The sequence below is a fragment of the Xylanibacter rarus genome (assembly GCF_001275135.1).
GTDB lineage: Bacteria > Bacteroidota > Bacteroidia > Bacteroidales > Bacteroidaceae > Prevotella > Prevotella rara.
The window spans coordinates 1-230,686 of the sequence record NZ_LFQU01000001.1 but is presented as its reverse complement, the minus strand read 5'-3'; the positions used below and the strand labels follow the sequence as shown (position 1 = coordinate 230,686).

Annotated in this window: 192 protein-coding genes, 3 tRNA genes and 7 pseudogenes; 96 read left to right on the top strand and 106 right to left on the bottom strand. The window is 48.0% G+C overall.

Translation table 11 applies throughout. The annotated features are described in order from the left end of the window. Positions 1-129 precede the first annotated feature (129 nt). The 4 genes from ACU52_RS01015 to ACU52_RS01000 all read left to right on the top strand — a co-directional run bounded on the left by ACU52_RS01015 (position 130) and on the right by ACU52_RS01000 (position 7,117). Positions 130-1,536, top strand: a complete 1,407-nt coding sequence (locus tag ACU52_RS01015; protein ID WP_239684846.1) for an MATE family efflux transporter — start codon at positions 130-132, stop codon at positions 1,534-1,536. A 186-nt stretch (positions 1,537-1,722) separates the two neighbouring features. Next, positions 1,723-3,699: an alpha-L-arabinofuranosidase C-terminal domain-containing protein gene (locus tag ACU52_RS01010; protein WP_053397405.1), complete on the top strand. Its 1,977-nt coding sequence runs from the start codon at positions 1,723-1,725 to the stop codon at positions 3,697-3,699. A gap of 338 nt (positions 3,700-4,037) precedes the next feature. Beyond that, on the top strand, positions 4,038-4,235 hold the full coding sequence (locus ACU52_RS01005; protein WP_021855081.1) for a hypothetical protein: 198 nt from the start codon (positions 4,038-4,040) through the stop codon (positions 4,233-4,235). A gap of 356 nt (positions 4,236-4,591) precedes the next feature. After that, entirely contained in the window at positions 4,592-7,117 is a 2,526-nt protein-coding gene (locus ACU52_RS01000; RefSeq protein ID WP_053397404.1) for an outer membrane beta-barrel family protein, read from the top strand. 356 nt (positions 7,118-7,473) lie between these two features. Here ACU52_RS01000 and ACU52_RS00995 read toward each other — a convergent pair whose 3' ends face one another. The 4 genes from ACU52_RS00995 to typA all read right to left on the bottom strand — a co-directional run bounded on the left by ACU52_RS00995 (position 7,474) and on the right by typA (position 13,166). Continuing rightward, entirely contained in the window at positions 7,474-8,802 is a 1,329-nt protein-coding gene (locus tag ACU52_RS00995; RefSeq protein WP_053397403.1) for a hypothetical protein, read from the bottom strand. A 1-nt stretch (position 8,803) separates the two neighbouring features. Next, on the bottom strand, positions 8,804-9,283 hold the full coding sequence (locus tag ACU52_RS00990) for a T9SS type A sorting domain-containing protein (protein ID WP_053397402.1): 480 nt from the start codon (positions 9,281-9,283) through the stop codon (positions 8,804-8,806). Between the two features lie 905 nt (positions 9,284-10,188). After that, on the bottom strand, positions 10,189-11,247 hold the full coding sequence (locus tag ACU52_RS00980; RefSeq protein WP_147630726.1) for a hypothetical protein: 1,059 nt from the start codon (positions 11,245-11,247) through the stop codon (positions 10,189-10,191). Positions 11,248-11,363: 116 nt separating this feature from the next. After that, positions 11,364-13,166, bottom strand: a complete 1,803-nt coding sequence (gene typA / locus ACU52_RS00975) for a translational GTPase TypA (protein WP_021855086.1) — start codon at positions 13,164-13,166, stop codon at positions 11,364-11,366. A gap of 272 nt (positions 13,167-13,438) precedes the next feature. Here typA and rpsO point away from each other — a divergent pair, with 272 nt between their 5' ends. Then, on the top strand, positions 13,439-13,708 hold the full coding sequence (rpsO, locus tag ACU52_RS00970; RefSeq protein WP_021855088.1) for a 30S ribosomal protein S15: 270 nt from the start codon (positions 13,439-13,441) through the stop codon (positions 13,706-13,708). 284 nt (positions 13,709-13,992) lie between these two features. On the opposite strand, the gene folK is transcribed toward rpsO, so the two are convergent. The 6 genes from folK to ACU52_RS00940 all read right to left on the bottom strand — a co-directional run bounded on the left by folK (position 13,993) and on the right by ACU52_RS00940 (position 18,451). Then, on the bottom strand, positions 13,993-14,400 hold the full coding sequence (gene folK / locus ACU52_RS00965; protein WP_053397399.1) for a 2-amino-4-hydroxy-6-hydroxymethyldihydropteridine diphosphokinase: 408 nt from the start codon (positions 14,398-14,400) through the stop codon (positions 13,993-13,995). Between the two features lie 123 nt (positions 14,401-14,523). Next, positions 14,524-15,642 carry a tRNA preQ1(34) S-adenosylmethionine ribosyltransferase-isomerase QueA gene (gene queA, locus ACU52_RS00960; RefSeq protein WP_021855090.1) on the bottom strand — a complete coding sequence of 373 codons (1,119 nt, stop codon included), beginning with the start codon at positions 15,640-15,642 and terminating at the stop codon, positions 14,524-14,526. A 3-nt stretch (positions 15,643-15,645) separates the two neighbouring features. Further along, positions 15,646-16,365 carry a tRNA pseudouridine(55) synthase TruB gene (truB, locus tag ACU52_RS00955; RefSeq protein ID WP_053397398.1) on the bottom strand — a complete coding sequence of 240 codons (720 nt, stop codon included), beginning with the start codon at positions 16,363-16,365 and terminating at the stop codon, positions 15,646-15,648. A 7-nt stretch (positions 16,366-16,372) separates the two neighbouring features. Beyond that, positions 16,373-17,212: an undecaprenyl-diphosphate phosphatase gene (locus tag ACU52_RS00950; protein ID WP_021855092.1), complete on the bottom strand. Its 840-nt coding sequence runs from the start codon at positions 17,210-17,212 to the stop codon at positions 16,373-16,375. 3 nt (positions 17,213-17,215) lie between these two features. Then, on the bottom strand, positions 17,216-17,488 hold the full coding sequence (locus ACU52_RS00945; RefSeq protein ID WP_021855093.1) for a DUF3098 domain-containing protein: 273 nt from the start codon (positions 17,486-17,488) through the stop codon (positions 17,216-17,218). 84 nt (positions 17,489-17,572) lie between these two features. Next, positions 17,573-18,451: a cell division protein FtsX gene (locus ACU52_RS00940; RefSeq protein WP_021855094.1), complete on the bottom strand. Its 879-nt coding sequence runs from the start codon at positions 18,449-18,451 to the stop codon at positions 17,573-17,575. Between the two features lie 833 nt (positions 18,452-19,284). Here ACU52_RS00940 and ACU52_RS00935 point away from each other — a divergent pair. The 4 genes from ACU52_RS00935 (at position 19,285) to ACU52_RS00920 (ending at position 22,323) form a co-directional block, all read left to right on the top strand. Next, positions 19,285-20,064, top strand: coding sequence for a radical SAM protein (locus ACU52_RS00935; protein ID WP_053397510.1), 780 nt, complete (start codon positions 19,285-19,287; stop codon positions 20,062-20,064). 148 nt (positions 20,065-20,212) lie between these two features. Further along, on the top strand, positions 20,213-20,464 hold the full coding sequence (locus ACU52_RS00930) for a DUF4160 domain-containing protein (RefSeq protein ID WP_053397397.1): 252 nt from the start codon (positions 20,213-20,215) through the stop codon (positions 20,462-20,464). Continuing rightward, positions 20,406-20,690 (top strand): DUF2442 domain-containing protein, encoded by a 285-nt coding sequence (locus ACU52_RS00925; protein WP_021855098.1) that lies wholly within the window; start codon positions 20,406-20,408, stop codon positions 20,688-20,690. Before ACU52_RS00930 ends, ACU52_RS00925 begins: the two co-directional genes overlap by 59 nt. A gap of 283 nt (positions 20,691-20,973) precedes the next feature. Continuing rightward, positions 20,974-22,323, top strand: a complete 1,350-nt coding sequence (locus tag ACU52_RS00920) for an MATE family efflux transporter (protein ID WP_053397395.1) — start codon at positions 20,974-20,976, stop codon at positions 22,321-22,323. Between the two features lie 216 nt (positions 22,324-22,539). On the opposite strand, the gene ftsZ is transcribed toward ACU52_RS00920, so the two are convergent. Next, complete coding sequence (ftsZ, locus tag ACU52_RS00915; protein ID WP_053397394.1) at positions 22,540-23,991, bottom strand: cell division protein FtsZ; 1,452 nt, start codon at positions 23,989-23,991, stop codon at positions 22,540-22,542. A 138-nt stretch (positions 23,992-24,129) separates the two neighbouring features. Here ftsZ and ACU52_RS00910 point away from each other — a divergent pair, with 138 nt between their 5' ends. Next, complete coding sequence (locus ACU52_RS00910; RefSeq protein WP_021855101.1) at positions 24,130-24,717, top strand: hypothetical protein; 588 nt, start codon at positions 24,130-24,132, stop codon at positions 24,715-24,717. A gap of 246 nt (positions 24,718-24,963) precedes the next feature. Further along, positions 24,964-26,088, top strand: a complete 1,125-nt coding sequence (locus tag ACU52_RS00905; RefSeq protein WP_021855102.1) for a S1 family peptidase — start codon at positions 24,964-24,966, stop codon at positions 26,086-26,088. 931 nt (positions 26,089-27,019) lie between these two features. Here ACU52_RS00905 and lpxA read toward each other — a convergent pair. The 5 genes and pseudogenes from lpxA to ACU52_RS00880 all read right to left on the bottom strand — a co-directional run bounded on the left by lpxA (position 27,020) and on the right by ACU52_RS00880 (position 36,078). After that, positions 27,020-27,801, bottom strand: a pseudogene (gene lpxA, locus ACU52_RS00900) (acyl-ACP--UDP-N-acetylglucosamine O-acyltransferase). Between the two features lie 87 nt (positions 27,802-27,888). Beyond that, complete coding sequence (locus tag ACU52_RS00895; RefSeq protein WP_021855104.1) at positions 27,889-29,274, bottom strand: efflux transporter outer membrane subunit; 1,386 nt, start codon at positions 29,272-29,274, stop codon at positions 27,889-27,891. Next, a complete protein-coding gene (locus ACU52_RS00890; protein ID WP_053397393.1) occupies positions 29,261-32,503 on the bottom strand; it encodes an efflux RND transporter permease subunit in 3,243 nt (1,080 codons plus the stop codon). Before ACU52_RS00890 ends, ACU52_RS00895 begins: the two co-directional genes overlap by 14 nt. Before the next feature lie 107 nt (positions 32,504-32,610). Continuing rightward, positions 32,611-33,807 carry an efflux RND transporter periplasmic adaptor subunit gene (locus ACU52_RS00885; RefSeq protein ID WP_021855106.1) on the bottom strand — a complete coding sequence of 399 codons (1,197 nt, stop codon included), beginning with the start codon at positions 33,805-33,807 and terminating at the stop codon, positions 32,611-32,613. 834 nt (positions 33,808-34,641) lie between these two features. Then, positions 34,642-36,078 (bottom strand): CCA tRNA nucleotidyltransferase, encoded by a 1,437-nt coding sequence (locus ACU52_RS00880; protein WP_053397392.1) that lies wholly within the window; start codon positions 36,076-36,078, stop codon positions 34,642-34,644. A 1,289-nt stretch (positions 36,079-37,367) separates the two neighbouring features. Between ACU52_RS00880 and ACU52_RS00875 the strand changes: the two genes are divergently transcribed. From ACU52_RS00875 to ACU52_RS00840, 7 genes and pseudogenes are all read left to right on the top strand, one after another. Further along, positions 37,368-37,835 (top strand): hypothetical protein, encoded by a 468-nt coding sequence (locus tag ACU52_RS00875; RefSeq protein ID WP_021855109.1) that lies wholly within the window; start codon positions 37,368-37,370, stop codon positions 37,833-37,835. A 92-nt stretch (positions 37,836-37,927) separates the two neighbouring features. Continuing rightward, positions 37,928-38,473, top strand: a complete 546-nt coding sequence (locus tag ACU52_RS00870; RefSeq protein WP_053397391.1) for a DUF1599 domain-containing protein — start codon at positions 37,928-37,930, stop codon at positions 38,471-38,473. A 9-nt stretch (positions 38,474-38,482) separates the two neighbouring features. Continuing rightward, positions 38,483-40,559 (top strand): annotated as a pseudogene (locus ACU52_RS15515) (BT_3928 family protein). A gap of 105 nt (positions 40,560-40,664) precedes the next feature. Beyond that, positions 40,665-41,297 (top strand): SPOR domain-containing protein, encoded by a 633-nt coding sequence (locus ACU52_RS00855; protein ID WP_021855113.1) that lies wholly within the window; start codon positions 40,665-40,667, stop codon positions 41,295-41,297. A gap of 116 nt (positions 41,298-41,413) precedes the next feature. After that, on the top strand, positions 41,414-42,007 hold the full coding sequence (gene folE / locus ACU52_RS00850; protein ID WP_021855114.1) for a GTP cyclohydrolase I FolE: 594 nt from the start codon (positions 41,414-41,416) through the stop codon (positions 42,005-42,007). Between the two features lie 127 nt (positions 42,008-42,134). Further along, a complete protein-coding gene (locus tag ACU52_RS00845; protein ID WP_021855115.1) occupies positions 42,135-42,806 on the top strand; it encodes a DUF4840 domain-containing protein in 672 nt (223 codons plus the stop codon). Between the two features lie 245 nt (positions 42,807-43,051). Beyond that, complete coding sequence (locus ACU52_RS00840) at positions 43,052-44,419, top strand: alpha/beta hydrolase family protein (RefSeq protein ID WP_239684845.1); 1,368 nt, start codon at positions 43,052-43,054, stop codon at positions 44,417-44,419. Positions 44,420-44,600: 181 nt separating this feature from the next. Here ACU52_RS00840 and ACU52_RS00835 read toward each other — a convergent pair. After that, positions 44,601-44,674, bottom strand: a tRNA-Pro gene (locus ACU52_RS00835). 233 nt (positions 44,675-44,907) lie between these two features. Continuing rightward, positions 44,908-45,159 (bottom strand): hypothetical protein, encoded by a 252-nt coding sequence (locus tag ACU52_RS14925; protein WP_147630725.1) that lies wholly within the window; start codon positions 45,157-45,159, stop codon positions 44,908-44,910. A gap of 441 nt (positions 45,160-45,600) precedes the next feature. Between ACU52_RS14925 and ACU52_RS00830 the strand changes: the two genes are divergently transcribed. From ACU52_RS00830 to tsaE, 5 genes are all read left to right on the top strand, one after another. Further along, entirely contained in the window at positions 45,601-46,860 is a 1,260-nt protein-coding gene (locus ACU52_RS00830; protein ID WP_053397389.1) for a 3-phosphoshikimate 1-carboxyvinyltransferase, read from the top strand. Between the two features lies 1 nt (position 46,861). Continuing rightward, positions 46,862-47,254, top strand: a complete 393-nt coding sequence (locus ACU52_RS00825; protein ID WP_053397388.1) for a hypothetical protein — start codon at positions 46,862-46,864, stop codon at positions 47,252-47,254. 78 nt (positions 47,255-47,332) lie between these two features. Further along, the gene (porW, locus tag ACU52_RS00820) at positions 47,333-50,851 is read left to right on the top strand and encodes a type IX secretion system periplasmic lipoprotein PorW/SprE (protein ID WP_053397387.1); all 3,519 of its coding nucleotides are present in this window, start codon (positions 47,333-47,335) and stop codon (positions 50,849-50,851) included. 103 nt (positions 50,852-50,954) lie between these two features. Next, positions 50,955-52,589, top strand: a complete 1,635-nt coding sequence (gene porX / locus ACU52_RS00815) for a T9SS response regulator signal transducer PorX (RefSeq protein ID WP_053397386.1) — start codon at positions 50,955-50,957, stop codon at positions 52,587-52,589. A 78-nt stretch (positions 52,590-52,667) separates the two neighbouring features. Beyond that, on the top strand, positions 52,668-53,081 hold the full coding sequence (gene tsaE / locus ACU52_RS00810; RefSeq protein ID WP_021855123.1) for a tRNA (adenosine(37)-N6)-threonylcarbamoyltransferase complex ATPase subunit type 1 TsaE: 414 nt from the start codon (positions 52,668-52,670) through the stop codon (positions 53,079-53,081). A gap of 112 nt (positions 53,082-53,193) precedes the next feature. Here tsaE and ACU52_RS00805 read toward each other — a convergent pair whose 3' ends face one another. Both ACU52_RS00805 and ACU52_RS00800 read right to left on the bottom strand, forming a co-directional pair. Further along, positions 53,194-53,787 (bottom strand): hypothetical protein, encoded by a 594-nt coding sequence (locus ACU52_RS00805; RefSeq protein ID WP_053397385.1) that lies wholly within the window; start codon positions 53,785-53,787, stop codon positions 53,194-53,196. A 15-nt stretch (positions 53,788-53,802) separates the two neighbouring features. Next, positions 53,803-54,282: an RNA polymerase sigma factor gene (locus ACU52_RS00800; RefSeq protein WP_021855125.1), complete on the bottom strand. Its 480-nt coding sequence runs from the start codon at positions 54,280-54,282 to the stop codon at positions 53,803-53,805. Positions 54,283-54,560: 278 nt separating this feature from the next. Here ACU52_RS00800 and ACU52_RS00795 point away from each other — a divergent pair, with 278 nt between their 5' ends. From ACU52_RS00795 to ACU52_RS00780, 4 genes are all read left to right on the top strand, one after another. After that, complete coding sequence (locus ACU52_RS00795; protein ID WP_147630724.1) at positions 54,561-55,193, top strand: hypothetical protein; 633 nt, start codon at positions 54,561-54,563, stop codon at positions 55,191-55,193. Positions 55,194-55,195: 2 nt separating this feature from the next. Next, positions 55,196-56,251, top strand: coding sequence for a helix-turn-helix domain-containing protein (locus ACU52_RS00790; protein ID WP_053397383.1), 1,056 nt, complete (start codon positions 55,196-55,198; stop codon positions 56,249-56,251). 157 nt (positions 56,252-56,408) lie between these two features. Then, a complete protein-coding gene (locus ACU52_RS00785) occupies positions 56,409-58,793 on the top strand; it encodes an Ig-like domain-containing protein (RefSeq protein WP_147630723.1) in 2,385 nt (794 codons plus the stop codon). A 458-nt stretch (positions 58,794-59,251) separates the two neighbouring features. Next, complete coding sequence (locus ACU52_RS00780) at positions 59,252-59,809, top strand: DUF4251 domain-containing protein (protein ID WP_053397381.1); 558 nt, start codon at positions 59,252-59,254, stop codon at positions 59,807-59,809. Positions 59,810-59,835: 26 nt separating this feature from the next. Here the strand turns inward: ACU52_RS00780 and ACU52_RS00775 are convergent, their stop codons facing one another. The 4 genes from ACU52_RS00775 to dnaE form a co-directional block, all read right to left on the bottom strand. Next, a complete protein-coding gene (locus ACU52_RS00775) occupies positions 59,836-60,612 on the bottom strand; it encodes a class I SAM-dependent methyltransferase (protein ID WP_053397380.1) in 777 nt (258 codons plus the stop codon). Positions 60,613-61,587: 975 nt separating this feature from the next. Next, positions 61,588-63,252 carry a sigma-70 family RNA polymerase sigma factor gene (locus ACU52_RS00765; protein WP_053397378.1) on the bottom strand — a complete coding sequence of 555 codons (1,665 nt, stop codon included), beginning with the start codon at positions 63,250-63,252 and terminating at the stop codon, positions 61,588-61,590. 220 nt (positions 63,253-63,472) lie between these two features. Beyond that, positions 63,473-63,784: a thioredoxin gene (gene trxA / locus ACU52_RS00760; RefSeq protein ID WP_021855129.1), complete on the bottom strand. Its 312-nt coding sequence runs from the start codon at positions 63,782-63,784 to the stop codon at positions 63,473-63,475. 134 nt (positions 63,785-63,918) lie between these two features. Next, positions 63,919-67,626: a DNA polymerase III subunit alpha gene (dnaE, locus tag ACU52_RS00755; protein WP_021855130.1), complete on the bottom strand. Its 3,708-nt coding sequence runs from the start codon at positions 67,624-67,626 to the stop codon at positions 63,919-63,921. Between the two features lie 96 nt (positions 67,627-67,722). Here dnaE and ACU52_RS14920 point away from each other — a divergent pair, with 96 nt between their 5' ends. The 5 genes from ACU52_RS14920 (at position 67,723) to ACU52_RS00735 (ending at position 71,910) form a co-directional block, all read left to right on the top strand. After that, complete coding sequence (locus ACU52_RS14920; RefSeq protein WP_156316876.1) at positions 67,723-67,890, top strand: hypothetical protein; 168 nt, start codon at positions 67,723-67,725, stop codon at positions 67,888-67,890. Between the two features lie 641 nt (positions 67,891-68,531). Beyond that, positions 68,532-69,221 (top strand): phosphatidylserine decarboxylase family protein, encoded by a 690-nt coding sequence (locus tag ACU52_RS00750; RefSeq protein ID WP_053397377.1) that lies wholly within the window; start codon positions 68,532-68,534, stop codon positions 69,219-69,221. 57 nt (positions 69,222-69,278) lie between these two features. Then, positions 69,279-69,989 carry a CDP-diacylglycerol--serine O-phosphatidyltransferase gene (pssA, locus tag ACU52_RS00745; protein ID WP_021855134.1) on the top strand — a complete coding sequence of 237 codons (711 nt, stop codon included), beginning with the start codon at positions 69,279-69,281 and terminating at the stop codon, positions 69,987-69,989. Further along, positions 69,989-70,270, top strand: coding sequence for a DUF4834 family protein (locus ACU52_RS00740; protein WP_053397376.1), 282 nt, complete (start codon positions 69,989-69,991; stop codon positions 70,268-70,270). Before pssA ends, ACU52_RS00740 begins: the two co-directional genes overlap by 1 nt. Before the next feature lie 65 nt (positions 70,271-70,335). Next, positions 70,336-71,910: a glycoside hydrolase family 28 protein gene (locus tag ACU52_RS00735; protein ID WP_053397375.1), complete on the top strand. Its 1,575-nt coding sequence runs from the start codon at positions 70,336-70,338 to the stop codon at positions 71,908-71,910. A gap of 209 nt (positions 71,911-72,119) precedes the next feature. Here ACU52_RS00735 and pyrH read toward each other — a convergent pair whose 3' ends face one another. The 3 genes from pyrH to ACU52_RS00720 all read right to left on the bottom strand — a co-directional run bounded on the left by pyrH (position 72,120) and on the right by ACU52_RS00720 (position 74,177). Further along, positions 72,120-72,830: a UMP kinase gene (gene pyrH / locus ACU52_RS00730; protein ID WP_021855137.1), complete on the bottom strand. Its 711-nt coding sequence runs from the start codon at positions 72,828-72,830 to the stop codon at positions 72,120-72,122. 240 nt (positions 72,831-73,070) lie between these two features. Further along, positions 73,071-73,805 (bottom strand): biotin--[acetyl-CoA-carboxylase] ligase, encoded by a 735-nt coding sequence (locus tag ACU52_RS00725; protein WP_053397374.1) that lies wholly within the window; start codon positions 73,803-73,805, stop codon positions 73,071-73,073. A gap of 3 nt (positions 73,806-73,808) precedes the next feature. Next, positions 73,809-74,177 carry a YraN family protein gene (locus ACU52_RS00720; RefSeq protein ID WP_053397507.1) on the bottom strand — a complete coding sequence of 123 codons (369 nt, stop codon included), beginning with the start codon at positions 74,175-74,177 and terminating at the stop codon, positions 73,809-73,811. A gap of 153 nt (positions 74,178-74,330) precedes the next feature. Here ACU52_RS00720 and ACU52_RS00715 point away from each other — a divergent pair, with 153 nt between their 5' ends. Beyond that, on the top strand, positions 74,331-74,816 hold the full coding sequence (locus ACU52_RS00715) for a nucleoside deaminase (protein ID WP_053397373.1): 486 nt from the start codon (positions 74,331-74,333) through the stop codon (positions 74,814-74,816). Between the two features lie 861 nt (positions 74,817-75,677). On the opposite strand, the gene ACU52_RS00710 is transcribed toward ACU52_RS00715, so the two are convergent. Continuing rightward, positions 75,678-76,526, bottom strand: a complete 849-nt coding sequence (locus ACU52_RS00710; protein ID WP_021855143.1) for a Cbp1 family collagen-binding glycoprotein adhesin — start codon at positions 76,524-76,526, stop codon at positions 75,678-75,680. Positions 76,527-76,533: 7 nt separating this feature from the next. Further along, positions 76,534-77,229, bottom strand: coding sequence for a 16S rRNA (cytidine(1402)-2'-O)-methyltransferase (gene rsmI / locus ACU52_RS00705; protein WP_053397372.1), 696 nt, complete (start codon positions 77,227-77,229; stop codon positions 76,534-76,536). Positions 77,230-77,324: 95 nt separating this feature from the next. Here rsmI and ACU52_RS00700 point away from each other — a divergent pair, with 95 nt between their 5' ends. The 3 genes from ACU52_RS00700 to ACU52_RS00690 all read left to right on the top strand — a co-directional run bounded on the left by ACU52_RS00700 (position 77,325) and on the right by ACU52_RS00690 (position 79,182). Continuing rightward, positions 77,325-77,924 carry a thymidine kinase gene (locus ACU52_RS00700; protein ID WP_021855145.1) on the top strand — a complete coding sequence of 200 codons (600 nt, stop codon included), beginning with the start codon at positions 77,325-77,327 and terminating at the stop codon, positions 77,922-77,924. 11 nt (positions 77,925-77,935) lie between these two features. Further along, positions 77,936-79,060 (top strand): AI-2E family transporter, encoded by a 1,125-nt coding sequence (locus ACU52_RS00695; RefSeq protein WP_053397371.1) that lies wholly within the window; start codon positions 77,936-77,938, stop codon positions 79,058-79,060. Between the two features lie 49 nt (positions 79,061-79,109). Then, positions 79,110-79,182, top strand: a tRNA-Lys gene (locus ACU52_RS00690). A 776-nt stretch (positions 79,183-79,958) separates the two neighbouring features. On the opposite strand, the gene ACU52_RS00680 is transcribed toward ACU52_RS00690, so the two are convergent. The 19 genes from ACU52_RS00680 to ACU52_RS00590 all read right to left on the bottom strand — a co-directional run bounded on the left by ACU52_RS00680 (position 79,959) and on the right by ACU52_RS00590 (position 102,906). Continuing rightward, on the bottom strand, positions 79,959-81,164 hold the full coding sequence (locus ACU52_RS00680) for an OmpA family protein (RefSeq protein ID WP_053397369.1): 1,206 nt from the start codon (positions 81,162-81,164) through the stop codon (positions 79,959-79,961). 31 nt (positions 81,165-81,195) lie between these two features. Then, on the bottom strand, positions 81,196-83,754 hold the full coding sequence (locus ACU52_RS00675) for a CotH kinase family protein (RefSeq protein WP_082335095.1): 2,559 nt from the start codon (positions 83,752-83,754) through the stop codon (positions 81,196-81,198). A 76-nt stretch (positions 83,755-83,830) separates the two neighbouring features. Further along, positions 83,831-86,074, bottom strand: coding sequence for a hypothetical protein (locus ACU52_RS00670; RefSeq protein WP_147630722.1), 2,244 nt, complete (start codon positions 86,072-86,074; stop codon positions 83,831-83,833). 15 nt (positions 86,075-86,089) lie between these two features. Beyond that, the gene (locus ACU52_RS00665; protein ID WP_053397366.1) at positions 86,090-86,305 is read right to left on the bottom strand and encodes a hypothetical protein; all 216 of its coding nucleotides are present in this window, start codon (positions 86,303-86,305) and stop codon (positions 86,090-86,092) included. 41 nt (positions 86,306-86,346) lie between these two features. After that, positions 86,347-88,689 (bottom strand): GumC family protein, encoded by a 2,343-nt coding sequence (locus ACU52_RS00660; RefSeq protein WP_053397365.1) that lies wholly within the window; start codon positions 88,687-88,689, stop codon positions 86,347-86,349. Between the two features lie 23 nt (positions 88,690-88,712). Then, positions 88,713-89,504: a polysaccharide biosynthesis/export family protein gene (locus tag ACU52_RS00655; protein WP_021855293.1), complete on the bottom strand. Its 792-nt coding sequence runs from the start codon at positions 89,502-89,504 to the stop codon at positions 88,713-88,715. Positions 89,505-89,527: 23 nt separating this feature from the next. Continuing rightward, a complete protein-coding gene (locus tag ACU52_RS00650; protein WP_053397364.1) occupies positions 89,528-90,412 on the bottom strand; it encodes a hypothetical protein in 885 nt (294 codons plus the stop codon). Next, the gene (locus tag ACU52_RS00645) at positions 90,409-91,521 is read right to left on the bottom strand and encodes a nucleotidyltransferase domain-containing protein (RefSeq protein ID WP_053397363.1); all 1,113 of its coding nucleotides are present in this window, start codon (positions 91,519-91,521) and stop codon (positions 90,409-90,411) included. Before ACU52_RS00645 ends, ACU52_RS00650 begins: the two co-directional genes overlap by 4 nt. 13 nt (positions 91,522-91,534) lie before the next feature. Continuing rightward, positions 91,535-91,816 carry a PqqD family protein gene (locus ACU52_RS00640; RefSeq protein ID WP_021855290.1) on the bottom strand — a complete coding sequence of 94 codons (282 nt, stop codon included), beginning with the start codon at positions 91,814-91,816 and terminating at the stop codon, positions 91,535-91,537. A 13-nt stretch (positions 91,817-91,829) separates the two neighbouring features. Continuing rightward, a complete protein-coding gene (locus tag ACU52_RS00635; RefSeq protein ID WP_125105579.1) occupies positions 91,830-92,423 on the bottom strand; it encodes a sugar transferase in 594 nt (197 codons plus the stop codon). Positions 92,424-92,473: 50 nt separating this feature from the next. Next, positions 92,474-93,613 (bottom strand): glycosyltransferase, encoded by a 1,140-nt coding sequence (locus ACU52_RS00630; protein ID WP_053397362.1) that lies wholly within the window; start codon positions 93,611-93,613, stop codon positions 92,474-92,476. Between the two features lie 88 nt (positions 93,614-93,701). After that, a complete protein-coding gene (locus ACU52_RS00625; RefSeq protein WP_239684844.1) occupies positions 93,702-94,994 on the bottom strand; it encodes a glutamine synthetase in 1,293 nt (430 codons plus the stop codon). 199 nt (positions 94,995-95,193) lie between these two features. Beyond that, positions 95,194-96,426: a glycosyltransferase gene (locus ACU52_RS00620; protein WP_053397361.1), complete on the bottom strand. Its 1,233-nt coding sequence runs from the start codon at positions 96,424-96,426 to the stop codon at positions 95,194-95,196. Then, positions 96,423-97,562 (bottom strand): glycosyltransferase family 4 protein, encoded by a 1,140-nt coding sequence (locus ACU52_RS00615; RefSeq protein WP_053397360.1) that lies wholly within the window; start codon positions 97,560-97,562, stop codon positions 96,423-96,425. The genes ACU52_RS00620 and ACU52_RS00615 overlap by 4 nt, the downstream gene beginning before the upstream one ends. Then, positions 97,559-98,848 carry a hypothetical protein gene (locus tag ACU52_RS00610; RefSeq protein ID WP_053397359.1) on the bottom strand — a complete coding sequence of 430 codons (1,290 nt, stop codon included), beginning with the start codon at positions 98,846-98,848 and terminating at the stop codon, positions 97,559-97,561. Before ACU52_RS00610 ends, ACU52_RS00615 begins: the two co-directional genes overlap by 4 nt. Positions 98,849-98,947: 99 nt before the next feature. Further along, positions 98,948-99,931, bottom strand: a complete 984-nt coding sequence (locus ACU52_RS00605) for a glycosyltransferase family 2 protein (RefSeq protein WP_053397358.1) — start codon at positions 99,929-99,931, stop codon at positions 98,948-98,950. Positions 99,932-99,943: 12 nt separating this feature from the next. Further along, complete coding sequence (locus ACU52_RS00600; protein ID WP_053397357.1) at positions 99,944-100,816, bottom strand: alpha-1,2-fucosyltransferase; 873 nt, start codon at positions 100,814-100,816, stop codon at positions 99,944-99,946. A 5-nt stretch (positions 100,817-100,821) separates the two neighbouring features. Next, on the bottom strand, positions 100,822-101,856 hold the full coding sequence (locus ACU52_RS00595) for an acyltransferase family protein (protein ID WP_082335094.1): 1,035 nt from the start codon (positions 101,854-101,856) through the stop codon (positions 100,822-100,824). A 333-nt stretch (positions 101,857-102,189) separates the two neighbouring features. Beyond that, positions 102,190-102,906: a hypothetical protein gene (locus ACU52_RS00590; RefSeq protein WP_147630721.1), complete on the bottom strand. Its 717-nt coding sequence runs from the start codon at positions 102,904-102,906 to the stop codon at positions 102,190-102,192. Positions 102,907-103,301: 395 nt separating this feature from the next. Between ACU52_RS00590 and ACU52_RS00585 the strand changes: the two genes are divergently transcribed. Further along, complete coding sequence (locus tag ACU52_RS00585) at positions 103,302-104,537, top strand: site-specific integrase (protein ID WP_004308432.1); 1,236 nt, start codon at positions 103,302-103,304, stop codon at positions 104,535-104,537. 12 nt (positions 104,538-104,549) lie between these two features. Next, entirely contained in the window at positions 104,550-104,912 is a 363-nt protein-coding gene (locus ACU52_RS00580) for a virulence RhuM family protein (RefSeq protein WP_004308431.1), read from the top strand. 78 nt (positions 104,913-104,990) lie between these two features. On the opposite strand, the gene ACU52_RS00575 is transcribed toward ACU52_RS00580, so the two are convergent. After that, positions 104,991-105,296 (bottom strand): helix-turn-helix domain-containing protein, encoded by a 306-nt coding sequence (locus ACU52_RS00575; protein ID WP_032567530.1) that lies wholly within the window; start codon positions 105,294-105,296, stop codon positions 104,991-104,993. Between the two features lie 32 nt (positions 105,297-105,328). Then, positions 105,329-105,622 (bottom strand): helix-turn-helix domain-containing protein, encoded by a 294-nt coding sequence (locus ACU52_RS00570; protein WP_008645702.1) that lies wholly within the window; start codon positions 105,620-105,622, stop codon positions 105,329-105,331. Positions 105,623-105,832: 210 nt separating this feature from the next. Here ACU52_RS00570 and ACU52_RS00565 point away from each other — a divergent pair, with 210 nt between their 5' ends. From ACU52_RS00565 to ACU52_RS00465, 22 genes and pseudogenes are all read left to right on the top strand, one after another. Continuing rightward, positions 105,833-106,192, top strand: a complete 360-nt coding sequence (locus ACU52_RS00565) for a helix-turn-helix domain-containing protein (RefSeq protein WP_005830221.1) — start codon at positions 105,833-105,835, stop codon at positions 106,190-106,192. Between the two features lie 3 nt (positions 106,193-106,195). Next, positions 106,196-106,546, top strand: coding sequence for a helix-turn-helix domain-containing protein (locus tag ACU52_RS00560; protein ID WP_004308425.1), 351 nt, complete (start codon positions 106,196-106,198; stop codon positions 106,544-106,546). 20 nt (positions 106,547-106,566) lie between these two features. After that, entirely contained in the window at positions 106,567-108,159 is a 1,593-nt protein-coding gene (locus ACU52_RS00555; RefSeq protein WP_053397354.1) for a DUF3945 domain-containing protein, read from the top strand. Positions 108,160-108,213: 54 nt separating this feature from the next. Beyond that, positions 108,214-110,325 (top strand): type IA DNA topoisomerase, encoded by a 2,112-nt coding sequence (locus ACU52_RS00550; protein WP_053397353.1) that lies wholly within the window; start codon positions 108,214-108,216, stop codon positions 110,323-110,325. Positions 110,326-110,493: 168 nt separating this feature from the next. Next, the gene (locus ACU52_RS00545; protein WP_034527511.1) at positions 110,494-110,946 is read left to right on the top strand and encodes a DUF1896 domain-containing protein; all 453 of its coding nucleotides are present in this window, start codon (positions 110,494-110,496) and stop codon (positions 110,944-110,946) included. Next, positions 110,936-112,600 (top strand): annotated as a pseudogene (locus ACU52_RS15960) (N-6 DNA methylase); the annotation flags it as partial. The gene ACU52_RS00545 and the pseudogene ACU52_RS15960, both read left to right, overlap by 11 nt. 116 nt (positions 112,601-112,716) lie before the next feature. After that, positions 112,717-116,715, top strand: a pseudogene (locus ACU52_RS00540) (helicase-related protein); the annotation flags it as partial. Positions 116,716-116,938: 223 nt separating this feature from the next. Further along, complete coding sequence (locus ACU52_RS00535) at positions 116,939-118,021, top strand: helix-turn-helix domain-containing protein (RefSeq protein ID WP_053397352.1); 1,083 nt, start codon at positions 116,939-116,941, stop codon at positions 118,019-118,021. 236 nt (positions 118,022-118,257) lie between these two features. Beyond that, complete coding sequence (locus ACU52_RS00530) at positions 118,258-119,358, top strand: DUF3575 domain-containing protein (RefSeq protein WP_008645876.1); 1,101 nt, start codon at positions 118,258-118,260, stop codon at positions 119,356-119,358. Between the two features lie 16 nt (positions 119,359-119,374). Then, positions 119,375-120,262 (top strand): FimB/Mfa2 family fimbrial subunit, encoded by an 888-nt coding sequence (locus ACU52_RS00525; protein WP_004310046.1) that lies wholly within the window; start codon positions 119,375-119,377, stop codon positions 120,260-120,262. A gap of 98 nt (positions 120,263-120,360) precedes the next feature. Next, positions 120,361-121,248 carry a fimbrillin family protein gene (locus ACU52_RS00520; protein ID WP_053397505.1) on the top strand — a complete coding sequence of 296 codons (888 nt, stop codon included), beginning with the start codon at positions 120,361-120,363 and terminating at the stop codon, positions 121,246-121,248. Positions 121,249-121,282: 34 nt separating this feature from the next. Beyond that, positions 121,283-123,085, top strand: a complete 1,803-nt coding sequence (locus ACU52_RS00515; protein ID WP_053397351.1) for a fimbrillin family protein — start codon at positions 121,283-121,285, stop codon at positions 123,083-123,085. A 62-nt stretch (positions 123,086-123,147) separates the two neighbouring features. Further along, positions 123,148-124,849 (top strand): annotated as a pseudogene (locus ACU52_RS00510) (fimbrillin family protein). A gap of 229 nt (positions 124,850-125,078) precedes the next feature. Further along, positions 125,079-125,576: a DUF2589 domain-containing protein gene (locus ACU52_RS00505; protein ID WP_005680436.1), complete on the top strand. Its 498-nt coding sequence runs from the start codon at positions 125,079-125,081 to the stop codon at positions 125,574-125,576. Positions 125,577-125,597: 21 nt separating this feature from the next. Beyond that, the gene (locus ACU52_RS00500) at positions 125,598-126,302 is read left to right on the top strand and encodes a DUF2589 domain-containing protein (protein WP_007749099.1); all 705 of its coding nucleotides are present in this window, start codon (positions 125,598-125,600) and stop codon (positions 126,300-126,302) included. Positions 126,303-126,306: 4 nt separating this feature from the next. Further along, positions 126,307-126,900, top strand: coding sequence for a hypothetical protein (locus ACU52_RS00495; RefSeq protein ID WP_053397350.1), 594 nt, complete (start codon positions 126,307-126,309; stop codon positions 126,898-126,900). Between the two features lie 179 nt (positions 126,901-127,079). Beyond that, positions 127,080-129,425: a hybrid sensor histidine kinase/response regulator gene (locus ACU52_RS00490; RefSeq protein ID WP_053397349.1), complete on the top strand. Its 2,346-nt coding sequence runs from the start codon at positions 127,080-127,082 to the stop codon at positions 129,423-129,425. Then, positions 129,406-130,713: a sigma-54-dependent transcriptional regulator gene (locus ACU52_RS00485; protein WP_008019868.1), complete on the top strand. Its 1,308-nt coding sequence runs from the start codon at positions 129,406-129,408 to the stop codon at positions 130,711-130,713. Before ACU52_RS00490 ends, ACU52_RS00485 begins: the two co-directional genes overlap by 20 nt. A gap of 292 nt (positions 130,714-131,005) precedes the next feature. Then, a complete protein-coding gene (locus tag ACU52_RS00480; protein ID WP_004315319.1) occupies positions 131,006-131,419 on the top strand; it encodes a dihydrofolate reductase family protein in 414 nt (137 codons plus the stop codon). A 246-nt stretch (positions 131,420-131,665) separates the two neighbouring features. Then, positions 131,666-132,277, top strand: a complete 612-nt coding sequence (locus tag ACU52_RS00475) for an RteC domain-containing protein (protein ID WP_053397348.1) — start codon at positions 131,666-131,668, stop codon at positions 132,275-132,277. 128 nt (positions 132,278-132,405) lie between these two features. Beyond that, positions 132,406-133,860 (top strand): ATP-binding protein, encoded by a 1,455-nt coding sequence (locus ACU52_RS00470; RefSeq protein WP_053397347.1) that lies wholly within the window; start codon positions 132,406-132,408, stop codon positions 133,858-133,860. Between the two features lie 5 nt (positions 133,861-133,865). Continuing rightward, complete coding sequence (locus ACU52_RS00465) at positions 133,866-134,279, top strand: hypothetical protein (protein ID WP_048927473.1); 414 nt, start codon at positions 133,866-133,868, stop codon at positions 134,277-134,279. A 94-nt stretch (positions 134,280-134,373) separates the two neighbouring features. On the opposite strand, the gene mobC is transcribed toward ACU52_RS00465, so the two are convergent. The 4 genes from mobC to ACU52_RS15955 all read right to left on the bottom strand — a co-directional run bounded on the left by mobC (position 134,374) and on the right by ACU52_RS15955 (position 138,618). Further along, positions 134,374-136,383, bottom strand: a complete 2,010-nt coding sequence (mobC, locus tag ACU52_RS00460) for a conjugal transfer protein MobC (RefSeq protein WP_053397346.1) — start codon at positions 136,381-136,383, stop codon at positions 134,374-134,376. Between the two features lie 41 nt (positions 136,384-136,424). Beyond that, on the bottom strand, positions 136,425-137,675 hold the full coding sequence (gene mobB, locus ACU52_RS00455) for a conjugal transfer protein MobB (RefSeq protein ID WP_053397345.1): 1,251 nt from the start codon (positions 137,673-137,675) through the stop codon (positions 136,425-136,427). Beyond that, complete coding sequence (gene mobA, locus ACU52_RS00450; RefSeq protein ID WP_053397344.1) at positions 137,654-138,082, bottom strand: conjugal transfer protein MobA; 429 nt, start codon at positions 138,080-138,082, stop codon at positions 137,654-137,656. Before mobA ends, mobB begins: the two co-directional genes overlap by 22 nt. Before the next feature lie 314 nt (positions 138,083-138,396). After that, the gene (locus tag ACU52_RS15955; protein WP_049100626.1) at positions 138,397-138,618 is read right to left on the bottom strand and encodes a hypothetical protein; all 222 of its coding nucleotides are present in this window, start codon (positions 138,616-138,618) and stop codon (positions 138,397-138,399) included. Positions 138,619-138,764: 146 nt separating this feature from the next. On the opposite strand from ACU52_RS15955, the gene ACU52_RS00445 reads away from it, so the two are divergent. The 18 genes and pseudogenes from ACU52_RS00445 to ACU52_RS00360 all read left to right on the top strand — a co-directional run. Then, a complete protein-coding gene (locus tag ACU52_RS00445; protein WP_053397343.1) occupies positions 138,765-139,520 on the top strand; it encodes a ParA family protein in 756 nt (251 codons plus the stop codon). 5 nt (positions 139,521-139,525) lie between these two features. Continuing rightward, on the top strand, positions 139,526-139,975 hold the full coding sequence (locus ACU52_RS00440) for a DUF3408 domain-containing protein (RefSeq protein WP_004311202.1): 450 nt from the start codon (positions 139,526-139,528) through the stop codon (positions 139,973-139,975). After that, complete coding sequence (locus ACU52_RS00435) at positions 139,972-140,361, top strand: DUF3408 domain-containing protein (protein WP_287647342.1); 390 nt, start codon at positions 139,972-139,974, stop codon at positions 140,359-140,361. The genes ACU52_RS00440 and ACU52_RS00435 overlap by 4 nt, the downstream gene beginning before the upstream one ends. Continuing rightward, the gene (locus tag ACU52_RS00430; protein WP_005643920.1) at positions 140,358-141,098 is read left to right on the top strand and encodes a hypothetical protein; all 741 of its coding nucleotides are present in this window, start codon (positions 140,358-140,360) and stop codon (positions 141,096-141,098) included. The genes ACU52_RS00435 and ACU52_RS00430 overlap by 4 nt, the downstream gene beginning before the upstream one ends. A gap of 201 nt (positions 141,099-141,299) precedes the next feature. Continuing rightward, the gene (locus ACU52_RS00425) at positions 141,300-141,611 is read left to right on the top strand and encodes a DUF4134 domain-containing protein (protein ID WP_004311205.1); all 312 of its coding nucleotides are present in this window, start codon (positions 141,300-141,302) and stop codon (positions 141,609-141,611) included. A 10-nt stretch (positions 141,612-141,621) separates the two neighbouring features. Next, complete coding sequence (locus ACU52_RS14620; protein ID WP_004311206.1) at positions 141,622-141,954, top strand: DUF4133 domain-containing protein; 333 nt, start codon at positions 141,622-141,624, stop codon at positions 141,952-141,954. Continuing rightward, positions 141,951-144,455, top strand: coding sequence for a TraG family conjugative transposon ATPase (locus ACU52_RS00415; protein WP_005827325.1), 2,505 nt, complete (start codon positions 141,951-141,953; stop codon positions 144,453-144,455). The genes ACU52_RS14620 and ACU52_RS00415 overlap by 4 nt, the downstream gene beginning before the upstream one ends. Positions 144,456-144,492: 37 nt before the next feature. Beyond that, positions 144,493-144,876: a DUF3876 domain-containing protein gene (locus tag ACU52_RS00410; protein WP_004308928.1), complete on the top strand. Its 384-nt coding sequence runs from the start codon at positions 144,493-144,495 to the stop codon at positions 144,874-144,876. A gap of 30 nt (positions 144,877-144,906) precedes the next feature. After that, positions 144,907-145,536 (top strand): DUF4141 domain-containing protein, encoded by a 630-nt coding sequence (locus ACU52_RS00405; RefSeq protein ID WP_005643923.1) that lies wholly within the window; start codon positions 144,907-144,909, stop codon positions 145,534-145,536. 3 nt (positions 145,537-145,539) lie between these two features. Beyond that, on the top strand, positions 145,540-146,544 hold the full coding sequence (gene traJ / locus ACU52_RS00400) for a conjugative transposon protein TraJ (protein ID WP_025868175.1): 1,005 nt from the start codon (positions 145,540-145,542) through the stop codon (positions 146,542-146,544). 31 nt (positions 146,545-146,575) lie between these two features. Continuing rightward, a complete protein-coding gene (gene traK / locus ACU52_RS00395) occupies positions 146,576-147,199 on the top strand; it encodes a conjugative transposon protein TraK (RefSeq protein ID WP_004308925.1) in 624 nt (207 codons plus the stop codon). A 6-nt stretch (positions 147,200-147,205) separates the two neighbouring features. Beyond that, on the top strand, positions 147,206-147,514 hold the full coding sequence (locus tag ACU52_RS00390; RefSeq protein WP_004308924.1) for a TraL conjugative transposon family protein: 309 nt from the start codon (positions 147,206-147,208) through the stop codon (positions 147,512-147,514). Further along, entirely contained in the window at positions 147,495-148,850 is a 1,356-nt protein-coding gene (gene traM / locus ACU52_RS00385; protein WP_053397342.1) for a conjugative transposon protein TraM, read from the top strand. The genes ACU52_RS00390 and traM overlap by 20 nt, the downstream gene beginning before the upstream one ends. A 69-nt stretch (positions 148,851-148,919) precedes the next feature. Continuing rightward, positions 148,920-149,906 (top strand): conjugative transposon protein TraN, encoded by a 987-nt coding sequence (gene traN / locus ACU52_RS00380; RefSeq protein WP_005827318.1) that lies wholly within the window; start codon positions 148,920-148,922, stop codon positions 149,904-149,906. A 2-nt stretch (positions 149,907-149,908) separates the two neighbouring features. Then, positions 149,909-150,484 (top strand): conjugal transfer protein TraO, encoded by a 576-nt coding sequence (locus ACU52_RS00375; RefSeq protein WP_005827316.1) that lies wholly within the window; start codon positions 149,909-149,911, stop codon positions 150,482-150,484. Positions 150,485-150,492: 8 nt separating this feature from the next. Continuing rightward, positions 150,493-151,392, top strand: a complete 900-nt coding sequence (locus tag ACU52_RS00370) for a toprim domain-containing protein (protein WP_004310298.1) — start codon at positions 150,493-150,495, stop codon at positions 151,390-151,392. Beyond that, a complete protein-coding gene (locus tag ACU52_RS00365) occupies positions 151,392-151,898 on the top strand; it encodes a DUF3872 domain-containing protein (RefSeq protein WP_005827314.1) in 507 nt (168 codons plus the stop codon). Before ACU52_RS00370 ends, ACU52_RS00365 begins: the two co-directional genes overlap by 1 nt. Beyond that, positions 151,895-152,239, top strand: a pseudogene (locus tag ACU52_RS00360) (hypothetical protein); the annotation flags it as partial. The gene ACU52_RS00365 and the pseudogene ACU52_RS00360, both read left to right, overlap by 4 nt. Before the next feature lie 140 nt (positions 152,240-152,379). On the opposite strand, the gene ACU52_RS00355 reads toward ACU52_RS00360, so the two are convergent. From ACU52_RS00355 to ACU52_RS00345, 3 genes are read right to left on the bottom strand one after another with little or no spacing between them, the layout of a single operon-like run. Then, positions 152,380-153,420, bottom strand: a complete 1,041-nt coding sequence (locus tag ACU52_RS00355) for a tyrosine-type recombinase/integrase (protein ID WP_005642461.1) — start codon at positions 153,418-153,420, stop codon at positions 152,380-152,382. After that, positions 153,410-154,729, bottom strand: coding sequence for a tyrosine-type recombinase/integrase (locus ACU52_RS00350; RefSeq protein ID WP_005642462.1), 1,320 nt, complete (start codon positions 154,727-154,729; stop codon positions 153,410-153,412). Before ACU52_RS00350 ends, ACU52_RS00355 begins: the two co-directional genes overlap by 11 nt. Next, positions 154,726-155,940, bottom strand: coding sequence for a tyrosine-type recombinase/integrase (locus ACU52_RS00345; RefSeq protein ID WP_053397341.1), 1,215 nt, complete (start codon positions 155,938-155,940; stop codon positions 154,726-154,728). Before ACU52_RS00345 ends, ACU52_RS00350 begins: the two co-directional genes overlap by 4 nt. 130 nt (positions 155,941-156,070) lie before the next feature. Between ACU52_RS00345 and ACU52_RS14615 the strand changes: the two are divergent. Then, positions 156,071-156,280, top strand: a pseudogene (locus ACU52_RS14615) (glycoside hydrolase family protein); the annotation flags it as partial. A gap of 62 nt (positions 156,281-156,342) precedes the next feature. On the opposite strand, the gene ACU52_RS00335 reads toward ACU52_RS14615, so the two are convergent. The 31 genes from ACU52_RS00335 to ACU52_RS00185 form a co-directional block, all read right to left on the bottom strand. Next, a complete protein-coding gene (locus ACU52_RS00335; RefSeq protein ID WP_004310300.1) occupies positions 156,343-156,564 on the bottom strand; it encodes a DUF7688 family protein in 222 nt (73 codons plus the stop codon). A gap of 116 nt (positions 156,565-156,680) precedes the next feature. Further along, positions 156,681-156,989 carry a hypothetical protein gene (locus ACU52_RS00330; protein ID WP_004310301.1) on the bottom strand — a complete coding sequence of 103 codons (309 nt, stop codon included), beginning with the start codon at positions 156,987-156,989 and terminating at the stop codon, positions 156,681-156,683. Positions 156,990-157,042: 53 nt separating this feature from the next. After that, a complete protein-coding gene (locus ACU52_RS00325) occupies positions 157,043-157,348 on the bottom strand; it encodes a DUF6956 domain-containing protein (protein WP_004310302.1) in 306 nt (101 codons plus the stop codon). Next, entirely contained in the window at positions 157,288-157,506 is a 219-nt protein-coding gene (locus tag ACU52_RS14610) for a DUF3873 domain-containing protein (RefSeq protein ID WP_008770680.1), read from the bottom strand. The genes ACU52_RS00325 and ACU52_RS14610 overlap by 61 nt, the downstream gene beginning before the upstream one ends. A 31-nt stretch (positions 157,507-157,537) precedes the next feature. Continuing rightward, the gene (locus tag ACU52_RS00320; protein WP_005827305.1) at positions 157,538-157,795 is read right to left on the bottom strand and encodes a hypothetical protein; all 258 of its coding nucleotides are present in this window, start codon (positions 157,793-157,795) and stop codon (positions 157,538-157,540) included. A 24-nt stretch (positions 157,796-157,819) separates the two neighbouring features. Next, positions 157,820-159,085 carry a PcfJ domain-containing protein gene (locus ACU52_RS00315; protein ID WP_004310303.1) on the bottom strand — a complete coding sequence of 422 codons (1,266 nt, stop codon included), beginning with the start codon at positions 159,083-159,085 and terminating at the stop codon, positions 157,820-157,822. Next, a complete protein-coding gene (locus tag ACU52_RS00310; protein ID WP_004310304.1) occupies positions 159,082-159,501 on the bottom strand; it encodes a PcfK-like family protein in 420 nt (139 codons plus the stop codon). The genes ACU52_RS00315 and ACU52_RS00310 overlap by 4 nt, the downstream gene beginning before the upstream one ends. A gap of 23 nt (positions 159,502-159,524) precedes the next feature. After that, a complete protein-coding gene (locus ACU52_RS00305) occupies positions 159,525-159,746 on the bottom strand; it encodes a hypothetical protein (RefSeq protein WP_005643956.1) in 222 nt (73 codons plus the stop codon). Between the two features lie 11 nt (positions 159,747-159,757). Next, positions 159,758-159,973, bottom strand: a complete 216-nt coding sequence (locus tag ACU52_RS00300) for a hypothetical protein (RefSeq protein ID WP_005643957.1) — start codon at positions 159,971-159,973, stop codon at positions 159,758-159,760. Between the two features lie 7 nt (positions 159,974-159,980). After that, complete coding sequence (locus ACU52_RS00295) at positions 159,981-160,316, bottom strand: hypothetical protein (protein WP_004310306.1); 336 nt, start codon at positions 160,314-160,316, stop codon at positions 159,981-159,983. Between the two features lie 62 nt (positions 160,317-160,378). After that, entirely contained in the window at positions 160,379-160,789 is a 411-nt protein-coding gene (locus ACU52_RS15415) for a hypothetical protein (protein ID WP_005827299.1), read from the bottom strand. Positions 160,790-161,280: 491 nt separating this feature from the next. Next, positions 161,281-161,613 (bottom strand): hypothetical protein, encoded by a 333-nt coding sequence (locus ACU52_RS00285; RefSeq protein ID WP_053397340.1) that lies wholly within the window; start codon positions 161,611-161,613, stop codon positions 161,281-161,283. Positions 161,614-161,670: 57 nt separating this feature from the next. Next, positions 161,671-162,825, bottom strand: coding sequence for a polysaccharide pyruvyl transferase family protein (locus tag ACU52_RS00280; RefSeq protein ID WP_053397339.1), 1,155 nt, complete (start codon positions 162,823-162,825; stop codon positions 161,671-161,673). Continuing rightward, positions 162,822-164,027 (bottom strand): Coenzyme F420 hydrogenase/dehydrogenase, beta subunit C-terminal domain, encoded by a 1,206-nt coding sequence (locus ACU52_RS00275; RefSeq protein WP_053397338.1) that lies wholly within the window; start codon positions 164,025-164,027, stop codon positions 162,822-162,824. The genes ACU52_RS00280 and ACU52_RS00275 overlap by 4 nt, the downstream gene beginning before the upstream one ends. 140 nt (positions 164,028-164,167) lie before the next feature. Next, positions 164,168-165,316 carry a polysaccharide pyruvyl transferase family protein gene (locus tag ACU52_RS00270; RefSeq protein ID WP_053397337.1) on the bottom strand — a complete coding sequence of 383 codons (1,149 nt, stop codon included), beginning with the start codon at positions 165,314-165,316 and terminating at the stop codon, positions 164,168-164,170. Positions 165,317-165,550: 234 nt separating this feature from the next. After that, positions 165,551-166,534, bottom strand: coding sequence for a Coenzyme F420 hydrogenase/dehydrogenase, beta subunit C-terminal domain (locus ACU52_RS00265; protein ID WP_053397336.1), 984 nt, complete (start codon positions 166,532-166,534; stop codon positions 165,551-165,553). Positions 166,535-166,583: 49 nt separating this feature from the next. After that, the gene (locus ACU52_RS00260) at positions 166,584-168,122 is read right to left on the bottom strand and encodes an MATE family efflux transporter (RefSeq protein ID WP_053397335.1); all 1,539 of its coding nucleotides are present in this window, start codon (positions 168,120-168,122) and stop codon (positions 166,584-166,586) included. Between the two features lie 334 nt (positions 168,123-168,456). Further along, positions 168,457-169,020, bottom strand: coding sequence for a UpxY family transcription antiterminator (locus ACU52_RS00255; protein ID WP_021855273.1), 564 nt, complete (start codon positions 169,018-169,020; stop codon positions 168,457-168,459). Between the two features lie 632 nt (positions 169,021-169,652). Beyond that, positions 169,653-170,861 carry a tyrosine-type recombinase/integrase gene (locus ACU52_RS00245; protein WP_053397333.1) on the bottom strand — a complete coding sequence of 403 codons (1,209 nt, stop codon included), beginning with the start codon at positions 170,859-170,861 and terminating at the stop codon, positions 169,653-169,655. Between the two features lie 130 nt (positions 170,862-170,991). After that, entirely contained in the window at positions 170,992-172,050 is a 1,059-nt protein-coding gene (gene amrS / locus ACU52_RS00240; RefSeq protein WP_053397332.1) for an AmmeMemoRadiSam system radical SAM enzyme, read from the bottom strand. A gap of 11 nt (positions 172,051-172,061) precedes the next feature. Next, on the bottom strand, positions 172,062-173,543 hold the full coding sequence (gene amrB, locus ACU52_RS00235; RefSeq protein WP_082335091.1) for an AmmeMemoRadiSam system protein B: 1,482 nt from the start codon (positions 173,541-173,543) through the stop codon (positions 172,062-172,064). Positions 173,544-174,799: 1,256 nt separating this feature from the next. Next, complete coding sequence (locus tag ACU52_RS00230) at positions 174,800-177,229, bottom strand: TonB-dependent receptor (protein ID WP_053397330.1); 2,430 nt, start codon at positions 177,227-177,229, stop codon at positions 174,800-174,802. After that, on the bottom strand, positions 177,226-178,197 hold the full coding sequence (locus ACU52_RS00225) for a FecR family protein (RefSeq protein ID WP_053397329.1): 972 nt from the start codon (positions 178,195-178,197) through the stop codon (positions 177,226-177,228). The genes ACU52_RS00230 and ACU52_RS00225 overlap by 4 nt, the downstream gene beginning before the upstream one ends. A 2-nt stretch (positions 178,198-178,199) precedes the next feature. Continuing rightward, positions 178,200-178,766, bottom strand: coding sequence for an RNA polymerase sigma-70 factor (locus ACU52_RS00220; protein ID WP_239684843.1), 567 nt, complete (start codon positions 178,764-178,766; stop codon positions 178,200-178,202). A 25-nt stretch (positions 178,767-178,791) separates the two neighbouring features. After that, positions 178,792-179,394, bottom strand: coding sequence for a hypothetical protein (locus ACU52_RS00215; RefSeq protein WP_053397328.1), 603 nt, complete (start codon positions 179,392-179,394; stop codon positions 178,792-178,794). A 378-nt stretch (positions 179,395-179,772) separates the two neighbouring features. Then, positions 179,773-180,561 (bottom strand): UDP-2,3-diacylglucosamine diphosphatase, encoded by a 789-nt coding sequence (locus tag ACU52_RS00205; RefSeq protein ID WP_053397326.1) that lies wholly within the window; start codon positions 180,559-180,561, stop codon positions 179,773-179,775. A gap of 410 nt (positions 180,562-180,971) precedes the next feature. Continuing rightward, entirely contained in the window at positions 180,972-183,059 is a 2,088-nt protein-coding gene (locus ACU52_RS00200; protein ID WP_053397325.1) for an outer membrane beta-barrel protein, read from the bottom strand. Between the two features lie 183 nt (positions 183,060-183,242). Continuing rightward, the gene (locus tag ACU52_RS14595) at positions 183,243-183,410 is read right to left on the bottom strand and encodes a 4Fe-4S binding protein (protein WP_021855262.1); all 168 of its coding nucleotides are present in this window, start codon (positions 183,408-183,410) and stop codon (positions 183,243-183,245) included. 129 nt (positions 183,411-183,539) lie between these two features. Then, positions 183,540-184,283: a type IX secretion/gliding motility protein PorT/SprT gene (porT, locus tag ACU52_RS00195; RefSeq protein ID WP_021855261.1), complete on the bottom strand. Its 744-nt coding sequence runs from the start codon at positions 184,281-184,283 to the stop codon at positions 183,540-183,542. A 113-nt stretch (positions 184,284-184,396) separates the two neighbouring features. After that, positions 184,397-185,239 carry a bifunctional metallophosphatase/5'-nucleotidase gene (locus tag ACU52_RS00190; protein WP_053397324.1) on the bottom strand — a complete coding sequence of 281 codons (843 nt, stop codon included), beginning with the start codon at positions 185,237-185,239 and terminating at the stop codon, positions 184,397-184,399. Next, entirely contained in the window at positions 185,236-186,006 is a 771-nt protein-coding gene (locus ACU52_RS00185; RefSeq protein WP_053397323.1) for a 5'-nucleotidase C-terminal domain-containing protein, read from the bottom strand. The genes ACU52_RS00190 and ACU52_RS00185 overlap by 4 nt, the downstream gene beginning before the upstream one ends. A gap of 202 nt (positions 186,007-186,208) precedes the next feature. Here ACU52_RS00185 and rplS point away from each other — a divergent pair, with 202 nt between their 5' ends. Continuing rightward, entirely contained in the window at positions 186,209-186,574 is a 366-nt protein-coding gene (gene rplS / locus ACU52_RS00180; protein ID WP_021855258.1) for a 50S ribosomal protein L19, read from the top strand. 554 nt (positions 186,575-187,128) lie between these two features. On the opposite strand, the gene ACU52_RS00175 is transcribed toward rplS, so the two are convergent. Further along, a complete protein-coding gene (locus tag ACU52_RS00175) occupies positions 187,129-188,253 on the bottom strand; it encodes a CapA family protein (RefSeq protein WP_082335090.1) in 1,125 nt (374 codons plus the stop codon). A gap of 1 nt (position 188,254) precedes the next feature. Further along, positions 188,255-188,809 (bottom strand): C40 family peptidase, encoded by a 555-nt coding sequence (locus tag ACU52_RS00170; protein WP_021855256.1) that lies wholly within the window; start codon positions 188,807-188,809, stop codon positions 188,255-188,257. A gap of 505 nt (positions 188,810-189,314) precedes the next feature. Between ACU52_RS00170 and ACU52_RS00165 the strand changes: the two genes are divergently transcribed. From ACU52_RS00165 to ACU52_RS00150, 4 genes are all read left to right on the top strand, one after another. Beyond that, positions 189,315-190,496 (top strand): phosphoribosylaminoimidazolecarboxamide formyltransferase, encoded by a 1,182-nt coding sequence (locus tag ACU52_RS00165; protein ID WP_053397321.1) that lies wholly within the window; start codon positions 189,315-189,317, stop codon positions 190,494-190,496. 122 nt (positions 190,497-190,618) lie between these two features. Then, entirely contained in the window at positions 190,619-190,810 is a 192-nt protein-coding gene (locus ACU52_RS00160; protein WP_021855253.1) for a hypothetical protein, read from the top strand. A 386-nt stretch (positions 190,811-191,196) separates the two neighbouring features. Next, complete coding sequence (locus ACU52_RS00155; protein ID WP_021855252.1) at positions 191,197-192,534, top strand: MATE family efflux transporter; 1,338 nt, start codon at positions 191,197-191,199, stop codon at positions 192,532-192,534. A gap of 590 nt (positions 192,535-193,124) precedes the next feature. Beyond that, a complete protein-coding gene (locus ACU52_RS00150; protein ID WP_053397320.1) occupies positions 193,125-194,276 on the top strand; it encodes an AAA family ATPase in 1,152 nt (383 codons plus the stop codon). Positions 194,277-194,464: 188 nt separating this feature from the next. On the opposite strand, the gene xylE is transcribed toward ACU52_RS00150, so the two are convergent. Next, a complete protein-coding gene (xylE, locus tag ACU52_RS00145; RefSeq protein WP_021855251.1) occupies positions 194,465-195,940 on the bottom strand; it encodes a D-xylose transporter XylE in 1,476 nt (491 codons plus the stop codon). Positions 195,941-196,242: 302 nt separating this feature from the next. On the opposite strand from xylE, the gene ACU52_RS00140 reads away from it, so the two are divergent. From ACU52_RS00140 to ACU52_RS00130, 3 genes are read left to right on the top strand one after another with little or no spacing between them, the layout of a single operon-like run. Then, complete coding sequence (locus tag ACU52_RS00140) at positions 196,243-197,382, top strand: DNA polymerase III subunit (RefSeq protein ID WP_053397319.1); 1,140 nt, start codon at positions 196,243-196,245, stop codon at positions 197,380-197,382. 45 nt (positions 197,383-197,427) lie between these two features. Next, complete coding sequence (locus ACU52_RS00135; RefSeq protein WP_021855249.1) at positions 197,428-198,636, top strand: PSP1 domain-containing protein; 1,209 nt, start codon at positions 197,428-197,430, stop codon at positions 198,634-198,636. Next, a complete protein-coding gene (locus ACU52_RS00130; RefSeq protein ID WP_082335089.1) occupies positions 198,633-199,103 on the top strand; it encodes a gliding motility lipoprotein GldH in 471 nt (156 codons plus the stop codon). Before ACU52_RS00135 ends, ACU52_RS00130 begins: the two co-directional genes overlap by 4 nt. Positions 199,104-199,565: 462 nt before the next feature. On the opposite strand, the gene ACU52_RS00125 is transcribed toward ACU52_RS00130, so the two are convergent. The 10 genes from ACU52_RS00125 to ACU52_RS00080 all read right to left on the bottom strand — a co-directional run bounded on the left by ACU52_RS00125 (position 199,566) and on the right by ACU52_RS00080 (position 210,417). After that, positions 199,566-200,972 carry a tetratricopeptide repeat protein gene (locus tag ACU52_RS00125; RefSeq protein WP_021855247.1) on the bottom strand — a complete coding sequence of 469 codons (1,407 nt, stop codon included), beginning with the start codon at positions 200,970-200,972 and terminating at the stop codon, positions 199,566-199,568. Between the two features lie 104 nt (positions 200,973-201,076). Further along, on the bottom strand, positions 201,077-202,036 hold the full coding sequence (locus ACU52_RS00120) for a PstS family phosphate ABC transporter substrate-binding protein (RefSeq protein ID WP_021855246.1): 960 nt from the start codon (positions 202,034-202,036) through the stop codon (positions 201,077-201,079). Between the two features lie 9 nt (positions 202,037-202,045). Beyond that, positions 202,046-202,873 (bottom strand): energy transducer TonB, encoded by an 828-nt coding sequence (locus tag ACU52_RS00115; RefSeq protein WP_053397317.1) that lies wholly within the window; start codon positions 202,871-202,873, stop codon positions 202,046-202,048. Between the two features lie 30 nt (positions 202,874-202,903). Next, positions 202,904-203,551, bottom strand: a complete 648-nt coding sequence (locus ACU52_RS00110; protein WP_021855244.1) for an ExbD/TolR family protein — start codon at positions 203,549-203,551, stop codon at positions 202,904-202,906. Between the two features lie 3 nt (positions 203,552-203,554). After that, on the bottom strand, positions 203,555-204,166 hold the full coding sequence (locus ACU52_RS00105) for an ExbD/TolR family protein (RefSeq protein ID WP_021855243.1): 612 nt from the start codon (positions 204,164-204,166) through the stop codon (positions 203,555-203,557). 29 nt (positions 204,167-204,195) lie between these two features. Then, positions 204,196-205,029: a MotA/TolQ/ExbB proton channel family protein gene (locus tag ACU52_RS00100; protein WP_053397316.1), complete on the bottom strand. Its 834-nt coding sequence runs from the start codon at positions 205,027-205,029 to the stop codon at positions 204,196-204,198. A gap of 215 nt (positions 205,030-205,244) precedes the next feature. Then, positions 205,245-206,438 (bottom strand): pyridoxal phosphate-dependent aminotransferase, encoded by a 1,194-nt coding sequence (locus ACU52_RS00095; RefSeq protein ID WP_021855241.1) that lies wholly within the window; start codon positions 206,436-206,438, stop codon positions 205,245-205,247. Positions 206,439-206,560: 122 nt separating this feature from the next. Further along, on the bottom strand, positions 206,561-207,769 hold the full coding sequence (locus tag ACU52_RS00090; protein WP_053397315.1) for a bifunctional 3,4-dihydroxy-2-butanone-4-phosphate synthase/GTP cyclohydrolase II: 1,209 nt from the start codon (positions 207,767-207,769) through the stop codon (positions 206,561-206,563). Positions 207,770-207,795: 26 nt separating this feature from the next. Further along, positions 207,796-209,715: an LptF/LptG family permease gene (locus ACU52_RS00085; RefSeq protein WP_082335109.1), complete on the bottom strand. Its 1,920-nt coding sequence runs from the start codon at positions 209,713-209,715 to the stop codon at positions 207,796-207,798. A gap of 303 nt (positions 209,716-210,018) precedes the next feature. Continuing rightward, entirely contained in the window at positions 210,019-210,417 is a 399-nt protein-coding gene (locus ACU52_RS00080) for an START-like domain-containing protein (RefSeq protein ID WP_021855238.1), read from the bottom strand. Positions 210,418-210,547: 130 nt separating this feature from the next. Between ACU52_RS00080 and ACU52_RS00075 the strand changes: the two genes are divergently transcribed. From ACU52_RS00075 to rodA, 7 genes are all read left to right on the top strand, one after another. Then, a tRNA-Met gene (locus ACU52_RS00075) sits at positions 210,548-210,621 on the top strand. Positions 210,622-211,690: 1,069 nt separating this feature from the next. Further along, positions 211,691-212,284, top strand: a complete 594-nt coding sequence (locus tag ACU52_RS00070) for an IMP cyclohydrolase (protein WP_021855236.1) — start codon at positions 211,691-211,693, stop codon at positions 212,282-212,284. A gap of 110 nt (positions 212,285-212,394) precedes the next feature. Then, positions 212,395-213,417: a rod shape-determining protein gene (locus ACU52_RS00065; RefSeq protein WP_021855235.1), complete on the top strand. Its 1,023-nt coding sequence runs from the start codon at positions 212,395-212,397 to the stop codon at positions 213,415-213,417. A gap of 3 nt (positions 213,418-213,420) precedes the next feature. Next, on the top strand, positions 213,421-214,284 hold the full coding sequence (gene mreC, locus ACU52_RS00060; RefSeq protein WP_021855234.1) for a rod shape-determining protein MreC: 864 nt from the start codon (positions 213,421-213,423) through the stop codon (positions 214,282-214,284). Positions 214,285-214,300: 16 nt separating this feature from the next. Further along, on the top strand, positions 214,301-214,801 hold the full coding sequence (gene mreD, locus ACU52_RS00055; protein ID WP_021855233.1) for a rod shape-determining protein MreD: 501 nt from the start codon (positions 214,301-214,303) through the stop codon (positions 214,799-214,801). 27 nt (positions 214,802-214,828) lie between these two features. Next, positions 214,829-216,682 (top strand): penicillin-binding protein 2, encoded by a 1,854-nt coding sequence (gene mrdA, locus ACU52_RS00050; protein WP_053397314.1) that lies wholly within the window; start codon positions 214,829-214,831, stop codon positions 216,680-216,682. After that, the gene (gene rodA, locus ACU52_RS00045; RefSeq protein WP_053397313.1) at positions 216,663-218,132 is read left to right on the top strand and encodes a rod shape-determining protein RodA; all 1,470 of its coding nucleotides are present in this window, start codon (positions 216,663-216,665) and stop codon (positions 218,130-218,132) included. The genes mrdA and rodA overlap by 20 nt, the downstream gene beginning before the upstream one ends. Before the next feature lie 632 nt (positions 218,133-218,764). On the opposite strand, the gene ACU52_RS00040 is transcribed toward rodA, so the two are convergent. The 5 genes from ACU52_RS00040 to ACU52_RS00015 all read right to left on the bottom strand — a co-directional run bounded on the left by ACU52_RS00040 (position 218,765) and on the right by ACU52_RS00015 (position 227,474). Beyond that, the gene (locus ACU52_RS00040; RefSeq protein ID WP_021855229.1) at positions 218,765-219,775 is read right to left on the bottom strand and encodes a class II fructose-bisphosphate aldolase; all 1,011 of its coding nucleotides are present in this window, start codon (positions 219,773-219,775) and stop codon (positions 218,765-218,767) included. A gap of 582 nt (positions 219,776-220,357) precedes the next feature. Then, on the bottom strand, positions 220,358-222,187 hold the full coding sequence (locus ACU52_RS15950; RefSeq protein ID WP_053397311.1) for a MutS-related protein: 1,830 nt from the start codon (positions 222,185-222,187) through the stop codon (positions 220,358-220,360). An 865-nt stretch (positions 222,188-223,052) separates the two neighbouring features. Beyond that, a complete protein-coding gene (locus ACU52_RS00025; RefSeq protein WP_053397310.1) occupies positions 223,053-226,022 on the bottom strand; it encodes a PEP/pyruvate-binding domain-containing protein in 2,970 nt (989 codons plus the stop codon). A 9-nt stretch (positions 226,023-226,031) separates the two neighbouring features. Beyond that, positions 226,032-226,241, bottom strand: a complete 210-nt coding sequence (locus ACU52_RS00020) for a hypothetical protein (protein ID WP_021855226.1) — start codon at positions 226,239-226,241, stop codon at positions 226,032-226,034. A gap of 360 nt (positions 226,242-226,601) precedes the next feature. After that, positions 226,602-227,474, bottom strand: coding sequence for a PepSY-like domain-containing protein (locus ACU52_RS00015; RefSeq protein ID WP_082335088.1), 873 nt, complete (start codon positions 227,472-227,474; stop codon positions 226,602-226,604). 616 nt (positions 227,475-228,090) lie between these two features. On the opposite strand from ACU52_RS00015, the gene ACU52_RS00010 reads away from it, so the two are divergent. Then, complete coding sequence (locus ACU52_RS00010) at positions 228,091-229,377, top strand: O-acetylhomoserine aminocarboxypropyltransferase/cysteine synthase family protein (RefSeq protein ID WP_053397308.1); 1,287 nt, start codon at positions 228,091-228,093, stop codon at positions 229,375-229,377. A 230-nt stretch (positions 229,378-229,607) separates the two neighbouring features. Next, positions 229,608-230,686 (top strand): Glu/Leu/Phe/Val dehydrogenase dimerization domain-containing protein (locus tag ACU52_RS00005; protein WP_053397307.1); only part of this gene is annotated, 1,079 nt, incomplete at its 3' end.

Genomic DNA, 230,686 nt, shown 5'->3' with positions numbered 1-230,686 from the left:
ACACACCGGTTTTCTATTTCAGAAAAAACTTTTGTCCTGATATTTTACCATGTCTTTAAATGCCATGAAAATGCCATTTATTCTTTTATCCAATCATGTCATACTTTAAATTTTATTGATTACCTTTGTATGAATGTTTTAAATCAACAGCTGAAAATGAACAACGGCGAAGACCTTACACGGGGCAAAATAACACCTACTCTGCTGCGCTTCACACTGCCGATGATGGCAGGGGCGATGATGCAGCAGTGCTACAACATTGCCGATACGCTCATTGTGGGGCGCTTCATCGGTGCTGAGGCGCTGGCGGCCGTCGGCTCGGCCTACACGCTTATGGTGTTTATCACGTCCGTGATGCTCGGCCTGTCGATGGGCAGCGGCACGGTGTTCTCGCTAAAATTCGGCGAAGGCGACATGGCGGCACTTAGGCGGAGCGTGGCGGCGAGCCTGCTGCTTACGGGCGGAATAACCGTTGTGCTGAATGCCGCGGCATATATCTGGATCGACGGCACGCTGCGCCTGCTGAGCGTTCCGGCTGATGTTTATCCGCTGATGCGCAGCTACCTTATGATAATATACGCCGGCATAGCGCTGTCGTTCGTCTACAACTTCGGCGCATCGCTGCTGCGTTCTGTGGGAAACAGCCGCACTCCGCTGTGGGTGTTGGCAGCGTCGGTGGTGCTCAACGTTGTGCTCGACCTCGTTCTCGTGCTGCTTTTCGGGCTCGGCATTGAAGGCGCTGCGTGGGCAACGCTCATATCTCAGGCTGCGGCAGCAATAGGCATAACGGCATATATACTGAAGACGCGCCCAGAACTGATTCCGCGCCGCAAGGATATGGCTGTAAGCAGGGCAACGCTCGGCGAGATAGCCACATTCTCGTCGCTCACATGCGTACAGCAGTCGGTGATGAACTTCGGCATACTGATGGTGCAGGGCCTCGTAAACAGTTTCGGCATGGCCGTGATGGCGGCATTTGCGGCTGCCGTAAAGATAGACTCGTTTGCGTATATGCCTGTGCAGGAGCTGGGCAACGCTTTCTCGACCTTCGTGGCGCAGAACTTCGGTGCATCCAAACGGGGACGCATACGCCGCGGAGTGAAACAGGCTCTGCTGATGACGACAGTGTTCTCGCTGGTGGTGTCAGCGGCAGTCTTTGTGCTTGCCAAACCACTGATGATGATATTCGTGGACGGTTCGCAGCATGACATAATATCCATCGGCGTGAGATATCTGCGCATAGAGGGAGCCTTTTATGTAGGCATTGGCGTGCTGTTTCTGCTCTACGGCTACTATCGCGCCATTAGGATGCCGGGCATGTCTGTGGTGCTGACGGTGCTGTCGCTTGGTCTGCGCGTGGCGCTCGCCTATGCCCTGTCAGCCGTTCCGGGCATAGGAGTAGACGGCATATGGTGGTCGATACCTATAGGATGGGCTGTGGCAGATGCCGTAGGCATGCTCTACTACGGCAAGACGCTCAGGCGCATCTATGCCCGCAGGGGCAATGCCGCTCACGCCATGACTGTCAGGACTTAAAGCCTTCAGCCCTTAATGCCGGCCGAAACAGGGCTATGCCACTGCCGCAGACTACGCAAGAACAGAGGAACGGACAAGAAAAAGTGTAATTTATGCACTTTTTACTTTGTTTTTTGCTACATATAAATATTTTTGACTACATTTGCAGCACTTTAAACTTAAACAATATAACATTATCTTTACAACATGAACTTAAGACTGATTGCGGGTGCTGCGGCACTTGCTGCGGCGCTGACCTCATCGTTTGCCCAGCCGCGCGTGATGGACGTCGACACGGGCAAAAACGGCGCCCCCATACAGAAGACAATGTATGGCATTTTCTTTGAGGACATCAACTATGGTGCCGACGGCGGCCTTTACGGCGAAATGCTGGTAAACCGCTCGTTCGAGTTCAAACAGAGCCTGACAGGATGGACAACCTTTGGCAACGTCAACGTGAAAGACGACGGCCCCTTTGAGCGCTGCCCACACTACGTTGAGCTGGCATGGCCGGGACACGCAGACCGTCTGACCGGAATGCAGAACAGCGGTTACGGCGGAATAAGCCTAAAGCAGGGCGAAGACTACAGACTGACGCTGTGGGCAAAGGCAGCCGAGGGCGAAGGCGGCATAAAGGTGGAACTTATAGACCAGCTGACCGACAGCGAACCTCAGGCCTTCGTAACACAGGAACTGAAGATAACATCTGGAGAATGGAAAAAATATGAACTGATAATGAGGTCGCCCAAGAACGACACAGAAGCAAGCCTGCGCATCCTGCTCAACGGCAAGGCTCCGGTGTGTCTCGAGCACGTAAGCCTCTTCCCCGTAAAAACATTCAAAAACCGCAAGAACGGCATGAGGGCCGACCTGGCTCAGGCATTGGCCGACATGCACCCGGGCGTGTTCCGCTTTCCGGGCGGATGCATCGTTGAGGGCGCCGACCTGCAGACACGCTATCAGTGGAAGAACACGATAGGCCCCGTAGAGAACCGCCCCGTGAACGAAAACCGCTGGCAGTATGCCATGAAGAGCCGCATCAGTCCCGACTACTATCAGAGCTACGGACTGGGCTTCTTCGAATATTTCCAACTGTCTGAAGACATTGGTGCCGAGCCGCTGCCTGTGCTCAACGTGGGCATGGCATGCCAGTTTCAGAACAAGGACGACAGCGCCAACGTGCCTATGAGCGAGCTGCAGCCATACATACAGGACTGCCTCGACCTCATTGAGTTTGCCAACGGCGACACCACCACTACATGGGGACGCAAGCGCGCCGAGATGGGGCATCCCGCACCCTTCAACCTTAAATATATAGCCGTGGGCAACGAGCAGTGGGAAGAGCCTTACTTCAAGCGTCTGCCGCCGTTCGTCAAGGCTATACGCGAGAAATATCCCGACATAAAGATTATAGGTACATGCGGACCGGCGCCCGAGGGCGAGATGTTTGAACACGGATGGAAGGCCATGAGAGAAATTGGTGTCGACCTCGTAGACGAACACTACTACAAATCGGAAGAGTGGTTCCGCAACAGCAGCATGAGATACGACAGCTACAGCCGCAAAGGCCCGAAGGTGTTTGCCGGCGAGTATGCCTGCCACGGCGACGGAAAGAAATGGAACCATTATGAGACATCACTATATGAGGCAGCCTTCATGACAGGACTGGAGCGCAACGCCGACGTGGTGCTCATGGCCACCTACGCTCCGCTCTTTGCACGCGTTGACGCATGGCAGTGGCGCCCCGACCTGATATGGTTCGACAACGCACGCATGTTCAAGTCGGTAAGCTACTACGTACAGCAGATGTATGCCTGCAACAAAGGCACCAACGTGCTAAAGCTGACCATGAACGGTAAGCCTGTGGCAGGACAGCAGGGACAGGCCGGACTGTATGCCAGCGCAGCAGCAGACAACGGTGACGGTTCGGTAATTGTGAAAGTTGTGAACACAGGCAAGACCACACAGCCCGTGAGCGTCAACCTTAAAGGCATGAAGGGCGAAAGGACGGCACAGACAACCACACTGACCTGCACCGACATGGATGCCGAAAACACTTTAGAGGAGCCCGAAAAGATTGTACCAAAGACGGGCACGCTTACATGTAAGGCAGGCAAAAAATGCACAGTGATTGAGGACGAGATTGCCCCAATGACCTTCAGAGTATACAGGATAAAGAAATGACAGAAGCGACGCCCGGCTCAAGCTCATGGCTAACAAAGGCCGCAGCCGGGCGCATGACAAGAACATAAAGCAGCAGGCTACGCAGGCAGGACAATGCTCACAGCAACATTCTACCTGACATGCAGACTGCATAACGCCTGACTCCGGCAGACAACTGGCAGAGAGCAGCACATGGCTCTGCTCCGCCGCTGTCTGCCGGAGTTTTGTTTACATCCATAATGCCATAAAGTAATGGCTACATGACTACAAAGCACAAATATTTGACAGATTTCTGCCTCCGGCATTAAACCAACAGCCATGCTGCAACGTCTTATTATTAAGAAACAAAAACTTTTACCATGAGAAAGACAATAATAATCGCTACAATCGCACTGTTCATCGGCTTAGGCACGACATCGTGCGTAACGACACGCCCTCCGCACGGGCCGCATCCCAAGCACGTCAATCACAAGCCGCCGAAACCGCCAAAGAAGAAAAAGCATAAGCACCCGAAACCGCCTAAAAAGGACGAACCGCCACACGGATACTGGCACTGACAGCTGTCAAAGGCTCTACGGTCAGACCGTCGCTGCGCAGCAAGGCGCATTATGCAACAAAGCATATGGCAGCAAGCCACACCGCATACAACAAGCCCCTGACCTTGACATAGGCCGGGGGCTTGATGCATATAGCCAATCAGCGCCTTCCGCAAACCGATGCGGAGAGCGCGGATGCAAAGAAAAACACACATCAATAAAGGCATAAGGCACTAAACAACGATTTGCCGGCATTTAGCTGTCAAGACGAAAGATTTACGGCTTAAATACTCCATATTTGGTTTTATTAACACGTAGCGCTTGTGTGTAACTAAATTTATTAGTTTCTTTGCAGAAAGAAAAAATGGACACCTGTTATGAAAACACTTTTGCTCCTTTTATTATCTCTCGTCGCAGCCATGCCGGCAGCAATGGGACAAGTTGCAGACCAAAAGTTCACGGTCAGCGGAACGGTGGTTGACTCGATAAGCCGCGAGGGCGAACCATACGCCACGATAAGCATAGCCAGAAAAGAAAAGCCCGGCAAGGCCGTAAAGATGGCCGTAACCGACAAAGACGGCCGCTTCAGCGAGACGATGAGCGGCAAGGGCAGCTTCGTCATAACCATAAGCTCCATAGGGCGCAAAGCCATAACAAGAAACTTCAGCGTGACAGAAGGCAAAAAGGCTATAGACCTGGGCACACTCTACATCACTGACGCCAAGAACGAACTGGAGGGCGTTGAGATTGTGATGCAGAAGCCGCTTGTGAAGGCCGATATTGACAAAATTGAATACGACATAGAATCAGATCCCGACTCAAAGTCGAACTCGATAATAGAAATGCTGCGCAAGGTGCCGCTGGTGACAGTAGACGGCGAAGACAACATAACCGTAAACGGCAGCAGCTCGTTCAAGGTATATGTGAACGGACGGCCCAACAACATGATGACCAAGAACCCGAAAGAGGTGCTGAAGAGCATGCCGGCCAACAGCATAAAGAAGATAGAGGTGATAACCGACCCGGGACCTAAATATGACGCAGAAGGCGTGGGCGGCATACTAAACATCGTAACCATAGGCGGAGGCATAGAGGGATACACGCTCACCCTGAACGGCAACGTGAGCAACCGTGGAGCCGGCGGAGGCCTGTTCGGCACGATAAAGTCGGGCAAGCTGACAGTGAGCGCACGCTATAACTACAACTACGACGGCAACAGGACTGGCTACAGCGAAAGCTCGCGCACGGTTACAGAGGAGAACGTAAGCGCCGACGCGTCGAACATGGCATCGAGCTCGGAAAACAAGAGCCACGGCAACTTTCAGTCGGGAAGCATCGAGGCAAGCTACGAAATAGACTCGCTTAGGCTTGTCACCATGTCACTGGGCCTATGGGGCGGAGGAAGCAAGGGCAACAGTATGTCGGAAATGACTGGAACAAGTCCGCTGGACGGGCACCCTCTATACGGCTACTCATCCATGGGAAGGAGCAACTCTTCATGGAAATCAATAGACGGTGGCATCGACTATCAGAGGCTCTTCAAGGTGAAAGACCGCATGCTGACGCTGTCATACAAAATAAACACCAACCCTGATGCGAGCGACTACTATACTGACTACGACGAAATAAGTGCCGACAACGGATGGGAAGACTATATCAGCAGGCTCGAAAACCAATACAGCGACAACAGTGAGCGGTCGACCGAACACACGTTTCAGGTCGACTACACCACACCTATAGGCAAGATGCACACCGTGGAAGGCGGAATGAAATACATAATAAGAAACAACAGCTCGGAAAACGACCGCTACATAAAGCCTGCCGAAGACGGTGGCGAATATGTATACGACACGGAGCAAAGCTCTCACTATAAACATGAGAACGACATCATAGCGGCTTATCTGGGATACAAGATAAAGGTGAAGAAATGGTCGGGACGGCTCGGAGCAAGATATGAACACACCATACAGGACGTGAAATATCTGCTCGGACAGGGCGACGACTTCAGAAAGCACTTCAACGACCTTGTGCCTTCTGCCACGATAGGATACAGGCTTACGGATATGTCTAATCTAAAACTGGGCTACAGCATGCGCATCTACCGCCCCGGAATATGGTATCTGAACCCATACCTGAACAACACCGACCCGTCAAACCTCAGCCAGGGCAACCCTAACCTGGAAAGTGAGAAGAGCCACTCGTTCAATATAGGCTACAGCAACTTTACGTCAAAGCTGAGCCTTAACCTCTCCATGCGCTACTCGTTCACCAACAACAGCATTGAAAGGCTGACGACAATGGTGAACGACAACAGCATAGCCGGACTGCAGAACCCAACAGGCAAGGACGTGCTCTACTCCACTTACGAGAACATCGGCAAGACACGGTCAGCAGCCTTGAGTGCATACGTAAACTGGAACGCGACAAAGAACACCAGGATATATGCCAACATGAATGGCCAATGGCAATACTTCTCCGACGGCAAAGACCTCAGCAACAGAGGCTGGAACATGTATCTGTCAGGAGGCATACAGCAGTCGCTGCCAAAAGAATGGCGCATAAGCCTCAACGTGTTCACGATGACACCGGGCATCACGCTGCAGGGACGCGGAACGAGCTATACAAGCTACGGCATAAACATCAACAAGTCGTTCCTGAACAAGCGGCTCACGATATCTGCCTTTGCCAGCAACTTCCTGAAAAAATATATGGAGTATAAGAACACAACATCGAGCACCGACTTTATACAGAAGTCTGTTTCAAAATACGACAACCAGCGCTTCGGCATAAGCCTGAGCTACCGCATAGGCGAACTGAAGGCAAGCGTGAAGAAGGCAGCCCGCTCGATAAGCAACGACGACGTGAAAGGCGGCGGAGGAGGCAACGCTTCCGGCGGACAATAATTCCGCCACGGGATAAACGCAGACGTGATGTTGTGCAGGAAATGATATAATGCAAAAGCGTGAAAATATTTCGGGAACAACATGCCCGGCAAAGTCTTATGTCACGCATGGCTCTATATGACGAGCAAACATCATAGCCGGCTATTGACCGCAACACCTCCGGCGCTCCGCTGTAATCGAAAATGTGTCATACGCCAACGGCATCAGACTCGACATAAACAGCTTACATACAAAACAAATCTGCAAGATAAGGCATCACAACAGACACCATATCTTGCAGATTTATTTATTGGCACTGCCTGCATGACATAGCCCGGCAAACAGGCTTACTTACAGGCATTGCTCTTGTTGCCTAATTATTTTCCGGTCATTGTAACCTTACCCTTAGAAGCCTTCAAAGCCTTTGTAAGATTCACCATAGGAACAGAGTTGCTGCCAGAAATAACGTTCTTGACCATCTTGCGCTTCATTACAGGAGCCGACTGCTTCTTCTGTGATGCAGGTGCCTCAGGAGTTGTAAACTCTTTCTTTGCAAGAGGTCCCCATTCTTCATTGATATTCTGGGCGATAGAGAAGGCAATGTAAGAAGTGTTCGGGTCAGCCGTCCACGAAGCCTCGTCTACACCAAACTGGTTCCAATAAGGATCCATAGGATTATCGGCCTTAAGATACTCTAAGATCATATCCTCATTCCATTCTTTATCATAAGCATCCTTCTCAATCAACATGTCACGGTGCATAGAGGTCTGATCATTAGGAGTATATGTAACCACCTGATAATAACCAGTCTGAGCGTTACCGCCGAATTCGCCGATAGTGATTTCCATCTGTGCAACACCTTCACCTCCAAGTTTCTTAGTAGAAACCGGTATTATTACCATATCAGCAAAAGTGCCGTTTACGTCCCATGCCTGAACGTAGATTTCATAGTCTGTTCCCGGACTGTTTTTGCCCCATGTGTTAGTAGCCTCACCTGTGTTGTTCAAGCCCATTCCTTTAACATAGTCGCCTAAAGTTTCAAATCCGAACATCGCGCCAATCATCTCGAAGTTCTCCTCAGCAGTGCCTGCAGGGAACATCAGTGCAGCATAACCGGCAACGCCTGATCCTGGCTTGAATGTTACTGTTATGTCGCTTGTGGTAACCTCGTCAATGGTATAATTGATAGAGCAGTCGCCAACAAGGTCTTTCTTCGGTGTGGTGAAGTTTGTTCTTGTTGCTCCGCAAGGAATCTGATACTGGTCGTATCCGACAGTAATGATTGCATACTCAGCATTTGGCTTGAAAGCAAAGTCGAATCCGTGCAGTCTGCCGTCTACAAAGTCCTGGAACAAGAATTCGTTATCACTATTGTCAAGATAATTTGCAATAGCAGCTTCAGACGTAAGCCTGTCCGCACGAATCTTAGACAGACACGCAATCTTGAAACCTACACACTGAGGCGTGCGTGTAACAGACAAAGCAACGGTGTCGCCGGTGGCTCCGCTGTAAAAGCCCTTATACTCTACGTCGGCTGCAACGCGGCCCTCAAGCGAAACAAACGAAACGCTGTCGATACGCTCTACGAGATAACCTTTAGTGTTGCCTGTCTTGTCGGTCACTAACATACGGTTAGGATTTGTCTGGGCATAGCCCATTACAGCCACGATGGCCAATATGATTGTAGTAAAAAGTTTTTTCATCATTTCATGAATTTAATTGTTTTTTATTTACGCTGAACAGATATACACCTTTTGTAAGGGCGCTTGTGCTGATAGGAGTTCCGTCCCAGTTCTCCTTTGCTATGATAACCCTGCCGCTCAGATCGCATACTCTTACGCGGGCAGCCTGACCGCCCTGCAATCCGTCGGCACCGAGCATTCCTCCACGGTAATAAGGCACAAGAGAAGAATCTTCTGCGGCAGGCAGACCTTCAATGCCGGTGCCTTCAGAAGTGAATTTCAAGCTCATAATGTCGCTAAAGGAGATTGTCTCTTTCGTTCCTGACGTACCATTAATCTCCATGCCATGGTCGCCAAATGTTATCTTTGCGATATCCGTCAGCAAGTATGACTTGCTCTCAGAGGCCTGCGATGCGGGATTGACCACAAGACTGGTGGTCTGCGCATCTGCTGTGAGCCCTCCGTAGGCTAACGCAAGAAACATCGGAATAAACGTTTTTTTCATAGAAATGAATATTTAATTAATAAAAATGTAAGAACCTGTGGCGGCTCTTACAGAGCTTCCAAATACAAATGTATGAATTATTTCCTACGGACAATGCAAAAATTAAAGAAATTTTCCCAAATTTCAATGTTAAATTCATACATACTACATCTTTTGTAAATGTTTTTCAATGCACAGTTTATATAATCACACATATCCGGCATTACATTATATCACAAATACCAAAGTGCCTGCATTATTTTCTCTCTGATAAATACATCGGCAACAACTTTAGACACATTTTCGGCCATAAAGATTACCATATGATTTAAGCACACTTTGACCTTTGTTGCCAAAACTGCTTAATATGTTTATTTTTGCTAAAAAACATACGGAACACATACCATTACTTTCAGAACACCAAAATAAGCGGCAAGAGAATCCGGCAAAAGAGTTAAAACATGATGATTCATATCATTACATTTTACATAAATATTCAGGTTTATGCAAAATCTTGCATAAAATACAACTTGTATCCTTTCACCTTATAATATATGGTATATTGGAAAGCAAAACACGGCATATTGCAGGCCGAAAAGGCATGTTTTGCAAAGAGTGATAGAATAAAAAGTTTTCGCAAAAACTCATCACTCGTCACATTCCAGCATAAGACCCTGACAGACAATTGTTTATAGCGTGACGAGTTGGAGTTTCAACTCGTCACAGTCTGGCAGAAGATGCCATTTTAGCCGAACTTAACCAGTAAAACACTTGCTTGAAGTCTACCTAAATCAGGAAAAATAATATTTTGTCCTTAATTAAGCATGGTGTGACGAGTTGCCGTGGCAACTCGTCACACCGTAACATACTGCAATACAGAAAGTTATACAGCGTTGTGACGAGTGACGAGTTTTTAAGAAAACTTTTTACGGTTTCATCTGACTTACGGCCTCTTCAAGCGGCTTGCTGAGCGGCGGAACATCAGCCGGAACAACAAGCGGCTCGGCAGTTTTGTCCTTCATGGCAGCCTTCCTTTCTGCCTTGGTGGCATATCTCACGCCAGTGACATAAAGCTCCTCATACATATCAATAGATGTCATTGGATTTTTTCCCGGTGCTTTGCCTTTTGCGTTCAAATAATAATAACGCCTCAAAAGACTGCTGAGCTTGGGCTGACCATACTTTGTGCTGTACACCTCGCCTTCTTTACAGCCTATAAAGCGAACCTTATATCCAAAGAATTTCACTGTAAGACTGTCCGCTCCGGTATACGCACTGTCGCAATATGCAGTAAACGTCTTATTCACTGTATCATTTTTCAGTCCTAAGACACTACCCTTCCATCCGCGGGATACGACCTTGTCAGAAGCCTTGTCTGTAACAATGTCTGATTTTGGCAAACGATCAAGCAGCATGTAATACCAGCTTAAAAGCGGCAATGAAGAATAGTAACTCTCACCCTCTTTGCGTACATTTTTCTCCGAACGCGTCTTGCATCTCACCCTTCCTTTGCCGATAAGTCTCTCAAGGAGAGATGACAGGCTCGGATGTTCCTCGGAACCGACACTGCCGATAGGCAAATAATAGTCATAAAGTCCCTCACGAAAAGAAGTCGGCACAGAATCGGTATATATATATGCTCTGCAATAGGCAGATATCACAAGATAATCAGGCTCGCCAACCATGGCCTCGACTTCAGGTATTGCGTATGCACGTGGCTTCAGCATCACAACGCCGCTGCTGACAGTATCTGCAAGAAACTCCTTTTCATAATAGTTGATATGATTAACCGTAACCTTGCCCTTATATCCCTTTGGCAGAGGCAAAAGGCCGTCGGCTCCGCTAACGCCCACGCAGCGGTTGCCCGAAATAAACACACTCGCGGCATGCACCGTACTGGAGTCGGTCATGTCGACAATCTTAATCTGCGCGCTGACACATAATGCTGACATCAGCAAAAAGAAACTGAATAAAGTTTTTTTCATAGTAAACGTCTAATTTAAAAATTAAAAGTCAAGAATAAAGGAAACCTGCCCGTAATACAGAGAAGGACATGCTTTCCTTGATTCCTGACTCTTTATGTTGATATAGTAAAGCTTATTTACTGCTTGTTGGCACGCTTGCGGTCGTTGTGGTCAAGAATAATCTTGCGCATACGCATGCTCTTAGGCGTAACCTCTATAAACTCATCTTCCTTGATGTACTCCAAAGCTTCCTCAAGTGAAAGCACTGTGCGCGGGATGATGCGTGCCTTGTCGTCTGATCCGCTGGCACGTGTGTTGGTAAGCTGCTTTGCCTTTGTCACGTTTACCACAAGGTCGTTGTCGTGAACATGCTCGCCCACAACCTCGCCGGCATACACTTCCTCACCCGGATCGATGAAGAACTTGCCGCGGTCTTGCAGCTTGTCGATAGAATAAGCATAGGCAGTGCCTGTCTCCATGGCTATCATCGAACCGTTAATACGGCGTGAGATGTCGCCCTTGTAAGGCTGATACTCCTTGAAGCGGTGTGCCATGATGGCCTCGCCCTGGCTTGCGGTGAGCACGTTGGTGCGCAGACCGATGATGCCTCTCGACGGTATGTCGAACTCAATGTTCACGCGGTCGGCCTGACTCTCCATTGATGTCATCTCGCCCTTGCGGCGTGTAACCATATCTATCATCTTGCTTGAGAATTCTTCAGGCACGTTGATAGTAAGTTCCTCGATAGGCTCACACTTAACGCCGTCGATTTCCTTATAAATTACCTGCGGCTGACCAACCTGGAGCTCGTAGCCCTCGCGGCGCATGGTCTCTATAAGCACTGACAGATGCAGCACACCACGTCCGCTTACAATCCACTTATCCGTTGAGTCCTCGAAAGGAGCTACACGCAGCGCAAGGTTCTTCTCGAGTTCCTTCTGCAGACGGTCGTTGATGTGGCGGCTGGTGACAAACTTGCCCTCCTTGCCGAAGAACGGCGAATCGTTGATGGTGAAGAGCATGCTCATTGTAGGCTCGTCGATGGCTATAGGCGGCAGCGGCTCCGGATTTTCAAAGTCGCATATTGTATCGCCGATTTCAAACTTCTCCAATCCTATGATGGCACAGATGTCACCGCTGCTCACCTTGTCGGTGCGCACGTGGCCCATACCCTCAAAGGTGTGAAGCTCCTTAATCTTGGTCTTCTCCTGAGAGCCGTCGCGATGAGCTATCGTCACGTTCATTCCCTCAGTGAGAGTTCCGCGGTGAACACGTCCCACGGCAATACGGCCTGTATAGCTTGAATAGTCGAGACTGGTTATCAGCAGCTGCGGCGTGCCCTCAAGAGCCTTAGGCGCAGGGATAACCTCTACGATTTTATCAAGAAGATATGTGATGTCTGTTGTAGGATTCTTATAGTCCTCACCCATCCAGCCGTTCTTCGCACTTCCGTAAACAACGGGGAAGTCGAGCTGGTCTTCGGTGGCGTTAAGAGAGAACATAAGGTCGAACACCATTTCATAAACCTCTTCAGGGCGGCAGTTGGGCTTGTCAACCTTGTTGACAACAACGATAGGCTTCAGTCCTATCTGAAGAGCCTTCTGCAGCACGAAGCGTGTCTGAGGCATAGGGCCTTCGAAAGCGTCAACGAGCAGCAGACATCCGTCTGCCATGTTGAGCACACGCTCCACCTCACCTCCGAAGTCAGAGTGTCCCGGAGTGTCTATAATGTTTATCTTGGTTCCTTTCCAGTTTATCGAAACGTTCTTAGAAAGAATGGTTATACCTCGCTCACGCTCCAAGTCGTTGCTGTCGAGCACCTGGCCGCTCAAGTCTTGTCCGTCACGGAACAAGTTACCGGCCAACATCATTTTGTCCACAAGTGTGGTCTTACCATGGTCTACGTGGGCAATAATAGCTATGTTTCTGATATCTTGCATACTAATACCTTAAAAGTCAGGTGCAAAGTTACACATTTTTTTCGTAACATTTTGCTCTATACAGTTTTTTTGCATAATATTGTAAAGAACATATCCTCAAAATGATACATTGCCATAAAAAATAATCGAAATTTATTTTATATATAACTTTTTATTTGTAATTTTGCACCCGATTTCGGAGAATCCGATGCATTTGATGATGTTCACGCCCTCACAGCGGCGCGCTGCATCAGAAAGATGTAATCACAAAACATTTAAAACAAAAAAATTCAATGTATTTAGATCAAGCTAAAAAACAAGAGATCTTCGGCAAGTACGGAAAGTCTAACGCTGACACAGGTTCTGCAGAGAGCCAGATAGCTCTGTTCTCTTATCGTATTTCACACCTGACAGAGCACCTGAAGAAGAACCACAAGGATCACGCTACTGCAAGATCACTGACTATCTTGGTAGGTAAGCGCCGTGCATTGCTCGACTATCTGTACGACCGCGACATCAACCGCTACCGTGCAATAGTTAAAGCTCTTGGTCTGCGCCGCTAATTTAAGAAAGCGCAAACAAAGCTTAAAAGAAACACGAAGTCCCGAAACTGTTACTAAACGGTTTCGGGACTTAGCTTTTTATAACGTGCCAACCTCCCGTATACATACAGCCATGGCGTTAACATAGCTGTTAATAGCATTTCTGTGCTATAAGGCCGCAAGTTACATGCCGGCGCCCATTCAGGCGCATACATGCATATAAAAACACAGACAACCAAATTATGGCTGCCTGAATGCGGTTATTATAATAATGTGTGTTTGTATGATGACCCGGCTCTACCTGCTCATCCGAGAATCTCGCGCAGCGGCTTCATAACAAAGTCGCGCTCATGCATAAGCGGATGCGGTATCTTTAAATCAGGCTCATCCACCTTTACATCATCATAAAGAAGAATGTCGATGTCTATTATGCGGTCGTGATACTGGCCGTTTACCGACTTTACAGTGCGCCCCATGTCACGCTCTATAGCCTGCGTAGCTTCCAATACGGCACGCGGACTCAGCTGAGTAGACACGCATACAGCTGCATTGACAAACATATTGTCTGAAGAAAAGCCCCACGGCTCGGTTTCGTAAAGAGACGAAACACGCTCTACCCTACCAATGTGTTCACCGATAAGATCAACGGCACGCCTTACGTTATGTTTGCGGTCGCCTAAATTTGTGCCAAGAGAAAAATAAACCGTATGCAATTAGGAAGCAAGAATTAAGGATTAAGAAATAAAAAGTTTAGAATTGGAAAGTAAGAATTAAGAAACAAGAAAAGACGCCTTTGCGGCAACACCTCTTACTTCTTAATCCTTACTTCTTATTTATCAGTCGTTTACGATGAGCATTGCGTCACCGTAGCATCCGAACTTATATCCGTTCTTCACGGCCAGGTTGTAGGCCTCCATCACGACGTCATAACCGCCGAAAGCAGCAGTTGACATAAGCAGCGTTGACATCGGATGATAGAAGTTGGCTATCATAGAGTCGGCTACGCCAAACTCATAAGGCGGGAAGATAAACTTGTTAGTCCATCCTTCATATTCTTTCAGCATCTTGTCTGTACCCACAGCCGTCTCAGTGGCCTTGATCACGCTTGTGCCTACGGCACAAACATGATGTCCTGCAAGCTTGGCATTGTTAACCGTCTTGCATGCCTCTGCACTAATAAACATCTGCTCTGAGTCCATCTTATGCTTGGTGAGGTCTTCAACCTCGATGTCGTGGAAGTTGCCCAAAGCGCAGTGGAGAGTGATAAATGCGAAGTCGATACCTTTAATCTCCATACGCTTCATCATCTCACGGCTGAAATGCAGGCCAGAGGCAGGAGCCGTAACAGCGCCTTCGTTCTTGGCAAAGATACACTGGAAGTCGTCTATGTCTTCAGGTGTTGCCGGACGGCGGTCTACTATATAATGCGGCAGCGGAGCCTCTCCGAGTGCGTAGAGGTCGTGCTTGAACTCATCGTGAGGACAGTCGTAAAGGAAACGCAGCGTGCGTCCGCGGCTTGTAGTGTTGTCGATAACCTCGGCCACCATGCTTCCGCTCTCGTCAAAGAACAGTTTGTTGCCGATACGTATCTTGCGGGCCGGCTCAACCAGAACGTCCCACAAGCGCATCTCCTCGTTAAGTTCACGCAGAAGGAACACCTCTATCTTAGCGTCGGTCTTCTCTTTTGTACCGTACAGACGTGCGGGAAAAACTTTTGTATCGTTGAATATGAACGCGTCGCCCTCATCAAAATAGTCAAGAACATTGCGGAAGTCGAGATACTCGGGGTTGCCGTCCTTGTCTTTCAACGGCTCACCATTCTCGTCTTTCTTGTACATCTCTATTTTCTGAGACACCCGGTGCACCACCATAAGCCTGCACTCGTCACGGTGATATGGCGGATTAAGGGCTATCAGCTCTTCAGGGAGCTTAAACTTAAATTGTGACAGTTTCATATCTTAAATATTCTCGGTTAATTTATCTTCTATTGTTTGCTGCTCAAGCCACGCCGGAACGTCGTCGAGCTTTATGCAGTCTTCTATGCGTATGTCGCCCACACGCGTACGGCATAGTGCCGTAAGATAGGCTCCGCTATTCAGTGCCTCGCCTATGTCGCGCGCCAGCGCCCTTATGTATGTGCCCTTGCCGCACACTACCCTGATGCTCATCTGCATCTTTTCGGGGTCGAACCAGAGCAGTTCTATCTCGTCGATGCGCAGAGTCTTCGGCTTAAGCTCCACGTCGCGGCCCTTGCGCATAAGTTTGTATGCGCGGTCGCCGTTGACCTTGCAGGCTGAATAAGCAGGCGGCACCTGCTGTATCTCGCCCACAAACTTGGGCAGCGTGGTCTCTATCAGCTCGCGCGTGATGTGCTCAGTGGGATAAGTTGCGTCTACGGGATGCTCCATGTCATAGCTTGCCGTGGTTGCACCCAGCTGCAGCGTGGCCGTATATTCCTTTGTATGGGCCTGCAATTCGTCGATGCGCTTGGTGGCACGGCCCGTGCAGAGTATCAGGACTCCTGTGGCCAGAGGGTCGAGCGTACCGGCATGACCGGTCTTTACGCGCTTTACTCCAAGACGCTGTGATATAAGATAACGAACCCTCGCAAGCGCGCCGAAGCTCGACATGCGATAGGGCTTGTTGATGCATACTATCTCTCCTTCGGTAAAATTCATACACTTCTCAGTCTGCCATCTTCATGTCAACGCCACAAAGCATGCAGATTAATATTATGATTCCTACTACTATACGATACCAGCCGAAAGCTGCGAAACCATATTTTGTTACATAATTAATAAAGAACTTTATCGCAAGAATGGCTACGATGAACGCCACCACAGAACCTACGATAAGCATCTCAAGATTATTTCCGGTTGCAAGGAGCGAACCGTCGCCATGACTTATCAGCTTGTAGGTTTCGAGACACGTGGCTCCGAACATTGTCGGAACGGCGAGGAAGAACGAAAACTCAGCCGCAGCCTTGCGAGTCAGCTTCTGCGACATACCGCCGACTATAGTCGACATTGAACGCGACACGCCCGGAATCATTGATATGCACTGGATAAGGCCTATTATGAATGCACGGCGATATGTAAGTTTGGTGTCCTCTGAGCCGTTACCGAAAAGCTTATCGCAGAACAGCATGAACACACCTCCAACTATAAGCATGACGGCTACGAGCGTAACGTTGCCAAGATTAGACTCTATGAAGTCGTTGAAAGCCAAGCCCAGCACCACTGCCGGCAGCACGCCGACAACAAGACGGGCATAAAAGTCATACATGGCCTTCCAGTAAGACGTTCCGGTCTGAACCGCCTCGGGATAGAAGAAGCGGCGCCAGTAAAGACATATCACAGACAAGATGGCTCCAAACTGTATGATAACAGTGAACGCCTTTACAAAAGGAGTGCTCTCCACTCCAAGAAGTCCCTGAGCGATAATCATGTGTCCGGTTGAAGACACAGGCAGAAACTCAGTGAGTCCCTCGACGATTGCAATAATTATAGTCTGTAAAAGATCCATTTATTATAGTTTTTGCTCTTCGTTGTCCAATTCAATCTCGTTTTCAGTTCCGTTATCCTTCGGCTTGCGCATTATGGCATATACCATCGACACAAAGCCTATGAAGCATATCACCGGGGCAACCTTGATGCGCATTGCGCTGAATATTTCCGGATTAAACGTGTTGTCGTCGGTACCACCGCCGCTCATAAGGATAAAACCGATGATGACAACTACCATTCCCACAGCAAGGAGAATGAAGTTCATGCGGTCAAAAGCTAAATTCTTTCTGTCCATTTTATAGTTTTATATTTTTGTTGTGTAACAAACTTTCCGTCCACTTAGGCCACGTGAAGCAGCCTCTGAAAAACAGCATTCACTTTAGATTTTATATAGGTCGCCGGCCTTCATCCTGAGGAATTTGTTGACCGACACGAATGCGCACAGCAGCGTGATGACGATGCCGAACACGAACACCGAACCTCCCGTAACGGCCATCACCTGCCATGTGATAACAGTGAGCACTCCGGGCTCGTATGTATACAGGGCATATATGCCTCCGCCAAGCACGAGGTTGGCTATGACTGCTGCCAGAAGTCCTATGCCGATGGCATTACAGAGGAAAGGTCTGCGGATGAATCCCCATGAGGCTCCGACGAGCTTCATGGTATGAATAGTAAAGCGGCGCGCATATACGCCAAGCTTTACGGTGTTGTTGATAAGCGAGAACGACACGCACGTGAGCAGCACGGCCAGCACGAGCAACACCAGGTTGATTTTCTGCAAGTTGGTGTTCACGCTGTCCATAAGGTCCTGCGGATAAGTTATGTCAGTAACCTTAGAGTCGCGCTTCAGGTCTTTCGATATCCATTTGAGCGAGTCGCTGTTGGCATACTGCGCCTTGAGCTGCAGCTCTATCGAAGCGACAAACGGATTGGTGCCCAAGAACTCGCTCGGGTCCGTGCCCATGGCCTCGGTCTGTTCCTTCAGGGCCTGCTCCTTGCTTATATATGTCAGATGACTTATGTAAGGGCGTTTTTTCAAGTCGTTGCACAACTGCCGTGCCTCCGGATTAGTTATATCCTCGCCAAGCATCATCGTAACTGTGAGGTTTTCTTTCACATACGCTGAAAGATTGTGCGCCGTGAAAACGGAGAACACTACCATTCCTAACAAAATCAGCACCAACGCGGTGCTTATACATAAAGTTATGCCCTGCAGTCCGTGGCGGACGCGGGTCTTGTTTCTTTTTTTACCCATTATTTTGTGGCTATAACACACCTAATTTGGTGCAAAGTAACAAAAAAATATTCTCACTCACAACAGTTTAACGACTATTAACAGCATTAGGGCTATTATATAGCCGTATGCAGGGCTATACGACATGACATTTTGAGAAGTATTTGTCTAATTAGGCTTCCTTTCTGATTTACGCAAAGGCTTCCATACCGCGGAATTCTAAACTTATTTATCTCTGGGCGCAAATATCGCAGGCAGAAGTGTGCAAAGACTGCAGCCTGACAATCAGAAGGTTAAGAGCTTATTTTGGCAAAGTGTGCAGCGAACATACACCTGCAAAAGAAAGAACATACTACATTCGCAGCATAAAAGGCCGTATTTCGGCATGTAATCCTATGCATTTCGCATTGCAAAACAATGCTTTCTGAAATGCAAAAGGCCATGTTTTGCAATGTAAAAGACTTGATTTCAGACTTTAATATGCCTGTTTTTGCATGGCAGGAGGCTATTTGCCATTCTAGAACGAGCCGCAAAACGTACATTTTCAGAATATCATATTGACATATAAAACCGCAACAATGCTTTCAAAGAGACATATGCAAGATTTATTTCTGCATATACAGCATACAGCTTCTGCAACGCGCTGCCCGCAACAACGGCTGCATGCAGGCAGACGCCCTGCACAAGAAGATAATATAACTATTTCTTCAGCAACGCGGCATAGCCACTTTACACAGCAACAGATGCCAAGAAAGGCACGGCAAATGCGGCTGGATATTGACAAAAGAAAAATAAAAGCTGACTTAACGGCTTTTTATTTTGTTATTACCAAAGGTTGCACTATCTTTGCATATATGAGCACAGTAATATATCCATCGCCGATATTCGGCCCGGTTCACAGCCGCCGTCTCGGCATTTCGCTAGGCATAAACCTTATGCCGGCAGACGGTAAGGTCTGCACATTTGACTGTATTTATTGTGAATGCGGCTTTAATGCCGACCATCGTCCTAAGCTGCGCCGCCCCACACGCGAGGAGGTTGCAGAGAAGCTTGAGGCAAAACTCAAAGAGATGAAGACCGAAGGACAGCTGCCCGACGTGCTTACGTTTGCAGGCAACGGCGAACCTACGGCGCATCCGCACTTCGCCGGAATAATAGACGACACCATAGAGCTGCGCGACAAATATTGCCCCAAGGCCAAAGTGTCGGTGCTGAGCAACACCACAATGGCAGACAGACCGGAAGTGCACGCAGCACTGCTGAAGGTGGACAACAACATTCTGAAGCTCGACACTGTTGACCCTGACTATATTAATAAGGTGGACCGTCCCGTCAGCAAGACCTACGACGTAAAGAAAATCATTGAGACCATGAAGTCGTTCAATGGTCACGTGATTGTTCAGACGATGTTCATGCGCGGCAAGACCGGCAGCGAAGACGTCGACAACACGGGAGAAAAATATGTTGGTCCGTGGCTCGAGGCATTGAAAGATATCAAGCCGCAGCAGGTTATGATATACACCATCGACCGCGAGACACCAGACCACGACCTGCTGAAAGCATCTCACGAGACTCTCGACGCCATACGCGACAGGGTTATTGAGGCAGGAATAAGCTGCACGGCATCTTATTAACGAAGGGACAAGACACAGGCATACAACGTCTCGCATATAACACAAAAGGATATGACGCAGAAAAGCATGATAAGTTTATGGGCAAAAGTTTCTGATTATCTTGCATTTACGCAAAATATTCTTTACTTAGTAAACAAAGAAATGGCGTATGAGTCCAAAGTTTAAAGAGGAAAATGGATTTGTCTTCAAGATATATTCCAACGAGGAAGAACGGAAGCATGTCCATGTAATAAAAGCCGAAAACGAAGCTAAATTTTGGCTGGAACCCAACATAACGCTGGCAAACAACTATGGGTTCAGCGACAAAGAAATAAAAAATATCACTAAAATTGTATTGAAATATGGAAACGAATTTAAACGACAATTTGAAGAACACATCGGTAAGCGTCTTGATGATTAACTCTCAGGGGATGATGCTGTCCGTCTTAGGCAACGACTACTTTGTGTCGTACAATCGCGTTCCATGGCTTCGCAATGCACGAATAAGCAGCGCGCTCAACGTCAGAATGGCAGGAAAAAACGCAATAGAATGGCCGGAACTGGATGTCGACCTCGAAATAGACTGCCTGAAACATCCTGAACGCTATCCGCTCGTGATGAAAAGGTCTCCTCTCGACGTGCTTTAAATTATACGCCTAACTTGTTTTATCAAACAGCTATAAACTGTACGGCGTCTTATTAACGAACAGCCTACAACACCTATACCAGGCGACATTCCGCTGCTTTCATTCAGACAGGAATGTCGCCTGATTATTTAAAACGAATATATCAGAAACACCGTTAAGGCAAAGCCATACACTTGCCTTTTATCATGATGGCACAAACCTTTTAACTACTTTAACCCGAAAAGTAATCGGCAGTTCCTTATTTTTGCATAATTTTGCACCCCGAAAAAAGGATAACAGAATTATGGCTAACATTAACGACATGACCGTGGGCTCGCCCACGCGCGACATCATACACTTTGCGGTGCCGCTGATTTGCGGCTACATATTGCAACAGATGTATCTAATAATCGACGCAGCCATCGTAGGCCAGTTTATAGGCGTAAACGCCCTGGCTGCCGTAGGCGCGTCTTCATCAATAATGTTTCTGATTATGGGCTTCTGCAACGGCTCGTGCGCAGGCTTCGCCATACCAGTGGCGCAGGAGTTCGGAGCCAAAGACTACTCAAAGATGCGTGCCTACGTGAGCAATGCCCTGCGCATAGCGGCTGTGATAGCCGTTGTGATAACCGTGATAACATGCATATTCTGCGAGCGCATACTGAAGATTGTCAACACGCCGGCCGACATATTCCACGACGCATGGCTGTTCCTTATGCTCAACTTTCTGGCCATACCGTTCACCATAGCGTATAACATCCTGTCGGGATTCATCCGTGCCCTTGGCGACTCCAAGCAGCCATTCTACTTTCTGATAGCCTCTTCGGTGGTCAACATCCTGCTCGACTTTCTGCTCATCATCGCCTTCGGCATGGGCGTTGAGGGCGCAGGCATCGCCACCATGCTGTCGCAAATATTTGCCTCGGCACTGTGCGCTCTATACATAAAGAAGCGCATGCGCATACTCATTCCGCAGGGACGCGAGCGCGCATACAACGACAAGATGGTGGGAAAGCTGCTCAACAACGGCATACCCATGGGGCTTCAGTTCTCCATCACAGCCATCGGCACCATAATGCTGCAAAGTGCCAATAATGCCCTCGGCACGGTCTATGTGGCTTCGTTTACGGCGGCAATGCGCGTGAAGTATCTGTTCACGTGCGTGTTTGAGAATATCGGAGTGGCCATGGCCACATATTGCGGACAGAACATAGGCGCACGCAAGCTGGAGAGAATAAAACTGGGAATGACTTCGGCAGTAAAGATCATGCTCGTTTATTTTGTGTTTACCCTCATTGTCATCGGGCTTTTTGCCGACGAGATGATGCTGATGTTCGTAAAATCTACCGAAAGCGAAATTATATCAAACGCAGCAATGTACATGCGAATATCAAGCTATTTCTTCCCCGTTCTCGGCATTCTCACCATATTCCGCTACAGTCTGCAAGGCTTAGGCTTCTCTAATCTGTCAATGCTTTCGGGCGTAATGGAGATGATAGCCCGCTGCGGCGTGAGTCTGTGGCTGGTTCCGGCATTCCTGTTTCTTGGCGTATGCTACGGCGACCCTACGGCATGGATAGCCGCCGACCTGTTCCTTGTGCCGGCAGTGGTGATTGTGTATAAAAGGCTCAAAAAGCGAATGGCCAAGGCATGACGGCAGACAACGAGGCAAAAGTGTGAATGAAGAAGAGCCAACAGCAAAAAAGCATGACGGCAGAAAGCAGAATGATGCAACCAGATCAGCTCTTACGGAAAATCATATACAGCATAAAAATAGCATAAATGCCGCCAGACAGGCCCTTAATTCAAGCCTTGTCTGGCGGCATTTACAATTTAGCAATGCATCAATATTATATTATTTGCGGGCAGACTACTCTTTCAGGATGTTGTTAATGATTCCTGCTATTTTGTCAACAATGCCCTTCACGGTCCTTCGCTGTGGCGTATCAACACCGGGCTCAACACCTTTTAAGTCTCTTGCCGTTATCTGCTGTTCGTTGTCATTATGCTCTACGACCGGCTCTGCACTGCCAACATGCACCACTTCTTCTGCCTGCTCAACAACAGGCTGGGCAGCAGGCTTTACGGCTTCTTCATCACATGGCTTTACTTCAAGCTGTATCGTGCCCGGCATATCCGTATTCTCGCTATCCGTCCCTACTCCATTATCAGGCAGAATGGCATCTGACGGCAAATCTGCCTCAGCAACATCAGCCACCGGCACATGATACGGTCTGCGCATTTTGCTGTTCTTAGGCTTATACAGTTTCTTTATTAGCTCATGATAATGCTCATCGTCTGAATACTGGCGCTCTGTCTCCGTTCGGCAGAAATCACAGCTTTCGTCGTCCATGCCCGTTGCAAGGATGGCAATCTTGGCATCTTCACCGAGCGAATTGTCGTCTGAAACACCCCATATGACATCAAGGTTATGCCAAAGTTTGTCCATAAATGCATCAATCTCCTCAAGCTCATTGACAAGCAGGGGATGCTCCTCGCTGGTGTATATATTCAGCAGTATGCGCTTTGCCTTGCTCACATCGTTGCCGTAAAGCAGAGGTGAGTCGAGCGCATTGAATATGGCTTTCTCCACCCTTCGCTCGCCGCCGGCGCGCCCGATGGCCATGATGGCTTCGCCCCCGTTCTTCATTGTCGACTCAACATCGCAGAAGTCGAGGTTTATGTTGCCTTCAACGGTTATCAGTTCGGCTATGCTCTTAACGGCATTGCACAGCACGTTGTCGGCATACTTGAATGCCTCCTTCACCGGAATCTTCGAGTCGGCATAAACGTCGCACAGGCTTTCGTTGTTCACTATGAGCAGCGCATCAACATTCTTGCGCATCTCCTCAACGCCCTTAAGGGCCTTTATTATCTTTTTCTCTTTCTCGAAAAAGAAAGGAATGGTAACCACGCCTATCGTAAGAAGACCCATGGAACGCGCCACGCCGGCCACCACCGGGGCTGCACCCGTGCCGGTGCCGCCACCCATTCCGGCCGTTACGAACACCATCTCTGTCTCGTCTGCAAACAGGCTCTTTATCTGTTCAAGGCTCGACTCGGCCTCCTCGCGTCCCTTTTCGGGCACTCCGCCTACGCCGAGACCGCGCTTGCCGAGAAGCAGCTTAACGGGAACGGCCGACCTTGCAAGCGGCTGACTGTCGGTGTTGCACACGGCAAAGCTTATGCCGTCGATGCCTTCTTCATACATGTTCTGAACGGCATTGCAGCCACCGCCGCCCACGCCGACAACCTTGATGATGTTCTGCGACAGGTCTACAGGTTCGCCAAAATCTATCGTACCAAACTTTCTTTCTTCCATATGCCTTGTGTTTTGCGACAGCAAAGATAATCATCTTTTATATAAGGCGCAGCAGAGCGCAAGGCTTGCAGAGATAAAAATGCCGAAAAAAATTATTACACAATAAAAATATTAAAGTATTTTTGCAGTGTGAATGACATGGAAACAAACAACGACAAAGCGCAGGCTATTGCTAATGAGGTGAAGAAAATGGTAATGGAACTGCAGCGCATGGGACGCACAGACCTGCTTCTGCGTGCCATATCGGTGCCTGTGCTGGAAGAACTGCGCATAGAGGCAGCCAAAACGAGCCTGAGCCGGCTGAGAATTACAAGCGACTACCACTTCATACTGACAGACTACGGCAAAGAGGTTATTATGACGCCCGTTCACAAGGCTCTCTATCTGTTCTTCCTTAATCATCCCGAAGGTGTTGAGTTTAAAGACCTCGTCGACCACAGCGAGGAAATAACGCGCCTGTATAAGGCCACGACCAACGGCAGCCTGGACATAGAAAAGATAAACGAGACTGTGAGCAGGCTGGTGAATCCCACGGACAACGCCATAAACGAGAAATGCTCAAGAATAAAGGCTGCATTTGCCGAACACATGGACGAGTATGCGCTAAAATACTACATGATAAGCAGCCACGTAACGCGCTACTTCAACAATTCGGCAAGAGTGTGGTTCAAGCGGCTAAAGGTGATAACGCTGCCGAGGCATCTGGTTATAAAGGAATATGAATAAGGCAGATGCTCTGGCGGAAGCATGATATTGGCGGAAAACCAAGCAGACAAAGCATTTGTGTAAACCAACGATAAACACTGACATGGCTAAACCGGACAAGTTTTGGCATGTAGCACAATTTTATTGATAATAATTTTTAAAATACTGACATTTTTGTTAACTTTGCTCACCATAAAAAACATTTAAATACGTTCCTGCCCGCTGCAAAAGGCGGCAAAACAAGTTGAAAAAGAAAACGCCTTTATTATGAAAAAATTATTCACGCTAAGCCTTATCCTGATATTATTTGCAGGATGCAGCAACAAGAAATCTGCCGAAGAGCTGTTCAAGGAGACATCTTCGGGTGTGGTAGTGGTGTTAAACGAGTTTTACTATGAGGTGCAGCTTCCTAACGGCAACTCGCTTTATTTCAAGGGCCTTGACGAAGACGGCGACATAACCGGACTGACGGCCGACGCTGAGGAAGCCAAGAAAGACCGCAACATGATAACGGGTACGGCATTCTTCATCGACAAGGAGGGCACGCTGATGACCAACCGCCACGTGGCACAGCCCGACATCGACGCCGTGACGGCACGCCGCAGCATGATAAGATTCATGAAGACGCTGAAGCAGTTTTTCACTGAGCAGATGGCGGAACTGTCGCAGCAGTATGACCAGCTGGAGAGCCAGAAGAGCAGCTGCTCTTACTTCGACTTCTACGGATTTATACACACAGACCAGGAAAGGCTGGCACAGATAAACGCGCAACAGGCAGAGCTGAGCGAGCAGTTTACGGCACTGAAGCAGTCGCGCGAAGGCATCGACGACAACATTGACCCTGAGGGCATTAAGATAAGGACTATATCGGAACTGGGCATTGCCTACAACAACACATACGTAACCAGCGAAAGCGACTTCATAATAAAGAATCCGTGCGTGGTGGTACGTACATCTGACAAAGAGAACATCGACCTCGCGCTAATACAGCTAAAGAACAAGAAGACGCCTGAAAATACATATATATTTAAACTGAAAGGCGACGACTCTGAGCGGTCGTTCACCGACAAGCTGGCAACCCTCTTCTCAAGCAGCGACGACGACAAGCTGAAGATAGACCAGCAGCTGTATATGATAGGATATAACGCCGGACTTGTGCTTGCCAACACCAAACAGGGCATAAAGGTGCAGATGACGAGCGGCAAGGTTACGCAGCTGTCTGACGGCCAGCGCCTGCTCTACAGCATACCTACGCTGCAGGGCTCAAGCGGCAGCCCCGTGATTGACGAATACGGCAATCTGGTGGCCGTAAACTTCGCCAAGCTAGGTACTACCGACAACTTTAACTTCGGTATTCCTGAGGAAAGCATAAAAGAATTTATGAGAAAATAATCTTTTGCACAAGAAACATAAAAAGCGCACTCCCTGTTGCCTGCCATAACAGCAACAGGGAGTGTGCTTTTATATACGCCGCCTCCAGTTTCACTGCCATAAGTCTCAGACAAAGGCCTTACGGCATTAAATAATACAGGCTTTCGGCATCTGCCTGCTCGCCCTACGCATACATCTAAATGCCCCGAACTTAACATCTATGTCTGCCGATAGCGGCTTGTTACCATACCGACAGAAAACAAGCAAGCCAATAACAGCCTTAAATCTAAACGGAGTAAACTTTAATCAGTGAAAGGTCTGTTTGAAGTCAACCGAAATCAGAAAGGGGAAAAGGAATTTGCTATATAAATATTTTCATAAAAAACTCATCACTCGTCACATACGGCCATAACACACTGACAAACAAGACGTTACGGTGTGATGAGTTGCAGTTTCAACTCATCACATCATGCTCAATAAAGGACAAAACATTATTTTTTTCCTGATTTTGGTTGACTTCAAGCAGGTGTTTTCCTTGTTAAGTTCGGCTAAAATGGCATCTTCAGCCAGGATGTGACGAGTTGGAGCGGCAACTCGTCACGCTATAAACATTTGTCTGTCAGGGACTTATGTGGCATTGTGACGAGTGACGAGTTTTTTAAGAAAAACTTTTTATGTCATCATCCTGCATAAAAGCATACCTTTCATGGTGCGATAGGCCGTGTTTTAGTCTCCATTTTGCCGTCTTTCGCAATGCAATATGTGCCCTTTCGCCTATATGCCTGATATGTTGTCGCCACCGGCAGCAGGGCAAAGAAATCATCCATCTCCGCATATATTCTGCTTAAACCCAAATCTGTCTTTAGGATTCGGGATAAAAACGAAAGTGGGACGAACCTCACGGTCAGTCCCACGAATGATAAACCCTAAAATGATATAAACTTAGAAATCATTATAATTTACTGATTATACCCAATTTTGTCCGTTAATGAACTCAATAATGTGGCGTATCTCTTCGCCATCAGGTACCTGTTCCTTAATCTGCAATACAGCATCAAACACACTGGTCTGCCCATGGAACACCAGACGGTATGCATTAGCGATATGGCTCTGCACCTTCTCTGAAACGCCATGGTTGTTAAGGATAGTGGTATTGACGCCACCATACTTCACCGGATTATCGCTTGCCACGATATACGGAGGAACATCCTTGCTGAAGCGGCATCCGCTCTGCACCATAGACGCCTTGCCCACACGTGCTCCCGGATTGGCAATAACGCCAGAAGAGAATATCACAGCATCCTCTATGACGCAGTCGCCGGCAATCTTCGTACCATATCCGAACACGCAGCCGTTGCCAATCTTTGTGTCGTGAGACACGTGAACGCCTTCCATAAGGAAGTTGTTGTTGCCTATCACGGTCTTGCCGTCGCTGAACGTTGCACGGTTGATAACGACATTCTCGCGTATGATGTTGCCGTTTCCGATAATAAGATGAGAAGGGTCACCCTTATAGTTGAAGTCTTGAGGAACAGCTCCAAGCACAGTGTTCTGGAACACCTTGTTGCCGCGTCCCAGGCGGGTACCGTTCATTATGCTGACGTAAGGATAGATGACGCAGTCGTCACCGATCTCAACATCGCCTTCTATATAAGCAAACGGATAGATAGTAACATTCTTTCCGATTTTTGCTTTAGGATCTATTTCTGCTTTAGGACTAATCATATTATCAATTCTAATTTATGTTATAACCGTCATCATCCCGGCGCAATGTCATCGTGCTGTCAGCATCGGCGCAGCGCCGGCAATGACTTAAGAAACTTAATCTCTGCCGCCGCCGAGCGCGTAATAAAGATTTACAACGGCCTGCATCTTATAGAAGTCGTCCTGTACCTTAGCCAGCTCCGCGTTAAGCAGTGACTGCTGGGCGCTGATAACCTCGAGGTATGTGCTGTTGCCCATAGCAAAGAGGTCTTTGGTGTATTCAACGTTCTTGGTAAGGCTCTCTATCTGCTTCTGCTCCAGCTTGCTCTTCTCATCTGAAGAGTTATACAGCACCAGGGCATTGCTTACCTCGCTGCCGGCAGACAGAACGGCATTCTGCCATGTGTTGTATGCCTGTTCCTGCTGAGCCTTGGCCACCTTCAGACCTGCCACGAGCTGACCGTTCATGAATATCGGCTGAACAAGACTGCCGACTGCACTGAGCAGCCACTTGCCGGGATTGACGATGCCGGCACCTGAGCTGTTGGTGAATGCTCCTGAGGCGCTTATCGTTATGTTAGGATAAAACTTAGAGCGGGCTGTCTGCACGTCGTAGAAGCACTGTGCGAGAGTCATCTCGGCATAATGCACGTCAGGACGGTTGTTGAGCATCTGTATGCCGATACCCGTGCTGAACTCAGAAGGAAGCGACTGGTTGTCGAGTTTGCCGCGCCCAATGGTCTGCGCCTGCTGGCCTATCAGCAGCGAGAGCGAGTTCTCGGTCTCGCGTATCTGGCGCTTCAGGTCGGCAGCCTGTGCAAGCACTGAATAGTAGTTGGCCTCAGCACTCTGCACGCTTGTCTCCTTAGTGTTGCCAAGCTCCTTCTGCAGTTTCATCATGTCCCATGTATCCTTTGTCAGGCCGGTCATGTTGTCGACAATCTCAAGCTGCTTGTCGAGCATCATCAGCGTGTAATACATGTTTGCTATGTTGGCTATGAGATTTGTCTTAACGACGAGCTGATAGTCTTTTGTGGCGAGCAGTGCCATCTGTGCGCTGCGCTTCTGGTTGAGCAGATTGCCGAACAGGTCGATGCTCCAGCTTGCGTTGATGGGCAGCGAGTAGGTCTTTGTGGCCTTGCTTCCGTCCCACGAACTGATGGTTCCCTGCGGTGAGAACGTGAACGAAGGCACAAAAGCCAGCTTTGCAGCAGTGAGCTGAGCCTCAACCATCTTAACGTTCAACGCGGCGTTGAGCATGTCGGTGTTGTTGGCAAGACCTTTCTCTATGATAGACTGCAACTGCGGATCAGTGAACACGCTGCGCCAAGGCAGGTTGCCGAAGCTTGTGGTGTCTGTTACAGCCAGAGTGTCTGTGGCAGAAGCTACATCGCGTACAAGTCCCGTGGTGTTCACTTCCGGGCGCTCATACTTGTTGTAGATTCCGCAGCTGCTTAAAAGAGCAGCCGCAGAAATCATTATCAATATATTATTCTTTTTCATTTTTATCATCATTTTTCAGCATTTCAACAGGACGTGTGTACTGTAACAACTCTGTATCGACAGAAGTAACCTCGTCTTCAAACTCGAGCGGTCTGATCTTCTCCTGCAGATATTGGAAGATATAGAACAGAGCAGGCACAACCAGAAGCTGGCAGACCATACCGATAAGCATACCTCCGATAGCGGCTGCACCAAGGGTCATGTTTCCGTTGTATCCTACACCAATCGGGATGAGCAACGGAGCAAGACCGATAATCATAGCCAACGAGGTCATCAAGATAGGACGCAGACGGGCGCTTGCACCGAGAACTGATGCCCACGACAATGCCATACCGGTGCGGCGGCGCTCAAGAGCAAACTGCACGATAAGGATGGCGTTCTTGGCCAAAAGTCCGATAAGCATAATCAACGCAATCTGCATGTAGATGTCGTTGTTCTTTCCGAACAGGTCTGTGAAGACGAACGCTCCGGCAATACCGAACGGAATAGAAAGAATCACTGACAGCGGAACGAGATAGCTCTCATACTGTGCACTCAAGATAAGGTAAACGAATGTCAAACAGAGTGCGAAGATAATCATCGTAGAGCTGCTAGACTCCTGCTCTGAACGTGTCAGACCAGAGAACTCGTAACCATATCCTGTAGGCAGAGTCTGCTTAGCCACTTCGTCGATGGCACGGATAGCGTCACCAGAAGAGTAGCCGTCTGCTGCAGTGGCGTTGATGTCAATAGATGTGAAGAGGTTGAAACGTGCAATCTCCTGAGGTCCGTAAACCTTGGTCATTGTTACAAACTCGTTGATAGGAGCCATGCCGTTTGCAGTTCTTACATATACATTGTTCATACTCTTGATGTCCTCACGCATCTTCGGATCTGCCTGGATCATTACACGATAAAGCTTACCGAATGAGTTGAAGTTTGAAGAATACAGACCTCCATAGTATCCCTGCATTGCAGTAAGCACGGTGTTCGGGTCGATGCCGCTCTGCTTACATTTTGCAACATTAACATCAATCATATACTGCGGATACTGAGAGTTGTATGACGTCATAGCCGTAGCTATCTCAGGACGCTGGTTGAGTTCTGCAAGGAACTTCTGAGTAATGTTAAAGAACGCATTCACGTCACCACCGGTACGGTCGAGCATAGAGAATGTCAAACCGTTGGTTGCAGAGAATCCCTGCACCATAGGCGGCTGGAAGGCCAAAATCTGTGCGCCCTTGATTGAAGCAGTCTGCTTGTAAATCATTCCGAGCACCATCTTAGAACCCATGCTGTGTACATCGAAATACTTCATGAATCCTTCTTCTTTGTCACGGTCCTCAAACGACTTCAGCTTGACAATGAACGTACCCTGGTTTGAACCTTGTCCTGAAATGAAGTTATAACCGGTGATACGGAGGATGTTCTCGATGGCCGGGTTGGTAGTAAGCATGGAGTCAACCTGATCCATAACGAGGTTGGTCTTCTCAAGACTGGTTCCAGGAGGCGTTGACACTGTACAGAATACAGTACCAGTATCCTCGTCAGGCACAAGACCAGTCTTTGTGTTCATAGCAGTAACTACCAGAGCAGCAACACCTATGAGCACAGCAATTATTGCGATAACCGGTTTCTCCACTATCTTGCGGACACACTTGGTATACTTGTCCTGCACCTTACCGTATGCGCCATTGAATGCAGTATGGAAGCGGTCAATCATTGACATCTTGCGCACTGTGCCGTCTTCGTTCTTCGGCTTCAGCAATATCGCACACAATGCCGGTGAAAGCGTAAGAGCGTTGATAGCCGAAATTACGATTGAGATAGCCATCGTTATACCGAACTCCTTGTAGAACGTACCTGAAGTTCCGCCGATGAACGACACAGGAATAAACACGGCCGACATCACAAGCGTAATAGAAATAATGGCTCCAGAGATTTCGTTCATCGCGTCGATAGAGGCCTGGCGTGCCGACTTGTATCCAAGGTCGAGCTTAGCATGGACGGCCTCGACGACCACTATGGCGTCGTCGACCACAATCGCGATGGCAAGCACTAACGCAGACAGCGTAAGCAGGTTGAGCGAGAAGCCAAATACATACAGGAAGAAGAACGTACCGACCAATGACACCGGCACCGCGATAAGCGGAATAAGTGTAGAGCGGAAGTCCTGCAGGAAGAAGTAAACCACGATGAACACAAGCACGAATGCCTCGAACAGAGTATGAACAAGGTCGGCCATTGATGCATAAAGGAACTCTGTAACGTCCTGCATATATACAATCTCAACGCCCGGAGGCAACATAGTGCGCTGTTCGTCGATAACCTTCTTGATATCGTTTACAATCTGAGTAGCGTTAGAACCAGCGGTCTGTGTAACCATCATCATGACGGCCGGCTGACCGTTAACCTTTGAAGTAACGTTATAGTAAAGTCCGCCGAGCTCTACTCGTGCAACATCCTTAACACGGATAGTGTTGCCGTTTGCGTCGCTTGAGATAACCATGTTCTCAAATTCGGTAGGAGTCTGCAAACGTCCTTTATAACGTATTGTATATTCATATTGGTTGTCGCTTTGCTCACCAAACTTACCGGGAGCAGCCTCAATATTCTGCTCGGCAAGTACATTAGAAATATCTGTCGGCATAAGGCCGTAATTCTTCATCTTTACGGGGTCGAGCCAAATACGCATTGAATAAGTCTTGGCACCCATAACTTCACATCCACCTACACCGCTTACACGCTTAACGGCAGGAATGATGTTGATGTCGGCATAGTTCTGCAAGAACTTCTCGTCGTATCTGCCTGCGTCTCCCTTGATGGCCATAAGGAGCACGGTTGAAGTCTGTCGTTTTTCAACCGTCACACCGGCCTTTGTAACTTCGGCCGGCAGCAGGGCTGATGCTTGCGACACACGGTTCTGCACATTTACCTGACACATGTCGGCGTTCATACCCTGGTTAAAGAACACCGTAATTCTGGCCGAACCTTCGTTCGTTGCCGTAGATGTCATATATGTCATGCCTTCCACACCGTTGATCTGCTCTTCAAGCGGCACGATAACCGAGTTGAGCACGGTCTGGGCATTGGCTCCCGTATAGTTGGCACTTACCTGCACCGTTGGCGGCGCAACGTCAGGGTATTGCTCTATAGGCAACGACACCAATCCGATAAGACCCAGGATGACTGTCAATATTGAGATAACCGTAGACAGCACCGGGCGTTTTATAAAGTTATCTAATCTCATGTTTTTTCTGTTTTACTTTTGTTTATGAGGTTGTAAGGCTGAGGGCAAGTGGCGTCATAAGCATTCACTCTGACGCCTGCATACGCCGCAGAGCCCGGCGACCTGATTTACTTTGTAAGGTCTTCTTTCAGTTTGTTCAGGTCGTTCTGATGCGAGCCCATCTCGCTTGTCTTCTTCAGTTTCTCCTGATATTGAGCCTCTGTTATCGGTGTTATCTGCATACCGTCCTTCAAGGTGGTAACACCCTTAACAACGATCTTGTCGCCGGCCTTCAGACCACTTTCGATAATATAGTTCTTACCGTCGTTGTTGGGGTTTACGGTAACGGCGCTATACTTAACCTTATTGTCTTTTCCTACGATATAAACGAAGTATCTGTCCTGAACCTGTACGACAGCTTCCTGCGGAACAACGATGGCAGAAGAGCTTGCATGAGGCACGACGATGCTTCCTGAACCGCCGCTCTTGAGCAGATGCTCAGGGTTGGGGAAGTCGGCACGAATAGACACAGAACCTGTGCTCTGGTCGATTACTCCGCTGACAGCAGCCACACGTCCGTCATGTCCGTATACTGTACCGTCGGCAAGCTGCAGCTTAACAGGAGGATAATCCTTTATTGCAGCGTGGAGTCCGCCGGCTGTCTTTGTCATGTCGAGGAGGTCTTTCTCAGTCATTGAGAAGTAAACCTGCATTGAGTTAATGTCAGACACTGTTGTAAGCGGCTCTGCATTAGAAGAGCTTACAAGCGCACCGACTTTATAAGGCAGATCGCCTACTACACCGTTGGCCGGACTTGTAACATAGCAGAAGTCGAGATTCTGCTTTGCAGATACATAGTTGGCCTGAGCCTGTGCAAGAGCTGCCTTAGCAGACTCGTAGCTGTTCTTGGCAGACTGCAGTTCGTAAGAACCGATTACGTTGTTCTTGAACAACTTCTGGCTATTCTCGTATGTAAGAGTTGCTGTGTTGAGCTGAGCCTTGGCTGAGTTAACGGCAGCCTTAGCCTGGCGCACTGCTGCGGCATAAGTTACGTTATCAATCACGAACAGCAGCTGACCGCGCTTAACGGTCTGTCCTTCTCTTACGCAAAGTTTTGTTATGAATCCTGAAATTTTCGGGCGGATCTCCACGTCCTGGACGCCCTTGATAGATGCAGGATAAGAAGACTGGAGATTCGCGGTCTGCGTCTCTATTGTCCTCACAGCGAACTCATTGTCGCCCATTTTTCCTCCCTGCTTGCCCCCGCACGATGTTAACATTGCGGCAACAGCAAATGCAAGCAATAAAAATTTGTTTCTTTTCATACCTATTTTCCTAAAATTTTTATACTATTATTTCTAATTTGCTTATATCATATTTTGAAAACTATTTTCACACCGGTAGTTTTCGAGATGCAAATGTACATATTATTATTGAATATTACATTAAGGTTAAATGATAATTATTGTGTTTTAACTCTAATTCACTGTAAGTAGCATTAACAAAAACATTTTGAACAGTGTGCGCGTCAAAATTTAAAGCTATGCACGCAATGCGGCGCACAAGGCCTGAAAACGAAAAATAATTACAAAACGAAGCATACATGCAACGCAGCGCATGGCAACGCTTTCCACATAATTATCGCGCTATTCGGACAAAACACGCTGCCGGTACGCGGCACAAAAAGCGGTAAAAAATCAGGACATTTGTTTTTGACGAAACAGAAAGCAGATAACAAAAATATGTTAAAACACACAACGCTGTAGGACCAACAATTTAAGATTAATTCACACCAAGTGCAGTTTCGTATATAAAATCAGCCTGTTTTGGAGACACAAACGGGTGAAATTAGAACGCAAAAGGCGACATTTTGACCTCTAAAAGGATAGGTTTTACACTGCAAGATGCCACATTTTGCATTTTTGGAAAAGAAAACTCATACTGCATAAAACATTAAAATGCTGCCCGTCAGACACTTAACCAAACCATCGTTTTTAGACCGTTTTCTGTCAGAAATACCTTTGCGTCGCGGGCGTTGGCGATGTAGAGGCGCCAAACGTCTGCGAAAAATAAAAAGATTTACATTCAGCCGATACCTTCAGCACCGGCATTGCATGGCAAAGCGCAAGGCCGGTCTACCGGAAACGACAGCACCTTTGTCAAGCCTTATCCTGACAAAGTCCCATTTCACGTGCCTTCTCCATAAGCAGCTGCATCAGCGGCTCGCGCTCGTTGGGCACCTTGTTGTCAAGCACGGCATCCTTCAGCACCTTCTTCAGCTCGCCAACCTCACGCGAAGGCTTAAGGTTGAACATCTCCATTATCTCTGTTCCGTCGATGCAGGGCTGCAGCAGGCGCTTATAGTCCTTCTCCTTCAGGTCGTGGAGCTTAGAGCGCACGATGCGGAAATTCTCGAGGAAATGGCGCTTGCGCACCTCGTTCTTGCTCGTTATGTCTGCCTCGCACAGCATCATCAGGTCGTCTATGTCGTCGCCGGCATCGTTAAGCAGTCGCCTTACAGCACTGTCCGTAACCACGTCGTCGGCAATAACGATAGGCCGCATGTGCAGGTTTACGAGCTTCTGCACATACTTCATCTTGCTGTCGAGCGGCAGTTTCAGTCGTCTGAATATCTCGGGCACCATCTTTGCGCCTATATAATTATGGTTATGGAAAGTCCATCCTATCTTCTGGTCCCATCGCTTGGTCTTCGGCTTGCCTATGTCGTGCATCAGCGCAGCCCATCTCAGCCACAGGTTGTCAGAGTGCTTGCACACGTTGTCTAGCACCTCAAGCGTGTGATAAAAGTTGTTTTTGTGCGCCCTTCCCTGCCTTGTCTCCACCATATCCATGGCAGCCAGCTCGGGCAGTATGCGCTGAAGCAGACCGCAGCGCTGCAGGTCAACGAAGCCCTTGCTCGGCGTCTTGGTCATCATTATCTTGTCGAGTTCCTCGGCAATGCGCTCTCCGCTGATTATGCCTATGCGGTCGGCGTTGCGCTCAAGGGCATCGAACGTCTCCTCTTCGATAAAGAAGTTAAGCTGAGTGGCAAACCTTATGCAGCGCAACATGCGCAGCGGGTCGTCAGAGAAAGTTATGTCGGGGTCGAGCGGCGTGCGTATTATGCCGTCTTCCATGTCGGCAATTCCGTCGAATGGATCTACAAGCTCGCCGAAGCGCGGCCCGTTAAGACACACGGCAAGAGCGTTTATCGTAAAGTCGCGCCTGTTCTGGTCGTCCTCCAGCGTGCCGTCTTCAACCACCGGCTTGCGCGAGTCGTGCGTATAGCTTTCCTTTCTTGCGCCGACAAACTCCACCTCAAGGTCGCGGTATTTCACCTGTGCCGTTCCGAAATTGCGGAACACCGACAACTTGGCCTTGCGCCCAAGTTCCTTTTTCAGTGCGTCGGCAAGCTGTATGCCGCTGCCCACCACAACCACGTCGATATCGTTCGACGGCCTTTCAAGAAACAGATCGCGGACATATCCGCCGACAACATAACATTCGAGGTTAAGCGAATCGGCGGCAGAAGAAATCTTATGGAATATATCTTTATCAAGCAGGCTTGCCAATTCGGCGTTTGTCAGTAACTTCATAATCAAAAAATTTCTAAGCGGCTGCAAAATTACAAAAAAACAATGACACAACAGCCGTTTTCATGCTCTTTATTATTCATAACAGCAACTACCATACAACACAAGGACAACAAGGAACAATATAAAAGTGCACATCATCAACATGTAAAAAAGGTTACAACTGCCACAGAAAGACCTATACGAGAGTTTATCACAAAAAGAGGATTTTAGCTATTCACCAGACCGCATACAGCAACACGAAAGATGCCTTTTTGCAACACGAAAGGTAGCATATCAGAACGCAAAAGGTGGCCTTTCGCAACGTAAAAGGTATGCTTTTACAATACAATATGTGTCATCTGATATTATAAAAAGGATATGGTTGCTGTAAAGTCGCAGTCTGTTGTCATCAACGCAAAAAGTTTTTTTAAAAAACTCGTCACTCATCACATTTGGGTTTAACCTGCTGACAGGCAACATGTTATGGTGTGACGAGTTGAATTTTCAACTCATCACATCCGTCATCTGCAACAAAAAAATGTTGATGTTTCTTGATTCTGGTTGACTTCAAACAGCCAATTTCATGATTTAGATTGACTTCGGCTCATCTTATTACTGCCGTCGATTGACGTAAATACGCACTTTTTTACCATACACACCCCTGTAAGGACACACCCCAGGTGTGTCCAAATTACGCATTATCGAAAAAATCCTCCGCAACATATAATCAAGAATAAATATCTGTTATACAGACAATTACATCAATATGCCTACGAATCCTTGGGACAGCAATAAATCCACATTATTCATCAAAATGATATTGCCGGCTATAAAATTTACACGTAATCGGGCTGCGGGCGCACCTGTGGTACGTCCCTACTTTTACTATCAACAAGACTAATGACTTTAACTCCTTGCTCACCCCTGTGAGCGATAACTCCTTTAACTACTCCAACTCCCAAAAAGAATCTGCTTTAACTCCTAAAAAATCCACCAAAAAGCCCCATGTGACGAGTTAAGAGTCCAACTCATCACACTTTAACCACCTGTCAGTCAGCTAATTAAGCAGCATTGTGACGAGTGACGAGTTTTTATAAAAAACTTTTTATGATTGTCTACGGCTATAAAAGACAATACACAAACGCCACAAAACATACGGCCGGCAATAAGCCTAAGAAAATAAATATATCATACAGCACTATGACCAGGCCATAGCACGTAAACATCAAATAATAAGCCGTTTAACGGGCATTTATTTTGCATTTCGCCCGACTTGCACTATATTTGCACCCGATAATACAAAACAGAAAATGAAAACAAACAAGATAACAACGCTCTGCGCAGCCATAGCCATGATGGCGGCAATGGCAGGATGCACAGGCAACGACATGAAGAAAGAGGCCGAAGGGCTGCTCGACAACGCACGCGAGCAATTCGGCAAGGGACAGTATAAGGAGGCTCTCGCCACGATCGACTCGCTGCGAAAGAAATGCCCCGAGGCGATAGACGAGCGCAAAGCCGCACTGCGCCTGTATCAGGAGATAGAGCTTAAGCGCGCACAGCTGAACGTGGAGAACACGGACAGAGCGCTGCAGAAGATAGAAAGCGAGTATGAGCAGATGAAGAAAACCGTGGAAGACCTGAAGAGCAAGGGCATGGCCACGGCAGAACAGCTGAGAAACCTGACGCTGACAAGGGTTAAGCGCGACTCGCTGAAAACGGTGTTCGACGTGGAATGTGCCAAGATAAAATACATAAACAAAAGAATGAAAGAATGACGCCGCCGGCTCACCTTTTTTATTAATTAATATTTTATATTGGCCGTATATCGTGTAAAATTAGTAACTTTGCACCCGATTATTCAGAAAATATGTCAAAAGACAATCAGAAAACAGAAGAACAATTCAGGAGCGCCATGGCAGAATGCCGCGCACTGTTTGCCAAGAAACTTCACGACTACGGCCCGTCGTGGCGCATACTGCGCCCCTCGTCGCTCACCGACCAGCTGTTTATCAAGGCCAAGCGCATACGCAGCCTCGAGATAAAGAAAGAGTCGCTCGTGGGCGAAGGCATACGCCCTGAGTTCATAGCGCTCATCAACTATGGTATAGTTGGTCTGATACAGCTCGAGATGGGCTTTGCCGACACGCCCGACATATCTACCGACGAAGCACTGTCCATATACGACAAGAAGGCCGACGAGGCACTGCAGCTGATGATAAGGAAAAATCACGACTACGACGAGGCGTGGCGCTCTATGAGAGTGAGCAGCTATACCGACTTCATACTTACAAAGATACAACGCGTAAAGGAAATAGAAGACATACACGGGGCCACCCTGGTGTCTGAAGGAATAGACGCCAACTACATGGACATAATCAATTATGCCGTGTTCGGGCTGATAAAACTTTCTTAAACATTGACGATGCACGCAAGAAAAGCCATAACGGGAATATTGGTCAACGTCTGCCGCCTTGTAATATCGCTGACGTTTATCTTTTCGGGATATGTCAAGGCTATAGACCCATTAGGCACACAATACAAGCTGCAGGACTATCTCAACGTGGTGCAGCTGAGCCAGTATGTGCCCGACTATCTCACGCTTGGCGCATCGGTGCTGCTTGGCGGACTTGAGTTCTGCCTCGGCGTGTTCATTCTTTTTGCCATACACCGCCGCCTCATGTCGAGGCTCGTGCTGCTTTTCATGGCCATAATGACTCCGCTGACGCTGTGGCTCGCCGTTGCCAACCCGATAAAAGACTGCGGATGTTTCGGCGACGCCATAATCCTTACCAACTGGGAGACTTTCTATAAGAACGTTGTTCTGCTGGCGGCAGCCATCGTGCTGTGCGTAAAGCCGCTGATGATGCCCCGCTTCATCAGCCGCACCAACCAGTGGATAGTGATAACCTACACCATTATCTTCATCCTGTTCTCGAGCACCAGGAGCCTCTACACCCTGCCGCAGTTCGACTTCCGCCCCTATCACATAGGCGCAGACATAAAGAAGGGCATGGAGATACCCGAGGGGGCAAAGGGCCCGGAGTTTGAGACAACGTTCATACTTGAGAAGAACGGACAGCGCAAGGAGTTTACGCTCGAGAACTATCCCGACTCTACATGGACCTTCATCGACAGCAAGACCGTGCAGATATCCGAGGGATATGTGCCGCCGATACACGACTTCTTCATACAGACCACCGACGGAAGCGAAGACCTTACCGACAGCGTGCTCAGCCGCCGCGGCTATACATTCCTGCTGATATCGCCACATCTCGAATATGCCGACGACTCTAACTTCGGCGAGATCGACCAGATATACGAATACTGCCAGAGCCACGGCTATCCGTTCTACGGCCTGACGGCAAGCACCGACGAGGGCATACAGCACTGGCGCGACATAACGGGAGCCGAATATCCGTTCTATCTCACCGACGAGACCACACTGAAGACCGTGATAAGAAGCAACCCCGGACTGCTGCTGCTGAAAGACGGAGTGGTGATAGGCAAATGGAGCCACAACGACCTGCCGCAGCTAAGCTATCAGACGGGCAAGCTGGAGACGACAGAATACGGACACCTGCCCGAAGACTCCGTGACGGGCAAGATATCAAAAATACTGCTGTGGTACATACTTCCGCTGCTGTTGCTTACCTTTGCCGACCGCACATGGAAGTTCACGCAGTGGCTAAAGGAGAAAGAACATTCAAACAGAATATATCAACTTTTTAAAAGAAAGAAAAATGAGAAAGAAAATTGTAGCAGGTAACTGGAAAATGAACATGAACTTGCAGGACGGTATCGCCCTGGCAAAAGAACTTAACGAGACTCTTAACAGCAACAAGCCAAACTGCGGCGTAATCATCTGCACACCGTTCATCCACCTGGCAAGCATAGCACAGTTCCTCAATCAGGACGTGATAGCTCTCGGCGCTGAAAACTGCGCAGACAAAGAGAAGGGCGCTTACACAGGCGAAGTTTCTGCTGAAATGGTAAAGAGCACCGGTGCTCAGTATGTTATTCTCGGCCACTCAGAGCGCCGCGGATACTACGGAGAAACTCCTGAAATACTGAAAGAGAAGGTGCTGCTCGCACTGAAGAACGGCCTGAAAGTAATCTTCTGCATCGGCGAGAGCCTCGAGGAGAGAGAAGCAGGCAAGCAGAACGAAGTTGTTAAGGCTGAGCTCGAAGGCAGCGTATTCAACCTCACAGCTGAAGAGTTCAAGAACATCGTTATAGCATACGAGCCTATCTGGGCTATCGGCACAGGCAAGACAGCCACAGCTGAGCAGGCTGAAGAGATCCACGCTTACATCCGCAGCATCGTAGCAGAGAAGTATGGTAACGAAGTTGCTGAAGAAACATCTATCCTCTACGGCGGAAGCTGCAAGGCAAGCAACGCTCCTGAGCTGTTCGCTAAACCTGACATCGACGGCGGACTCATCGGCGGCGCCTCACTGAAGGCTGCTGACTTCATGGGTATCATCGACGCATGGAAATAATCTGAAACATTAAACGGGATGGCCAAGGGCAAGGCATTAACAACCTGCCGCGGCCAAATCCCGTTTACTTATTTAACCTTATAAAACTCATAATCCGAAAAAAGAATGAAACAATTCGCCGTTTTATTATCACTGACATTGGGCTTCAGCCTCAACACTGAGGCGCAATCATTCCTCAATGACCTAAGAACAGACAAGGCCGGACAGGGAACCGTGACCGTGAGTCAGAGCAAAGACATCGACGAATTGGTAAACAACGCCAAGCTGATTAAGTCGGCTCCGACAACGGCCACCAACGAAAAAAGCAACAACGCGACAGCCGCTACAGAGCACAAACAATCGCAACATAAGGCTCAGGAAAAGAGAGATACCGTTGAAGAACCACTAAAGGAACAGCACTATGCATCAGGAAGCACAAGCCCGTCGACAGACGCTCCTGCAGTGAACACGGCCAAGAAAGTGATGCGCAACAGCAGAAGAATCACAGGCTACCGCGTTCAGGCTTATTCGGGAGGCAACTCAAGGGCCGACCGCCAGAAGGCTGAGAGCATCGGAAGTGCCATAAAGATGAGATTTCCGGACCTTCCGGTTTACGTCCACTTCTATTCTCCGCGATGGATATGCCGCGTAGGCAACTTCAGAACCTACGACGAGGCAAACAGCGTGCTGAAAGAGATAAAAAGCATGGGCTACAGACAGGCATGCATAGTGAAAGGAAAAATCACTGTAGGATATTGACACCGGGCCACGCCGACATCAGATATGCGGCATAACTGAAAGGCAACATAATCAGCACGGCATGAAAACAGATTATGCCGGCAAACCATTTATTATAAAAAAACACATATAAGATAATGAATCCTGAAACAGAATTCCGTGAAGGTCTCGACGACCTGGCATCACATTACAAAAGTATTCTAGAGCTTCTTGGCGAAGATCCTTCGCGCGAAGGTCTGCTGAAAACACCCATGCGCGTGGCAAAGGCCATGCAGATACTCACCAGAGGCTATACGCAAGACGCCCACAAGGTGCTGCTCGACGCCCTGTTTGAAGAGAAATACAACCAGATGGTTATCGTGAAAGACATCGACTTCTTCTCGCTCTGTGAGCACCACATGCTGCCGTTCTACGGCAAAGTGCACGTGGCATACATCCCCAACGGATACATCACCGGCCTGAGCAAGATAGCCCGTGTGGTAGACATATTCAGCCACAGGCTGCAGGTGCAGGAGAGAATGACGCTGCAGATAAAAGACTGCATACAGGAAACGCTGAAGCCGCTGGGCGTGATGGTGGTTGTAGAGGCTAAGCACATGTGCATGCAGATGAGAGGCGTTGAGAAGCAGAACGCCATAACAACCACAAGCGACTTCTCAGGCGCATTCAACCAGGCCAAGACAAGAGAGGAATTTATGAATCTCCTGCATAGCGAGGGAAAACATATATAAATAGCCAAGAAATAATCGCAGAGAGCATTATCTTAAACTTTTTTAACAACAGGCGATGCAAGGTTTGCATCGCTGTGTTATTTATGAAGTAAAAAATCATAAATATTAAAAAACAAAATTAACTGAAATGAAAAATTTATCAAGATTGTTCGCATTACTTATGTGCTGCACAATGGCAGTTTCACTTACATCATGTCTTGGCACTGACGACGACGGAGGCATCGATCCCGAGACATACAAGACATGGCTGCAACAGATGAGCGGCAACTATTACGGCGGCTCGACATGGCAGACTCAGAACAAAATCTACTTCTTCAACGATACTATAACAGACAAGAACAACGAAAACAAGGTTGACTCTATAACCGGCATCACCGCAAGTTTCTACAAAGGCGACTCTACTCTGGTTATCAACGGCATCCCCGGAAGAATACTTGCTAAGGAGATTAAGGAAAACGACGCCCTGAAGCAGGCCATTGAAAACGCTAACATGCAGTCTCTCAAGGCTAAGTTCATCCTGTCTAACGTAAGCGGCAACGTGGCTTATTATCTCACTTATCCGTATGACATAACATATCCGGCACTCCAGTACAACGGTGAGACTCACAAGGTAACACTCAAATTCTACGGTCCGTCATTCGGAGGATATCAGTACAGCCAGGCATCAGAACTGCACATGATCGACCTTTATCTGATGGGAGTTTACGTAGACGACAAACTGACTTACACCATTTGCGACAGCCCGAACAACGAGGAGCAAATGAGAAAGGCCATACTCCAGGCTATCGTAACACGATAAAAAAGCAAAAAGACATAATACTTGGTTCAATTTCTATTTAAGGGAATCCACGGCAGAGATAAAAAATGCCGTGGATTTTTATTTTATCTGCACGCATTTTATATTTCCAAACTTTGACCTTAACCAAAAATTTGTTAACTTTGCAAAGCCCGTTGCGCCTGACATTGCACAACGAAGGCATCCATGCACCGTGAACGGACGGAAAAACACATAATGAAAAATATTATAATCAACAAATTACAGAAATGATGAAGACCATATTTACCCTTATCGTCGCGCTGCTGGCAACGCTGAGCGCTGCAGCACAGAAACTTGACGGCAGCTGGACCGGCAAGCTGAACGTGGGACAGGCCACGCTGAACATCGTGTTCAACATAGAAAAAGACAAAGACAACAAGCTGTCGTGCACGATGGACAGTCCTGACCAGAACGTGAAAGGCATACCGGCCGAAATAGCCGTAAGCGAAGGAGCAAAGGTGAAAATAAGCATACCGGCAATAATGGCCGCCTTTGAAGGCGAAGAGAAAGACGGCATGCTGAAAGGCACGTTCAGCCAGAGCGGCATGTCGTTTCCGCTGGAAATGAAGCAAGGAAAGGTGGAGCGCAACAGGCCGCAGACGCCAAAGGAGCCTTATCCGTATAAGACTGAGGAAGTGACATTCAGCAACACGGAAGACAACGCCACGCTCAGCGGCACGCTGACCTACCCCACGGGATACGAGAAGATGAAGAAGGGCACGGTGCCTGTTGTGGTAATGGTTACCGGAAGCGGACTGCAAGACCGCAATGAGGAAATATTTGAGCACAAGCCATTCCTCGTCATAGCCGACTTTCTGGCACGCAACGGCATAGCATCGCTGCGATATGACGACCGCGGCATGGGCAAGTCGAAGGGCGACGCGGCTAACGCAACAACCGAAAACTTCATGAAAGACGCACTGGCAGCCATCGAATATGTACGCGGAACAAAGAATTTCGGCAAGACGGGAGTGCTCGGCCACAGCGAAGGAGGCTGCATAGCCTTCATGGCAGCCGCCGAAGGCAAGGCCGACTTCATAGTGAGCATGGCCGGAACGGGCGTAAGGGGCGACAGCATACTGATGGAACAGAACCTCGTGCTGCTGAAGATGAGCGGATATACCGACAAAATGTGCAGCGACTACGCAAAGGCACTGAGAGGCGTATACGACTTCATCATCAGCAAAAAGACAACCGGCGACGCCAAGGCTACGGTGGACGAGATTGTCGGCAAGGCAGGAATAAGTCTGCCCGAACCTGCCAAAGACAACATGGCAAAGATTATAGAAATGAATAATCCGTGGCTTAACTACTTCATAGCCTTCGACCCTCGCCCGTCGATAGCCAAGGCGAAATGCCCCGTGATGGCCGTCAACGGCAACAGCGACACGCAGGTTATCGCATCGACAAACATCGGGAGCATAGAGAAACTGCTGCCGAAGAACAAGAAGAACATGGTGAAGACATACAACGGACTCAACCACCTGTTTCAGCACTGCACGACGGGAAGCGTGAACGAATATGCAAACATAGAAGAAACCATATCGCCCGAGGTGCTCAATGACATTGCTACATGGATTAATTCGGTGAAATAACGCGGAATCATAAATAAGTTTCAAAAGAGCGACAGCCTTATCGGCGTGTCGCTCTTTTGCGTTTCTCCCGGCATACCGGACGGCAAAGGCGCATGCCCGCATGCCGCTCCGGCCATGCATTGCCGCATAAAACAAATTTGGGCTAACATGCTGCCTTGACAACATATTAGCCCAATTTATGTCGGGATGACTGGACTCGAACCAGCGACCTCACGCCCCCCAGACGCGTGCGCTAACCAACTGCGCTACATCCCGTCCTTATTTGCGGGTGCAAAAGTACACACTTATTATGACATCTGCAAACTTTTAGGCGTTTTTTTGCACCTTCAACGCAAATATTTATTAAATACACACATTTTGAAGCGCCCGAAGGCGTCATCGGACAGCTGAATGCACTGGCAGCATACACTAACAAGCAACATCATGAAATAATCTCAGCCAATGATAAAAGGCGATGCTTTCAAGCAACAGACGCTGTCAGGCATCAGCTACAAAACAATATGCCAAAACAGAGACGGCACGCCTTCAGAAGAAACAAAGTTTAACGGTTGAGCCTCTTGCATTAACACGCCTTCAACAGACATTCTACAAAAGATATAACCGAAAACACGCCACGAAACGGCATAAAACAGCAAGAATGCATGCCATATCGCCGCAACAACCAGCCGTTTTCCATTGATTTTCATGCCATAACTCAACCATCCGCACAGCAGAACACGCCCTTTTGCAGTATAAAACATAGTCTTTCAGCCTGCAAAACATGACCTTTTGCACAACGAAAGGCCACAAAACGCAGTGGTTCAGACAGCCAACAGCCGCACAAAAGATATAAACATCTGATTTACAGACATTTGCATAAAACACGTACTTTTTACATAAAATCCGTTCAAATGGCAATCAGAAATGAAAAACCGGCATTTCATGAAGTAAAGATTTAACAATAAAGCCCGACATTTAACACAAATTCAACTTTGAATAATCCTTAACATAAGCGGCACAAATACCGCTGCGAAACGGCATATAAAATAAGATTTTTTATTCCTTTTTATTTTGTATTGTGTGCAACATACATTACCTTTGCATTGATATCCTTACGTCCGTGTGGACGCAAGGGCGGACATGGCTATGCCAATTCTGCCATGACGCAACAAGAAAACAACAAATTACAGATTTTTCTGACAATGCAATATATTCTTAACGCACCTGAAACAATCAACGCCACAATAGACCTGCCGGCCTCGAAGAGCATAAGCAACCGCGCACTCATAATAAACGCGCTGGCCGGAAACGGCATAATGCCCGACAACCTGTCGGACTGTGACGACACCGAAGTTATATTAGACGCACTGCGCGACATGCCCGACACCATAGACATAAAGGCTGCCGGAACAGCCATGCGCTTCATGACGGCATATCTGGCCGTAACACCGGGCACACACCTGCTGACCGGCACGGAGCGCATGAAGCAGCGGCCGATAAAGGTGCTGGTGGAGGCGCTGAGATATCTCGGTGCAGACATCAGCTACGAAGGCAACGAGGGATATCCTCCGCTGCGCATCAATGGCAAAAAGCTTGAGGGCGGAAGCATAGAAATTCCGGGCAACGTAAGCTCTCAATATATATCGGCGCTGCTGATGGTTGCACCGGTAATGGAAAAAGGACTTGAGCTGAAGCTTACCGGCGACATTATCTCCCGTCCGTACATAGACCTGACACTGTGCACCATGATCGACTTCGGCGCAGAGGCAGAATGGCTGGGCAGCGACACGATAAAGGTGGAGCCGAAGCCCTACAGCCCACGCCCCTACTTCATAGAAAACGACTGGAGCGCAGCGTCTTACTGGTATGAGATGCTCGCCATCAACGGCAACGAGGAGTCAGAGATTAAGCTCACCGGACTTACAGACGGCTCGCGCCAAGGCGACTCTGCCGTAAAATATCTCTTCAGCATGCTCGGCATAAAGACTATTTTTGAGACACGCGAGCCCGGAGTGCCCACCACGGTTACGCTGAAACGCATAAGCATGGCTTCAGACAGGCTCGACTACGACTTCATCAACCAGCCCGACATGGTGCAGACGTTCGTTGTTTGCTGCTGCATGATGAACAGGCCGTTCTGTTTCACGGGGCTTTCATCGCTCCGTATAAAGGAGACCGACCGCATAGAGGCGCTGAAGACAGAGATGCGCAAGCTGGGATATGTCATCGAGGAGACCAGTCCTGGCGAGCTGAGATGGGACGGCACGCGATGCGAGCCCGAACCCGGCGCAGCCATCAATACATACGAAGACCACCGCATGGCAATGGCATTTGCGCCTGCCGCAATAAAAATCCCCGGACTTAGAATAAACGACCCGCAAGTGGTCAGCAAGTCTTACCCTAACTTCTGGCTCGACCTTACAAGGGCCGGATTCGCCATCGGCGAGGAGGCCGGAGCCTAATATGGGCCTGCTCGTTATCTGCCTGGCAGCCATGGCGCTGCTCTTCATTCTGCTCAAGGCTGTACGCCGCCGTCTGCCAAAAGCCGAACAGCCTGAAGGCGGCACTGCATGCGCAAACGAGTCAGCGTGCGCACAGGCAGGTGCGTCGTGCATGCACGACTGCGTGATGGAGCAGGCTGTGAAGGAAATAGAATATTTCGACGACGAAGAACTCGACGCCTACAAGGGCAGGAAGTCTGACTCCTACACCGACGAAGAGGCGGCACAGTTTGCCGAAGTGCTCTACACCATGCGCCCCTCCGAGGTAAAAGACTGGACGGCAAATCTCACCCTGAGAGGCATCAGCATGCCCGACCAGATAAAAGATGAGGCAATAATGCTGATGGAGGGCTGACTCTTTTGCCGCGGCAGACAATAAAATCGCTCCCGATAAGTTATATAAACATGGCATGCTCACTTGTGCCGCCACGTTATGAAGACAATTAAGACAAGACATATAATTCCCTTAGCCGCCTTGATAGCTCTGCTCATTACGGCCGGATGCTCTACGGAGAAGAACACTGCGCAGAGCCGCTGGTGGCATTCGTTCAACGCGCGCTACAACACCTACTACAACGGCACGCTGGCATATATCGACGGCTCGCTCGAGAAAGAGAACGGCAACAAGGACAACTTCACCGAGATGATACCGCTCTACACCGTCGGCAACAAGGACAGCCGCGAGCTGGGCAAGAGCAACTTCGACCGTGCTATAGAAAAAAGCCAGAAGGCAATAAAGCTGCACAGCATAAAGAAGAGGCCTCAATGGACCAAAAGCCGCAAGAAGACGGAGAAAGACATCGAGTGGCTTAACCGCAAGGAGTATAACCCCTTCTTGTGGAAGGCGTGGATGCTGATGGGACGCTCTCAGTTTATGAAAGGCTCGTTCGACGAGGCTGCGTCTACATTTGCCTACATGAGCCGCCTCTACTCTACCCAGCCCGCCATCTACGGCCGAGCAAGGGCATGGCTCGCAAAATGCTATATCGAGGAAGGCTGGATTTATGATGCCGAAGACGTGATAACAAAAATCAAGCGCGACTCGCTCCACTGGCGCGCCGTGAAGGAATGGGACTACACCTATGCCGACTATTATATACACACCGGACGGTATGCCGAGGCAATACCCTACCTGCGCAAGGTGATAAAGCACGAGATGAGGCGCAAGCAGCGCGCCCGTCAGTGGTATCTGATGGGACAGCTCGAGGCTGAGCTTGGGCACAAGGAAAACGCCTACAAGGCTTTTAAGCGCGTGATAAGGCTCAACCCGCCTTACGAGCTTGAGTTCAACGCCCGCATCGCAATGAGCGAGGTTATGGCCGGCACACAGTCGAAAAAGATGATAAGGCGCCTGAAGCGCATGGCGGCATCAGACAACAACAAAGACTATCTCGATCAGGTTTATTATGCCATCGGCAACATATACATGCTGCAGAAAGACACCGCCAACGCCATTGCCGCCTACGAGAAGGGCAACACCAAGTCGACACGCAACGGCATTGAGAAAGGCGTGCTGCTCCTTACTCTCGGCGACATTTACTGGGACAAGGAGGACTACAGCAACGCAGGCAGATGCTATGGCGAGGCAATAGGACTGCTCGACAAGGAGCGCGACGACTACGAACAGCTGTCGGAACGCTCTAAGGTGCTGGACGAACTAGTGCCATACACCGACGCCGTACACCTGCAAGACTCGCTCCAGGCTCTGGCAAAGATGCCTGAGAAAGAAAGAAACGAGGCCATCGACCGCGTGATAGAGGCTCTAAAGAAGAAAGAGAAGGAAGAACGCGACGCACAGGCTGAGCTTGACGCGCAGCAGCAGATGGCGCAGCAGGGCGGAATGGGCAACATGAACAACACCAACAACATGACCAACAACGCCACAGACAAGTCGGGCAAATGGTACTTCTATAACCCGACGGCCGTCAGCCAAGGTAAGGCTACGTTCCAGAAGATGTGGGGACGACGTGAGAATGTGGACGACTGGCAGCGTGTCAACAAGACTGTCGTGTCGCTCGACAACAATCCTGCCGAAATGACCGACGAGATGAGAGACTCCATCGCGGCGGCAGAGGCTGCTGCCGACTCGCTCGAAAACGTGATGGACAGCGCACAGAACAATCCGCACAAACGTGAATATTATCTCAAACAGATACCGTTCACGGAGGAGCAGGTGGCCGAAAGCAACAAGATCATTGAAGACGGACTATTCCATGCCGGCATAATATTCAAGGACAAGCTCGACAATCTGACGCTGAGCGAGAAGACCCTGCGGCGTCTTACAGACAGTTATCCCGACTTTGAGAACATGGACGAGGCTTTCTATCACCTCTACCTGCTCTACTCGCGACGGCAGGACAAGACGCAGGCAAACATATTCCTCGACAAGCTGAAGCGGAGCTACCCCAAGAGCCAGTGGACCATTCTGCTGTCTGACCCCTATTTTGAAGAGAACGCCAAGTTCGGCGAACATATAGAAGACTCGCTCTATGCTGCCACATACAACGCCTTCAAGGCAGGCAAATACGAGGAGGTGAGCACCAACACGTCGCTGTCGGCAAAACGATTCCCGTTAGGAGCCAACCGCGATAAGTTTATATTCATCGGCGGACTGAGCAAGCTCAACAGCGGCGACAGCAACGGCTGCCTCACAGACATGCAGGAGGTGGTTAGCAAGTATCCGCAGAGCGACGTAAGCCCCATGGCCGGAATGATTATCAACGGAGTGAAGGCCGGACGACAGCTTCGTGGCGGAAAGTTCGACATCGGCGACGTGTGGGAGCACCGCTCGGTGGTGCTGAGCGACAGCGACTCCATCGCCGCGCGTAAGTTTATAGCCGAACGCAACACCGACTTCACGTTCATGATGGTCTATTCACCCGACTCGCTCAACGAGAACAAGCTGCTCTTCGAGCTTGCGCGCTTCAACTTCTCTAACTTCATCGTGCGCAACTTCGATATCGTCATCGACGAACTCAACGGCATGCACCGCATGATGGTGAGCGGATTCAGAAACTACGACGAGGCTCTGCAGTATGCACGCCAGCTCTACAAGAACCAGCAGGTGATGAAGCTTGCACAGAAAGGGCGCGCCATAATCATCAGCGACAGCAACATCGAACTGCTCGGAACACAATACAGCTACAACGACTACGACAAGTTCTACGAGCAGCACTTCGTTCCGCTGCGCATAAGCACCGTCAGACTGCTCACGGAGCCTTCTACCATAGAGTTTGAAAAGCCGGACAACGGCGAGGGCGGCGAGACCGACGGACTGTATAACGGCGGCGTAATAGAAGAAGGTCTATACATCAACGATGATCAGCCTGCAACAGGAGAAGCCGACAGCGGAATATCCATACCTGTTGAACCTGAGAACACGCCTGCAACAGGCTCTCAGGACGACAACACGATAGCTATACCTGTTGAGGAAGAAAAAGCCGGCGGCAACGCTGACGACGGCGGCATAGTGATACCAGACATGCAGCAGAACAATGCCACAAACAACGGCAATGCGCAGCAGGGCACTACTCAGACCGACAACAACAGCTTCATGATTGAGCCTGAGCCGCAGACTGATCAGCCAGCTACGCAAGACTCACAGGGATTTGAAATAAGCACAGATGTCTACGACACGAATGCCAACGGCAACGCTGCCGGAAGCCAGACACAGCAAGGCAACGCACAGACAGACGTTATGACAGACGCCGTTGAGCCGCAAAAGCAGCCCGAACAGCCGCAACAGACTAAGCAGCCTGTGCCTGCCGTTCCGCAGAAAGAGGAGCCGGCAGCCAACGATACCGACGAGCTGATATTCGACTTTGGCGACGACACCGGCACCGGAAACAGCAATGCTAACAGCAGCACTAACAACAATAACGGCAACGACAGCAACAACAAGCAGAACGGATACGACCTTGAGGACGAATATTACGACCTCGACGGCTTCTGATGCAATACCCGAACTGCCGCAACACTGCTGCGACATCTGTCATGAAAAGGACACTGCGAACGTCTGCCTGACAAGGGCAGCATAACAAAAAGAAAGGAGTAACATGAGCAACGGATTATTACTTTGGGTTGACGACGAGATAGAACTGCTACGCGCGCATATCATTTTTCTCGAGAAGAAAGGTTACGAAGTGGTTACAGTCACCAACGGCACCGACGCCATAGACCAGTGCCGGCAGAAGACCTTCGACCTTATTCTGCTCGACGAGATGATGCCCGGCCTGAGCGGACTGGAGACCCTGCAGAGTATCAAAGAAATATCGCCCGCCACGCCGGTGGTTATGGTAACCAAGAGCGAGGAGGAAAACATCATGGACCAGGCCATAGGCTCAAAGATTGCCGACTATCTGATAAAGCCAGTCAACCCGAGCCAGATACTCCTTACGCTCAAAAAGAACATTCACCGCAAGGAGATTGTAACCGAAATAACGCAGAGCGGCTATCAGCAAAGCTTCCAGGACATAGCCCTGCAGATAAGCGACTGCAAGACATACAACGACTGGATGAACGTCTATAAGCGCCTTGTCCATTGGGAACTGGAGCTCAGCAGCACCGACAGCAGCATGACCGAAATGCTCAACATGCAGAAGGAAGAGGCCAACAACGGCTTCGCAAAATATATAAAAGCCAACTATATGAACTGGGTGGCGCCACAACAGGCAGGCGCATCTTCAGCAAGCCGCGGCACGCTAAGGCTAAGCCAGATGAGGCAGGCGACAAAGAACACTCTGGCCGACAACGAAGACAGACCGCTGATGAGCATGGACATATTCAAGAAAAAGATATTCCCCATGCTCGACAACGGCGAGAAGGTGTTCATGATTGTCATCGACAACTTCCGCCTCGACCAGTGGCGCATGCTCTCGCAGGAGATAGGCGATATGTTCGACATCGACGAACAGACCTACATGAGCATTCTGCCAACCGCGACACAATATGCCCGCAACGCGATATTCAGCGGACTGATGCCCGTGCAGATAGCGCAGATGTTTCCCGAGCTGTGGGTTGACGAAGACGAGGAAGAAGGCAAGAACCTCAACGAAGAGCCGCTGATAAGAACACAGATAGAAAGATTCCGCCGCCGCGACACGTTCTCTTACCATAAGATTAACGACTCGGCAGGCGCCGACAAATTCCTACAGAAGTTCAACCAGCTTGAGGCAAACGACCTCAACGTGGTGGTAATCAACTTCATCGACATGCTGAGCCACGCCCGCACAGAGTCGAAGATGGTGCGCGAGCTTGCCAACGACGAGTCGGCCTACCGCAGCATAACGCTAAGCTGGTTTCGCCATTCGGTATTGGCAGATCTGTTTAAGTTGCTGTCGCAGAGCAACTACACCGTCGTGATAACCACCGACCACGGCAGCATAAGGGCATCGAAGCCGGTGAAAATCATAGGCGACCGCAACACAAACACCAACCTGAGATACAAGTTGGGCAAGAATCTCAACTATAACGCAAAGGAAGTGTTCGTGATAAAGGAGCCGCACAAGGCACAGCTGCCCGCCCCCAACCTTAGCACATCATACGTGTTTGCCACGGGCAACTCGTTCTTTGCCTACCCGAACAACTACAACTACTACGTGTCTTACTATAAAGACACGTTCCAGCATGGCGGCATCTCCCTCGAAGAGATGATTGTGCCGCTGATAACCCTGAAGGCGCGCAAGCGCTAAACCGGACAGCCGGACAGGAAGACAAGCAAGGGAACAAGGTGAAAAGACAATATAACGAAACGTAAAAACACCAACAATATGGAGATAAGAATTGAAAACATTGAAAACATCAAGCATGCGGCAAAACAGTTTGTCGACAACATGGGACGCAGCAACGTTTTTGCCTTCTACGGCAAGATGGGCGCCGGCAAGACAACATTCATCAAGGCCGTATGCGAGTGTATGGGGGTTGAAGACGTCATAACGTCGCCCACCTTCGCCATCGTCAACGAATACACGTCAGAGACAACCGGCGACACAATCTATCACTTCGACTTCTACCGAATAAAGAAAATTGAAGAGGTGTATGACATGGGATATGAAGAATACTTCTACAACAACAGCATCTGCTTCATAGAATGGCCCGAACTGATAGAAGACCTGCTGCCCGAAAACGCCACAAAGGTAACTATCGAGGAACAGGAAGACGGCAGCCGCGTGGTTAAGTTCTGAAAAGACAACCAGAATAAAGCATTTCGCAACATAACGAAATCCGGTGAAAGGCAAACATCATTAATGCCTTTCACCGGATTCTGTTATATTATCAACCACACAAAAATATTTTCTATAAATCCTTCATCTCCTTAATCTGCCGTATCACGATGTCGTTAGCCTGCTGCATCTTGCGGAGCATCATCAGTCCGAGGATTAGTCCTACGACAAAACCTACACACAGACCTACAATCATGCTCCGCGGACTGCCGCCCCTTGCTGTCTCAAAACTAATCATCTCATAGCCGTACCATGCAGCCCATGCCAAACCAAGCGGAAAGTTAATCATCAGCAGACGCACACGCTGACGCTTCATCCTGACCAGCTTTTCGCCTGTTTTCAGCAAGTCGCCCTCAAGCAGTTCGCTCTCCTTTATCCTGTTGATATAAGCAGAGGACACCAGGCACCAGCTAAACAGCACAACGCTCACCACAAAGAACAGCAGCGACAAGCCAAACAGTTCCATGAAAGTATACATAGCTGCAATGCACACTATCACCATAACAACATCCAAAACCACCATACGCCTTACCAGCGACATGCGGTCGTTCATTGCCCGCCTCATCAGGCGCTCGTTAAGCATGGTCTGCCCTTCTATCTTGTTTTTCAGGATGGCCATCTGCGCCTTCATTTCCTCAAGTCCGTTGTTGTCTATAATATTCTCCATAACAGAATCCTTTCTTTAATCGTTTGACATTTTTTTGAGCAACTCTCTTATCCTTACGAGCTTAACCGAAACATTCTTTGCCGATATACCCATCACCGCCCCAATCTCGTCGTAGCTCAGGTTTTCGAGCCAAAGCAGCACCAGAGCCTTGTCGAAAGGTCCGAGGCGGTTGATTCTTTTATACAGCAACTGCACCTGACGCGTGTCGGCATCGTTGTCTTCAAACAGGTTGATGCTCATCGACAGCGGCACGGTCTTGTGCCTTTTCTTCTTACGGTCGACCGAAATACACGTGTTAAGGCTCACGCGATAGATCCATGTCCTTATGTCGCTCTTGCCCTCAAAGGCCGCAAAACCTTTCCATAGGTTAATGAGCACCTCCTGAAACAGGTCGCTCACCTCGTCGGCATCTTTCGAGAACATATAGCACACTGTGTATATCGTGCTGCGGTTTTCCCGCACAATCTGCGCAAATTGTTTCTCCGTTGTTTCCATTATCTTATCCGAATAATTAAGTTACTTTTAACCGTTAGACGCAGCTACGGCCAAAAAACTACACAAAACTAACATTTTATTCGAATTTATACGCAGAAAATAAAGAAACTATACTGCGAAACTTATACACTCCTCAAAACAACCATCAAGACATTGTCACAAGAATATGCTTAAAATATAAACATTCTGCGAACTTTGAACAAATAAAATTAAATCTGCGTTGCCCGAATATAAAAAAATCAGTAAATTTGTAACAAACTATCAAAAGCACAAAAAATATGATAAGCACAAAAAGGTTAATAGCCATACTTACGATAATATTTTTAATGCTGACATATACATGCAATATCTCAGGACATCCAAATTTCTATTCAAGATACATAAAGATGCCCTCGGACAAATTACTTCAGATAGGAAACGGATATATCAGCAAAAGCGACAAAGCCGACAGCGCCCTGGTATGCTTCTCCATTGTTGCCAACCGCTATTCAGACAACATGGACAGACATGACAAGGAAATGACAATGAACGGATATATAGGACGCTGGTATGTCTATTTCTTTAAATTCTTCAACTACGAAAAGTCATACGAGAGTCTTCTAAAAGCCAAACACATCGCAGAAGATATAAACTGCGGTCTTGCACATATCGACCTGAACTTCGGCTGCATGTTCCAGACTTTAGCCGAGCAGTGTAAGGACAAGCCGCTTAAAGAAAAGGCTCTGAACTATTATAAAAAAGCATTCTATGAGAGTCTGAAAGAAAACGACAACAATTCATTAAACATGGCTTTCAGCAACATGGTGTTTGTGTCTTTCAACCTCAACAAGCTGCACACTATACGCAACATGCAAAAACACTACGCAGCAAAAAAACAAACGGAAATGACTTTATACGCACATATAATATAAATATGTATAAAGGTCTGAACTATCTTAATTCAAAGGAATATGACAAAGCTCTCAACATATTTGAAAAACAAAAACAATCAACAAGCCACACCGCAGAAAACATGCGATATGTCTACATTGCACATATAAACATTGCCCGTACTCTTGCGGCAACAAACAAATACGAACAGGCTATCTGCGAGCTGAAGGATGCAGGCAACATAGCCTTTAAATACGACATGAAAGACGCCATTCTTGACATTTACAACCTTCAGGCCCAATATTATTTAAGAAGTGGCAATACAAAATTGTCAGACATCTACCGTAACAAGTATTACCAGCTTAAAGACACACTGCTCAACTATAATCAAGTGGCAAAGGTGAGCCAGATGCAATTTCTCGACCAGATAAACGAAATGGACAAACGTATGGCGGAAATCATACAAAAACACAAACAGGAAGAACTGCTTACACGCATCGGTTTTATCGTAACAACCATCATCATGGTTCTCGCAATAATGCTTTATATAAAGAACAAAAATCTTAAACGCAGCAATGAACATCTTTACAACAACACACTTGAGAGCCTGCAGCGAGAAGAAATAGAAAGGAACATGCGCATAAATTATGAAAAAATGCTGGAGGAAAAAGAAAATAACGAGAATAACGCCGCCGATGCAAAATCACGCTACAAAACAAGCGGACTGAGCGAGGAAGACAAAGGAATACTCCTGAACAAGATCATCAATATCATGCAGACGTCTGAAGAAATCTACTCTCCCGACTTTAAAGCCGACCGTCTCGTTGAACTTGTCGGCAGCAACAACAGATATGTATCGCAGGTAATCAACGAAAAATTAAACTGCAACTTCACCACCCTGCTTGGCGAATACCGGGTAAAGGAAATATGCAAACGCATGAATAAAGTTGACGAGTATGGCAATCTTACAATCAACGCCATTGCCTCCAGCGTTGGTTTTAGGTCTCATTCTGGTTTCTTTTCCATGTTCAAGAGGGTTACCGGACTTTCTCCCGCTCAGTATCAGAAACTTGCACGCGAAAATTATCACAAGAAATAACAGCGCCTTACGGGCTTTTTTATCCCAATTTATAAATCAGGACTTTATCAGGTCCTGATTTTTTTTGCTTTTGACCGTTATCACATATATTTGCAGCAGTTCGAGTACACACGTGAGTACAAATTTAAACTATGTCTAACATCAAAGCAATAAACACATGAAAAAACTTTCCATCTTTGCAGTCATAGCCACATTGATTTTCTGCGGCATGACAAAAGCCATGGCACAAGAGTCTAATATGGCAACAAAGACACTATCTTCAAGACAGACAATGAAAGTAAGACAAAACACCAGCATGGCCAAGTCAGCAACAAGAAACCTGCTAAAGGCCAACACTGTCGGATTAACCGATCCATATTGGGCCACAGCCATGTCTTTTTATAATCCCAAATATGGATATTTCTCATATACAGACCTGTCAGAAACCGACTATAGTATTGAAGTGACTATTGACGGAGACAAAGTTACATTCTATAATATTGTTGACAACAGCAATTACGCAAGTTCCGGATGGCAAGGATGCAACCCTGTAACAGGAACATATGATGCAGAAAAACGTACCATAACCATTGAAACTCCACCTATAAACGAACAAAACACACGTGAAGACTACACCGTACTCGGTGACCTGTACAGCGGAAGCGAAGCCGTATACGCCGTTCTTGTTGCCGGCGATTTCTCTACTGTGCCAGATGACAAAGGCGATTATCAGCTGTACCAGGAAAAGAAACTCGTCTTCGACGTATCTGAAGACGGAACAGAACTAATACCAAGAACTGGTTTCGGATCTTATGCACTGTTTGCAGAAGACAACTCTCACGCCGGTTTTCTCAACTTCTATAAATCTGCCATAATAACAAAGATGACCAACGAGCCCCAACTCGAAGTAAGCCCAGAGACATTAGACCTGTCTGAAAAGAATCTGTTTACAGGCATACCTTATACACAGGAAATCAAACTGAAAAATAAAGGTCTATCCAACACAAAATACACAATATCCACAAGCACCGACGAACTTTCAGTTGAGGGAAGAGAAGAAGTGCCCGGAGGCAACATCTCACTGCTTCCAATAACTCTTACAGCTAAGAACAGCGGCCCATTCAGCGGAACTGTCACATTCACTGACGAAAACGGAAAATCTACAACTTTAACCGTAAAGGCTAATATCAACGAAGTTTGCGACTACTCAAGCGTCATAAAGAATGGTGACATCAAGATATATCCCTACGAAGAGTCAACATCATCGATGATTGTCACAAGCGACATAACCGGTTTCCCCGTACTAGCCTCTACCAATGTCGGCGATGATAGCCAGAGTGGCGTAAATATCAGCATCACTGTACCAGAAGGCAATGTTGCCACATTCTCTTGGAAAGGTATGGCCACTGGCCTGTATCCTAACCAGGCAATGATATATCTCAACGGCGATCCTGTGAACAAATCATTGGACGGCTCTGAGAAATCCAACGAACACGATCTCTCTGACAAGATTATCCTGAAAAGCGGCACATATGACATGACATTCATATACAGCATCATACTAGACTGGTATACAATGGGGGTTGCCGAAACAAAGCTCCAGGCTTATTTCTACGACTTCGACCTTACACTCTATCCTGTACAGGAAAACGGAACTGATGTTTCAACGCATGAAGTAAATTTTGCCAAATCTTATTTTGACAACATTGAAAAAACAGACACAGCTGAGATTAAACTATACAACCTCGGCAGCAAGAATCTGGAAATAAATTCAGTTACAGGCGACGGATGCTTCTCTTATGTAGGCGACGTCAAGACAATAGAGCCATATCAATACGGAATTGTAAAACTGACCTTTACACGTAAAGACATAGGCGAACACAGCGGTGACGTTGTGCTTCACACAAGCGCCGGCGATGTAACAATCCACTGCAATGCCACTACAGAAAAGATAATTTACGACTATTCACCGATAGTTGAAAAAGGCGATTTCTCGTTTGATACCAGCATTGAGCATCCTTGGACCCTCGACGGCAGCAAAGCATGCAGTTCTACATCAGGACTAACAAGCGACAGCACTATCGACTCATGGCTCGAAGTAAGCTTCATCGTACCTGAAGGCAAAACCGGCACACTGACATGGAGCGGACGCAACAGCTCTACACCTTTTGGAGCATTCCTTGACGAAATTCTGTTCTCAGACGGAACAGTGATATATTCAGACGGAACTGAGATAACCAAATTTGCCGGCACATCATCTGCTGGTTCTGATGAGCTCGAAGCTCCTATGACATTCTCTGCCGGATTACACAGAGTATGCTTCCTTTACACCAAATCGTCACGCGAGCCTGAAGGTGAAGATCGCTACGTACTTTACAACCTGGCACTCGACCTCAGCGATGCTTCAGACATAAGCACCATGACAGGCACCAAGATGATAACAAACAGAGAGTATTATTCTGTCACAGGCGAAAAGCTGTCTGCACCAGTAAAAGGCATCAACATTATAAAGAATACTTATGATGACGGAACTACATCCACAAGCAAAATCATCATAAAATAACCATGAGTAACGGACAACACATAAAAACGCTGCCCTTATTGGAAGAAAAAATTAATAAATTTTAGTTAGCGTAAGAATCAGAGGCTGCACCTATACATTCAAAGGAGCAGCCTCTTTTTATCATGAGTAATTTACACGTGCTTTTCCCATTGGCAGTAATCATAGTTTTGTCCAAACCGTCGCTATTCTGCCATTTTAATGAAAAAGATACCGGAAAACACCAATAAAATGCAAATGGACGACTTAGAACATGAATACGACTTACTGAATAAGTTCAAACGACGTATCAATGACAGATTACTCTTTACATGAGTTTACAAGAACAGGAAGCCATCTGCGACATCTGATTTTAAAATAAATTATCGTCATTATTAGTTATTTTTCACCTGCCGCAATGCACGTTTTCGTGGTTTTACGGGTTATTATAATAAAAGACAAACTAAAAAAACTTATACGTCATGAGAACAATAATAACATTCATAATGTTCGTGGCAGCAGCGTATGCAGCCATGGCACAAAACGGGACACAGGACAGGAAGCTCAGCAAGAAGGAGAGAAAACTGATGGAGGCACGCATAGACAGTGCCCTGAACGCCGAAGCCGTGCAGGCTATAAACGACACAGCGTTTACGATAGAGGCCGACAAGGTGGAGTTTAAGCGCGGATATACGGCACACGTAACCGCAAGCACCAACTTTGTGGCAGTCAGTGGCAGCAATGCCATCGTGCAGGTGGCGTTCAACGTGCCGGTGTCGGGCTTCAACGGCCTTGGCGGAATAACGCTCGAGGGCATCGTTACGGGCTATAAGATAAGCTCCGACAAGAAGGGCAACACCTACGTAAGGCTGAATGTATCGGGCAAAGGCATATCGGCGCAGCTGTTCATTTCGCTATGGAAGGATGCCAACAAGGCTACCGTCAGCATACAGCCCAACTTCAACTCTAACAAGCTGACGCTGAGCGGAATGTTGTGGAAGCCTGAGCGGAGCAATATCTTTAAGGGCACCACGTTCTGAACCAGCCCCTAACGCAGGCAGCGGTGTCAGCTGCGGCGCAGCACATAGAAGCACGACGAGGAAAGAAAGTTTCTGACATACGGCAGCATGCGCAGCGGCGAGGGCAGCACCAGCGGCCTGAGGCCAAACTTGGTTTCATAATGAGGATTTATCATCCACAGCCGCATGTCGGCCACGACATACCCCGCCCGCACCGCAATACGGCCGAAAGCCTCTACCGTGCAGCGCGTCTGCCTTATTGACATCAGCTCGCCTACGGTGAAGTCGTCTTCGCCAAAGAGCCTGAGCACGTGTCCATAAACGGCACGAGGCAGGAGATGGACAAACGGCATGCGCGACAACAACCGGCTGCGGGCTATCTGCTGATGGCCGCCAAAAGGCATCTGCCACGGCGGAAAGGCTACGAACACCGCACCATGCGGAGCCAGCATGCAGCTGAGCTTTGACAGCAGTGCGGCCTTGTCGGGCACATGCTCCACCACGTCGTGCATTATGATAAGGTCGAAGCTGCGGCCACGGCAGTCGTAGTCAAGTATATCGCAGCACACCAGCTCAGCCGCGGCCCCTTCTTCCCTGAAGTAAGTCTGCGCCTGTCTGATTCTCAGTTCCGACATATCCACACCCGTAACACGGCACGCCCTGCGCGCAAACGGCAACAGATTGCCTCCCTCGCCGCATCCCACCTCAAGCACTCTAACCCCACTCGTAGCTATAAAACGGCTGAGATATGGTATAAAATATTTTTCTGTCGTTGCCGCCTCTTCCATGAAGTAGCGGCGCCTGTCCAAATGTCTTGCCTGCATATTTTCTGTCTTTTTGTTCTAATCATAATGAGTGCTGCCGGCAGAAAATACTGCACGCATTTCCCGATTTTATAAAGACAAACGGCTATCCGGCCGAATCATAATAACAAGTTTGGATTTAAAAGCACTGCAAAAGACGGCCTTTCGCAATGCCAAAGGGCACCTTTCAGGCTCCAATATGCGGCAAACGACAATGCGAAAGGTATGCTTTTACATTAAAAGAGCACACCTGAATGTACCATTCTACATCGCCCACCGCATAACGGAAAAAGTTTTTAATAAAAACTCATCACTCGTCACAATGCCGCTTAATCTCATGAATATCAAGGCTTTATGGTGTGACGAGTTGAGATTTCAACTCGTCACATGGGGATTTTTTGGGGGATTTTTTAGGAATTAAAGTAGATTCTTTTTAGGAGTTATAGTAGTTAAAGGAGTTATCGCTCACTAGGGTGAGCCAGGAGTTAAAGTCATTAGTCTTGTTGATAGTAAACGTAGGGGCGTACCCCAGGTGCGTCCACAGCCCGATTACGTGTAAACTTTATAGTCTGTAACATCATTTTGATGAATAATGCGGATTTATTGCTGTCCCAAGGATTTGTCGACGTTATAATGTAACTGACAATATAACAGATATTTATGCCTGATTATATATTGCGGAGTTTTTTTTCGATAATGCGTGAGTTGGACACACCTGGCGTGTGTCCCTACAGGGCTGTATATGATGAAAACTTGGGTATTTAAGTTAACCGATGGCAGTAATAAGTCTTATCAGAGTCAACTTTAATCAGGAAATTGCCTGTCTGAAGTCAACCGGAATAAGGACAACGACATATTCATATGGCCATATGTGACGGATGTGACGAGTTGAAAATTCAACTCGTCACACCATAAAGCATTGTTTGTCAGCGTGTTATACCGGAATGTGATGAGTGACGAGTTTTTTTTAAAACTTTTATTCAAAGCCGACAGCGCTTAGTAACTGATGCGGATACCGAAAGGCAGGGATAGCTGCAGGGGCTTGCCGGTCCACTGGGTTTCGGCCTTGCTGCCGTTAGGGATATACCACGTTATACGCGGACTGAAGAACAGTTCGAGATGCGGCGCAATCTCATAAGCCATGCCGACGCCAGCACCCACAGACCACTGTAGTCCGGTGAAGCCAAGGCTAACAGACCTGCTGAACTCTGTCTTGCCGTCGATGTTGTAAAGCTTGTCTGACTTTGCGCTGAACGGAACGTCTATAGCCATGCCGGCAGTCAGATAGGCAGACATACGGCCGCGCCTCATAAACGTGTAAGTGGCATTTACGGGCATGCCGACATAAAATATGCGCTGACGCTCGCTGATGTTTGTCGTGTCAGAACTGCCTGTAAGCATGTTGGTGGTGTGCCGTGTAACGCGCAGTCCCATGTCAAGGCTCCATCTGTCAGACAGACGCCGGTTGAAGTTGAGCCCCAGCTGCAGCGGCTTTTCATAGTTCTTGTGCGTAACAATCTTGCCGCTGTTCATAAGCGCTATGCGCAGAAGAACGTCGCGCTCTATCGGGTCAAGACTCTCGCCGACATCATAAGTGAGATAATGTACGAGCTGCTCCCAGGTTTCAATCTCCACCCTCGTGCCCGAGCCTACAGCATGTTCTATAACCTCGATTATACGCGGCATTATCACGTCCGACGCCCTTTCCATCATCGAACTGAATCCGAGCAGCCAGCCGTCATGGCTCTTTGTTGTGACATTAACACATGAAGTGTCGACAGGAGCCACATCTGCCATGACGGGCGACGGCTCAACAGCTACGGCCGATCCGCTGCCGGCAATGCGGCACAGGGCGTCAACACTTTCGGCAAGGGCATCAGCACGCAAGGTGTCGGCAGTACAAGCCAGACAAAGCCCTGCGCCAAGAGAGTCTTCAGCATGGAGACTCTGCGCGACATTTCCGTCTGCCGACGGTGCGGCATGCATATCTGCCACGGGGCCTGCACAGCTGCCACCGGCTGCGTGACGGGCTGTGCCGACAGACGCCACGTCAACTCCGGTCGTCCGTCTGAACGGCTGCCGGAGCAATAACGTCACTACTGAAACGGCCACTGCAGCCAAAAGCAGAACGAGGCGGGCTCTGTAGGCTGTTATCATCTTCTGCAAACTGACACGTGCCCTGAGCAGCTGCGAAGACGACGTGCGAGGCCTGATGCCTAGCATACGGGCTATCTCGTCGTGCGACAGGCCTTCGAGCACCGACAGGCGGAACACGTTGCGGTAGCCTTCGGGCAGCATGTCGATCATGCGCATAAGCTCATCAAACGGAATGTCGCACCCGCCTTGCCCTTCTTCAGCCTCAACAGGCACGTCTGCCACAGCTCCGGCCACAGGCCGGTTCTTTCTGTCGTTGAGATATTTCACGGCAAGATTGGCCATCACCCTGCTCATCCATGCCTCAAGGCGGGCAGGACTGCGCAGCGAGCCTATCGACGAGAATATTATGATGAAGCCGTCGTGGAGCAGGTCCCGGGCTGCGTCTTTGTCTTTAACGATATCTGCGCAAAGCCTGAACAACCTGCCGGAATAGGTCTGATACAGAAGCGCCAAGGCACCTCTGTCACCATCCTTACATCTTCTGACAAGTTCTTCTGTTTCCATATCTACGTGCCGGGCGCCGCAGGTGCCCTTTATATATGATATAAAAAGGACGAAAATACTGCATGCCGCAGTTGCTTTTTTTTCAGAAAAACACAAAATCACAAAGCGCCGCACCCAGCCCGTGCCATGCACGCAGCCATGCTATGACATACAAAAAATGCGGAGCGGCATTAATAACATTAAAGCCGCTCCGCACTAAAAAATATCTTCAGGCGTGTTATTACAGCAGAGACTCAAACTTCTCCTGCAATTTTGCCTTTGTTGTTGCACCTACAAACTTGTCTACAACCTCACCGTTCTTGATGAACAGTATTGTAGGAATGTTGCGGATGCCAAACTCCATGGCGATGTCGTCGTTCTCCTCTACGTCGCATTTACCAACAACGATCTTGCCTTCGTACTCGTTAGCCAGCTCCTCAACGATAGGTGCGATGGCACGGCAAGGACCACACCATGTAGCCCAGAAATCAACTACTAAAGGCAGTGCGCCATTCTTCAGACTCTCAAAGTTCTCTGTTGTAATTTTTTCCATCTTTCTTTTGTAATTTATTATGTTAATAATTAGGTTTTGTCTTCTACTGTTTTGCCAACAAACATTATGCCATATTTTCTCTGACAGAGCCTTTGCGGCCAATTGTCACACATCGTGGCGGGCAATTATATTTGTCAGTTTATTTTATAGTCGAGCGCCTCGCATCCTTTAATAAAGGATATCAGTTCCTTGCTGATGTCTATCTTCTCCTTGCGGCTGCGCAGCACAAAGGGCTTGCTGTTGCTCGTCTCGCGCACCTGGAAGAACAACTGCGTGGTGCCCGGCGCGTCTTTTATTATCGTAACAAGGTCGGACACGGTGGTGTCGTCCAGCTTGTCAGCCTCGAGCGATATGGTTATCTTCTCTATCTGTGTGTCCTTTACGGTCTGCAGATACTGTATGTCGGTTATTCGCATCTCCATCATGTCGCTGTTGCGGAAGCGCTGCACAAACTGTGCCTTGACCATGACCGTGCAGCCTTCGATAAGCATTCCGCGCCACTTGCCCCACTCCTCGCCGAACAGGGCCAGCTCGCCCGAGCCGTCGAAGTCTTCAATGGTGACAAAGCCGCAGGGCTTGCCGGTCTTGGTGTATTTGCTTCTAACGGCCGTGACGATGCCTCCCAGCACCACCTCCTGCTTCTTTGACAGCTCGATGCGGTCGTTGAGCTCCTGACACTGGGTGTTGCAAAGGTTCTTGAGGATAAACTCAAACTCGTCGAGCGGATGTGCCGAGAGGTATATGCCCACGAGGTCGCGCTCGCGGTTAAGCTTCTCTATGGCGCTCCACGACTCAGCCTGAGGTATGGCGGGCGTGGCTATCTCCACTTCTTCCATCGCTCCGAACAGAGACTGACGCGACTCGTTTTTCTCCTGCTGATACACCTGTCCGTAGCGCATAAGGGTTTCGAGGAACGTGCGGCCGTCAGGATTGCGCGCAAAGAAGCTCTCGCGCTTGATCTTGAAGCCGTCGAACGCTCCGCTGAGCACAAGGCTCTCGAGCGCCTTACTGTTAACGGCCGAGAGATTGACGCGCTGCACAAAGTCGAATATGTCTTTATACTGTCCGTTCTTCTCGCGCTCGTCGATGATGGCCTGAGCAGCGGCGTCGCCCATGCCCTTGATGGCTCCGAGGCCAAAGCGCACCTCGCCTTTCTTGTTGGCACTGAACTTCTGGCGACTCTCGTTAACGTCAGGGCCCATGCAGGCTATGCCCATGGCCTGACATTCGTTCATCAGCTTGGTTATCTTCGTTATGTCGTTAAGGCATCGGCTCATGTTGCCTGCCATGAATTCTGCCGGATAGTGGGCCTTGAGATAGGCCGTCTGATAGGCCACCCACGAATAGCACGTGGCGTGACTCTTGTTGAAGGCGTAAGAAGCAAACTTCTCCCAGTCGGCCCATATCTTCTCGAGCACCTTCGGGTCGTGTCCGTTTTTCTTTCCGCCCTCGATAAACTTAGGCTTCATGGCGTCTACGATGTCCTTCTTCTTCTTACCCATGGCCTTACGCAGGGCGTCGCTCTCGCCTCGGGTGAAGTTGGCAAGCTGACGCGACAGAAGCATGACCTGCTCCTGATACACCGTGATGCCGTAAGTGTCCTTCAGATATTTCTCCATGCAGGGAATATCATACTTTATCTCCTCCTTGCCGTTCTTTCGGGCAATGAACGAGGGGATGTAGTCCATAGGTCCGGGGCGATAGAGGGCGTTCATGGCTATGAGGTCCTCAAATACGGTAGGCTTAAGCTCGCGCAGATACTTCTGCATGCCGGCCGACTCAAACTGGAATGTGCCCACGGTGCGGCCTTCCTGATAGAGCTTATAGGTAAGCTCGTCGTCGATAGGTATGTTGTCGAGGTCTACCTCTATGCCTTGCGTGAAGCGTATGTTCTCTACAGCCTCCTTTAATATGGACAATGTGCTGAGTCCGAGGAAGTCCATCTTTATCAGTCCGGTCTCCTCGATGACGTGTCCGTCGTATTGTGTGGCAAGGAGCTTGTGGCCCGGGTCCGACTTGTCTTCGGCCGTGCTGACGGGCACCCAGTCGCTGATTGCGTCGCGGCAGATGATGGTTCCGCAGGCGTGTATACCCGTTCCGCGCACGGTGCCCTCAAGCATCTTTGCATATTTTATCGTATTGCTGAGCTGCGGGTCGGGACTTGCCTCAGCCTCGCGCAGCTCGGGCACGCACTTAATGGCGTTGGGCAGGTTCATCTTCAGGCCGTCGGGCAGACGGTCGGGGATGGCCTTGCACAGATGGTTAGACACGTCGAGCGGCAGCTTCTCCACGCGCGCCACGTCCTTAATGGAGTTCTTTGTGGCCATGGTGCCGTAGGTGATGATGTGCGCCACCTTGTCGTGTCCGTATTTGTCTTCCACCCATTCGAGCACCTTTCCGCGTCCGTCATCATCGAAGTCGGTATCGATATCGGGCAACGATATACGGTCGGGGTTGAGGAAACGCTCAAACAGAAGGTCGTATTTAATAGGGTCTATCTTCGTAATACCAAGACAGTAGGCAACAACCGAACCGGCGGCCGAGCCACGTCCCGGGCCAACCATCACTCCGAGCTCGTCGCGCGCCGAGTTGATGAAGTCCTGCACGATAAGGAAGTAGCCGGGGAAACCCATCGTCTTCATGATGTGCAGCTCAAACTTCACTCGCTCTGCCACCTCCTCGGGCAGCGGGTCGCCATACAGGCGCTTTGCTCCGTCGTAGGCAAGCTTGGCCAGATAGTCGGCCTCAAACTTTATGCGGTACAGCTTTTCGTAGCCGCCGAGGCGCTTTATCTTCTGTTCGCCTTCTTCGGGCGGCAGCGGATTTTCACCGTTCTCGTCGGTAGTGAACTCATCGTAGAGCTGTTTCTCTGAATATTTTCGGCGCACGTCCTCCTCCGTACCAAACTCTTCGGGTATGGGGAAGAACGGCATGATAGGTGCATGGTCTATGCTGTAGGTCTCAACCTTGTCGAGTATCTCGAGCGTGTTGCTAAGTGCCTCGGGCACATCGCTGAACACGGCGTTCATCTCCTCGCGCGTCTTAAACCACTCCTGCTTTGAATAGAGCATACGGTTAGGGTCGTCGAGGTCCTTGCCCGTAGACAGACAGAGCAAATGGTCGTGAGCCTCGGCGTTCTCCTCGTCAACGAAGTGGGCGTCGTTTGTGCATACGGTCTTTATGCCATACTCCTCCGCCAGCTCCATCAGAGCCTTGTTGGCACGCACCTGCAACGGATAAGTCTCGCGGTTGGCGCGCTGATGCGGATTGGTGACTCTGTGGCGCTGAAGCTCGAGATAATAGTCGTCGCCGAACACGCGGTGATACCACTCTATAGCCTCGCGTGCCCCCTCCATGTCGCCCTTGAGAATCTTTGCGGGCACCTCGCCGGCTATACATGCCGAACAGACGATGAGGTCTTCGTGATACTTCTCAAGATCGGCGCGGTCGGTACGCGGACGCATGTAATAGCCGTCTACCCACGCGCGCGAAACCAACTTAATAAGGTTCTTGTATCCGTTGTAGTTTTTTGCAAGCACAATGAGGTGGTATCCTCCCATGTCGCCCTTCTCTTTCTCCTTGTCGTCCTTTGTACGGCGTGCCACATACATCTCGCAGCCGAAGATGGGCTTGAAAGGCTCCTTGCCCTCGGCCTTCAGCTTGCCGTTGACTTTCTTGCAGTAGTTGTAAAACTCCTTTATGCCGAACATGTTGCCGTGGTCGGTTATGGCCATGCCCTTCATGCCGTCGGCCACAGCCTTGTCTACAAGTTTCTGCACGCTCGACTGTCCGTCAAGAATGGAGTAATAAGTATGTACGTGTAAATGGACGAAATCTTGCATAAACTACATTTGCGCTTTTAGAGCGTCAAAGTTATTCTGAAAAACTGAAACAGCCAAAATAATAATGTGAAAATTATCTTATGCATATTGTTTTTTATGTTTATACGACATGCACGCACACGCCCTGACAACCGCACGGACACACGCACGGCAGCAGCCATGAGCGTTGACGGAGATGTTACTTTGACAGGCAAACCGGCCATTATAATTGCATTGTGTCATCATGATTATGTCTTGATTTTCAGACGAAATAGAAACGCCTAAGCGTAAAAACATGCCTGAAAGACCGTAAAGCGGCAGACAATTCACCGAAAGGCATGCTCTTACACAGCGAAAGGGCACCTTTTATAAGCTGAAAAGCCTCGTCCGGCATTATGGTTTGCAGCCGTTTTAACCCGAATTTCATGGTATTTCAGCCGTTTTTAGGCTAAATTTTATGCACACAAACCGCCATAGCCATGCAACACTCTGATATCGACACATTTATGTTTGCACACGATTTCAGCCCGTATTTCCGTCCGAATTATTTTTATTTTCAAATACTTCAGAATGAGAGCGTCAGGCAAAATCAGAATGTAAGGTGACATGGCGAATATCGCGACAATGTGAATCCGCACAGCATCACATTACACACCGTCAACGCCTGACATCAAGCATAAAAGGCATGACACACGAAAGCTGAAACAAGGACATGCCCCGGCCGCTTCAGCCGGACACCCGCAGAAGGAGCAAACGAGAACGAAAACCGCAACAGGACAGCGGAGCAAACAATAAAAATCGGACTATCAGCCGATTAAGCCGCAGCTGCCGGTCAATGTGTATTTATTAAAGAATAATGCAAAAAATTTGCCAATTACACAAAAAAGGCGTACCTTTGCAAATAATTTTCCACTTCAAACTTTACTATGGGAAAAAGAATAAAGAAACTTAAGAATGTAAGACTTCATCGAGAGGGCACTGACACGCTGGTCTACGGACTGACTACGTTTGTGGCCATAGCCTTGATTCTGTGGTTCTATGTCGACAACAAAATTCCGTTCTGGAGCTTTGTCGTCGTCTTCGGCGTAATCTATTCCATAGTGGTAAACTTCTTCAGATGCCCCAAGCGCTACTTCGACGGCGAGACCGAGAAGGTGGTAGTGGCTCCGGCAGACGGAAAAGTGGTGGTTATCGAGGAGGTTTTTGAAGATGAGTACTTTCACGACAAACGTCTCATGATAAGCATCTTTATGAGCTTGTTCAACGTTCACGCCAACTGGTTCCCGGTTGACGGCAAAGTGAAATTCGTTCATCATCAGAACGGCAACTACCACAAGGCATGGCTGCCAAAGGCCAGCGAGGAGAACGAGCACGCCGACGTGATGCTCGAGACTCCCGAAGGCACCGAAGTGCTGTGCCGCCAGATAGCAGGTGCGGTGGCACGACGCATCGTAACCTACGCCAAGCCTGAAGAAGACTGCTACATCGACGAGCATCTCGGATTTATCAAGTTCGGTTCGCGCGTTGACGTGTATCTGCCACTCGGAACTGAGGTTTGCGTGAAGATGGGACAGGCTACAACAGGCAACCGCACGATTATTGCACGGCTTAAATAAACATAACAGCCGCCCTTTCTGCGAATGAAAGTACACGGCCGATAACTACGCTACGTTATGGCAAACATCATAGTAAGAAATATTCCGAACACTATCACGTGCTGCAACCTTATCTCGGGCTGCATAGCCACGGCTTACGCCTTCGGCGGACAGCCCAAGATGGCGCTGACGTTCATCATCCTGGGTGCCGTGTTCGACTTCTTCGACGGCATGAGCGCACGCCTGCTAAAGGTGTCGTCGCCAATCGGAAAGGAGCTCGACTCGCTTGCCGACGACATCACGTTCGGCATGGCGCCGGCCACGATGGTGTTCTATCAGCTCGGCGTGATGGACTATCCGTCGTTTCTCGAGCCGCTGCGTCCGGTGCTGCCCTTCGTGGCTTTCGTCATGGCTGCGTTCTCGGCGCTGCGCCTTGCCAAGTTTAATCTTGACGAGCGTCAGACCACATCGTTCATAGGCATGCCCACGCCGGCCAACGCTCTGTTCTGGGGCTCGCTCATCGTGGGAGCTGCCGACGTGCTCGAGTCGTCGCCGTGGATGGTGCCGGCCGTAATATTGCTTATTTTCCTTTGCAGCTATGTGCTGGTGAGCGAGATACCGATGTTTGCCCTTAAGTTTAAGCAATGGGGATGGAAAGGCAACGAGGTTAAATACATTTTCCTTATAACCTGTGTGCCGCTGCTCATCATCTTCGGCATCTCGGCCTTCGCCATAATAATCGCATGGTATGTAATATTATCGGTTTATCTTAATTCAAAGAACAAATAATGATTGCTGCTTTATTAAACTTCTTATTCATAATACTGCTCGGAATATTCATCGTCGTAGGCGTGGTTGCCTACAAGATATACCGCACTTTCCACAGTGTGAAGAAACAGTTTAAGGGCTTCAGGGGCCAGGACAACGGCAACGGACAGGGCCGGCAGCAGTACCGACAGACATCAGGCGACGACGAAATAATTATCGACCGGCGCACGCCCGACGAGATGAACCGCAAGATATTCTCGAAAAACGAAGGAGAATATGTCGACTATGAAGAGGAGAAATAGCTCCTGTGGCCCTCCCGGCAATAATAAAACTACATGAATCTACTAACTTAAACCAATAAAAATAAATGAGAAAAATCTTCTTTTTGGTGTGCGCATGCCTGCTTACACTTGGTGCAAGCGCCACCGGCACAGACAAATACAGCTGTCTGTATGAGAATCTGCCCTTCAAGATGGAACAGGTTACAGCCCCCGTGTTTCCCGACAACGAGGTTAACCTGAAAGACTTCGGAGCTAAAGGCGACGGATCTTCGCTCTGTACCGATGCTTTTGCCAAGGCCATTGAGGCACTTGAGAAAAAGGGCGGCGGCAAGCTCGTTGTGCCGCAGGGTGTGTGGTTCACCGGTCCTATAACTCTCAAGAGCAACATCAACCTTCACCTCAACAAGGGTGCAGTGATATTGTTCTCGCCCGACATCGACCTCTATCCGCTTATAGATGCGTCGTTCGAAGGACTGAACACACGCCGCTGCCAGTCGCCCATATCGGGGCACAACCTTGTAAACGTGGCGATAACCGGAGCCGGAGTGATAGACGGCAACGGCGAATACTGGCGCCCGGTGAAACGCGAGAAGGTTACCGACAAGCAATGGAAAGAGTTTACTTCACGTGGCGGAGCATTCAAGAACCCTAAGTTCTGGTTCCCTTCTGAAGGTGCGCTTAAAGGCGACTCAATGAGCAACATGAACGTGCCCAAGGGTAATCTGAGCGACGCCGAATGGCATAGCATCAGGCACTTCCTGCGTCCCGTAATGGTAAACCTCGTAAGTTGCAAGAACGTATGGCTCAACGGCGTAATCTTCCAGAACTCTCCTTCATGGAACATTCATCCGCTGATGTGCGAGAATGTGCTGATAGAGGATGTGCAGGTAAGAAACCCGGCATTTGCACAGAACGGCGACGGACTCGACCTTGAGTCATGCAAGAATGCGCTGGTTGTGAACTCTACATTCGACGTTGGCGACGACGGCATCTGCATCAAGAGCGGTAAGGACGCCGACGGACGCAAGCGCGGAATACCCTGCGAGAACGTACTGATTAACGGTTGTACCGTATTCAAGGGCCATGGCGGCTTTGTTGTTGGCAGCGAGATGAGCGGCGGCGTGAAGAACATTTATGTTTCCGATTGCCAGTTCCTCGGCACTGACGTGGGCCTGCGCTTCAAGAGCACACGCGGACGCGGCGGCGTGGTTGAGAACATCTACATCAACAACATCTCAATGTTCGACATTCAGACCGACGCAATAACCTTCGACCTCTACTACGGAGGCAAGTCGGCTGTAGAGGCTCTTGCTGACGGCGACGAGGCAAAGCAGCAGAACGTGAAGAAGATAAAGGTGGACGAGACAACACCTTGCTTCCGCGACATCAACATCAACCATGTAATATGCCGCACTGCGCGCCGTGCAGCCTACTTCAACGGACTGCCCGAGATGCCGGTGAAGAACATAACGATAACCGACCTCGAGGTAAACAACGCCAAAGAGGGCATCGTAATCAACAACACTGACGGCGTTAAGCTGCAGGACATCAACGTCAAGTCGAAGGGAAAGACCTTCAGCGCACGTAACTCAGCAAACGTAACAGTGAACGGAAAAGAATATAAGAAGATTGACAACAAGGGCATTACTCTCGACATGTAAGCCCTTTAAGACATAAAAAAAGAAGAAGCCGTTGCCTCAAGCACAGACATTTATGCGCAAAGAGGCAACGGCTTCTTTTTTATATTAATGAAGATACATCCTCAATTTCAACGGATGTGCCTGCCTACGTATCGTGCAGCCTGCCGTTCAAGCATAAAAAAGATGCAAATAAGACAGCAGCGTAAGCGGCTTGTGCATTTATAATGCTATCAGTTGTGAACCAGCGTACCTATCTCCTCGCCGTCCATAACCTTCTTCAGGTTGCCCACAACGTCCATGTTGAACACATAGATAGGCAGGTTGTTCTCCTTGCACATTGTTGTGGCAGTAAGGTCCATCACCTTCAGTCCGCGTGTATAAATCTCATCGTAAGTGATGTCCTTAAACTTCACTGCAGTAGGATCCTTCTCCGGGTCAGCAGTGTAGATGCCGTCAACGCGTGTACCCTTGAGCATAACGTCGGCCTCAATCTCAATACCGCGGAGCGACGAGCCTGTGTCTGTTGTAAAGTAAGGAGAGCCTGTTCCCGCAGAGAATATGCACACATAGCCGGCCTCCATAGCCTCGATGGCCTTCCACTTGCTGTAGAACTCACCTATCGGCTCCATGCGTATAGCCGTCATCACCTTTGTCTTAACGCCTACAGCACCGAGAGCTGAGCTTAATGCGAGCGAGTTGATAACCGTTGCGCACATACCCATCTGGTCGCCCTTAACGCGGTCGAAGCCCTTGCCGGCACCGCTGAGTCCGCGGAAGATGTTGCCGCCTCCGATAACGATACCAATCTGCACACCCATCTCGTGCACTTCCTTTATCTGGCGCGCATAGTCGCCGAGACGCTCCGGGTCGATGCCGAAGTTCTGTTTTCCCATCAGGCTTTCGCCACTAAGTTTCAATAAAATTCTTTTGTACTTTGCCATAATTATTTATCGTTTAGGAGTTAAAGGAGTTAGAAGTAGTTAAAGTAGTTAAAGCCATATGCTTTGTTGCTGTATGTGCTTTGTGACAATATCTTTATTCTGTGCAGTCAGCAATATTTGTATAATTAAAAATTGATGCTGCGTTAAAAATAATATTTACTGTCTTACCAGTAATGTTTTTATCTACAATGCATATGACTTTAACTCCTTTAACTACTTCTAACTACTTTAACTACTTCATTATAAAACATACTTCACCTCCTTAAACGCATATCTGCTCAGGCTGCCGTCATCGCGCCGAAGAACAAGATGGCCGTCAGGCTCGATACATTCAAGCTCCGCCATGAAGTCGCCGCCGGCATCCTTATAGGCATGACGGCCGCTGCGGCGATAGAGAGCGGCAGAATAAAGCGACGCCACCTCGTCATAACGGCCCTCATTGACCATGCCGAGATAAACCTCGAAACGGCGGAGAAGCACACCGAGCACCTCATCGGCGTCAATGTCGCGTCCCAATATCTGAGACAACGATACCGGATTGGGCGCATCGCTCACAAACTCACGCTGATTGAGATTAATCCCCGTGCCGAGAATACAGCTGCCTACGTGGCTTCCGCTGATAGTACATTCAGAGAGCGTTCCGCTGATTTTCTTGTCGCACCAGTAAATGTCGTTCGGCCATTTTATCGTGATGTCGTCGACATATCCGGCAAGAGCGTCACGTATGGCCAACGACTCGGCCTCGAGCATGACATACTGGCGCATAACCGGCAACGCCACGGGATAAACCTTTATGCTGAACGTAAGGTTCTTGCCGCGCTCACTCTCCCACTTGTTTTCGCCCTGACCGCGCCCTGCCGACTGAAAGGCGGCAACGCCCACGGTCATCAGCCGGCCTTCTTCGCCGGAGTATTCGCGCATAAGAACATTTGTCGAGCTGGTTTCGTCAACCTTTATTATCTTTATATCTTCCATTTTTCAATAAGACAGGGGTAAGAAAGCATCCTCAATATGGTTAATCTCGCACGGCCCGCCGGGCACGCCCGTAACCGACACGATGTCGAAGCGCACGGGCATCTCTATGTTGTTGGCCCTGACAAACTTTGCCGCAGCCAAACTTAGGTTGCGTATCTTTCGGGCGTCGACAGCCTGTTCGGGCGCCATAAAGTCGGCATTGCGCCTGGTCTTCACCTCAACAACCACCAGACAGTCAGCGTCGATTGCCACAATGTCGATGTCACGGTGGCCGTCGCGCCAGTCGCGCCATATTATCCTGAAGCCGTGCTGCTCAAGATATTCGGCTGCCTTCTGCTCGCCCCAACGGCCTATATTGTTATGCTCTGCCATGAGTTTTTCATGTTGTTTTGAAATGTTGAGCCGCCGTGCAGCAACGTCTTCAGCAACTGCAATGCCGCGGCTGTAATGCAAAAATACAACTTTTCTGCTATACATCAAAGGCTGTTATTGCGAAATGTTGTATTTTTGCACAAAAACAAAGATATGACAAACAACGGCTTTAACAACCACGAAGACAACAAGCAGGAGCCACAACAGAAGAAGGACGAACAGTTTATGCGCAAGGCTCTGGCCGAAGCAGAGGCGGCAGGAGAGGCCGGCGAAATACCTATAGGAGCCGTCATCGTGTGTAACGACCGCATAGTTTCGCGTGCCCACAACCTTACAGAAACGCTGTGCGACGTAACAGCACACGCCGAAATGCAGGCTATAACGGCTGCCGAGAACTTCATGGGCGGCAAGTATCTCACCGACTGCACGCTTTACGTAACCGTTGAGCCGTGCCCCATGTGCGCCGGAGCCATCGGCTGGGCACAGATAAAGCGAGTGGTTTACGGTGCAAGCGACGACAAGCGCGGATTTCACATCTACGCTCCAAAGGCTCTTCACCCTAAAGCCGAAGTTACTGCAGGCGTGCTTGAGGAGGAATGCAGAACCCTCATGCAGGAGTTTTTCAAGGGAAAGAGATAAACGTCAGTCCGTCATCATCAGGCCATATATAATTTTATCTAGTTTTGTGCATTCATGCTTTCAGACCGTATTCTTGTTTCCTATTGTAGTATTTTCGTCTGCCTTTTATTGACATAGCCTGCTGTGCTTACGAAAAAGCAAACGAAAATCCACTAAATATAAAGAAATAATATATGCTGAATTATAACCTAGATTTGGGATAAAAATCAGAATCCGTGGAGGTCAAAACGGCTTTGACTTTAAAAAGGGCAAAAATCTGAAAGGGAAATGGGCTGTTTTACTTAATGTCCAACATAATTCTCAATTAATTCAACACGGATGTTAAGCAAAACGATGCATATATGTTTCAAATCATTAACCTATCGTTTACGACCCGTAAATGGGCCACTTTTGATGCAAAAGTGGCCGAGTTTTTTATCGCAAACGAATGACTTATAACAGCTAAAACGCCGTTCGCCCTGTTTCATGCCTTACCGTGCCGAAATAAAGCCATGCACGGAGCGGCATGAAACTGGTATGCGGAGCTGCTAATTCAGCACATAGCTTCAACCAAAATCTGCCATTAGACCGCACATAACTTTATCAAATTTGTGCATCATGCTTTCAGCCTGTCTTCTTGTTTCTATTGGCGTCTTTTTGTAAGATATTTCTTGACATAGCCCGCTATGCCTGCGAAAAATCTTACAAAAATCCACTCAATATAAAGCAAAAATCCAGACCGAATGCTAACAACCCGATTTGGGATTACCCAAAACGTATGGCACAAAAAATTGGCGGGCAATACCCGTGCCGGATACTGCCCGCCAACAATGCTGACGCAGAAGTCAGAAAAATGTGTTCTCTGAATTATTCTGCCAATATTTATCTAACCTGCACCACGAGATACTTGCTTGTGCTCCAGAATATCTGCGGATTTGTTATGCGCAGCACATACTGGTCTTTAGAGTCGCGCTCAAGCTTGTAGCTGCTTGACGGGTGCATCGTAAGGAGTTTTGCCGATTTAGAATACAGCTTCAGCTCCTTGAAGTTTCTGATGTCTATCTTTGTGAAGTAGCTCTTGTTGAAGTTGCCCTGCAGCACCTTGCCGTTAACCAGGATCTGCTGTTCCTTCAGCTCCTTCTTTGTTCCGAACACATACCATGCCGTGTTGAGCTGCTTGTCCTGATTGCTTATTGTCTGCGACTTCTGCTCGCTCTCACCCTTCAGGTTGCTTACATCCTTGTTGAGCGAGTTGATTGTCATGTCGAGCTCCTCGATATGTATGTCCTTTGCCTCGAGCTGTGCGCGGAGATCTTTCAGCTGGTGGTCTTTGTCCTCAAGCTGCTTAACCAGATTCTCGATTGTGCGCTTCATTTCCTCACCCTTAACAGAGCTCTCGCTGACCTGCTTGCGCAGCTTCTCTATCAGCTCACGGTTCTGTGCCAGGCGCTGCTGTATGAACTGGATGTTCTCGCGTATGCGCTGCTTCTTGTCGGCACCCTCGCCGTCCTTGGCCACGCTCACCCTGTTTTCAGCCTCGTTAATCAGACGGAAGCCCTCATCAATATCATTCAGGATTCCCATCATGTCGTTTATCTCATTGTCCTTCTGCTCTATAATCTTCTGTAAAGAGTCTGTTTGGCTTACCTGAGGCAGATTAGAACCTGTTTTCTCGTTGTTACATGCGACCAAAGCCATAAAACATGCCGCGAAAAATAATACCTTTTTCATAATGCTATTAATTATTAGGTTTCCTTTCTTTAACGTTCTTGCCGGCCACCACGATGACAAACTCGCCGCGCGGCTCGGTTTCCTTGAAATGGGCTATAAGCTCCGCCAGTGTGCCGCGCACGCTCTCTTCGTGTATCTTGGATATCTCGCGGCAGGCGCTTGCCCTGCGGTCTTCGCCAAAATATTCGGCAAACTGCTCGAGAGTCTTCAGCACTCTGTAGGGCGACTCATAGAATATCATCGTGCGGGTCTCTTCGCGCAGACTGTCAAGCCTGGTTGCGCGCCCCTTCTTCTGAGGCAGGAAGCCTTCGAAACAGAATCTGTCGCAAGGCAGTCCCGATGACACCAAAGCCGGCACAAAAGCCGTGGCGCCGGGAAGACACTGCACCGTTACACCTGCACTGACAGCCTCTCTCACCAGGAAGAATCCCGGATCGCTTATGCCGGGAGTGCCGGCATCGCTTATCAGAGCCACCGTGGCTCCGGCCTTAAGCCGCTCCACTATCGACGCTGACGTGCCGTGCTCATTAAACTTGTGGTGGGCATAGAGCTGGTTCTTTATCTCAAAATGCTTGAGAAGTACGCCCGACGTGCGGGTGTCCTCAGCCAAAACCAGGTCGGCCTCCTTCAAGATGCGTATGGCCCTGAGCGTCATATCTTCCATATTTCCCACCGGTGTGGGTACTATATATAACAAGCCCATAATTCGCCACAAATATAAGTTAAATAATCCATGAGTGCAAAAAAACGCTATATTTCTTTGCAATTTTTAAAACGTCTTTGTAATTTTGCGCCATAATGAACAACAATCTGGCAGGCGAGGCACACCGCCCTGGAAGAATAGAAGTTGTGTGCGGATCGATGTTCTCGGGCAAGACCGAAGAACTTATAAGAAGGCTTAAACGCGCCGAGTTTGCAAAGCAGAGAGTGGAGATTTTCAAGCCCGCCCTCGACACGCGATATTCTGAGATTGAGGTGGTCAGCCACGACCGCAACTCCATAATGAGCACGCCGGTCGACTCGTCTTCGTCGATATTGCTGCTGTCGTCAGACATCGACGTGGTGGGCATCGACGAGGCGCAGTTTTTCGACGACGGACTCGTGGCCGTATGCAACGAACTTGCCAACAAGGGCATACGCGTCATCGTGGCCGGACTCGACATGGACTTCAAGGGCGTGCCCTTCGGCCCCATACCCGCCCTGTGCGCCATTGCCGACGAAGTGACTAAGGTGCATGCCATCTGCGTAAGATGCGGCGCGCTGGCCTACGTCAGCCACCGTCTCGTGAACAACGAGAAGCGCGTGATGCTCGGCGAGCAGGCCGAATATGAGCCGCTCTGCCGCGAATGTTACCGCAAGGCGCTTGAGGAAGACAAAAACAAGGACAAAACACATTGACACGATAAAATATGCTTGAAGAGAAAATCACTTTCGACAAATTCATACGCTGGATGCTCATAGCCCTGCTTGTCGGCGCCGTGCTGTTCATAACCAACTATCTGAGCAACGTGCTGCTGCCGTTCTTCGTGGCATGGCTGCTGGCCTATCTGCTCTACCCCATCGTAAAGTTTGTCCAGTACAAGATGCACGTGCCCACAAGGGCGCTGTCCATCATCGTCGCGCTGATTTTCGTCATTGCCGTCATCGGGGGGATATTCTATCTCATAGTTCCGCCGATGATAGAACAGTTCGACAAGCTGGGCGAGGTGCTCTCGCGCTATCTGCACAAGACGACGCACATAAACAACTTTCCCAGCACCATAAGGCAATGGATTGAGGACAACCGCCACGAGATACACCAGTTCTTCAAGCAGAAAGACGTAACAGAGGCCATCAGGAGTGCCATGCCAAAGCTATTCAGCGTGCTCGGACAGACGGCCAACATCATCATAAGCGTGGTGGCATCGCTCATAACGCTCATGTACATGTTCTTCATCCTGCTCGACTATGAGGCGCTCACCACCAAATGGATAAAGATATTCCCGCAGAAGGTGCGCCCGTTCTGGCAGGAGCTGATGGGCGACGTGGAGCGCGAGCTCAACAACTACATACGCGGCCAGTCGCTCGTGTCACTCTGCATGGGCATCATGTTCTGCATAGGCTTCACCATAATAGACTTTCCCATGGCCATAGGCCTCGGCATAATGATAGGCATAATGAACCTTGTGCCCTATCTGCACACCTTCGCGCTCATCCCTACGGTGTTCCTTGCCCTGCTCAAGGCTGCCGACACAGGACAGAACTTCTGGATAATACTGGCAGGAGCCGTGGCCGTGTTCTGCATAGTGCAGATAATAAGCGACATGGTGGTAACGCCAAAAATCATGGGCAAGGCCATGGGCCTCAACCCTGCCATACTGCTGCTGTCGCTCTCCGTATGGGGCACCCTGCTGGGCTTCATCGGCCTCATCATCGCCCTGCCCCTCACCACCATCCTCATAGCCTATTATCAGCGATACATCACCAAAGAAGGTCATGAAAAGGTGCAAAACGAAGAAAAACTAAAAAAATTGAAAAATAATTTGGTAGTTTAAGAAAAAAGCCGTACTTTTGCACTCGCTTTACAAAACGAATGGATAAGATGATCCGTTAGCTCAGCTGGTAGAGCACAACACTTTTAATGTTGGGGTCTTGGGTTCGAGCCCCAAACGGATCACAGAGGAGTACCAAACGGTACTCCTTTTTATTGCATATACTCCATCGTCTAATCGTGCAGAAAAACCTACGATGCAGCTAAGCCAAAACAACAGAAAAGCAACTGACTTTTTCACACAGCGCGCCGGTATACCTTCAAGGCACGTCTCAAAAAAATCATTAAGCATAATGCAGTTCAACCGGCAACTTTATCGGCATGAGCAACTCTGATGCGGCATGGATATGCACAATGACATAACCTCAGCACGCATGGCCGGCACAGACTCCCCTATGCAGCATGCCCGCACGGAGCATTTCTGCGCCTTCTGACGGCTTTTCCGTCAGGCAACGGCATATCAGTCACATAAGCCTTATGCAGGCCCTTAAACGCGAATCTGCCATCAGCCCGCAGATAGCGTTATCTGTTTTGGGCGTCCATGCTTTCAGCCAGCCGTTTTGTTTCCATTGCCGTTTGATCATGTTCTCGGCATGCCCCATCAGAATCATGGCGGACAGATGAAACTCCCGAAAACAAAAAATCCCATTCACTGCCAAAAAGACAGCAAATGGGATTGAACACAAAACTTTCAATTAGAAAACGAGGATGTGTACGAAGAGGGGCTATAGAAACAGACAAACTCATACCAGACTTGACACTGTATGCCCGAAAACACATTCAGGCAGCAGAGCAAATCCGACTGCAATAAAATGAGCTAACCAGCCCTGACTCCTTGCCACACCCTCGCGCCACTGCGTTGCTGACGCAGGTACGCATCGCAACAAGTCAGACAGATATATTTACTTTGTCTTGGTGATTACGGCACGGCTCATGCGCGGGTCGTCATAGAACATATTGTCCACACCGCCCTTATAGTCAATCTGGAGCTGTGACTTGTTAACACCAAACTCTTTTACCAGGCAGTTATATACAGCCTCAGCACGCTTCTTGCTCAGACGCTCGTTGCCGGCCTTGGTTCCGGTTCCGGCATCAGCATATCCGGTGATGGTGTAAACCGTTGAAGGATCGCCCTGCTTGATTACCTCTGCAAGCATGCCGAGGTTTACGCGAGCCTGATTAGACAAGGTGCTCTTGCCTATCGGGAACACGATGAGGTTGGCAGATGTTATCTGCTTAACTATGGTCTCAGCCTTCTCCTTGTCATTCTGGTTGAGAGCTTCCTGCAAGCGTGCGTTCTCCTCACTCATGCGGTTGAGCTGCTCACGCATGGCGTTGATTTCGTCGTTGTTATACACAGTGCGTGTAACGACCTTGCTGCGCTCCCAGCCGCGCGGCTTAAACTTATAGGTAAGACCAACTGCAACAGTGAACATACCTTCTCCGCCGCGGCCTCCGCCCTCGCCGTCGAACTCATCGTTAACCAGCGTTCCGCGCAGGTCAAGGTTGAGGTCCAGAGCAGAACACAGACGGAAGGTGTTAAGAAGACCGAAGTGTGCTGATATGTCTGTGGCTGACGGCTCTTCTGACACGTGCATCACACCGAGACCTCCGTAAGCGCTGAGGTTATACAGGCGCTTCTCATTGTAGCCACATATCATGTTAGAGAGATTGAACAGCACATCAGCATGGAAGTTGAAGTAATTAAACTTCTGCTTCTCCAGCCAATAGCCGTTGCCTCCCTTTCCGGGCACATCCTCACCGGTGCTGTGAGCCAAAGATCCCTTCTGTGTGGCACCCTTAACCGAAAGGCCGCTATACATAAGCCTTACGCCTATGCTCGGCGAGAACCACTTGCCAACAGCTACATCGAGAGCCGGCGAAATTCTGTCGCCAAACGAAGCCTGACGGTCATGGTCGCCAAAGTAGACCTGACCACCAGCGCCAACACTGACAAACCAGTTGCTCCAGAAGCCGTTTGTCTCCACTTTATATTTACTTGAGCTGTATTCCACATATTCTGTGGAACTGGTCTTTTGTTCAGCCTGGGCAAAGGCTGAACCTGCAGCCAATACTACAATGGCTGCCGCGATTGTTCTTTTAATCATATTATGAATTTTTATTCGTTAGATATTTTCATTAGTCTGCGTCTGTCACGAAACTTCCACTTATTATCTGCGCGTTCATCCAGTTCAGACGGTCTGTATATGCCTTCTTCATCGACTGTATTGCCTGGTCGAAGGTCATATCCTCATCACCGTTGAACGCAGCGCCACACTCGTTTTTCAGAGTGCGTGTGGTAGGCCACATTGCCGAGTTGAACTTATCTGAAAGACGATTCTGAAGTGCCAGCCGGTCTATCTCTGCCACTACAGCCTGCAGGGCTGCATAAACAGCCGTCCAGCGTGTCTGTAAGCTACTTCTGAACGTCGGGTCTTTAAACAGAAGCGGATACCACATATAGGGCTTGTCGTTGACATAATCAGGATTTCCCCATGGCCACTGTTTTTCGGCCAACGCCGAAGCTCCATACAGCCACTCGTCCGTGTTACGGCAGTCGTAAGTTCCGCCGTAGGCACGCACCTGATCCGGAATGATAAACGTCTGCCAGTCGAAGTCCCACACCGGGCCTGCTGTCAACTTATCCTCGCCGTCGATGTACATATATACGCTCTTAGGATGCTTGTATTCATCGTTGAACGTAAGTTCCTGCACAAAGAAATAGTCAATGACGGAGTTGATGTCCAGCTGCTTGTAGGCTTCAGAGTAGTTGCCGTTTTCCAGATTCTGCTCAATTGTCTCAATCTTATCTTTTATGGCATTAAACAGCGTTCCGTTTTCCGGCACTTCATCCTTAAACATGACAGGCAGTCCGCGGTCTGTACGGAAACAGTTGACCTCATCCATAGCGTCGTCGAACTCAAGCAGATAACCGCAGTCGGCAACAGAAGGATTCTCGTTGCCACCGTCCACAACGTCCTCATAGCAGTCCTTGATATTCACGCGGTCGGCATCAATCTTCACTTTCTCACACAGAAAATAGTTTCCCACATGACGTCCGTTGATAACCAGTTCCACATTCACACCATTAGGACTCCATCCCAGGCCGTCTGTATGTGCACTGGCCGTGCGATGAGCTATGTCGAGAGCAACAGCATTGCGCAGCGAAGTGCGGTCCATCCAGTTGGCAAGCAGCTCCCAGCGCTTGTCGGTAGGCAGTCCCTGTATACCCACTTTATCTTTGAATTTAAGCGCAAAAGGAAGTTTCGGGAAGTTCTGCGTGGAGTTGCCGCGAAGGCGCGAACCGCATAAAGCAGTTTTCACATCTACCGTTCCATCTGCATTGTATAGCGTAAAATGGTCGGTTTCGCTCCAGTCTTCACTCTTAGCGCGCACATTTATGCCGGCCTCATCCCAATAGACGCAGCCGCCTTCCTGCTCAAGCACAGCCACCGGCAGCCCGGTGTTTGTAACCTCAACAACATAGGCGCGGTCTTCCTCGCCGTTAGACACGACATATGTCACCGGCTTGCTGAAGTCCTGCTCGTCGGCTCCGCTCGTCTGTGCTTTTCCGTCCACTGTTACGGTCATGCCTTCAGGTATGGTGAACGTGGGCTTCAGCTTGAAGTCAAACAGATAAGGTATGCAGCCGGTAACGCTGTCAGTACCTACCGTCATCACCTCTGCCGTATTATCCACAGGCTGTGTCTTTCCGTTCTCATACACCAGTTTGGTGCCAAGAATTTTGCCTTCGTTGGCACTTACATCGAATGAGAAACTCTTGAACACAGGACGCTTGGTTACAACCATATCAGAATAGTTGGCAAGCGTCAGCGGGAACGTGTAGCATGTGTTAGCAGCGAAGTCTGCAAGCGAACGGCGGGTGAACTCTGCCTTGTACTGATGTGTCAGAATGGTGATTTTTATATCGTCGTTCTGATGTATGTCAGGGGCACAGGTCATATATCCCGTCAGCTCCTGTCCGCTCGTAAGCGCCGGAGCATCGCTCCATTTCATGGTCAGCTGGTTCACCCCGTCGGCAGCACCTGTCCATGTCACAGCCTTCGAAGCTGCGTCGAACGTAAACTCGCCGCCGAGCCTGCGCCCGTCGGGCAAGGTCAGGATGATGCTTTCAAGATTATCGCCTTCGAGAAGAGTACCCGTGGCGTTGATGCTGAACCTTATAAGGGAAAACAGATGCTCGAACGAGAACTCATATTGTCCGCCATCAGCTGATGAAAACGTTGGCTTGCCTACTTTATAGTCGGCCTCTAACGTTCCGTCGGCCATGTTGTATGCCTGAACAAGCTTCAGGTTTCCTTTAATAGCCGAGACATCCGACGAAGAGTTGCCTTCGTCATAGGGATAGTAGGCGTAAGAGGGAGATTCGCCCTGCTTCAGATTGCCTGCAAAGACAGCTTCAGGCGCGGCACTCGTATTTGAAGATACGAACAAGGCGTTTGACGTTCCGGCGCTTCCATACACGCCGATACGGTCGCCCGGCGACCACAATATGCCCACCGAACCGTCTGTCGTAACTCCGTCAACACAAGTACGCGTAGGTGTTGAGCCGCTCATGCGTGCAAGAATCTTAACGTTGCCGGCAGCGTCGCCGCCGAGCAAAGACTCGTCCTGGCATGAAACAAAGCAGGCTAACACAATTACTAATGCCGCGTATTTTCGTATAGGATAACTCATTTATCTTATATGATACATTTTTCAACAATGAACTTTCGCTGAGTCTTTCAGCGAAAGTTTCATTGTCAAATAGTGATTACTTATCCCAACCAACGGCATTTCCGCCATTTGAATAAGTGGCATTGTAATTTGTCGTAGTGGCTGATTTTTTACGCAGTTGGAAGTTGAAGTTGTTGTTGATGATGGTCTGAATCAGGTTACCGGTATATTCATCATTAGGATCTGCATAGTTCATAAGAACAATTCCCAATGTAGCATCTTCATTTCTATTCTGAAGTAAGTTTGTCGCATACGGACCAACCACCTGTGTCCATGCATTTACACCTCTCTCCGATTCACCACTGTCATATCCACCATTTACATAACATCCACCAAGGTCGTTCAAGAACCACATGCTATGGTCATTGCTGTTTTTGTAATATTGAATACTCCTATTCCACATATCCTCAATATTACCCGTTTTCTGATCATAAGTCTCCTCACCACCATTATTATTATAACCTACGCTGGTAGCCTCGTGATAGAACCACTGCAGATTAGAATTAACACTATGATTTGATGTACCCCAACGAAGCGTATTAATAGCATAAGCATTAGTCTCTGTAAAGTCTGTACTTACATCATCAAGAGTTCCCCATTGGGCAAACATAGCTGGTATTTTGTCAGTAGTAGACAGGTGATTACCCATAGCGTCTGTATTGTAGTTCACCTTAATAATAATATGTCCGGCAACATCAGCAATAGTGGTATTAGGTGTTATTTCACCTGTATAAATTCTGTATGTACCATTTTCTGCTGTCATTTCAGACAGTTCTTGCCGGATAGCATCCATCCATGCCCGATTACCATCAACAGTTTCCCAATCAAAAATGCCATTCATATGACTATATGAATCACATTCGCCCAACGCTGCCGTCAGAAGGATGAAGGCGTACTCGTTTTTCTTACCTGCTTCTTCTGCTGTTTGCAAGCCTTCTGCAATTTCCTTAACAATATCCTTGAAACGTGTTCCTGTTTTATTTCCTGCAACAGTCATATAAAGCACCTGATCAGCTGCAGTCGCACCACCTAAGTTTCCACCCGTATTTGTACTTGCTGTTTGTATCTGGAAAGCACGGATACCATTTGTAAACTGATCTGCAATAGACAGTCCCTGATAAGGCACACTTGCACCGTTAGCAATAGTCTGATATGACATCTTACTTCCCGGAAGAGAAAGCTCTGTAACAAAGATATCCGGATCAAGAGAAGACATCCAATAGTTTGGACCAGCCTTACTTACAGACGGAAGAACAACCCTATTAATTTTGTGGGCCACAATACCAGAAGCATTTTCCGAACCACCATTCAACGTACGGGTAAGCACTGCAGAATTAAAAGGTGCTACACGTATCTGAAGCTGAGAATGGTCTGCACCGGTTCCACCTGTATCATAATCATCATCAGAAGGAAGCAAATAAGCTCTAACCACAATTTTGTCGCCACGTCCCAGCGTGATAAAATCTTTTGTCTCCTTATCATACAATTCGATAGAAATCTGGTTACGTGTTGAAGCCAAATTCTCAAGACCTGTATAGGTAGGAGCTTTAGACGGGTCTTCTTCAACAGGATTCATGTCACAAATAAACTTACCATTCAACACTTCGTTATTTAGAGAACGAACCTGTACTGAAGACATCTTGATCTTCTCACCATCATTCGCAGGTCCGTTTATTTCAATATCAAGAATGGTAACCCATGGATGGAATATCAAGGCAACATCGCCACCATCCTTTTTATTATGAGCACCATAAGCCCACATAAAAGCATAGTCAGTGTTGGCAACACCTGTATAGGTTGTACCTCCATCGGTATTAGATGTTTTTTTCCAACTTACGGGATCCTGAACAGTAGGTATCTCTCCTACTATTTTACCATCCTCTGTACCAGTAACGGCACTTGCAGGGTAGAATCCATAAAACTTATGTACTTCTTCTGTTCCCCATTGCAAACCAGCTTCGTCGGTATTTACTTTCGTTACTGCAGATGAATGAGAAGCATTGTCTGTTGCCGGTGTAATTTTATAATTAACCAACTTTCCCTGAGCTGCCTGAGGGCAATAAATTGCAACCTGGTCTCCATCTTCCCAATATACAGGATATGCTCCGTCCACAGGATTGTCACCATATATTGTACGAGTGCCAATATTCGTAAGTTCCGAGCCAAACATGATTTCCTCACCAGTTTGTGCAGGAACCACTGGATTATCGACGATATCGTCCTGACAACCGCTAAAAGCAATCATTACGGCTGCACATAAATAATATACAATTTTTTTCATAACTGATTTTTTTAATTAATTACTCCAAGTCCGTTGTGTACTATTATTCAAATCGGTGTCCCAATCTGTATAAGTTCCAGTGTTTCCGACTTCATGCCCAGTAATACTCACTCCGTCGTCTTGATTGTTATCGTCTTCGAATATCGAAGCCGTCATAAACCCGTTTTCCAGGTTTACCTGAGTCTTCCGTGTTGACGGAGACTCATACTTTTCTTTCTGTTCTTTTTTCATTGCAATAAAATTTTTAATAATTAAACTATAGTTTTAAGATCTCATTTTTTCTTTTTCCCATGCTTGCCGTAACCATAACCGTAGCCATAGCCGTATCCGTAACCATAGCCATAACCGCGACGGTCAGGATCTACGCCGTTGAGCACCAAGGCCATGTTCTTGAGCTTCTTGTCCTCATAAAGAGCCTCGATGTCAGGAAGCTGTCTGCGGTCGAGTTTGCCGGCACGCACAACAAAGATTGTCAGGTCGGCTATACGGTTGACGATGCTTGCGTCGGCAATGATACCCATAGGCACGTTGTCGGCAATGATTATGTCATAACGCTTACGCAGCTCTGCCATCATCTGGTCGAGACGCTCGTCCATAAGCAGCTCGGCAGGGTTTGGAGCAATTTCGCCTGAAGGAATAAGGTCGAAAGAGTCTTGATGGCGTATGATGTCGTCCAACGCCACTGTCGGGTCAGCCAGATAATTGGTAACACCATTACGATGGTCGCCAAAATGGCAGCTCAGCGTGGCCTTACGTATATCGAGGTCGACCATCACCACCTTTTTCTTTGCGAAGACAAAACTCATGGCAAGGTTACAAGAGATGAACGTCTTGCCGGCACCTTCGTTAAACGAGGTAAAGGTGATGACCTGAGTCGGGTGGTCTTTCTTCGACATGAACGACATGTTGGTACGCAAAATGCGGAAAGCTTCTGACACGACGCTGTCGTCATCGGGCTTTATCAGCTGATAGCCGTGCTGACTGCGGTCTGTCTCCTTGTCCATCGGTATCTCACCGAGGAAAGGCACGCTAATAACCTTTTCAACATCTTTACGTCCGTGAACGCGTGTGTCCATAAAGAGCACGAGCAGGCAGCCTACGCCGGGAAGAGCTATACCGACGAGCAGTCCAAGCAGGATGATGCGGTTGCGCTGCGGAGCTATAGGCGCGCCGCTACCGTCGGCGCTGTCGATGACGCGCGCATTGTTGTCGGCCATAGCCTGAGAGAGAGCGTTCTCCTCGCGCTTGTTCAGCAAGAACAGATACAGGGCTTCCTTGATTTTCTGCTGACGCTCGATAGAAAGGATCTGACGCTCCTTACGCGGAATAGACGTTACGCGGTTCTGTGCCCTCATCTCGCGGTTTTGGGCATCGTTGCGTTTCACGTTCAGGCTTACAATCATATTGTCAACGGCACGTATGATGTTCTGCTTCATCGCACGCAACGAGTTGTTCAGCTCCTGCACCACCGGGTTGTTCTCGCTGCTGTCGTCTATAAGCCTGTCGCGCTTAAGTTTAGTGTTATTATATAAGCTTATCTGATTTTCGATATTCATGTCTCCGATACCGGTGTTAGCCGGGATGAGGTCGGTTTCCTTAGTAGGATTGGTCAGATAGTCCTTGATAAAGTGAGCAAGACGCAACTGCGTTTCAAGTTCCAGAGCATCGGCATTGTATTTCTGCGACTCGTTCATATACATATTTGCCGAAGACGAGATGTCAACAACCTGGTTGCGCTGCTTGTACGACTCGAGGCTTGACTCAACGTTGCCGAGTTCGTTCTCGATGATGATCAGACGCTCACTGATAAAGTTGGCGGTGTTTACAGCCACCTGGTTTTTGTCCTTGATTGCCTCTTCATTGTAAACCGTGATAAGCATGTTCAGCACATCCTCTGCACGTGTGGCCGAATTGTCCTTCAGCGAGAGGGTGAGTATAGACGATTCTTCATCTTCCTGCTGAATGCCGAACACTGACCTGTAATAGTTTACGACAGAGTTGAGCGGACGCTTGTGCACATGGATTGGCTGGTCTATCCACGAAGCATTATAATAGTTGGTGCGGGTTGCCACTACGCGAACGCCCTTTGCCAGCGTCACAGTGTCGTTCATGTGAAGGGTGTAGCTCGGCTTGGCGTCAAATCCGGATATATCAGACAGCACGACGGTGTTTCTGTCCTTTGGCGTCATCACAAGGCTGATGCTATGCTCCGGCATGACATCAAGGAAGCGCACAAGCATAGGCGACTGCGTGTAGAGCTCGTTGGTACGGAGTCCATCGTCAATCTGATAGCTGACATCTGCATGCACACGCTTTACCACCTCCTGCATCAGCCGCTTGGAGCGGAACTGAAGAATCTCATTGGCCACGTTGGTCTTGTTGATGATATTATCAAAGCGGTCCAATCCTGACGTTGCTGTCTTGTTTGAAGGGTCTTTGATAATAATTGTAGCCGAACGGAAATATACAAAAGGCGCACGGGCATACTTATACCATGCGATCCCGACGCATACAACAATGGAAACCAAGAACCATTTCCACTTTGAGGCTAAGTAAACGAACAGGTCAACCAAATTGACGCTCTGCTCGTTCTTGGGAGAATTATTAGTTTGCATAAAACTTTATTAGATGATGTTTTTTACTTAATAGCCCATAAGATTGAACAAACTGCCGTAATTGCAGAAAGTATGGTTGTACCGATCTGCCAGCCGCGGTCTTCAGTGTCCTTCTTGCGGTACTTAGGCTCTACATATACGATATCATTCTGCTGAAGATAAAAACAGGGTGACTCAAAGATGTCCTTGCTTGTAAGGTCGTGCATGAACATCTGCCTGTCGCCGTTGACTTCTCTGATGACAGCCACGCGATTGGTCTGCGCCTTGGCGGTAAGGTCGCCGGCATTAGCTATGGCCTCAATAAGCGTAACACGGTCGCCGTTGGCTGTGAATGTGCCGTTGTGTCCTACGGCACCCAATACCGTGTACTTGAAATTGAGAAACTCTATTGACACGATAGGATCACTGATGTAATTTCCGGCAATAATTTTGTCTCTTATCAGCTGCTTGGCTGCATTGACCGTCATGCCGGATACATGTATCTTGCCAAGGATGGGGAAATCAATGTTGCCGTCGACATCCACACGATAGCCCATCTGCTTGGCTCCACCTGAAGCTGCGGCAGAAACATTTCCGTCTGTTCCCACCTGAACAGCTCCGCCGTTGATGTTGAAAGGAATTGCCAACTCAGGATTTTTACTGCTGACTGTTATACTAAGCCTGTCATCATCATGGATAACGGCTTCATACTTTGTCTCAATGGGATATTTTGTACCCATCTGCATGTCTTGCAGGTAAACGAAACTTTTTCGTGACGCGCAAGACGTAAGAATCAATACGGCAAGCAAACTTGCCCATAAAAAGTTTTTGCTCATTTTTTTATTTGATTTATCTGTTTTTATTGTTTTCTTGTAAGTTCTCTATTACACATTAGTGCTGCATCTTTGTCAGGAAGACAGTCAAGAGTACCAACCGTTACGCTTCCGGCCAATACGGTCAACGTGTCATACAGGCTGTTGCGTAGGTGCTCGTCTCTGGCAATAAAAGAGCAGCCGGGATAAAGTGCTACAAAGGCATCGGCTCCTTCCTGCAGCTGAAACGAATTTTCAGGTGCCTGATTCAAGCGCACCATGCCGCCCACGGGGAAAGAAACATTTTTATAGCATGCCGTCTTGCCGCTCCACGGAGAGCCGTAGGCATATGCCTTACCGTTCAGAATCCTTATAGTAGGATTGTCGTCGTTCAACAGTTCCGTGCCAGGAATGTTCTCAATCCAAAGAGCTGAATGTGTGCTCTTGCCTGTTCCGCTTTTTCCCAAGAACAAATATGCCTGTCCGTTACAGAAGACAGCCGAGGCATGTATCGAAACGGCATCGTGGCGCAATATAGCCTGAGCGTATGCCACACGGATAAGAGACGAGAGAGCATTTCCGGCATTAACGTCATCCCACTGTATGTGTGCCTCTACTGATGAAAAATCAGACTTGGCAAACATTCTGTGCAAATGACCGTTATTGATGATTTCTATATAATAGCCGTCTGACAAGGCGTATAGAACAAGGTGCCCCATGTCATTGTCTGTCTCGTCTATCAGCTCCTTTGTCTCTGAACAAGGCAGCTGGCTCAAAGGCACGGCAAAGAACCGGAACAAAGGCTCTTCAGCACCAATACTTGTCTCATAAAAAGGAAAGAATGACGGGAGGAGCTCTTCAATATCACACGCCCCTGGCAAGGAGACGGAAAAAGGAAAGCCTGCCACCCGGAAATAATAAGTAGCTGTCATTTAAATTGTCCCTTCAACAGTTGAACGAAATACCAAAAAGTTTCCTTTGGTGCATAGTATGAAGCAAAATGCATATTACGCATGAATGAACGTATTGTATTTAATTTGCGCCTGTAAGCAACAGATTCATAAACAAGCATACTGTCATACTGTCCAAAATTACCTCCACGCCATACGATTTCAGCAAGAGGAGCTGCCGACGGCGCTGTGTCTTCATAAGGAAGACAGTCTTTAGGAAGGCCAAGATAATCTATCAGGAAAGTATGCAACAACGGACACCATCTGTGGAGTCCTATTTTCTTGCATACAGCCTTCATCTCTTCTGAATCTATTTCTCCATGCAGCTTATAGCATGATCGAGCCATGTCGCACATCTGCCTGAGTCCGATACCGCGGCTGACAGAATGCTTCAAGATATGCAGGCTTTGCAACAATATATCCAAAAATGGAGACGGCGTTGTTACTATGACCGACGGATATGTTGACAATGCAGTATGCCGGTATCCTTTTTGACCTTCTAACTTGCGAACAAAACCTTGCAGAAAAGGATTATATAAATCAAACAAGCGGCTATGATGCTCTATGTCAACACCTTGCCATCTGTATGATATGCCCTCATCTGCCTGTTTCACAAACGTTATATTGTTTTTTCGCAAGAAGTCCAAGGCATCGTCCCATGCCTTCTTATTATTGAAATACAGGTCGATATCACCACATACCCTCAACAGCGGACTCTCGTAATAATTGGCCACGCCTTGTCCTTTTTGCAATATAGGATTAAGGCCTTTCTCATGAAATATGTTATAAAGCTGGCCAAGTACGCCATTCATTTTCCTATTTCGGCGCTCAACGGCATCAGTCTCTGCCATCCATCTCACAAGAAGAGACTGCGGCGGAATTTGACTATCAGGCAAATGCGAAACTCCATGAAATGCAAGTCCCGTTACAGTGTGCTGCATGGCAAGGCGAAACACATCGTTCCAATCTTCTTCTGTAAGATTTAACCTTGTATTGTGTTCCTCCCGGTCGCCCCACAGCCCCAGTCTAACAAGCAAGAGCAGCACGTTTCGCAGCTTTTCTTGTCGGGCGCCGTCCTGTTTTATCTCCATTCAAATATAAAATTCAAAGCAACAAGCCAAAAGACTTCCACTCGGCCATCTGCCGTTCTATGTCATTAATTGCCACTTCTTTGTCTATCTCAAAATTCTCGCATAAATAATCAGCCAACATATCCGGAGTGGTGCCGCCTTTCTCCACTTGCTGCCACAAAAGCGCAGCCGTATGGTTCAAGCTGTAGACATCGCTCATGTTTGCATTTTCTTCATTAGCCTCAACAATCATATACTGATTGCCAACTTTCCTAAGTTTAACCCCTGCTTTAGGGTTCAATACCATTTTATTCATTACATTAATATATTTAGAATTTCTTTCCAGATATTATCGATGACACTGTAAGTATGATTATCTTTAAATCCAGCCATAATGAACGTTCACGCAGATACTTAAGATCCATTCTGAGACGCTCAAGCATCTTTTCCATCGTATCTGTATATCCGTTGTATAATGTAGCCGGAGAGAAAAGTCCCGGCCTTAGCTGATAGAGTAGTTCGTAGTCAGGGTTGATAGCCCTTATCTGGTCGACAAAGTATTTACGCTCCGGACGCGGCCCCACAAAGCTCATGTCTCCTTTTAGGACATTCCACAACTGGGGGAGTTCGTCTAAATGATGTACACGCAAGAAGTTGCCGACCTTCGTAAGTCTCATGTCGTTTTTCTGGCATAAGGCAGGCTTTCCGTCTGCCTCAGACATGACGTTCATTGAGCGAAACTTATACAACGTGAACGGCAAGCCTCCATATCCGACACGCTCCTGTTTAAAAATAGCCGGACCACCATCTTCACGTTTTATAAAGAAATATATTATCAAAAAAGCAGGCGATGTAACTATCAAGCCTCCAAGACTGCATATTACATCAAAAATACGTTTTAACATACATGCCCCAAGTGACATTTTCTTGTGCTGACAATTATTTTTATCATTCATGGTTATTAGTTTTTCAGTTATTGTTTAGTTTCTTTCATTAATCCGTCGTAAAGTTCTTTGCATTTAGCTATCATTTTCTCTTTAGTAAATAGCTTTTGGTATCTGTTTAAGGCTCCTTCTGAGTATCTGTCGTAAGCGGCACCATTCTCGGCTATGGCCTCAATAGCCTTTGCCAAGGCATAAGCATCACCGGGAACGACATTGATGCCAGACTCTTCGTGTGCATTTACCCAAGACACTCCCGAATGAGGAATTTTTGTAGCAACAACAGGCTTTCCGCATGACATCGCCTCAATCTGAACAATGCCGAAAGCTTCTGTCTTCTGCACGCTGCTCAAGCAAAACACGTCGCAGGCTCCATAATATGAAGGCAGTTCCTCGTCGCTTACGTGTCCTAGCAGCTTGACTTTTCCACGCAAATGCATTGAGTTTATCTCTTCCTGCAACTTCTCGCGTAAAGCACCCGTACCGCCGATAAGTATCATGTAATTGTCTTTAAGATATTTTGTTGCCGCAATAAGGAATTCGTAACCCTTATAGGTTACCAGACGTCCTAAAGAAAAAATAATCTTCTTTCCTTTATATCTGTCTTTTATCTTCCTTACACCGGCAGCATCCGGACACATAGGGTCGACGCCTATGGGCAGACACACTGTCTTGTGCTGCACTTTCCGTAAGAACGGAGATTCAGACAAATATACCGGTGACGTGCCGACAATCTTATCAGCCCTTCTTATCAGCCATTTTTGTAACGGAGAATATAATCTCAGCAATATCCTTTGTTTCTGAATATCGCTGTGCCAATGCAGTACGACCTTACCTTTATATCCAGACAACAGCAAAGCCAGGCAGGCCATCGGGTCAGGATGGTGCACATGTATAATATCATATTGGTCTTGTACTTTCTTTAACGCAAAAATCATTGCAGGAGAAATCATCGTGGCAGCTATCTTCGCCAACGTATGGCAACAGATGACTTTTGCATGCTCATTCACAGAAATAGTTCTACTTTCACCATTTGTGGCGGCACACATCATATCACAATACACATTCTGCTCCGACAATCCAGACATCAGGTCGTATGCGACTTTTTCCACACCACCACATATCGGGTAAAACTTACCCAACTGTAATACTCTAAAATTATTGTTAATCATATAAGTTTCTCTTTCGACATTTGCCGAAAAGCAGAATCAGCGTCTGCTTAATTTAAGTTCAGTTAATTTGATTGGTAACAAACATACGTCAAAGTAAATCACGATGACGACTAATCACTTCCGGATAATTACGCCGGATATAGCCTCCAAGACTATTATATGTCAAGCCCAGCCGTTTGGAAATAGATTTCAGACTTTCCGGCGTTGTTTCATACAGTTTCATCGCGACGAAATATTTTTCCTCACTCCTTCGGGATATTTTCTTTCCTGATGCAGAACACGTCATACCCTGTCTGGCTGCCAGCTCCGGCTCATGCTTATTCAAATATTCTCTGAAGACATCCGGCCGGAAGCCAAATTCAACGGCAACCTTAGCTATCGGACGAGGATTTTGCCTGAGGCTCTCTATTGCGCCTTCATATTTCACAGCCACGGTCTTTAAACGTCTTTTCGCCTTACGCAAATCGATATTTTCATCTACATCGCCTGCAACGCCCAAACGTTCAAGAACCAAGTTCTTATGCCATTTATGCAAATAAGACCGGAAGCCTTCTGACGAAACGCCGACATGCTTCGCAATGTCTTTCATGGTCATCGTTGTGTTTTTATATAAGTCTAAAGCCTCTGCATATTTCTTTTCCGTTGCAGGAGCAGGCTTATACATTCTTCCGTTGCCTGTCAGTTTGCCAAAAGTCTTGGTTGCCTCTGCCACTTTACGCCGCTGCCGTTTCTGCTTGAGGATGTCGCTATGATAAAATCTCATATGCTGACTGAAGCCGCTGAGCGAAACCTTGCACGCCTCGGCAATCTCCGACATTGTCATGTCTGTCTCTTTATACATTCTCACAGCCTCTGCATATTGCTTGATGCACTTCTTACGGGCGCCATGAGCCGTATTGTCATTTATTCCAAGCTGCTTGCGCACTTTCTCGCGCCACACTAATGTGTCATGATAATGTATACGCATAAAATTGGCCATAGCTGTTGCATCCAGACCATACTTGCGTGCAATTTGAGAAATGTTCAGGTCAATAAATGTCAATGAATCACATGCAGCTACAGCATCCTTATACTTCATGTGGGCATTAATGTTCTGCTTTCCCGTCTCTATTATTTTCACATTCTGCAAACTGCTGTTATTCACAGATATTCCGTGGTGTCTAAAGACCAGTTCACGCCAGTAACGCCGCAGATAACTGCCTAATCCACCTACAGAAACATTACAGATTTCTGCAATTTCTTTCAAAGGTTTGTCCGTTTCGGCATATAGCTTCACCGCCTCCTCATATTTCTTATGTAAAGCCAGCCGGCGTTGGACAACTGACTTTTCTCTCTTTGTCAATGACACCAGGTCTTCTTGACAGTTTTTCAGTGTATTCATAGTAAATTATTTTTCACCGGTCACTCAAGAAAAGAGTTCAGTCGTTTCATCAGTTTACGCAAAATAAACTTCTGTCCGTTTTATCCAAGGTGCAGCAAGACATGCAAGACATACACCAAAAGGAAATAAAACGGAGAAAATAAATATCTGAATAAGCTGTAAAAACGGTATACTTAAACCCTTTAAACCGATCTGGTTTTTAAGTATTCATCAATTCCTCGTATAAACAAAAATAATCGGCATAGCGTTCTTCCTTCTTGAAATTCTGAAGGGCATATTGCCTGCATGATTTTTGATAAAAGTCTTTTCCACGCTGACAGATGGCACGCACAGCCTCAAGCAGTCCTTTCACATTCCCCTGTTCTACTATAAGTCCCGTAGAGTCTGTTACAGCCTCAACGCTGCCTCCTGTACGATAAGTCACCACGGGCGTGCCACATGATATAGCCTCTAAGTTCACCGTTGGATAATTATCCTGCCACGTGGGATTGACAAAGGCATCGGCAACCGAATACAACTGAGCAAGCTGATGAATATTTTCGGTCCTGCTTATTCCGATTATGTTCCGTGGAAGTTTCTTCTTTTCCTCTTCTTTCATTCCTACGAGCACAATAACCTCATCATCATTCAGCAGTTTGCTCAATTGCATAAAATCATCCAGCCCCTTCTCTCTGCTCCATATACTTGCCACACCTAAGAATATGCGTTTTCCTTTCAGTCCATATTTCTCAATAACCACTTTGTCGGGACAGACATTAAAGATATCAGTATTTATGCCGTTATGAATCACACGGAAACGATATTCACTCAGAAACGACTTTGACATCTCCGTCCTTATCCAGTCGGAAACAGGCACTATGACAAACTTGTCCCTGGGCATTGATGTGAAAGCTGCCTTTTTATCCTCAAAGTTTCGCTTACTTCTGTCAAATACAAGACTTGCAGGAAAATCCTTCCGTTGTGGACAATTTCCGCATCCTGTCTGCCATTTGTCGCATCCGGCATAAGAGTAATAATAACAATGCCCTGTGTAAAGCCAACAGTCGTGAACGGTCCACACAACAGGCTTGCCGCACTGCGACAGGTAATCGAACAAGACACGATAATTCAGGAAATAGCCATGAATGTTGTGTATATGTATTATGTCCGGATTTATCCGGTCTATCTGTCTGACAAACTCATGAGTTGCGTGCGTTGAAGCCAGGCCATGCCTGTCAAACAAACGCGTCTGAACACCATGCCATAGAGTGCTGTATATACCGCCAACAGGAATAATCTCCGATTTGCAGGGTTTTATTCCGTCGCGTCCCTTTCCGTAAGCGATATAACTCTCCCACCCGTTCTGCAGGGCCAGTTCGCCTATTTCCTGCATTATGCGTCCCGTTGAGGTAGAGACACGTAACACAGGATTTATCTGAAGTAGCTTTTTCATCTCTCAGTCAAAGAAGTAAACATGCTTATCCATTTATTCATTACCGTTTCTTCTGAATAAGTGGAAACAACATTTAGAGCGTTTTTCGATAGTCTCTTTCTATAATCCTGGTCAACCATAACCTTCATCATGGCATCTGCCAGTGCCTGAATGTCTCCGTTTCTGACCAGCAAACCGTTTTCACCATCCTTGATGATGTCCTTTGGGCCGCACTTATAATCAAATGAGACTACAGGAAGCCCACAGGCCATAGCCTCTATCATCACCATCGGAAAGCCCTCATAGTTGGAGCTCATCACAAGCATCGAGCTCCGCACATATTCATCGCCAATCTGTTTTGTCGGACGGTTTATCCGAATTGTGTCCTGCAGGTTTCTTTCGTCTATCATCTGCTGCAGCATCTCCTGCCATTCTCCCTGACCGAAGATGTCGAGATGCCAGTCAGCAAAATAAGAGTTGCGCTGAACTATCTCCCACGCACGTATCAGTCTGTCAAAACCTTTCTGATAGTCTAGTCGGCCTACGGCAGTTATCCGTTTCGCTGTTACATCCGAATAGCGGTCGCTCACATGCATTGCCGCGTTAGGTATCACCTCTATGTTCGGTAGACAGCCCCAATAACCGCGGTCTTCGTTCGTCAGTACAACAAACTTGTCAAACCTTCTTACAATACGTTCATCCTGCCGTGTGCGCCATTTGTCTATCCATCCCAACAGTCCCTTTCGTCCGTATTGCAGACGGAAGAACTTGCAGTAATGCAGCTCAAGCACCTTCTTGCTGCCGTCCTTTATATCGGGAATAAACGACGATTCCGACGGATATAGCGACACCACGATGTCTGCCTTCTCCCTTTTCAGCAGCTCCGCCAGCTTACGTTTATGTTCCTTTCTTTTGCGCAGATATCCTACTATCTTTCTCCATGCTCCCCTGTCGTTGTCATCCGAATAATTTATGTCCAGATCCGTCATCCTAACATTATCAGGAAACGGATAGAACGGCGGCCGCTGATGCTGGTCTGTAGTTACAATGGAAACATCCCATCCGCAAATCTGCGAGAGATACGTTACCTTGTTCAGCAGCACACGCTCCATTCCGCCGGGGTTGTATGTTGAATGGGTGCAATATATGATTTTCATTGTTCTACTAATTCTTGACATTCTTCTTTTTTTAGTGCAGATAAACACAAGAAAGGAGCAAATACAACAAATATGTCAGTTGAAACTTTAAACCACACAATGAAATTTATCAGCAAGAATATTATAAACATATCTCTATATTCCTTTATTCTATCAGCACAGACCTGACATGTTTTCACAAAGAAAAGTGAAAATGTTGTTAAGCCGATAAGACCAAAATAGAATAAGAAACGTGAATATCCGACGTCCGTACCTTTGTAAAAGCCTGTCCATGTTTTACCGATATAATACGGATCAATAGTCGTTGAAGCTATATATCCATCACCTATTATCCAAGTCCACATATTATCAGGCAAAATAAACTGAGCAGCCAATTGAGTATTTGAATGAACTTCCCAATGTCCTGTTTCTGCTAGACTGAAGAAACCCTCAAAGCCAAATTGAAAATATTTCCGCCATTGCGGACTTACATTATACAAGCCGGCAGCAACGACAAGGCCTGCACATAATCCACATACAATCCAGCGAACTAACTTATTTCGGGCTGTATCTGTAATATTCTTCTTGAAGCAAAGCGCATAAAAAATATACAAAAGCGACAACACGGCACCAACTACTGTTGTTCGTCCAATAATACTTCCTATCCCAACCAATATACAGAATGCTGTAAGGAGTAATGTAAGATATAATCCGCTTTTTTCCTTTTGCGCTGCCTTAGGCAACAGAAAAGCAATCATTATCAATAATGCAGAGAATCGTGTTCCGGCAACATCGAGGGCACACCCCAAACCATAAAGGCGGTCTTCATTTTTACCCATAAAGCCTTCACCTTCAAGTATGCTGTCTACAAAAGCTTTAACAGCTGGTATCGTATCTACGGCAATAGCCAATAAGCACTGCAACACCCCGACAGAAATCAGATATACACAGACTCGTTCTATTGTTACTGACCCATGCGTGAATCTGATTGCACTAACTACAAAATAAGCTGCAGACAACCATACCCACATTGACACGACATAACCAAGATAAGAGTCATCCGGAGTATTGTTTAACACCATTGACATCAGACTGACTAAAGACACCAAAGCAGCCCATAACGACACTGAAAAAATGCCTTTGTCTATCTGGGCGCTTCCGGTTCGTGCCAACTTCACTAACAACAGTATTCCTCCTAAAGCAGCCACAATCATTTTAGTATTAATTGCAGGCAGAAAAGTAGTATAAAAAGGGAAGAAGAAAAAACTGGTTAAAACAAGAGTCAGCAACACTTGTATTATTTTCATAACTTTCTGTTTATCTCATTAACAAATGGAATAAATCTACTATTGAACCAAATTGAACAACAATAAATTTAATTCCACAAACAATTAGTTTTATTAATATCAATTTTTATACATCAAACTATAAAGAAAACGCAGAACTATCCAATCGTGCAGCTTGACTAACCAAAATTGGCCATGAGCAGCACAAGACTCAATAAAACGTATTCTCCACGCAACATCCTTACGCTTCCAAATATGACTATTTGCCTCAGGACACCATTCTTTCCACAGAGGATACAACTTGCTGTCATGTCCTGTCAGGAAAGGCCACTTCATCAACAGCATAAATGAGTATCCTTCCTCACGCCATGTACCATTATAACGTTTTTCCAAAAACGAAAGCACGCGGTCTGAATTATGCTTAAGTTCGACAAGATGCTTTGGTTTGGGAACATTTGTCATTGAAGAACTGTTCGAAACATAATGATAGAGAGCCTTTCCTACATATGCCACCTTTTCTGCATAAGAGAAAAGAAACATCATCGTCATGTCTTCACCCATGGCATATCCTGCAGGGAACTCTATATTATGTTCAATATACAAGCTGCGCTTGGCAAGTTTGTTCCATACATTATATTTCATTCTGCCATGAAGCATACCTTTCAAAGCTGCCTCCGGAGTATCATAGGAAGGCTGTTTCAGATAGCGTTCATTATTTGGATAAGATATATAATAGTCACTCCAAACTATGTCAGCATTCTCATTGCATGCAGTCTCATATAAAGTTGAAAACAAGTCCTTTTCCACAAAGTCATCACTATCGCAATGGAAAATATATTCTCCCGTTGCTACAGCCAGACCTGTATTGCGAGCTGCCGGCAAGCCTTTATTCTCAGCATGAGTCAGTATCCTCACATTGTCACGGCGTTTAGGATAATCAGCAATAACTTTTTGCAATATCTGTATACTGTTATCAGGTGAAGCATCGTCGACAAAGATATATTCTACATTATCCATTGTCTGCTCCATAAGTGACCGCACACAACGCTCGATAAACTTCCCGACATTATAGACAGGTATTATCACAGAAACACTATACTCCATTCTAATTTAATTTTATACAGACAGCCAGTCTTTACATAAGATTCTTTCAGATGTAAATTCAGAACAGCTGTCAGGATTAAACCACACCTTAGGTCCTATAACTATTTTTCCATTATGCTCATTCAGAAACGCGCTCCACCAACTGTATGTGCTGTTTGATATAACATTATGTTTACATACGCTCATCAGCTGCATATCAAAATGACTTCCCCAACCGCTAGCAGGATTTCCTTCTACCAATGTGTAAGGAAAATCCTTAAAATGTTCTTTCACCCATTCAGGATTATCCGTAAAAACATATAACTTAGGGTTATTCACCTTTTCTGAAATCAGTCGGATTGCCTTCTGATAATATTCTATCGGGCATGTGTTCTGATACCAAATACGCTGTGCGTAATCCTTTCCTTTACGGACGTGTATGGCAACAGACTCACACGATTGCATTTCTTTTTCTAAGCTTGTATTTCTCTCATCAGCAAAAGGCTGAAATGCAAAACAACGTTTCACATCATCTTCCACAGCCTCAACCATATTGGCATTTTGAAATACACCTATTATATATTGTAACTTTTTATTCTCATCAGGCAAATTCGCATCAAATGCAGTAGGCATATTAACGACACTTGAAAGAATCGGTAAATATTTCCTACGAACTTTTGAGAACAAATCAGACCCGCCTCCTGACTTTAATACATCAAAAAATGATGCCTGCTCGATTTTAGCTTTTGGAAAAATATCATTCCATGAAACCTTTTCATGAGCCAATTTCGCTGAATTATAAAAATCAACTTTTACATTGTAACCTATATGCTTCAGAAAAAGGTAATAGCTATACTGAAACATCCGATTTGCTAGGCCACATGCCATATTAACAATAACCTTCATCCTTATTATTTTTTTAGTTGCAATATATAGCTATCCATTTTTCCAAACAACAGGTGATATATTTTATTTATCACTACAGATGAAATAAAACTAAATCCAAAAGTTACAATATAAATTAAAATTGGATATTTAAACCCATAAATAAAGTCATGAAAATAATAATAGCAAAAGAATGTATGAACCAGCCAAATATTTGTAGAATGTTTTCCCATCAACATGAAAAAGTTTTCTATATTACGGCTCTTCTTCATCATATAAAAGCAACATGCAAAAACTATCATAAAGAGAACACTCGCAGCATGATTAGATATAAGAACCCTTAAAAAGAATGCACACGCTAATATAAAAAGCATCAATACATTAGTCCATTGGCCTTTTAATTTAATTGTATTCTTTATTTTGTAAAACAAATCATATTTTGCGAACAAAGCTCCCCACATAAAACTGCATAACATTCTCAAGTATTCAAAGAAATTATATAATGCAAAATATTCTACTAACTGTGGTTTGTATAATGATATAATCAAATATGAAATAACATAAACTATACAAGAAAACAAAAAGCTTGTAAGAAAATTCCAACGACTTATACAATGAAACAGAATGTTCGAAGTAAGCAATAATAGTATGTATGGGAAAATAAACCACCATTCCCAATTATAACTAGTCTTCCATGCAGTAACATTTTCAATAAAAATTATCCAATCACCAGGATAAAATTTAGGAACAAGAAAGCATCCTAAAGGAATAAAAACGAGAAAGCAAGTCCAAAAAATAAAATATAGTTTCAAAATCCTTTTGATAGGGAAAATGCTTCCATTCTTATGGAATAGTAAATACAAACCATATCCACTCAAAAATAAATATAGCGGAACGCATATCTCAACAAATTTAGCCAGCTGACTAACTAATGGTTCTCCTAAAAAGTTTATACTAATGATACACTTTTCAACATTCTCCTGTCGATTAAACAAATGGAGCAATACCATTATTATAATAGCACTTCCTTTTAATTGTAATGATTCAGATTTTGTCAACATAAAGTTTAAATTAATTCATTACGAATAAGAATTGAGAACTTTTATCTTTTTAACAAAATCATAATATACAATATAACAAAGTTGTCAAAGTGAAAATTATATCTTATTATTGATAAACAGATAAAAAGTTCCATGTCCAAACCCTTCTTTATTATAGCAGTTACATTTGGGTAAACATATATCCGTAAATCTTAAAACACAATAATACACTCATTGCATATTTGTCAATACAAATCATAGAAATCAATGCTAGATTACAGAATATTGCGATATTGGAATTCTAAATTTTACCAACAACAATCAACAACCTTTTATCCGTAATATAAACTTTTATTATTTCTTTATTTTCAGACTACCATTTTTTTGTAAATAGTCTATCAGATTATGCTTGTTAGCTTTATAAATGAAAGCATAAAGTATACGTTGAAACAAAGGACAGACATTTTCAGAAGATTGATTCATGATTTTTGAATAACTCAATTTTCGAAATTTGCCTATCGGCAGAAAAGCACCTTTATCGTTTTTATGAAGATTTAAAGCTTGATCTATGAGAGTAGCTCGCATCATACTAAGATGTTTCCAAAAGAATCCTATAAACATTGTTTTCTTACATGGCGCATTAAATGCCTCAAATACAGAATAAGTTTTTGTATATGGAGGATTATATTCTGGCATTATAAATTTTTCGAACCGAACAGACTTATTCATCTTAAACATAACTGTATCCCCACAACCATTGAAAGAATGAAAAGCTTTAAAACCATTTAGTGTATGTCCCATCGAAATCCCAGTTTCTTCTGTCTCTAACACATTGACACCAGACAATGCCAAACATGCTTTATCATGTGAGAATAGATATTTAGCATAACAAATATATGCAGGATAAAACATTCTTACAAGACAAGATGGCAAAAGCGGCAACACTCTTCCAGCCTTTAAGGAAAGTAACCTATAAACAGATATATATATTGAAAATAAATTCCCTACAAAGACTTTAAAAGTTCTTTTCTGTGGTCTACATTCCCTAAGAAAGTCACACCAAGATTTCAACTGCTCAGTGAAATATACTTGGTCTGCATCTATTTTAACAGCATATTCAGATGTTATCTTTTAGACTGCAAAGTTACTACAAAAAAGTGAAATGCGGAAGAATATGGTAATGGATTTGATTTACAGGGGTTTCATTTACGCTGCCAATTATTCCGAGAGCCATTACAATCCACGCCGAAGCCAAATCAAGACGGAGCTACGTTACTTGTTCGTAACCACGCTCAATAGGTGACGAAATGGACACGAATAACGAAACAAGGCTTTAAGGATTAGTGAGTTACTGACAACTCACGCAAAAAATCCGGTAACGAAAAAAGATTGCGCCGTTCTTCCGCAATTTGCGTATCAGAGGAGGGCTCTTCACCAACTAATTTTGAACAAAAAAATTAAGGACGATGAAGAGTACATTTTCAGTTATTTACTACCTCAAACGTCAGGTAGTGAAAAAAGACGGGACGGTTCCCGTCATGGGACGCATCACGGTGGACGGCAGCCAGACGCAATTCAGTTGCAAACTGACCATCGATCCCAAATTGTGGGACACCAAAGGGGGACGTGTCACGGGCAGAAGCACGGCGGCACTCGAAACGAACCGCATGCTTGACAAGATGCGGGTGCGCATCAACAAGCACTATCAGGAAATCATGGAGCGTGACAACTTCGTCACGGCAGAGAAGGTGAAGAACGCCTTTCTCGGACTGGAACACCGCTATCACACGCTGATGCAGGTGTTCCAGCAACACAACGAGGACTATGCCAAGCAGGTGGAAGCAGGCATGAAAGCCAAAGGCACACTCTTGAAGTACAAGACCGTTTACAAGCACCTGCAAGAGTTTCTCAACATCCGTTACCACGTGAAGGACATCGCGTTGAAAGAGCTTACCCCCGCTTTCATTTCCGACTTCGAGATGTTTCTGCGCACGGACAAACACTGCTGCACCAATACCGTGTGGCTGTATGTATGCCCGCTTCGGACGATGGTGTTCATCGCCATCAACAACGAATGGCTCACACGCGACCCGTTCAGGGAGTATGAAATCAAGAAGGAGGAAACGACACGCAGTTTCCTGACCAAAGACGAAATTCGCCTGCTGATGGAAGGTAAACTGAAGAACGCCAAACAGGAACTATACCGCGACCTCTACCTGTTCTGCGCCTTCACGGGCTTGTCATTCGCCGATATGCGCAATTTGACGGAAGAGAACATCCGCACCTACTTCGATGAACACGAGTGGATAAACATCAACCGCCAGAAGACGGGCGTGGTGTCTAACATCCGCCTGCTTGACATTGCGAAACAAATCATCGACAAATACCGCGGGCTGTGCGAAAACGGCAGGATTTTCCCTGTTCCCCACTACAACACGTGCCTCGCCGGAATCCGTGCCGTCGCCAAGCGTTGCGGCATCACCAAGCATATCACGTGGCATCAGAGCCGCCATACGGCAGCCACGACGGTGTTCCTCTCCAACGGTGTACCCATCGAAACAGTCAGTTCCATGCTGGGACACAAGAGTATAAAGACAACGCAGATATACGCGAAGATAACCAAAGAGAAACTCAACCAAGACATGGAGAACCTTGCCGCGAGATTGAACCAAATCGAGGAATTTGCAGGATGTACCATCTAAAACAGAGACGCCATGAAACGTGACATAATCATTATAGAGGACAAGACGGTCAGCGTAACCGGTAACGAGGTATGGATGACCGCCGGGGAAATCGCCGAAGAGTTCCATGCCACCGTCCCGGCAGTGAACGCCGCCATCAAAGCCGTCCGCAAGTCGGACGTGCTGAACGACTACGAGGTATGCCGCTACATACAGCTTGAAAACGGCCTGTACGCGGATGTTTACTCGCTTGAAATCATCATTCCAGTAGCCTTCCGGCTGAATACCTACTATACACACGTGTTCCGCATGTGGCTGGTGGAAAAGGCACTCTCAAAGGAAAAGAGGCAGGCATACGTGATGTTCATACAGAACGGGAAAACCGGATATTGCTGAACACGCATACAGATAACGAAAAAGGAAACGGACAACGCCATCGGGTGCCGTCCGTTTCCTTTTTTTCATGCAACCGCCTTATTCCTGCGGCTTGAGGTAATTCGCCTCCAACAGTTCACGCAGTCCCGATTCGGGATAAAGCACCTTACCTGCCAGAAGGATAAAGGGCAGCATCCTGTTGTTGCGATACTCCTGCAAGGTGCGGCGGCTTACCCGGAGCATTTCCGCCACCTCCTTGTCCGTCAGGTAATGTTCCCCGTCCAGTGGCGGACGGTAACTTTCCAAAAATGCGGAGAGCCATTTGGAGCCTTTGAGCATATTCTGTATCGCGGTGGCAACCGGCTCGTCCTCCATTGTGAAAACCTCGTTGTTCTCGTTCATCATAACATCGGATTAAGTGGTTAATAAAAACAGAGTCATTTTCCATCGGGATAGATCGTGCCGATAAGCGGAATCAGCCGCCTGACCTCCTCCGGCCTGTAATAGAACCTGCGGTTTATCTGCGAGTAGCCGATAAGCCGCCTGTCACGCAATGACTGCAACGTGCGCGGGCTGATTCTCAACTGCCCGCAGACCTCCTCGCCCGTGAGCCACCTTTCCAGCCGCCCGCCGTCGCTTTTGCGCCTGAGGGCGGCGACTTTCTCCGAGAGGGCGTTGAATGACGCCAGCATCATCTCGAAGGTCTTTTTCTCGATAGATACGATTTCCATATACCAAAACATTTAATGATTTACCGCAAAGGTAACGCAGTCGCCTTGAATGCGTGCCGTTTTCCGCTATACGGCAGCTTGTTGCGCCGGTTGTCCGGGTTACGGAGTCACTTTCAAAGAAAATCTTACGTGAGTCACGTAATGAGTTGTTAAAGCCCCTTTTGTTTATTGCCGAATTTTGCCGCAGAGAAACAAAAGAAAGGACAAAATATGAAAGTGATAACGATTGAAAGTTCCGCCTTCACCGCCCTGACGGAACAGATAGCCGAGATAGCGGTCTATGTGCGTGCCGTTTCCGGTGAAAGGAAGGGAGAGTCTTCCGACATGCTGCTCACCACCCGCGAGGCGGCGCACCTGCTGAACGTGAGTACCCGTACCCTCCAACGTATGCGCAGCGAACAGCGCATCGGCTATATCGTGCTGCGCGGCAAATGCCGCTACCGCCGGTCGGAAATAGACCGCCTGCTCGCAGACTGCACCGTGGCAGAAGATGCAGCGACACTGACGGAACTGAAACGCAACCACACGCTGCGCACGGGCGGCGGCAAACCCAAAGGAAGGAGGACATAAGATATGGAACTGCTTACACGAAACAATTTTGAGGACTGGATGCAGAAGCTGATGGAACGGCTCGACCGTCAGGACGAGCTGCTGCTCTCCCTGCGACCGTCCGGCAAAGCCCCGAACCCGATGGAAAGTATCAGGATGTTCGACAACCAAGACCTCTGCATGCTGCTCCAGATAAGCAAGCGTACCCTGCAGCGCTACCGCAGCATCGGTGCATTGCCGTACAAGACGCTCGGCAAAAAGACCTATTACAGCGAGGAGGACGTACTGACATTCCTCTCCGAACACGTAAAGGATTTCCGCAAGGAAGATATAGCCTTCTACAAGGCGCGTATCCATAATTTCTTTAATAAATAACCCATTAAAACATTTTTCAAATGGCAAAGAAAACAACAGAAAAAGACGTGCTGATAGTCCGCGACGAGAAGACGGGCGAGATCAGTGTGGTAGCCGGGCTTAATGCCGACGGCTCACCCAAGCGTACCCCCGCAAAGGCGGAGAACGCACAGAGTTTCCTGCAATTCGACCGCCACGGCGACGTGCTGGACAACTTCTTCAAAAACTTCTTCCGGCAGTGCAAGGAACCCAGCCGCTTCGGTTTCTACCGTTTCGCGGCAGACCAAGCCGACAAACTGATGGAGGTGATGAAAGATCTGCTGAAAGACCCCGAAGCCAACAAGGAACTGCTTGCGCCCCACAAGGTGGACACTTCCGGCTACGAAAAGCAGGTAAAGGAAGAACAGACCGCCGGGATGCCGGAACAAAAACAGGAAGGACAACCCAAAGAAACCCAAAAACAGGAAGAAATGGAAAAGAAGCAGGAACAGAATCAGGAAAGCCCGCAACAACAGGCGCAGGGAAGACGTGGCTACCAACCCATTGACGAGAGCAAAATCAACTGGCAGGAGCTGGAAGAGAAATGGGGTGTGAAACGTGACGACCTTGAAAAGTCCGGTGATCTGAACAAGATGCTCAACTACGGCAAGTCCGATTTGGTGAAAGTGTCGCCCAAGTTCGGCGGCGAGGCTTTTGAACTGGATGCCCGCCTTTCCTTCAAGAAGGACGGTGAAGGCAATGTCAGCCTCGTGCCGCACTTCATCCGCAAGGAGCAGAAACTCGACGAGTACAAGGAACACAAGTTCTCCGACGAAGACCGTAAGAACCTGCGTGAAACGGGCAATCTCGGCAGGGTCGTGGACATCGTGGACAAGGAAACGGGTGAAATCATCCCCTCGTTCATCAGCATAGACCGCAAGACGAATGAAATCACGGACATTCCTGCAAACAAGGTGCGCATACCGGAGCGCATCGGCAAGACGGAAATCACCAAGCAGGAACAGGATATGCTGCGTGCCGGGCTGCCCGTGCGCGACAAACTTATTGAGCGCAACGACGGCAGGAAATTCGTCACCACTCTTCAAGTGAATGTAGAGCAGCGAGGCGTGGAGTTCGTACCGGGAACCGGCAGGTCGCCCCGTACTGCCCAGACGCAGGAAGCCAAGAACAATCCCACACAAGGACAGGCTCAGGGCATGGAAAATTCCGCAGCTCCACAGAAAGAGCAACGCCGCAACACGTGGACGAACGCAGACGGCAGCATCCGCCCCATCAGCAAATGGAGCGGCGTGAACTTCACCGACCAGCAGAAAGCCGATTACGCAGCGGGTAAGGCGATAAAGCTGGAGAACGTGACAGACAAACAGGGTTTCCATGCCACGATGTATATCAAGTTCAACCCGGAGAAGGGTCGTCCTTATCGCTACGACACCAATCCTGACAACGCACAGAAGGTAGCCCCCTCCAACGAAAGCCGCACACAGGTGGCGGTGAACAGCGAGGGCAAGACCAACGAGGCGACCAAGAACCTGAAAGAGCCGTTGCAGAAGGGACAGACCGCTCCGAAAGACGACAAACAGCAAAAGCAGCAGGAGAAGCCTCAGAAGAGAAACAATAAGGGCATGAAGATGTAACATCCCGTGTCCGCCACTAAATCCAAAGTAATAATTCATAAAAAAGTAATTAGCATGAAGACAATCATTGCAGAAAAGCCATCCGTGGCACGTGAAATTGCCCGCATCGTGGGCGCGACAAAAAGAGAGGAAGGGTATTTCGAGGGAGGCGGCTATGCCGTGACATGGGCATTCGGACACCTTGTCCAGCTTGCCATGCCCGACGGTTACGGCATACGCGGCTTCGTCCGTGACAACCTGCCCGTCATTCCCGAAACCTTCACGCTCATTCCCCGTCAGGAAAAGACAGAGAAGAGTTACAAACCCGACAGCGGCGTGGTGTCGCAGATAAAAATCATCAGCCGCCTGTTCAACGGCAGCGAACAGATCATCGTGGCGACCGATGCCGGTCGCGAGGGCGAACTTATCTTCCGATACCTCTACCATTACATAGGATGCGCCACCCCTTTCGTGCGCCTCTGGATAAGCTCGCTTACCGACAAGGCCATCCGCGATGGACTGCGCAACCTCGAAGCGGGGAGCAAGTATGACAACCTCTACCTCGCCGCCAAAGCGCGGAGCGAATCCGACTGGCTCGTGGGCATCAACGGCACGCAGGCTCTCTCCATCGCCGCCGGACACGGCACGTATTCCGTCGGACGGGTACAGACACCCACGCTGGCGATGGTGTGCGCACGCTACTGGGAAAACCGCCGCTTCACGGTGGAACCTTTCTGGCAACTCCATATTGCCGCTGACGGAGGCGATGGTGATACCGTGAAATTCTCTTCCACCGGGAAATGGAAGGAGATGGAGCCTGCCACAGTCTTATATAATAAGGTAAAGGAAACAGGCACAGCCACCGTCACGAAAGCGGAACGCAAGGAGAAGATAGAGGAAACTCCGCTCCTGTACGACCTGACCACGCTCCAGAAGGAAGCCAACGCCAAGCATGGCTTCACGGCGGAACAGACGCTTGAAATCGCCCAGAAGCTCTACGAGAAGAAGCTCATCACCTATCCGAGAACCGGAAGCCGCTATATTCCCGAAGACGTGTTCGCGGAAATCCCCAAGCTGCTTGCCTTCATCGGCAGCCTGCCCGAATGGAAGGACAAGTTGCAGCCGAAAGCCGTGCCGACACGCCGCAGCTTGGACGGCGGCAAGGTGACAGACCACCATGCCCTGCTCGTCACGGGCGAGAAGCCGCTGTTCCTCTCCAAAGAGGACAGCACCGTCTATCACATGATAGTCGGGCGCATGCTTGAGGCTTTCTCCGAAAAATGCGTCAAGGACACTGCCACCGTCACGGCAGAGTGTGCCGGAGTGGAGTTCGTGGCAAAAGGCAGCATCATCAGGCAGGCCGGATGGCGTGCCGTCTATGGCAAGGAGAATGGAGAAGAGAACAACAGCCAAGAGGAAACCGCCGCCATTCCCTGTTGGCAGGAAGGCGACACGCTGGCACTGAAAGCCGCCTCCATCACGGAGGGAAAGACCAAACCCAAGCCGCAGCATACCGAAGCCACTCTGCTGTCCGCGATGGAAACGGCTGGCAAGGAGATAGAGGACGACGCATTGCGGCAGGCTATGAAGGATTGCGGCATCGGCACGCCCGCCACCCGTGCGTCCATCATCGAAACGCTTTTCAAGCGCGGCTATATGGAACGCTGCAAGAAGTCGCTTGTCCCCACCGAAAAAGGGCTTGCCCTCTACTCGGTCGTGAAGGCGATGCGTATTGCCGATGTCGCCATGACGGGCGAATGGGAAAAGGAATTGGCACGCATCGAGCGTGGGGAACTGCCCGCCGATGACTTCCGCAGGAAGATTGAGGCATATACACGGGAAATTACCTCCGAACTGCTGTCGTGCGACAAGCTGTTCGCCCGCAGGGATTCCGGCTGCAAGTGTCCCAAGTGCGGAGCGGGGACGATGCAGTTTTACGGCAAGGTCGTCCGCTGCGACAACGCGGAGTGCGGTCTGCCCGTGTTCCGCCTGAAAGCAAACCGCACCCTCTCTGATGATGAAATCAAAAACCTGCTCACCGACGGACACACGAAACTGCTCAAAGGATTCAAGAGCAAGCAGGGCAAGAGTTTTGATGCCGTAGTCGCCTTTGACGGGGACTATAACACGGTTTTCGTGTTCCCAGAAAGGAAAAGTAAAGCGACCTCTGCGAAAAGAAGAAAATAAATGTTTAACTTTGCCACTGGTTCAGAGTAATGAATTGTTCTTCGATACCGGATTACACTCATACTTTGGATTTAGTGGTGGCACTCGGAGGGATACCGGGTGCCTTTTTCTTCTCGTTTTCCAACGATTATCCCTATCATCATTATCAATCCACTAAATTCCAAAGAAATGAACAACAAGAAGAAAAACGAGGGTCGGACCGACTTTTCCTATTACGGTCTGTACCTGCTGGACTACCTCACCACGAACAAGTTTGAACAGGCAGCCGATGAAGCCTTCATCCGAGAAAGAACCGACCGTGCCGCCGAAGCGTATGAACGGGCAAGGCTCGAAGGCTATCCTGTCGACGGGGCGCAGGAACTGGCGATGAAGGTGCTGACGGAGGGCCTTCGCTACTCCAGGCACGCCATCCTGCGCGAAGTCGTGGAGAACGAATTTGCGGGTGAAGTGCCGGAAGAAAAATGTGAAGCCTTTACCCAGAAGCTGCTGCCGCTTGTCGGAAACGTATTCTCCATCTATGACCTCTCGGACGACAATTTCGCCCTGTCGCCCGAATATGACCTGCTCTACACGGAGCTGACGGGAGCCGTCATCCTCTATATCGAAGAGTATGGCGTTTAACCGCAAACAGAGGTTGAGGGACAACATCGAGGCGATACGGACGGCATTCCTCCTTGACAGGGAACAGCGCACACCCACCGCACGCGAACGGCTCTTGTTAGAGCGTTATTGCGGGTTCGGGGGACTGAAGAGCATACTCAACCCTGCAAGGGAACTGACGGATGCCGTCCACTGGGCGAAGTCCGACCTCGAACTGTTTGCCCCTACCGTGGAACTGCACAGGTTGCTGCGGGAGAACACAAAAGACGAGACGGAGTACAAACGGTATATGGATGCCATGAAGCAGTCCGTGCTGACCGCCTTCTATACCCCGCCGGAGATAACCGGGACCATCGCGGACGTGCTGCATGAACACGGCATCCGTCCCGACCGGGTGCTGGAGCCGTCGGCAGGTGTCGGTGCATTCGTGGACGCCGTGCTGGAGAACAGACCGGACGCGGACATCATGGCTTTTGAGAAAGACCTGATGACGGGCAAGATACTGAAGCACCTGCATCCCGGACAGAAAGTAAGGGTACAGGGCTTCGAGAAGATAGAAAAGCCGTTCATGAACCATTTTGATTTGGCTGTCTCCAATATACCGTTTGGCGATGTGGCGGTGTTCGACCCGGAATTTTCGGGCAGCAAGGATCCTGCAAGGCACTCGGCGGCACGGACGATACACAATTACTTTTTCCTGAAAAGCCTTGACGCGGTGCGTGAAGGCGGAATCGTGGCGTTCATCACCTCGCAGGGGGTACTGGATGCCCCGACCAACGCGCCCATACGCGAGTATATGATGAACCATGCCAATCTGGTGGGCGTAGCCCGCCTGCCGAACAACCTCTTTACGGATAACGCGGGAACGGAGGTGGGCAGCGACCTGATTATCCTGCAAAAGAACAGCGGAAAGAATGGTGAACTGTATTACAACGAAAAACTCTTCGTGCAGACCGAACAGACCCCTATCGGCACTTCCGTAAATGGGTATGTATGGAGCATCGGCTCGCTTTCACACACGGATTTAATCAGAAGTACCGACCCATACGGGAAACCAGCCTATAAACTCCTGCACCGTGGGGACATCGCACAACTGGCGGAAGACTTGCGGGAGCATCTGAAAATAGAACTGCAACAACTTGACAGGAAACTGTATGAGAAACACAGCCTGCATCCGACAAAGGAGGAAAGCACGGCTGCGGAAGTGCAACCTGCTCCGAAAACAGAAAAGGTATCACCTTCTGTAATAGCCCCCGTTTCTGTAATTGAGCCTGTCAAGGGAGTGGAGAAGCCGCAGGCACAGCCCATAGAGGAAAAGCCGGAGATTGAGCCGCGCCAACCCAATCATTCGTCAGCCGTGCAGCTTACCCTGCTCGACCTTTGGGGTATGCCCATAGAGGAACCGTTAAAAAGAAAAAGGCAGCGAAAAAGGAAAGCAAGCCGAAGCCTATGCCGTCCACGCCTAAACCGCAGGTCAAAGTTACTCCACCCGTTGAAGCCGCCAAGCCGGTAAACGGTAATAAGGAAGAAAAGCCGGAAAATGCCGAAAAGCCAAACGACCCGGACGACATTTACGCCACTCTGGATTGGGAAACCAATCCTCCCATCAACGGCTTCTATGAGACAATGATGAGCCTGACAGCGGAACGGCGCAAGACCCTACGGCTTGAGGCAGAACGGCACAGGCAGGAACAACTGAAAAAGATGGGTATCAAAGACACGTTGAACCCTGCTTTTGCGCCTTCTTCGGACAATATGGATAAAAAGCCGGAACAAACGGAAGAAATAAAGCAACCTGAAACACTGGCAGAAGTTGTGCCTACTTCCGAAACGGTTGCCACTTCCCTGTTCCCGGAACTTGAAACGGAAAAGCCGAAGGAGGAAGTCATGGACCATTCTCCCCGTCCGTTCAACGGCCTGCTGGAGCCACACCACCGTGACGGCTCGATGGTGCTGGATGCTTCACGCAATCTCGGTTACTTGAAAGACCTCACGCCTTACGGTGCGACCTTCCAACCGCTCGACCTTCGTGGCTATCAAAAAGAGAAAGCGATGCTGTATATATCGCTCCGTGACGCTTACGAACGTCTGTATAGCCACGAGACGGAGAACCATACGGAACACAAACCGCAGCGCGGGTATCTCAACACCTACTACGATGAGTTTGTCATGCGTTACGGTAACCTCAACGCCAGACAGAACGTGAAACTGGTGATGATGGATGCCGGAGGGCGCGACATCCTTTCGCTGGAACGTGCGGAGGACGGCAAGTTTGTCAAGGCGGACATCTTCGACCGTCCCGTTTCCTTCTCGGTAGAGAGCCGTGTCAATGCAGGCTCTCCCGAAGAAGCCTTGTCCGCATCGCTCAACAAGTTTGGCACGGTCAATCTCGGCTATATGCGGGAGATAACCGACACCACGGAAGAGGAACTGCTTGGTGCCCTCAAGGGGCGCATCTTCTACAACCCGCTCGTAACCGGTTACGAAATCAAAGACCGCTTCATCGCGGGGAACGTGATAGAGAAGGCGGAACGCATAGAGGGCTGGATGAAGGACAATCCCGAAAGTGAGCGGATCCCGGAGGTGAAACAGGCGTGGGAGGCATTGAAGGAGGCCGAACCGCAGCGCATCTCCTTTGAAGACCTCGACTTCAATTTCGGGGAACGCTGGATTCCCACGGGTGTGTATGCCGCCTACATGAGCCTCCTTTTCGACACGAACGTGAAAATAGCCTACTCCGCAAGCATGGACGAGTTTTCCGTGGCGTGCGGCAACCGCACCATGAAGATCACGGACGAGTTTTTAGTAAAGGGCTATTACCGGAACTATGACGGTATGCACCTGTTGAAGCACGCCCTGCACAACACCTGCCCCGACATGATGAAAAGTATCGGCAAGGACGAGAACGGCAACGACATCAAGGTACGCGACAGCGAGGGCATACAGCTCGCCAACGCGAAGATAGACGAAATCCGTAACGGGTTCTCCGAATGGTTGGAAGAACAGTCGCCGCAGTTCAAGGAACGGCTCACGACGATGTATAACCGCAAGTTCAACTGTTTCGTGCGCCCGAAGTATGACGGCTCGCACCAGACTTTTCCCGACCTCAACCTGAAAGGGCTGGCAAGCCGGGGAATCAAGAGCGTTTACCCGTCGCAGAAGGATTGCGTCTGGATGCTGAAACAGAACGGCGGCGGAATCTGCGACCACGAGGTGGGAACCGGCAAGACGCTGATAATGTGCATAGCGGCACATGAGATGAAGCGTCTGAACTTGGCGCACAAGCCGATGATTATCGGGCTGAAAGCGAATGTGGCGGAGATTGCCGCCACCTATCAGGCGGCATATCCCAATGCGAGGATTCTCTACGCTTCTGAAAAGGATTTCTCGACCGCCAACCGCGTGCGTTTTTTCAACAACATCAAAAATAACGATTACGATTGCGTCATCATGTCGCACGACCAGTTCGGCAAGATACCGCAGTCACCGGAGTTGCAGCAGCGCATCCTGCAGGCGGAGCTTGATACGGTGGAGGAAAACCTCGAAGTCTTGCGGCAGCTGGGCAAGAACGTGTCGCGGGCGATGCTGAAAGGGCTGGAGAAGCGCAAGCACAACCTTGTGGCGAAGCTGGAGAAGGTGGAACACGCTATCAAGTCCCGCACGGATGATGTGGTGGACTTCAAGCAGATGGGCATCGACCACATCTTCATTGACGAGAGTCACCAGTTCAAGAACTTGACTTTCAACACCCGTCATGACCGTGTGGCGGGATTGGGAAACTCGGAAGGAAGCCAGAAGGCCCTGAATATGCTCTTTGCCATCCGTACCATACAGGAACGCACGGGCAAGGACTTGGGGGCTACGTTCCTTTCGGGCACGACCATTTCCAACAGTCTGACGGAACTGTACCTGCTCTTCAAATACCTGCGCCCCAACGAACTGGAACGGCAGGACATCCGCTGTTTCGATGCTTGGGCTGCCATCTTCGCCAAAAAGACGACCGATTTTGAGTTCAACGTAACGAACAATATCGTTCAGAAGGAGCGTTTTCGCTATTTCATCAAGGTGCCGGAGCTTGCCGCCTTCTACAACGAGATTACCGACTACCGCACGGCGGAGGATGTAGGTGTGGACAGACCAAACAAGAATGAGATACTGCACCACATACCGCCCACACCGGAGCAGGAGGACTTCATACAGAAGCTGATGCAGTTTGCCAAAACCGGCGATGCCACTCTGCTTGGCAGGTTACCCCTGTCGGAAACGGAGGAAAAGGCGAAGATGCTCATCGCCACCGACTACGCGAGAAAGATGGCTCTTGATATGCGCATGATAGACCCGAACTACGAGGACCATCCCGACAACAAGGCAAGCCATTGTGCCAAGATGATTGCAGAGTATTACCACAAGTACGAGGCGCACAAGGGTACGCAGTTCGTATTCTCCGACTTGGGGACATACCAGCCGGGGGAAGGATGGAACGTGTACAGCGAGATAAAACGCAAGTTGGTGGAGGATTACGGCATACCGGCAAGTGAGGTGCGCTTCATTCAGGAGTGTAAGACGGATAAGGCTCGTAAGGCGGTGATAGATGCCATGAACGCCGGGACGGTACGCGTGCTGTTCGGCTCCACAAGTATGCTCGGAACGGGCGTGAATGCGCAGAAAAGATGTGTCGCCATCCATCACCTTGATACACCGTGGCGACCGTCCGACCTGCAACAGCGTGACGGACGGGGTGTTAGAGCCGGGAACGAGATTGCCAAGCATTTTGCCGAGAACAACGTGGATGTCATCATCTACGCGGTGGAAAAGTCGCTGGACAGCTACAAGTTCAATCTGCTGCACTGCAAGCAGACGTTCATATCGCAGCTCAAAAGCGGAGCGATGGGCGCACGTACCATCGACGAGGGAGCAATGGACGAAAAATCGGGTATGAACTTCTCGGAGTATATGGCGTTGCTCTCCGGCAATACCGACCTTTTGGATAAGGCGAAATTAGAGAAGCGTATCGCCTCGCTCGAAGGGGAACGCAAATCGTTCAACAAGGGCAAGCGCGATTCGGAGTTCAAGCTGGAATCCAAGACGGGAGAACTGCGCAACAACACGGCTTTCATCGAAGCCATGACGGAAGACTGGAACCGTTTTCTTTCCGTTGTGCAGACTGATAAGGAAAGCAGCCGCCTTAATCTTGTTAAGGTGGACGGCGTGGATTCAACGGATGAGAAGGTCATCGGTAAGCGTTTGCAGGAAATCGCCAAGAACGCCACGACTGGTGGACTGTACAAGGCTGTCGGGGAACTTTACGGCTTTCCGATAAAGGTGGTCAGCGAGAGGACACTCAAAGAAGGTCTGGAGTTCACCGACAACCGCTTCGTGGTGGAGGGGAACTACAAGTACACCTACAACAACGGGCATCTGGCGATGGCAGACCCGATTGCTGCCGCACGAAACTTTCTGAACGCATTGGAGAGGATTCCGACCATCATCGACCAGTACAAGTCTAAGAACGAAGTGCTGGAAAAGGAGATTCCGCAGTTGCAGGAGATAGCGGGCAAGGTGTGGAAGAAGGAGGACGAGCTGAAACAGCTGAAGTCCGAACTCGCCGCACTGGACCGCAAGATACAGCTTGAGCTGGCTCCGGCTCAGGAAAACACGGAAGAGAACCGGCAAGGCAACGAGAAAAAACAGACGGAACAACAGCCGGAAAGCCCGCACGTGGACTTTGTACGCAGTCATTTAATTATAGGGAGACTCGGTTTATCGGAATCCAAAGGTGTAAAACTTTAATATCGAAGTCTTGACAGAAAAAGCCAGTGGTTGAATTTTTCACCACTGGCTTTAATTCTAATAATTTTTCAATCTAATATGACCGAATCTATAACGTTAAATCATAGATTATGTGTCTATTTGTGAAGAAAAAGACGTAACTTTGTATCAAAATCAAATAAGCATAACAATGGAGCCATCTATATCTATATACAGTTTTTCACTTTATACCGCACTGCCGTTGATGTTATTCTTCGGCTTTTATTTTTTGTTTGCAAAGACTCCTGAAAAGAAAATTTTCAAGAATTATCTCCGCTCCCGACAGATTATGGGTATAGCTATGCTGCTGCTTTCGGCAAATTATTCGGTACATTTCTTCTTTGGTATCCGATTCAAAAATGCGGATTCTGCCATATTGATGAACATGTCCACATACTTCCTGTGCTATTCTCTGTTCAGTTCGGCATTGATAATGTTGCTTGATCGTTTTTACATTACCAAACGGCGTGTGTGGACACATATCATTTTATGGATTATATTTTCAACTCTTTCCGGAGTTGTGTTGTTCCTGTTGCCAAGCGGAATCATGCAAAAATTCTCTTTATTTGCTTTAGCTGTATGGTTAGTCGTTTTTGGAGTCGTTTTAGCTCGCAGAGTCATAATTGCATACCGTAGAGCCATTCGGATTTTCAATGAAACTCAGGCGGATGATATAGGTACATATATCGAATGGCTTTCCATATTCACTTATTGGGCTGTTATCTTCGGTGTCGGATGCGGATTGCTGACATTTCTGCCAGACAAATATGTTTTTATCTGGATTTTGTCGTCAATACCGTTCTACAGCTATCTTTTCTACAGCTATCAGAACTACCTGCTGTTCTATGAACAGGTGGAAAATGCTTTTGAGCAAGATATACAGTCTGAAGAAGAACTTCTGACAGATACAGAAACAGAACCTAAAATAGTTTCTGAGAAAGAAGTTCCAGTGTCCTATACAGAAATTATAGAGAAAGTGGCCAACTGGATAAAGACAGACGGCTATGTCCAGCAGGGACTTACCATAAAAGAACTGTCCGAAATACTTCATACGAACCGTACCTATCTTTCCGCTTATATCAAGACTACGTATAAAATGACATTCCGCGAATGGATAACCGGTCTCCGGTTGGAGTATGCGAAAAACATACTGAAGGAGCATCCGGAAATCAATATACAGAAGCTGGCTGAGTCTTCCGGCTTTCTTTCTCGCAGTAACTTTATCAAATCATTTACCGAAAAGGAAGGATGTACGCCTGGCAAGTGGAAAAAAGCAAATCTGGAATAATTTGTGTGGTAAAAAGCCGATGAAAAAGGTCTCAGAAGCCCATTTTCAAAAAGTGCTCAAGCGACAAAAAAGTGCTAATTCGACAAAAAGGTGCTCAAACGACAATTTGAAAAGTGCTCAAACGACAATTTTTTATAAAACGCTGTATTTCAACAGAAAAAGTTTTTGTAATATTTTGGGCGCTGAATGGCATTTATTACCTTTGGAGATGACAAAGATAATGAATTCAAGTTTATATGAGCAGAAAAATCACTTTTCTTACCCTGTTTCTGTGGCTGATGACGCTAACTTTTCCTGTCATTGCGCAGCAGAAAGCAGACACGACCTACACCTTCCGGTTCGTTACGCAGAAGGACATGTTCTACGTGCCTTGGAATGGCAATGACACGGAACTTGCCCGCCTGTTGGAATGTATCGAAAACAACAAAGCAACAATTCTTGACGGCAAACTGCCGCTATTGGTTGACGGATATTGCAATTCGCAGAGCAGTGAAGTCAAGAACCTTGCAACAGCGAAGATTCGTGCCAACCGTGTGAAATCAGAACTGATTACACGAGCGAAAATCAAGGAAGAAAACTTCATTACCCGCAATCATGTGACAGAGGGTGATTTTGTCACCGTGCGCCTGACGGTACCGGTAAAGGAAACAGCCGTGACGGATGCGGAAGCAGAAGCACGACGCAAGGCGGAAGCCGAACGCTTAGAAACCGAGAAGCGTGCCGAGCAGGAACGGCTTGCCGAAGAGCAGCGCAAGGCGGAAGAAGCCCGACTTGCCGCTGAAAAGGCAGAAGCCGAGAAAACCGCTCAACAAAATACACTTGCCGACACGCTGTCGGAAACCAAAATCACAACTGATTATCATCTCTCCCTGCGTGCCAACCTGCTGCGCTGGGCTACCTTGACACCAGATTTAGGACTTGAATGGCGCATCTGTCCATCGTGGGGCATTGCCGTAAACGGCTCGTGGACTTCTTGGAGCTGGAGTGACAAAGACCGCCGCTATGCACTCTGGGAAGTGGCTCCGGAAGTACGTTACTATATGGGTGAGAAGAAAGCCTGGCATCTGGGCGCGATGTTCAAGGCTGGACAGTTCAACTACAAGCTTTCCGAAACAGGCAAGCAGGGCGACCTGATGGGTGGCGGCATCACCGCCGGCTATCAGCTGCGACTAAACAAGGCATTAGATCTTGATTTCAACCTCGGTTTGGGCTACCTGAATGCTGATTTCGAAAAATATGAAGTCATCGATGGTGTGCGCGTGCGCTGTGGCAACGAGACAAAAAATTGGTGTGGCCCCATCAACGCCGGTGTGACATTGGTATGGAAGTTATTCTAATACGGAGGAATAGAGTATGAAAGCAAGACAATATATAAATATGGTAGGAATGGCAGCCGCCGTGCTGCTCTCTTCCTGCGTGAAGGACACGCTTTATGACACGCCGCATCCCGACTATGGGAAGATTGCGGTGACAGCCGACTGGTCGGCACGCGGTGAGGGTATCGACATACCTACCACATGGACGGTTACCATGGGTGACTATACGGGTACGGAGACTTCCGCCACCCATGCCCCCAACCATCTGTTTGCTCCGGGCAGCTACACCCTTGCGGTGTGGAACCCTGCTGAAGGAATCATGGTAAATGGTACCACCGCCACCATTGCCGCAGCCACGGGAAACCGGGCAGGAACGGATGCCTTTGTGAACAATGCCCCGGGATGGTTCTTCACCTATACGAAACAGGTGAGCATCGAGAAAGACAAGGACTATCCGCTGACCGCCGCAATGAAGCAGCAGGTACGCGAACTGACGCTTATCATCAAACCGACGGGGGATGCCGCCGGACGCATCACGGAGATTGTTGCCCATCTGACGGGTGCAGCCAGAACTCTCGATTTCGCTACCGATACCTACGGAGCCGCTTCAAACGTCGTGCTGCCCTTCACCAAGATAACCGAAGGTGACGATGCCGGCAAGTGGAAAGCCACGGTGCGGTTGCTGGGTGTGACCGGCACGGAACAACTGCTGACGGGTGAAATCCGCTATGCGGACGGCAACCCGACCCCCACGACGCTGAAAAGCGACATCACGGAAGCCCTCAAGGGGTTCAACACCGGAAAGGGCGAATCGCTGACCCTCGGCGGAACGCTGGTTGAGACTCCCGAAGGCATGGAAGTGGACGGAGTCGAAATCAACGGCTGGGAAGAAGTGAAAGGTGATGATGTAAATGCCGATTTGTAAATAATTAGCAACCCGAACACAGAAGCAAAGCTTGCTTTGATTTTGCTGAGGTGCAGCAATTATTGAAATGGAATTTAACTAATAAAATGACAGATATAATGAAGACAAGATTTTTTGCACTTGCAGCGCTCGCCCTCGCACTTGTAGCCTGCAACAACGACAACGAGAACCTGAACGGTGACCCCGTGGCCGCCCAGTTTACCGCCAACATCGCCCCCGCCACCCGCGCCAGCGGAACCACCTGGGACAACGGCGACCGTATCGGCATCACCGACATCGGCAACGATTCCCAGTACGGCAACGTGCCTTTCATCCTGAAAAACGGGAAATTTGAGGCAGAAGGAAAGGTCATCTATATCGAAGATACAAAGACCCATACTTTCCGCGCCTACTATCCGTACAACGCGGCGGGAGGCATCCTCGCTGCCACGACCGATGCCACGGCGCAGCAGAACCAGCCTGCCATCGACTTCCTCTTTGCTTCAGGAGCCACGGGAGACAAAAACAACCCGGTAGTAAGCTTCACCGACAAAACCGCCAAAGGCGGTGAAGACAACTCCTTCCACCACCGCATGAGCCAGATAACCCTTACCTTCGAGGCGGGCGACGGCGTGAATTTCAGCGTGGTCAAGCCTGAACGTTACACGCTGGCCGGATTGTTACTCACTGGTACGTTCAACACGGCCGACGGTATTGCCACCGCAGACAACGGGGCACAGACCGGAGAACTGACCATGAATCTGGCAGACGGCAATCTCACGTCATCGATCATCCTCTTCCCGCAGACAGTTGCATCCCTGCCGTTGGTTGTGAATTACAAAGGTCAGGAATATTATGCCACACTCACCGTGCCCGACGGCGCACTGCAGGCGGGCAACAACTATACCTATACCGTCAAGGTACGCAACAAAGTCCTTGAAGTCAGCGAAGCCACCATTGCAAAGTGGAACGATATAGACGGTGGAGATGTGGGTGCTGACCTGTAAGATGTTAATAATTAATCGATTAGAATGAAGAATTATGAGACATAGATTATTTATCCCCGCAGCCACCGCACTGCTGTTCGCCCTCGCCGCCTGCACACAGGACGAACTTGCTGGCGATAACCGTCTGCCCGAAGGTGAATACCCTGTATTCATCCGTGCCACCGGACTGTCCGTAGAAGCAACGCCGCTGGCAGCCCCTTCCACCCGTGCCTCCGTGGACGGCGACTGGCAGGGCGTCACTTCCGTCGCACTCAAGATGGGCGATGCGGTAAAGGAATACACCGTAACGGCTTCTACCGATTTCAAGAGTGCCACGCTTTCACGCGAGAACGACCCGTACTACTGGACCAGCCGCGACCCAATTACCGTATCGGCATGGTGGCCCTTCAACAATGCCAACATCACACAGATGCCTGCCGTGAAGGTGGCCGAAGACCAGAGCAAATTGGCTGACTTCCAGAACAGCGACTTCATCTCTGCTGAGAACCGGAAGGTGGAATTTAACACCCCGACTCTTGAATTTACCCACCGCACGGCACGCGTGACAATCGAACTGAAGCCCGGCACGGGATTCACGAGCGTGGACGGTGCCACGGTGAGCCTCGTGAGCCTGTCCGCCGATAACGGCAACCCGACTGCCATCAAGACCTACAACGCAAGCGGCAACACCTACGAGGCACTGACTGCCCCGCAGACCGTTGTGGCAGGCAAGCCGTTCGTCCGGGTGGAACTCGGCGGCGGCACCTTCTACTTCCGCCCGCAGAACAACGTCGTATTAGAGGCTGGCAACCGCTATTCTTACACCGTTAAGGTGAACGCCACCGGCCTGACGTTAGAGGGTTGCACCATCGGCAGCTGGGTTGACGGCGGCGGCGAGAGTGGTGAGGCTGAGGATTTGGGCTACAACTACGACAGCAACACCAAGACCTACACGGTCTATAACGCAGACGGCCTGATGAATGTAGCCGAATTAGTGAACGGAGGTAAGACCGACATAAACATTACCCTCGACAAAAACATTGACCTCACAGGCAAAGGCTGGACGCCGATAGGCACAGACTACGACAACTCATACACCGGCACCTTCGACGGCGGCGGCCATACCATCACGGGGCTAACCGTTACGACAAATGACGAATATGCGGGTCTGTTCGGCTATCTCGGTAATTTCAATAATGGCGCCGCTACGGTGAAGAATGTGGTGATGGATGGCATACAGATAACATGCAATCACAGGTCGGGTTATGCCGGCGGCGTGGCAGGATATAGCTGGGGCACCATTGAAAACTGCTCGGTGTCGGGCAGCGTCAGCGGCACGATGTATGTCGGCGGTGTGGTGGGTGTTCAAAGGGACGGTTCCATCACCGGATGCAGTTCCTCTGCCACAGTGAAGGGAACGATCAAAGTCGGCGGCGTGGCAGGTCAGACGATTTTTGGTGCCACCTTGACCGCTTGCTATGCCACAGGCAACGTGAACATAGAAATAGACCGCACACAGGATATCTCTGGCGGCGGTCTGGTAGGATTCAACGACGGAATCAGCCTCCTTTCCTGCTATGCCACGGGCAACGTAACCAGTACTGGTAGTAGCACTGGCCATGTACATATCGGCGGCTTTTTGGGAGATAACTACATTACCGTGACCGCCTGCTATTGGAAGAACAATCATGAACAAGGTATCAGCTACAATAGGGGAAGCACCAATGTCACGAAGGTGGACGGCACTAACGTTACCTGGGAGAATGCCGTTGATGCCATGAACACCGCCTTGCAGAACGCAGGCTCAGAGTGGCGTTACGAACTTAAAGGAGCATTGCCCACCTTGATGAAGCAGTAAACCGTCGGGGGAAATGTTCCGCCCGCAACGGAAAGAACCAGAGTAATAAAATAACAGATATTATGAGGATAAGATTTTTTGCACTTGCAGCGCTCGCCCTCTTATTGGGCGCCTGCACGCAGGACGAAGCGGGCTTCCTACCGGAAGGGGCGGAAGGCACACCCATCGTCTTCACCGCCACGGGGCTGAATCCCGCCGCGACAGCCACCGCCGGCACCCGTGCCCCCGCGAATGGCAATTGGACGGGTGTGCAGAGCGTGGCAGTTCTGATGGACGGCATGGTGAAGACGTACAACGTGACGCCCTCCACCGCCGACCCCACCAGCGCCACGCTGACCTCCACCGACCCGTACTACTGGACCAACCACAACGACATCACCGTCACAGCGTGGTGGCCCTACACCGCTGGCGAGACAACCCCACCTGCGGTAAAGGTAAAAGCCAACCAAAGTGCCCAGAAAGACTTTGAGACCAGCGACCTCATCGTAGCCGACGGACAGAAGGTGATCTACGGTAGCCCCACGCTCCGCTTCACCCACCGCACGGCGCGAGTGACCGTCGTTCTGACGGACTACACCGAGGGGCTGGCATCCGTGCAGTTGACGGGTCTCTCCACCGAAGGCGACAACCCGGATATAATCGTCCCGTATGACAAGGGCAGCAACACCTACACCGCCATCGTCGCCCCGCAAAGTGTGGCAGCTGGCACAGCCTTCATTACCAGCACCTTCACTAACGGCAAGACCTTCGTTTATAAGATGAAGAATGCTACCGACTGGCAGGCGGGCGGTGAATATACCTACACCGTCTCCCTCGCTGCGGCAAAAGACCTGGGCTATACCATAGAGAGCAACGGCAGCTACACGGTCTATAACGCCGACGGCCTGCTGAATGTAGCCGAATTAGTGAACGGAGGTAAGACCGACATAAACATTACCCTCACCGCTGACATTGACCTCACAGGCAAAGACTGGACACCGATAGGCACAGACTACGACAACTCATACAAAGGCACCTTCGACGGTGGCGGCCATACCATTACGGGGCTGACCTTTACGACAAATGACGAATTTGCGGGTCTGTTCGGCTGGCTCAATAGAGCTGGTACGGTGAAGAACGTGGTGATGGAGGGCGTACAGATAACAAGCAATCAAATATATGGCGGCAGTATTGGCGGCGTGGTAGGATCTGGCTGGGGCACCATTGAAAACTGCTCGGTGTCGGGCAGCGTCAGCGGCACGGTGTATGTCGGCGGTGTGGTGGGTGTTCAAATAGGCGGTTCCATCACCGGATGCAGCTCCTCGGCCACAGTGAAGGGAACGGTCGATGTCGGCGGCGTGGCAGGTCAGACGAATTCGAGTGCCACCCTGACCGCTTGCTATGCCACGGGCAACGTGACCATAGAAATAGCCCCCAAAAAGAATATCGCTGGCGGCGGTCTGGTGGGAATGAACGCAGGAAGCAGCCTCCTTGCCTGCTATGCCACGGGCAACGTAACCAGTACGGGTAGTAGCACTGGCTATGTACATATCGGCGGTTTTTTTGGGAAATAACTACGCCAACGTGATGACCGCCTGCTATTGGAAGAACAATCATGAACAAGGTATCGGCTACAATAAGAAAAGCACCGAAGCCACGAAGGTGGACGGCACTGGCGTTACCTGGAAGAACGCCGTTGATGCCATGAACACCGCCTTGCAGAACGCAGGCTCAAAGTGGCGTTACGAACTTAACGGAGCATTGCCTACCTTGAGGAAGCAGTAAGCCGTTGCGGGCGGAAATGTTCCGTCCGCAACGAACATTAAACGAAGTATAACCCCAATAAAAAAAGGAGGACGTGATGGAACACACGGAGAATCCACCATATAGGTTTTGGCATCAAGGCATTGTTAATAATAATATAGACTCCAGTGTAAATATGGAAGCTGTAAGCCGGACATTGCCAAGATTGGTGCTCATTAAAGGCAACAAATCAAGTAATTAAATTAAAAACATGGGACTTTTTCACAGAGACAAGAAAAATAATGACGATGAGCCGGACAGTGTTCAAACCAATTCATTCTCTGATATTATGAATGGTTTGCAATACGCCGTAAACTGTGCACAAGATACATTGCAGAATCATCAGATACAAAATCTGACCAGACTTTTTGAAGGAACAAATGCAAATAACGCAAATACGTTCCAATCGAAAAAAATCATGGTTGGAGACAAGACTATTGATATTCCACTTATAGCTTTGATATCCCATCATTATCTTGCGATGGATAATGTGCAGATAAAGTTCAAGGCGAAGGTCGGAAGCGTGGAATCACAGATTCCGGAAAACAACTTATTGTTATCCAGCCCACAAAGAGCCAATCTCCAGATGCAGATGAGCAACATAAAACCGGATGCGGATGATGTCATGGAGGTTTGCGTCAATTTTAAGGTTCAGGAGACTCCGGAGAGCATTTCCCGAATTATTGACGATTTTGTAAAAAATATCTAACAATTTTAAAATTCAAATGTTATGGCAGAAGAAATAAAGAACCAAGGGCAACAAGAAAATGCGGAAAACTTGAATGAAAATGTAAGCGGACAGGCGAAAGAAATTATCTCCGCTGCATTGGAAGAGACTCAAAACAGAGAAACTTCTCCAGTTCTTAAAGCAGATTCAAACGTGACTGACAAATTCAAGGGGCTTCCCATGCGGGAACTTATTGCAGCTCCACTTATTGCAGCAGCCGAAGCACAACAGGAATTGGCAGCGACAGCATGGAATTTCTACCAGCAAATTGCATTTGATGGTAAAAGCGGCAATAAAGCGCGTATATTGGAATTCGATGTCGAAAGACCGATACAGCAGGATGGAAAAATGACAACAATGTCACAAAGTGTCAAGGCTCCGTTTATAGGATTGGTGCCTATTCCTTCCCTGCTCATAGATCGCGTGGATGTCGATTTCCAGATGGAGGTTACCGATACATCAAACGTAAAAAGCACTACCAACGCAGAAGTAGAGGCAAAAGCTTCTGCAAAACATTGGTTTATAAATGCGGAAATCAGCGGCAAAGTCACGACCGCCCGCGAGAACACCCGCATGACCAACCAAACGGCAAAATACCAGATACATGTGACAGCCAGTCAGCAGCCGCAGACCGAAGGTCTGTCTAAACTGATGGATATAATGGCATCATGTATCGAGCCTATAACAAACGAAAGTAACAGTAAGTAAATATATGAATTTGATTCAAGCATTAAGATTGCCAAACAGTCGAGCAGTAATGACAAATATTGCACGGTTTCATTATCAAAATATTTATAATGTAGGTTTGACCCCTCCGATTGCCACGCAAAGTAATTTGACATTTCAAATAAAAGGATATACCCGTAACTATCGTTTTCTTAGATTAGACTATGCCTGTGTCATATATATTGCGGATGGAATAGCAGTCGTTGCTTCAAATGGCATAGATACTTTAAGTTCAGGTTTTTCGGGGTGTTATATGGCCAGTTTTAGGCACAATGGCATTAGGTATGTTGCTCATATTCCAACGCCTAACAATAGTATTAAAACATCATGGAATCTGGCGGTTAAAAATCGAATAATAGATAATGTTGTTCTTTTTAAACCTACTGAAGGATTGGCGAGAATCCCAGGAACCATTGGTATTTGGGGAATTATAACATTTAACGATAGATGTTATCGGCTTGATGTAAATGAAAACGCTCCTCCAAGTCAAGCCATACGTGGCCAAAGAATTTTTAACTCAATCCCGAGAAATCCCATACTAACAGAAATTCCACCTATCGCCGGTGGTCAGATGCCTTAATAATTATAACAATTGTAAATAAGGGAAGAATGGTTGTTTCATTGAGGAGTAGAATTCTATTCGGATATATAATTCTGGTGGCGGTCATAGGCAGCATGGCCGCCATTCTCATCCATGAACCTGCGAAGTTCCACGACCTATATGCGTATTTTAAATAACGGTATTTACACAAACAGCAAATGAGCGAACAATTCGTTACCACTACCAAGCATTTCCGCAAGCTGCTTGCCGCAGGCTATCTGTTGATAGTCCTGCTGGTGGGCGGCATCATCTGCACGTGGCTCGGAGAATGGCGCGACTTGGAGTTGCTGGAACGGGAGAACCGTGAAATCAACCGCTTCCGCAAGGAAACACACGATGCGTATGTGGGTGTGGTGGAGTTGTCTCTTTTGGGCGAGTCGGTGCTGGAATGGGACGATAAGGATGTGGCGGCATACCGGCGGCAACGGATGACGGTGGATAGTATGCTTTGCCGCTTCAAGAGCCATTACGAATCGGTGCGCATAGACAGCGTGCGCCACTTGCTGGAGGACAAGGAAAAGCGGCTGTGCGCCATCATGGAGGCTCTGGAACAACAGGCGGACATCAACCGCCGGATAGCCAAGCAGGTGCCGGTGATAGTGCAAACGAGCAGGCAGGAAGAGCCGAAGAAACAGAGGAGGAAAGGTTTTCTCGGGTTGTTCGGCAAGAAACAGGAAGCACCTCCGACGACGACCACCACGATGCTCTACACACTGAACCGTGATATGATAGCGCAACAACGTGCCCAAAGCCATCGTCTGTCGGAATATGCCGACAGCCTTGCCAGCCGCAATGCGGAACTGAACCGCCAACTGCAAACCCTTATCCAGCAGATGGACCACAAGGTGCAGGCTGACTTGCAGGAACGTGAGGCGGAAATATCCGCTATGCGTGAAAGATCGTTCTTGCAGGTAGGTATCATAACGGGTGTCATGCTGCTGTTGCTCATTATTTCATACATCATCATTCACCGCTATGCCACCCGCATCAAGCAGTACAAACGTAAGACAACAGATTTAATCGGGCAACTGCAAAAGTCCGTAAAACAAAACGAATCGTTGATAGCCTCACGCAAGAAAGCGATGCACACCATCACCCACGAGCTACGCACACCACTGACTGCCATACATGGATATGCGGAACTGATGCAGGACAACGAAGAAGAAAAGATAAGCGGTTATGCGGACAATATCCTGCAAGCCTCCAAGAGAATGACCGACATGCTCAACTCCCTGCTTGACTTCTTCCGCTTGGACAGCGGCAAGGAACAGGCGAATGTCCGTCCGTTTCGTTTGGAAAACATCGCGGAGCTGTTGCAAACGGAGTTTACGCAACAAGCAGAAGCAAAAGATCTTAAACTTACCATCGAGTGCCCGGAGGGTATTATCCTGAATGGCGACAAGGAGCGCATCATACAGATATGCGACAACCTGCTGGGCAATGCCGTCAAGTTCACGAATGCCGGAAGCGTTTCACTTGTCATAAGCTATGACGGCAATAGGCTGACCCTTGTAGTAGAGGACACCGGAACCGGCATGAGTGCGGAAGAACAACAGCGAGTGTTCGGAGCGTTCGAGCGGCTTTCCAACGCCGCAACGCAAGACGGTTTCGGATTGGGGTTAAGCATTGTGAAACAGATTGTCGGTATGCTTGGCGGCACTATACGCTTGGAAAGCGAAAAAGGAGAAGGCAGTCGTTTTACTGTGGAGTTGCCAATGAACACTGCCGATATTGGTATTAAAGAACAGACAGCCGCAGAAAGTCTGGCTCATATAGAAAGACCTTATTCTGTCATCGTATTGGACGACAATCCGATGGTATTATCCATGACAAAGGAAATGTATGCTGGTATAGGTGTGCATTGCGACACGTTCACCACTATTGGCGATGCAATGGAAGCCATGCGGCAGCACACATACGACCTCATGATAACCGATATGAAAATGCCGGAGATTAACGGCTATGAGGTGTTGGAGTTGTTACGCTCGTCAAGTGTCAGCAACTCGAAAGAGATTCCCATTGTCGTGGCGACCGCCTCCGGCAGTTGCAGCGAAGAGGAGCTGTTGGAAAATGGATTTACCGCCTGCCTGTTCAAGCCATTTTCCATTTCCGAACTGGTTGCTGTATCAGACAAATGCCTTTTGACAAGTACGGACAAGGATGAACTTCCCGACTTGTCCTCTCTGCTTGCATATGGTGACAAACGGGCGATGCTCGACCGTTTGATAACCGAAACAGAAAAGGATATGCAGGCTGTCCGGGAAATCATGGAGAGGAATGACCGCAAGGCGTTGGACGAATGGATGCACCGTCAGCGAAGTTCATGGGCTGTTATCCGTGCTGACAAACCCTTGTGGAACCTGTATGAACTGCTGCATCAAGAATCTGAATGTTCCGAAATGGAATTGCGGAAATGCGTGGATGCCATGCTTCGTATGGGAACAGTTATCATAGAACTTGCGCAAAAGGAAAGGAGGTCGTCGGATGAAAGTATTTGTGATTGAGGACAACCCCGTCTATAACGATTATGTCTGCAACCTGCTGAAGAAAGACAGCTTCGATACTATGTCGGCATATAATCTTGCCACTGCCAAGAAACTATTGGCAAAGTCAGAGGTGGATGATATTGTCGTTGCCGACCTACGCCTCCCCGACGGTGAAAGCATAGAATTGTTACGGTGGATGCGTGCCAACGACAAACAGCAGGTGTTTATCGTTATGACCAATTACGGGGAGGTGCATACGGCAGTGGAAAGTATGAAGCTCGGCTCAAAGGATTACATACAGAAACAGTTGTTGGAGGATAAACTGATACCGCTTATCCGCACCCTGCAAAAAGAACATGAAAAGCGACTACAATGGAACATTCCGATATTCGTCCGGCAGGGCGAAGCCTATCAGAAAATCAAGAAACGTGTGCGCCTTGTAGCCACCACCCGGATGAGCGTGCTGATACTGGGCGAGAACGGTACGGGCAAGGAACATATCGCACAACATATACACCAACAAAGCAAACTTGCCGATAAACCTTTTGTGGCAGTAGACTGCGGAGCCTTGTCCCCGTCATTGATACAATCCGCCTTCTTCGGACACGTCAAGGGCGCGTTTACGGGTGCCGAAGCAAACAAGACGGGGTATTTTCTGGAAGCGGATGGCGGCACGCTGTTCCTTGACGAAGTGGGCAACCTAACAATGGAGATGCAACAGATGCTGCTCCGCGCCATACAGGAACGCCGTTACCGTCCCGTCGGTGCAAAGGAGGACAAAACAGCCAACGTGAGGATAGTGGCTGCAACCAACGAGGATTTGCAGAAAGCCGTAACGGAAAAGCGGTTCCGGCAGGATTTGCTCTATCGCTTGCAGGAGTATGTGATAACCATGCCGCCCTTGCGCGACTGCCCGGAAGACATCATGCCATTGGCCGAGTTCTTCCGTGAAATGGCAAACCGTGAGTTGGAACGTGAAGTAAAAGGTTTTGCCGCATCTGCCCGTAATGCCCTGCTCGCCCATGCGTGGCCGGGCAACGTGCGCGAGTTGAAACAGAAGATACAGACGGCAGTCCTGCAATCAGAAGGCGATATGATAACCGAAGCCGATTTGGAACTTGACAATGAACCGTCCGCTACTTCCGCTTGTTTTACATTGAAGAGCGGGGATGAAGAAAGAGGACGTATCCTGCGTGCTTTGAAACAAGCAGCCGGTAACAAGAAAATGGCTGCAAAGATACTGGGTATCGGCAGGACAACGCTGTATAATAAATTGGTAGAGTATGGATTGAATGAAGAAAACTGACCGGAGTATGGCTGTAAATGGCAATAATTAATTAACTTTGCAATTGTATTTCAGAAAATAGCAGGCGATTGGGTAACTTTTCGCCGATGATATAGACATAAGACCGCAAGGCGTTTCGAGCGAAAATCTGGTAAATTGAAACTACGGAGACGATTGCGTGATGCTTATGCTATGCTTACGCATAGCGTGCATTCACGTACTCTCCGTAAAGGCTTTACCAGAGCCATCGCTTGAAAGTAGTGTGAATTGCACGCTACTTTTTTGCCTCGCCAAAAAGGAAAGAAAATACGTTATGGCGAAAATACAATTACTTGCCGTTATCTCAATAGATGGCTGTCCGATGAAACTGCATCCCCGGAAGCGGTTGCTTCAAACCGAAGATTACGGTATGGATGAAATACGTGCCAATGCCCTGTATAAGCTGACATCCGACTATTCGGTATCCGTACTTCAAGAATGGAGGGAGGAAGGTGGAAGCATTTGCCATTTGTTGGAAGTAACTGCCGGGAATACCGAATATGCCAACGGACTGTTACGGATGAACGTGATAGATGAAATCATACTATACGTTGTTCCAACCATCGACGGAAACGGAGCGCATTTTTTCAAGTCAGCACTACCTATGAATGACTGGCGGCTTATGGAGAACAAAACTTATAGGGACGGAGTAATCCGGCTTACCTATCATAAAGAGCCACGGGCATAAAATGTTCAGATTATGAACATCTTGGCGGGATTTCCGTGCTCAGAAAGTGAACACATGTTCAGAATCTGAACACATTTCACAAGGGATGCAATCAAGGATAAAATTATTTTTGAATTTTATCCTTCTGAAAAACAATGTAGTACAATTTTCTCACAATCTTTTCTCGTGTTTAGGGCTATGATTTGCACCATATATCAGTGTGCGCACACTGATAAACAAGTGTAAACCCTCAAAACAGAAAAGATAATGAACCATCTCATACTGGCGGAAACACAGTTTTTCGCCATGATAAACGGAAAAGACAACGGTAGCACGGAAACGGCATACGGCGGATTCGTGCAGGAAGTAATAAACCTGTGCTACGGCGGCAATGATGCCAAGCATATTATTGTGGCGTTGGCTTTTGCCGAAATCGAATTACAGCACCATCCACAGAACTTGTCGGTATCGGAGGAGAATGTCGTCACTGTGTATATCCGCAAGGCGTTATCCTTCATCCGAAAGATGCAGAAGATGGTATCCGCTTCTGCAATTACCTCCGTGCCACCACTAACATCCACATCCGAAACCAAAGCCACAGTCCCAGCCTTGCAATGGACCGGTAATGCCGTCGAGTTGGTAGAACTAATCTATGCCCTCTACGCCACCGGCTGCATCAATGGCGGCAAGGCTTCGCTGAAAGAGCTTGCTCCTGTCCTCTATTCCTTTTTCGGTGTGGAGTCCAAAGACTGCTACCGCTTCTATACGGACATCAAACGCAGGAAAAGCGACAGTCGCACCTACTTCCTTGAAAAGATGCAGGACAAACTGAACGCGAAGATGCGACATGACGATGAATTGGAGCGGATGAGGAGATAAACGAATGCCAAACAAAGGATAAGCGGCCGGATTATACGGTTTCTTATCCTTCTTCATTTACAATCACTCTATTATCTGCCGGAAAGCCGATTAAAATCATTAACTTTGCAAGTATTAATCAATGACGGATGAAAATAGATAACCTCGAAATATTGAATGGACTGATTGCCGGAGCCGAAGGCGGGACAGTTGAGTTCAAAGAAACTACCGGGCAGTTGGAGCGTGGAATGGAAACTCTTTGTGCCTTCTTGAACGGTACGGGCGGCACGGTGCTGTTCGGTGTAACCGACAAGGGAAAGATTATCGGTCAGGAAGTGAGCGACAAGACGAAGCGCGATATTGCGGAAACCATCAGACGAATCGAGCCGTTTGCGACCATTGATATATCCTATACAGACATTCCGGGAACGAACAAAAGTGTTATAGCTTTATCAGCGGAAGAACAACGATATATGCGCCCGTTCACCTATAAGGGGAGGGCTTATCAACGGATAGAGAGCGTTACATCTGCCATGCCGCAGGGTATATACAACCTGTTGGTTATGCAGCGAGGCGGAACCTATGCTTGGGATTCCATGCAAAATCCCGGCTTGAAAATATCCGACCTTGACGAAACGGCAATCTTGGGCGCAGTACGTGGAGGAATCAGAGGCGGACGTTTGCCGGAAGGTTCTATGCAGGAGGATGTCCGAACCATCCTTGAAAAATTTGACTTGTTGAATGATGGAAAGCTGAACAATGCTTCCGTTGTCCTATTCGGACGGAACTTCTACCATTATCCCCAATGTCTGCTCCGTTTAGCCCGGTTCAAAGGAACGACAAAAGATGAATTTTTAGATAATCAGCGTGTGACAGGCAATATATTCAACTTGCTGGATGCTGCAATGGCATTTTTCTTCAAGCATTTGTCCCTTTCCGGTAAAATTGAAGGTTTGTACAGAGAAGAGGAACTGAATGTGCCATATAAGGCATTGAGAGAATGTTGCATAAATGCTTTTGCACATCGTGTTTACCATCGCCCCGGCAGTTCAGTCGGGATTGCTATCTATGATGACCGCGTGGAGATTGAAAACAGCGGAACATTTCCGCCTGATATTACCATTGAGAAACTGTTGGGTGGCCACAATTCCGAACCACAAAATCTGATAGTAGCCAATGTGCTGTACAAAAGTGCAGTATTGGAGAGTTGGGGACGTGGCATAGCCCTTATGGTAAACGAATGTCGCCGTGTCGGTATTCCGGATCCGGAGTTTCATACCGACGGCAATGCTGTATGGATTGTGTTTCATTATACAAGAACTACAGTAGGACAAGACCCCACAGCACCCCCACAGCAACCCTATAGTAACCCCACAGTAACCCCACAGTTAGGAAAACTGTTGTCTGCTATTGGGAACAACACTCTCTCTGCTAAAGAAATCATGGAGAAAACGGGAATGAAAGATAAAAGGAATTTCTTAAAGAACTATATCCATCCGGCAATAAATTCCGGTTTGGTCCTTTCACTTTATCCCATAGGCTCCAAGAGTCCGCAACAGAAATACTATCTTACTGATAAAGGTAAAGGTTTCCTGCAACAATAACGGGTATGGCTAAAAAGAAGAAACATAAGAATGATGTAAAAACTGATTTACCGATAATCATGGATTATGGTATCGGCAGTATATCCGTTTATGACCCGGCAGACATAATGCCATACAACGAGCCGCCAATTAGCGAACAAATCCGCTTCAAGAAACTCGGCAAAGAGATGAAATCCGAGTTCAAGTGGCTGGTATCTTCCGTAGTGATTGAGTATTGGCAAGAAAACCGACAGATACCTTTCGGTGAAGAAATGTCGAAACTCAGAACCAGACTGTTGAGAATGTTTGCCGAAGAATACAGCATACTGCTTAAAGACGATACAGAGCTGAAAAATTATTTGCTGACGCTTGCCATTACCACCATCAACAAGCATCTCAAATCTGAGAATAAAAAGAGGGTGTCAAAACTCTCTTTTTAACAAAATTACCCTTGCTACAGATATCTGTGACAGGGGTAATTTTCATATTTTGGGTGTTTTGACACATCCCCTTTTTCACATATAAAGGAATCTGTTATTTCTGCTGCAACAGGTGTTTCAAGTTTTCATCATTTGCGATACGTTCCAGTTCCTCTTGAACAATCTGCTTCACTTCCTCCTTGATGCGCCTGTAATTCGCCTGAACCGTTTCCTTCATGCGGTCGTTGCCGTCCCCGTCCGTAAAGTCGGTAATGACGGGGATTTTCTTGTAGGCTTTCTCCTCGCGCCTCACCTTCTCGGCATCCACGACAATCTCACAATGAAAAATCTTCTGCTCGATACGCTCGTTGAAGTTGTCGGACACCGAACCGACAAACATACCCTGCGTCAAGCCGGAAATCTTGCTCGGCGGGATGAGTGAATCCATCTGCGTGTTGATGGAGGTGGAAACATCCTGCCGGTTGATGGAAATGGACTGCCGTTTCTGCAACACCTTACCGAAGCGTTCGGAAAGCGTCTTGGCGGTTTCACCCACCACCTGACCGGAAAAGATATTGCCGACGGTGTTCATCACGACCTTCGCTTCTTTATCACCGTAGTCGCGCACCAACTGGCTAAAATCCTGAAAGCCCAGACACACGGCAACCTTGTTGCTTCGCGCGGTGGCGATAAGGTTGTCCAACCCCTTGAAATAAATCGTGGGCAGCTCGTCGATGATGACCGACGACTTCAGCATCCCTTTCTTGTTGATGAGTTTCACGATACGGGAGTTATACAGACCGAGAGCGGCCCCGTAGATATTCTGACGGTCGGGATTGTTGCCCACACAGAGTATTTTCGGTTCTTCGGGGTTGTTGATGTCCAGCGTGAACTCGCTGTCCGACATCACCCAATAGAGCTGCGGGGAAATCATCCTTGACAAAGGGATTTTCGCGCTTGCTATCTGCCCCATCAACTGCTCCGCAGCCCCTCCGAGCCATGCGTCCATGAACGGAGAAAGATAGTTTTCCAATTCCGGGTAAGAGGTCAGTATCGGGAAAATATCCTCATAGCGGCGGTTCAGGAACTCAATCGCATGGGGGAACGTGCAGTATTTGCCGCCTTGATAGATTTTGAGATACCATATAATGCTGGCAAACAAAATAATAGGTGATTCCACAAAGAAGTCGCCCTGCTTCTGCACCCACGTTTTATTGAGGTTGAGCATTATCGTATAGGCACTCTCGTAGGCATCCGTAATATCCTCCATGAAATCCGGGTGGATGGGATTACAGCGGTGCGAGCGTCGCGGGTCGTCGAAGTTTATCACATAAAACTTCGGCTTCACCTTGTAACCCTCCGGGTGGTTCAGCAGATGGTTGTAGGCGATTGTAGATAAGTCGCTGAATTTGAAGTCATATACATACATCGAAAAGCCCTTTTCAATCTGCTGCTTGATGAAACTGTTTACCACCGCGTATGACTTTCCACTACCCGGCGTACCCAACACGATGGAGGCACGAAAAGGATTCACCACATTGATCCAGCCGTTGTTCCAACGCTTTTTGTAGTAGAACCGTGTCGGCAGATTGACCGAATGCTCGCTTTCGATAAGCCGCGTTTCCTGCATGAAGCTCTCGTTCTCGTTGTTGAACACATCGTCCATGAGGTTGTGCTTCAACAGGCGGCTCAACCACAGACCGCCCATCAGCAGGAATACATAGCCCGCGCCAACGGCCAGGATATACAGTCCCGTCACCGCCTCCACCGGCAATGGCAGGGCCAGTATCCACCAGTTGAGGAAGAACAGCACGAAGCCCACGGCAAGGACCGCCCAGATTTTCCCCCACGTGATTTTCTCGCCCTTCACGCCCTTTGTCCCCAGACAGGACAGGGCAAGCAGGAGGACGGCAAATAGTTTCGTGTAGAGGATGGAACGGAACAGCCCCGCCGTGCGGTTGAAGTTCATCAGTATCCTGTCCACCACACCGATGTCCACACCCCAGAGTCGTATGGCTTCATAACAGAACCAGTACACGTTCATGACCACTAAAATAATACTCACGGCACGCAGAAAATCCATGATTTTCGCCAATGCCCTCAAATCGTCTTCTTGTTGTGACATACCTTGAAATTGTTTTGATTGTTGATACTTTGTCTGACTGATTACATTCCCAAGCCCTTGCGCTTCTTCTTTTTCTTCCTGCGCTGCATCGCCCGGATGAAGGCTTCCTCCTCGGCGTCCACTGCCGGGCCTTCGGGAGAAAACAAGCCCATGCCGTCCAAGTCCCTTCCGTATTCGGAAGTGGACGGAGCTTGCGTTTCCTCCTGACCCTCCGTGGTAATGGAAAGCGGAACCGGCGGCTGTCCGGCGTATGGCAGCGTGAAGTGTTCCTGCAAGGCGTTGGCGGACAGTTCCCTGCCCATGCGTGAGCCGTTCAACACGCATCCTGTTCGGTGGTCGATGAACGTGGCCCCGTAGATGCGTCCTTCCTCCGTATAGCGCAGCACGGTGTCAATACCTTTCTCCTTGAGCGTGGCTATGAACCTCTCCTTGTCATACGTACTTTGCAGCACGGAAAGGACGGTGCATTTTGTCATGTCGGCAAGTTTCATGTCCTTAATCTCCTGCTTGGAACGGGCAAACTTTCTCTGTACGGCATCAAAGCCGACGGACTTCCCGAACAGCGAGGACTTGAAAGGATTGCCGACCTTGTTGCCTTTGCCGTCCGTGACGGAATAGACCAGCCCATTATATTCCCGTCCGCGCACGTTACCCCGCGCTTCCTCCACCGTCATATTATATAAGGAAAGGAGGGCGCGGTATTCGCCCATCGTCTGGAAACGGTAACGGCGGTTCAGTTCCTTTACCACATTCCCCGCCTGCTTCTTCACATCGCCAGCCGAAACATCCACCTTATGCCGCTGCATATCAGGACGGCGGTTTTTCCGTTCCGCGTCATGCAGCCCGTACTTCCGTTCCAGCTCACGGGTTATCTGCTTGCTGCGGTAGAAGTTATTGCGCGTGTCGATGCTTTTGCCGTTCTCGTCCACCCGTACCGTGACGATGTGCAGGTGGTGGCGGTCAATGTCCTCATGCTTGTACACCATGTAAGGCTGGTTCCCGAAGCCCATCTTCTCCAGATACTCCCGCGCGATGTCCTGAAGCTCCGTGTCCGTCAGCACGTCGTCGGGATGCGGATTGAGAGAGATATGCACCACAGGCTTCTCCACCCTTGACCACACGGGCATGAAGGAGAGAAAGTCCTCCATCGCCCGGTGGATGTCCACCGTTCCCGTGCCGTCATTGTAGATGCGGTTGGTGGTGAGCAGCCGTCCTTCCTCCTTGTTGATCTTCTCCCCGTTGTAGGCAAGTGCGCCGTACAACGAGTTTCCTACACTGATTTTTGCGACCATTTTTCCTGCATCTCTTTAGACAGTTCCACAATCCGGCGGCTCAGTTTCACGAGTTCGACGGTCTGTTGCTCCAGTTTGTAGAGCAACGCCATCGCCTTTTTCTCGGAAAAATGCAGCCTCAGTTCCTTCACGACTTGGTTGTAGTTCGTGCCTATTGCGCGGAATTGCGCATGAAAATCAGATAGCTTGGTGTAGTAATCCACCAGCGTTTTATCCACTTTCAGCACCTTGAACGGTTGCCCGAAGAAGTGCGCCTTCAGGAAAACCGACTTGGCGTAAACGCCCGACTTCTCGAACATGGAGAGGAAACGGTTGTGTTCCTCCTCGCTGAAACGGACGGTGTATCTGAACACCGCCGGGTCGAGTTTGGGATTTCTCCCGCCTTTGTTTCTTCTTTTTTCATTCATATTACTTTGGATTTAGCGGTTTGACGGCATAAGTCGCCGCTTCATGGTACAGACACCGTAGGTTTGAGAGGCTTCCCGACTTCGGAGGGTAAGCCCGCCCCCTGCAAGGGCAAGGCGTTTTCATGGCTGCTCAAAATGTTTTGAGCGGCTGAAAACATACCTTGCTATGTTCAGGTGAACATAAAAATCCGTCGGGGACGGATTGGGGATGATTCCTTTCAAACTCCGGGCTGCGCTACCTGCGGCGTACCCTGCCGTTCGGGTGCAAAGTTACGCCCTTAAGGCGATGTCCGACAGAGGCTTGCCCCGGACAATCAGTGCCAACCGGCGCAACGTGCTGCCACTTGCCGGAGAAGTGATACAAGTTCCAAAATATCCTTGTTTATTTGCAGTGTGATTCGGATGTGGGACTGAAAATACACTCCTTCCGCCAGATGTTCGGACAGCAATCCGGGCATCAATCCAAACGGTTGAAAACAGGTGTATGTATTCAGATAGTTTTCCAAGCACACGTCCGTGCGGACGGATAAAAGCATGGACGGTTGGACAAACCGATGAATACCCGCAGGCACAGCCGGATTAAGGAGTGAATAAATAAATGAATGGGAGTGCGTGCGTACGTACTAATGACAATACGCTACCGCCACCGGACAGATGTATAACCAAATAAATTATCAAAAAAATGAAAGAAGCAACTTATGTGGCAATCTCCACGCAGAAAGGTGGAGCGGGTAAGACAACCCTGACAGTGCTTGTAGCAAGCTATCTGCACTATGTGAAAGGCTACAACGTAGCCGTGGTGGACTGCGATTTCCCGCAGTACAGTATCCATGACATGCGCAAGCGTGACATGAAAGCCGTCATGGAGGACGGGCATTACAAGGTGCTGGCGTATGAGCAGCTCAAACGACTGAAGAAGAACCCGTACATCATCAGATGCAGCCGTGCGGAAGATGCGGTAAAGACCGCCGAAAATCTGGTGGCAGCGCAGCCCGACCTCGATTTCGTGTTCTTCGACCTGCCGGGAACAATCAACAATGCCGATGTGGTGCAGACCATTTCCCAAATGGACTATATCTTCACGCCCATCATCGCCGACCGTGTGGTGATGGAGAGTTCCATCAAGTTCGCCACTGTCATCAACGAACAGATGATAAGCACGGGCAAGTCCGGCATCAAAGGGATTTACCTCGTGTGGAACATGGTGGACGGACGCGAAAAGACTGAACTTTACAAGGCATACGACAAGGTCTGTGCCGAGTTCGCCCTGCCCATTCTGGAAACACATCTACCGGACAGTAAGCGCTTCCGCAAGGAGACGGCGGCAGAACGCAAGGCGGTATTCCGCTCCACGGCGTTTCCGGCGGACAAAATACTGGTACGCGGCAGCAACCTCGACAAACTCGTCGATGAGATTCTCGGCATCATCAAAAACTGAACGGCATGGCAAAGAAAACAAGAATCGAGGACATCGACAGCGAAGCCGTAATCAACTCATTTCGACTGGACGATACAAGCATTCCGCCGGAAGCGAGAAGCACGGACGGGAACGCTCCTGTCCCACCTCCGAAAGAAGCGATACAAGAAGCCGTTTCTCCACCCGCCTCGCACTCCAAAGAGGAGCCGGAACGCAGGCGCAGGAACAGCAAGCCGGAAAAATTGGATTATGACACAGTATTCATATGCGGTTCCAATATCACGGCAAGGCTCGGCAAGCAGGTCTATATCCGCAAGGAGTACCACGACCGCATACAGAAGATGCTTCATGTAATCGGAGGCAACGAAGTGACTATCGCGGCATTTCTTGACAACGTGCTGACACACCATTTCACGCTGTTCCAAGACGAGATAGCCGAATCGTTCAAACGGCACATGGAATCCTATAATTTATAAACACTCAAAAACAACAAAGAAGTATGAAAAGAACAAATAAGAACCGTCAGGCTGAGTATCTGCAAACAGGAAAGAGTGAAAGAACCGCTGTCCGTGCAGCAAAGTGTGTAACCGACTACGGGCAGGAAAATACCGACGTTGACTTCCGCAAGGATAAAGGCAGAGACAAACCGCTCTCGACTTTCCTGCAAGCATCGGAAATCAAAACGCGGCAATGTATATACATCAGCCGAGAAATTCATGAGAAAGTCGCTATCGTTACCAGTCGGATGGGAAACGGTTTGAGCATCGGCAAGTTTGTGGATAACATCCTCCGCGACCATTTCCGACAATACGGGCAGCAGTACATGGAACAGATTGAAAACGCCCAAAAAGTAAGATTATGACAAAGGCGTTTTTAATCGTATCGGTTGCTTGCAACGTGTGGTTTCTGTTTCTGCTGTTCTATGACCGCATCATGGACACGAAGCTCATCCGTTTCTTCAGACATATTGCCGGGCTGTGGCGGTCATTGGACAGTACGGTGGCAGAGCAAGGAAAGGATAAGGAAATACCTCACGCAGACACCTCGGACATCATTGGCAAGAGCCGTTTCAAGATGGCATCGACCCGGACAACCGCTGCCATACCGACGCAAGAAGCCGCCACTTCGGAAAAAGGCATTGAGCTGTCGGAGGAAGAGGCTACTTTTGACGACGGAAACACGGAAACCGTCTCACGCCCGACACAAGTACCGGAGGACAAACTCGATGAAACCTTCACGAGCATCCCGCCCTCGGAACTGGAGTACGGAGAAGATGAACCGGAGGATGAAGAACCAGACAAAAAGCAGGCTTCGGGAAGTAGCTTCGAGGATATTGACATGGCAGTACACACCATACGGAAGGAATCACCATCCGATGAGGAAATGCGACACGCCGGAAAGGTCATGACGGAACTGGACGGGACAGAGCTTTTCACAAGAATAACGGAACGCCTGACCGATGAAGCAATGAGCGAGAGGATTGCAAAGGCGATGGCAGTTTTCGTGGACACGGTGAACATGACCGTGACACAACAAAAGGAAAAGGTGTTCGTGATTCCCGACAACATCGAGGAGTTCGACTTCCGAAACTATGTATAACAACTAAAAAAGAATGGAAATGAAAACGTAAAATGACGACACCCACGCGCACGGCGGTACAAGGTACAGCCAACCCGCAACGGACAGCCCCAAGTCCGTAGAAACAAACGGGCAACCACTAAAACCAAAGTAAAGTAATCAAGTATCAACCGCCCGAAAAAGGACTATCCACCCTTTGGACGGCACAAAAAAGAACAGTTTATGAACAAGAACATCAGACAAAAGTTAATCATCGCTGCGGCACTTATGATTGCCGCAACCGCCTCCGCTTTCGCACAGGGAAACGGTCTGGCTGGCATCAACGAAGCCACCTCTATGGTGAGTTCGTATTTCGACCCCGGCACGAAATTAATCTACGCCATCGGCGCGGTAGTCGGGCTTATCGGTGGCGTGAAAGTGTACGGAAAATTCTCGTCCGGAGACCCGGACACCTCGAAGACCGCCGCCTCGTGGTTCGGGGCTTGTATCTTCTTGATTGTCGCCGCCACTATCCTGCGCTCATTCTTCCTTTAATAAACAATGTATGGCTGAATACCCGATAAACAAGGGTATCGGCCGTCCGGTCGAGTTCAAGGGTTTGAAGGCTCAGTACCTCTTCATCTTCTGCGGAGGTCTGCTGGCTCTCTTCGTCCTGTTCGTCATCCTCTATATGGTCGGCATCGACCAGTGGATATGTATCGGCTTCGGCGCGGCATCGTCTTCCGTCCTCGTATGGCAGACCTTCGCGCTGAACGCCCGGTACGGCGAACACGGGCTGATGAAATTGGGAGCGGCAAGGAGCCATCCCCGATACCTTATCAACCGACGGCGGATCACCCGATTACTCAAACGGCAACGAAAGGAAGAAACGACATGAGAAATACATCCAAAATGACAACACTGGAAAACAAGTTCCCCCTGCTGGCGGTGGAGCATGGCTGCATCATCTCCAAAGACGCCGACATCACGGTGGCTTTTGAGGTGGAACTGCCGGAGCTTTACACCGTGACGGGCGCAGAGTACGAGGCGATACACGGCTGCTGGTGCAAGGCTATCAAGGTGCTACCGTACTTCTGCGTCGTGCATAAGCAGGATTGGTTCATCAAGGAGAAATATATGCCGGAGTTACAGAAGGACGACATGAGTTTCTTGAGCCGTTCCTTTGAACGCCACTTCAACGAGCGTCCGTACCTGAAACACTCCTGCTATCTCTACTTGACCAAGACGACGAAAGAACGTAACCGTATGCAGAGCAACTTCAGTACGCTGTGCCGGGGACATATCATCCCGAAGGAGCTGGACAAGGAAACCGCCGGGAAGTTCATGGAGGCCGCCGAACAGTTCGAGCGCATCATGAACGACAGCGGCTTTGTGAGGCTGCGCCGCCTCTCCACCGACGAGATTGTCGGGACGGAGAAGTCCGCCGGGCTGATAGAGCGTTACTTCTCGCTCATGCCCGAAGGCGACACGACCTTGCAGGACATCGACCTCTCGGCAAAAGAAATGCGTATCGGTGACAACCGCCTGTGCCTGCACACCCTCTCCGACGCGGAGGATATGCCCGGAAAGGTGGCTACCGACATCCGCTACGAGAAACTCTCCACCGACCGCTCGGACTGTCGCCTCTCCTTCGCCTCCCCCGTGGGGCTGCTGCTTTCCTGCAACCACATCTATAACCAGTATGTGATTATCGACAACAGCGAGGAAAATTTGCAGAAGTTCGAGAAGTCCGCAAGGAATATGCAGTCGCTATCCCGATACAGCCGGAGCAACAGCATCAACCGCGAGTGGATAGACCAGTACCTGAACGAAGCCCATTCCTACGGGCTGACCTCGGTACGGGCGCACTTCAACGTCATGGCGTGGAGCGATGACGCGGAGGAACTGAAGCATATCAAGAACGATGTGGGCAGCCAGCTGGCAAGCATGGAGTGCGTGCCGCACCACAATACCATCGACTGCCCGACGCTCTACTGGGCGGCGATGCCCGGCAACGCGGCGGACTTCCCGGCGGAAGAGAGTTTCCACACCTTCATCGAGCAGGCGGTGTGCCTCTTCACGGAGGAAACCAACTACCGCAGTTCGCTCTCGCCCTTCGGCATCAAGATGGTGGACAGGCTTACGGGAAAACCGTTGCACCTCGACATCAGCGACCTGCCGATGAAGCGGGGTATCACGACCAACCGCAACAAGTTCGTGTTGGGTCCTTCGGGCAGCGGCAAATCCTTTTTTATGAACCACCTCGTGAGGCAATACTACGAGCAGGGTACGCACGTGGTGCTGGTGGACACGGGAAACTCCTATCAGGGCTTGTGCGAGATGATCCGGTGCAAGACAAACGGGGCGGACGGCGTGTACTTCACCTACACGGAGGAGAAACCGATTTCGTTCAACCCGTTCTACACCGATGATTACGTGTTCGACGTGGAGAAAAAGGACAGCATCAAGACATTGCTGCTGACGCTCTGGAAGTCGGAGGACGACAAAGTGACGAAGACGGAGAGCGGCGAACTGGGCAGTGCGGTGAACGCCTATATCGAGCGTATCAGGGCTGACCGGAGCATCGTCCCCTCGTTCAACACCTTCTACGAGTATATGCGCGACGACTACCGCCGCGAACTGGCGGAACGTGAGATAAAGGTGGAGAAGTCCGACTTCAACATCGACAATATGCTCACCACCATGCGGCAGTATTACCGGGACGGACGCTACGACTTCCTGCTCAACTCCACGGAGAACATCGACCTGCTCGGCAAGCGGTTCATCGTCTTCGAGATTGACAGTATAAAGGAAAATCGCGAGCTTTTCCCTGTGGTGACCATCATCATCATGGAAGCCTTCATCAACAAGATGCGCCGATTGAAAGGCGTAAGGAAACAGTTGATAGTGGAAGAGGCTTGGAAGGCTCTATCTTCGGCGAACATGGCTGAGTACCTGCGCTATATGTACAAGACCGTGCGCAAGTATTACGGGGAGGCAATCGTGGTGACGCAGGAGGTGGACGACATCATTTCCTCGCCCGTCGTCAAGGAGAGCATCATCAACAACTCCGACTGCAAGATACTCCTTGACCAGCGGAAGTACATGAACAAGTTTGATGCCATACAGTCCCTGTTGGGTCTGACGGAGAAAGAGAAGTCGCAGATACTCTCCATCAACATGGCGAACAACCCGTCAAGGCTCTACAAGGAAGTGTGGATAGGACTGGGCGGCACGCAGTCGGCAGTCTATGCCACCGAAGTTAGTGCTGAAGAGTATCTGGCGTACACCACCGAAGAAACGGAAAAAGTAGAGGTTTACCGTCTGGCGGAACAGTTGGGCGGCGACATTGAAGCCGTCATCCGGCAGCTTGCCGAAAGGCGGAGAAAAAAGGAATAAATAGAAACAGATTCATCAACTAAAAAAGAAAATGCGTATGAGTATATCAAGAACGAAAATGCTGCAAGTCAGCAAGTGTTTAATCGGGCTGGCGGTCATGGTGCTGCAATCCTGCGACATAACGGACAACCGACGCGACCTGCTTTGCGGAAACTGGGAGAGCGTGGAGGGAAAGCCCGACGTGCTTATCTACAAGGAGGGCGAAGCCTATAAGGTGACGGTATTCAAGCGGAGCGGCATCCGCCGCAAGCTGAAGCCGGAAACCTATCTCTTGCAGGAGGAGAACGGCAATCTGTTCATGAACACCGGATTCCGCATCGACGTGTCCTACAACGAGGCGACGGACATCCTGACCTTCTCGCCGAACGGGGACTACGTGCGTGTGAACCCGAAACCGGACCATCCGATAGGCGAGCAATAAATAATGAAATCCACTAAAATCCAAAGTAACATGAGAACAAGAATAACACTTATTATCTGCCTGTGCCTGTTTGCAGTCGGCAGGGCAAGCGCACAGTGGGCGGTGATAGACCCGTCCAACATCGCGCAGAGCATCGTGAACACCTCGAAGAACGTGGTACACACTTCCACGACCGCCCAAAATATGATAAAAAATTTTCAAGAGACCGTGAAGATTTACGAACAGGGCAAGAAGTATTACGACGCACTCAAATCCGTGAACAATCTGGTAAAGGACGCCCGGAAGGTGCAGCAGACCATCCTGATGGTGGGTGACATCACCGACACCTATGTGACCAGTTTCCAGAAGATGATGCGTGACGACAACTTCACGGTGGAGGAACTGGGAGCCATCGCCTTTGGCTACACCAAGTTATTGGAGGAATCCAACGATGTGCTGACGGAACTGAAGAATGTGGTGAATATCACCACGCTCTCCATGACGGACAAGGAGCGCATGGACGTGGTGGAACGCTGCTACTCCAAAATGAAGCGTTACCGCAACCTCGTGAGCTACTACACCAACAAGAACATTAGCGTGAGTTACCTGCGTGCGAAGAAGAAAAACGACCTTGACCGCATCATAGGGCTGTACGGGAACATGAACGAAAGATATTGGTAGCCTATGAATTTCGACAACCTTCACCAAATTCTGCGCTCGCTCTACGAACAGATGATGCCGCTATGCGGGGACATGGCGGGCGTGGCGAAAGGCATCGCCGGGCTGGGCGCACTCTTTTATGTGGCCTACCGGGTATGGCAGTCGCTGGCGAGAGCCGAACCGATAGACGTGTTCCCTATGCTCCGCCCGTTCGCTATCGGTCTGTGCATCATGTTCTTTCCGACGGTGGTACTGGGTACGATAAACAGCATCATGTCGCCCGTCGTGCAGGGTACGGCAAAGATGCTGGAGGCGGAAACGCTGGACATGAACCGATACCGTGAGCAGAAGGACAAACTGGAGTACGAAGCGATGATGCGCAATCCCGAAACCGCCTACCTCGTGTCAAATGAGGAGTTTGACAAACAACTGGAAGAACTGGGCTGGTCGCCCGGCGACATGGTGACGATGGCGGGGATGTACATCGAGTGCGGGATGTACAACATGAAGAAGGGCATCCGCGACTTCTTCCGCGAGATACTGGAACTGATGTTCCAAGCCGCCGCCCTCGTGATAGACACCATCCGCACGTTCTTCCTCGTGGTGCTGGCGATACTCGGTCCGATAGCCTTCGCCATATCGGTGTGGGACGGCTTCCAAAGCACGCTTACACAGTGGATATGCCGCTACATACAGGTCTATCTGTGGCTGCCCGTGTCGGATATGTTCAGCACCATACTGGCGAAGATACAAGTGCTGATGCTGCAAAGCGACATCGAACGGATGCAGGCTGACCCGAACTTCTCGCTGGATTCGAGCGACGGGGTGTACATCGTCTTCATGATAATCGGCATCATTGGTTACTTCACCATCCCCACGGTAGCAGGCTGGATTATCCAAGCCGGAGGCATGGGAAGCTACGGTCGCAACGTGAACCAGACGGCAGGACGAGCCGGAAGTATGGCGGGCAGCGTGGCGGGCGCAGCCGCAGGAAACGTGGTCGGACGTGTCGGGAAGCTGCTGAAATAATCAACTGACAATTAAAAACGAATAAACAACAATGGAATTTAAGTCACTTAAAAACATCGAATCATCGTTCAGGCAGATACGCCTGTTCGGTATCGTCTTCCTCTCGTTGTGTGCCGTAATAACGGTATGGAGCGTGTGGAGTTCCTACCGCTTCGCGGAGCGGCAACGGGAAAAGATTTACGTGCTGGACAACGGCAAGTCGCTGATGCTGGCTCTCTCGCAAGACTTGTCGCAGAACCGTCCGGCAGAAGCGAGGGAACACGTGCGCCGTTTCCACGAGCTGTTCTTCACGCTCTCACCCGAAAAGAGCGCGATAGAGCATAACGTGAAACGCGCCCTGCTATTAGCGGACAAAAGCGTGTACAACTACTATTCGGACTTTGCCGAGAAGGGGTACTACAACCGCATCATCGCCGGGAACATCAATCAGGTGTTGAAGGTGGACAGCGTGGTGTGCGATTTCAACGGCTATCCCTACCGTGCCGTGACCTACGCCACGCAGAAGATCATCCGGCAGAGCAACGTCACCGAGCGCAGCCTCGTGACTACGTGCCGCCTCTTGAACTCGTCCCGTTCGGACGACAATCCCAACGGTTTCACCATCGAGGGATTCACCATCATCGAGAACAAGGATTTACAAACCATCAAAAGGTAAACGGACATGAAGAAAATCAAAAAATCATTTTGGCGTGCGTACTGGAAGCTCCACGACAAAAAGAAAATGCTGGTGGCAAGGCTCAAAGGCTATCTGGACGGTTTGCCCCCGAAGACACGCAGGCGCATCGTGCTGGCGATGCTCGCCGCCTTTGCGGTGCTTGCCCTCTACACCTTCGGCAAAGCCGTCTATGAAATCGGCAGGAATGACGGCAGCCGGATGGTAACAGACCATGCCGGACAGGTGGAACTGTCCATAAAGCCGGACAACAATCATAATGTAATACCTTATTTATATGGAACAGACGAAGAATGAACCTAAAAACGAGAACAAGGCGGCTCCCGACAACGGGAAACCGAAGAAGGAGCGCAAGCCGCTGACCGAAGCCCAAAGGCTGAAACGTCAGAAAATGATAGTGCTGCCCGCTATAGTGCTGGTATTCATCGGTGCTATGTGGCTGACATTCGCCCCGTCTTCCGACAAGGAGCAGCAACCGGGAACGGGTGGTTACAACATCGAAATGCCCGACGCTGACAAGGCGAACCGCCAGATCATCGGCGACAAGGCGAAAGCCTACGAACAGGGAGCAATGGAGGAACGGCAGGAGAACCGCAGCCGCGCCATGCAGGAACTGGGCGATATGTTCGACCGCGAGGTGGCGGAAACGGACGGCGGCAGGGACTTCGACCTTGCTAATCCCGGAAATGCGGAAGATGCAACAGCAAAATCATCCGCTCCGAAAACCATCCAATCCTCCGCAGCTGCCTACCGCGACCTCAATACCACGCTCGGCAACTTCTATGAGCAGCCGAAGAACGACAACGCGGAAATGGACGAACTGTTGGAGCGTATCGCCTCGCTGGAATCGGAACTGGAAACCGAGAAAGGCAAGGCATCCTCTATGGATGATCAAGTGGCACTCATGGAAAAGTCCTACGAGCTGGCGGCGAAGTACATGGGCGGTCAGAACGGTACACAGCCACCTGTCGGACAGGCGGCAGAACCTTACCATGTGCAGAAAGCCGGAAAGAACACGGCTGCACCTGTCAGGCAGGTAACGCATCAGGTGGTATCTTCGCTCTCACAGCCGATGAGCAACGCTGAGTTTGTCGCCTCCTTCTCGCAGGAGCGCAACCGCAGTTTCAATACGGCGGTGGGTGTCACGACTGTATCGGACAGGAACACCATATCGGCGTGTGTCTATGGGGCGCAGAGTGTGACTGACGGGCAGGCGGTAAGATTACGGCTGCTGGAGCCGATGGCAGTGGCGGACAAAATCATACCCCGCAATGCAGTGGTGGTAGGCACGGCAAAGATTCAGGGCGAACGACTCGATATTGAAATTACTTCGCTGGAGTACGCAGGTACGATTATACCGGTAGAACTGGCGGTGTATGACACGGACGGACAGCCCGGCATCTTCATTCCAAACTCGATGGAGATGAACGCCGTCAGGGAGGTTGCCGCCAACATGGGCGGCTCGCTGGGCAGCAGCATTAATATCTCCACCAACGCAGGGGCGCAGCTCGCCTCCGACTTGGGCAAGGGGCTGATACAAGGCACGAGCCAGTATATCGCCAAGAAGATGCGTACCGTCAAGGTGCATCTGAAATCCGGATACAAGGTCATGCTATATCAGGACAGAGATTGAAAACAATAACAATCAACGACTAAAAAAACAACAACCAAATTTTTATTTACCACTAAAATCCAAAGTAGAATGAAAAAAGTAATCATCATGTTTGCCCTCGCTATGGGCATCGTAACTGCCAACGCGCAGGAGAACGTAACCGTTGTAACGGACAACGGAAGTGAACAACCGACCTTGACAAAGGAGGTCTATCCGCAGAAGGAGGCGGACGGCGATCTGTATCACGGGCTGACAAAGAAGCTGACCTTCGACCGCATGGTTCCCCCGCACGGCTTGGAAGTGACCTACGACAAGACCGTCCACGTCATTTTCCCCTCGGAGGTGCGCTACGTCGATTTAGGCTCGCCCGACCTGATTGCGGGTAAAGCCGACGGAGCGGAGAACGTCATCCGCGTGAAAGCGACCGTGAGGAACTTCCCGAACGAAACCAATATGTCCGTGATAACGGAGGACGGGAGTTTCTACACCTTCAACGTGAAGTACGCCGCCGAACCGCTGCTGCTCAACGTGGAGATGTGCGACTTCATCCATGACGGCGAGGCGGTGAACCGTCCGAACAACGCGCAGGAAATCTATCTGAAAGAGCTGGGTAGCGAAAGTCCCATGCTGGTGCGCCTTATCATGAAGTCCATTTACAAGCAGAACAAGCGTGAGGTGAAACACATCGGCTGCAAGCGTTTCGGCATCCAGTACCTTCTGAAAGGCATCTACACGCACAACGGACTTCTCTATTTCCACACGGAAATCAGGAACCAAAGCAACGTGCCTTTCGATGTGGACTATATCACGTGGAAAATCGTGGACAAGAAGGTGGCGAAGCGTACCGCCGTGCAGGAGCAGATCATCCTGCCGCTCCGTGCGCAGAACTATGCCACCTGTGTGCCGGGCAGAAAGAGCGAGCGCACGGTATTCACGATGGCGAAGTTCACCATCCCCGACGGCAAGTGCCTCGTGGTGGAGCTGAACGAGAAGAACGGAGGCCGTCATCAGTCCTTCGTGATTGAGAACGAGGACTTGGTACGTGCGGGTACCATCAACGAACTTCAAGTGCGCTGACCATGAGAAAGCACATCGCAATCATCATCGCATCGCTTGCCCTCTTCACGGGGCAGGCGCACGCCCAGCGGTGCCTGCCGAAGATGCAGGGCATCGAATTGAGAGCTAACCTTGTGGACGGTATGCGTTTAAGTGGCAACAATGGCGGTTACAGTTTCGGGGCGGCTCTCTCCACCTACACGAAGAACGGTAACAAGTGGGTGTTCGGTGGCGAATACCTCTTGAAGAACAACCCGTACAAGGATACCGCCATACCTGTGGCGCAGTTCACGGCGGAGGGCGGTTATTATTTCAAGATACTCTCCGACGCCCGTAAAATAGTGTTCGTCTATGCGGGGGCTTCGGCTCTCGCCGGATATGAGTCGGTGAATTGGGGCGAGAAAGTGCTGCATGACGGCTCCACGCTCCATGACCGGGACGCCTTCATCTACGGCGGTGCGCTGACGCTCGATGTGGAGTTTTACGTGGCTGACCGTATCGCCCTGCTCGCCAACCTCCGGGAGCGCCTGCTGTGGGGTGGCGACACACGGAAGTTCCATACGCAGTTCGGGGCGGGCGTCAAGATAATCATCAACTGACACGTCGCATGGAACGGACGGACATTGAGAATATGAGGCAGATACCCATTGCGGACTTTCTCGCACGGCTGGGACATGAGCCTGTCCGAAGGAGCGGAAACGAGCTGTGGTATCGTGCGCCATACCGCAGTGAACGCACGCCCTCCTTCCGTGTGAACGTGGCGAAACAGCTCTGGTACGACTTCGGCTTGGGCAAGGGCGGCGACATCTTCACGCTTGTCGGGGAGTTTACCCGAAGCGGGGATTTCATGGCGCAGGCGAGATTCATAGCGGAAACCGCCCGTATGCCGCTTGCCGCAGCAGAAAAGCCGTTGTACCTGCCGGAACCGTCCGAACCTGCCTTTGAGGGAGTGGAAGCCGTCCCGCTGCTCCGCTCTCCGCTGACGGAGTATTTGAAGGAAAGAGGCATCCCTTATGCCGTTGCATCCCGCCACTGCTGCCGCCTGAACTACGGCGTGCGTGGTAAGCGGTACTTTGCCGTCGGCTTTCCGAACGTGTCGGGCGGCTATGAAACCCGAAGCCGCCGTTTCAAGGGTTGCGTACCACCAAAGGACGTGTCGCTGGTCAAGGCGGGGGACATCCCGGCGGACGTGTGCAGCGTGTTCGAGGGCTTTATGGACTTCCTGTCCGCCGTCACGCTCGGTTTGGCAACGGGTGACTGCCTTGTGCTGAACTCCGTCGCCAACGTGGAAAAGGCTTTGAAACATCTGGACGGGTACGAGCGCATCGACTGTTACCTCGACCGAGACGAAGCCGGACGCAGGGCAATGGAAGCCCTGCGGACACGCTACGGAGGAAAGGTGACAGACCGTTCCGGCATCTATCAAGGCTGCAAGGACTTGAACGAGTACCTGCAACAAGTATCAAGAAAACAACAAAAGAACAACAATCTAAAAATCAAAGAATAATGAACATACTGAACAACAAGAACAAGAGAACATCAATCTTCAAGGCGTTGGCACTCTGCCTGTTCGCCGCAGTGTCATTCACATTCGTATCGTGCGACGACGATATGGACATCCAGCAATCCTATCCCTTCACGGTGGAAACCATGCCCGTGCCGAACAAGGTCACAAAGGGGCAGACGGTGGAAATCCGCTGTGAGCTGAAGAAAACGGGCGATTTCGCCAATACCCTCTATACCATCCGGTATTTCCAGTTCGAGGGTGAGGGCACACTGAAAATGGACAACGGCATCACTTTCCTGCCCAATGACCGCTACCTGCTCGAAAACGAGAAGTTCCGGCTGTACTACACGGCGCAAGGTGACGAGGCGCACAACTTCATCGTGGTAGTGGAGGACAATTTCGGCAACTCCTATGAGTTGGAATTTGACTTCAACAACCGAAACGTGAAGGATGACGGGGTTATCACTGTTGTCCCCATCGGGAACTTCAAGCCCCTTACACGATGATGCGTGTATTCATGGCTATCCTCTGTTCGCTTCTGGCGGTCTGTTCCGTGTCCGCACGGAACAGACGCCATGAGGGAACGGACGGGCAGGCGGCTATCTACCGGCTGCCACCATTTGAGAGGGCGGTGCGATGCACGAAGTATTTTGAGGGCTGGCATTCGGAAAAACATCACCCGTATGTAGGATATGGACATCGGTTGCAGCCGGGGGAAAGGTATTCGGCACGCACCATGACGAAGCGGCAGGCGGACGCGCTTCTGCGAAAAGACCTGCGGAAGTTCTGCGCGATGTTCCAGCAGTTCGGGAAGGATTCGCACTTCTTATCCGAAATTTCGGATAACAGAAGTTATCCAAACCAAAATATTATCCCAACTTGACTTTTTACTATATTGAATATCAGTAAATTGTTATATTTTGGTAGCAGATAATAAAGAGTGATTGTTCCATTATTCAAGAACAGTCACTCATTTATTACTAAGTATTATCTCAATCCAAGAACTGTTGCTAATGAATCTTTATTTCTGATTTTCTTATATTTCTTTTCAACGCCTAAAGTCAGATTGTCTTCCATAGAGCATAAAGCTTGTATCATTTGTTCTGATGAAACTCCTACGTATTTCATTGTCGTTTCAATGCTCTCATGCCCCAATAGTTTTTGTATCTGCGCCAAGTTTACACCGTCTTCCAACCAATGGGTAGCCCGTGCATGCCGAAAACTATGGCAATGAAAATCTACAGGAATTTCAAGTAGCCCCTGAGACGCAATCCTAACATACATTTTCAACCGCTTGCTAATCGCTTCTGAAGTGATTTTTTTGTTTGCATGGCCATATATGGGGAAAAATACAAAATCAGAAGGTAACGGATTTGCCGGATGGAACAACTTCACATAATGTCTCAGTATTCTTACCATGCTGTTCAACAAATAAATGGTACGTTGTTTATTCCCTTTACCCAAAACAAGAATGTAACCTTTCGTTTCATCCAGGTGCAGTGCCGACAGCCTCAATGATAATATTTCATCTATTCTTGTTCCGGTACTATATAGAAGATTGAACAAGGCAAAATCCCTCTTACCTATCAATGTACGTGTATTGATGCTTGCAAAAATCCGTTTGATTGTATCTTTTGTGATTACTTCCACTTGTTTTTTAGGTTGCTGCATTCTTTTTATTTCAGCGGCATCACAATCATATTTTATGAATTGGATTTTCTTGTGCGCAAGGAAACGGAGGAAATTTTTCAATATGGAGAGGCGATGATTGCATGTTTGCGGGCTGCATTTTCTTACTTCTTTCAGCCACGCAATCCATTCTTCAATCCAGTCCTTACGGAAGCATTCCCCACAAAGGGTATTTGATGTGACTCCTTTTGAGGATTCAAGGAAGTCTATATAGATTCCCATTCCCTCTCCGTATGATTTTAAAGCGTTATGGCTCAGATTCCTTATACACGGAAGATAGACCGTATGCCACTCATGGATGGCATCGGCGATAATTGAATGTTCTGCTTTAGTCTTCATATTCAAAATAGTCGTTTAAATCAGGCAAAAGTTCTTCATACCCACATCCTGTCAGATTTTCCAACTGGTGTGCAAACAGCGGTACAAGCCTGTAATAATATAATGTGTTTTGAATGTAACGGTGTCCCATGGAACGGCTGAGATATAAGAGTTTGTCCATCCATTCAATGCCGCAGTGATCCCAACCGTTTATGTTCACGACCGCATAGTGACTGCGAAAATCATATGCTCTTGCGTGTGCCGTACTGACTTTCTTCCATACTTTCTTAAAACTTGCCGTTACCCATTCTCCGGAATATGGTTTGTCATACTCGTTAGGAAAGAATGTCTTTCTTCCGGGCATGAGATTTTCCATTTTGACATTATACATCTGCAATAGCGACCACATGGATTCGTGCAAGGCAACCCGATGTTCATCTATGCTCTTTGTGTATCTTATATTTATAACACCGGATTGCAAGTCTACGTCTTCTACTCTGAGCAGACGGGCTTCTGTTGTACGCATCCCTGTACTGTACAAAAGTCGGAAAAAGACCGGAACTTCCACTTTCATAAGCGCAGCCCTCATGTCACGGCAATTTATTGGAGGTTCGAGATTGTCCGCTTCATTAAAGAATCTTGCAAGCTCTTCTGGAGTAAACGGATGTGGTTCGAATGATGTGACATTGACTCTTGGAATGGTGGATGGAAGAGGAATATTTACAAAACCACGGCTATTCGCATATTTCAGAAATCCTCTGACACCTACAATTCTGTTATTGCATGACTTTGCGGATTCCGTTTTTTTCTTCTTGCAATAATCAAGGACAATTTCTTCTGTAAGAACTTCGGCTGACGGATAATTTTGAGCGCAGAAGTCATTGAAACGGCGAATCTTGTCCATTGTCCGCCTACTGAATTTCCCAGAAGCTCTTTTGTAAAGTTCATATTTCTTGACTATATGGGATATTGCGGAATAAGAGTATGGCTGTTCTGAAACAGGAATACGCTTTGGCTTAGGTGTGTATTTTATATCCGGAGGATATGATGGCAATTTGAACGGTGCCCCATATTTCGACCGGATATAACGGATGAAGCGCCTCAAAATAATGCATCTGTTACGGTTTGTATAATAGCTTTCCTTATCTGTCCTTGATGCCCATCCGGAGATAATATCATCCGACAGCACTCCGCCATGATTCATACAGTACTTGGCGAAAGAGTTCAGGTATATGCGGGTTATATAGTCACATTTTCCGATACCGGAGATGAAATTGACATATTCAGACATCAAATCTGCAAATTGGGGTAGATGTGAATCTGTTTTCATTCGAACAACTCCTTTCTTATTGGATAACATTCAATATTGATTCCGCATTCTCTCAGATGAGGGATGTCAGCATCTATATATGGGACTATAGATGAAGAACAGATATGTCCTAAAATATGGCTGATGACCCTAATCTCGGTACCTTTACCAAGTAATTTAGAGGCGAGGTTGTGCCGAAATACGCTGACTCCACGCCCGGATTCACCTTTTCTAAGGTTTAGTTTCTCAAAGACTGTATTGACAATGGTGCCGATACTTTTGTTCTCCAACCTTTCTATCGTATTCTTCTTGTTGGGAAACAGATACACGGATCCGGCCTCATTGTCCCGTTCATTCCGTATGTAATCAAACAATGAGTTTCCAACATGGGGAAGAAGGGGCAACACTATCGGATTACCGGTCTTTTCCTGGACGAAGCTGACTCGTTCCTTCTTCCAATCTATGTCTGTCAATTTCAAGTTGGCAATGTCACATCCTCTTATGCCAGTATATAAAGCCAATGAAACTATAGCTTTTTCCCTGAAAGTCAAAATATTGTTAGAGTCTGACAAAGCATTTTTTATCACATTGATTTCATCATCCTTAAGATAGTTGAAGTTTTTCCTTTCATATTTCAAATCAGGGAAATAACCTAATACTTTTTTCATGTCGTATAAATCCCCCAACTCTTTAAGGGCTGACGCTATGTGACCGCAATATGTCCTTGAACGCTTTTGCTGTTCTTCTTTAAGGAAAAAGGACAAAACATGTTCTTCTTTGATTTCATCCAATGAAGAGACGTGGAACTTTTGCATCTCAAAAAGGAACATTGTAACGGCATCGGTTTCCATTTTTACTGTGGACTTCTTTTTATGTTCTGCGGCACGCTTCCGATAAATGTCTATAACTTTCCGAAAACTGGGGTTAAGCATATTATACCTGGAAGGATAGCATAACGGAACAAAGGACTTCTTGTCCGGGTAGTGCCCAAATTCATCATATGCTTGGATAGTACGTAAATGCATCATCCTAAGATCCAATGTCGCTTTTGTATATCCCCTTGTACGGATAAACTTTTCTGCAAACTGTTCATACGAATGAAAACATCCTTCATGTTCAAAAAGAAGTCTTAAAACAAATTTTACTCCTTTGATGTACTGAATGTCATAACCACGGGAAACGAGGTTGTCCAGTAACTTCTTCTGGCTTAATTTTAACTGTGCTATATTCATATTCTTCCTATTGGCTTTAGTGCCATTAGCAAAGATATAGGAATGTATTATCCAAACCTATTCATCCTATAACAGAATGATTTACAGAATAAAAAACTATATTTTTAGGATAATGCTGGGGTTTGGATAACTTCTGCTTGCCACGCTCGCCTACAATGTCGGTCCGTACCGTCTTTTGGGGAGTGGGAAGATACCCAAAAGCACGCTAATCCGAAAGCTGGAGGCGGGTGACAGGAACATCTACCGGGAGTATATCGCTTTCTGTAACTATAAGGGGAAACGCCACGCCATGCTGCTCAAACGAAGGAAGGCTGAGTTTGCGCTGCTGTATGTACCATAAAGAATAAGTGTCTGACGAAAGAAACTCCGATGAAGCCGCCAACTTCATCGGAGTTTCAGTTTTCATACATTCGGGATTGTCCCTTTGCCTGCAACCTCACCGTCCCTGCAATGCTCTATGATACCGGGTGAAAATCCCATGCTGCCGATTGCGATATGCCGGATATAGTCTGTATATTCCTGACCTTGAAAATTCCTGCCCGTAAGGTTCTTGAAAACCATCTTTATGCTTATGCCGTCGTTGCTGTACAAGATGGTTTTTCCGTTCTGTCTGATTGTTTCCATGATTAAAACTTGTTTTTGTGAATACTATCGTAGATTGGTACAAAGGTTTCTTTGCCTACTTTCTTATCCGCCATCATGCTCATGAAAGAAAGTAGGCGGCTTTTGCCGCCCACCCCTCAAAAGCGGGTGTAAAGTCCCGTTACCATCGTGAACATTTCCTCCAGCATATCGCAATATATCCCCTCGTGCGTTTCAATGTCCTTCGTCCTGCTCTCGAATGTCTTTTTGCTGAACGTCTTGCGGTAGAAACGCATATTGTATAGGTCTGCCCCTCCGTCATAGATGATGTCAAGGCGGTTGGCACTGGTCTTGTTCCTCGCAAGGCTCATGCGCAAGCCGTTGCCCATGTCTGTGAAGTCTTTGCTTCCCGTCATGGCGGCAAAGCGTCTGCCGCCAATCTGCTCTAAAATTGTCTTTGCTATCATATCCGTTGTCTTTTAGGTTTATGGTTCGGGCGGTGCGGACACCGCCCCAATGTTCAAAATTCTGTTTTCTCGGTTATGGGTGTGCATTTTTCCAGCCACTCTTTCAGACATTCCATGCTATACTCGCTCGTGATGACTGCCGTATGGCTGTCAATGGCAGTGAAACGGCTGCTTTCATAGCTGTCTATCCACCCCTTTAGGGTATCAACTCCCCACGCTTCGGCATCGTCAAAGATGCCGTCCAATGCCGTAATGGGTTCGCTGAATTTGACTATCAGCGTTTGGTAGCCTGCTTCGTTCATCGCTTCTCCTCCTTCCTTTCCTTTGCCGTTAGCCACTTGTCCCGTGCGGCTCGACATTCGTCTAATGTGGGTTTGACACAAGAGAAAAGTTCCCCGTCCGTGTGGCGGTAGTCGTATTGCACAAGGGTGCGTTTGCGTCTGTCGATACCCGTTTGGAATTTCTCGTAGTTCTCCGTTCCTGCCGATTGGCAGGTGCTTACTCCGTTAATTGTCATTTTGTTGCCATAGTCGTTGTTATTTAGATGATTAGAAATGTACAGACAGCACTCTGTGTTGCATCACCATTTCGGGGTCGCTCGTGTAGCGTTGGTGCAGGTAGAAATGATGAGAGCCGAAGCCGTAAAGGAAGAACTTGTCAAGTTCGTGTTTCTCGGCAAAGTCCTTGACGCTCGCCCTTAATTGCTCCTCACTCTGACAAAGAGTGAGGAGGTTCATAAATTCAAGGAACATCGTGGGGATTTTATCATCCCATAGGAAAACCATGCTTTCAAATCTTACTTCCATAATGTTAGTTGTTAGATGTCGATATTATGCCGCTTTCATCCGCTGGCGGATAAGGTTGGCGTTCTTGTTCACAAGGGCGATGATGCGGTCGTGGTATTCGGAGTTCTCGTTGCATACGCCACGACACTGCACCACCTCAAAAGTTTTTAGTGACACCTCTATCGTTTCAATTCGTTTTCCGTCAATGGTGGCGGATAGGATAAGGGAGTCTTTTCGTTTGTGGTAACCGCCCACACAATGGTGCATCGTCCTTCCTTCCTCTGCCATTTCTTCCACGCTCTCTATGACTTTGACGCAAATAAGGCTGTCGGTAAAGGCAAGTCCGAAGAATATGCCCTTAGCTTTCAGATATTGTTTCTCGTCCTCAATCGCTTTCCTGCGTTGCTGTTCAGTCCGCTCATGTTTCCTTTGCAGGTTGCGCTTTGCCACCAACTTGTCGTGTTCAACTTTGAGGTCGGCAGGGCAAACGTATTTCGGGCTGTTTGTGTCCTTGCCGAAATGACGCAGGAGGTCTATGGTGTCACGCCACATTGAGCCGTCCTCAATAGTATAGCCGTTGCGGATACATATCTTGATTGAAGCCCAATACTCTCCAATATTGAAAGAGTGGTACAGATAGTAGCGCAACATGGGATATTGCCCTGCCTTCAACAGCGTTTCCGCACGGCTGTCCGACAATAATGCCGGTATTAGTTTGGTGGGTACAATGTCGTGGAAATTGCCGTTAAAGCCGTTTCTGCGGAGCGTCGGCAACACCTTATATCTTGGATATATCGGGGAATATGAGATATGGCGGTACGCTTCATTGTCATTGCGGATAGCAAAAGGAGAAGCGAATGAGAACGTGTCGATGTAGCATCCCAATGTGCGTGGAATGGCAACAACAGCCTTACGCCCTTGTTCATTCCACCAATACTGCCCGATTTCAAGGGCATAGGACTTGGCATTAACCCCTTTCTCCATACCCACGACAAGCAAGAACATTCGTAGCACTTGGTATTCTCCGCTTGTGGTAAGGGTTGTGAAATACTGCTTTTGTCTTACCTTGCGCTGATAGGTGAGGCAGACTTTCAAACTTGCTCCACATTCGGGACACGTACAATGCTCGGTCTGCTCCGTCATTACCCAACTATGACCGCAATCCATACAAGTGGTACGACCTTTCGGCAAGCGGTGTGCATAATGCTCCACGCAATTACGGAATGCCCAATTTATCTGTATCGGGGTTATCGGGCGTAGTTTCTTGCTTTGGGCAAGAACTGCTTTTTCAAATTTGTTTCTCGGTTTCATAAGCCAAAATCAAATAATGAGGGTTGAACTTGGGTTTCTGTTTTCGCCTTTGTCGGCTTGGTGCGGTTCTGCAACTTGCGGAGTTCCTCGTCTTGGTATCTGCGGACTGCCTGCTGACGTGCTTCTGCTTTTTCCTCTGCCGTGAGTTCCACAATGTGGTTCACCGCCACTTGGCATTGGATAGGCTTGCCCACCTCAATCTCGTTCTCGTCATAGTAGTGTACTGCTTGTCCGTATATCTCTCCGTCCGTGAAGCCGTTACAACCGCTTTTCTGCACATAGTTCAGAATGTAGGTTACGCAATCGTCAATGTTCTTGGCTGGATTGCGGTAGTTCTTCGCAAAGAGCGTGTCTTCCTCCGCACGTTGTTCCAAATACATCTGTATCGTTCTCTTGAAATGGTCTGTTCCTTTCATATCGCTGTCGTTTTTATGAGTTGTCAAATAGTATGTTTCAAAATCTCCCTCCAATAAATCGGCTCAACCTCGCTCAATAGGAAGTCTATAAAGTCCTTCCGTGCGTTCTTGTTCAGTTCGTGGTAGAGTCCACGGAACACGGACATATTGCCGTTGAGGTATGTTTCCACCATGTACTCGAAGATGTTGCCCACCTCGTAGTATCTGCATTGTTGCTCCACTGTCTTGCTTCTTCTCTTTGCCATGTCGGTAGGGATTAAAGGGTGAATAACCAAAGAATGAAGCCGAAGAACAGGATAACGGAAAGAATAGCCACGATTACCCCTATTGCCACTCGGAACACTCCGTTTATTATCTCTCTGACGATGTACCAAAGGATGCCGGACACCCAAAAGGCGGTGCGCATGATTAGGGTGCATATCGCAAGCCCTATGTATTGCGCCATTTGTCTGAAATTTACCGTTGCTGTCATAGCCGTATCATTTGTTAAGTTCCACGATGCTGTCTATCCTGCCGTATAGGAAACTGCGGAGTGCGGTCTTGTCGGTAGCCTTGTATTCCGCCCAATGTCCATACTGCTTTACAATGTAGGTTCGGAGAATGTCGGAAAAGTCAAACATCCAACCTTGCAAGGGTACTGCGCTCTTGAAATAGGTGTTGCTGTTCACATTGCGTGTAAGCCAATCCTTTTCCTCTCGGCTCAATTTCTCACCATTGTTCAGTTTGGTGCGAAGTCCGTACACCTTGCTGCCTTGCAGGTTCTCCAAACTTGGTACTTCCCATGCCACGAATTTTGTTGCTATTGCCGTTCTCATATCCGTTTTGTTTTTGATTTTTTGTTTTTTAATGCGGATTCAAGAGCTGAGGGAGTTGAGTTTCAAACTATCTTATCTGCCTCTCGTTTATCCGACATTTTTTTTAATGCGTCTTTCTGTCGCATCGGTCGTTTTCGTTTCGGGTGCTTAAAAAGGTAGGGATTAGGGAATGCAAGGTTTTTCGGGAAAATACTACCCGAAGGGCTGGAGATTTTTCCAGAAAACAGGAGGCTTGACCTTGCTTTCCCGTACAATCCCGGAGTTACCTTTGCACCCAGCACGAAAATGACTGCCTGATGCGGCTCACTGAAAGGCGCGAAAATGGAGGTAAACGGAAGTAGAGGCAGATTAGACAGGAAAACTTCAAAAGAGAAATCCGTGAAAAAGACATCCCCAACAGAAAAGAACATAGCCGGTAGCGTGAAACCGGGCAAACCATCGGCAAGGAAGTATGTTTTTATCTGTTTGGCCAAACGTGTTTGGTCGGATGGATAAAATCATTCTTCCCGGTTTGTCTGCCGTGAGTGACGGCTTGTTCCATTTATGGAATGTGCGGTCATACACGGCTTTCCGCTTCCGGCTCAAAAGGACAACGAAAAAAGAAAAATCGTCAAAACCCCGTAAAAGCACCTCTTTGGCATAAGCACAAAAGAAAGGGGCCTTGTCTCATCAGTCTAAACTATTGTTTAGGCGTGAGGCAAAGCCCTTTTCTCCGCTTATGCGGCAGTCGGCACACGTTCGTTCAAAATCTTTTTGGGCGATGGTGTGCTGACGGATAAAATCGCTTTTACGGAAAAACTTGTGTGAGAAGAAAAAATCAGGAGATTCATTTCTAAATCTCCCGTTTTATTGTTACTTTTGCATACGAAGAGTTCTTTGAAGGTTACGCAACGCACAGAAGAATAATGCAGTAGATAACTAACTAATTCGTAACCTATTACTATTATGAGCGATTACCCAATGCTCATTTCCAATAAATTACACTCTTTTCGTAACTTCGCAGTGCAAAGTTACTATAGGTACTAAATAAAGCGGGATCACCTTCAGGAAGATTTTTTGCCACATCAAATTCTTCTTTAGTAATATACATTCCCAAAACATGATGCGGGTATTTAAAACTTTTTATTTTGTGAGGATATTTTGCAACCATCTTATTTATCTCATCCTCACTATTATCGGTACAGTCATTGAAAACTATAATAAGTTCATCCAAAGCATCAATGCACGATTCAACACATCTCTCTATAAAGATTCCTTCATTCTTAACACGAAGAAAGCCTGATACTCTTTTACTCATTTTTCAATAATTTATGTCTTACGTTTTGCAAATATTAAATAAACAGCAATATGTAAATCATCCAAGCATATTCATCAATTTTTTGTCCAACCACTCGATGCAATTGTTCCTTTTAGATTCTATAACATCAATTGCATGATTAAAATTCAAATTCAACGAAATTGCAGTTGGAGGTTGACATGAATCCCATATACGTGATTCCAATTTTGTCATTGCCAATAACTCCATAACTCTACTGTCTTTCATTCCATCTACAGAATAAAAAGGTGTCTCGAACAGAATTGAAAATACTGCGACATGAAAAGAAGCTCCTACAGTACATGTCGCAAATTTGCATAAATTCAAGAATTCTTTTGGTCCTGTTGATATGTAGGACTTAAAAGTTTTGTCCACAATCCAACTATTACGCTTCCAACTATCATATAACTGTGTGACTACAACTGGCAATCCCAATTTCTTAGAAATTACCATAGCAGCATCAAACACAGGCTTTTCATACCACGGAGTATATAAAAATATATATTTCCCCTTCACAATAGGAACATTTCCCGCCATAACATGCCAATCTTGGATTGGCAACAATAAGGTAGGATCTATCATTATAGGACACTCAATACCAATCAACCTTTTTAATTCTTTCTGTGCCAAAGAATCTCTAACACTTACCACATCATAATTTTGAATTAGAGACTTTATTTGCTGTTCCATTTCTGTCCTGATAGAATGAAACGGAGTTGGCCCTAAACTTGGTGCATAAGCAACCCTATGTGCAGATTTGGCAAATGGCAAAAAGTAAGCCCAATCAAAATCAAAACAATATGTATTCCAAATTTGATCACTTCCAGATATAATTACATCGTATAGCAGATTAGCCTCTTCGAGTTCTGATAAAGACGAATACTCTTTATCTGATAATTTATAATGACAAGTCAAAAACTCCTCAAACAATTCATACTTTCTGAACAGACTATAACAATAAGGAAGATATTGGATAAATCTTTTAATCTTTCCTTGAATAGTTCCACGCATAAATGGTGGTTTAAAGTGTTCTGTTTGAATATTTGTCCTGAAATTAATTATCTCACAATCTAATCCCATGCCCAAAACAGTTTGTTGAAGAGCGTATGCCTGAAGCATAGAACCATAATTATGGGAAGCATGAAAAGTTATTATGCCTATTTTTTTGTGTGTCATATTCTTACTTACAATCAAATTTGAAATTTTATACCCACAATCCGTAACAAATGATTCACACGATTTTTCCACCTTTTAAATCTCTCATACCTATCAATTATAGATATTGCTTGAAAAATAGTTGAACTGTCATCCCGTAATACTTTCCAAATATCCCTTGAATACGGAGGTATTTTAGGACCGGTTTTCATCTGTCCTTCAGATACCACCTCAAAAGGATATTCAATAAAAGTACAATTACATTGATGTAGGACATTCTCTCCTCTTTCTGTGAATACAATAACAGCACTCACCCCATTCTCATCATCTTTATAGGTATTTCCCCATAAATCCCCAATACGAATGTCTGCAGATGAATTGCCATACTTAAATTTACAACGCTCATAACATGCTTTTCCTAAACAGCTGTCACCAAGGAAGAGTCTATAAAACATATCACCTTGTGACAATTTGGAAAAAATAAAAGTTCTTCTCCCCCTTATTAACATATTGTAGGAATCATGCCAATCCACCTTTTCACCTGTATTTTTATCATCAATTGACATTACCCAAGAGTCGTGCCAACCAGCAAATTTATTTCGCCAGGAAACATATGTCAAATTACCAACCTGCATTTCTGCCCATGCGACATATTTTCGCCACATTTTCATTGACGGCACACCATGGCAAAAGAAATCAAGCAATATAAAATTATCCTCACAACGAAACTTCTGAATATATCGTCTAAAAGAATCAATCTGGCATGGAGTACCTGTAACAAGATATTTCTCTTTTCTATTAATAGCCTTAAAACCATCAACAGTATAACTCTGGATATACTTACTTCCAATGGATTGAATAAGTTCTTCCACAGTCGTGGCTATATAATGTTCTGCTTGGTTCTTATCGATATTGTATTTTACGCCACAAACCTTATATCCTTGGCTTAGCAATGTGCGACCTATTTCAAAACCAATACCGCCACTACTACATTTACTCCTTACATTGTCGTCTTTGCTCCATGCTGCATAGCTTTTAATACAAGCACCTTTTAACGACAATCCATCATTTGTATAAGAACAGACATCTATACATAAGCCACAATCTGTACACTTTGACGTATCTGTTATATACGGTTCATAGAAGCCATCAATATTGAGCCTTAATTCTATAATATGCCTTGCGCACACCGTAGCACAGACACCACAACCAAAACAATCTCTTATGTCAGCAATGTTCATTTCCTATCTCTATTCAAATATGAACGTCCTACAAACCAAGGCAGATAATAATACATGAGGTATTAAAGGACAATGTGCAAATACAACAAGTACGATAAGAAATGCCTTGCTATAATCTATCCAATCAATTCTACTCGAATTCATGATAAAGCATTTTTTAAAAAAGCATGTGCTTTTATTTGTTCTTCTTTATATATTTTCCTTATAAAGTTATAGTCTATTTTTCTATTGGATAAATCATCATAATTTTCAGATAAATCATTTAATAGAAGATGGTTTTTAGTTTGATAAGTTTCCAGTAAATCCAAAATGCGACTTCCTCGCTTATTACATGATGCAATATAAGTGTAGAAATTCTTTGTTTCCATAATAAGTGAAAATACGGTTGCATGATAAGAATCTGTTATCACCATTTCTGCATGAGCTATCAATCCAAGAAACTCTCTAGGTCCCGCATCATTCACAACTTCATAACTTCTATCTATCGGTTCTGACAAAAGTTGATTAAGATATATCAAACGTAATCCTGACTCATTACTAATTTTAATAGCAAACTGCAATAGATTTGAATCAAAGCCGACTGTAAAAAGCAAAATATACGGTTCTGATTTTCGAGAATATACCGCTATTTTTTTCCAAAATCCAGAATCCAATAAGAATGTAGGATCAGCAACTTGAACGACTGGTTTCTCTATAAATGAAGCTAACAATTCCTTTGCCTGATGTTCACGCACAGATATTGCACCATATGAAGATAACCAACGCCTAAAGTCCTGTTTTTCGTTTTCCAACAATTCTGTAACCCCTATACTTGAAGCGTAAGAAATTTTCTTTTTACCCTTCGGAACAAAAGTCAAAAAATATGGTTCTAAACAATAGGGCTGAGTTGGATTCCAAACTTGATCACTACCTGTCATATATATATCATAACATGGCGGAGTTGCATAAAGTTCATCAATCCCCCAATAAGGACGACTTAAATTAAGACCTTTGTTAAATTCATCAAATTTGCATTTTGAATCTATAGAATAATAGGTCACATTCTTTGATTCATGCCGTAATATTTTTTGCAAAGTAGATTTAATCAGCCTTTTTATAGAAAAAGGTTTCCCACGATAAGGCACAAATTTCTTACTTTTTACATAACCATCTTCATGAGGTCTATGCAGATCAATAATTTCACACTCTATTCCTGACTGTTGAGAGATATACTTATAAAGTGCATACGACTGTAAACTTGCCCCATAGTTAGGTGAATTATGAATTGTCAAAATACCTACACGTAACATTATTTATTACATCTGAATGTTTTTAAAATCTTCAATATTATTCGCTTCAAAACATTTTCAGCTCTATATAGAAAATGTTGAAAAGATACTATATATACAATCGGAAACATCGCATATTCAAAATTACCATCACAACTTCTAATTCTATGCTCAAAAATTTTTCGAGCAAAAGATTTTTGTGAAGGATGCTGTAACTGTCTATCTCCCTCTATCGGCTCTTTCACAGGACGTTCCTCAGCAACAATATTTCCTTTTTAAGTAAATTATCAATAAAGTTTTTCCTTTATCTGTATTAACCAATATACATGAAACCTGACGATTATCAATAATATTACTAGGGGCATACTTTCCGAGCCCTTTATAATCACTGATTGTAATATCAGAAATACGATGTTGCCTTGCAAACTGACAATGATAACAATTTTCTCTATATGAAATCATACGATGATAACCGACTTGGTAACTGTCGCGATTCGCTGTCCGTTTAGCATAAAAGCAATCATTCTTTGCATTATACAAAGTAAATGTAAAAGTATCTGTTGAATAAGCCGGATCACGGAAAAAAACAGATATAGCTTTATTATCTTTTTTATGTTCAATACTTCTGATATGCTGAATTAAATAATCAGCAGGCGTTACACCATGACAAACCAGATCCACCAATAGAAGATTATCAAGATATCTATAGAACATCTTTTTAATCGCTGCAATCTGACACGGCAAAGCTATCACAACTATTTTTGCACCAGATTTAAGGCGTATGTCCAATTCTTGAAATAAACTTTTTATAGAACTAAAGACGTACTTTGAATTCTTAAATTCTTTTATTGAGTTCAATTTGTCTGATACTTTCAAACAAACTTGAAAATCATTGTCAAAAGTTGCCCCAACAATATTCCAGCCTAAATCAAGTGCATACTTATATATTTCCGTGCCTATTCCACCTGATGCACTAGTACGCCTTTCTTCTGTATCGGAACTCCATGCAGCATAAGCTTTTAAAGGCACAACACCTTCAATTGGATTTAAAGCAGGACAAATCTTACTGCACTTTCCACAATTAATGCATTCGTTCTCATTAATAACGGGATAAGCAATATTATATGTCTTATCATCTTTGAAATCAATACACTTTCGGGGGCAAACATAAGCACAAGCATTGCATCCTGTGCATGTTTCTTTACTCGCTAATTTCATAATATAATCATCATCCACCATTATTAAGATGGAAACACTTCTTTACAGAAGTAAATAAATATAGAATATTTTAAAAGATTTTTCTCTTAATTAGTGCAATTTTCCCTCTTATGAATGTTCGTTCATTCTTGCTACATCCTATAAAATAAATTGTTATAGACGAAGATAAAGTTGTTAACAAACAAATCAAAAAGAAACGCACAATACCATCTGACATCTGCATATAAAGAAGTAAAGGCAATATCATAGATATTAACGTTACAAATAAAACATTTCCACATACATTATATATATAGCGTTTCATTGAGAAATCTGTAATACTTCGTAAAAACAATAATCTTAACAACAGACAAGAAACTGCAACTATTAAAGCAACTATTAAAGTTGATTCCGGCGGGAAACCAACTTTCAAGCAAAGGTATGATAATGGAAAATTCATCAGAAGCATACCGCCTACGACAATCTGATAATTACGAACCTTGCCTGTTGCAGCCTTTAATTGAATCAATGTATTAGACAAGACGTCACACATTGTTACAATTAGAATAAGCCTCACGAAATTAACCGTATGTTCTGGATAATGTTTAAGCCACAAAGTCAGCACAAACTCCGTCTCAAACATCATCGGCAAAGCAAACAACAAAAGTATATAGTAAGAAAATCTTGAACCTCTCTCTACTAGTGAAATCATATAGTCATAATCGCCTGCTGCATAGGATTTCGTAATCTGCGGTTTAAGAGCTGTCATAAAATTACTTGCAAATGATGATAATACATTATTCACGGTATTGGCTATTCCACGCGCAGCATTAACAACCGGTCCCATAAATAGATTTAACAATACATTCACACCTTGATCCTTCAACAAGCTGGCCGTACCTCCAATGAAATTCCAGCCTGCAAAAGAGCTCATCTCTTTCCAATAGCTGACATCAAAGCTCAGTTTTAATTTACATTCCTCAAAATTACGAGTGCAATAACTCCAATAAATTGCCTGCATGATGCAAACCACTCCCACTAAAAGCAATGCATATACAATCAGACGATCGAAAGTTAACCCGGAATAAGCTATAAACAACACAATCAGCAGACGCAGGATTATGTCAAGTATACCTATATAGGCAAACGCACTCATACGTTCATGAGATACGATTGATGCACTGAACGGAACACTCAAAAGGTTTATCACAAATGTAAGTACTGACGCATGAAACACCCAATTGGCAGCATACAACCTGTTATCGGGAATTGTCATGTGAGTATTCAGGAACCAAAGGCCTATTGTTTCTGCAAGGATTATTATTATGCCTGACAAAACAAGCTGAATACTTAATGATGTGGAAAAAACTTTTTTGAGACCTTCCATGTCTCCTTTTCCCAACTCAAAAGTCAGGAATCTGCTGACAGATGAAGACAAAGAACTGGAAACCATCGAAAACATAGCAACCACACCGCCTACGACATTATAGATGCCATAGTCTTCAACGCCCAAGGCCTGCAAAACCACACGCGAAGTGTATAATGATATCAACATGCCAAAAAGCATGCGGACATATAGCATCAATGTATTCTTTGCAATCCGTTTTGTATTTTCCTGTTGCGTGGTCATTTAATTTATTTACATCAATAATTTAGCACAAACCGACCGTTGGTCTGCATATCGTTTTATCTCTTTTGTGTATTTCTGCTTTCAGCCGTCTTTTTGTTTACTATTGAGTTCCGTATGTTTCTTCTTGACATAGCACGCTATGCTGCTAAAGAGCGAACGAAAGTCTGTTCAATATAAAGCGAAGATACCGGCTGAACCATAACGCCCGGCTCGGGTTTTGTATTTATATATTTTCGTTTTATGGGATTTACGAAAGTAGTTTCATCATAACAATTTCTGCCTGTTGGCGCCAGCAGAAACAACAAAATGGCATAAGATAAAGATTCGTTATTTCTTATAATATCTGTATATATTCAGGCTGCACTTCAATAGATGCAGTCAAGAGGTTAGACAATTCAATAAAGATGCGCTTCACTTTTGAGCCTTGCATCTTCTGGAGTTTTCCTACATAGTCGTTCAGAGGACCGCCGATGATGCGCACAGTTTTGCCTATCATACTAGGAAGGATATCCTTTGGAGCATAAAACTGCGGATTGTCCGCAGATTCAACTGCACGTATAAAACGCTCCATATCCGTGTCCCTTACCGTCATGGGAGTTCTAAATCCGTCGCGCAAGTAGCGGTATTGCAGTGTACTGGTTCTCTCGACGATAGGATCAAGAATTTTTCTGGTGACATGCACGAACAGCAAGTCTTGCATAAAAGGAACTTTCTGGGGGATGCGTTTTTTCTCTTTGGTCACAATTTTCCACTTCATAGGAGTGAATATCTCGATTTTCATCTCGCTAAGCATCTTATACGCAGGAAGCTTGGCATTGTTTCGCTTCAGGTCGCGCATAACGAACCATTGGGGCGCGTCACTCCTAGAAAAAGCTATAATTTGCTCTTCTTTAGTCATAGTCAGCAATGTGTTGGTTATAATATATTAATGCCTTAAAGGCATACCTTCTAGTCCTGCGAGTTAACGTAAATTGCAGTATAACAAGCAGTTATAAGTTTTTGTATCTAGACTTCTCTCATTCTCGTCAAGCATTATTAAAACGCTTTTTTAAATGACTTTATCAGTGTAAAGCTTATTTATCACCTAGTTATTTTTGCTTATCTCCTAATAAGAGACGGTCATTTACGTGAAACATTTTTATTTACGGGCTTTCAAACATTTTATTTGTAAAGAAAAAATCAGCAAATAAACGTTTGCGGTGAAATAATCTAATAAAATTGTTAAAATAATTGCATAAGTAATTATTTTTTGTACCTTTGCATACAAAAGACCGTCTCTTATTAGGAGATGGTCTTTTTCGTGAAACGAATCAAGTCTTTTTTGGATTACATCATTCAAAAAAACGAATGACTTTAAGAATAGTATTTGCGTCTGTTACTTTACTGAAAAGTGTAAAATATGGTGAGGTTTATAAATCGAAGAATTAACTTTATTTTCGGACAATGATGCTTATTAGGCGATGCTGCTTTTGCCTTAAGCACAAACAGCACGGACATACACCAATGTCCCTCCACAATGTTTAATAAGTTTTAGAGACCGTTTAATATTTTCCTGTTTGCCTCATCCACCTCATAAGATTTAATCGAATCTAAATATATCTGGGTGGTAGCTTCCGACTCGTGCCCCAGCCCTTCGCTTATCACAGCCAGGGGGATGTCCTTGCCGCGTGCTATGGTTGCCCAGCTGTGACGGCTGTAATATAAAGACAATGGCACTGACAGATTGGCCAAGCCGGCAATCTCCTTCAGATGTCTGTTTATTCTCATCATCTGATTAAGGTATTGCTGCCGCTCTTTTCCGTCTTCACGCATTATTATCGGCAGCAGATATTTTGTCTTGTTAGGCTCATACTTATCAAGGATATCCTGCATCTGGCGTGTCCACTCTATTATGAGCAGCTGTCCCGTTTTCTTACGACGGTAAGTAAGATAGCCGTTGCGCAGGTCTTTCTTCTTCAGGTATGCCATGTCTACAAAAGACATGCCCCTGGTGCAAAAGCTGAAGATGAACATGTCGCGGGCATAGTCCCAAATGGGTTTTCTCGACAGATCGAGGTCCTTTATCCTCTTAATCTCAACAAAGGATATGCTCCGCTTTATGGTCTTGTCCATGCCGCAATAGACATGCCTGAACGGGTGGCAGTCTTTAGTCAGGCCTTTCTCTACCGCCATCTTATAGTTGGTGCGCAGAATTCTCATGTAGAACGATGTCGTGTTGCGCGACAAGCCGCGGTATCTCATCTGCGCCTCATAAAGTTCAAGCAGCTCTGAATCAATCATGTTAAAAGGCAGGTCGACACCTTTCCTGAAGTGCATGAAGCTGTTTAACGTCGACTTATAGGTCTCGCTTGAACGTATCTTGCCCAGCTTCTGTTTATGCATAATCTGGGTACGGATAAAGTTAAACACGCTTTGCTTAATATCATCACAAAGCAAAAACCGGCTGATGACATCGTCAACGCACAACTGACTGCCGTCAACGACAGTGTCCCGGATGATGCTGTTTATCCGCCGCAGTTCCCATTCCACATTAAAGCGGATAAGACTTAGCTGCTCATAGCGCGGCGATGACTTCATGGGGAGAATGATGCAACCGTTGCGTTCGTCCCATTCGCTGCTGAAAATCTTGTACTTGCTGGTTATTCTGCGGACTAAACGTCCGTGAATAAGCTGAAACACCAATGAGCCTTCTTTGTCTATGTTTACAGAAGGTCTGAATTTAAGTTTAACAGATATCATATTTATATTTTTAATTCAATATAAATATCATATTTTTTCTTTTTTCCTATATTGTTTTCATACACCTATGCATCTTGTTTTATTTCTTTTAACTCTTATTCTGCCCTTTACGCAAACTAATGCTGATGCATCACCACACACCGGCAATCTTGCTGCCGCACTTAGGGCAGACGCCGCTGAAGTTGCCAAGATCTACGTCATAGCCTGTGCGGCGTATGAGGACAGAGCCGCAACGGGGGCAAAGGGTGTCTTCGGCTCCGGGAAGCGAGACATTGCCGAGATAGACATGGCGCATGCCCTGACTTATGGCCACACGGCGTGCTTCAACGAGTAGCGGCAAGGGCGTCGGCACAAAGCTCGCGCCTGCATCCTTAACGCCCATGGGCGTAACGGCAAGCACCGACATGGGACCCTGCATCTTATACTGCGGGAAAAAACGGCTGAAATGGAGCGGACAGTCGGCAAAGCCGTTGTCGACAAGCCAGCGGCACATACGGGCTATCATGTCCATGTCATCGTTGACGCCGGGTATCAAGAGGTTGGTTATCTCTATCCACACGCCGGCATCGAGCATACTTTTGAGCGTATGCAGGACAGGGGCAAGCCGCACACCGCTGACAGAGCGGTAGATGTCGTCGGAGAACGACTTGAGGTCTACGTTGGCGGCGTCGATATACGGCAGCAGACCTGCCAGCGGACATGCGTTGACATAGCCTGCCGTAACCAGTATGTTCTTCAGTCCGCGCTCACGGCACGCCACGGCACAGTCGCGCGTGTACTCTAGCCATGTCAGCGGCTCGGTGTAAGTATATGCCACCATACGGCATCCGTTCGTTTCAGCCAGCCGCGCCACGTCGGCAGCACCAAGCTGTCTGTAAGGCACGTCGGCCGTCGACGCCTGCGATATGTCCCAGTTCTGGCAGTTAAGGCACGAAAGGTTGCAGCCCGCCGCAGCCAGCGACAGACAGCTGCCGCCGGGATGAAAATGCAGCAGCGGCTTCTTCTCCACCGGGTCTATCTGCAATGCGCACACACGACCGTAGTTTTCTGCCACGAGACGCCCGCCGCGGCATACCCTGCTGCGGCACTTTCCCCGCTCGCCCTCTGCCAGACGGCAACCATGAGGGCACAGGCGGCACACCACCCTGCCGCCTTCAGCGGCTTCATAAAATTCTGCTTCGTGCTCCATATCCTTAATATTTATTCGCCGCCGGCCTCGCCGAACACTTCGGCTTCATAAACATACAGCTCGGCATCGCGCCATCCGTCCCAGCCAAGTCCGGCCTTGTCGCGCGAGCAGTGGCCGAAGAACTCTTCCTTAGTCCAGTCAGTCTCATCTGCCACCTGCGGCAGGAACGTGCCCGAGCTGGCACCCTTGACAATATACAGACCGTGGCGGCCGAGCTGAAACTCGTCTATCGACGATATGCGGCGCAGCGGCGACAGCACGGATATCTCTATCTTAATGTCATTAAGCTCATCCTTGCGCACGGGATAAAAGCGCGGATCTTCAAAAGCTGCCGACTTAGCCATCTCCTCAACCGTGACATACAGCGGCCTGTAACCTACAAGATTGCCTATGCATCCGCGCAGACGGCCGCCTGACGTCAGCGTTACGAAGGCTCCGCAGCGTGCCTTCAGCGTTTCACTTAGTTTGGTTGTGTCGCACGGCTGTCCGCCGTTTCCGTTAAGCGTATTCTCTATTGTCCGGCGCGCAATGCCGAGCAAGGTACGCATCTCGTCTGCCGTAAGACCGAACGCCGCATCCTTTTCTGCTCCGCCACCTTCGGCTTTTCCGCCCGTAACGGCAAAGGCGTGATAGCCCACCACGCCGTCGTGGTCGCCGTAAGGTGAGTCGCCCGAGTTGCAATATCCCAGATGCTCCATGGTCAGGCCGCCTCCATCACTCATCATCATGAGCAGCACGGCTATGGGCGACTGTCCGCAGGCACTTGTGTAGAGGTTGGAAATGTTGCGCGAGGCGTTGTCGTTAATCGCACCTACAAACTCTGTCAGCGAGGCCTTCTCTATGGCTTGCCCTGTTATGCCGTCCACCTCAACGGCATCGTCATAACGTGGATAATGAGAGAAGTCGCTGCTTATGACAAACAGGTTGTCGGCGGTGAAGTATGGCTGCAGGGCCTTGGCCACGCGCTGCAGTTTGTCAAGATCCTGCGTACCTATTATTATTGGCACTATGGGCGGCATCTTGTCCATATGGCGCTGCAGAAAAGGCAACTGCACCTCAAGGCAGTGCTCGCCGTCGTGTGCCTTGGGCAGACAGCAGAACACGCTGTCGGCACACAACAGATCATTGCACACGTTGATGTCTATCTCCACGTTGCCAAGCGGCGTGGCATAAGCGCCGAACTGGTTGTCGACCGAAGCGCCGTCGAAGGCTGCCTTATGGCTCGGTCCCAACAGGAACACCCGCTTATATTCTCTTGCCGGATTTATGCGCATATATGCCTTTGCCGCCATAGCTCCCGAAAAGACATAGCCTGCATGGGGCACGATGACGGCGCGCACGTCGTCGGCATGACTTACTCCGGCTGACTTCAGAAAGCCGTCGACATCATTGGCAAGCGTGTCTGCCGAGGCTGAATAAAACTGCCCGGCAACGGCCGGCTTACGTATATCGTCTGCACTGCGTGAGCATGACTGAGAAATGTGTGTTGCCATAATAATCAGTATAATTAACAGTTTTGCTTTCAAGGGTGTTGTGAATAAATTATTCTTATATCGCAAAAATAAGAAAAATAATTGAGAAAGGAAAGAGAATTTTTATTATTTAGGAGTTAAGACAAAAGCTTTTATTATTAGGAGTTAAAGGAGTTAGAGTAGTTATCGCCAACAATTTGGCTAGGAGTTAAAGTCAAATGTTTTGTTGCTATAAACCAGTTCAGCAATTGGATTTTTCACTTTTCACTCTTAGTTTTTCACTTTAATGTGCCGGCTGATTTGCAATTGTCGTGCAAGCGAGAGCAGAAGCAAATCTCATTTGGTTATGCCGAGCGCAGCCGACAATCAATAAAATTAATCTGCCGGAATTGAATATCAGAATCTGTGATCCTGAAATTAATACAATTTATTTATAAAAAGGAAGTTAAGCGGATTGAAAATCCTTATATTTTATGTTGCCGGATAACATATCCGGCAGAACATTTGCTTTGCGGATTCTAAACAACAGAGCCTAATATTACATGCTACTAGAAAAATAATTGAGAAAAGAAAGGGAATTTTTATTATTTAGGAGTTAAGACAAATGCTTTTATTATTAGGAGTTAAAGGAGTTAAAGGAGTTAAAGTCAAATGCTATGTTGGATAATTACAGCTATAAGAAATTGTTTCGCAACAAGGCTAATGTGCCGGCTGATTTGCAATCTGCCGGAATTAAGTATAAGGATCTGTGATCCGAAATGCATATTACATAGGAAGATAAGCGGATTGAAATAATTAATGTTCGATATAAATCAAACAAAACATTACTCTTTTGAATAAAAATTTTAACGGAAAAATCAGGACAAAAGATTTTTGGGAAATAGAAAATAAATATATAACGGATGTTAATATGTGCATACTTATAGCGACATTCCATTAACATACATTTACGTTTATGTCGCTATTTTGCCATAAAAAGGATGATTTTGTTGGCCAAATCAATGGATTTTGACTAACAAAAGGGGCTGTTTCAGAACGTAAACGGGCCACTTTTGCACCGTAAACGGCAGAGTAACATTTTTTAACTGTTGCCATTTCTTCTTAAAACGGCATAATCAGCTGTAAATCAACAGCTTAACTAAAACGCAGAAATTATGACATTTTTAAGAAGAAAAGACTGAACCGTGATGAAGGACGGCATTCTGAGAGCGTCAAACGGTCGAAAACAATCCGTTTATTTTACATTTTAACATAACGGAATAAGTACATAACAAGGCTCAAAACTTAAAGCTGATGCTCGCATAAGGCAGACAGTTGCCGTGCCATGTGGCAGAATAAAAGCTGAGGACATCCTCATCTGACGGACGGCCCACCACATTATACAGACCGCAGCGCAGGGCAAGGAGCTTGCGGCCGAAGGCCTTCTCGAACGAATAGCCCACGTCGACACGATAAACCAGCGGCTCGCGCATGGTGCGGAACTGCTCCTCGGGCGGTGTGTTGAAATCATCACCAAACTCAAGCACCTTGCCGGAGCGCATCATGCCGCCGACGGAAACGAGCGAATGGGCATTGAGCTTATACGACAAGGCAGCTGCCAACTGATGGGGAACGTCATAGAGCGACGGCATGCGGCCGCGTTCGGGCATGTCGTCAAACCACTCGCGGCTGCGCGAAAAGGCATACGAGAACTGAAGCATCCAGCGCCTCCAGCTCTTGTTGAGATAAAGGCGGAGGCCATAGCTGTCGCCGCTGCCCACCATGACATACTGATCCCAGCCGCCGTCGTCAACAAAAATATCAGGGCGCATGGCCACTACGTTGCGGCGTGTCTTATAGAAAGCCGACAGTTCAAACAGACCGCCGGTAAGGAAATGCTTCCACCCCACCTCATAATGCTCCGACGAACGCGGCTTGTAGCCGTCTATGCTGGGCATGCGGAAGTCGGTAGGCAGGTCCCAGTTGTAAAGCCGCAGGCAATGATAAAACTGCTCCATCTTTGAGAAATGCAGATAGAGCAGGTCGCTGTCTGTAGGGAAATATCTGACAGACAGGCGCGGCTGTATGCTGTAATAGTCTTTGTTGCCGTGAGGAAAATAGCCTACGCCGTGGACACCCACCTGAACCGAGAGACGCTGCGACACACGTATGTGGTTGTCATAGAACACTGACGCCTGACTGATAAGCTCGCGCCGGGTGCGGACGTCGCTGCCGAAGGCCGCAATGCGGTAGGTGTCGTAAGAATACTTGGCGCCCCAGCGCGCACTGTAAACGTTGTCGAGAGTGTAGCTGAACTCTGTAGAGGCGTTAAACGAGCGTATGCCGCTTCTGACGTAGCCCGTAGAGTCGACTCCGAGCATGTCTATACGCGCGCGGTTGGTATGTCCGGAGTAAAAGAGCGACGTGGTGTTGCCCAGCTTGCCCGCCTGCGTGTTGAACGAAAGCTGGCAGATGTCGTTGCTCCATCTGAGCACCGTGCCGGTCTCGCCGTCATACAGCGGCATGTGATAGTCGTCGCGCGCGCCGTAGGCCATGGCGCTGAGCGATGTCTGCGGCGATATTGAATAAGACAGCTTGGCATTGTAGTCGTAGGCAGAATGGTTAAGGCGGTCGTCTTCCGACCGCATGTTGTCGAAGAAGTCGAGCCAGCTTCTCCGTGCGCCCACCATATATGAAAGTTTGTCCTTCACGATAGGTCCTTCAAGTGTTACCGATGCGGCGGGCATGTCGAGCGAGAGGGTGTTGACAAATTCGTTTTTGTTGCCGTCTTTAAGATTAACCTCAGTAACCGACGAGAGCCTCCCTTCAAAGCGAGTGGAAAAGAAACCCTTATGGAACACCACATTCTTTACGGCGTCGCCGTTGAATATGGGCAGCAGCGAGTTGAGATGTCCCGGATGGAACACGGGCACGCCGTCGAGCAGAAACAGGTTTTCGTCGTTGCTGCCGCCGTCCACCTGCAGGTTGCTACCTGCCATCGACGATATCACTCCGGGCAGAATCCATATCTGCGAAAAGAGGTCGTTGCGGCTGAACGAGAGCATGCTTGAGGGCGTTGTCTCGCCCAGTTCGCCGTCGCGCCTGGATGTCTCTACGGTTATCTCTTCTATCTCAAACGGCAAAGGCTCAAGATGCGTAACAATATGACAATTGCCGCTCACACTTATGCGGCGGCTTGAGGGGGCATATCCCATATAAGAAACATTGAGCAAATAAGTGCCAGGCGGAACGTAAAGGCGGTAAACGCCGTTGGCGTCGGTAATGGCAGCCGTGCGCCTGCCCACGCCGTTGTCGATACTTACAACGGCACCGTAAAGGCGCTCGCCGCTCTCCTCCTCGAGCACCGTTCCGCCAAGGCATACGTTCTCTATCTTCTCTGCCTGAATCAGCAGCTTGCGCGGAGGCACAAAGGCCGTGCGCACCTTATATCCGTCGAGCACCTTAGAGAGCAGAGCTCCCACGGTGTAGACGCCCGGACGGTCGATGCGCCTGACCTTATCGACGTCGATCTGTGCGGGGTTATATGAAATGACGATACCGAGGCCGGTCTCTATCCTTGACAGCCACTGCTGCACGGTGGCAGAAGAGGCTTCAACGCGCAAAGTCTCTTCGGTAAGCGCACGCGCATTGTCCGTTGTCTGCGCGTGCGCCAGAGTTATCCGAAACAGAATAGGGACTAATACCCACAGTATTCTTCGTATGTTCATTTATATAGCATGTAATGTTTACCGGCCACCACCGTCTTATACTTGCATCCGCAGACAAATGCCAGTTCCTTCACTATCTCGTCGCCGTCGGCACCGTCGATGCGGGTTGTTATGAAGTTGTCGTCAAGGCCAGCACCGAGGTCAATGCGTATGCCGGTGTTGCTCTCTATCTCGCTCACCACCTTTGGCAGAGGCTCGTTGCTGAACACCATCGACACGTCGGCATCATCGCTGCCGAAACGCGTGGCGGGCGAGCCTATCACTCCGGTGCGCAGTTCTCCGTCTATGAGCTCGGCCTTCTCGTTTGCCTCTATGACAACGCTTGCGCGATCAGTGGCAACCTTAACCTTTCCGGTCTTGACATACACTCCGGCGTGGCCGCCATGAGTGGCGTCTACAAGAAACGAGGTGCCCATCACCGTAACGTTCATCACGCCGGTCTCTACCTTAAAGCTTGCGCCGTGCAGCTTCTTGACCTTGAAGAAGGCCTTGCCGCTCAGGCGGGCTGTGCGCACCCTGTCGACACCCTTGTCGCTGTAGGCCAGCGTGGCTTCAGGATAGAGCAGCACCTCCGAACTGTCGGGCAGGATGATGTGCTGCTCCACGGTTCCGTTGTTGGCATACTGCATAACGTCCGAGCCGCGGCTGCCCGAAAGATACGGCAGCGCAAGGACAACCATGAGCAGCAGCGCAGCCGCCACCGACACAATAAGCATAGCCCTGCGGTGCAGACCGTGCCATAAACGGCTGCCGCTGAGCCGCGGCTCAACCTTGCGCCAGGCAGCACCGGCATCGAATGTGGCCGGGTCGGGCGTGGCAACAGGCGCACCCATAAGCTTCTTCAGCTTTTCATACTCTCCTTCATTAGCCTTTATCCAGCTGTCGAGCACGCTCTGCTGCCTCGGCGTAAGCCCTTCATGGGCAAAATGCCTCGCAAGCAACCCGTTGATATCTTCATTGCTGTTCATCTTTATTCCCGATTTAAAATAATTGATAAAATGATTGTTACAAGAACCGTCACTACAAAACTGTTGGCGGCGGCATACTGACGCAGCAGCTTCAGAGCCTTTGTCATCTGGTTTTCGACAGTCTTTTCCGACAGGTTAAGGCTCGAGGCTATCTCGCGGTACTTCATTCCGTGCAGCTTAGCCATCATGAAGATGTCCCTGCACCGCGTGGGCAACGTAGCCAAGGCGGCCTCGAGCCTCTCCTCCATAGTAGGTTCATCGCTGCAATGTACTTCGTCGGCAGCCATTGTCTCGGCGCTTACCTGCCGGCCGTCAATCGGCACAATGTCGCATGTACGCTTACGCAAGAACGAAATGCAGCGGTTTCGCACGGCTGTGGTTATGTATGCGGCAAACTCATTTTCAGGCATGTCGTCGAGATTCTTGTCCCACACGCTGACGAACAGCTCCTGAACAATGTCTTCAGAGTCGGCCCTGTCTGAAACATATCCGTAGGCTATGCAGCATAGCCTCGGATAATGTTTCAGAAATCTCGATTTAAAAAGCTCTTTTCTACTGACTTTCATCATTGCGTACGCATATAATTACAAATAACTAAAATCTGAAGCTCAAGCCGGCTGTAACGAAGCCCTTGTGACCGAGTCCGGCCTCAACGAACGCACCTATCGTCTCGTTGCCAACACGCAGCGCTATAGGATTAACCTGATATGCAAACGACGTGTTAAGGTCGGCTTTGGCGGCAGCAGCCTTTCCGGCTTCTGTCAGTCCGGTTTCGGTGTGGCGTTTCAGGCTCACTCCGGCCGACGCATTTCCGTAAAGCTCAACAAGTCTGCTTTTAAGATAAACAAACTCTGCCGTGGGCAGTATCATGAAGTTGAGCTCGCGTTCTTTTATCGAAGGCATCTTGTCGCCCAAGAGCGTCAGCTTGCTTGTTGTGTGGGCGAAGCCGAGGTCGGCACCTACGCGGAAGCGTCCGACGGCATAGCGGTAGCCGAGTCCGTAAACTATCGAGGCTTTCTCGTCTGTGCGCTTGCTGCCGGTAACGGCATCTGCAAGTCCGAGTCCAAGCACATCGACTGCGCTCTGTGTCAGTCCGTCACTCACCGAAACACGTATCTCATGTCTGTTGTCCTGGGCGTTAGCCATGTTGACACCTGCGAAAATGCACAAAGATAATACAAATACTTTAAATTTCATAATGCTCGATTTTTTATTGTTAATATTATTTACTTTTGTCTCTCTTTGCTCCTATAACGCAGCCTCAACAAAATACCCCTATCCTGTTTCCGCATTTTTTTCAGAAAAATGTTTGCAGACAGTGGAAAGCCTTGTATAAAAGGGAAAAACAGAGGGAAAAAGCCGTTACAGAAACGGCAAGAAAAAGGCGTGCCCCGAGGAAAAATCCAGCGGAGCACGGCCGTCTGTCATAACAAGAACATGCAATCAGCCACAAGTCTTGTACCAATAAAAAATCAGTATAGTGATAATCCGACTGTCACAGCCGGGAGGAAAAGAATCTGAATATTGCTTATCGCGCAGCATCTTCTGCGCACGTACAGCCCCACTGCACAGCCGTCACGATGCTATCTGCCTTTCAGGCATGCGGTTGCCGGCAAGCATGTCGCCGTATCTTATCACCGACCAGTTGCCGTTTTCGTCTTCGGCAAGTGCCGACATCGTTTCAACCCAGTCGCCAGAGTTGAGATAGTGGATGTCGCCATAATATGTGTCGGCCGGATGGTGTATGTGTCCGCAAATAACTCCGTCGCAGCGGCGTGCCCTCGCGAGCCTTACAAGCTCCTGCTCAAAGTCGGATATATAAGACACAGCCGACTTCACTTTCTGCTTGATGGCCTGCGACAGCGAATAGTAAGGCTTGCCGTGGGCGGTGCGGTAGTTGTTGTATATCTTGTTAAGCCACAACAGAAACGTATAGCCCACGTCGCCGAGCATGGCAAGCCACTTCATGTTGCTGGTGACAGTGTCGAAGATGTCGCCGTGAGTAACATAATAGCGACGGCCGTGGCTCTCGTGTATAAAGTCCTTGACGAAGCGTATATTGTAGAACGTGAACGGCACCATGCTGTCGATAAAGTCGTCGTGGTTGCCCCTGACGTATATTATTTCGGTGCCCTGTTTCTCCATCATCTTCATTATCACCTTGAAGAAGTCGGTGTGTTTGGGCTGCCATTTGCGCGTGCCGCCCTTGCGCAGTGCCCAGCCGTCTATTATGTCGCCGTCGAGAATGAGGCGGCGGCAGTTGACCGACTTCAGAAAATCAGTAACTTCTGTTGTCTTTGAGTGTGTCGTGCCAAGATGTATGTCGGACAGCACTATCGTTGAATAAAATTTACGCAGACGCATAATGTCATAAAGTATATTTCGAGCGAATGCCGGCTGCCGCAGACGGCAACAGCCGCTTCGTTACGTTCTAAATGTTTCTGCCGCAAAGTTGCAAAATAGATGTGTCAATGATATGTTGAACAAATTACATTTAGGTAAAATTGTGTTGGCACATATTGCGATGGGGTTAAAGCGAACGGCAATAAGCTCGATATAAAGCAAAATACAGACTGTATCCTGATGCCTGATTTTGGATAAAACGGCAATACGGAATATGCTTTATTATGGTTTGTGTAAAACAAAAACAGGCATTCTACTGACGATGAAGCAGGATGCCTGTTGCGTGATGATTCTGTAAATATTATCTATATGACCGCATCAGCTGCGCGTGCCGTCAGCATAACTGAAGCATGGGCAACTTGGCAAAGATGCTATTTCAGGAATCTCGATGTGTCAACTTTTTTGTGTTCTTTTTCTTTATAATTGCCGAAAGCATAGCTGAACGACACGCCGAAATGGCGATAGCTCGACATGTCCATGTCAAGACGCTGCCCCTTGAAGTTGATGTAGGGATTAATCTGCGCCGTCTCGAATATATCAGCACAGTAGAGTTTCAGCGTTGCACGCTTGTTCTTCAGGAACTTTATCTGCAGGGCTGCGTCCACGTTGCCCGATGCAGGCAGATCATAGTCGGCCTGAAGTGCCTTGGTTCGCACCATGCCGTTTACAGAAAGCGTTATTTCTGGCTGCGACGAAATGTGGAAGTCGTTGCGCAGCGTGAACATTCCGTACACGATGTCGCGGTCGAACGGAATGTCGTAGAAGTCGGAGTCTTTCTGTCTGAGCCATACACCCAAGGCTGTAAGGTTGGCACTATACCATTTGCCAAGTTTCAGCGGAACAGCCGCCATGAGTCCTGCCTGCTGCTGGAAGTCGAAGTTCATCACCTTAAAGGTTTCTCTCAGCACGTCAGGCTGCTGATAAAGAGTCTGCATGAACAGGTCGTCAGTATGCGTAAACCATCCTCTGAACACATATTTGTTTTTCAACACATAAGTGAGCTGTGCCGAATATTCGCGCATGGGCTTAAGTTCCGGATTGCCCACAATCACACCATATCCGCCGTTGTTGTAGCTCATGAAGTTCTGCACTGCCCAATATTCGGGATAAGTGCTGTAGCTGCTGAAGCCGAACTGAAGGATGTGTCCCTGCGACGGAATCCATGTTGCGTTGACGGTAGGCAACCAGTTCCATTCGTTCCATGAAGGATTGTTATAATATTCGGCAGCCAGCGACGCGTCTATTATCAGCTTGTTATTGAAGTTCTTGTTGAATCCGGCGTATATGTTCACGATGTTCTCGCGCTTGCTTGCGCTGATATTGTCAGGCAGGTCCTGAGGCCTGTTTACCGTGCTAAGGTAATTCTGATAACTGTTGTCCGAACTTGTAGAATAAGTCGCGCCGTAGTTCAGTCCCCATCCGTTCTTCAGCGTATGGTCTTGCTTTACATACACCTTCCAGATGTTCAGCTTCTGCCGGCTGTCAGACACATAGTCGAGCGAGCCGTCAGTCAATACGCTGCTTTGTGTCTGCGTCTGCGGAGCCTTATAGAACGTATATTCAGCGCCGATGTTAGTGCCGAACGGCATCTTGTAGTCGACGGCAATGTCATGAGTCCACGGGTCAGAGTCGATGCCGTATTTTGAATTTATTGACCCCGTGGTTTCCTGTTTTGTATGTCCCGGAGCGTAAGAGCCGTAGTAAGTAACGTTTAGGTTATGGTTTTCGGCAAAGTTATATCCCATCGACAGGCGCATCTGATGGTTATGTCCGCGTGTACGGCTGCGTTGAAATGTCGAGATGTCATACACGTTGCCGTCGTTAAGACTATGGTGCGAGTCGGTTTCAGTTGTCTTGTACGAATTTCCGTGGTCGTGCGAGTACATGAAGTCGATGCTCATCTTCTTGCCGACGTACACCAGACTGGCACGTTCCTGAAACGCAGCGTCGTGACTTTGGTCGTAAACACCGAACACCTCGCCCGTCAGTCTCTGTTCCTGTGCCGTCTCATGCAGGAAGTTTATGTTTATGCACGCACCTCTTACGTTATATTTAGCCGGTGCGTTATACATTATCTCAACATCTGCGAGTCTGTCTTCGGGTACGCTCTTCAGCACCTGCGTGAGCTGTTCCTGTGTAAGGTTTGTCACCTGTCCGTCCAATATCACCGTGGCGCCCTGTCCGCCAAGCGTCAGCTGTCCGTTCATTTCCACCACGCCCGGCAGTTCCTTCAGCGCGTCGTATGCGTTGTCCACGGGCTTCTTTTCGGTTATTCGCTTGATATCATACACCAGTGCGCTGCCTTTCACCTTTACCATGGGGCGTTCGCCGCTCACCATCACTTCCGGCAGATTGTGTATGATGCTGTCCATCCGCAGCGAATCGTCGGGTGTTGCAGTCTGTGCCGCACATGTAAGTGCAGAAAGGCTGAATATGCCGCACAATACTTTTATTTTCATATCTGTTTGCTGTTATTTTCCCAAAAAATTTACAAAAGTGTTTTTATAGGTAATATGATTGTGTCAAAAGAATAACAAGTCTGTACCCATAATTTAAGCGTTGACGGCCGTGTAGAGGCATAAAATAAAATAAGGCGGCCGTAATAAACGGACCGCCTTAATAGAATTTCCTGGAGCAATTCCTTAAGGAAGGCTGATAGCCTCTGAAGGACAAACATCTGCGCAAGTGCCACACTCTGTGCACATGTCAGGATTGATAGAATATTTTTCGCCTTCAGAAATAGCTCCTGCCGGACATTCGTCGATACATGTACCGCAAGCGATACAATCGTCACCAATTACGTAAGCCATGATAATCTTGTTTTTATTTAATTAATAATGTTTTTGTACCTATTTTCGTACATTGCAAAGGTAGTGCTTTTATTTTAAATACCTAATTTTAGGTATCTGTTTTTAATTTATTTAACGATTGCAGTCTGTCTATTCAAAATAGAACGACAATACTATCATCTTGCTGCGTGCCTCCTTGACCGACTTGGCATACATGATCATGTTCTGGTCTTTCAGCTTGTCGGGATGGCTGGTGTCGAGACTGTTGATCAGTCCATAGCAGAACTTCAGTTCGGGGCGCAGCTTGAAATAAGGCAGATAGAAGTCGCAGCCCAGACCAAATTCGAGGAACACGTCGTAACGCTTCAGCTTTATGTAGTCGTTGTCCTTGCCCGAAAGGTTTATCATGGGGTTTATTCCGGCCATGAGATACGGACGCGTGTTGTTGAGTCTGGGGGCGCTGAACAGCAGATTGAGTGCCGATGATATATACACCGTCTTAAGATCCTGTCTCTGCGTGACATATTCACCGTTCTCAAGCTTGTCGGTGAGGTTAGTCAGGGTGATGTGTCTGTTGCCGAAATACATGGCGGGAGCTATGCGGAACGCGAAATTATTGCTCAGGCGGAACTCGCCCAGCACGCCCACGGTGAATCCCGGGTCCCATCTGTCCTGGTCGCAGGTGATGACTTTTTCGGCCGTTGTCCCGTCGGCGCCTGTAATAATCTGCGGACCGACGTTCATAAACTCGATGTCCTGAAGGTGCATGCCTACCACCACTCCGAAGTGAAACGGCCTCAGGTCGGTGTAAGGTCTGTTTTGAACGGTCTTGCCCTGTGCCATGGCGCATAGTGCAGCTGTCAGGACGGTTATTATGGTGAACAGTCTTTTCATTTGATAATATAACGATTTATTGACGCCGATATTACATCCGGCTGTGTGAAAAAGGCATAAAAATGACATCCCGGCACATGTCATAAGCCATGACGTAAGTGCACCGGCGGGGGTTATCTCTTCTCGAGGCTGAGCGTTATCTTGCCCACAAATATGCCGTGCTTGCCGTTCTGGTCGTTAGGAACGTCCTTGCCGTCGAGGTTGCGCACATGGTTGAGCATCTTAAAATAAGAGTGAGAGTGGCCGCCCAGCACGAGGTCGATGTTTCGTGTCTTTGCCATCATCTCCATGTCGTTGAGTCCGGCCTCGTCCCATCCGAGGTGAGACAGACATATCACCACGTCGCACTTCTCCTCGTTCTTCAGCTTGTCGGCCACTGCGTTTGCCGTCTTTATCGGGTCGCTGTATCTGACTCCGGCGCAGGTGCTTGCCATGACCAGACCATCGAGCTTTGGCGAAAGTCCGAAGATGCCTATCCTCACTCCTTTGCGCTTTATTATGACGTAGGGCTTAACAAGGCCTTCTACCACGGTGCCCGTAAAGTCGTAGTTGGCGCAGACGATGGGGAACTTTGCCTTTCTGAATATTCTTGCCATGTTTTCGAGACCGAAGTCGAACTCGTGGTTGCCTATCGTTGCCGCATCGTATCCCATGATGTTCATCAGCTCTGTCTCAACGTCGCCTTTGAACATGGTGTAATATGGCGAGCCCTGCGAGAAGTCGCCGCTGTCGAGCAGCAGCAGGTCCTTGTCCTCCTTGCGCATCTGGTCAATCATGGCTGCACGGCGCAAGAAGCCGCCACGGCCGGCGAGCATGGTGTCGGCAAGGTTAGGGTTGAGCGGAAGCACGCAGCTGTGAGTGTCGTTGGTGTGCAGAATGAGCAGCTGTCTGCCCTTTGCAGCCGCCGTAAGGGTTACGGCCACGGCTATTGTCAGTATTGTAAGTATGCGTTTCATTTGTCTGCTATTATTATTCGTCCTTCAATCTTTGAGTCGATGTCTTCGCCCTGAGCCATCTTAGCCTTCATGTATTTCACTATTACCTGGCGCACGTTGTCGTCGGCACCCGATGGCGATTTCATCCCGGTGGCGCTTTTAAAGGCCTCAAGCTTGTCGTTGCCCTGCGCAACATAGTCTATCGTAGCCACCCTATAGTCGGCCTCGGGGTCGATGTCCTTTCCGTTAAGCTTGGCCGACAGCAGCTTGCCGTCTTTGCTGATAACCAGGTTGACGCCGTGGCTCACGGCCTCGCCGCCCACTGATGCTATCTGGCCGAACAGCTCGATCACCTTGCTGCCCTTTAGCGTTACGAAGCATATCTTGTTTTCAAACGGCGCCACGTCGAGCACGTCGCCGTATGTTATGTCGCCCTTGGCAAATGCCGAGCGCATACCGCCGATGTTGTAAACGGCAAAGTCGGGCTTCTCGCCGTAGCTGCCGCCGCACCATACGAGTATGTCGGCAAGCAGGTTGGAGAGCTTACTCTCGGGCCTTTCGGCATTCAGATATGAGGCAGCCCTGCCCACCACGGGGCTCATTATGCTGTCCACCTTCTGCTTGTAGGGAGCTATGAAGCTCCATGCCCTGTCGTCGGGCCTGCTGTCGTAAGTGCTGTCAATGAGTATTCTCGAACGGCTCACGCCAGTGAGCTGATAGTGTGATGAGCATGATGCAAGAAGCATCGCAAGTGATGCCAATTCGCATAAAATCAACTTCTTATACATAAGGATAATCTTAGAAAAGTGATGCAAAGTTAGTTAAAAACGCTATTAAGTCAAAGAAAAAGATAAAAAAAACCTCGCATATTTGGAAGAGAAACGAAAAAGTAGTAACTTTGCACCGCTTTCCGCGTAATCGCTGACAGGAAGAAGAGTAGCCTAGTTATGTTACGCCGGAACGATAAACAAATTTAATTATCAAATAATAATGGATTTAATTAAAGTTGCTGAAGAAGCATTTGCAACCGGCAAGAAGTTCCCTGAGTTCAAGTCAGGTGACACTATCACTGTCGCTTACAAAATCGTTGAGGGTTCAAAAGAGCGTATCCAGCTCTATCGTGGTGTAGTAATCCGCATTTCTGGTCATGGTGACAAGAAGCGTTTCACAGTGCGCAAGATGTCAGGTACAGTAGGTGTAGAGCGTATCTTCCCTATCGAGTCTCCGAACATCGACAGCATTGAGGTTAACAAGCACGGTAAGGTAAGACGCGCTAAACTTTATTACCTCCGTAAACTTACAGGTAAGAAAGCTCGTATCGCTGAGAAGAAGGTTATCACAGAGAAGAAAAACTAATTCTGAAATCTTATCTTTAAGAAATAAAGAAGCAGACTTGTCCTTGCGTCAGGTCTGCTTCTTTGTTATTTGTAATAATACATAATATCGAGCTTTTGTAAAACATGGCTAATTACATCGCGAAATGTATGCTTTTGCACGCTGAAAGAAGGCCTTTCGCAGCATGAAAGGGTATGTATTGAAATAACGAAAGAACCGGCTTACAGCAGGCATAAGCCTAAGCGGAGTAAACTCTAACCAGGAAAATGTATGTTTGAAGTCAACCGAAATAAGGAAAACAGGCCGACAATAAGCATAAAAAGTTTTTCTTATAAACTCATCACTCGTCACATTCGGGCATAAGCTCCTGACAGACAACACATTACGGTGTGACGAGTTGAAACGGCAACTCGTCACACCGTAACTATCTGATTTACAAAACATTATAATGCGATGTGACGAGTGACGAGTTTTTTAACAAAATCTTTTTCCGGACATTGGCTCAATCAACAGCAAAGCCCTGACGGTAAGGCAAGCCACAAACGGCCTGAGCCAAACCTAGTTTCTCTCATTTATCAATTTCTTTTCAGCCTTATCGTTCCGTCGGCACTAATGGTTATCTTGCTGTCCTTTATGTCGCTCTGTGTGAGCCGCTTTATCTGCTGGGCCACGGCGTTGGCCGTGTCCTTGCGCGGACCGAGGCCGCGACGCTGTATGAACGAGTGGATCTTGCCTTCAATGAAGTCGCCCCTGCGGTTCACCTTTGCCTCTATCACCGGCGCATAGCCCGATATTCCTGTTATGCTTATTCCGTAAGGCGTGCAGAAGTTGCCCAGGCTGTAGGCTATAAACTTGCCCTTATAAACCTCGACACATCTTACCACATGCGGGCCGTGGCCATAAACTATGTCGGCGCCGTTATCTATGCAGAAGTGTGCAAAGTCGCGCAGCGAGCCGCGGTCTTCCTCAAGATACTCTTCCTTGCCGTATGGCAGATGGCTGTACTGCTTGCCTTCGGCTCCGCCGTGGAACGACACTATCACCACGTCGGCATTGGCCCGCAGGCTGTCAAGTATGCCCTTCACCGTCCACAGTTCCTTGTGCTTCAGCGTGTAAGAGTTGTGGCCGAACGCACACATGCCGTATCTTATGCCGTTGCGCTCTATTATGGCGGCGTCTGTCCTGCCCCTCAGTCCGGCATATTTTATGCCTATATCCCTTAAGGCGCACTCCGTTGACCTGACTCCCTCTATGCCGAAGTCGAAGGCATGGTTGTTGGCCATGCTCAGAAAGTCGAACCCGGCCTCCTTCAGGCGTGGCGCAAAGCTCAGCGGCGTGCGGAACGAATAGTTGTAAACCGACTTCTCCTTCTTGTTCTCGGCACTGTCGCACAGCGTTCCCTCAAGGTTTCCCACGGCGATGTCGGCCCTGTGCAGGATGTGCCTTACGTCTCTGAACAGCGCCCTGCCCTCGTCTGCCGGCAGCGCAGGCTTGGGGTAAGTGGTGCCCATCATGATGTCGCCGGCCATGGCTATCGTGAACGTGTCCTGAATATGACTCAGTATGCTGTCCTCAGCTTTCTGCTCTGCGCTGTCAATATCGACAACGGGCACCGGCAGCTTTTTGCCGGTACCCGTTGTAGTGCAGGCCACAGCCGACCCGCATATAAGCAAAGATATAATAAAAATATGTGGTTTCATGTTACATTACGCGGCGTGCTCCTACGTATCTGCGTGAATAATATCTTTCGTTAGAGTTGCTTACCTTTACGCCCTTGGTGCTTGCATGTATGAAGTTGAAGCTTCCGCTTATCGGATCAACGTCGACCACGATGCCTACATGGCCTATGGAGCGGCCCGAACGCGGACTGGTGAAGAACACCAGGTCGCCTATCTGCAGCTTGTCCTTGTCAACAGGGTCGCCCTGATTAAACTGCGCGCGCGACGAGCGGTTGAGGTCTATGCCCATGTTCTTGAACACATAGCTCGTGAATCCTGAGCAGTCGAAGGCGTTAGGACCTGCCTGACCTGAGCGGTAGCGTGCGCCCATGTGCGAGAAGGCCTCGTCGAGCACGTCGTTTATAGGCTCAAACTCGAAGTCCTCGTCATAATTCTCGTTGTTATAAAGAAAATCGTAGTTATCTATTTCTTCGCATTGCTGTTCCTTATTGTCGCCGTCCTTCTCGTTGTCGGCCATCACAGGCGTTCCTGCGGTCAACAGCATCATGGCAACGGCAAATATTTTCAGGTTCTTCATGTTCGATGTTTTCTGTAATAGTATAATGAAGGGGTTTTCTTGATTTTACGATTGCGAAGTTAACGAAAAAATGCCGGAAATCAAAGTTTGTTTACATCTTTTGGGATAAGCAAAAAGCATGCCACGGCAAAGCTCCGCAAGCCGTTAAGTGTTGTTATAGTGTAATTTAGACCAAAATAACTACAAAAAAGGTTCAACCATTTTTCTTTACATTCTTTAAGAAATAAGTCTTTCATTATTTAACTACTTTGGTGCATTTTCTGTTCTTTTTGTCGCCTCGGCGCATATCTGCCATGCCTGGCAGACAGATGCTATATGCCTGATTTATTGATATATCCGCACACCGGGCTGCCGCCGGGCACATGTGCCGTATGTTCTTTTATTCACATCCGGCAAGGCAAGAAACGGCAAAAAGCCGGCCGCCGGCAGGGGTTTAATCGACATTTATTTTGTATTGCGCCCAATTTGCACTATCTTTGCAGCCGAAGAAGAAATTTTATCGAGCATGAAAGAATTAGCATTAAAGTACGGATGCAATCCGAATCAGAAACCTTCGCGCATATACATGGAAGAAGGTGAACTGCCTATTGAGGTGCTGAATGGCCGTCCGGGCTACATCAACTTCCTCGATGCACTTAACAGTTGGCAACTTGTAAAGGAGCTTAAAGCCGCAACAGGACTGCCTGCAGCAGCCAGCTTCAAGCATGTTTCGCCCGCAGGAGCCGCAGTGGGTCTGCCGCTCAGCGACACTTTGAAGAAGATTTATTTTGTAGACGACGTAAAGATTGAGCTTTCGCCCCTGGCATGTGCCTATGCACGCGCACGCGGCGCCGACCGCATGAGCAGCTACGGCGACTTTGTGGCTCTGAGCGACGTATGCGACGAGGCTACCGCAACGCTGATCAAGCGTGAGGTGAGCGACGGCGTGATTGCACCGGGCTACACCCCCGAAGCCCTCGAGATACTGAAAGACAAGCGCAAGGGCACATACAACGTAATAAAGATTGATCCCGAATATGTTCCGGCTCCAGTTGAACACAAGCAGGTGTTCGGCATAACATTCGAACAGGGACGCAACGAGATTAAGCTCGACGACCCGTCACTCTTTGAGAATATACCCACACAGAACAAGACATTCACCGAAGAGGCTAAGCGCGACCTTATAATAAGTCTTATCACGCTGAAATATACTCAGAGCAACTCTGTATGCTACGTGAAGGACGGACAGGCCATAGGCATCGGCGCCGGACAGCAGAGCCGCATACACTGCACACGTCTGGCAGGCAACAAGGCCGACATATGGTGGCTGCGCCAGCATCCGAAAGTGATGAACCTGCCTTTCGTTGACGGCATACGCCGCGCTGACCGCGATAACACCATCGACGTGTATATCAGCGACGAGCACGACGACGTGCTGGCCGAAGGAACATGGCAGAGACTCTTCAAGGAGAAACCCGAAGTGCTGACCATGGAGGAGAAGAAGGAATGGATAGCCAAGAACACCAAGGTGGCTCTGGGCAGCGACGCATTCTTCCCGTTCGGCGACAACATTGAGCGCGCACACAAGAGCGGCGTTGAGTATATAGCTCAGGCCGGAGGCTCTGTACGCGACGACAATGTCATCGAGACCTGCGACAAATACGGAATAGCAATGGCCTTCACCGGCGTTCGTCTGTTCCATCATTGATAAACTGTTTTTTTCAGCGCCGGGAGTCATCATTCTCAAGGGCGGCACAAGGCTTGCCCCATATCAAGAGTCTGTCTCCCGGCTCTTTTTCTCATTAAGCATAATTAGGTTTTTTACATTTTATGAGCGATATCGACGACATAATTGCCGGTGGCGGAATAGTGTTCCGAAAGGCAAAGACAGACAACGGCAATGACGGCAAGGTGAAGACCAAGGCCAAGAAGAAGAAATATATCACCGGCGCTCATGGCAGCGGCTCGGCACGACAGAAAGCCAAATACCGCGAAGCACGCGCCAACCGCAAACACAAATAACGGCTGCCTGGGCGCGGCCGGTTTGTGTTTGCCGTTTATGTTTATGTGGCATAAGACCGGCATTGCTTATGCTGGTTGTTCCTATGCGCCATTTTTCTTGCTTTTTGAGTTATGTTCTTTTCTGTAACGTGGTTTATCCATTGTTGTGTCCCTATTGTGCATAACTTAAATAACTGATTGTTTTACAGACAATTACAGCTACTTGACATATATCTTGCAGAGGGATTTTAACTCAACTTAACCCTGCATCAGGGAAGGTAATTGTCAGTAAAATTTTGCAGATAACTTTGTTTTTCTTAATTTTGCAGTGTCAAAGCGCATGTCCTTGATCATATTCTCTATTTTTGGCTGCGTGCGCTCTTGTCTATTTGAATGCTGCAAGTTTTATGAAAGACAGGGATAATTTTACGTTTCTAACTTCTGCACCTGTTCATCATGTAGTGCTAGTAATGGCTGTTCCGACCATTATCAGTATGCTCGTTACCAGTATCTACAACATCGTAACCACATTCTACGTTGGCCGCATCAGCACACAGGCCACTGCCGCCGTGGGCATAGCCTTCTCGGTTATGGCCATCATACAAGCCATAGGCTTCACCTTCGGGCAGGGCTCGGGCAACTACATATCGCGCGAACTTGGCGCGCAGCGACACGACAACGCATGCCGCATGGCCTCCACGGGCTTCTTTCTTGCCGTAGGGACAGGATTTGTCATCGCCCTTATCGGACTGATATTTCTGCGTCCGCTCGCGTTGCTCTTAGGCTCAACGCCGACAATATTGCCCTATGCCGAAACCTATCTGTCGTTTGTGCTTATGGCTGCACCGTTCATGTGCGGTGCCTTATGCCTGAACAACCAGATGCGCTTTCAGGGCAACGCAGCTTATTCAATGTTCGGCATACTTACGGGAGCATGCATCAACGTCGTGCTGGCTCCTATCCTTATATTTGTGTTCGACATGGGCATAACCGGTGCCGGCATATCCACGTTTACGGGTGAGTCGTGCAGCATGCTTGTGCTGTTGTGGATGAGCCGCATGAAGCGCAACATACATATCAGCCACCGCAACTTTACGCCAAGCGTGGCTATGCTGAAAGAGATATTTGCCGGAGGCACGCCTTCGCTGACGCGCCAGGGCATGGCCAGCATCAGCGTTGCACTGCTCAACGTGGCAGCCGGAGCTTACGGTGATGCCGCCATAGCGGCCATGTCTATCGTCAACCGCATAGCCTTCGTGATATTTGCCGCCATGATTGGCCTCGGACAGGGATTCCAGCCTATGTGCGGCTTCTGTTATGGCGCAAAATTATACGCACGTGTGCGCGAAGGCTATTGGTTCATAGTGCGTGTAGGCTTTCTGTTTATGGCCGTATGCGCTGTGCTCGGTTTCTTCTTCAGCGAGGAATGCATCGACGTGTTCCGCCGCGATCCCGACGTTGTTTCTATCGGCACAGTTGCCTTGCGCTGGCAGCTGGCCACACTTCCGTTGGGTGCCATCGTCATGTACACCAACATGATGATGCAGACCATCCGCAAGCCATGGCAGGCCAATGTGCTCGCATCTGCCCGCAGCGGCCTGTTCTTCATTCCGCTGATAATCATCCTGCCCCATTTCTTCGGTCTTCTTGGCGTAGAGATGTGCCAGGCATGGGCCGACGTATTGTCTTTCGGCCTTGCAGTGCCTATAGCCATGAGCGGATTTAAGGCTTTACGTGATGACTGAGAAACGCGGTAAGGCGCAAATCTATAAATAACATAGAACCATCCCCACGGCAAAGCCGGCCATAATAATCCATTGCCCTACAAGGCGAAATCAGCCTGTTTCATATGGCATCATGACCAATGAAAGCCAAAAGGCTCTGAAAACCGTAACTTATCTGCCTTAATATGTTTTATACAGAAAGCCTACACAGCATTTAGCAGCAATCTATTAAGGCAACCACATTCGTTTACTTTCAAACTGTTAGTGGCCGAGTTACAACCCAAAACTCGGCCACTTTTTATGTGAAAGTGGCTCGTTTTCTATACGCAAACCATAGGTTTATTTTATGTCTGACGCAGTCTTGCCGTGCAAGCCGGGATGAAAAAGACGATAAACGAAAAACTTTGTACGGCTTCTACCGGTATATCAAGAAAAATCAGACGGCAAGACGATAACGGAAAACATATAGACGAATAAAAGCAGGCATCAGCCTTCAGCATAGAGAACACATACACCCCAAACAATCACGAAGGGCTTAATGCAAGGAAAATATACGATTATTTTATTTGCATAATTCTATTTAAATAATTATTTTTGCATAAAAACAAGATATGGCAAGAATAAGAAACCCGTTTGTAGTTACAGGCAAGATTGCACCAGAATATTTTTGCGACCGCGTTGAAGAATCGGCACGGCTGATAAAATCGGTTACCAACGGCAACAATCTCGTGATTATTTCACCACGCCGCATGGGAAAGACCGGACTGATACAGTTTTGTTACGACAAGCCTGAAATACGTGAGGAATATTATACATTCTTCATCGACATACTTCACACATCTAGCTTGCGGGAGTTTACCTATCTGCTCGGCAGACAGATCTATGAAACACTGCTGCCAAGAAGCCGTAAAATGATAAAACTGTTTATTCAGACGATAAAGTCGATAAGCGGTAAATTTGGATTTGACCCGGCAAACAACTTGCCTACGTTCAACATCGAACTGGGCGATATCGAACAGCCCGAATATACACTCGACGAGATTTTCAGCTATCTGAGCCACGCCGACAAGCCCTGCATTGTGGCCATAGACGAGTTTCAACAGATAGCAAAATATCCGGAGCATAACATAGAGGCATTGCTCAGGACACACATACAGAAACTCGATAACAGCAACTTCATATTTGCGGGAAGTGAGCGCCACATGATGCAGGAAATGTTCATGTCGGCTGCCCGGCCGTTTTATCACAGCGCCGACGTGCTTGAACTGAATGCTATTGATGCAGAAAAGTATGTCCCCTTTATTGTCGGCCATTTTGAAGCAACCAACAGGCACATAGACGCATCTGATGTAAAAAGAGTTTACGATTTGTTTAACGGGCATACCTTTTACATCCAAAAAACATTTAACGAATCGTTTGCAGACACCCGTGAGGGTGAAGTTTGCACACTTGACACAATACGCACGGCCATTAATAACATCATAGCGTCAAACGACACTATCTTCAGGGAGATATTGTCGAATATCCCTGAAAAGCAGAAAGAACTGCTCTATGCCATTGCGAAAGACGGAAAGGCTGAACAGATAACATCGGCAGAATTCATAAAGCGCCACAGACTGACTTCAGCCAGCTCAGTGCAGTCGGCTACAAAAAAATTGCTTGAAAAGGATATTATAACAGAGAGAAACAAAGTTTATTCTTTAAATGACAAACTTTTTGCCATGTGGATAAATAAATTATATGGCAACACGACAATGCTGTAATAAAGTTGGCTATGAACGGAAAGATATGAAGCAAAGCCGTTCATTATTGTCAGACCGGCCTATAACGCATCCAACTAGACATGATGTTCACTATAGTCATGCTGAATAAAAAATAGGGTTGCTTAAAATGATTAAGCAACCCACATATATAAATTATCACATTCGGATACAAACCAACTGACACCGGCTTATTTGTCTTCCTTCTTCCAGAGTTTAGACATATCTTCAAGCGTCTTGCCTTTTGTCTCAGGCACAAGTCGCCATACGAACAGAGCAGCGAGAACGCAGATTGTACCGTAAAGACCGTAAGTAAACCAGTGGCCGAAGTTGGCGTCGCTCTCGAGCTGCATGTTGAACATGGGCACAAACGAAGCACTGACAATCCAGTTGAAAATCCACTGGAATGCAACGGCTATGGCTACGGCTGCGCCGCGGATGGTGTTGGGGAATATCTCAGCAATGAGCACCCAGCAAATAGGGCCCCACGACATCATGAACGATGCACTGTAGATCATGATGCTGACCATTGTTACGACGGCCATGTCCATGTTGCCGAATGTGAGGGCAACACCGAAAGCGCCAATGGCCATGCCTATTGAACCGGTGATAAGCAGCGGCTTGCGGCCCCACTTCTCAACAGTGAACACGGCAACAAGCGTAAACAGGATGTTCACAACGCCCATGATGACGGTCTGCACCATAGGATTCTCCATACCCATGTCGCCGAATATTCGCGGTGCGTAATAGAGCACGGCGTTGATGCCGACAGCCTGCTGGAACACGCTGAGCATTATGCCGACAAAGATAACCAGCACACCATAGGTGAACACCTTTTCGGTCTTTTCTGTAATAGTATTCTTTATCTCATTGAGAATTTTCTGTCCTTCAGCCACACCATTGATTTTCTGCAGTACAGACAGAGCCTTGCTGTCGCGCCCTGCCATAACGAGATAGCGCGGAGTCTCGGGTACGAAGCATATCAATATGGCAAAAAGTCCTGCCGGCACAGCCTCGCTTCCGAACATATAACGCCAGCCTGTAGAAATTGTCCAGGGATCGCTGCCCGGAGCAACGGCATTGAAACCTTGTCCGATAGACTCGATTACGGGGTTGGTATGGTCACCGAGTATGCAGAAGTTTACCATATATACTACCAGCTGGCCGAAAATAATGGCAAACTGGTTCCATGAAACGAGCGTTCCGCGGATGTTAGACGGAGCGACCTCAGCTATATACATAGGGCAGATGGCTGAAGCCAGACCAACGCCCACGCCGCCGATGACACGATAGATGTTGAATGTTACGAGAAGTGAGTATGTCGGTACGCCATGCTCATAAATCAGAAACTCGGGCTCCATTGAGCCTAACGCAGAAATGAAAAACATTATTCCGGCAAAGATGAGCGACTTTTTTCGTCCCCAGTTTGATGCCAGATAGCCTGATATTCCGCTTCCGATGATACAGCCAATAAGAGCGCTGGCACATGTAAAGCCATGTATGGCATCTGTATATCTGAAGTCAGTTGCTCCTAAGAAAAATGCCTGAAGTCCTTTTTCGGCTCCTGAAATTACAGCCGTGTCGTATCCGAAGAGGAGTCCTCCCAATACAGCCACAAGCACAATTGAAAATAGGTAGGCCTTGCTACCGCCTTTGTCTTGATTCATTGTTTGATTAGATTTTAATTATAGTTAAAGATAAATATTATTCCGTTTTATTACGTTTATAAAACCCTAATCCCTATGTTTTATTGTGTGTTTCGATGTATTTTTGTATTTGACACAGCATCTTGCCGATTATCGGCAGACGATGTATTGCAAGGAGAAGGGCGTACCACTTGTGTTTATTCTGCCTGTAAAGGTAATAAATTTCGCGCTACCGGTTGTCATAATTATTCATTATTAATTTATTTTTTCGTTTATTACGGCGGTTTTCTGTATTTTTGCACCAAATTGCATATTTTGTAGACATGAAGTTCAGCGAAGTTATCGGACAGGACGACGCCAAAGAGCGTCTGCGGCAGATGGTTGCAGAAAACCGTGTGCCTCATGCCATTATGCTGTGCGGCCCGCAAGGCTGCGGCAAGATGGCTCTGGCCCTTGCCTTTGCTTCATATCTGTTGTGCGAGAACAATTCGGGCGACGACTGCTGCGGATCTTGCCGACAGTGCGTCATGACAGACAAGCTGGCTCATCCCGACCTTCATTTCTCCTACCCTGTCATACGCCCGTCGGGCACCGGCTCTGAACACAAGATGTCGAGTGAGGACTTTACGGGCGAGTGGCGCCACCTGCTGTCTCAGGGACCATACTTCACAATGGACCAATGGCTTGCTGCCATGGGTGCGGCAAACCAACAGGCTCAGATGGGTGTGGGCGAGAGCGATGTGGTGATGCGTGCGCTTAGTCTGAAGTCGAGTCAGGGCGGATATAAGGTGTGCATAATATGGCTGCCTGAACGCATGAACGCCGAATGCGCCAACAAGATGCTGAAAATTATAGAGGAACCTCCACACAAGACAGTGTTCATAATGGTGTGCGAAGAGCCCGAAAAGCTGCTGGACACCATAAGGAGTCGCGCTCAGCGCATAGACATTAAGCGCATTGAGACAGAAAGCATCGAGACAGCTCTCGTTGACCGCAGGGGCATAGATGCAGACGCAGCGCGCCGCATAGCACGAGCCGCAAACGGAAGTTGGCTTAACGCCCTTGAGGCTCTCAACTCAGACAGTGAGAAAAAGCTATTTCTCGACATGTTTGTCAGCCTGATGAGACTTGCCTATACGCGCAACATCAAGGAGCTGCGCAAATGGAGCGATACGGCTGCGGCATACGGGCGTGAACGCCAGCGCAGGATGCTCACATATTTTGTACACCTGATTCGCGAAAACTTTGTCTACAACTTCCGCATAGGCGAACTCAACTATATGACGCAGGACGAGGAAAACTTTGCGCGAAACTTTGCACGCTTTGTCAACGAGGCCAATGTCATTGAGCTCTCTGAACTAATGAGCCGCGCCATAAGAGACATCGGACAAAACGCAAATCCGAAAATAGTGTTCTTCGATATGGCAACGCACATCATAGTTTCACTTATCAGAAAACCGTAGGCTTTATGCCGAAATAACATATATATTTTTTAATTGCAACAGCAGATGGATTATAAAAACAAGAAATTCTTTATATACAACGGGTGCGACCGTGGTCTGTGCCTGAGAGGATGTGGCCGGCAGGACCGCCAGCTGAACACCTACGACTGGCTGGCAGACGTACCGGGCAACGCCCAAAGTACTGACCTTGTTGAGGTGCAGTTTAAGAACACCCGCAAAGGATATTATCACAACGTCAACAACCTTGACCTCAGAAAGGGTGACATCGTTGCCGTAGAGGCAAACCCGGGACACGACATCGGCGTAGTTACGCTTACCGGCAAACTGGTAGAGCTGCAGATAAAGAAGGCCAACCTGAAATCGGCCGACGACATCAAGCGCATATACCGCATAGCAAAGCCCGTGGACATGGAAAAATACCGCGAGGCAAAAAGCCGCGAGCACGCTACGATGATACAGAGCCGACAGATAGCCAAGAACCTTAATCTGCAGATGAAGATTGGCGACGTTGAATATCAGGGCGACGGCAACAAGGCTATATTCTATTATATAGCAGACGAGCGAGTAGACTTCCGCCAGCTTATCAAGGTGCTGGCAGAGACATTCCACGTGCGCATAGAGATGAAACAGATCGGAGCGCGTCAGGAGGCAGGACGTATTGGCGGCACAGGTCCGTGCGGCCGTGAACTGTGCTGCGCCACCTGGATGAAAAACTTTGTGTCGGTAAGCACTGGTGCAGCCCGCTATCAGGAAATATCACTCAACCCGCAAAAGTTGGCAGGTATGTGTGCAAAACTGAAATGCTGTCTTAACTACGAGGTTGACAACTATATCGAGGCGAGCCGCAGGCTGCCAAGCCGCGAAGTTGTGCTTGAGACACAAGACGGCGAATATTATCTGTTCAAGTCTGACATCCTTGCCGGACTTGTAACATATTCATCAGACAAGAAGGTGCCGGCCAACCTCGAGACAATAACAGCCAAGAGAGCGCTCGACATAATAGACATGAACAGAAGGGGCGAAAAGCCCATGTCGCTGCAGAGCGACGGCAACATAAAGGAACAGAGCAGTCATCCTGCTGACCTGCTGGCCAACGAGAGTCTTACGCGTTTTGACAAGAGCAAGAAAAAGCGCCGTTCAAAGAACCGCCCGGCACGACAGGCTTCAGCAAAAGGCCGCGGCAAGGCTCAGGCCGAGAAAGGACAGCAGAAGCCTCATGGAGCCGAAAAGCAAGAGAAGGCAGACAAGCAATGACGAGATTAAGATTACATATACTTACAGCCATGGCCTGCGTGGCCATGGCTTTGTGCTCATGTAACAGCGATGTTGTGTACGACAAATACAACCATACTCAGCTGACAGGATGGGAAAAGAACGATACTCTGGCCTTCGACGTACCTCCAATGAAGGAGTCTGGCCGTTACCGTCTTGAACTTGGACTTCGCACCAGCACCTCGTTCCCCTTCACCGGCCTGAGCCTTGTTGTAGACCGCACCGTAGAACCGGGACACATGCTATATACAGACACCGTGAACTGCAGGCTGGCTGATGACAAAGGCAACGTGCTCGGACGTGGTGTAAGCTGCTTTCAGTATAGTTTCATTGTTTCTGACATAGACTTGCGCAAAGGCGATTCGCTTCATATATGCGTCCGCCATATCATGAAGCGCGAGATTATGCCCGGCATTTCGGACATAGGACTGAAGATATCAAAGCGCTGAACATAGGGCACCTAAATACCTAAAAGGAATTTAAGCCCGAACGCTTCACTCTGCAAACTAAGAGTTTATCTAGGCATCTATAGTTTGATTTTTCAGTTTTTAAGAAGTTTCATACAGCTTTTATCCCACATAGCGGGCATACAATCTGCTTCGTCTTGACATGGCTTACGCCCGAAATAAGCAAACGGCAATAAAATCTATATAAAACAGGCAATCCGGCCGAAACATAAAGACAATTTGGAGTAAAAGTCAAAATTGGCTGTCAAATACACATTAAGGTATAAATATAACAAAATCCACCTTTTCTCATCTTTCGGGAAATGGTGGATTTTCTTTTCTGCATCAGCCAAATAGCTGCCATATATAAAATTACCCATACAATACAAAAATAAAAGCCTCTGGTGCATTAAAATGCGCCAGAGGCTATATTTATGTAAACCACATATTGTTGTTACTACTTTATTAGATACCCAATGCCTGCTTTGCAGTAGTGTTATTAGGATCTATCTCGAGGATAAGTTTCCAATACTTATCAGAATTAGCCTTGTCCTCTTTTATGTAATAATAATATCCGAGATATGAGTAAGGCTCAATAAGAAGCTTCGGATTATCAGGATTCTCCTTCTTAGCCAACTCGATATACTGCTCATAATAAGGTTTAGCCAAGCCCTGAGTTGTTTCCGGGTCAAGCTGTGAGTTGATACGTGCTCTCATTATTGTTGCATAAAGCAGGTTGGTAGGATATTTCTCTCCGAGCATGCCATAAACCTCATCAGCCTTCTTCAAAGCAGCAATCTTCTCTTCGTTAAGAGTTGCAATACTTGCAGCCTGATCAGCATAAAGTTTAGCCAATCCGTCGATATCACCTACAGAAGGTTTCTCAACAGCTTTCAGATATTCATCATAAAGAGCAAGTCCCTTAACATAATCTTTCTTTGCAATATATGCATCAGAAAGCTGCTTCTTAACATCATTGAGTGAAGAGTTAAGCTCAAGTGCCTTCTCAAACTGAGCAATAGCCTGGTCGAAAGCGCTGTCACCCATCAGTGCATATCCGTAATACTGATAGTCACGAGCAGAGAACTTAGCGCTGTCTGACTTGTTGAAAAGTGCATCAGCATACTTCAAGGCATTAGGATAATCCTTGAGGTCTGTGTAGTTATAGAAGCAGAGACGGTTCATGGCTGCGTCACGCGGATTCTTCTGAACACCATACTGAGAAATCTCAAGGCTCTTCTTTGAATCAGAAGAAAGATATGTGGCAGTTGCATACTCTGTCAGATAGTTCTCATTGAATTTGCCCAGATCAACCTTTGAGAAATATTCAATGGCCTTGTCAAAGCGGTTAGCTGTATAAAAGAAGTGTCCTGCTTCAGCATCTACAGGATAATCAGGCTGAACTGTACGAAGTTTCTCGAGCATCTGGACAGAAAGCTCCGGGCTGCGCTTACGGTAAATATTTGCATACTTGATGTAGCCCTGAGGATTCTTCGGATCCATCAGAGTAGCCTGCTGATACCATGTTGCAGCAGCACCGCCATCATTGTTTACAACCTCGATATCACCCATAAGGAGATAACCGGCAGCGTTGTTCTTGTCACGGTCGATAGCCATCTCTGCATATTTCTTGGCATTAAGAGTGTCCTTAATGTCGAGATATGCACGGCCAACACCTGCAATAGCAACTGCATTCTTCTTGTTTTCCTTGATAAAGTCCTTAACCTGGTCCTTAGCAGCATCAGGATTAGACTTGCTGTTAACAATAACTTTAGTAATGGCGTCAATCTGAGACTGTACGTCCTGCGCCATCATAGGAGCCGAAAACAATGTGAGAGCGGCTCCAGCCAATAAATATTTAATCGCATTCATAATCGCTATAATTAAATTGTAAATAGTTTAAGTTTTCTCACTCAGAACCGTTTGCATAAACAAGGCAGCCTTTATTAATATTGACTGCCTCAGGATGCAAAGGTTTAATCATCACCTACATTTACTGACCTTATTGTAATATCACCACGTACAGGCAACAAGCCTGACTTGAATATTATCAGCTGTCCCTTAGGCTGCTCTATAAAATGGGCAAAGCCCCATGGAAGACCATTGATAGGGTCATTAAGCAATGCATATATCGTTCTTACCAACGGATAACGTCCGTCGAGTAAGTATGCCTGGTATGGTTTCCAGCTATTCATGGCTGTAGCCGAGTCAAACCTGCTTACCGACATAACAGTTATATTCTTCTTGAATGTAGTGTTCGTTGTGTCGCGCTTGTCATTAAGCCAATTTGAACCGATGATACCAATGGCATTAGGAGTTTTCTCGACATAATCGATAACCTCCTTGCTCGTGTTTGTGGCAACAATGTTCGGACTGTTTATCAGCTTTCCGTCCAATATCGAGTCAACACAGAATGAAACCGTACTCGACTTGCTGTTGTCAAACACCACAAGTATCTCGCCGCGACTTGAACCGGGAACTATATCGCTCCATTTCTTTGCCTCTCCGCTGAGAACACGCTTTATGTTCTTGACAGAAATACAAGAATCTTTATTCTCTCTGTTTATGATAAGCGACAAGCCATCATAAGCCAAAGGTATAGCCACGGGCAAATAATTGCGTGACTTTAGATTCTCCAACTCATTTTTTGTGAAATTTCTTGATGCAATAACCAGCTGCAGACTGTCATTCATCAGCATCTTTATAGCATCATACTCATTTGTATAAATCGGAGTAAGCTTGGCATCCCGATATATACTTTCGAAGACCTGAACTTCTTCGTCGATTATAGGACTAAAACTTTCGTCAGAAGCGAACGAAATCGCTCCTGACGAATAAGTATCTGTTCTGCCGCTTTTGGGTTTGTCGGCACAAGCGGCCAACATGCCCGACAGCAGCATCAATCCTACCAAATTGTAGAATAGTTTTCTTCTCATATCACGTAATTACTGCAGTTTGAATGTTACTGGCAACGTATATCTTACGTTAACCGACGTACCGTTCTGCTTTCCAGGAGTCCAGTTAGGCATGCTGCTAACAACACGCACAGCCTCTCTGTCGAGAGACGGGTCAACAGACCTCAGGACTTTCACATTAGAAATAGAACCATTCTTACCTACAACGAACTGTACAATAACCTTACCCTGGATACCGTTCTCAGCAGCAACAACCGGATATTTGATGTTGTCTCTCAGCCAAGCCATCAAAGCGCCCTGTCCACCAGGGAATGAAGGCTGCTCTTCAACCACGTCAAACACCTTATTCTCCTCCTCGTTCTTTGGAGGTTCAGGCTGGGCAATTTCTTCCTTAGCTTTGAGCACTTCGCCGTCAAATTCGTCATTACCAACTACGTTGAACGCACCGATAGTAGTTTTTGTCTTCTGAAGGTCTTCCTGAGTTTTCATTTCCTCCTCAGGCTTTACCTCAGAGTCCTTCTTGATAACAGGAGCAGTAAACTTGATAGAGCTCTTTACCTTCTCTACAACTTTGGGCTGCTCGATTTTAGGAGTTACCTTTTTCTTCTCAACTTTCGGCGTCTTGTCTATTTTAGACAATTTAGCCTCAGTGACAATCGCAACTTTTTGGTTCGCCTCAATAACATTCTTAATAGCTATAGCCGAGAAAATAGCAACTGCAGCAATAAGTACGATAATGATAGACCAAAGGTTACGTTTTGCGGTACCCTTACGGAGCTTGTATGCTCCATATGCCTGGTTCTTTCCCTCGAACACGAGGTCACACCATGCATTAGATATAAGATCTATTTTTGACATTGTCTTTTCATTTTAAATGTTACTCAACGATTACTTCACTCCTTTTTTAGTAAGAAGGCCTTTGTCTTCAGGAGTAATGTTATCGATGACATACTTACCTATACTGCAAATCTGCATCTCATCCAGAGCATCAACCAAATTCTTATAAGAAGCATTGTCAGTTGCCTTGATAATGATTGTCAGGGTAGGAATCTTCTGCCCGTCAACTTCACCATTCTTCAGCTTCTCCAATTCTCTATTATATACAGAATCTGGGTATTTTCCAGGATTGCTCAACTTTTTGCTGTCGAGCTCGGCCTTAGCCTTCATAATCGTAGACACCGGTATGGTACCGTCTTCAGTGACATGGTTGATAAGGACCTTACGGATACCTTCCTTGCCCCAAGTTGTTTCTTTAAGGCAATTAGGATCATTGTAATTAGGAATACCTGCTACGTAGTAAATTTTGTCATTACCTGCAACGTAGATTGTAATAGTCTGCGAAGCCTTGGTAGCAGTTCTGTCCTCTTTCTGCACGTTCTCATCGTTACTTGGCATCGTCAGCTGCATTGTCTGAGGCTTGCTCAATGACGTACACAGCATGAAGAATGTGATAAGAAGCATCATCATGTCCACCATAGGCGTAAAGTCTACGCGTAGGTCAATCTTCTTCTGTTTGCTTTCTTTCTGCTTTGCCATGACTTATTCCTCCACTTTTTTGTAAGAAGTGATAAGATAGTAACGATTCTGATTCATGTCCTGAAGTTCAGACATTACTTTCTTGATAACCTTATAGGGTGTCTTCTCGTCAGCCTTGATAGCCAGTTTCATATCTGAGTTGTTGTCAGTAACTGTCTTAACCCACAACTGGAACTCGCTCATACCGCCGTCGATACTGTCTGTAGGAACGCCCTTATCTTTCTGATAGTCGTTCATGTGAGCTGCATCCTGACTCAGGAATGCGCCCATATCTTCCATAGACACACCGATATTGGTTGCGCTGCGAGAGTTTTTCATCTGAGTGCCGTTAAGGCTTACGCCAAACTGATCAGCCATAGTGCTGAGCGCGGCCTCCATATCGCCAGGTTTGTCCCAGCCCAAGAACACCTTGCCCCTACTGTCGATCAGTATGCTCAAGACGTTATTCTCCGGAACCTTTAGCTCCGATACCGAACCCGGCGTGAGAACCTTAACTGCCTCATTCTTAACGAATGTTGATGTCAACATGAAGAATGTAAGCAAGAGGACCATCACGTCGCTCATCGGAGTCATATCGATCCAGATCGCTTTTTTCTTAATTTTTACTTTACCCATAGTAATAAAATTTTAAAGGGTTAGTAAAATTAAGCTTCGTCTGCGTGATTGGCTTCGTATGTCTGAGCAATTGAATAACCAACCTCATCAAGGGCGTATGTCAGCTTGTCGATCTTGTTTGTGAATGTGTTATAAGAAATAACAGCAACCCAAGAAGTCAAAATACCGAATGCGGTGTTGATCAAAGCCTCAGAAATACCTGTAGACAATGCCAGAGAGTCACCACCACCACCGGCAGCCAAAGCCTGGAATGAACGAATCATACCGATAACGGTACCGAGAAGACCGGTAAGAGTACCGAGTGTAACGATAGTTGCGATGATAGGAAGGTTCATCTGCAGTGTAGGCATCTCAAGCTGAGTAGCCTCTTCGTGAGCCTGCTGGATCTTAGAAACCTTCTGAGCCTTCTTCATACCTGTTGTAGCTTCCATTTCCTTGTAAGCGCGGATAGAAGCAGAAACAACGTTAGCAACAGAACCTCTCTGCTTGTCGCAGATGCGCTGTGCTTCAGCGAAGTCGCCTTTGCTTACAGCAGCCTTAACGTTAAGAACGAACTTAGCAAGTGAGCCAGTTCCGAATGCAGAACGAAGAGCGATCCAACGCTCGATGCTCAGAGCGATTACAGTAAGCAAAAGTGTCTGGATGATAGGCACGATAACACCACCTTTGTAAATTGTACCGAGCAAGTTTGTCGGGTGACCTGCGGGATCGTTACCTGCGAAGTTTGCCGGATTACCAAGCAGATACTTGAAAATGCAAAGCGCAATAACGAAACATACAACGATAACCCAGATCGCTGCTCTAATACCTTGGAAGCCCTGATTTTTCTTTGTAGGGCTTGCTGCTTTTTGTGTAGTTGCCATAATTTTGAATTTAAATTTTAGTTATTAATAATTTAAGTTATAAAGTTTCCGATTAATGAAATTACAGTTTTTCCCTATATTTGCAAACAAGATCCCAAATAAGACTGCACAAAGATAACAATTAATGATCAATAAGAAGATTTATTAATAAGTTTTAACAGCGTTTCCTCTGTATTTTACATTAAAATATATTTGTGCAATCGTTATCTCGGCTGTTATTTAAGCTTAGCCAGCGCCTCCTTTATACGCCTCATAGCCTCACAAATATTCTCGTCGCTTGTGGCATAGCTCATTCTGAAACAAGCAGGATCGCCGAAAGCATCGCCTGCCACTGTAGCTACGTGAGCCACTTCGAGCAGATACATCGCAAGGTCTGTAGAAGTATTTATGACATGTCCTTCATAGCTCTTGCCGAAGAAATTACTGCACTTCGGGAACAGGTAGAAAGCTCCTTCGGGAACATTAACCTCAAGGCCCGGAATCTCCTTTGCAAGTTTTACTATAAGGTCACGACGGCGGTGGAATGCCTGTCTCATTGTCTCGACACACTCCTGCGAAGCAGTGTATGCCTCAACTGCAGCCTTCTGGCTAACTGAGCAAGGACCGCTGGTGTACTGTCCCTGAAGCTTGTTGCAGCCTTTCACGATCCATTCGGGAGCAGCAATATATCCGATACGCCATCCGGTCATTGCATAAGCCTTTGACACACCATTTACGATAATTGTCCTCTCCTTCATTCCGGGAACAAGCGCTATACTGTTATGCTTGCCAATATAGTTGATATGCTCATAAATCTCGTCGGCAATGACATACAGGTCTTCATGTCTTTTTATGACCTCAGCCAGTCCTTCGAGCTCTTCCTTTGAATAGACGCTTCCAGTAGGATTACTCGGAGAGCACAATATCAGCATTTTAGTTTTAGGTGTAATAGCCGCCTCAAGCTGCTGCGGAGTCATCTTGAAGTTCTGTTCAAACCCTGCCTCTACAATTACAGGCTCTCCTCCTGCCAGTTTAACCATCTGCGGATAACTAACCCAATATGGTGCCGGTATGATAACTTCGTCACCTTCATTAACGAGTGCCATCACAGCGTTGCAAACGCTCTGCTTTGCGCCGTTAGACACCAATACTTCATTGACTGTATATGTTAAGCCGTTCTCATTCTTAAGCTTTGCAACAATAGCCTCTCTCAAATCCATGTATCCCGGAACAGGTGAATATCTTGAGAAGTTGTTGTCAACAGCCTTCTTGGCAGCGTCCTTAATGTGGTCAGGTGTGTTAAAGTCTGGTTCACCCACGCTCATATTAATAACGTCAATACCTTGTGCTTTCATCTCGCCACTTTTCTGTGACATGGCGAGAGTGGCTGAAGGTGCCAAGCGATTAAGACGGTCTGATAATTGTGCCATTGTCATATATTAAATTTATGCTCCTGCAAATTTAAGCAATTTATTCGTTCTATAAAAATAAATGATGTTATATTTTTATTCCAATTATTAAAATGATTTTTTTACAAATGTTTTTTTTACAATTACAAATGTAAAGTATGTCCCATGCGGTCTTTTTTTGTCTTCAAGTACTTATAATCGTACTCGTTAGGCGTTATTTCGATTGGAACATTTTCAACAATTTCAAGGCCGTAAGCCTCAAGGCCTACACGCTTTGTAGGATTGTTGGTGATAAGTCGCATCTTGTGCACGCCGAGCTTGCGCAGCATCTGCGCGCCGCAGCCGTAGTCGCGCTCATCGGGCTTGAATCCGAGATGTATGTTTGCATCAACGGTATCAAGGCCTTCTTCCTGCAGCTTATAGGCCTCAATCTTGTTCATAAGTCCTATGCCGCGTCCTTCCTGCTGCATATATATCAGCACGCCCTTGCCTTCTTTCTCTATCATCTGCATGGCCTTGTGCAGCTGCTGTCCGCAATCGCAGCGCATGCTTCCGAACACATCTCCGGTGGCGCATGAAGAATGAACACGCACGAGCACAGGCTCGTCTTCTTTCCACTCACCCTTTATCAGGGCCATGTGCTCGAGTCCGCTGCTGGTCTGACGGAACGGAACAAGCTTGAAATGTCCGTATTCAGTCGGCATATCCACCATAGTGCCTACGCTTATCAGCGACTCTCGCTGCAGTCTGTATGCAATGAGGTCCTTAATTGTTATGACTTTAAGATTATATTTTGCTGCGAACTCCACGAGTTGCGGAAGACGTGCCATCGTACCGTCGTCGTTCATTATCTCCATCAGCGCACCTGCCGGATAAAGGCCAGAGAGCTTGCAGAGGTCTATTGTTGCCTCCGTGTGTCCGCTTCTTCTGAGCACGCCGTTGTCCTGTGCATAAAGCGGATTTACGTGGCCAGGGCGTCCGAATGTCCTTGGCGTAGCCTCCGGATCGGCAAGAGCCTTGATTGTCTCGGCCCTGTCGTGAGCCGACACGCCGGTAGAACAGCCATCGAGCTTATCCACTGTAACAGTGAAAGGAGTGCCCAACACTGATGTGTTTTCTACAACCTGACGCGGAAGGTCAAGCTCATCGCATCTGCTTATCGTTATCGGCGCACAGAGCACGCCACGAGCATGCTTCAGCATGAAATTAACCTTCTCTGCTGTAATTTTTTCAGCGGCAATAATAAGATCGCCCTCATTTTCGCGGTCTTCATCGTCTACGACAATTACAAACTCGCCTCTCTTGAAGTCCTCAAGAGCTTCTTCGATTGTATTAATTTTTAAATTTTCCATAAACAGCGTTTACCTTATTATATATATCAGGCCTTTGACGTGCCTGAGCTATTTAACTCTTCTATACGTGCTATCACGGCATCATTGGTCTGTCTGATGACCTTCAGGTCGCGCATGAGCCGCAGGCGGAAGCGCCACATGCGCAAATAGAGGAACAGGCCCACCGGAACGATGATTGCCGCAACCACATTCATCCATTTGCGGTCGAACGGGCGCGTATGCGCCTTTACTGCCATGAAAGGATAAGCGTTAAGACATGAAAGTATCACCTTGTCCTTCGTGTTCGACAAATCCTCGATGACAGTCTCTATCTTCTCGTTGATTTCCTCGATTGTATGGTCAGGCCTGTACTTGAAGAACACCTTAATTATATTAGGCGCAAGCCAAAGATTGTGTTCGCGGGCATAGTCGCCAATCTCACGGTTCACTTCGGTCAGAGTTGCCGAGTCGGCCGCATAGTCGGGATCGGTTATTATAACCTCCTTCTTGAACACGGCACGCTTTATCCTGAGTCCGAATATCTTCATGAAGAAGTTGCGGTAGAGGTCGAGATTGAACACGACAGAGTCGTTGTTGGCCTTGTATGTGAAGAATATTGCGAGCGGCGTAAGCACAGCCGTAGCGATGCTCTTACCGAACCATATTGCCCACATACCGCCTCGCGACATGCGGTAGCCTGTATTCTCGAAAATATAATACACGATGAACACCAGCACGGAGATAATCACCGGAACGCCAAGTCCGCCCTTACGGATGATGGCACCCAGGGGCGCACCGATAAAGAAGAATATCAGGCACGAAAGCGACAATGTAAACTTGTTGATGGCCTCTATCTTGTGCTGTCGTATAAGCTTGTCGCCGTCTGCCGTTATCATGCCCTTAAAGTCGAGGTCGTTCATTTCGCGCTGCACCTTGCTGAGGGCCGCATCAACAGCCTCAAGCTTTCTGTCGGCAGAAAGTCTCGAATAGACAGAGTCGAAGCTGTAAGTCTTTGTCCCGGCCATCTTGACGGCTCTCAGAGAGTCTTTCTTTGACACAGCCACGGGAGAATAATACGACATCTTGGCATCTTTGTAGAACACACGGCCGACGCTGTCGTACACGTGGTTAAGCGAATCGACGTCGCGGTTGATCTGTCCGATGCTCTTTCCGCGTGCGTTGTTCGAGAGCGCACTTGCGTCGGCAACGTTAAAGTCGGCATCGAAATCGAGCACTATCCTCTTCTTGACAAAGGTCTCGCGGCGATAAGGCACGCTTACGCCTGCCGAAAACTCCTGCGACTTCATGTTTTCAAACCATTCGCCGCTGTGCAGCGTAAGCACAAGATGCTTTTTCTCTGCCGTAGACTGCAGCATGCCCGAGTCGGCCAGAATTATGGCGGCATCGTCATAGCTGTCGGTCATCTTATAAATCATCACACCGTAGAGCATGCCTGTCTTTATGTCCTTTTTCTGCACATACAGGTTACACTGCGGAATGCCGTCATAGAATATACCCTCGGGAATCTCCAGTTCGGGACTCTTCTGCTTCATGGAAAGGAGCAGCCTCGAGAACGACATGTTGGCACTCGGAGCCACTACGTCCTGAAAATAGAAAGAGCCCAAGGCTATGAATATGACGATGACCACAAGCGAGCGGAACGCCTGCATAAGCGATATGCCCGCAGCCTTGATGGCCGTAAGCTCGCTGCTCTCGCCCAAGTTACCGAAGGCGATAAGCGACGAAAGCAGGATGGCCAGCGGAAGCGCCTGCGGCACGAGCATAAGACTCATATACCAGAAGAACTGGGCCAGCACGTCCATGGTCAGACCCTTACCGATGAGCTGGTCGACATAGCGCCAAAGAAACTGCATCATCAGCACGAACTGACATATAAAGAACGTTCCGACAAAGAGGAGTCCGAACTGTTTTGCGATAAATTTATCTAATTTTTTGACTCTAAGAATCATTTTTATGCTAATTCTGACATTTATACAGCAGATTTACCAGCTTGCAAAATTAGCACAAAAATATCACAAACCACAACGTTTTGCGTTTTTTATTTAATAAAAGATGTATATGGCACCGCCATCCTGCCACGCCGCAACGCAAAGCAATCAACAGCACAAGGTACGGAACCGCGCCCTAAAAGCGCATGCAAACGGCATGCCAAAGCCACGGACACCGGCATGAAACAATATGCCGGCGAGAGCCGCGAAGCCGCGCAACGCGGGATGACGGACACAAAAAAAACAAAGGCTACGAAGCCGCTAAAGCCCCGTAGCCCGTCTAAGCGCACTGAGATTTGCCTGCCAGATATCCACCACGGTATCCTTTTCGCCCTCGGGGGCAAAGTCGGTTATCATCAGGACAAAATCACCCGTTACGTCACTTTTGTTCATTTTCAGTTCCCAATACGTGTCCTTATACTCCTCGCCGCACCATCTGAAGCGTATATAGTCGAACTTCTTCTTGTCTATCACAGCCGAAGTTCTAATCTCATGGTCGCTCCACACGTTACCCCATGTGAAGGTAAACAAATCGCCATTAAGCCTTACTTCATCCGAAAGCCATTTGGCCAATCCTTCAGGCGTGCTCAGCATCGACCATATAAATCCGGCCGACTTAGAACGCAGCTCATGTTCAATGTTTACTTTGTTTTTCTCCATAGTTTAAAGGCATTTCATTGGTTATTTGCCACAAATTTACGTCTTTCGCATAAGATTTTGATAAAAAGTTGAAATATTTTTTGGTGTTTAAAGAAATTGTATTACCTTTGCAACCGCAAAGAAAAATGATGGCGGGGTAGCTCAGCTGGTTAGAGCGTCGGATTCATAATCCGGAGGTCGTGGGTTCGGGTCCCACCCCCGCTACAACAAGAGCCGCAACAGACGTTGCGGCTCTTTTATTTTATATTCTCTTAAGCCAATTTAAGCCTCAACCCTCCCCACACGCACCAACAAAAAAGGCCGGCAACCGGTCAACGCATGAACGGACAAAGCCTGCACGTAAAACAAGTTGCCGCTCACACAAAAGAAACCCCGAAGCAGACAAAGCACAAAATAGACAACAAGACAAGACGACCACAACAGACAATAAAATCAAGCAGTAACAGGTGAACCACCATCAGGCAAGCCACAGCAACACACGACACATTGACAGAATAAGCCCCAAAACGCTTGCATTTTGATTTACAACAAGGCTCCAGAACTCAGCTTTTCAGAAACAGACACGCATACGGCTTAAAATAACGCGCAAATCGTGTGCAATCATAAAGCACTGTAATACCGGACGATACGAAGGACACAGATAAAATGTGCAACAAAAATCACCGGAAAGCAGCACGAAAATCCACATTTCAAGCAACAAAAGCCGGTCAATACGGACGCGAAAACTTGCCTTTTACAAAGCGAAAGGCATCAAACGGAAATGTGAAACCTATGCTTTTGCATTGTTTAGTAAAGAAAATTCCGAACAAGCCGCAAAACAACGGCTGCACAAATTCTATTTCGAGCAGAAACGCGTACAAAATCACAATGACACATTGCACCATAAAACAGCCATAATGCTTACACCCTACGACACAGAACCTGACCGCAGGCAGACAACAGCCGGAACAGAAACAAGCATCAAAACATACGGACGGAAGACTGCCAAATCACTTGGTATCAGGTCATAAGATGCACAGCAACGTGCCATAACATACACGCAAAACACGATACGGACATAACGCAACAGACTACAAGAAGGCAAGTCCGGCGCAGCCAAAGCCGGAAAGGCCCGGCATAACCCGGCGAGACACATTTCAAACGCCAAAACACCATGCACTGCCCGCATTTATTGTCCTAAATCAAAACATTTATAATTTTTGGTTGAAATATATTGTAAAATCAACGTTTTTTAGTAACTTTGCACTCTAAAAAACAGATAATTTTTAAAGACATGGCTGAAACAAAAAGAATCAAGACCGCACTCGTGTCCGTGTTTCACAAAGACGGACTCGACGAGCTGCTGGCTAAGCTGAACGAAGAAGGAGTAAAGTTTTTATCTACAGGCGGCACACAGAAGTTTATCGAGTCGCTCGGATATGAATGCCAGGCCGTAGAGAGCGTAACGACATATCCCTCTATCCTGGGAGGACGCGTGAAGACTCTTCACCCCAAAGTATTCGGAGGCATCCTCGGCCGCCGCGACAACGAAGGCGACCAGGAGCAGATGAAGCAGTATGAAATACCTGAAATCGACCTAGTTATCGTAGACCTCTATCCTTTCGAGCAGACCGTTGCAAGCGGAGCTTCTGAGGCCGACATAATCGAAAAGATAGACATTGGCGGAATATCTCTGATACGCGCCGGAGCAAAGAACTTCAAAGACGTGGTGATCGTGCCCAGCAAGGCTGAATATGGCGTGCTGCTCGACATCCTCAACAAGAAGGGCGCACAGACCGACATCGAAGACCGCCGCATGCTGGCTACACGCGCCTTCGGCGTAAGCAGCCACTACGACACCGCCATTCACGAATGGTTTGAAAAATAAGACACAGACAAGACAATCCGCTCGACGTCTTTCGCCCTGCCGGGCGAAAGACGCAAGACTTCAAGAAGAGACAATAAAATTATATTTATAGCTATAAACTTTATCAAGTAATGGGATTTTTTTCTTTTATCCAGGAGATCGCAATGGATCTCGGCACGGCCAACACCATCATTATCAGTGATGACAAGATTGTTGTTGACGAGCCGTCTGTAGTAGCGCTCGACCGCCGCACAGACAAAATGATAGCCGTAGGCGAAAAGGCTAAGATGATGTATGAGAAGACTCATGACAACATCCGCACGATACGCCCGCTGCGCGACGGCGTCATAGCCGACTTCACTGCCTGTGAGCAGATGATGCGCGGACTTATCAAGATGGTACACACCGGAAGACGTTTCTTCTCGCCTTCACTCCGCATGGTGATAGGCGTGCCGTCTGGCTCTACCGAAGTTGAGCTGCGCGCCGTGCGCGACTCTGCCGAGCACGCCGACGGACGCGACGTCTACCTCATATTCGAGCCTATGGCTGCTGCCATCGGCATCGGCATCGACGTTGAAGCTCCCGAAGGTAACATGATTGTCGACATCGGCGGCGGAAGCACCGAGATTGCCGTAATTTCTCTCGGAGGCATCGTGTCGAACAACTCTATCCGCACTGCCGGCGACGACCTCACTGCCGAAATTCAGGAGTACATGAGCCGCCAGCACAATGTCAAGGTCAGCGAACGTATGGCCGAGCGCATCAAGATACACGTAGGATCGGCACTGACAGACCTTGGAGAAGAAGCTCCCGAAGACTATGTAGTACACGGACCTAACAAGATTACGGCCCTGCCTATGGAGGTGCCCGTATGCTATCAGGAGATAGCCCACTGTCTTGACCGCACCATCGCCAAGATAGAGAACGCCGTGCTCTCTGCTCTCGAGAAGACTCCGCCTGAGCTTTATGCCGACATCGTAAAGAACGGTATCTACCTCACCGGAGGAGGCGCACTGCTCAGAGGTCTCGACAAACGTCTCACCGACAAGATTAACATCCAGTTCCACGTGGCCGACGATCCTTTGCACAGCGTAGCAAAAGGAGCGGGTATTGCATTGAAGAACGTTGACCGCTTCTCGTTCTTGATGAGATAAGCCATGCGCAACCTACTGGAATTTCTTGCGAAATATAACCACTGGTTTCTCTTTGTCATACTTGAAGTTATCAGCCTGACGCTGCTGTTCAGATTCAACAGCTATCAGGGCAGCGTGTTCTTCTCGTCGGCCAATGCCGTAACCGGAAAGGTATACGAATGGGACGCTGCAGTGAAGACATTCTTCAACCTGACAAAGATAAACCAGCAACTCAATACGCGCAACCTTTATCTCGAGCAGACAGTAAGGAAGCTGTCTGAACAGATAAAGAGCAACACGGGCGACTCTACACGCCTTCAGCGCGCACAGATGGAGATACTGAAAGACTACAAGCTCATACCGGCAAAGGTTATAACCAACTCTATCGACAAGAGAGACAACTTTATAACCCTTGACAAAGGCTCGGCCGACGGCGTGCGCAAGGACATGGGCGTGGCCTGTGGAAACGGCGTCGTGGGCGTAGTTTACATGGTGTCAGAGCATTATTCTGTGGTCATACCGGTGCTCAACTCCAAGTCGAACATCAGCGTCACCATCAAGAAGCGCGGCTATTACGGATATCTGCACTGGACAGGCGGTGCGGCAGAGCTGGCCTATGTAGACGACATCCCGCGCCACGCACACTTCCGCCTCGGCGACCTTGTTGAGACGAGCGGCTACTCTTCGATATTCCCTCCGGGCATTATCGTAGGACAGATACTGCACGTATACAACTCGCACGACGGACTCTCTTACAGAATACAGGTGCGTCTTACAACTGATTTCGGCAACATCCGCGATGTATGCATCATTGACAATTCGGCAATGGAGGAGCGCATCAACCTGCTCCGCTCGGCTGAAGACTCATTAAAAATAAAGCAGAACTAAGGATAACGACAACAGAATGAACATAGAAATAATAAAACAGTTTCTCACATTCATCATCCTATGTCTGGCACAGGCCCTGGTGCTCAACCACATCAACTTGTTCGGTTGCGCCACGCCGCTGCTGTATGTATATTTCATACTGCTGTTCAGACACGACTATCCCCGATGGGGCACACTGCTTTGGAGCTTCTTCACAGGTCTCTGCATCGACATTTTCTCCAACACCCCGGGCGTGGCGGCAACGTCGACCACACTGCTCGGCCTGATGCAGCCATACGTTCTCAATCTGTTCATACAGCGTGACTCGCCTGAAGACCTCAAGCCTACGATAAGATCGCTGGGCATGGCAAAATTTATCTACTACACGATAATATGCGTTTTCGCTTACAACATCATATTCTTCACCATTGAGTCGTTCAACTTCTTCAACTGGCTGCAATGGCTCAAAAACATCGGCGGAAGCACCGTGCTCACCGTAATCCTGATAATTGTAATCGAAAACGTCAGAAAAAGATAATGTTCTAAAAGCAGGAAAGGCCGGATTATGGACAAGGAATACGGACTTGAATACAGACGTTATGTCATTGCGGGAGTGGCTATATTCATAGTCACCGTCTACATCATACGCCTTTTCACGCTGCAGATAATGAGCGACGACTACAAGAAAAACGCCGACAGCAACGCTTTCCTCAAGAAAGTTGAGTTTCCGGCGCGTGGCGTCATATCCGACAGAAACGGCAAACTGCTTGTATACAACCAGAATGCCTACGACATAATGGTGGTGATGAACGAGGAGAAAGGAAGACTCGACACCACCGAATTCTGCAATTCTCTTGGCATAACAAAAGAGTTTTTCATCAAGAGAATGGAGGAGATAAAAGACCGCAACAAGAATCCTGGCTACTCACGCTTTACGCAGCAGCTCTTCATGAGCCAGCTGTCAGAAAAAGAGTTCAGCGTATTTCAGGAAAAGATTTACCGCTTTCCGGGCTTCTACGTACAGCGCCGAAGCGTAAGACAATACACCATGCCGTATGCCGCACACGTACTTGGCGACGTGGCTGAAGTGTCGGCAGCCGACATAGAGGAAGATTCCTACTATCAGCCCGGCGACTACATAGGCAAGATGGGCGTGGAGAAGTCATACGAAAAGCAGCTGCGCGGCGAGAAGGGCGTGCAGATAATGCTGCGCGACGCCCACGGACGGATACAGGGCAGCTACATGAACGGAAAGTTCGACCGCAGGCCTGTGCCCGGCAAAGACCTCACTCTGAGCCTCGACATAAAACTGCAGGCACTGGGCGAGAGGCTCCTTGAGGGAAAGATAGGCAGCATCGTGGCCATCGAGCCGTCCACCGGCGAGGTGCTGTGCATGGTATCATCGCCTACATACGACCCGAGGACAGTAACTGGACGCAAGCGCGGAAAGATGCACGCCATGCTCTCACGCAACCCGTGGAAGCCGCTGCTCAACCGTTCTATCATGGGTATGTATCCTCCGGGCTCAACATTCAAGACCACACAAGGCCTCACCTTCCTTACCGAAGGCATAATAGGTCCGGGCACATCGTTCCCCTGCCATCACGGATTCTACTGCCGCGGACTCCACGTAGGATGCCACGGCCACGCCTCACCCATAAGCCTTGTACCAGCAATAGGAACATCCTGCAACGGCTACTTCTGCTGGGGACTCTACTATATGCTCGGCAACAGGAAGAAATACAAGAATGTACAGGAAGGCATGAACACATGGCGCGACTACATGGTGAGCATGGGATTCGGCTACAAACTGGGCATCGACCTGTCCGGAGAGAAACGAGGCCTGATACCAAACGCACAATATTACGACAAGGCACACAGGGGTTCATGGAATGCCCTGACCGTAATCAGCATCGCCATAGGACAGGGCGAGGTGCTGCTTACGCCGCTGCAAATAGCCAACCTCGGGGCAACGATAGCCAACCGCGGATACTTCTACACACCGCACGTGGTGAAGAAGGTGAAGGGCGAACAGCTCGAAGCCAAGTTCAGAGAGAAACATTACACAAAAGCCAGCCGCAGGGCATACGAATATATCGTGGCAGGCATGAGGCGTGCAGTAACCGGAGGAACCTGCCGCGCCGCCGACAGGGCCGACTATGAGGTGTGCGGAAAGACCGGTACGGCACAGAACCACGGACAAGACCACTCTATCTTCATGGGCTTCGCGCCGATGAACAATCCTAAGATAGCCATCGCCGTGTATGTTGAAAACGGCGGATTCGGCGCCGACTATGGTGTGCCTATCGGCGCACTTATGATGGAACAGTATATCAAAGGCAAGCTCTCGCCCGAATCAGAGAAGAGGGCGACCGACTTCCAGCGCAGACGTATAAGTTATGGGGCAGCAAACAGATAAACAACCAAGCGTACTTCGTTCACTCGACTGGTGGACGATAGGCATATATTTGGCTCTGCTGGCATTCGGCTGGCTGAGCGTGTGCGGTGCAAGCTATACCTACGGCGACACCGACATATTCAGTCTGAGCACACGCTCGGGCATGCAGATAGTGTGGATAGGCACGTCTATCTGCCTCGGCTTCGTGCTGCTGATGCTCGACGACCGCTTCTACGACACGTTCGCCTATATCATATATGCCATACTGCTGTTGCTGCTGTTTGCAACGATATTCAACCCCCACGAGATAAAAGGCTCGCGCTCATGGCTCGTGCTTGGCCCGCTGCGACTGCAGCCTGCCGAGTTTGCCAAGTTTGCCACAGCCCTTGCCGTGTCGAAACTTATGAGCACCTACGGCTTCAACATGCACAGATGGAAAGACATGGCGGCTGCCTTCGCGGTGGTATTGCTGCCGATGCTCTTCATCGTGGCACAGAAAGAAACCGGCTCGGCACTGGTCTACATATCCTTCTTCCTCATGTTCTACCGCGAGGGAATGACCGGCAGCGTGCTGTTCACGGGCGTTGCAATGGTTATCTATTTCGTTGTGGGCATACGTTACGAGGAAGCTCTGATGTTCGACACTACGACATCAATAGGCAAGTTTGCCGTACTGCTGCTCGTACAGATATTCACGTCGGGCATGGTCTACGTCTACTGCAAGGACAAGCAGCAGGCCCTGACCATACTTGTCTACTCTGTAGGCATAACTCTCCTCGCGCTTCTTTTCGCCGTGTTCGTCATCCCGTTCGACATCGTATGGGTGCAGCTGGCTGTCAGCGCAGGTCTTGTGGGATATCTGGTCTACCTATGGATGAACAGGCGCATAAAGCACTATCTTTACATCCTGCTGTTCACAATCGGCTCAATAGCCTTCTTCTATTCGGCCGACTATGTGCTCAACAATATCATGGAGCCCCACCAGAGGGTGCGTATCAACGTTCTGCTTGGCCTCGACGAAGACCTTGCCGGAGCGGGATACAACGTCCACCAGAGCGAGATAGCCATCGGCTCGGGCGGACTGAAAGGCAAAGGATTCCTGAACGGCACACAGACCAAGCTGAAATTCGTGCCCGAACAGGACACCGACTTCATCTTCTGCACCGTGGGAGAAGAAGAAGGCTTCCTCGGTTCGGCAGGCGTGCTGCTGCTGTTCCTTGCGCTCATACTGCGCCTTATAAAGATGGCCGAACGGCAGCCGTTCAAGTTTGGCCGTGTCTACGGCTACTGCGTCCTGAGCATATTCCTCTTCCACGTGTTCATCAACGTGGGCATGGTGCTCGGTCTTACGCCTGTCATAGGTATCCCCCTGCCCTTCTTCAGCTATGGAGGTTCGTCATTATGGGGCTTCACCATACTGCTGTTCATTTTCCTTAGAATTGACGCGGGACGCAACCTGATAAGGACATAACGCAGAAAACCGCTATAACCACGGCAACAAGCCGTCGAGGCTATATGCAAATAAATATATTATAAAAGCAACAAATGCGGCATTACGCACAACAGGTACGTGATGCCGCATTTTTATTTCTCAGAAACAAGAATCAGGATAGACTTGAACTAAAAAATTTTTCTTAAAACTCATCACTCATCACATTAGTGCTTAACATATTGAATCACAATATTTTAGAGTGTGACGAGTTGAGAAGTCAACTCATCACACCATATCTCACTGACTGTCAAAACGTTAATGGCGCTTGTGATGAGTGATGAGTTTCTAAGAAAAAAATTCTTTAATTAATCCGACACTTGCCACAGCCTATGCCAAAGCATAGCTTTCGCAACGCAAAAGGACGTATTCCGGCATGCAAAAGCACACGTTTCACAATGCGGTTTAGTGCCTTTTACAGGCAATAGCAGCATATATACAGATGAAAGTAATGCCTGCACCGCGGCATATCCCGCAAGATATCAACAATTATAAATGTCGGGAAATGGGATGAGAGGTATGGCTGAAAACAATAAAAGTGAAAATTCACTGTGGAATTTTCACTTTTATAAATATCTATGCACTTATATTTCTTAATGTGCCGAATGTCAGAATTAGTCGAGCTGAGCCAGCTTGTTGTCTGAACCGAGCACGTTTGTGATCTTGTGCTTGTACATTTCCTCCATGAGGTCGCGTGCAGGTCCGCAGTATTTACGCGGGTCGAACTCAGCAGGTTTCTCAGCCAAAGTCTTACGAACAGCAGCTGTGAAAGCCAGACGAGAGTCTGAGTCGATGTTAATCTTGCAAACGGCGCTCTTAGAAGCCTTGCGAAGCTGCTCTTCAGGAATACCAACAGCGTCAGGCAGTTTGCCGCCGTACTGGTTGATGATGTCAACATATTCCTGAGGAACTGAAGAAGAACCGTGGAGCACGATTGGGAATCCGGGAAGCTGCTGCATGATAGCATCAAGAATATCGAATGCCAATGGAGGAGGAACCAGGCGGCCTGTCTTCGGGTCGCGTGTGCACTGCTCCGGCTTAAACTTGTAAGCTCCGTGGCTTGTACCGATAGAGATAGCGAGAGAGTCAACGCCTGTCTTGCTTGTGAAGTCGATAACTTCCTCAGGCTTTGTATAGTGAGAAACCTCAGAAGCAACCTCGTCCTCAACGCCGGCGAGCACACCGAGCTCACCCTCTACAGTAACGTCATACTGATGAGCATACTCAACAACCTTTTTAGTAAGAGCAACATTCTCGTCATAAGGCAGGGCAGAACCGTCTATCATAACAGAAGAGAAGCCCATGTCTACACAGCTCTTGCAAAGCTCGAAGCTGTCACCGTGGTCAAGGTGAAGTGCTATCTCAGGATGAGCGCAGCCAAGTTCCTTAGCATACTCTACAGCACCCTGAGCCATATACTCGAGCAGTGTCTGGTTGGCATAGTTGCGCGCACCTTTAGAAACCTGCAGGATTACCGGAGACTTCAGTTCTGAAGAAGCCTTGATGATAGCCTGAAGCTGCTCCATGTTATTGAAGTTGAATGCCGGAATGGCGTAACCGCCGTTAATGGCTCTTTTAAACATCTCGCGGGTGTTTACCAAGCCTAGTGTCTTATAACTTACCATAATACCTTTTTTTATGTTTTATAAATAAACGTTCTGTTACACAGCGCAAAGTTAGTATTTTAATTTCTCAATACAAAAGAATAATCCAACTTTTAGTGTTGCATTCCGGTGAATTTTCAGATTAATTGTACATTGCCCAAAAACGGCATAATATTTTGCAATGTGAGTTTTACAATTAATTGCAGAATGCCAGACATGTGCCGCGGCATAAAAACATAAAGGAAGCAAAACTGTTAAAAGACGGTTATTTAGATAAGGGCATAAAAAAAGGAGTACCGCTGTACTCCAACCTTGTTAACCTTAAATCTAATACTATGAAAAACACGATGCAAAGGTACGGATTTTTTACTAATATGCAATATTTTGAGTGTATAAAATGCAATATAACAGTGATTTGTTGATTTAAATCAATATTTAAGGCGAGGAGTTAAAGTAGTTAGAGGAGTCAGAGTAGTTAAAGTCATTGGTTTTGTTGATATATTTCAATAAATTTTCTGCTATCTTTACAAACCGGACATAACCTGAATACTAATGACTTTAACTACTCTGACTCCTCTAACTACTTTAACTCCTTAAACGGAACTATATCTCCTCTATTATCTTCTTCAGCAGATACGTGGCGTTCTGGTTGCGTGCCACGCCGGGCGTTATCTTGTAGGTGTAGGTTATGTTGCCGCCCAGCTCTATCTCAAAGCACCAGTTGTGGAAGCGCGACGGGGCGTCGTCCTCCATCTTCGACAGTTCGAGGTCGTGGGTGGCTATTATGCCTGACACGGGCAGGCGGGATATCTCCTGAAGGAAAAGACGCGAGCCGTTGAGCTTGTCGAGCGAGTTGGTGCCCTTCAGAATCTCGTCGAGTATTATCAGCGTGCGGGCTGCATGCTTGCAGCTCTCTATCAACTGGCGCAGACGGAGCAGCTCGGCGTTGAAGTAGGATATGCCGCGGCTCAGGTCGTCGGCGGTGCGCATGCTGCTGAAAAGGTTGAACACCGACACGCGCAGCGACTCGGCAAACACGGGCATTCCGTTCATTGCTAGAATGTAGTTGACGCCGATAGAGCGCAGGAAGGTGCTCTTGCCGGCCATGTTTGCACCGGTTACGATATAATAGTTGCCGTCATCAATGGTGAAATCGTTGCGCACGGCCTTGGCTCCAAGGAAGGGATGATAAATGCCCTTGGCCTCATACACCACTCCGGCGGCCTCAACCACCTCTGCCACAACAGCCTGCTGCTCGTTGTAGCTGTATACGGCCATCGACACAAGAGCGTCGATCTGGCTCACGCATCCGGTCCAGTCGGCTATACGCTCCATATAGTGGCGCTGCCATCTGAGGAAACGGCGCACGAGGAAAAAGTCGCTCAGGGCAAACATGTTGAACAGAATAAGTCCGATGAAGTTACCACGACGGTCGAGACTTTTCAGAATATCTGACAGCTCTCCAAACGAAGTCAGCGCGCCGTCGTCGCCCGATGTCAGCCTGTTGCGCAAGTCGCGCAGGCATTCGCTCTCAAACTCTTCACTGCCTATGTGGCGTATCAGTCCGATATAGTCGTGCAGATGTGCATGCAACTTCTCGACGGCGCGGCTTATCTGGCGCAGCGACCTCATGTTGAGGGCTATGACGAGGAACATCTGCACCACACCCCACATGACGGCAAGCGACGACGGGACAATGCCCACTATTGCCAATACCATGACGGCAATGAAGCCTGCTATGGCCGCCCACGCCACCACGAGGGCAAGCATGCTGCCTGCCTGAGGAGCAATGTTCATGGCGCTAATCTCACTGACAACACGATTTATCATCGCCGTGTCTATGGCTTCGCCCTTCTTCTTTGTGTCCGACGCCAGGCGCTGACCGAGCGCCAGAAACTCCGTGCGCCAGCTCTCCATGCCCGCCAGTTCGGCTATGGCGCGGCGGCGTGCCTCTATCTCAGCCTTGTCTTTAAGCAGACTTTGGAACGATGAAGCCAGAAAGTCGCTTCCGCCGGTGGTTACCGTGCGATTAATGCGGTTGAAGAGCGAGTCGCGGCCGAACACGTCCATGTCGTAAGTGAACGCGTGCGACGAGTCGATGTAGCGGCTTCCGCTGCCAAAGCAGCTGTAGTCGCCGCGCAGATAGCTCAGTTCCTTCTCATACACCTGGCGCCGGCGGCGCAGCATGTCGGTGGTCTCGCTGTTGCGCACGTCGGCACGGCGAGCCACTACATAGGCTGCCATAAACGCCACGGAAAGGCAAAGCAGACCTACGGGCAGTCCGCGCAGGCAGAAAAACACAAAGGCCAGCACGGCAAGGCAAAACGTTACAAGCTCCATTGCCACATAGGTGCGCCCCTTGCGCTTCAGCCGCTGTATCATGGCCGACAGGCTTTCTACCTGCCGCGAATAAAACTCTTGTCTGTTGTCCATATTCTGTTTTTTCTTTTTATTGTTATTATTATGTATTCGGTTTTACCAAAACGGCGTTAATTTCACTGCAAAAATAATGCTTTAACGCGGCTTTCGGGGCATCTGCCTACGTAAAAAGAGTTAAACCCCTATCTGCACTCCCGGCCTAATATTGTTTTCATCCGCCAGGCGCCATAATGCTTTCATTTGCCTTTCAGCATCATTCCGGCTGCCTTCCTACAGCCTTTATCCGGCCGGGCGTTTACTTAATGAAAGCGTTACATCATGCCATGACACTACAAGCGGCCAATACGTGCCACTGAACATACAGGAGCAGGCGTACAGAAAGGGCAAGAAAAACTTTTACAAAGTTTTCTGACGAAACAGAAATTCAAGTCTTACGAAATGTTAAGGCATTTGACATCAAAAGGCAGAAAGGTTAATGTATTTAACACATAAAAGACGTTTTACGCTCAAAAAGATATGTTTTCACACTGCAATCCACTGCTTTTCATAACATAAAAGGCCATGTTTTGCCATGTAAAAGACTGCATTTCACAACGGAACAGACATTATTTCAGTTTATCAAACCATAAAAAAAACGCCGTAAAGCACTACATATCAGAGAATTACATAAACCGCACATTTTCTGCCGTTTTCACGCCAAAATGTATTCCGGTTTCAAATACTGCCGTCTCAGGGGCTCAACCGGTTTGTTCAGACCGCAAAGTTTTCTGTTCTCACGACACATGGAACTTATCAGAAGCAAATACGCAACCGTCTAACAAATGTGCATACAGGCACCTCCATAACACATGACAGCACAAAAAAACGGCTGCCCCACCGCTAAGTGGAACAGCCGCGATATAATAATAAAAAGTAAGCGTCAGTCATCTTCAGGCAGCAGAACGATGCCCTCCTGCTTCATGCCGTCCATCATTATCTTAAGCGGACGGCTGAAGCGCACGTGGCGCACAGACTCCGTTTCGTACACTGCCGGCATGGCGTCGAGCAAATCCTTACGGTAGATACCGTCGTCTTTGTAATCGTCAATGGTAAAATAGCCAACGCCAAGACTTGTTACGTTCTGGAAGAAATGTGAGCCCTGACTCGGATCGATGCGATAGTTTGCCAGTCCGGCCTCAACAATCAGACAGGCAGCACTGATGTATGCCCACTTTACGGGAACGCCAAGCCATGAGTCGCTAGAGCCCCAGCGGCCCGGTCCGATAAGAATGTAGTTCTTGTTTTCCTCAACAAACTTATGGTTGATATGCTCTATTTCACTTGCAATGAGCGGATTGTTTGCCGCCGTGAAATTCTCGTCAGCCTTAACGTATACTATGTCCATTATCTCGTTGCTGACGCCATGTCCGAGCGAATTGTGAGAACGCAGCAGGCATCGCTTGTCGTCAATCTTGGTCAAGTCTTCGTCAAGCATCTGCTTGCAGTCTACGATAGGACGCATCTGCAGCAGATAGAATTCTCCCGTGCGGTCGTTGTTTATATTGCATGCGAACTCTATCTCAACCGGACGCCTCATGCCCTCGGCTCCGTATTTCATAGCCATTTGCATCAGTTCGGGCAGCGGGAAAGCCCCGTTCTGCAAGACGCCGCAGAACGAAACCACCTTCCAGCCTTCATCATATGCCCCCTTGCGCAGCATATTGTTATAAGGATCGAAAGTAGAGGCTATGTATGTCAGGGCGCCGTCCTTGTCGGCATCAGCCACGTCAAGCTTGAGAATATTAAATCCGTCGTCAACCTTAAAGTCGTCGCCTACGTCCTTCATGTCAAGAGCATAAAACTGTGTCTGCGTCTGACTAAGCGCAAGCTCAACCTTACTTGTCTGCATGACATGGTCAGGATGATACGGACTTACGCGCAGCGTCTGTCCTCCGTCTACGATATACTTACCCAGTCCGAGCGCAAGACTCGCAATGCCCTGCTCTGATGTCTCGTTGCCTACAGGATAATAGTTGATGGAACGCAACACGCCTGATATATTAGGATAATAGCGGTCTCCATATTGTTTGCCGACCACTTCCTGCAGCACTACAGCCATCTTCTCCTGGTCTATCACGTTGCTCGTGGCCGTCATGTATGCCTTCGAGTCGCGATAGTAGACCGAGGCATACACACTCTTTATGGCGGCGGCAAGCATCTGCAGCATCTGATACTTGTCGTCGAGCTTCGGTATCATATATGTCGAATATATGCCGGCAAAGGGCTGATAGTGAGAGTCTTCGAGCAGGCTCGACGAACGTATGGCAATAGGACGGTCGGTTGCCTCGAAGAAGGTGAGGAAGTCTGATATATACTTGTCCGGAAGCTGCGCCTTCAGGAAGTGGTGCAGTATTTCCTCGTCGCTGGCATCACTCAGGGCTATCTGATAGAGGTTGTTGCTCTCCATGAACCTGTCGAACACATCGGTGCAGAGCACCACGGTCTTGGGTATCGACACCTTGACGCCTTCGCGCTCGCTAAACTCAGGATGGCTCTTTATTATATTGTCGAGGAAAGCCAGTCCGCGGCCTTTTCCGCCAAGAGAGCCGTCGCCGATACGTGCAAAGTGGGCGTAGCGGTCGAACTTTCCGCGGTCGAACACAGCCACGACACCTATGTTCTTCATGTGGCGATACTGCACAATGGCCTCAAAGATAATCTTGCGGTGAAGGTCAACATCCTGCAGCTTGTGCCACGTAACGTTCTTCAGAAACTCCGAAACGGGGAATATCGCCCTGGCACACAGCCATCGGCTCATGTGGTTTCGGGATATGTGATAGAGCATCGAGTCGTAAGGTATCTTGAAGATATTGTCCTGCAGCTCCTTCAGCGTGCGCACGCGCATCACTTCCTCATGCGTCTTCGGGTCGCGGAATATGAAGTCGCCGAAGCCCATGTGCTCCTCCATGAGTCTGCGCAGGTCGAGGTTCATCTTCTTTGAGTTCTTGTCAATAAACAGGAAACGTTCGGCCTCGGCCTTCTTGCGGTTTTCGCTCTCGCTGCTTTGCAGTATCAGCGGTATGTATTCGTTGTCCTTCCTTATCTCGCGGAGCAGCTTCAGTCCTGCCTCGGGGTCTTTCTCTTCGCCCTTCGGGAAGCGGCAGTCAGAGATTATTCCGAGCGTATTGTCGCGGTATTTCGTGTAGAGCTCCATAGCCTCATCGTAGTTTCTTGCCAGCACCACCTTAGGCCTGCCCCTCATTCGCAGCGCGGCGCTGTGGGGGTTGAGTGCCTCCGTGGCGAAGCTTTGGCTCTGGGCGAGGATAAAGCTGTAGAGAGTGGGCAGCAAAGACGAATAGAAGCGTATGCTGTCCTCCACGAGCAGAATCATCTGCACGCCTGCCTCGGCAATGTCGTGTTCAAGGTTCATCTTGTCCTCTATCAGTTTTATGATGGACAAAATCAGGTTGGTGTTGCCCAGCCAGCAGAACACATACTCAAAGATTGACAGGTCTTCGTTGACCATGCGGCGCGTTATGCCGTGAGAGAAGGGCGTAAGAACGACGCAGGGAATATCGGGAAACTTTGCCTTTACGGAACGTGCCACCGTGAAGGCGTCGTTGTCTGCATTACCGGGCATGCATATCACGAGGTCGATGCTGGTAGAGGCCAGCACCTCGGCAGCCTCCTCCGTGGTGCTCACCTGGGTGAACGTCGGCGGATAGCGAAGACCTAGCTCGGTGTATTCGTTGAATATCTTTTCGTCAACACGGCCATCGTCCTCAAGCATGAAGGCATCATACGGATTGGCAACTATAAGCACATTGAATATGCGATGTGTCATAAGGTTCATGAACGACACATCCTTCAGATAAAATTTTTTCCACTGCTGTGGCTCGTTTTCGCTCATATCGTTATGTCAGTTATTATGTTTTTTCTCCTTATAAAGACAATAAAGCGTGGCTACAAGCATGCACCAGAACATGAGAATAATGACAAACAGGCTGAAACTGCCGACAAAAGGCAGCAGCAACAGGGCTGGCATGGCTGCGCCCAAAAGCAGCAGGAACAGCTCACGGCGACGTGCCACCGGCTTGGCTAAATGCGAATAAAACTTAAACAAGCCCATACTTTACAGTCTTTCTCAGATTAGACAAGATTAAACCCCAACCGGTCATTAGACCGCACATAGCTTTACCTATTTTGTGCTTTCATGCTTTCAGCCCGTATTTTTGTCTCTAATAGCGTCTTTTTGCCGGCTTCTTCTTGACATAGCACGCTATGCCTGAAAAAATCTAACGAAAAGCCGCTCTATATTAAGCAAAATCCTGACCGAATACTAATAACGATTTGGGTTAAAAGTCTTTTTCCGCAAAGATACTAATAAAGTAAGAAAAGAGTGAAACAATATCAAAGTTTTTTGACATTATCCCACTAAAAAACGAACGGAGGCACAAACATGTGCCCCCGCCCGCAGCGTTAAAATTATTTAGTAATCTATCACCTCGGTTATAGCGCCGTCGGCGGTAACCTTAAGGTCTTTGTCATAGTTGTCGAGATCAATCAGATAATAAGCCTCTCCGGCTGCAGTCTCGATATAGTCGCAGTCGTCAATCACCTTTCCGGGATATGCGGCGTTGACAGCAGCAAGGATGTTGGCAGGAATGTCTCTCTTGCAGTCGGTTGAAGTCTGCACCCAGTTGTATGAGCTGTCAAAGCGTATCTCTATGCTCTTGCCGCCGTGGCGTATGTCAAGCTCGTATCCGTTGCGCTCCTTCTCAAAGTCAACCACCATGGCTCCTGCATAGTTGGCGTCTACATAAGCCTGTATTTCGGCTGGCATCTGTCCCGGCAGCAGTCCTTCGTTGCGGTCGTCGTCCTGGTCCTGAACGTCTCTGAACAGTGTTCCGGCTACGTCAAAGTAGAGGTCGTGGTCGGGCTGTCCGGCTTTCTCCACCTCAATCTTGTAAATTGTCTCATAGCCCTTGCGCTGTATTTCGTCGATGTCGTCCACAGTCCACTGCTGCTGCGCATACACCGTAAGTGCATATCCGTCCTGCACAGCCTGTGGCAGAGCCGTAAGGTCGCGGCCGTGGTCAACCTCGGTCATCATCCATGTTCCGTCGCCCATATACCATGCATCATGCTCCTTGCTGTCCTTGATAAACTCGGCAACGAGATATCCGTTGGCCTCCATCTCCCACTCTACATGCTGCACTCCGGCATATTTCTGACTGAAGGCTTCCTGCACAACGCCAGGCACCTGAACCTTGTCGTCATCGTCGTCGTCATTGCAGGATGTTGTAACCAGTGCGCCGAAAGCGCAGATTGCTGTCATCTTCAAAAAATCAATTGTTCTCATAATAATCCTTTTTTCTGTTTATACTGTTGTTTCTTTTTTACATTTATTTTTCTCAGAGGAGCCTTGTCTGTCCCTCGGCAACATCGCCGCGCGGCATATATTCTCCCTTTGTTTTTTGCAAATAAAGCAACCGAATCTGAAAACAATCTGAAAAATCAGGAAAATATGAGATTATTTTCTGCTTTTTTTATTTTATCCGACCATAAGCAGCGAAAAGTTCATGCGGCGGCATTTACACCTTATTATAATATTAGTAATGCGTAAACGCATCATAACAAAAGTCAATTAAGCCATAGAATATTCGTTCAATCAATTTTTTATGCTAACTTTGCAACACTTAACCCAGCTGTCAGCCATGTAAGACAAAGCGTGCATACCGTTTAAATGTCATTATATTTTAAGCAACGCACATGGCATTTTGACAAACATAAGCACACTTATGCTGACAATAAGGCAACGGCGACGACAAAGCAAACAATAGGTAACAACCCGGCAGAACGGCCCCTGGACATGAGCGGCACATCATTATGCCGCTGAAGACAGTCCCTCAGCAACAGGCCGCTGCATAGAGGATAACAAAAAAGCATAACATATATAAACTAACAAAACTGGAAAGATGAAGAAAAATCTGAAACCGTCTACACTCTGCGTGCGCGGAGGATGGGAACCTAAAAACGGCGAACCGGTGCAGCCGCCGATAGTTCAGAGCACCACATTCAAATATGACAACAGCGAAGAGATGGCAATGCTGTTCGACCTCAAGAAGGAAGGATATTTCTATACACGCCTGCAGAACCCGACAAACGACAATGTTGCAAAGAAGATTGCAGCTCTTGAGGGCGGCGTCGGCGCAATGCTTACGTCGTCAGGTCAGGCTGCCAACTTCTACGCCGTGTTCAACATCTGTGAGGCAGGCGACCATATCGTAACGTCAAACGAAATTTACGGCGGAACCTACAACCTGTTCGGCGTTACGATGAGGAAGCTCGGCATAGAGTGCACCTTCGTCAACCCCGAAAGCAGCGAGGAGGAAATACAGAAGGCTTTCAGACCTAACACAAAGGTTCTGTTCGGCGAAACAATATCTAACCCGGGCTGCAAGGTGCTCGACATTGAGAAGTTTGCACGCATCGCACACAAGAACGGCGTGCCTCTCATCATAGACAACACCTTTGCAACACCAATAAACTGCCGCCCGTTTGAATGGGGATGCGACATAGTTACCCACTCTACCACTAAATATATGGACGGACACGCAACACAGGTGGGCGGTTGCGTGGTTGACAGCGGCAACTTCGACTGGGACGCGCATGCCGACAAGTTCCCCGGACTGACCACTCCCGACGAGTCATACCACGGACTTACATACACAAAGGCCTTCGGCAAGATGGCTTACATGACCAAACTCACGGCACAGCTGATGCGCGATCTCGGCTCTATACCGTCGCCGCAGAATGCCTTCTTGCTCAACCTCGGCCTCGAGACACTCGCACTGCGCGTGCGCCAGCACTGCGCCAACGCCCAGAAGGTGGCAGAGTTTCTGCACAATGACCCGCACGTGGCATGGGTAACCTACTGCGGACTGAAGGATGACGCAAGCTACGAGCTGGGCCGCAAGTACCTGCCCAACGGCTCATGCGGCGTAATGTCGTTCGGACTGAAGGGCGACCGCGACACAGCAATAAAGTTTATGGACTCGCTCGAGCTTATAAACATAGCCACACACGTGGCCGACGCCCGCTCATGCGTGCTGCATCCGGCAAGCCACACACACCGCCAGCTGAGCGAACAGCAGCTGAAAGAAGCCGGCATAGCTCCCGACCTGATACGTCTGTCGATAGGTATCGAGGATGCCGACGACCTCATTGACGACCTGAAGCAGGCTCTGTCGAAAATCGACTAAAAGTTACATTTTTCATATAGCGACAACAGCGGAGGCGACATTGTAACACATGTTGCCTCCGCTTATTTTTAGCCATTAGGGGGCAAAAATGCCAATTATAATGTAAAAAAGTACAAAAAGTAAGTTTCATATATCAAATAAATTGGATTTTCCTTGGCAGTTACACAAGAAAAGACTACATTTGTCATCAAGAAAACGACACAATGTTAGTTTAACTAAAAACATATACTATGGAAGTCCAGAAAATAATGCAAGACCTGGAAATGAAGCATCCGGGCGAAAAAGAGTACTTACAAGCCGTAAGAGAAGTGTTGGAATCAATTCAAGACACTTACAATCAGCATCCTGAGTTTGAGAAAGCCAAGATTGTTGAAAGAATGGTAGAACCTGAGCGTATCATCACATTCCGTGTAACATGGGTTGACGATAAAGGTGAGGTACAGAACAACCTCGGTTACCGCGTTCAGTTCAACAGCGCTATCGGCCCGTACAAAGGCGGTTTGCGTTTCCACCCGGCTGTAAACGTATCTATGCTTAAATTCTTAGGCTTCGAGCAGACATTCAAGAATGCATTGACCACTCTGCCTATGGGTGGCGGTAAAGGTGGTTCTGATTTCAACCCGGTAGGCAAGTCTGACGCTGAAATCATGCGTTTCTGCCAGGCATTCATGCTCGAACTTTGGAAGAACATCGGTCCTGACACAGATATTCCTGCAGGTGACGTTGGTGTTGGTGGACGTGAAATCGGTTTCTTGTACGGAATGTACAAAAAGCTCGCTCGCGAATACAACACAGGTGTGTTAACAGGTAAGGGTTCTACATGGGGCGGTTCTATCCTTCGTCCTGAGGCAACCGGTTTCGGTGCTCTCTACTTCACACAGCACTTGCTCCACAAGGCTGGCAAAGACATCAAGGGTCTGACAATTGCATTGTCTGGATTCGGTAACGTAGCATGGGGTGCTGCAACAAAGGCTGTTGAACTCGGTGCAAAAGTTATCGCAATATCTGGTCCGGACGGCGTATGCGAGATACCTGAAGGCATCACAAAGGACATGATTGACTACATGTTGGTAATGCGCGCTTCTAACCGCAACCAGGTTTCTATGATGGCAGACAAATTCCCTGGCAAGGCAATATTCACTCCTGGAAAGAAAGCATGGTCTGTTAAGTGTGACCTCGCACTTCCTTGCGCATTCCAGAACGAGCTGAACGGTGACGACGCTAAAGAACTTATCGCTAACGGTACATGGTGCTGCTGCGAGGTATCTAACATGGGATGTACACCTGAAGCTATCCACGAATTCCAGTC

What these genes read in the sequence shown, in the direction of transcription:
- ACU52_RS01015 (WP_239684846.1), top strand. Translation starts at nt 130, where the DNA reads ATGAATGTTTTAAATCAACAGCTGAAAATGAACAACGGCGAAGACCTT.
- ACU52_RS01010 (WP_053397405.1), top strand. Translation starts at nt 1,723, where the DNA reads ATGAACTTAAGACTGATTGCGGGTGCTGCGGCACTTGCTGCGGCGCTG.
- ACU52_RS01005 (WP_021855081.1), top strand. Translation starts at nt 4,038, where the DNA reads ATGAGAAAGACAATAATAATCGCTACAATCGCACTGTTCATCGGCTTA.
- ACU52_RS01000 (WP_053397404.1), top strand. Translation starts at nt 4,592, where the DNA reads ATGAAAACACTTTTGCTCCTTTTATTATCTCTCGTCGCAGCCATGCCG.
- ACU52_RS00995 (WP_053397403.1), bottom strand. Translation starts at nt 8,802, where the DNA reads ATGATGAAAAAACTTTTTACTACAATCATATTGGCCATCGTGGCTGTA.
- ACU52_RS00990 (WP_053397402.1), bottom strand. Translation starts at nt 9,283, where the DNA reads ATGAAAAAAACGTTTATTCCGATGTTTCTTGCGTTAGCCTACGGAGGG.
- ACU52_RS00980 (WP_147630726.1), bottom strand. Translation starts at nt 11,247, where the DNA reads ATGAAAAAAACTTTATTCAGTTTCTTTTTGCTGATGTCAGCATTATGT.
- typA (WP_021855086.1), bottom strand. Translation starts at nt 13,166, where the DNA reads ATGCAAGATATCAGAAACATAGCTATTATTGCCCACGTAGACCATGGT.
- rpsO (WP_021855088.1), top strand. Translation starts at nt 13,439, where the DNA reads ATGTATTTAGATCAAGCTAAAAAACAAGAGATCTTCGGCAAGTACGGA.
- queA (WP_021855090.1), bottom strand. Translation starts at nt 15,642, where the DNA reads ATGAAACTGTCACAATTTAAGTTTAAGCTCCCTGAAGAGCTGATAGCC.
- truB (WP_053397398.1), bottom strand. Translation starts at nt 16,365, where the DNA reads ATGAATTTTACCGAAGGAGAGATAGTATGCATCAACAAGCCCTATCGC.
- ACU52_RS00950 (WP_021855092.1), bottom strand. Translation starts at nt 17,212, where the DNA reads ATGGATCTTTTACAGACTATAATTATTGCAATCGTCGAGGGACTCACT.
- ACU52_RS00945 (WP_021855093.1), bottom strand. Translation starts at nt 17,488, where the DNA reads ATGGACAGAAAGAATTTAGCTTTTGACCGCATGAACTTCATTCTCCTT.
- ACU52_RS00940 (WP_021855094.1), bottom strand. Translation starts at nt 18,451, where the DNA reads ATGGGTAAAAAAAGAAACAAGACCCGCGTCCGCCACGGACTGCAGGGC.
- ACU52_RS00935 (WP_053397510.1), top strand. Translation starts at nt 19,285, where the DNA reads ATGAGCACAGTAATATATCCATCGCCGATATTCGGCCCGGTTCACAGC.
- ACU52_RS00930 (WP_053397397.1), top strand. Translation starts at nt 20,213, where the DNA reads ATGAGTCCAAAGTTTAAAGAGGAAAATGGATTTGTCTTCAAGATATAT.
- ACU52_RS00925 (WP_021855098.1), top strand. Translation starts at nt 20,406, where the DNA reads ATGGAAACGAATTTAAACGACAATTTGAAGAACACATCGGTAAGCGTC.
- ACU52_RS00920 (WP_053397395.1), top strand. Translation starts at nt 20,974, where the DNA reads ATGGCTAACATTAACGACATGACCGTGGGCTCGCCCACGCGCGACATC.
- ftsZ (WP_053397394.1), bottom strand. Translation starts at nt 23,991, where the DNA reads ATGGAAGAAAGAAAGTTTGGTACGATAGATTTTGGCGAACCTGTAGAC.
- ACU52_RS00910 (WP_021855101.1), top strand. Translation starts at nt 24,130, where the DNA reads ATGGAAACAAACAACGACAAAGCGCAGGCTATTGCTAATGAGGTGAAG.
- ACU52_RS00905 (WP_021855102.1), top strand. Translation starts at nt 24,964, where the DNA reads ATGAAAAAATTATTCACGCTAAGCCTTATCCTGATATTATTTGCAGGA.
- ACU52_RS00895 (WP_021855104.1), bottom strand. Translation starts at nt 29,274, where the DNA reads ATGAAAAAGAATAATATATTGATAATGATTTCTGCGGCTGCTCTTTTA.
- ACU52_RS00890 (WP_053397393.1), bottom strand. Translation starts at nt 32,503, where the DNA reads ATGAGATTAGATAACTTTATAAAACGCCCGGTGCTGTCTACGGTTATC.
- ACU52_RS00885 (WP_021855106.1), bottom strand. Translation starts at nt 33,807, where the DNA reads ATGAAAAGAAACAAATTTTTATTGCTTGCATTTGCTGTTGCCGCAATG.
- ACU52_RS00880 (WP_053397392.1), bottom strand. Translation starts at nt 36,078, where the DNA reads ATGAAGTTACTGACAAACGCCGAATTGGCAAGCCTGCTTGATAAAGAT.
- ACU52_RS00875 (WP_021855109.1), top strand. Translation starts at nt 37,368, where the DNA reads ATGAAAACAAACAAGATAACAACGCTCTGCGCAGCCATAGCCATGATG.
- ACU52_RS00870 (WP_053397391.1), top strand. Translation starts at nt 37,928, where the DNA reads ATGTCAAAAGACAATCAGAAAACAGAAGAACAATTCAGGAGCGCCATG.
- ACU52_RS00855 (WP_021855113.1), top strand. Translation starts at nt 40,665, where the DNA reads ATGAAACAATTCGCCGTTTTATTATCACTGACATTGGGCTTCAGCCTC.
- folE (WP_021855114.1), top strand. Translation starts at nt 41,414, where the DNA reads ATGAATCCTGAAACAGAATTCCGTGAAGGTCTCGACGACCTGGCATCA.
- ACU52_RS00845 (WP_021855115.1), top strand. Translation starts at nt 42,135, where the DNA reads ATGAAAAATTTATCAAGATTGTTCGCATTACTTATGTGCTGCACAATG.
- ACU52_RS00840 (WP_239684845.1), top strand. Translation starts at nt 43,052, where the DNA reads ATGATGAAGACCATATTTACCCTTATCGTCGCGCTGCTGGCAACGCTG.
- ACU52_RS14925 (WP_147630725.1), bottom strand. Translation starts at nt 45,159, where the DNA reads ATGTTTTATACTGCAAAAGGGCGTGTTCTGCTGTGCGGATGGTTGAGT.
- ACU52_RS00830 (WP_053397389.1), top strand. Translation starts at nt 45,601, where the DNA reads ATGCAATATATTCTTAACGCACCTGAAACAATCAACGCCACAATAGAC.
- ACU52_RS00825 (WP_053397388.1), top strand. Translation starts at nt 46,862, where the DNA reads ATGGGCCTGCTCGTTATCTGCCTGGCAGCCATGGCGCTGCTCTTCATT.
- porW (WP_053397387.1), top strand. Translation starts at nt 47,333, where the DNA reads ATGAAGACAATTAAGACAAGACATATAATTCCCTTAGCCGCCTTGATA.
- porX (WP_053397386.1), top strand. Translation starts at nt 50,955, where the DNA reads ATGAGCAACGGATTATTACTTTGGGTTGACGACGAGATAGAACTGCTA.
- tsaE (WP_021855123.1), top strand. Translation starts at nt 52,668, where the DNA reads ATGGAGATAAGAATTGAAAACATTGAAAACATCAAGCATGCGGCAAAA.
- ACU52_RS00805 (WP_053397385.1), bottom strand. Translation starts at nt 53,787, where the DNA reads ATGGAGAATATTATAGACAACAACGGACTTGAGGAAATGAAGGCGCAG.
- ACU52_RS00800 (WP_021855125.1), bottom strand. Translation starts at nt 54,282, where the DNA reads ATGGAAACAACGGAGAAACAATTTGCGCAGATTGTGCGGGAAAACCGC.
- ACU52_RS00795 (WP_147630724.1), top strand. Translation starts at nt 54,561, where the DNA reads ATGATAAGCACAAAAAGGTTAATAGCCATACTTACGATAATATTTTTA.
- ACU52_RS00790 (WP_053397383.1), top strand. Translation starts at nt 55,196, where the DNA reads ATGTATAAAGGTCTGAACTATCTTAATTCAAAGGAATATGACAAAGCT.
- ACU52_RS00785 (WP_147630723.1), top strand. Translation starts at nt 56,409, where the DNA reads ATGAAAAAACTTTCCATCTTTGCAGTCATAGCCACATTGATTTTCTGC.
- ACU52_RS00780 (WP_053397381.1), top strand. Translation starts at nt 59,252, where the DNA reads ATGAGAACAATAATAACATTCATAATGTTCGTGGCAGCAGCGTATGCA.
- ACU52_RS00775 (WP_053397380.1), bottom strand. Translation starts at nt 60,612, where the DNA reads ATGCAGGCAAGACATTTGGACAGGCGCCGCTACTTCATGGAAGAGGCG.
- ACU52_RS00765 (WP_053397378.1), bottom strand. Translation starts at nt 63,252, where the DNA reads ATGGAAACAGAAGAACTTGTCAGAAGATGTAAGGATGGTGACAGAGGT.
- trxA (WP_021855129.1), bottom strand. Translation starts at nt 63,784, where the DNA reads ATGGAAAAAATTACAACAGAGAACTTTGAGAGTCTGAAGAATGGCGCA.
- dnaE (WP_021855130.1), bottom strand. Translation starts at nt 67,626, where the DNA reads ATGCAAGATTTCGTCCATTTACACGTACATACTTATTACTCCATTCTT.
- ACU52_RS14920 (WP_156316876.1), top strand. Translation starts at nt 67,723, where the DNA reads ATGTTTATACGACATGCACGCACACGCCCTGACAACCGCACGGACACA.
- ACU52_RS00750 (WP_053397377.1), top strand. Translation starts at nt 68,532, where the DNA reads ATGGGAAAAAGAATAAAGAAACTTAAGAATGTAAGACTTCATCGAGAG.
- pssA (WP_021855134.1), top strand. Translation starts at nt 69,279, where the DNA reads ATGGCAAACATCATAGTAAGAAATATTCCGAACACTATCACGTGCTGC.
- ACU52_RS00740 (WP_053397376.1), top strand. Translation starts at nt 69,989, where the DNA reads ATGATTGCTGCTTTATTAAACTTCTTATTCATAATACTGCTCGGAATA.
- ACU52_RS00735 (WP_053397375.1), top strand. Translation starts at nt 70,336, where the DNA reads ATGAGAAAAATCTTCTTTTTGGTGTGCGCATGCCTGCTTACACTTGGT.
- pyrH (WP_021855137.1), bottom strand. Translation starts at nt 72,830, where the DNA reads ATGGCAAAGTACAAAAGAATTTTATTGAAACTTAGTGGCGAAAGCCTG.
- ACU52_RS00725 (WP_053397374.1), bottom strand. Translation starts at nt 73,805, where the DNA reads ATGGAAGATATAAAGATAATAAAGGTTGACGAAACCAGCTCGACAAAT.
- ACU52_RS00720 (WP_053397507.1), bottom strand. Translation starts at nt 74,177, where the DNA reads ATGGCAGAGCATAACAATATAGGCCGTTGGGGCGAGCAGAAGGCAGCC.
- ACU52_RS00715 (WP_053397373.1), top strand. Translation starts at nt 74,331, where the DNA reads ATGACAAACAACGGCTTTAACAACCACGAAGACAACAAGCAGGAGCCA.
- ACU52_RS00710 (WP_021855143.1), bottom strand. Translation starts at nt 76,526, where the DNA reads ATGAAAAAGGTATTATTTTTCGCGGCATGTTTTATGGCTTTGGTCGCA.
- rsmI (WP_053397372.1), bottom strand. Translation starts at nt 77,229, where the DNA reads ATGGGCTTGTTATATATAGTACCCACACCGGTGGGAAATATGGAAGAT.
- ACU52_RS00700 (WP_021855145.1), top strand. Translation starts at nt 77,325, where the DNA reads ATGAACAACAATCTGGCAGGCGAGGCACACCGCCCTGGAAGAATAGAA.
- ACU52_RS00695 (WP_053397371.1), top strand. Translation starts at nt 77,936, where the DNA reads ATGCTTGAAGAGAAAATCACTTTCGACAAATTCATACGCTGGATGCTC.
- ACU52_RS00680 (WP_053397369.1), bottom strand. Translation starts at nt 81,164, where the DNA reads ATGATTAAAAGAACAATCGCGGCAGCCATTGTAGTATTGGCTGCAGGT.
- ACU52_RS00675 (WP_082335095.1), bottom strand. Translation starts at nt 83,754, where the DNA reads ATGAGTTATCCTATACGAAAATACGCGGCATTAGTAATTGTGTTAGCC.
- ACU52_RS00670 (WP_147630722.1), bottom strand. Translation starts at nt 86,074, where the DNA reads ATGAAAAAAATTGTATATTATTTATGTGCAGCCGTAATGATTGCTTTT.
- ACU52_RS00665 (WP_053397366.1), bottom strand. Translation starts at nt 86,305, where the DNA reads ATGAAAAAAGAACAGAAAGAAAAGTATGAGTCTCCGTCAACACGGAAG.
- ACU52_RS00660 (WP_053397365.1), bottom strand. Translation starts at nt 88,689, where the DNA reads ATGCAAACTAATAATTCTCCCAAGAACGAGCAGAGCGTCAATTTGGTT.
- ACU52_RS00655 (WP_021855293.1), bottom strand. Translation starts at nt 89,504, where the DNA reads ATGAGCAAAAACTTTTTATGGGCAAGTTTGCTTGCCGTATTGATTCTT.
- ACU52_RS00650 (WP_053397364.1), bottom strand. Translation starts at nt 90,412, where the DNA reads ATGACAGCTACTTATTATTTCCGGGTGGCAGGCTTTCCTTTTTCCGTC.
- ACU52_RS00645 (WP_053397363.1), bottom strand. Translation starts at nt 91,521, where the DNA reads ATGGAGATAAAACAGGACGGCGCCCGACAAGAAAAGCTGCGAAACGTG.
- ACU52_RS00640 (WP_021855290.1), bottom strand. Translation starts at nt 91,816, where the DNA reads ATGAATAAAATGGTATTGAACCCTAAAGCAGGGGTTAAACTTAGGAAA.
- ACU52_RS00635 (WP_125105579.1), bottom strand. Translation starts at nt 92,423, where the DNA reads ATGTCACTTGGGGCATGTATGTTAAAACGTATTTTTGATGTAATATGC.
- ACU52_RS00630 (WP_053397362.1), bottom strand. Translation starts at nt 93,613, where the DNA reads ATGATTAACAATAATTTTAGAGTATTACAGTTGGGTAAGTTTTACCCG.
- ACU52_RS00625 (WP_239684844.1), bottom strand. Translation starts at nt 94,994, where the DNA reads ATGAATACACTGAAAAACTGTCAAGAAGACCTGGTGTCATTGACAAAG.
- ACU52_RS00620 (WP_053397361.1), bottom strand. Translation starts at nt 96,426, where the DNA reads ATGAAAAAGCTACTTCAGATAAATCCTGTGTTACGTGTCTCTACCTCA.
- ACU52_RS00615 (WP_053397360.1), bottom strand. Translation starts at nt 97,562, where the DNA reads ATGAAAATCATATATTGCACCCATTCAACATACAACCCCGGCGGAATG.
- ACU52_RS00610 (WP_053397359.1), bottom strand. Translation starts at nt 98,848, where the DNA reads ATGAAAATAATACAAGTGTTGCTGACTCTTGTTTTAACCAGTTTTTTC.
- ACU52_RS00605 (WP_053397358.1), bottom strand. Translation starts at nt 99,931, where the DNA reads ATGGAGTATAGTGTTTCTGTGATAATACCTGTCTATAATGTCGGGAAG.
- ACU52_RS00600 (WP_053397357.1), bottom strand. Translation starts at nt 100,816, where the DNA reads ATGAAGGTTATTGTTAATATGGCATGTGGCCTAGCAAATCGGATGTTT.
- ACU52_RS00595 (WP_082335094.1), bottom strand. Translation starts at nt 101,856, where the DNA reads ATGTTGACAAAATCTGAATCATTACAATTAAAAGGAAGTGCTATTATA.
- ACU52_RS00585 (WP_004308432.1), top strand. Translation starts at nt 103,302, where the DNA reads ATGAAGAGTACATTTTCAGTTATTTACTACCTCAAACGTCAGGTAGTG.
- ACU52_RS00580 (WP_004308431.1), top strand. Translation starts at nt 104,550, where the DNA reads ATGAAACGTGACATAATCATTATAGAGGACAAGACGGTCAGCGTAACC.
- ACU52_RS00575 (WP_032567530.1), bottom strand. Translation starts at nt 105,296, where the DNA reads ATGATGAACGAGAACAACGAGGTTTTCACAATGGAGGACGAGCCGGTT.
- ACU52_RS00570 (WP_008645702.1), bottom strand. Translation starts at nt 105,622, where the DNA reads ATGGAAATCGTATCTATCGAGAAAAAGACCTTCGAGATGATGCTGGCG.
- ACU52_RS00565 (WP_005830221.1), top strand. Translation starts at nt 105,833, where the DNA reads ATGAAAGTGATAACGATTGAAAGTTCCGCCTTCACCGCCCTGACGGAA.
- ACU52_RS00560 (WP_004308425.1), top strand. Translation starts at nt 106,196, where the DNA reads ATGGAACTGCTTACACGAAACAATTTTGAGGACTGGATGCAGAAGCTG.
- ACU52_RS00555 (WP_053397354.1), top strand. Translation starts at nt 106,567, where the DNA reads ATGGCAAAGAAAACAACAGAAAAAGACGTGCTGATAGTCCGCGACGAG.
- ACU52_RS00550 (WP_053397353.1), top strand. Translation starts at nt 108,214, where the DNA reads ATGAAGACAATCATTGCAGAAAAGCCATCCGTGGCACGTGAAATTGCC.
- ACU52_RS00545 (WP_034527511.1), top strand. Translation starts at nt 110,494, where the DNA reads ATGAACAACAAGAAGAAAAACGAGGGTCGGACCGACTTTTCCTATTAC.
- ACU52_RS00535 (WP_053397352.1), top strand. Translation starts at nt 116,939, where the DNA reads ATGTTATTCTTCGGCTTTTATTTTTTGTTTGCAAAGACTCCTGAAAAG.
- ACU52_RS00530 (WP_008645876.1), top strand. Translation starts at nt 118,258, where the DNA reads ATGAGCAGAAAAATCACTTTTCTTACCCTGTTTCTGTGGCTGATGACG.
- ACU52_RS00525 (WP_004310046.1), top strand. Translation starts at nt 119,375, where the DNA reads ATGAAAGCAAGACAATATATAAATATGGTAGGAATGGCAGCCGCCGTG.
- ACU52_RS00520 (WP_053397505.1), top strand. Translation starts at nt 120,361, where the DNA reads ATGAAGACAAGATTTTTTGCACTTGCAGCGCTCGCCCTCGCACTTGTA.
- ACU52_RS00515 (WP_053397351.1), top strand. Translation starts at nt 121,283, where the DNA reads ATGAGACATAGATTATTTATCCCCGCAGCCACCGCACTGCTGTTCGCC.
- ACU52_RS00505 (WP_005680436.1), top strand. Translation starts at nt 125,079, where the DNA reads ATGGGACTTTTTCACAGAGACAAGAAAAATAATGACGATGAGCCGGAC.
- ACU52_RS00500 (WP_007749099.1), top strand. Translation starts at nt 125,598, where the DNA reads ATGGCAGAAGAAATAAAGAACCAAGGGCAACAAGAAAATGCGGAAAAC.
- ACU52_RS00495 (WP_053397350.1), top strand. Translation starts at nt 126,307, where the DNA reads ATGAATTTGATTCAAGCATTAAGATTGCCAAACAGTCGAGCAGTAATG.
- ACU52_RS00490 (WP_053397349.1), top strand. Translation starts at nt 127,080, where the DNA reads ATGAGCGAACAATTCGTTACCACTACCAAGCATTTCCGCAAGCTGCTT.
- ACU52_RS00485 (WP_008019868.1), top strand. Translation starts at nt 129,406, where the DNA reads ATGAAAGTATTTGTGATTGAGGACAACCCCGTCTATAACGATTATGTC.
- ACU52_RS00480 (WP_004315319.1), top strand. Translation starts at nt 131,006, where the DNA reads ATGGCGAAAATACAATTACTTGCCGTTATCTCAATAGATGGCTGTCCG.
- ACU52_RS00475 (WP_053397348.1), top strand. Translation starts at nt 131,666, where the DNA reads ATGAACCATCTCATACTGGCGGAAACACAGTTTTTCGCCATGATAAAC.
- ACU52_RS00470 (WP_053397347.1), top strand. Translation starts at nt 132,406, where the DNA reads ATGAAAATAGATAACCTCGAAATATTGAATGGACTGATTGCCGGAGCC.
- ACU52_RS00465 (WP_048927473.1), top strand. Translation starts at nt 133,866, where the DNA reads ATGGCTAAAAAGAAGAAACATAAGAATGATGTAAAAACTGATTTACCG.
- mobC (WP_053397346.1), bottom strand. Translation starts at nt 136,383, where the DNA reads ATGTCACAACAAGAAGACGATTTGAGGGCATTGGCGAAAATCATGGAT.
- mobB (WP_053397345.1), bottom strand. Translation starts at nt 137,675, where the DNA reads ATGGTCGCAAAAATCAGTGTAGGAAACTCGTTGTACGGCGCACTTGCC.
- mobA (WP_053397344.1), bottom strand. Translation starts at nt 138,082, where the DNA reads ATGAATGAAAAAAGAAGAAACAAAGGCGGGAGAAATCCCAAACTCGAC.
- ACU52_RS15955 (WP_049100626.1), bottom strand. Translation starts at nt 138,618, where the DNA reads ATGCTTTTATCCGTCCGCACGGACGTGTGCTTGGAAAACTATCTGAAT.
- ACU52_RS00445 (WP_053397343.1), top strand. Translation starts at nt 138,765, where the DNA reads ATGAAAGAAGCAACTTATGTGGCAATCTCCACGCAGAAAGGTGGAGCG.
- ACU52_RS00440 (WP_004311202.1), top strand. Translation starts at nt 139,526, where the DNA reads ATGGCAAAGAAAACAAGAATCGAGGACATCGACAGCGAAGCCGTAATC.
- ACU52_RS00430 (WP_005643920.1), top strand. Translation starts at nt 140,358, where the DNA reads ATGACAAAGGCGTTTTTAATCGTATCGGTTGCTTGCAACGTGTGGTTT.
- ACU52_RS00425 (WP_004311205.1), top strand. Translation starts at nt 141,300, where the DNA reads ATGAACAAGAACATCAGACAAAAGTTAATCATCGCTGCGGCACTTATG.
- ACU52_RS14620 (WP_004311206.1), top strand. Translation starts at nt 141,622, where the DNA reads ATGGCTGAATACCCGATAAACAAGGGTATCGGCCGTCCGGTCGAGTTC.
- ACU52_RS00415 (WP_005827325.1), top strand. Translation starts at nt 141,951, where the DNA reads ATGAGAAATACATCCAAAATGACAACACTGGAAAACAAGTTCCCCCTG.
- ACU52_RS00410 (WP_004308928.1), top strand. Translation starts at nt 144,493, where the DNA reads ATGAGTATATCAAGAACGAAAATGCTGCAAGTCAGCAAGTGTTTAATC.
- ACU52_RS00405 (WP_005643923.1), top strand. Translation starts at nt 144,907, where the DNA reads ATGAGAACAAGAATAACACTTATTATCTGCCTGTGCCTGTTTGCAGTC.
- traJ (WP_025868175.1), top strand. Translation starts at nt 145,540, where the DNA reads ATGAATTTCGACAACCTTCACCAAATTCTGCGCTCGCTCTACGAACAG.
- traK (WP_004308925.1), top strand. Translation starts at nt 146,576, where the DNA reads ATGGAATTTAAGTCACTTAAAAACATCGAATCATCGTTCAGGCAGATA.
- ACU52_RS00390 (WP_004308924.1), top strand. Translation starts at nt 147,206, where the DNA reads ATGAAGAAAATCAAAAAATCATTTTGGCGTGCGTACTGGAAGCTCCAC.
- traM (WP_053397342.1), top strand. Translation starts at nt 147,495, where the DNA reads ATGGAACAGACGAAGAATGAACCTAAAAACGAGAACAAGGCGGCTCCC.
- traN (WP_005827318.1), top strand. Translation starts at nt 148,920, where the DNA reads ATGAAAAAAGTAATCATCATGTTTGCCCTCGCTATGGGCATCGTAACT.
- ACU52_RS00375 (WP_005827316.1), top strand. Translation starts at nt 149,909, where the DNA reads ATGAGAAAGCACATCGCAATCATCATCGCATCGCTTGCCCTCTTCACG.
- ACU52_RS00370 (WP_004310298.1), top strand. Translation starts at nt 150,493, where the DNA reads ATGGAACGGACGGACATTGAGAATATGAGGCAGATACCCATTGCGGAC.
- ACU52_RS00365 (WP_005827314.1), top strand. Translation starts at nt 151,392, where the DNA reads ATGAACATACTGAACAACAAGAACAAGAGAACATCAATCTTCAAGGCG.
- ACU52_RS00355 (WP_005642461.1), bottom strand. Translation starts at nt 153,420, where the DNA reads ATGAAGACTAAAGCAGAACATTCAATTATCGCCGATGCCATCCATGAG.
- ACU52_RS00350 (WP_005642462.1), bottom strand. Translation starts at nt 154,729, where the DNA reads ATGAAAACAGATTCACATCTACCCCAATTTGCAGATTTGATGTCTGAA.
- ACU52_RS00345 (WP_053397341.1), bottom strand. Translation starts at nt 155,940, where the DNA reads ATGAATATAGCACAGTTAAAATTAAGCCAGAAGAAGTTACTGGACAAC.
- ACU52_RS00335 (WP_004310300.1), bottom strand. Translation starts at nt 156,564, where the DNA reads ATGGAAACAATCAGACAGAACGGAAAAACCATCTTGTACAGCAACGAC.
- ACU52_RS00330 (WP_004310301.1), bottom strand. Translation starts at nt 156,989, where the DNA reads ATGATAGCAAAGACAATTTTAGAGCAGATTGGCGGCAGACGCTTTGCC.
- ACU52_RS00325 (WP_004310302.1), bottom strand. Translation starts at nt 157,348, where the DNA reads ATGTCGAGCCGCACGGGACAAGTGGCTAACGGCAAAGGAAAGGAAGGA.
- ACU52_RS14610 (WP_008770680.1), bottom strand. Translation starts at nt 157,506, where the DNA reads ATGACAATTAACGGAGTAAGCACCTGCCAATCGGCAGGAACGGAGAAC.
- ACU52_RS00320 (WP_005827305.1), bottom strand. Translation starts at nt 157,795, where the DNA reads ATGGAAGTAAGATTTGAAAGCATGGTTTTCCTATGGGATGATAAAATC.
- ACU52_RS00315 (WP_004310303.1), bottom strand. Translation starts at nt 159,085, where the DNA reads ATGAAACCGAGAAACAAATTTGAAAAAGCAGTTCTTGCCCAAAGCAAG.
- ACU52_RS00310 (WP_004310304.1), bottom strand. Translation starts at nt 159,501, where the DNA reads ATGAAAGGAACAGACCATTTCAAGAGAACGATACAGATGTATTTGGAA.
- ACU52_RS00305 (WP_005643956.1), bottom strand. Translation starts at nt 159,746, where the DNA reads ATGGCAAAGAGAAGAAGCAAGACAGTGGAGCAACAATGCAGATACTAC.
- ACU52_RS00300 (WP_005643957.1), bottom strand. Translation starts at nt 159,973, where the DNA reads ATGACAGCAACGGTAAATTTCAGACAAATGGCGCAATACATAGGGCTT.
- ACU52_RS00295 (WP_004310306.1), bottom strand. Translation starts at nt 160,316, where the DNA reads ATGAGAACGGCAATAGCAACAAAATTCGTGGCATGGGAAGTACCAAGT.
- ACU52_RS00285 (WP_053397340.1), bottom strand. Translation starts at nt 161,613, where the DNA reads ATGAGTAAAAGAGTATCAGGCTTTCTTCGTGTTAAGAATGAAGGAATC.
- ACU52_RS00275 (WP_053397338.1), bottom strand. Translation starts at nt 164,027, where the DNA reads ATGAACATTGCTGACATAAGAGATTGTTTTGGTTGTGGTGTCTGTGCT.
- ACU52_RS00270 (WP_053397337.1), bottom strand. Translation starts at nt 165,316, where the DNA reads ATGTTACGTGTAGGTATTTTGACAATTCATAATTCACCTAACTATGGG.
- ACU52_RS00265 (WP_053397336.1), bottom strand. Translation starts at nt 166,534, where the DNA reads ATGGTGGATGATGATTATATTATGAAATTAGCGAGTAAAGAAACATGC.
- ACU52_RS00260 (WP_053397335.1), bottom strand. Translation starts at nt 168,122, where the DNA reads ATGACCACGCAACAGGAAAATACAAAACGGATTGCAAAGAATACATTG.
- ACU52_RS00255 (WP_021855273.1), bottom strand. Translation starts at nt 169,020, where the DNA reads ATGACTAAAGAAGAGCAAATTATAGCTTTTTCTAGGAGTGACGCGCCC.
- ACU52_RS00245 (WP_053397333.1), bottom strand. Translation starts at nt 170,861, where the DNA reads ATGATATCTGTTAAACTTAAATTCAGACCTTCTGTAAACATAGACAAA.
- amrS (WP_053397332.1), bottom strand. Translation starts at nt 172,050, where the DNA reads ATGGAGCACGAAGCAGAATTTTATGAAGCCGCTGAAGGCGGCAGGGTG.
- amrB (WP_082335091.1), bottom strand. Translation starts at nt 173,543, where the DNA reads ATGGCAACACACATTTCTCAGTCATGCTCACGCAGTGCAGACGATATA.
- ACU52_RS00230 (WP_053397330.1), bottom strand. Translation starts at nt 177,229, where the DNA reads ATGAACATACGAAGAATACTGTGGGTATTAGTCCCTATTCTGTTTCGG.
- ACU52_RS00225 (WP_053397329.1), bottom strand. Translation starts at nt 178,197, where the DNA reads ATGAACAGCAATGAAGATATCAACGGGTTGCTTGCGAGGCATTTTGCC.
- ACU52_RS00220 (WP_239684843.1), bottom strand. Translation starts at nt 178,766, where the DNA reads ATGATGAAAGTCAGTAGAAAAGAGCTTTTTAAATCGAGATTTCTGAAA.
- ACU52_RS00215 (WP_053397328.1), bottom strand. Translation starts at nt 179,394, where the DNA reads ATGAAATTTAAAGTATTTGTATTATCTTTGTGCATTTTCGCAGGTGTC.
- ACU52_RS00205 (WP_053397326.1), bottom strand. Translation starts at nt 180,561, where the DNA reads ATGCGTCTGCGTAAATTTTATTCAACGATAGTGCTGTCCGACATACAT.
- ACU52_RS00200 (WP_053397325.1), bottom strand. Translation starts at nt 183,059, where the DNA reads ATGAAAATAAAAGTATTGTGCGGCATATTCAGCCTTTCTGCACTTACA.
- ACU52_RS14595 (WP_021855262.1), bottom strand. Translation starts at nt 183,410, where the DNA reads ATGGCTTACGTAATTGGTGACGATTGTATCGCTTGCGGTACATGTATC.
- porT (WP_021855261.1), bottom strand. Translation starts at nt 184,283, where the DNA reads ATGAAAAGACTGTTCACCATAATAACCGTCCTGACAGCTGCACTATGC.
- ACU52_RS00190 (WP_053397324.1), bottom strand. Translation starts at nt 185,239, where the DNA reads ATGAAACGCATACTTACAATACTGACAATAGCCGTGGCCGTAACCCTT.
- ACU52_RS00185 (WP_053397323.1), bottom strand. Translation starts at nt 186,006, where the DNA reads ATGTATAAGAAGTTGATTTTATGCGAATTGGCATCACTTGCGATGCTT.
- rplS (WP_021855258.1), top strand. Translation starts at nt 186,209, where the DNA reads ATGGATTTAATTAAAGTTGCTGAAGAAGCATTTGCAACCGGCAAGAAG.
- ACU52_RS00175 (WP_082335090.1), bottom strand. Translation starts at nt 188,253, where the DNA reads ATGAAACCACATATTTTTATTATATCTTTGCTTATATGCGGGTCGGCT.
- ACU52_RS00170 (WP_021855256.1), bottom strand. Translation starts at nt 188,809, where the DNA reads ATGAAGAACCTGAAAATATTTGCCGTTGCCATGATGCTGTTGACCGCA.
- ACU52_RS00165 (WP_053397321.1), top strand. Translation starts at nt 189,315, where the DNA reads ATGAAAGAATTAGCATTAAAGTACGGATGCAATCCGAATCAGAAACCT.
- ACU52_RS00160 (WP_021855253.1), top strand. Translation starts at nt 190,619, where the DNA reads ATGAGCGATATCGACGACATAATTGCCGGTGGCGGAATAGTGTTCCGA.
- ACU52_RS00155 (WP_021855252.1), top strand. Translation starts at nt 191,197, where the DNA reads ATGAAAGACAGGGATAATTTTACGTTTCTAACTTCTGCACCTGTTCAT.
- ACU52_RS00150 (WP_053397320.1), top strand. Translation starts at nt 193,125, where the DNA reads ATGGCAAGAATAAGAAACCCGTTTGTAGTTACAGGCAAGATTGCACCA.
- xylE (WP_021855251.1), bottom strand. Translation starts at nt 195,940, where the DNA reads ATGAATCAAGACAAAGGCGGTAGCAAGGCCTACCTATTTTCAATTGTG.
- ACU52_RS00140 (WP_053397319.1), top strand. Translation starts at nt 196,243, where the DNA reads ATGAAGTTCAGCGAAGTTATCGGACAGGACGACGCCAAAGAGCGTCTG.
- ACU52_RS00135 (WP_021855249.1), top strand. Translation starts at nt 197,428, where the DNA reads ATGGATTATAAAAACAAGAAATTCTTTATATACAACGGGTGCGACCGT.
- ACU52_RS00130 (WP_082335089.1), top strand. Translation starts at nt 198,633, where the DNA reads ATGACGAGATTAAGATTACATATACTTACAGCCATGGCCTGCGTGGCC.
- ACU52_RS00125 (WP_021855247.1), bottom strand. Translation starts at nt 200,972, where the DNA reads ATGAATGCGATTAAATATTTATTGGCTGGAGCCGCTCTCACATTGTTT.
- ACU52_RS00120 (WP_021855246.1), bottom strand. Translation starts at nt 202,036, where the DNA reads ATGAGAAGAAAACTATTCTACAATTTGGTAGGATTGATGCTGCTGTCG.
- ACU52_RS00115 (WP_053397317.1), bottom strand. Translation starts at nt 202,873, where the DNA reads ATGTCAAAAATAGATCTTATATCTAATGCATGGTGTGACCTCGTGTTC.
- ACU52_RS00110 (WP_021855244.1), bottom strand. Translation starts at nt 203,551, where the DNA reads ATGGCAAAGCAGAAAGAAAGCAAACAGAAGAAGATTGACCTACGCGTA.
- ACU52_RS00105 (WP_021855243.1), bottom strand. Translation starts at nt 204,166, where the DNA reads ATGGGTAAAGTAAAAATTAAGAAAAAAGCGATCTGGATCGATATGACT.
- ACU52_RS00100 (WP_053397316.1), bottom strand. Translation starts at nt 205,029, where the DNA reads ATGGCAACTACACAAAAAGCAGCAAGCCCTACAAAGAAAAATCAGGGC.
- ACU52_RS00095 (WP_021855241.1), bottom strand. Translation starts at nt 206,438, where the DNA reads ATGGCACAATTATCAGACCGTCTTAATCGCTTGGCACCTTCAGCCACT.
- ACU52_RS00090 (WP_053397315.1), bottom strand. Translation starts at nt 207,769, where the DNA reads ATGGAAAATTTAAAAATTAATACAATCGAAGAAGCTCTTGAGGACTTC.
- ACU52_RS00080 (WP_021855238.1), bottom strand. Translation starts at nt 210,417, where the DNA reads ATGGAGAAAAACAAAGTAAACATTGAACATGAGCTGCGTTCTAAGTCG.
- ACU52_RS00070 (WP_021855236.1), top strand. Translation starts at nt 211,691, where the DNA reads ATGGCTGAAACAAAAAGAATCAAGACCGCACTCGTGTCCGTGTTTCAC.
- ACU52_RS00065 (WP_021855235.1), top strand. Translation starts at nt 212,395, where the DNA reads ATGGGATTTTTTTCTTTTATCCAGGAGATCGCAATGGATCTCGGCACG.
- mreC (WP_021855234.1), top strand. Translation starts at nt 213,421, where the DNA reads ATGCGCAACCTACTGGAATTTCTTGCGAAATATAACCACTGGTTTCTC.
- mreD (WP_021855233.1), top strand. Translation starts at nt 214,301, where the DNA reads ATGAACATAGAAATAATAAAACAGTTTCTCACATTCATCATCCTATGT.
- mrdA (WP_053397314.1), top strand. Translation starts at nt 214,829, where the DNA reads ATGGACAAGGAATACGGACTTGAATACAGACGTTATGTCATTGCGGGA.
- rodA (WP_053397313.1), top strand. Translation starts at nt 216,663, where the DNA reads ATGGGGCAGCAAACAGATAAACAACCAAGCGTACTTCGTTCACTCGAC.
- ACU52_RS00040 (WP_021855229.1), bottom strand. Translation starts at nt 219,775, where the DNA reads ATGGTAAGTTATAAGACACTAGGCTTGGTAAACACCCGCGAGATGTTT.
- ACU52_RS15950 (WP_053397311.1), bottom strand. Translation starts at nt 222,187, where the DNA reads ATGGACAACAGACAAGAGTTTTATTCGCGGCAGGTAGAAAGCCTGTCG.
- ACU52_RS00025 (WP_053397310.1), bottom strand. Translation starts at nt 226,022, where the DNA reads ATGAGCGAAAACGAGCCACAGCAGTGGAAAAAATTTTATCTGAAGGAT.
- ACU52_RS00020 (WP_021855226.1), bottom strand. Translation starts at nt 226,241, where the DNA reads ATGGGCTTGTTTAAGTTTTATTCGCATTTAGCCAAGCCGGTGGCACGT.
- ACU52_RS00015 (WP_082335088.1), bottom strand. Translation starts at nt 227,474, where the DNA reads ATGAGAACAATTGATTTTTTGAAGATGACAGCAATCTGCGCTTTCGGC.
- ACU52_RS00010 (WP_053397308.1), top strand. Translation starts at nt 228,091, where the DNA reads ATGAAGAAAAATCTGAAACCGTCTACACTCTGCGTGCGCGGAGGATGG.